Consider the following 227,654-nt stretch of genomic DNA (forward strand, 5'->3'; position numbering starts at 1 on the left):
ACCATATCTTTGCGGCGGCCCAGGGCTGTGGCAGGATGGCGATGATGGCGCGACAGCTACGAGCGTGCCCGAGAAAAAGACAGAGACCCGGGAGAGGGATCGCGTGGAATTCGCTGGCGTCAAATGGAACTATGACCGCTCGGAATTGATTGCCGACGGCATCGTGCACGGCATCGGTCTTGCCGCCGCGCTCGTCGGTGTCACCGCACTGATCTTCTATGCGACGCTTTGGAGCACCAGCGGCCAACTCGCTGCCGCCGCCGTCTACGGGGCAGGGCTGCTCGCGACGCTGTCGATCTCGTTTCTCTACAATCTCTATCCGATCTCGCGGACCAAATGGTTCCTGCGCCGCTTCGACCATTCCTCGATCTTCATCCTGATCGCCGCGACCTATACACCGTTCCTGCAGCGCGGGTTGGAAGACCCGTTCCTGTTCGTGATGCTGATCGGCATCTGGGCGATTGCGGCCCTTGGCGTTGCGATCAAATGTCTTTTCCCCGGCCGGTTCGACCGGCTGGCGATCCTGCTCTATCTCGCCATGGGCTGGAGCGGCGTGCTCGCTGTCGGGCCGCTCTTGTCGGCGCTGACGGCAACGACGCTGGTGCTGATCCTGATCGGCGGCATCATCTATTCCGCCGGCGTGATTTTCCATGTCTGGGAAAGGCTGCGCTTCCAGAACGCGATCTGGCACGGTTTCGTTGTGACCGGTGCGGCCGTTCACTATTCGGCCGTGGTGAGCTGCTTCAGCGCCGCAGCCTGAGCGGCGGTCAGTTCGGCGCTTCGCCCGCAACCGCAGCGACAGGCGGGTGCTGACAGCCTTCCGATGGCCTGAGGGCCTCCGCCATCCGCGAGATCACGCCGTCGAAACTGGTGAGCCGGCTCTTGCGGTACTGAAGGCGGAAATAGGCGGCGCTGCCGTCGCAGAGCGCGATGGCACGGGTATAAAACACTTCTTCCCCACGGACGCCCGAAAAGCTTGCCCAGGCTGCCGTCACCCGCGCATAGGCGATCCGCCAGTCGCCCTCGCGCTCGATCCCGATGCGGTCGTTGACGTCAGTCTCGAAGTCGCCATCCAGCAATGTGCTGCCAAAGACCGAAAGGGTCGCACCATTGTCGTTGGCATGAAAGCTGGCGCCGTCGCCATTGTCGCCCTGGCTCTGCAGTTCGAAGCCAGGCGGAATGTCGAGCACGTAGCCGAAACGCGCATTGGCATAGGGTAGCCAATCGTCGGCGGCCGCCGCTGCCAGGGCAGACGAAAGCAGGAGCGTGAGTGCTGTCAGGATGCGCAGCATGCGGACCTCCTCTCGCTTGCTCGACCCAAAGTCTAGATAGCGCGGCTTCGGTGCAGGGCCTGTTCCTAATGGAACAGCAGCCCCCATGCCACTCCTTCCGCGCGCCGGTGTCAATCCTCGGTAAACGTCATCGCATGGCCGTTGAGGCAATAGCGAAGCCCCGTCGGCGGCGGGCCGTCCGGGAACACGTGACCGAGATGGGCGTCACAGTCGGCACAGCGGATTTCCGTGCGCACCATGAAGTGCGAGCGGTCCTCGATCTCGCGGATCGCCTGGTCGTCGATCGCAGCGAAATAGCTCGGCCAGCCGCAACCGGAATCGAACTTGGTGTCCGAGCGGAAGAGGGCTCGGCCGCAACAGACGCATTCATAGGTGCCGGTCTGCTTGTTGTTGACGAAAGGGCCGGTGAACGGACGCTCGGTACCCTGCTGACGGGTGATGCGGTATTGTTCCGACGAGAGTATGGCCCGCCATTCCGCATCGGTCTTCACCACCTTGGGCGTCTTAACGGTCGTCATGAAAGATCTCCTGTCGTTGCGGCGACTATATAGGAATGCCGCCGGAAGCGCGCAATTCACGTCGCGGCCCGGCATTGCGGTCGACGGCGTGGCGTCAGGCGATCTCGCGGCGGATTACGGTCGGGCCGGCGCCGCGCCGGCGCTTGCTGTTGTTGTAGAAGGCGATGAATTCCGCTGCGGGCAACGCCTTGGAGAACAGCCAGCCCTGGCCATACTGGACACCGCGTTCGATGAGATAGTCGGCCTGCTCCTGCCGCTCGATGCCCTCGGCGACGATGTAGAGATCGAGCGACTTGGCAATGTCGATGATATGCGGCGTAATCGAACTGGTGGCAGAGTCCGTTCCGATCGTGTCGATGAAGGATTTGTCGATCTTCAGTGCGTCGAGCGGAAGCTCCTGCAGGTATTGCAGGCTTGAGTAGCCGGTGCCGAAGTCGTCGATCGCCACCGAGTGGCCGCGCCGGCGGGCCTCCTCGATCGTTGCGCGGGCCGATTTCACATCCATGAAGCCCCGTTCGGTCGCTTCCAGCCAGATCTGCTGGGTCAGTATGCCGGTGTTTTCCAGCACCGCCTGGATCACCGGCAGGATGCGCCCCGATTTGATGTCGTCGGCGGCAAGATTGACGGCAATGTGCAGCGAGCGATCCGCAAGGAGGACCGTTTTCAGCTCGGCAATGGTGGCATAGATGACCTGGTCGGTGATTTCTTCGATCAGGCCGTTCTCTTCCGCCAGCGGTATGAAGAGATCGGGGCGGACCATTTGCCCGTCGGGCCGCCGCCAGCGTACGAGCGCTTCGGCACCGACGCAGATGCCGGTCTTCAGTTCGATGAGCGGTTGATAGTGGACGATGAATTCGCGCCGCTGAACGGCGATGGAGAGCTCTCCGAGCGGCGAAAGGCGGCGCCGCGACAGCCAGACGACGAGGCCGACCATAAGCGCTGCGACCAGGGCGCCGACCGGCAGAAGCAGCAGGCGCTCCCGGTCCATGTCCTTAAAAATGGCGATGTTGGGGGCGCTCGCGACGGCGATCCAGTTTGCTCCATGGGAGGTTGCGAACAGATCGTCGGCGTTGCTGCCGGTTTCGGGAAGTTCGGCGAGCCGGGCCGTAAGCGACGCGTCAGGATTGTTCAGAGTGCCGATCAGGACGCCGTTTTTCGTGGCGACTGCAAGCCGGGTGCCGGGCTCCGCAATCACGTCGACAAATCGAGCCGAGTTGGTCAGTACGGTGTAGGAACGATAGCGAAACGCCGTCATGGGGGCGCCGGTACTGATCGTCGGGTACATCCGCGGGATGACTTCGACGCCGTTGCTCGCGAAGAAATCGGCGGGCGGAGAGCGGGTGAGACGGCGCGGCGGATAGCCCCACGACGTGCACCTGAGCAGCCCGTTTTCGAAATAGCCGATGTCTTCGATGGAGGTCGTATTGACGACGAGGGAGCGCAGCGCTGCGATATGTGTTGCCATACAGGGCGGCATGTCAAACCGGTCGGCGGCTTTCAGCGCCCGGGAGGCTTCCTCGAGCGCCGCATCGGCGCGCATGATGGCGTAGTCGGCAAGATGGGAAAGCCGTGTCTGCTCGCTGCGCACCGCGATCGACCAGGAAAGATAATAGGCCGCCATCATCGGCAGGATCGCGCCGAGTGCAGCCAGGATACTGGCGATGACGACTATGCGAGATCGTTCCAAGCAGGCCTCGCCCGTGATCGTTGTGTTGTTCCGTTTCATGCTGCTTGCGGCAGAAAGACGGTCGATGAGCCGGCGCCTTGCGGTTCACAGATATCGTCGAAGGCAGACGTTCCGAGCAGCCGTTGGTTTCCGCCGGCAGGCGGATCCAGGCTTCGTATTATTTTGAATTGAAGAAGCCTTTACGTACAACTACCACGTCTTATTGTCCCGATTCTAGGACGTTCGATCCTGCTGCGACGACAACTGAATATTATGCTAACAGCATTTTAATTGTTGTCGGCCGCCGCCGCATGAAACGAACGAATCTGATAGTGCTTGGACTGCTGCGTCCGATCTCCGAAGCGACTTAACGGCACATAACGTCGATTTTATCTGGATAAGGCTTGAGCCGCCACAACCCTTCTTTTATGTCGGGTCTTCGATTGATTGTATCGTGAAAACATAAAGGAGCAGGCCAGGACGATGGATGTTGCGGCCCTGACATTTCTGGCTCTCGCACTCCCCTTCGTGGGGGCTTTGGTCGCCCCGCTGCTCACGCGCCTCCTCGGGCACAATGCGGCCTGGGTTCTGGCACTCTTCCCAGCGGCCATTGTCCTGCATTTCGCCCGCTTCTGGCCGGACGTGGCCAAAAGCGAGGTGGTCACCGGTGGCTATGCCTGGATCCCGTCGTTCAATGTCAGCTTTTCCTGGTTGATCGATGGTCTGTCGCTAACTTTCGTCCTGCTGATCGCCGGCATCGGCATGCTGATCGTGCTCTATTCCGGCGGTTACCTGAAGGGCCATCCGCAGCAGGGACGGTTCTTCTCGTTCATCCTGATGTTCATGGGATCAATGCTCGGGCTCGTCGTGTCCGACAGCTTCCTGATGCTCTTCGTTTTCTGGGAACTGACCTCGATCACGTCATTCCTGCTGATCGGCTTCGACCATTCGCGCGAAGCCGCAAGGCGCGCAGCCCTTCAGGCGCTGGTCGTGACCGGAGGAGGGGGCCTGTTTCTGCTCGCGGGGCTCCTGATCATCTGGAACGTCAGCGGCGTCACCCAGCTTTCGCTGCTCATGGCCTTTGGCACGGAGATGCGCGAAAGCCCGTTCTATCTGGCCGCGCTCATTCTCGTCCTCGGTGGCGCCTTCACCAAGTCGGCGCAGTTTCCGTTCCATTTCTGGCTGCCGAACGCGATGGAAGCACCGACTCCCGTTTCGGCCTACCTGCATTCCGCGACAATGGTGAAGGCCGGCGTCTATCTGTTGATGCGGCTCAATCCCGTGCTCGGCGGCACGCCCGAATGGCAGATCCTGCTGCCGCTCTTCGGCGGCGCCACGCTCGTCATCGGCGCAGCTCTTGCTTGCCGCCAGACCGATCTGAAGCTGATGCTCGCCTATACGACCATGGCCTCGCTCGGGCTGCTGGTCATGCTGACCGGTCTCGGCTTCCCGCACGCGATCGAGGCGGCGGCGCTCTATCTTGTCGCACACTCCCTGTTCAAGGGTGCCCTGTTCATGGTTGCTGGCATCATCGATCATGAGACCGGCGCGCGTGACGTGACCAGGCTCGGGGGCTTGGGCTCCGCCATGCCGCTTACGTTCGTCATTGCGCTTGCAGCCGCATTTTCGATGGGCGGCCTGTTCCCCTTCTTCGGCTTCATCGCCAAGGAGGAAATCTACTACGCGCTCTCCGGCTTCGACCGGCGCTCCGTGGTCTTTGCGGCAATCGCGATCCTTGGCAATGCTCTGATGTTCGCGGTGGCCTTTGCCGTCGCCCTCAAGCCTTTCATCGGTGCGAAGGCGGAGACGCCGAAGGCGGCGCACGAGGCGCCGGTGCTGCTCTGGCTCGGGCCGGCGCTGCTTGCCGCCAAGGGGCTTTCCGCCGCCTTGCTCTCGGGGTTGACCCACGAACTCGTGTCGACGCCGATGGCATCGGCGATATCAGGCGAACCGCGTGCGGTCACGATGTCCGTCGTTCCGCATGTCGGGGTGCCGCTGGCCATGTCGACCGCGACCGCGTTGATCGGGATCGTTTTCTACCTGAAGCTCGATCGTTTGCGTGGTTTCATCGCCGCAATCCTTGCCGATATCGGCTGGGGGCCGGACCGTGGTTTCGACCAGCTCATCCGCGGGCTCGTTCGTTTTTCCGTCGGGCTGACGCGCCGGCTGCAATCCGGCCGCCTCGACGTCTACATGACGGCGACCTTCATCCTGGTTGCCTGCGTGCTGCTGGTCGTTCCGCTCACCTACGGCGAACTGCCGCGCGCGCCGTTCTTTGCACCCGACGTGCCACTGCACGAGCTTGCGATCATGGCCATCGCGGTCATCGGTCTCGTTGCCGTCGTGCTCGCTCCGGATCGGCTGACAGCGATCGTCTCGCTCGGCATCCAGGGCTTTGCCGTTGCCGTCATCTTCCTGCTCTATGGTGCGCCGGATCTTGCCTTCACCCAGTTCATGATCGAGACGCTGTCGGTCGTCGTCCTGGCACTGGTGATGACGCGCCTCAGGCTCTCGCCGTCCGACCATCGGCCGCTTGCCCAGAAGGTCCCGGATTTTGCCATTGCACTCGCCTGCGGCTTGGGTTTCGGCCTGATGCTACTGAAGACGACGGGCGTTCCCTTTGACTCCACGCTGACGGAATTCTTCAATCTCTATTCGAAATCGATCGCGCACGGCGCCAATGTGGTGAACGTCATCATCGTCGATTTCCGCGGTACGGACACGCTGGGTGAGATCGCCGTGGTGATGGTCACCGGTCTTGCCATCCTGTCGCTGGTCCGCTTGAGGGCTGGTTCTCTCCGCCGCATCGCCGACAATGATCCGGATGCGGAGGAACGCGCATGAAGTCGGTGATCTTCCGGGCCGTCGCCCCTTTTCTCACCAGCCTGATGGTGCTGTTTTCGATCTTCGTGCTGCTGCGCGGCCACAACGAGCCCGGCGGCGGCTTCATTGGCGGGTTGATCGCGGTTTCGGCGCTGGCGATCTACGGCATCGCCTGCGGCGTCGAGACGGTGCGCCGTGCGATCTATTTTCACCCGATGGCGATTGCCGGCGCGGGGCTGTTCGCAGCGACGGTCGCCGGCCTGATCTCGATTGCGGCACGCGTCCCCTTCATGACCGGTCTCTGGATCTATCCTTCGGTTCTCGGCCTGGAAGTCCCGCTCTCGACGGTGATGCTGTTTGATTGCGGCGTCTATCTCGTCGTCGTCGGGGCGATCAGCTCGATTGCGCTTTCGCTCGAAGAGCGGGGAGGCGAATGATGGAAGCCTGGTTCGCGCTGCTCGTCAGTATCTTCTTCACGGTCGCCGTCTACCTGCTGCTGTCGAAATCCATCATCCGGGTGTTGCTTGGTGTTGCCATTCTCGGCAATGCCGTCAATCTGCTGATCTTCACCGGAGGGCGGCTGACGCGCGGCGTGCCGCCGGTCGTCCCCGGCCACCAGGACGCGCTCACGGGACCGGCGGCAAACGCTCTGCCGCAGGCACTGATCTTGACAGCGATCGTGATCTCCTTCTCCTTCTTCGCTTTCTTGCTGGTTCTCGCGTGGCGCGCCTACGAGGTGCTGCAGACCGACAATACCGACGAGATGCGCGTCGCCGAGCCGAAGGACGAGCCGGCTCCGCCGCTTGGATACTGACCGACCCATGGCCGCTTCAACTTCTCCCCACGCAGATCTTTCCGCCGCACTCGTTCTCGAGCCGGCCGCTTCTGCCGATTGGCTGGTGATCCTGCCGGTCGCCTGGTGCCTGGCGATCGGCGCACTGCTTGTCATGCTGCGCCGAAAGATCGATTGGCACCCTTACATCGCTGTCCTCGGACTGGCCGGTCTCGTGTTGATAGACATTCTCCTGCTTCGGCATGTGCTTGCGAGCGGTCCGGTGACAATGGTCATGGGACGCTGGCTGCCGCCCTTCGGCATTGCCTTCACCGTTGATCTGACGGGCGCTCTGTTTGCGTTGACCGCCTCGGTGGTGGCACTCGCCGGCGGGATCTATTCGCTCGCGGATATCAACGACAGCGGTCGGCGCTACGGCTTCTACCCGTTCCTGATGCTGCTGATGGCCGGCGTTTCGGGTGCATTTCTGACGGGGGACATCTTCAACCTTTACGTCTGGTTCGAGGTGCTGCTGATCTCGTCGTTCGGCCTCATCGTGCTCGGCTCCGAGCGCGAGCAGATCGACGGAGCGGTGAAGTATGGTTTCCTCAATCTGGTCGCGACCACCCTGTTTCTGATCACGACAGGCTATCTCTATGCGAGCTTTGGCACGCTCAATATGGCCGATATCGCCCGCAAGGCAGAAGGCCTTGCCGGCACGGCGCCGCTGATGACGCTGACGGCGCTCTTCGTGCTGGCCTTCGGCATGAAGGCGGCGGCGTTCCCGGTCAATTTCTGGCTGCCGGCCTCCTACCATACGCCGCGCGTCGTGGTGTCGGCGCTCTTCGCCGGCCTGCTCACCAAGGTCGGCATTTACGCCCTGATCCGCGTCACCGTCATGCTGCTGCCGCTCCAGCGCGAGGAACTGAGCTTCGTCATTGCCCTTGCCGGCGCGCTCACCATGCTCGTCGGTGCCTTCGGGGCGCTGGCGCAATCGGATTTCCGCCGCATGCTCGGCTATCTCGTGGTCTCCGGCATCGGCTCGATCCTCGCCGGGATTGCGGTCGGCGGGCCGGGCGGCATTGGCGGTGCGATCTTCTATGCGTTGCACTCGATGCTCGTCATGACTGCGCTTTATTTCGCATCCGGCGTTGCGGCCAAGCTCGGCGGCAGCTTCTCGCTTTCGTCGCTGGCAGGCCTTTACCGTCGCCATGCCGGTTTCGCGGCGCTGACGCTCATGCTGGCCTTCGCCGTTTCCGGTCTGCCGCCATTCTCCGGCTTCTGGCCGAAGGTCATGCTGGTCAAGGCGGCGCTCGATATCGGCGCCTGGTGGCTGGCCGCGGCCCTGCTTTTCACCGGCTTCCTGACGACTGTTGTCACCGGGCGTTTTTTCCTGCTGGCCTATTGGCGCGATGCGGCAGCCGGGGAGGGCACGACGGTTTCCGCGACGATCTCGCCGGCGGCGCTGCTGCCGCTCACCGTCTTGGTCATCCTGGCTTTGGCGATTGGTCTCTACCCGGAGCCACTGCTTTCGACCATTCAAAGTGCGGCTGCCTCGCTCGCTGAGCCCTCGGCCTATCTGAACTCGGTTTTCCCGGGAGGTGCCCCGTGACCAAGTTCCTCACCATCAACCTGCTGTTCACGGCGATCTGGGGCGCGATCAGCGCCAGCTTCTCGCTGGCCAACCTGATCCTCGGCTTCGCCGTTGGAGCGCTGTCTCTATGGCTGATCCGCCGCGAGCTCCAGCCCATCACCTATCCGGTGCGTCCGCTCAGACTGTTGTTGTTGACCGCTCTCTTTTTCAAGGAACTCGCAATCTCGGCCACAAAGGTCGCGCTCATGGTCATCCAGCCGAAGATGAAGCTGAAGCCCGGCATCTTTGCCTATCCCTTGACGGTCAGGAGCGATTTCGAAATCGCGTTGCTCGCCAATCTCATCACGCTGACGCCTGGGACCTTGTCGGTCGACGTTTCCGACGACCGCCGGACGCTCTACGTCCATGCGCTCGATTGCGCCGATCCCGGCGGCCTCAGGCGCGATATCGCCAACGGCTTTGAACGGCGGATAAAGGAGGCTTTCGAATGAGCCTGCCAGACCAGATCGAAGCCCTCGCTACGGGCTTCGCACTTATCGCGCTGTCTGTTGCCCTTCTGATTACTGTCTGGCGCATCATCCGCGGCCCGACCTTACCGGACCGCGTGCTCGGCCTCGACATGTTGGTGGCGATCGCCATTGGCCTGATTGCCGTCGTCGCGATCCGCACCGGTTTCAACCTCTACATCGATATTGCCATTGCCCTTGGCTTGGTCGGCTTCCTCGCGACCGTCGCCTTTGCCCGCTTCATCCTGGCTCGCGGGCTTTCGCCAGAGACGGCCAACGTTGAGCGTAGCTCGCCGGAATCAAAGCGCGCGTCCGCACCGAGATCCAATGCGGTCCGTCGCAAGTATAAGGGAGGGCGCCGATGAACCCCGTCCTGGACATGGCCGTTGCTGTATTGGTTGCCGCTCTGTTGATCGTCGGCGCGATCTTTTCGCTGCTTGCGGCAATTGGCATCTTGCGTTTTCCCGATCTCTACACCCGTATGCATGCAGCGTCTAAGGCCGGCACCGTAGGTTCAGGCCTGTTGCTGCTGGCTGCGGGCGTTCATTCTCTGGATGCGGCGATACTGATTCGGGCGCTTGCAGGCTTCTTCTTCTTCGTTCTGACTGCACCAATCTCGGCTCATCTCTTGGCAAAAGCCGCACATCAGGCCGGTTACAAACTTACGAAGCTGTCAGTTGTAGATCAGCTTCCACAAAAGTAGAGCCACGTCATCGCTGATCGATGACATTTCTGAATCTGTATTTCAGAACTTTGCGATGCAGTGTGGCCATTTTAGCAATTCGGAGATAAAGTTGCTAACTGTCGGCAAATTTATGTTTGGACATTTCACGCATCGATGTTAATCGAGTAAATGTAAAGTGTCGTCGTGGAAATACTTTGATCTGAAATTCCAGCTTGAGTTGTGAATGTTGGTTGTTGCTTTGAGAGTTCGGTCGTCCCGGTGACTCGGCAGCAGGTTTCGTAATCAAAATTCCTACTCTTGATATCGTGGCCGGCGTTTGTCCTTGCCGCGTTTGATGGTCCATCCCAAGGCAGCGAAGGCTTCCTGGCGGCTCTTGCAAGCGTTCCTCCCCCCGAGACGCCGTTTCGGGTTGTGCTGAAGTCCGATAGGAGAAAGAAATGACTGAAACAGCGCTTGGCGCGAGCCATGAACTTCTGGTTGAGCTGACGGCGGAAATCGTTGCCGCCTACGTCAGCAATCACGTGGTTCCCGTCGCCGAGCTTTCCACGCTGATCGCAGATGTGCACTCGGCGCTCAACAACACCGCGGCGCCGGCACCGGTCGTCATCCCCGTTGAAAAGCCGAAGCCGGCCGTGTCGGTTCGCAAGTCCGTCCAGGACGACCAGATCACCTGCCTCGAATGTGGCGGCACCTTCAAGTCGCTGAAGCGCCACTTGATGACTCACCACAATCTGTCGCCGGAAGAATATCGCGAGAAATGGGACCTGCCGACCGACTACCCGATGGTCGCGCCCGCCTATGCGGAAGCACGCTCGCGTCTCGCCAAGGAAATGGGCCTCGGCCAGCGCCGCAAACGCCGTGGCAAATAAGACTTCAACCGTCTGGTGAAGCCTTGCGGCTGGTTGCTGCAATTTGCCTGACGGCATTTGGTTTGAACACAAGGGCCGGGCCTGAGCGTCCGGCTCTTGTGTTTTGTACTGTCACAGCGCGGTCGCTGCGGCAGGTCCTGACGGCGCCTTGAAGCCTTTCGCGCAAACGTGCGCAGCGGTTTTGCGATAACGACATGCGAAATATCATAAAACTTAAAGCGCAAGGCGCGAACCTGAGAGATCGCGACGCGCTTTAGGCGGCCAGCCGAAGCTCGGCTTCGTTCTTGATGCGGCGGATCATCGAGCGCAGGCCATTGGCGCGCTGCGTCGACAGGTGCTCGATCAGGCCGATCTTGCCGAAGGTATCGATCGCATCGGTCTTGGCGATCTCCGAGGCATGTTTGCCGGAATAGATGGCGAGCACGATTGCGACCAGGCCGCGCACGATATGCGCATCCGATTCACCTTCGAAAGTCAGGACAGGGTCCTCCGGATTGCCGGCCGTCTGGGTGACGAGCCAGACCTGGCTGGCGCAACCCTGAACCTTGTTTTCCTGGGTCCGCTTGGCTTCCGGCATGTCCGGCAGAGCTTTGCCGAGTTCGATCACATAGCGATAGCGATCCTCCCACTCGTCGAGGAAGGCGAAATCGTCGATGATCTGGTCAAGCGTCGTCATGGTCCGGGTCCAGTTATCAGGGGATTATACGCCCGCCGGTCCTTGCCGCGAACGAGCTTTGTCCCTGTTCATGCCCCTTTGCCATCAGGCATGCGGGCTTTCAGTCCTCATATAGGGGATGGCAAGCCCATTGAGAACCGCCAATAACAGTTACCTTGGGTGTCGGCGGCATTTCGCCGGCGCGGTCAGATCGAAACGCTTGACGGGAAGATGAAGGCATTTCCGGCGCCTGCATCGATCCCGCCGAGTTTGCCGACGGCCGCCGACAAGGCATGGCCGGCCGCGCGCGCATCGTCAGCGTCACGGGCAGATCCCTCGGTGTGCAATTCCTGCTCGGCCTTTTGCAACAGCTGCTTTATCTGCTCGGCAAGCGATTTGAGTTCGGCGGCCAGTTTCGTGGTGGCGCCGGACTCACCGTCATCGTCGCTGAATTCACGATAGGCGCGCTCCGCAAAGCTTGTCGGCTCTGCGGACGTGGCTGCATCGTTTCCGGCGATAGCACCTTCCACTTGCGCACTGCCGGTATCTGCCAAGGCGGCCACGGCCGCAGCGGAGGCAACGCCGTTTATCGCTCCGGCACCGTCTGCGCCGGCCAACTGCTGGGCTGCCGTGCCGAGTTGCTGAGCGAGTTGCTTGGCGAGCCTCGCGAGCGTTTCCGGATCCGATGCGAAGAACCGGAGCATCCGAAGCTGTTCCTTGATGTCGTCGAGCTTCTTCTTTGCTGCGGCGGCGCGGTCACCAGTGTCGTCATCGGTGCCGAGGAGCAATGCGGCCGATGCCGGGCTCTTGCCTTCGACGGCGGTCGATGTGCCGGCTGTCGCTGGCCGCGTCACGCCCGCATTCGAAAAAAGCCCGTAGATCTGCATTGGGTGCCTCCGCTTGCCGTGCGGCGGACCTAAGCAGCCACGGCTTGTGCGTGGCTGGCTCTTGGCGATCAAAGGTTGCGCCTGAAAAGAAAACGCCGCGAGGGGATGGGATCCTCGCGGCGGCCACGACAGGGCGGCAAGTCAGGCAGTTAAGTTGCGAATGGGTGGCCCGCCGGTCTCGACCGAGGGCTTGGCATGACTACTGGATGATCGCGGCCTTGGGATCGAGGCGCTTTTCCGGAACCGGCGTGCGCTTGAAGACAGGCTCTGCATCGATGGTGCTGACCTCGGTGGCGGGTGCTGCCACATCGGCAGCGGGCTTGACCGTGCCGGTCATGACCGGTGTGACCGTTCCGGTCATCACCTTGGCATCGGGTTGGGCCGCATCGGTTTCGGCAAACTGGGTATCCAGGAACTCATAGGCGATACGAGCGCCTTCGCGGGCCCTGTGGCCGAGGGCGACGAAGGTCTCTGCCCCTTTCTCGCAAATCTCAGGCTTCTGGATGCAGATGGCGCTGATGTATTGGAAGGCCTCATTGGCGGCGGCGAAGGTGTCGCCAAGCTCGACCTTGGGAGCGTGCTCCAGCTTCTGCGAGCTCGACGGATCGAGGAATGGCAGCAGCACCAGCACCAGCGAAAACCAAAATGTCGCCTTGATGAGAAACCACATGTTCTGCCCATCCTTCGTTCAGCTGCCTGAGCTCGCCAGTCTTCTAGCCGGCTTTTGTGCCTTCGGCATCCCGCAGCGCCGTCGTATCCCCTGATACCCGTTCACGCTGCCGTCGTTTCCTCGGGGAGCTGCTGCCTTCGAGGCAGCGTCCGTCCCTTTGTTGACACCGACATTAGGACGGGAATCACAAGACGGCTTTTCAAAATCGCGCGGCATTTGCTTCAAATTTTAATGAAATGCCGCCGCCGAGTGCTTTGCCGCGCATTTGTGTCGCATTTTAGCTTTCGCCGTTAAGGTTCGTGGCGGGACCCTGTGTGCGAAGCCCGGAAGCGTCGGCAATGGCGTGCCGGCGGGCTCGCCACAATCGTTAACGCTGTGCAGAAAATGCACAGAAATCCGTTGCTTACGCCCCGTTAACCACAAGAAATGAAGGTCGCTCAATTTGCTCCAAAACGGGATTTTTCGGCCGTTTCGCACCGTTCCGGCACGGGCGCGTTTATTCTTTCATTAAGCCGGGGATGCGAGATTCCGACATGTCACGAGGCGGTCTGAACCGCGGTTTCCAAATAGGGGAAATCGGTCGCGCCAGCCTCGCAAGAACAACAAATGTAGCAGGGTAAAGCGTGAGCGTATTGCGTAACATGGCTGGCAGATGGGCGTCCCGCGTGGACGAGATCGCGGCCCTGTGGCTGCCCCGTCGTGAGGCTTCTTCGCCCGCCGGGCGCCGCGACACGAAACGTTTGCGCACTGTTGCGGCCGTGTCTTTGACGACACTGCCGGTGGCGCCGCTCGCCCTGTCGCTCGCCATACCCGTGTCCTCGGCCCTGCCGCTCGGAACCGCTCTTTGGGCTTCCGCTTCGCTACTGGCGGCAGCCGTGGCGATCGCTCGCGGCCGAGCGCCGGAAACTGCTGCGCCGGCTCCGTCCGATCCCGTTCTCCGGGACCTCTCGGCAGCCTATGACCTGTTTGCGGGCCTCGTGACCGTGCATGACCTGCGCGGCAATGTCCTTTCCGTGCATGGGCGCGATGCCGCCGAGCACCTGACGCTGATGCGCGACCCGGCGGGCCGCGGCTTCATCGAGCAGATTCACGTCTCCGACCGCATTACGTTCCTGAGCGCGATCGACATCCTTCGCCAGGGCGGCGATCGGGCGACGGTCGATATCCGTATCGAACGGCGGACCTTGCCGATCGAAGGCGAACAGTTCGTCTACATGTCCTGCGACTTGGCGCCCTTGCGCGATCGCGATGGCAACTTGACGGCGATCCTTGCGCAGTCGCGCGATGTCTCTCAGGAGGCAGGCCTGCGCGCCGAGGCGGCGGCCCGGACCGCCGAAGCGGAGTCTGCGAACGATGCCAAGACCCGTTTCCTCGCCGCCGTCAGCCACGAGCTGCGCACGCCGCTCAATGCGATCCTCGGCTTTTCCGACGTGCTGGGCGGCGAGTATTTCGGCAAGCTCGAGAACGATCGCCAGCGCGAGTATGTGAGCCTCATCCACAAGTCGGGCGAACATCTGCTCTCCGTCGTCAATACCATGCTCGATATGAGCAAGATCGAGGCGGGACGCTACGAGCTCATGCCCGAGCCGTTCCGCGTCGCCGAGGCGGTTGCCGCCTGCGAGGCGATGCTGTCGCACCAGGCCGCGGAAAAGGGCGTCAAGCTCGTCAGCCGCGTCACCCGCGGCATTGGCGAAGTCAATGCCGACCAGCGCGCCTTCCAGCAGGTTCTCATCAACCTGGTCGGCAACGCCGTGAAGTTCACCGACCATGGCGGCGTCGTGACGATCGACGCTGAAGTGGACGGTGCGATGCTGAAGCTCTCGGTCAGCGACACCGGAATCGGTATTGCCGCCGACAAGCTGGAGCTGCTCGGTCAACCTTTTGTCCAGATCCAGAACGACTATACACGCCGCTACGAAGGCACGGGTCTTGGCCTTTCGCTGGTCAAGGGCCTCGTTGCCCTTCATGGTGGCGACCTCACGATTCGCAGCCGCGAGGGTGAGGGGACCGTCATCGTCGTGACGATACCGCGCGACGGCTCCGGCATCGCCGTTGCCGAGCAAGAAGAGCAGCGTTCGTCGGTGACGGTGGAATTTCCGCCGCGCCTACGCGACGGAGAGGCGAGGCCGGCCGCCGAAGGAGGGCGGTCCGAAGACGTTGGTTTGAACGAGGAACGGGGATATGGCGCCGCGCAAGCGAAAACAGCCTGAACGGAAGAAGGCCGCGCGGCGTGCGCCTGGCCTGGCCGTGCGCGGGCTGGCTCTTGCCGGACAGGGTGTTGGGCTTGCCGGCCGGCTGATGGCGCGCCATCCCCTGGTCTCTGGCGGCTCGGCCGCCTTCCTGGTCGTGTTTTCCTTCGTTGCCGCCAATGCCATGTGGTACCAGCACGGTGTGCACCCGTCACCGCTGATGCGCACCCGCGTGCCGCTCGTCAGCGCCGAAACCGCGCAGCGGATCGCCATCGCCAAGGGCGAAGAGATCGAGCCGCGCAACGTGACCACCTTCGTCATCGAGCGCGAGGGCGAGGCCAAGGCGGACAATGTCGAGGACGTGATAGCTGCGGCTTCCGCGGATCTGCCGACAGAAAAACCGTCGCCTGAGCGCGTGGCAAGCGTGCCCGGTGGCGCGACCTCGAAGCTCGTTGCCGACATCCAGAAGGAACTGAACCGCGTCGGCCTTTATGACGGCGCGCCGGACGGGCGCAGCGGCCCACGGACGGCGGCCGCGATCCTGCGCTTCGAAGCGCAGGCCGGCCGCGCCGAGACGGGTTCGGCCAGTACAGAGTTGCTGCAGGCACTTCGGGCGGCACCTGGCGATCAGGCTGCTCAGGTCATGCCGGCGGGAAGACCTCTCGCCGAGGCCAAGGGCAGTGGCGTTGAGATCGATCCGGTCGCTGCCGCCATTCGTTCCTCCGAGAAGGAGAGCAATTTCGTTCCGCGTGCCGAAATCCCGGTTTCGAGCGCCTTGGTGCTGAACATCCAGAAGGGGCTGAGCAACCTCGCCTATGCGGATGTGACGGTCGATGGCGTCGCCGGAGCGCAGACGCGGGCGGCGATCCGCCATTTCGAGAAACATTACCGCCTGCCGCAGACCGGTGAACCGAGTGCCCAGGTCTTGAAAAAGCTCAAGGAAATCGGCGCACTCTGATTGCCAGTGGGGTTTGACCGCGCCGCCGATTTGCCTGCGCCGTCCAGCGCGTGTATCAGCCTTTCATGCGCCTGAAGTCTCACATCTTCGTCTCGTCCCTCTTGCGCCGCGCGTTTTCGCTCGGCGGCTATGCGGCCGTGCTGCGCAAGGGAGCGGAGGAGGCCGGTGCGATCTTCATCCGCCAGCGGACGCGGCTCGGCACGGAGACGCTCTTTGCCCCGGCGCCGCAGAATTTCTTCGACGACGAAGTCGCGCTCGGCCGCAAGTTCGAAGTGAGGCTGCGCGACAGCGATACTGAGCGGGTCGATGCGGCGCTCGCAGGCGAAATCCGCTTCGATCCGGATTGCTGGATCGTGGAGATCGAGCTGGACGACCATGGCGATCTGTTCGAGGTGGTTCCGGAGGAAGGGGCAAGCCGGCCCTGACACCGTCTTGCCGATCGCAATGGCCGCATCGCAGGACCGCAGGCTCCGACGGGTCGCGAGTGGAGTTGGACCATCGAAGCGATGAAGCAGCTTTTCTAGGGCGGGCGAGGACTCACCGGTACGCCCAGGCATGTTCCCGAAACGGGAAGCAGACCGCGTCAAGGCGAGGAGCAGGATGAGTATTTTCTGCGCCTAGCCGCGTCGCCGGCCGAAAAGCCGCTGGGGCTGCACATTGCCGGCGGCCGCTGCAATCTTGCGGGCGCCGATCTGCCGCGCATCGTTGGCGGGATTTTCGGCAAAGTAGGCTTCGTGCCTTGCCGCTGGAGCGCTTTCTTCGGCCTCTGCCTCGAACCAGCCATCGAGCTGTTCGCGGCAGGCGGTACGGTTCATGGCGCCGATCAACGCTTCCGCATGGCTCGTCTCGCCGAAGGGCTCACGAAGATGCGGATACAGGGCCTGAAGCACGAAACCGGCATCGGTCGCCTGGACATCGAGCGCGACGAGGCTCGTCGCAAGCCGCTGTCCGGAAATATCGAGCAGGATGCGCTCGACGTGGGCGTCCTTGGTGCCGAGCGCCTGGCCGAGGACGCGCGAGAACAGGATGATCTCGCCGCTGCGGGCAAAGCGAACAAGCAATGCAGCATGCACGTCATTGATTGCCTCGGATGAGGCGGCCGGCGTGGGGTTGCGTGACCCCGCTCGCGCCAGGGTCTTGATCTCGTGCCTGAGCGCTTCTTCGCGGGCGGTGCGCAAGGAAGCGGCTGCAGCCTCCGGGTGTGTCTGTTCCGCCACCGCCTGCTTTGCCGCGCTGCTGCGCGCGGCAAGCCCGAGTGGATTGTGGTGCTCGACCAGGGCATCGACGACAAGAGGGGAGAGGTTGGGACGCCGCGCGATTGCTGCGGCATGTTCCGGCCCGCGCTCGCGGATGACCGCAATGAGAGTGCGGTCGGCTATCGCCTTCGAACGCGTCAGGAAAATCGCGGCAATCGAAATCGGCATGCCGCCGATCAATGCGGCGACTGTTTCGGGGATCTGCGAGCACTGGGAAAGGGCTGCCGCCGCCTGACGGCGCGCTTCGTTGCTGGAGCCGAGGAAGAGCGGTTCGAACAGTTCGGCAAACTGCTTCATATCGGATTTGCGGGGGATGCGCAGGCTTTCGAAACCGGTAACCGTCGCCATCAGGACAACGTCCTTCAAGCGGCCGGTCTGTGGCCTTTCCAACTCACGAAAGCGATCCGTCACGGTAATTCCCTGCACGCAAAACATGATCGCCGTTTCCGGTGATCCGGAAAGGCACACGTCGCAAAAATTAGAAGAAAAGCGTTAGCGCACTGTTAACTATGGATGTTGGAGCTTTATTCAGGCTTACGGCACATGCGTGGCGCGCGACAGGGCCGCCCATTCGCCCCGCTGGCCCCGCATTTCTCGGGGACATCCGCGGCATCAGCCATAAAAAATCCACATGCGGTCAGGAGTTATCGCGGCGACGGTCAAGGGCTCCGGACGCCCGCCGACGTTTGGAGGCCAAATGAAGAGGGGCCTCTCCATGGGAGATATGGAACTGTGAAGAAATTTATCCTGCGCGCAGCGGCGGTCTGTGCGCTCCTCGCGGCCCCGGTTGTCGCCGAGGCTGCCGAAGGCTTTGCCACTGCCAATGTGAACATGCGCTCCGGTCCGAGCACCCGCTATCCGGCGGTATCGATGATCCCGCTCGGCGAATCGGTGGAAATCCACGGATGCCTTGCAGATCTGCCGTGGTGCGATGTCTCGTTCTACGGTGGGCGCGGCTGGGTCGCCGGGCGTTATGTCCAGGCCGACTATCGCCGCAATCGCGTTTACGTCGAGCCCCGCTATTATCGCCCGCTCGGAATTCCAACGGTCGTCTTCCAGTTCGACAACTATTGGGACCGCAACTACCGCGGTCGTGACTTCTATCGCGAGCGCGATCGTTGGCGCCACGGACCGGATTGGGTCGACGACCGCCGGAATCGTCGCGACTGGGAGCGCCAGCGCGAGCGCGACCGCCGCGACTGGGAAAGTGACCGCCGCCGCGAGCGCCGGGACTGGGAAACCGGTGAACGTGAAGACGAGTGGCGGCGCCGCGAGAGCGAATGGAACCGCGAGCAGACCGTGCGTGAAGAGCGCCGCGAATGGGAACGTCGCAGCGACGGCGTGCGCGTTCGCCAGAACGATGACGGCATCTACGAAGGCGCCCGCCCGGCACCGTTTGTTCGGTGCCAGTTCGACGATCCGAACTGCGAAAACTGACGTGGAGCGCCTGAAACGGCGTTCTTGCGTTGGACTGGAAAACGGGCGGCTCTGGCCGCCCGTTTGCTTTTCGGCGCTCCGGTTTTCTGCAGCTTCTGGCGGAACCAAACGCCATCCGGAGCGTTGAGACGGCGCAGACAAGGGAGCATTGTAATGGTGGAAAAGAAACTGGAGGCCGTGCAGACAGTCAGCGAAAACGTTTCGCAGGCGCAAGCGCGTGCTGAGGTTGATGTGCAGATTGCCGAACTGCGGGCGGAAATCGCCCGGCTGACCGAAGCAGTCTCTGCGATTGGCAGCGGCACGAGGGCAGTCGTGCAGGGCGAGGCGGAGTTGATGGTGGAACGCGTTCGCGAGCGCGTGCGCGAGGAGCCGCTGTCGACGCTGGTGGCGGTTGCCGGGGTGTCGTTTCTGTTTGGCCTGATCTCGCGACGCTAGCGAAAAGCCGCGGTTTGCGAACCGCCGCTCCGGGTTGTTACCTCGGATACATCTCGGGGGCTCGTCTGGCGAGATAATGAATCTAGGTTGGTGTTGCAGCGGTGTATTAGCAATCTGTTAACCAGCCTATGGCTCAATCGGGGCGGACCCGTTATCATCGGGCTGCGTCGTGTGAACCAGAAGAGCAACATCCGGGCGACCGGAAGAAGGAGCAAACGAGAAAAGCGCGCCTGTCCAGGCAAGGCCTGGAAAAATGCGCTGGCCCGAGAGGGCAGGGTGAAATCTGTACGGTAGTTCATCCGTCTCAAGACTTTGTGGAGACGAGCATGGCAGACGTGATCAGAATTCAGGACCGAAAGGTTCGCGTACCGCCGCGTAGACCGCCGGCCATATCGGGCGGGGCCAAAGTGCTTCTGTTTACCGGTATCCGCTACGAACGCCTCGACCGCGACCCGCAGCCGACGGCACCCGATGGACGCCGGATCAAGAAGCAGTAACGTTCGATTTCCCGCATCGGCGGCCGGTTACGACCGGGCGCGCGTCCTTGGCCCGAAACCTCAGGGTCCTTCACCATAATTCCTGCACTGAACGTAGTCTTTGCGTTGGCTGTCTGCCGCGCGCAACCGCGACAGCGCGGTCAGATGCCTTCACGTCCGAAGCATCTAAAGCGCCGTGCGTTCAAATGAACGCACTAAGGTCGCTCTAGCACTTTGTTTCTAGAGCATCTTTCCGCTTCAAGTGATTCCACTTGAAAGCGGGATACTCTAGCGCCGAAATGGCTCGCAGCTTGATTCCGCAAGGAAATTGCGGACCTGCTCCTCGAAACTGTCGACTGGCGCCATCGCTCTCAAAACGGCGTAGCCGTCCTGTTCCTTCATCTCCACCATGATCGATTGTGCCAGTGCCTCCGGCGGAGACTTGCGCAGTTCTACCAGCTGAATCGGCGTCGCGACGACAAGATCGAGCTTGCCGTTGACCGCCGTGTGGTCGTTCATGCTGAAGACTTCGTTCGAATTGCTGTCGAAGACCGCGAGCGACCAGAACGGCACGCTGCCGCTGGCGAGGAAGCGCGCCGGCCCGTCCGAGATCGAGAAGCTGCAAACGGCCGCCCTGAGATAGGGATCGTCATTGGCAAGGCCGGTCGACCCCGGCGTGCTCGTCAGCGCGAAGAAACTGTCCATCTCGAGCAGCCCCAGCACGCGGGTATAGGCGTCGCGGCCGGTAAATTGCGGCAGCGACAGGATGATGATGATGTGCAGCAGGGCGGCGCCTACGAGGCCGAGGACCGTGGCGAAGAGAACCTTACGCATCGCCGCACCCGGTCTTGGTGATAACAGGCATGGCGAGGTCGATCAGGCCCGAGGAACCTGCAGTCGGCGTGTCGAGCAGCGTCAGGACCAGCCGGAAGGTCCCCGCATGGCGCACGGCCAGCCAATTGTCCGGCTGGGCGTTCGGCGACACATGGATAGTGAAATTGCTGTTTTCGCTACGCAGCACCATCCAGGAATTGAGGGCCGAGGGCAGGTCGGAGCCGGGACGCAACGGCAGGCCGTCGGCATTCGCGGCATAAAGCGTCCAGAAGCGAGCCTGCGGCGTCAGCCCCGTGACGTCATAGGAGCAGGTCGCCTGGAGCTTCTGGCCCTTGTCGTCGGTCTGGGCGCTGAACATCAATCCTTCGGCGCCACCGTACAGAAGTTCGCCCGCGCGCGCCCGGTGCGCCTTGGCATAGGGATCGGCATTGATCGTCTGCGCTTCCGGAAAAGCAACCCACGGGCCGATCGCGATCGAGCCGAAACCGACGGTCGCCTTCAGCGCCCATACGGCCGAGGCAATGCCGCCGCCGAAGGCGATGGCAAGAGCGAGGGCGACGAGGAAGGGGATTCGAAACAAGGGCGGCTCTATCGGAAATCGTTCGGCGGCGGGGCAACATGGGGTTGCCTCCATATCTCGCCGAAATTGGCGCCCGGCGCAACGGCGACTGACGGGGCGCGCGCGGCCTCACGATGAGATGGATGCCGCGGGCCTGGCCGGGAGACTTTAGTTGCTGGCGGCATTGGGGTCCGTCTGTCCGGAGCGTTTTTCTTCGGCAGCGCCGAGGGCGGCGAGCCTGCCGCCGGCCTTTTCTGGCGCTTTCAGTGCTGGGGCCTTTTCGAAGGTCTCGCCGATCGTGCGCAGCAGGCGGGTGACCTCGGCCGACAACGAGCGCGGGCGGACGAGTGGCGGCAGGGCGTTCTCGTCCGGCTTGGCCGTCGCGACCTCTGGCTGCTTCGCCGGCGCCGTCGGGGCGGTGACGCCGGGGATAGCGCGGTGCTCGATGCCTTGCTCGGCATAGTCCATTAGCCGCTTGAAGGTCATCGCCGGCAGGGAGCCGCCGGTCATGTTGTTGGTGGACGTGTAGTCGTCGTTGCCGAACCAGACGGCGGTCGTATAGTCGCCGGTGAAGCCGGCGAACCAGGCGTCGCGATAGGCCTGCGTCGTGCCTGTCTTGCCGCCGACGACAATGCCGTTGTCGAGCGCAGCCTTGCGCGCCGTGCCGATGATCGGAATCTGCGTCAGCATCGAATTCATCGATGTATTTGCGGTTTCCGAAAGCACGCGCCGCGCCGGCGGTTCGTCACGCCCGAAGTCGTAAAGAATGTCGCCGTCATAGTTGAGAATCTGGCTGATCCCGTGGCGGCGCGACTGCATGCCGCCGGCCGGAAACACGGCATAGGCGGTCGCCTGATCGAGCACTGTCACTTCGGAGGTACCGAGCGGCATCGTCTTGTCGGTGCGCAGCGGTGTTTCGATGCCCATTGCCTTGGCGGTCTGAGCGATCAGATCGGTGCCGAGCTTGTCCTTGGCGAGGCGCACGGGGATGGTGTTGATCGACTTGGCGATCGCCGTCAGGATGGTGATACGCCCGGCATAGCTGCGGCCGTAGTTCTGTGGTGACCAGCCGCGCCAAGTGATCGGTGCGTCGACGACGACCGTTTCCGGCGTCATGCCTTTTTCCATCGCCGCTGCGTAGGTGTAGACCTTGAAGGAAGAGCCTGGCTGGCGCAACGCGCGGGTCGCCCGGTTGAACTGGCTCTCGCCATAGTCGCGGCCGCCGACCATGGCCCGCAACGCGCCGCCATTTTCGATCATCACGAGCGCGCCCTGCTTCACATGGAAGCTCTCTCCATATTGGCGCAGGCTCGATTCGACCGAGTCCTCGGCAGCGTTCTGCAGGCCCATGTCGATCGTGGTGCGCACGATCAGCGAGTGCTGCGCGAAGGGACGGGCGATGCGCTGGACTTCGTCAAAGGCCCAATCGAGGAAGAAGTCGGGTGCCTTCACCTGGGCGCGATCGATCACGGTTGCGGGAGTGAGCCGCGCCGCAATCACCTGGCCTTCCGTCATCAGCCCGCCCTGGACGAGGTTGCTCAGAACCTCGTTGGCGCGTCCGCGCGCGGCCGGCAGGTTGACGTGCGGCGCGTAACGGGCCGGCGCCTTGAAGAGGCCGGCCAGCATGGCCGATTCCGCCAGGCTGACATCGGTGATCGACTTGCCGAAATAGAACTGCGCTGCCGCTGCCGCGCCGAAGGTGCCGCCGCCCATATAGGCGCGGTCGAGATAGAGCCTTAGGATTTCCTTCTTCGAAAGGTTGCATTCGAGCCAGACGGCAAGGAAGGCTTCCTTGATCTTGCGCTCGATCGTGCGTTCGTTGGTGAGGAACAGGTTCTTGGCGAGCTGCTGGGTCAGTGTCGAGCCGCCCTGGACGACACCGCCGGCGCGGGCATTCTCGGTCATCGCCCGGGCAAGGCCGAGGAAGTCGATGCCCCAATGGTCGAAGAAGCGGCGATCTTCGGTCGCCAGCACCGCCTTGATCAGATGGTCAGGCAGTTCGTCGATCGGCACGGAATCTTCGTGAATGATGCCGCGGTGGCCGATTTCATTGCCGTAGCGGTCGAGGAAGGTGACGGCGAAATCGCTCTGGGCGCGCCAGTTTCCCTTGGTTTCCTCGAAGGCGGGAAGCGCGAGCGCCAGCATCAGCACGGAGCCGACGGTGCCCCAGTTCATGCCTTCGCCGAGCACCTCGAAGACGACCTTTTTCCAGCCTGTGACGCGGAAACGGCGGAAGAAGATGGTGGTATCTTCCCACCATTGCGACAGCTTGAAGCCGGCATTCCAGACCGTGGAATCGATCCAGGAGTCGACCCTGAGAAAGATGTGCCGTTTTTTCGGCCGGTTATCGTCTTTCCTCGGTTCCCGCACGTCTCAACGTCCTGAAGGCTTTGTGGCATCACGCCGGCGCCGGGCAATATTTGCACGACGTCAAATTCCAATCTACTTGCATATCGCGCCGCCGGCCTTAAAAAACCGGCAATTTTCTGCGAAATTTCTGTATCGCGGGCTATTTGACGAAAGTGTGATGACGATGGGCGAAATGCCTTTCTGGAAGGCGAAAAGCCTTGAGGACATGACCAATACGGAGTGGGAAAGCCTTTGCGACGGCTGCGGGCTCTGTTGTCTGAACAAGCTGGAGGATTGGGATACCGGCGAGATCGCCTGGACCTCGATCCGTTGCACCTTGCTCGATGGCGAGAGCTGTCGTTGCAAGGACTATGAAAACCGGCAGGCGACGGTGCCCGATTGCATCCAACTGACACCCAAGGCCGTGCGCGAGATTACCTGGCTGCCGCCGACGTGCGGTTACCGCCTCGTTGCCGAGGGGCGCGATCTCTATTGGTGGCACCCGCTGGTTTCAGGCGACCCGGACACGGTTCATGCTGCAGGCATTTCGGTGCGTGGCCGCACCGTCGCCGAGGATGGCATCGATATCGAAGACTATGAAGATTATCTCGTCACCTGGCCGCTGGAAGTGGGACAGGAAAGCGTGGATTGAGAGGGGACCGGCCGGCGCTTCGCAATCGCCCTGAGAGCGGAGCGCTTTGCATTCCGGCGAGGCGGCTATCCGCTTTTCGAGCCAGCGTAATGCGCGTCGCGATCTTTCAGATTCGCGCCTTGCGCTTTAAGTTTTTGATATTTCGCATGTCGTTATCGCAAAACCGCTGCCCACTTTTGCGTGACAGGCTTTAATGGCTGCCACCGTTCTTCTTGACGAGGTTTTTCGGCGCGACGTTACGCCAGGCGGTTTCCATCGACTGGCGGACGAGACCTTCGTCCGCTTCGACGAAGTAGAATGAGGTCCAGCCGCGGTCTCCCCAGCCGCCGGGCACGGCAGCGCAGACCCCGGGCTCCATTTCCAGAAGCATGCGCTGCTGGTCAGGCGTGAATTTGAAGACCGCGCGACCCGCTTCCGGCAAGCTCATAAAAATGCGCTTTCCCACCCGGAAGTCCCGTGTGCCGAAATGCGCGTTTTCTTCCGTTCCCGGCAAGCTTAGCGCGAGTTTTTCGATCTCTTCGGTTAGCATTCGGGAAGAGTAACATGGTTTTTCCGAATGGCCAAAAGGCTGAAAATCGCCACAAAAATCGAAGGGCCGCAGCATTTGCCACGGCGCCTATCCGTTCGCGCGGCGACGGAACACGCGGCATTGCAGGACGTGTTTCATCCCGACCCGAAGGTTCAACTCCGTGTTGCGTCTTCTCTATGTTGGGAGGGTCATGGCGCGCGACAATCGATGCGCCGTTGACAGGCGTTACTCAGCCGGTTGGATCGGCTTCGGGGTGCTTTCGCCGGCAGCGCGCATGGCGCGCCATTCGTTTTCGAAACGGTCGAGCAGCGATTGCGGTACTTTGGACTGCTGAGATGCGGGCTGGTTGTTGGCGAGCGTCTGCATCCGATCCTCCCGGGCCTATGACGGTTTCATGACGTTTGATGCGGCGGACAATTTCATATCGTAAAGACTTTGTAAATCAGTGGCTTAAATCATTTAAACGATTGAAAAATATTTAAATCGATTAATTTTTCGTTGATCCACAGCCGTCCGTCAATTCACAGATGTGGTAGTTCAGATGCGACTAAATTGGCTGTTCTTTTGAAGTAATTTTGCGAACGTCTATTCTTTGTACGCGAACGCCAAGCTTCACGTATTCAGGCACGAATAGGATGTGCCGAACGTCGGCACGCTTGCGCGCTAGGGGGCGAAAACCATCGCTATGAAATCGAAGGGTGTCAGTGGCTTAGCCTGGCTGCCGGAATCGGGCTGCGATCGACTTGACTCAACCTCGCAGGGTGTTGACTCAGTTTTCGAACGATCGCCGCCAAGGGATTCAAAGGAATCGGGAATCGCTTCCTGCTTGATGTGCTGTCTCAGTGTTCGGGCTATGGCGGATGCCCTGGCCATCGCGACGCGCGAGCCTATGACGACGTCTGAAGTCTAGCGAAACATACTTAACAAAAGGCTGCCACGACCAAGGCCGGTGAGCTTCAAGCTCTGTTCTCCCAGCAGCCGCGCAGATGAAACTGTCGCATGAAGTGGCTATCGCTTGCCGAACGAGGGCCTTGGCCCGGGTTCCGTCAGGGATGGAATCGCTGCAATCTAGGGTCGGAATTCCAGTTGAGTCTGTGGGTTTTCCAATGGGTTCCTGGTGGCTCGGAAGGCCGACATTCATTTGCCATTCAGCCTCATTCGGTTATTGCTTCTGCCATGATGCTTCCCAAGTCGAAAGTGCGTTCATGTCTTCACCAGTGATCATAGCCGCGCTTGCTGCAGGCCTCGCGGGCTTCAGCCCGCCTGCGATCAACGTGCCGTCGGATAATGTCGTCCGTGTGGCCGGCGATTGCAGCGCGGCCGCTGCACAGGTGGTCGCCGACACCGGCGGCGAGTTGTTGTCGGCACAACCGACGTCCGATGGCCAGTGCGTGATCACGGTGCTCGTTCCCGGTAACGGTGGGCGACCGAAAAAGGTGACCGTCAAGGTGCCGATGTAAGCGATCCCTGCAGTACCGTGCGTCTTGTCCGATGCGAAAAGGTCGCTGCAGTGCTTTGAATGCCTGCATGTTTCTGTCCTTAAATCGGCTAGGATTTAGCGAAACAAGCAGCGGGGATGGCCGCGAGAGGAAGTAGAGGCGAATGCGCATTCTGATTGTCGAGGACGACGCCAACCTGAACCGGCAGCTCGCCGAAGTGCTGAAGGAGGCCGGCTATGTCGTCGATCAGGCCTATGACGGCGAGGAGGGGCACTATCTCGGCGACGCCGAGCCCTACGATGCCGTGATCCTCGATATCGGCCTGCCGGAGATGGATGGCATCACGGTTCTGGAGAAGTGGCGCGGCGATGGCAAGACCATGCCGGTGCTGATCCTGACGGCGCGCGATCGCTGGAGCGACAAGGTCGCGGGCATCGATGCCGGCGCCGACGACTATGTTGCCAAGCCCTTTCATGTCGAAGAGGTTCTCGCTCGCATCCGCGCCCTGATCCGTCGTGCTGCCGGCCATGCAAGCTCGGAGATCGTCTGCGGCCCGGTGCGCCTCGATACCAAGGGTTCCAAGGCAACCGTCGATGGCGTGGCCCTCAAGCTGACGTCGCACGAGTTCCGGCTGCTTTCCTATCTCATGCACCACATGGGCCAGGTCGTTTCGCGCACGGAACTGGTCGAGCATATGTACGACCAGGATTTTGACCGCGATTCCAATACGATCGAAGTGTTCATCGGCCGGCTGCGCAAGAAGATCGGTAACGACCTGATCGAAACGGTGCGCGGTCTCGGATACCGAATGCAAGCGCCGGGCAATGGCAATTAGATCGCTCACAGCCCGCGTATTGGCGGTTTCCACCGTCTGGGCGGTCGTCGCCCTGGTCGTGATCGGCGTGGTCATTTCCGAACTCTATCGGCAGGGCTCCGAGCGCGGCTTCAAGGACCTCTTGCGCGCGCAGCTTTTCAATGTCGTCAATTCGATTTCGGTCAACGAGAAGACGGTCCTCTCTGGAAGCCCGCAGCTCGGCGATCTCCGCTTTTCGCAGCCGCAGACCGGCTGGTACTGGATCGTCGATCCGATCGGCGAATTCGACACACCGCCCTTGATCTCGACGTCACTCGGCAACGGCAAGCTGCCGATCGCCAGCGTCGATGAGGTTCCGTTCGACACCGGCTACGTCCGGTTCTACACCACCAAGGATCCGTTCGGCAACGAGGTCGAGGTTTCCGAGACAGAGGTCGTGCTCGACATTCAAGGCCACACCGCGCGTTTTCGCGTGGCCGGAAACCGCGACGTGCTTGAAGCCGACATCAATCGCTTCACCCGCAACCTGACCATCGCGCTCTCCATCTTCGGTCTCGGCGGTCTCGGGGTGAACGCGCTGACCATCCTCTTCGGCCTGCGTCCGCTCGATCAAGTCCGTCGCTCGCTGGAGAAGATCCGCACCGGCGAAAGCGAGAGGCTCGATGGAGCCTTCCCGCGCGAAATCCAGCCGCTTGCCAACGAAGTCAACGCCTTGATCGACAGCAACCGCCGCATCGTCGAGCGTGCGCGCATGCAAGTCGGCAACCTCGCGCATTCCTTGAAGACCCCGATCGCCGTGCTCCTCAACGAGGCCCGCGTGCTGGATGCGTCGCACGGCGAACTGGTGCGCAGCCAAGTCGATGCGATGCAGATGCAGGTTCAGTCCTATCTCAGCCGCGCGCGGATCGCGGCGCAGCGGGAATCCGTCCTGGCGAGGACCGAGGCGCAGCCGGCGCTCGAACGCCTGGTTCGGGTGATGCGCAAGCTCAACCCGGAAAAGCAGGTCCATCTGTCAATCAACCCGCCGGGATTGGTGCTCGCGATGGAGTTGCAGGACGTCGAGGAAACCGTTGGCAACCTGCTTGAAAATGCCGCCCGCCACGCCCGTGGCGAGGTGTGGCTGAACGTCCGGCCGGCGCCGGTCGAGCTGCATGCGAAGGAACCCGGGAGGCAGTGGATCGTGCTCGACATCGATGATGACGGCCCGGGGCTCAATCCCGACCAGATTGCGCTGGCGATGAAGCGCGGCAAGCGGCTTGACGAAAGCAAGCCTGGAACCGGGCTCGGGCTTTCGATCGTCAGCGAGATCGTGCGGGAGTATCAAGGCACCATTACGCTGTCGCGACGGGACGAAGGGGGCTTGCGCGCGCAGCTCCTGTTGCCGGCCGCGGCCTAGTGCAAGATGAGGAAGGGCGTGCGCGGTTTCGTGATCTAGGTGTCACACCCGTGCTCGAAAATGTCACATCGGCAGGGCGCGCCGTTGCCTCGGCAGGCGGGGAATGCCAAAAGAAAATCAAGGACAAGTCGTCATTTGACCCGAATGCGTGGGGTTCTTGAATGCGGCTTCGGATAGGGATGATTGAGTGTCGCGGATCATGAGGAACCAGGCAGAAATGACACGGACTTTTGTCGTTGGCGGTAGGATCGTGGTGATCGCGTCGGCCGTGGCTCTTGCCGGTTGCGGCTCCACCTCGGGCGGCAAGGGTGCTGTCGCTGGCCTCGGTTCGACCGCGACCCGCGCTGTCTCCTCGACAACCTACATCGCTGCGCTTCAGGGCGGCGTGATCGGTCGCCTTGCCGATCTCGATATCGGTACGTCCGACCGCCAGCGGGCGCTTGAGGCGGAGTATCGCGCACTCGAGGCGGCACCGGGTGGCCAGCCTGTGACCTGGAACGGACGCGGCGTCAGCGGCTCCGTCGTTGCGGCCGCTCCCTATCAGGTCGGATCGCAGAATTGCCGCCAGTACAGCCATACCGTCACGGTCAAGACCCAGGCGAAGACGGCCCGGGGTGCCGCGTGCCGCAATCCCGACGGCAGCTGGACGCCGCTGACCTGAGCGCAGCTTCTCTGAGGCGTCCGAGCGTTGTCAGGGACGGGCTTGGCCGGCCGTTGCGGCGAAACGCCTCAAATCTCCGTCATGACGGGTTTTCGAGTTGGAATGGCATGGGCCTCATAGTATTGAGCGTCCATGTTGTTCTGGATCCTCGTCGCCACTTTGACGGCGGCCGTCGCCGCCGTGCTGATCCTCCCGCTGATGCGGGCAGGGGAAGCCCCATCGTCTCCCCACAGCCATGACATCGAGGTCTATCGCGACCAGCTCGACGAACTGAAGCGCGATCAGGACAGCGGTCTGATCGGCAGCGACGATGCCGAGCTTGCGCGCGCCGAAGTGGCGCGCCGACTGCTGGCAGCCGGCGACAGCGATCGCGCTGTGGCGACGGCCGTTTCGCCGCGGCGCGGGGCCAATCGTCTGGCCCAGGTATTCGTGCTCCTCTGTCTTCCCGCGGTTGGGCTCTGTCTTTATTTGCTGACCGGCAGCCCGGGCGTGCCGGCGCAGCCGCTTGCCGCTCGTCTTGCCGATCCCAACGGCGACATCAATGTCCTGATCGCCAAGGCAGAAAACCACCTTGCGGTGAACCCGAACGACGGCGCCGGTTGGGATCTGCTCGCACCGATCTACATGCGCAACGGCCGCATTGAGGAAGCGGTTGACGCCTATGACCGGGCGATCCGCTTGCTGGGGCCGACGCCGGCGCGTCTCGGCGGATACGCGGAGGCGCTCGTTGTGCAATCCGACGGCCTCGTGACGACGAAGGCGCAGGAGGCGCTCCGGCAGGCACTGACGCTCGACCCCAATGATCCGCGCTCGGAATTCTACCTTGCCCTCGGTCTCAAGCAGGAAGGCAAGAAGGAGGAGGCGCTGACTGCCTTCAACAGGCTGGTCGCGACGTCGCCTGCGGACGCGCCATGGCTGCCGCTGGTCAAGCAGCATGTGGCAGAGCTGACGGGCGCCGGCACCAGCAGCGCTGCCGCACCTGGCAATCCGAACGCCGAGGATGTCGCTGCCGCCGAGAGCATGAGCTCCGGCGATCGTCAGGAAATGATCCGCGGCATGGTCGAAAGCCTCGAAAGCCGCCTCAAGGAAAATCCAGATAACCTCGAAGGCTGGGCGCGACTGATCCGCTCCCATGTTGTCCTTGATCAACGAGACAAGGCCGCGGCAGCGCTAAAGGAGGGCCTGAAGACCTTCCCGGCCGATGGCGACGGGGGCAAACAGCTCCTGACGCTTGCTCGTGAACTCGGGATTGCGACCGATGGAGTGACGCAATGACGCGCAAACAAAAAAGACTGGCGATCATCGGCGGCGGCGTCGGCTTCCTGGTTCTCGCAGCCTTTCTTGTCATGTTCGCCTTCAGCCAGGCGATCGCCTATTTCTACGTGCCGAGCGATCTCGCCAAGGCGAACGTCTCTCCGGGTACGCGCATCCGCCTCGGCGGTGTGGTTGAAGGGGGGTCGGTGAAACGCGGCGACAGCAAGACGGTCACCTTTACCGTCACCGATACGCTTGCCGGCGTGCCGGTAACCTACACGGGCATCCTGCCCGACCTGTTCCGCGAAGGGCAGGGCGTGGTGACGGAGGGAGCCTTCGTTCAAGGGAGTTCCGTCTTCGTGGCGGATACGGTTCTCGCCAAGCATGACGAGACCTATATGCCGAAGGACGTCGCCGACCGCTTGAAGGCCCAGGGCGTTGAGCTCAGCGGGAAGGAAACCATTAAATGATCATCGAGCTCGGACACTACGCGCTGGTCCTGGCATTGGCGACCGCGGTCATCCAGGCCGCTTTGCCGATCCTCGGAGCACGGCTGAACGATCGCGGCTTGATGGAACTGGCGTCAAGCGCAGCGGTCGCCTGTTTTCTGCTGGTCGCTTTCGCTTTCGTTGTGCTCACCTTCGCCTATGTGACCTCGGACTTCTCGGTTCGCAACGTCTGGGAAAACTCCCATTCCCTGAAGCCGCTGATCTACAAGATCTCGGGTGTGTGGGGGAACCACGAGGGATCGATGCTGCTGTGGCTGCTGATCCTGACGTTCTTCTCGGCACTGGTCGCAGCCTTCGGGCGCAACCTGCCGGAAACGCTGAAGGCGAATGTGCTTGCGGTCCAGGCCTGGATCGCGATGGCCTTTGCGCTCTTCATTTTGCTGACGTCCAATCCGTTTGCGCGGTTGATCCCGGCGCCGGGTGAAGGCAAGGACCTGAACCCGATCCTCCAGGATGTCGGCCTCGCCATTCATCCGCCGCTGCTCTACCTCGGTTATGTCGGCTTCTCCGTCTGCTTCTCCTTCGCGATCGCGGCATTGATCGAGGGCCGCATCGATGCCGCCTGGGCGCGCTGGGTGCGCCCGTGGACGCTTGCCGCTTGGACGTTCCTTACTGCCGGCATTTCCATGGGCTCCTACTGGGCCTACTACGAGCTTGGCTGGGGCGGCTGGTGGTTCTGGGACCCGGTGGAAAACGCGTCCTTCATGCCCTGGCTCGCGGGCACGGCGCTGCTGCATTCGGCCCTGGTCATGGAGAAGCGCGAAGCGCTGAAGATCTGGACCGTGCTGCTCGCGATCATGACCTTCTCGCTGTCGCTGCTCGGCACCTTCCTCGTGCGTTCAGGCGTGCTGACCTCGGTTCATGCCTTCGCCACGGATCCGACCCGCGGCATCTTCATTCTCGCCATCCTCGTCTTCTTCATCGGCGGCGCCTTCACACTCTTCGCCTTGCGCGCCTCGCACCTGAAAGCCGGCGGCATCTTCGCGCCGATTTCGCGCGAGGGCGCGCTGGTCTTCAACAACCTGATCCTGACGACGGCGACCGCAACGGTTTTGACCGGCACGCTTTATCCGCTGGTGCTGGAGGCGCTCACCGGCGACAAGATCTCCGTCGGTCCGCCGTTCTTCAACATGACCTTCGGTCTCTTGATGCTGCCGCTGCTCTTCGCCGTGCCGTTCGGACCATTGCTCGCCTGGAAGCGCGGTGACCTCGTCGGCGTCGCCCAGCGGCTCTTCGCTGCGGTTGCGATCGGTCTCGTCTTCGGTACTGGCTACTATTACGCAATGAATGGCGGCCCGGTCCTGGCGGTCTTCGGCATCGCTCTTGGCGTCTATCTGATCGCCGGTTCCCTGACGGATCTCGCGTTGCGCTCCGGTCTCGGCAAGGTCGCGGGCAACGTTGCCTGGCGGCGCTTCACCGGCCTGCCGCGCTCCGCCTTCGGCACGGCGCTTGCCCATATCGGTCTCGGCGTCACCCTGATCGGCATCGTCGCCGTCACGGCGTTCGAAACCGAGACCGTGGTCGAGATGAAGCCCGGCATGACGGTCGATGCCGGTGACTACACCATGCGCTTCGATGGCATGCGCAACGGCAGCGGCCCGAACTACACCGAAGAATCCGGTCACTTTACCATCAGCCGCGGCGGCGCTGCCGTGTCCGAAGTCTGGTCGTCGAAGCGTCTTTATCAGGCGCGCCGCATGCCGACGACGGAGGCCGGCATCCGCACCTTCGGCCTCAGCCAGCTCTATGTTTCGCTCGGTGACCAGATCAGCGAAGGCGGTATCGTCGTGCGCATCTGGTGGAAGCCGATGATCCTCTGCATCTGGGGCGGGACCCTGTTCATGATAGCCGGTGGTTTCGTGTCCTTGAGCGACCGTCGCCTGCGCGTCGGCGCGCCGGCCCGGGCGAAGCGGCCGAAGACAGTACCAGTGGGAGCTGCCGAATGACCCGTCTGCTGCTGGCGCTTCTGCTGCTCCTCTCGCCTGTTGGCTCGGCCCTCGCGGTCAATCCGGACGAAGTGCTCGCCGATCCCGCGCTGGAAGCGCGGGCGCGGGCGATCTCGGCCGAGCTCCGCTGCATGGTCTGCCAGAACCAGTCGATCGACGATTCCAATGCGGAGCTTGCCAAGGACCTGCGGGTGCTTGTGCGCGAGCGCCTGGCCAATGGCGACAGCGATGAAGCGGTGATCGATTATGTCGTGTCCCGTTACGGCGAATTCGTGCTGCTGAAGCCGCGCTTCGAGACAAAGACGCTGATCCTGTGGGGCATGCCCGCGACCCTGCTGCTCGTCGGGGCGATCACCCTTGTCATTGCGGCCCGCCGGCGCGGCGCCCAGGCAAAGGGAACGCCGCTTTCCGAGGATGAAAAGGAAAAGCTGAAGAAGCTGCTTCAGCCCTGACGTCTGTCAAAAGCGACGTGGCGCAATTTGCCGCTTCGCGCTCCTCGTCTCCAGGCCAACATGTTGAAACCGTTGGGGATCTCTCCGGTTGGAGAGCGGAGCCATTTGTGATGGCCCACGCTTTGGAACGGGCTTGAGCAGTGTCCCTCTTCGCTGTCGCCGAACATTACCAAAAATTCATTTTCCGGACAGAACTCAGTAAGGTCCCATCCGTTACATCTTTCGTCATCGGCTAGACTTCCAGTCAGCCAAACGAGCCCGCCTCTCCCTGAAGGCGGACATCGCAACCAGGTTTCGATGCAGCCGCTGAGGCCGCATCAGGAAGAGAAAAGGCAAAACGGATGATTACGACCAAATCCCTGCGTCCCTCCCTCAAGACCGTTCTGAAGGCCTCGACGGTTGCCGGCCTTGCCGCCGTCATGCTGACCTCCGGCCTGCCGGCGCGCGTCTCCCAGTCCTTTGCGGAAGCGGTGAAGGTGGAAGCACCGTCGGTGCCGAGCTTTGCCAATGTCGTCGAGGCGGTTTCGCCGGCCGTCGTTTCGGTCCGCGTCCAGTCGCGCGTCAATCCGGTTTCCGAAGAGGGCAACAACTTCACCTTCGATTTCAACGGTCGCGGCTTCGACGACCTGCCGGATGATCACCCGCTGAAGCGCTTCTTCAAGGAATTCGGCCCGCGCGGCGATGACCGTGCCGAGCGCGGTGGCCCGGGTCGCCGTGGCCCGCATGGCGAAGGTCGCCTGCGTCCGACGTCCCAGGGTTCGGGCTTCTTCATCTCCGAAGACGGCTACCTGGTCACCAACAACCACGTCGTTTCCGACGGCGCGGCCTTCACCGTCATCCTCAATGACGGCACCGAACTTGATGCCAAGCTGATCGGCAAGGACAGCCGTACCGACCTCGCCGTGCTCAAGGTCGACGACAAGCGCAAGTTCACCTATGTCAGCTGGGCTGACGACAGCAAGGTCCGCGTCGGCGATTGGGTCGTCGCTGTCGGCAATCCGTTCGGCCTCGGCGGCACCGTGACCTCGGGCATCATCTCGGCCCGTGGCCGCGACATCGGCTCCGGCCCCTATGACGACTACCTGCAGGTCGACGCGGCCGTGAACCGCGGCAACTCGGGCGGCCCGACCTTCAATCTCTCCGGTGAAGTGGTCGGCATCAACACCGCAATCTTCTCGCCGTCGGGCGGCAACGTCGGTATCGCCTTTGCTATCCCCGCAGCTACCGCCAAGGACGTCGTCGCCGACCTGATCAAGGATGGTTCGGTTTCCCGCGGCTGGCTGGGCGTGCAGATCCAGCCGGTGACCAAGGACATCGCCGAATCGCTCGGCCTGGCTGAGGCAAGCGGCGCGCTCGTCGTCGAGCCGCAGGCCGGCTCTCCCGGTGAAAAGGCTGGCATCAAGAAGGGCGATGTTGTCACCGCTCTGAATGGCGACACGGTCAAGGATCCGCGTGATCTTGCCCGCAAGGTGGCCGCAATCCGCCCGGGCACGACCGTCGACCTCGCGCTGTGGCGCAACGGCAAGTCCGAAAGCGTGAAGCTGGAAATCGGTACCTTGCCGAAGGATGACAAGGAAGCAGCCAAGAGCCAGGACGACCAGTCCGAAGAAACACAGCCTTCGAGCGAACAGGCGCTGGCTGACCTCGGTGTCACCGTCGTGCCGTCCGACGACGGCAAGGGCGTCACCATCGCCTCGGTCGATGAGGACTCTGATGCCAGCGACCGTGGCCTGAAGACGGGCGAGAAGATCGTCTCCGTGAACAATCAGGAGGTGAAGTCTGCCGACGATATCCTCAAGGTCATCAACGCTGCCAAGAAGGACGGCCGCAGCAAGGCGCTCTTCCAGATAGAGGCCGAGAACGGTAGCCGCTTCGTGGCCCTTCCGATCGATCAGGGCTGATCGCGGCAGTCAAATGATTGACCGGAGCGCCGCGATTTCCAAGTGATTTCGCGGCGCTCGTCGTTTGGAGCGGGATGAAGAAGGTGTGTGCGGTTTTCCACCCGCATCTCGCTCTCACTTACGAAAATCGATCACGATGATTTTGGGTCCATCCGACCGATGCTTCCGCGATCGAGGGCATTCGCCAATCCGGTTGTCTGGCCGGTTGTCGGAAAGCCGAAACCGGTTGAGACAGATAGGGGTCCGGGACTATGGTCGCGCGTATGAAGATTCTCATCATTGAAGACGATCTCGAGGCGGCAGCCTATCTGGCGAAAGCCTTCCGTGAAGCAGGCATCGTTTCCGATCACGCCAGCGACGGCGAGAGCGGCCTCTTCATGGCCAGCGAGAACAGCTACGATGTTCTCGTGGTCGATCGCATGCTGCCGCGCCGCGATGGCCTGTCTGTGATCACCGAACTCAGGCGCAAGGATATCCACACGCCGGTGCTGATCCTCTCGGCGCTCGGGCAGGTCGACGACCGTGTCACGGGCCTGCGCGCCGGCGGCGACGATTATCTCCCAAAGCCCTATGCCTTCAACGAGCTGCTGGCGCGTGTCGAGGTGCTCGGCCGCCGCAAGGGTACGCCCGAGCAGGACATGGTCTACCGCGTCGGCGATCTCGAACTCGACCGCCTGTCGCATTCCGTGCGCCGCCAGGGCAAGGAGATCCCGCTGCAGCCGCGCGAGTTTCGCTTGCTCGAATATCTCATGAAGAACGCCGGCCAGGTCGTCACCCGCACCATGCTGCTGGAAAACGTCTGGGACTATCATTTCGACCCGCAGACCAACGTCATCGACGTGCATGTGTCGCGGCTGCGCTCGAAGATCGAGAAGGACTTCGATGTACCTCTGCTGCGCACCGTGCGCGGCGCCGGCTACATGATCAAGGATGACCGGGCCCCCGCATGAGCAAGCTTCGCGTTCTCTTCAGAACGACCGCGGTTCGGCTTTCCGCCCTCTACCTCATCCTCTTTTCGCTCTGTGCGGCCTTCCTCGTCTTCTATGTCACCGGCATGTCGGAGCGGTTGCTGCAGCAGCAGACCCGCGATGCCGTGACCGCGGAAGTGGCGCAGATCGAGCAGGTCTACAATCGCGCCGGCATGAACGGTCTTCTGCGCTCGCTTGAACGCCGCGCGCGTCAGCCGGGCGCAAATCTCTATGTCATTGCCGGGCCGAGCGGCGAGATTCTTGCCGGCAACGTCGCAAGCCTCGAACCGGGACTGCTTGATAGCGAAGGCTGGACCGAACGTCCCTTCGCCTATCAGCGCTATACGGACGAGACGAAGAAGGACAGCCATGTGGCGCTCGCCCACGTGCTGGTGCTCGACAATGGTCTGCGCATTCTCGTCGGTCGCGATCTGCAGGAGCCGCAGAAGTTTCGCGCGCTGGTGCGTCAGGCGCTGATGGTGGCGCTCGGCGTCATGGGGCTCGGCGCGCTCGTCATCTGGTTCGGCATCGGTCGCAATGCCCTGAAGCGGATCGACCGCATGTCGGAGGCGAGCACCAAGATCATGGCCGGCGATCTCTCGCAGCGCCTGCCGATGAGCGGCTCCGGCGACGAATTCGACCGGCTGTCGGAATCGCTGAATGCCATGCTCGGCCGCATCGAGAAGTTGAACGAAGGTCTGCGCCAGGTCTCCGATAACATCGCCCATGACTTGAAGACACCGCTGACGCGCCTGCGCAACAAGGCGGAAGCCGCACTTGCCCGCAAGGGAACCAGCCAGCGCGGCGCGCTCGAGGAGATCATTGGCGAGTCCGATCAACTGATCCGGACCTTTAATGCGCTCTTGATGATTTCGCGGGTCGAGGCCGGCTCGTCCGCGGCCGAGATGAGCGAGGTCGACCTTTCTGAGATCGTTTCCGATTGCGTCGAATTGTACGAGCCCGTTGCAGAGGATGTCGGCTTGAAACTCGAAGCCGAGGTTATCAAGAACGTCGGGATATCGGGCAACCGCGAACTGATCGGACAGGCCCTCGGCAACCTCATCGACAACGCCATCAAATATGCTGACGGTGCGGACAATCCGCTGATCAAGGTCTCTCTGGAAAAGCGCGATGGGTATGTGCTGCTGTCTGTCGCCGATCATGGCCCTGGCATACCTGCAGCAATGCATGACGAGGTGGTGAAGCGCTTCGTTCGCCTGGATGAGAGCCGGTCCAAGCCGGGCACGGGCCTCGGCCTGTCGCTGGTGGAGGCGGTCATGGAGACGCATCACGGCTCGCTGCGTCTTGCCGATACCGAGCCCGCGGCCGGCGACGGTGGCAAGGGTCTGACCGTGCAAATGGTTTTCCCGATGGCTGCAACCTGATAGACCGGTTCCCGGAGAAGAGGCGGTATGAGGAATGTGTGCGCGGTTGTTCCGCCACACCGGCTGCAGCGGAAGGGAGAGGGCATGCAGGAACAGGTGCAGCAGTGCTGGGAGATCGAGACGGCGCCGATCCGTCCTGCAACCCAGGCCGACGCCAAGGCGGCGCTCTCGGTGCTGAAGGACATGGCCAAGGGTCATGACCAGATCGCAAGCCTGCTCGCTTCGGAGAGCCCGTTCAAGACATTCGTCGTCTCGGCCTTTGCGCTGTCGCCCTTCCTGCGCGACACCGGTGCCAGCCGCCCGGCCATTCTCGAAGAACTTCTGTCCACTGATCTTACGACCTTCCTGACAGAACGGGTGCGGCGCGCCCGCGACGCCTGGAAGCCGAACGAGGGTGGCGCTGCTTTGCCCGACACGGAGATCATGGCGCGGCTGCGGAGAGCCAAACGCGAGCTTGCCTTCGCCGTGGCGCTTGCTGACCTCTCCCGGCATTTCGACGGCCGCGAAACCACGCGCTGGCTAAGCGAATTTGCCGGTGCTGCCGTGTCGGCGACGATAGATCACCTGCTGCTGAGCGCGCACGAGAGCGGCAAGCTGATCGTCAAGGACGTCGCCTACCCGAGTGTCGGTTCCGGCGTCGTCGTGCTCGGCATGGGCAAGCTCGGCGCCTTCGAGCTCAACTACTCCTCCGACATCGACCTCGTCGTCTTCTACGATCCGCAATCCGGCATCATCGTCGATCGCGATGATGCCTCGGAAACCTTCGGCCGCCTGCTGCGCCGCCTGATCCGCATCCTGCAGGAGCGCAGCGGCGACGGCTATGTTTTCCGAACCGACCTGCGCCTGCGGCCGGACCCGGGCTCGACGCCGCTCGCGATCCCGGTCGAAGCGGCGATGCTCTATTACGAGAGCAGGGGGCAGAACTGGGAACGGGCCGCCTTCATCAAGGCGCGGCCGGTGGCCGGTGATATCGAGGGCGGCGAGCGCTTCCTGCGCGAGCTGGTCCCCTTCGTCTTCCGCAAGTATCTCGACTATGCGGCGATCGCCGACATTCATTCGATCAAGCGGCAGATCCATGCGCACAAGGGGCATGGCGAGATCGCGGTCAAGGGGCACAACATCAAGCTTGGCCGTGGCGGCATCCGCGAGATCGAGTTCTTCGTGCAGACGCAGCAGTTGATCGCCGGCGGCCGCATGCCGGAGCTGCGCCAGCGGGCGACCGAGCCGATGCTGCGGGTCCTCGTCAAGGCCGGCTGGATCGACGAGGAGACAGCCGACGAACTTGTCGAGGCCTATTGGTTCCTGCGTGATGTGGAGCACCGGATCCAGATGGTGCGCGACGAGCAGACCCATGTCCTGCCCGAGACCGAGGCAGAGCTGAAGCGTATCGCCTATATGCTCGGCTTCGAGGACACGGCCGCTTTCTCCAAGGCGCTGTCGCGCGTGCTGAAAACCGTCGAGCGCCGCTATGCCCAGCTTTTCGAGCAGGAGGCCAAGCTCTCGACCGAGACCGGCAACCTCGTCTTCACTGGCCAGCGCGACGACCCCGATACGCTGGAGACATTGCGAAAGCTCGGCTTCCAGCGGCCGTCGGACATCTCCCATACGATCCGCACCTGGCATTACGGCCGCTACCGTGCGACGCAATCGGTGGAAGCGCGCGAACGGCTGACCGAGCTGACGCCGGAGCTTCTGCGCGTCTTCGGCGAAAGCCGCCGGGCCGACGAAGCGTTGCTGCGGTTCGATAATTTCATTTCCGGCCTGCCGGCGGGCATCCAGCTCTTTTCGCTGCTCGGCAACAATCCGGGCCTACTGTCACTGATCGTCAACGTCATGTCGTCGGCGCCGCGGCTTGCCGAAATCATCGCCGCGCGTCCCCATGTTTTCGACGGCATGCTCGATCCGGGCCTGCTCGCCGAACTGCCGACCCGGGACTACCTCGCGCCGCGCATCGCCAATTTCGTCGGCGGCGCGCGGCACTATGAGGAGGTGCTCGACCGCCTGCGCATCATCGCTGCCGAGCAGCGCTTCCTGATCGGCATCCGGCTTTTGACCGGCGCCATATCGGGTGCCCAGGCGGGCCGCGCCTTTACCGATCTCGCCGACCTGATCATCGCCGCGGCGGTGAAGGCGGTGCAGGACGAAGTCCGCTCCGTGCACGGCGATTTCCCCGGCGGCCGCATCGCCGTTGTCGGTATGGGAAAGCTCGGCAGCCACGAGCTGACCGCGGGCTCGGACGTCGACCTGATCCTGCTCTATGACTACGATGAGGCGGCAACCGAGTCCGACGGCACCAAGCCGCTCGACCCGACGCGCTATTTCACGAGGGTGACGCAGCGCCTGATCGCGGCACTTTCCGCGCCGACCGCCGAAGGCATTCTCTACGAGGTCGACATGCGGCTTCGTCCGTCCGGCAACAAGGGGCCGGTCGCGACCAGGATCAACGCCTTCGCCAAATACCAGCGCGAAGAGGCCTGGACTTGGGAGCATCTGGCTCTGACCCGGGCGCGCTGCATCTGTGGCGACGACAAGCTGATTGCCGAGGCCAATGCGATCTTCGCCGAAATCCTCGGCCGCAAGCGCGATGTTGCCAAGGTGAGTGCCGACGTGATCTCCATGCGCGAGATGATCGATAGTGAGAAGCCGCCGAGCGACATTTGGGATTTCAAGCTGATCCCGGGCGGTCTCGTCGATATCGAATTTATCAGCCAGTACCTGGCGCTCGTCGCGCCGGCGAATGGCGTTCAGCCGCTGACTGCCGGCACCAATACCGGCGATGCGCTGAAGCTGCTCGGCGACGCCTTGATGAACCCAAACGATCTCGATGTCGCCCTGGAGGCGCTGCATCTCTTTACCGAGTTGTCGCAGATCGTGCGGCTGTGCATTGAGGGAGAGTTCGAGCCGAAGGAGGCGCCGGCCGGGCTGATCGATCTCGTCTGCCGGGCAGGGGACTATCCGGACCTGAAAACCTTGGAGGCAGACATCCGCCGCCTGTCGAAGGCGGTGCGGCGCGTTTTCCAATCGGTGGTTTCAGGCTGAGCGTCGTTCACTGACGCGTTAAATCATCGCGATCAATATGCTGAGCGGGATGCGAGCGGAAACCGTTCGCACTTCTCCTGATCCCGCTTCAGGCGCGGTCGGGGATTCTAACCGAGATGATGGTGCCGACGTTTTCCGTCGAGTGTATTTTCATGCTGCCGCCGTGCAGGCGGGTGAGTGAGCGCGAGATCGCGAGCCCGAGGCCCGATCCGCCCTTGCTCTTGGCGTATTGGCTCTGCACCTGTTCGAAAGGCTGGCCGATCTTCTGAAGGGCGTCGCGCGGAATGCCGATGCCGGAATCGGCGATCGTCAGTGTCACGGCGCCGGTCACCTTGCGCGCTCGAAGCGAAATGCGCCCGCCATTGTTGGTGAACTTGACGGCGTTCGAAAGCAGGTTGAGCAGCACCTGCTTCATGGCGCGTCGATCGGCGACCATGGTGAGGCCCGACGAGATCTGTTGCACCACACGGATGTTCTTCTGCTCCGCCGGGATTGTCGTGAAGCGCAGCGTCTCTTCAATCAACGGCGCCAGATCGATCCTCTCGCGGCTGATGCGCATGTGCCCGGCCTCGATCTTCGACATGTCCAGGATGTCGTTGATGACGTTCAAGAGGTGCTTGCCGCTCTCGTGGATGTCACGCGAGTATTCGTTGTATTTCTCCGAGCCGAGCGGCCCGAACATCTGGTTCTGCAGGATCTCCGAGAAGCCGAGGATGGCGTTGAGCGGCGTGCGCAGTTCATGCGACATGTTCGCCAGGAATTCCGACTTGGCGCGGTTCGCCGCTTCGGCGCGTTCCTTTTCCGCCTGGTAATTGGAGTTGGCGACCGAAAGCTCGGTCTTCTGCCGCTCCAGCGTCATGCGTGACGCCGAAAGGTCGCCGATCGTCGCCATCAGACGCCGCTCGGATTCGCGCAGGCGCACCTGGTGGCGTTTCAGAAGCGTGATGTCGGTGCCGACGGAAACGAGGCCGCCGTCGCGCGTGCGCCGCTCGTTGATCTGCAGCCAGCGTTCGTCGGCAAGTTGAACCTCGCTCGTCTGCGACTGGTTGCTACGGTCAGGATCGGCGATGCGCCGTTCGACCACGGGGCGTGCTGCCGCGGTTTGCACGGCAATGCGTTCGGTGCCCGGAACAAGCACGTGATCCGGCAGCTTGTAGGCTTCCTGGAAGTGGGTGTTGCACATGACCAGGCGGTCATGCTTGTCCCAAAGGACGAAGGCCTCAGACGTACATTCGATCGCGTCGGCGAGCCTCTGGTCCGCTTCGGCATAGCGCTGGGCAAGCCGGTGCTGCTCGGTGACGTCCATGGCGATGCCGATCAGATGCGCCCGCCCGGAAACGGTACGGATGATTTCCGCGCGGGCGCGTAGCCACACATAGTGGCCATCCGCATGTCGCATGCGGAAAACCTGGTCGATCTGGCGCGCGTCGCCGCGCGCGATGGTGCGTGCCACGCCGTAGATGCCGCGATCATCGGGATGCATCAGCCGCGCGGCGTCGCCGAAGGAGAGCACGCTGCTCTCGCCGGGCATGCCGAGCATCTCGTACATCGACCGCGACCAGAACAGCCGACGGTTGGCAAGGTCGAAATCCCAGAGGCCGCAACGGCCACGTGACAGCGCCGTCTCGACACGCAGGTTGGATTCGACAAAGACCGAATCCGCGTCGCGGGCCCGCTTGGCCTGAATGTAGTAGGCGTAAAGCACCATCAGCAGAATCGCCGAAATGCCCGCAAAGAGCGTAACGTTGAGTGACACCTCGTCGCGCCAGGTCGTTTCTAGCTGGGTGATCGGCGTCGCGGCCAGCACCACCCCGGCCGCATCGGGCAATTGCGCCAGTGCCACGATATGGTCGACACCGACGATCGGTGTCTTCATGACGCTGGAATGCTCGCCGAAATACTGCAGCGTCGCGATATCCGGCGCGACCGCCGCCAGCGTCCGGCCGATGAGCGGTCCGCCTTCCTGGGTGCTTGCGAAGATCCGGCCATCCTTCCGGACCGCAAGGATAAATGTGCCGGGATCGAGCATGCCGGTTGGCAGATACTGGCTGAAACGTTGTTCCGCGTCCGCGCGGCGGCCCTCGTCAAAAAGGGCTGCACCGTCCGTCTGGAAAGCCGCAACCGCGATGGCGGCCGCGAGCCCGACCGTCTGGCGCGAACTCTCTTCCATGCGGGCGTGCTCGTCCATGATGCTGGACATGCGCGAGACCGCGACGATGATCAGGAATGCGATGATGAGGATCGGGATGGAACGCTTGAGAACGGGCTCCGCGCTCGCCAGACGCCGCGAGGTCGGTCCGGCAAAGATCTTCGCCTGCGAGATAAACTCCTGCTCCAGGCGGCCGGCAAGCCCCGGAAACTTGAGTCGCAACCGCCCGTCGGCTGCGCTCGCCTGTCGCGCGTCCGCCATCTTTCCCAATCTGAAAACCCTCTGATGATTCGGCGCGCCGCTCGCCCGAATCTGACTCAATGAATCACAGGGCGATTCGCCTTGTCCAGAGGCGTTGGTAAAGATTTGTTAACCATTTCTTATCGTTGGGAAATAGTAGGCCGGGTCGCGTGAGCGGCCCGGCCCTAAACAAAATCAATGAGTTCCAGAGCGCAGTGCGTTCAGATGAACGCACAAAGGACGCTCCAGCACTTTGATTCTAGAGCAGTGATTCCACTTGAAGCCGGATGCTCTAGGACTCAGGCCTTGAGCATCCGCTCGACGATGTCGCCGACGTCGGCCGAAAGTTTCGACGCTCCGGCAATCTCCTTCAAGGCCTTGCGGGCATGACCGGCGCGCTTGTCCTCCAGCGAGCGCCAGGAACGCATCGAGGTGAGGATACGGGCCGCAAGCTGCGGGTTGCGCGGGTCGATGTCGAGGATCTGGCGCGCGAGGAAGCGGTAGCCCTCACCATCGGCGCGATTGAAGCCGGTCGGGTTGGCGAAGGCATAGGTGCCCACCAGCGAGCGCACGCGGTTGGGATTGTTGCCATTGAACAGGGGCTCGGCCATCAGCGCCTTGACGCGATCGAGCGTTGCGGCGCCGGGGATCGTCGCCTGGACGGCGAACCACTTGTCGATGACGAGTGCGTTGTCGGCAAAACGCTTGCGGAACGTCGCAAGCGCTTCCGAGGTCTCGGCGGCATCCGGAAAGCGGTGCGCGAGCAGCGCCAGCGCATGGCTGAGATCGGTCATGTTGTTGGCGGCGGCAAAGGCCTTGGCGGCGCGCTCCGGCCCTTCATCGCCCTGGACGAGGTAGGTGAGGGCGCTGTTGCGCAGCGCCCGCCGGCCTGCACTCGCAGCATCCGGGCTGAACGCGCCTGACGAAACGAGGTCTTCGGCCAACTTGAGGAAGGTGTTGCGTCCGGCAGCGGCAACGGCCACCAGGATCTGCTGACGTGCGGCGTGGATCGCGTCGGGATCGTTGTTCGTGCCGATCTCGCGGGCGATATCGGATTCGCTCGGCAGCGCCAGCGCCTGCGAGCGGAAGGCGGGCTCCAGCGTGTCATCCGCGGCCGCACGGACCAGGCCGTCGATGAGCGCCGTGTCGCAAACGACCGGCTTTCCGGCGCGGACATTCGCCGTGGCCTCGACCAGGTTGCTGAGCGCAATGGCGTTGAGCGCCTGCCAGCGGGCGAAGAGGTCGCTTTCGTGATGCGCGATTAGTGCGAGGTCCTCGGCGCTCTGCTCGATATGCAGATTGATCGGCGCGGAGAAGCCGCGGTTGAACGACGGCACCGGGCGCGACGGGATGCCGGAGAAAACCACCGTCTGCTTGCGCTCCGTGAGGTGCAGGACGTCGCCGGTCAAGTCGGCGCCGGAGACCGAGGAGAGGTCGACTTCGCTGCCGCCTTCAAGCAGCAGACCCATGCGCAGCGGAATATGCATCGCCTCCTTGGCGCCCTGTCCTGGCGTCGCTGGCACGGTCTGCTCGAGCGACAAGGTGAAGGTCTGCTTGGCCGCGTCATAGGCGCCAGAAGCGGTGACCAGCGGCGTTCCGGCCTGGTGGTACCAGAGCGCGAATTGGCGGAGATCTCGGCCGCTTGCCTCTTCGAAGCAGGCGACGAAATCTTCGATCGTGACGGCCTGGCCGTCGTGCCGGTCGAAATAGAGGTCCATGCCCTTCTTGAACAGATCGCGGCCGAGGATCGTCGCGATCATGCGGGTGACTTCCGAGCCCTTTTCGTAGACGGTCGTCGTATAGAAGTTGTTGATTTCGCGATACTTCGTCGGCCGCACCGGATGGGCCAGCGGGCCGGCGTCCTCGGGAAACTGCTCCGACTTCAGGTGCCGCACCTCGGCAATGCGCTTGACCGCACGCGAGCGCATGTCGGCGGAAAATTCGTGGTCGCGGTAAACCGTCAGGCCTTCCTTGAGGCACAGCTGGAACCAGTCGCGGCAGGTGATGCGGTTGCCGGTCCAGTTGTGGAAGTATTCGTGCGCGATGATCGCCTCGATATTGGCGTAGTCCGCATCGGTCGCCGTTTCCGGATCGGCGAGCACGTATTTGTCGTTGAAGACGTTGAGACCCTTGTTCTCCATCGCCCCCATGTTGAAGTCGGAGACGGCGACGATCATGAAGATGTCGAGGTCGTATTCACGGCCGAAGGCATCTTCGTCCCACTTCATCGAGCGCTTGAGCGCGTCCATGGCGTAGGAGGCGCGTGGCTCCTTGCCGTGCTCGACATAGATCTTCAGCGCGACTTCGCGGCCGGACATCGTCGTGAACGTATCCTCGACGACGCCGAGATCGCCGGCGACGAGCGCGAAGAGGTAGCTCGGCTTCGGATGCGGGTCGAACCAGGCGGCGAAATGGCGGCCGTCGCCCATGTCGGCGCCGCCGAGATAGTTGCCGTTGGACAGCAGGAGGGGAGCGGACGCCTTGTCGGCGATGATGTTGACCGTGTAGACGGCAAGCACATCCGGACGATCGGGGACATAGGTGATGCGGCGGAAGCCTTCGGCCTCGCACTGGGTGCTGTAGATGCCGTTGGTGCGGTAAAGCCCCATCAGTTGCGTGTTCGTATCAGGCGAAAGCAGCGTGGTGATGGTGATTTCGAAGGGTGCGGTTTCCGGTAGGCCGCGGATGGTCAGCGTATCGTCGGCAACGTCGTAGAGGGCGGTTGCGAGCTCTTCCTGGTCCAGCAGCAGGCCGGTCATCTTCAACTCGTCACCGTCGAGCAACAGAGGCGCCGATGCGTCGACGCCTTCGCGACGATGGAAGATCAATCGGGCTTCGACCTTGGTTTCCTTCGGGTCTAGCTCGAAGGTCAGATCCACTCTCTCCAGAACGAAGTCGGTCGGCCGATAGTCTTCCAGATGAATAATCTGGCCAGTATTTGTCCGCATGGTCAGTCCCGCTTGCGCCGTTCTACTGGAGAATTTGTAGTGGGCGCCTGTGATGGTGAAAAGGCCAAGGGGCGAAAAGTCGGATAATGCCACACGATTGTGATGCCGGCGACCGCACTTTCGACAGAAAAGGCATGGCTTCCCGAAGGTCTTCCCGCTCCCTTATCGGATTGACGTGTACCGAAGTGGGACTAACAAGACATGAATTGGAAAGGTTTTTTTCGCGGCAGCTAAAGAAAAGCTCGACGTCGTTTTGCCGAACGGCAATCGATCAAGAAAAAACGTCATTCATCACGAAGTTTGATCCGACTTTCTTGCCGAGCGTCGCTAAGGTGACGAAGTCCTATGGCGGTTTCTCCGCCTAAAAATCTCCAAACCAGCCCTCGTGTCTGCTGATCGCCGGCGGAGGCTGTTCGAAAAGTGCCCTCAATGGATGCGGAAGTCGAAAGCCCGATGAAGGGGATCCTGCTCAAGGTCCTTTCCGTCGTCATTTTCGTTTGCATGTCGACGTTGATCAAGGCCGCCGGAAACGAGATGGCCACCGGCCAGATCACCTTCTACCGCTCGGCCTTCGCCATGGTGCCCATTCTCGGCTATCTCGCCTTCCGCGGACAGTTGCGCGATGCTTTCAAGACAGAGGATTTCACCGGCCATATCGCCCGCGGCTTCGTCGGCATTCTCGCAATGAGCTTCGGCTTCTACGGCCTCGTGCATCTGCCGCTGCCCGAAGCGATCGCCATCGGCTACGCCATGCCGCTGATCGCCGTCGCCTTCGCGGCACTTTTCCTTGGCGAGACGGTGCGGCTTTATCGCTGGTCGGCGGTGGTCATCGGGCTGGTCGGCGTGATGATCATCACGTGGCCGCGGCTGACCCTTTTCCGCGAAGGCGGCTTCGGTTCGCTGGAGGCGCTGGGCGCCGCAGCGGTGCTGGTTTCGGCGGCTCTCGGCGCGGTGGCAATGGTGCTGGTGCGAAAGCTCGTCAAGAACGAGCGGACCCATACGATCGTGCTCTACTTCTCGCTGTCGGCCTCGGTCTTCTCGCTGGCGACGCTGCCCTTCGGCTGGCCGTCGATCTCGCGCGAAGCCTTCCTGCTGCTTATGGTCGCCGGCTTCTGCGGCGGCGTCGCGCAGATCCTTTTGACTGAGAGCTATCGTCATGCCGACATGTCGACGATCGCGCCGTTCGAATACACGTCGATCGTGCTCGGCTTGATCATCGGTTATTTTCTGTTCGACGATGTTCCGACGGCCACCATGCTGATCGGCACCGCCATCGTCGTCGGGGCCGGCATCTTCATCATCTTCCGCGAACATCGGCTCGGGCTGGAGCGCAGGGGCGCCCGCAAGCACGTGACGCCGCAGGGCTGAGGACGAAGCGCGAGTTCGCTTCTGTCGGTGGCCTTTATGAGCGCGGCTTATCCCAGGCAGGAACCGTGTCGTCATCGATCAGCGGTTCCTGCGCCATCTGCTGGGCGATGGGGCTCGTCACGTCAGGTCCGGGTGTCGGCATGACGCTCGTTGCCTGGAAATCGGTCTTGGCGACCAGGCCCTTGTGCTGCTCGCGCTGCAGGATGCGCCAGGCGGCGTAGCCGCCATAGAGGGCGAAATAGACAGCGAGAACGAGGAACAGCGCCGCCGGGCCGAAGCGATCCATGACCGGACCGACCATCAGAGGACCGGAGATCGTGCCGAGCCCATAGGTGATCATTAGGCCGGACGATGTCTCGACATATTCTTTGGGTTTGGCGAGGTCGTTCGCATGCGCGACGTTGAGCGCATAGATCGGAAACAGAACCGACCCGACGAGAGCGGCGACCAGGTAGAGCACAGCCGGTGAACTGCCGATTGCTGCCGACATCGCCAGGCAGGAGACGACGCCGACGACGCCGCAGCCGATCATGACGATACGCCGGTCGATCTTGTCGGAGAGGCGGCCGATGGGGATCTGCGAGATCGCGCTGCCGGTCAAAAGCGAGGCGAGCAGGGTTGCACCTTCGGCCGTGGAAAGACCGATCTTCTGGGTGAAGACGCCGCCGAGATTGAGCCAGGCGCCGGAGAGCGCACCGGCCAGAAAGCCACCGACGACGGCGACCGGCGAGCGGCGGAAGAGCGTCGGGATGTCGAACTTGGCCTGCGCGGGCGGTGCGGGCATCGGCGAGGAGGAGAGGGCCGTCGGCAGGAGGGCGAGGGAAAACAGCACGGCGCAGAGCATGAACAGGGATGTGTTCGTCGGGTCGCCGAGCGGCACCATATATTGTCCGCCGATCGTGCCGACCATCGTCGTGATCAGGTAGAGCGAAAACAGCAGCCCGCGGTTTTCGTTGGTGACGCGCTCGTTGAGCCAGCTTTCGATGACGAGGTAGCTTCCGGAAATCGCAAAGCCCGATATGGCGCGAAACGCGATCCAGGCGCGCCAGTCGACAATGAGGCCGCAGAGCAGAATTGCGATCGACAGCAGCGTGATCAGTGCCGTGAAGACGCGCACATGGCCGACGCGCAACACGAATTTGGGCGTGACGACGCAGGAGAGCGTGAAGCCGACCGTGTAGCCGGTGGCGATGATCGAAACCGTCAGCGTCGACCAGTCCTCGGCGACCGAGCGCACCGGGATGACATAGCTCTGAAGGCCGAAGGCGACCATCATGAGCAGGGTCGACACCATCAGGCTGAGGACGGAAGCGAGGCTGGCCAGCATCGGCGCTCCTGAAAACAAGGCGCCCCTCCATCGACGGCGACGGCAGGCAAGCGCAGGTGGAGCGAGGACGGTCTGGCGGATACCGGACGAGCCCGACACTCCAAGGTCAAAGCGAGTGTGGCTCTATCCAGTTTTTCAGGCGCTGTCGATTGCGACAGGCGATGGCAAAAAGGCGTTAGGCCTCTTTGCCGGCAGCGATCAGTTCGGCAGCAGCGGGCTCACGGCCACGCGATGGGCGCGGCGTGCATCCTTCTTGGTGCTGAGAATGGTGTATTCGCGCGAGGCACGCACGGCAGTACCGATGTCGGAGATCGAATCGAACAGGACCTTGAGGCTAACGATGGGCTTGGTCATGGTTGCGTTCCTTTCTTCGTCGTCGGCCAATCATGGCGACTTGTGCACGCGATACGCGCTCAAGCGTATCGCGTGGGGATCAGCGCTGAATGAAATCGGCGAAAATCTGCGCTGGACGGGTGGTCCGGGCAAGGCCGATCGCGGTCATCTGCTCGTTGGCTGCCGTGCCGAAGCGGTTGAACGGCGTCCGGTAAGCAGCGCCGGTGTGGCGGAGCGTCTCAAAGCTGCTGTGGATCGGACGAAAGCGGGCAGTCATGGCTCAATTCCTTATTCCATTCCTCCCGTGCCAGTATATTGCGCTGCAACATCTCATTTTGCAATGCGTCATAATGCGCCGCTGATATGCGCAAACCGCATGGCTTTCTTCATTCTTTGTTCATAAAGCGGGCAGGCAGGTTGGCGCCGCATGGGCGCACCGTAATTCGGCGAGAATCAGCCTTGGACCCGGGCCTTGAAGGCAAGCAGGTCCTGCCAGGCGAAGCGCTTGTTGACGGGCGCCGTCATCAGATCCTGCGGGTGCAACGTTGCGAGCGTCGGCACCGTGATGCCGCCGATCGAAAGCTCCCGCCATTCGCCACGAAGCTGGTGGATCGTGTCGTTGCCGCCGAAGAAGAAGCGGGCGGTGAAATTGCCGAGCAAAAGCAGATGTTTGGGCTCGGCAAGGGCGATTTGCCGTTCGATGAAGGGACGGCAGATGTCGGCTTCGCGCGCCGTCGGCACGCGGTTGCCCGGCGGGCGCCAGGGCACGACGTTGCTGAGCAGTACGCTTTCGCGCGCCAAGCCGATGCCGGCGAGCATGCGGGTCAGCATCTCGCCGAGCCGGCCTGCGAACGGCTGGCCGTCGCGATCGCAGTCGGCATAGGGCATCGGGCCGACGATCATGATGCCGCTTGCCGGGTCGCCCTCGGCAAAGACGAGGTTGCGGGCGCTGTTCCGGAGATTGCAGCCGGCAAAACCCTCCATCGCAACCCTGAGCTCGACGAGCGATCGGGCTGATTCGGCGGCAAAGCGCGCCTCTTCGATCGCCTGCGCATCGGGAATGGCAACAGCAGGGGCGCTCGCGGCTGGAGCCGGTGCACGGCTTTCGCGGGATGGAGCGGAGGCGGGGGCCGCCGCTGCCGCTGTCTGGCGCGCCGGCGCTTGCGAAGCGGCCGTCTCCGCACGGCTGTTGGCCGCCGGCGCGCGCGCGTTGCCGCGCGCCGCCTTCATTGCCTCGAACTCGGCGAAGCGGTCGACCGGCTCCTCTTCCAGCAGCCATTCGACGCCCGCATCCGCATGGAAGGCGAGGAGGGCGGCAAGCTGCGCCGGAGAGAGATCGTGGGCGGAAATCATGGCCGCCAACCTAACCCATAAGCCGTCGGACCGGAACCGCTTTTCCGGCCCACGGCATGCCTATCCAAGGTCATCGATGACGTCCGGCTTACGCCGCATTGGCCGTCCAATGGGCAATGTCCTCGTGCTCGCCGATCAACGCCAGGCCGTGGGCGATCGACAGCAGTTCGCCGCCGCTTTCGATACGGTCGGCCTCGAAGCGCCGCTCGAAGATGCCGCGCACCGCTGGAACGAAAGACGTGCCGCCGGTCAAGAACACCTTGTCGATCGACCCGGGCGCCGTTGCGGTCGACTGCAGCACGTCGTCGAGTGCGCCCTCGATGCGGGCCAGTTCCGGCGCGATCCAGCCTTCGAAGTCGCTGCGGCGAACGGTGCGGCGCGACATTTCGCCGAGCGGGGCGAAATAGAATTCGGTCTCGTCTTCCTGCGACAGCCGCATCTTCGTCGCCGAAATCGCGTTGTAGAGCGGATAGCCCTCGTCATGTTCGATCAGGTCGACGAAGGCTTCGAGCTTTTCCGGCTCGAGGCTCTGGCGCACGAGCTTTTTCAGATCCGTGAAATCTTTCAACGTCTTGAAGATGGACAGCTGATTCCAGCGGCCGAAATTCGCATAGTAATTCGACGGCACTTCAAGCAGCTTGTCGAAGCTCTTGAAGAGACTCCCCTTTCCAATCAGCGGCGAGACGACGTTGTCGATGATGCGGAAGTCGAAATGGTCGCCGGCAATGCCCACACCCGAATGACCGATCGGGGTTGCGGTCAGCCGCCCTGCCTTGGTCTCGAAGCGGATCAGCGAATAGTCGGTGGTGCCGCCGCCGAAATCGGCGACCAGGACCGTTGCATCCTGCTTCAGGTTCTGCGCGAAGTAGAAGGCCGCCGCCACCGGCTCGTAGACGTAGTGCACCTCCGGGAAGCCGAATTCCGAGAGGGCTGCGCCATAGCGTTCAAGCGCGAGCGCCGGATCAGGGCTGGAGCCGGCGAAATGCACCGGTCGGCCGACGACGATGCGGCTATACTGATCCGTCCAGCTGTCGCCTGCATAGTCGCGCAGCTTGTTCAGGAACACCCGCATCAGATCCTCGAAGCTGTGGCGCTTGGCAAAGACCTGCGTGCCCTGGAAGAGGGGGCTTGCGGCAAAGGTTTTGATCGATTGCAGGAAACGACAGTCGCCCGGATTGTCGATGAAGGCGCGGATCGCCGCCTGGCCGGCTTCGACCTTCAGTGCCTGGGCGCCAAGGTTGGCGTCCTTCATGAAGGAAAGCGCGGTGCGCATGGCGTCGGTCGTGCCGGCGAGACTGTCGAACTGCATCGAGTGGGTGGTATCGCCGGCGGCAACGGCAAGCACGGAATTGGTGGTGCCGAAGTCGAAGCCCAGTGCCTTGGCCATATGGTGGTCTCCTTGCGTCTGGCGTCGCTCCGCCGCCCGGAGCAAGCCGGCGGCGCGCAACGCAACATGTAATTTTGTCGGGCCGTCTCCGCATGTTCAGGCGGCCGGCCCCGAAGTCGGCAAAAGACACGTCGTCCGGGCGCCAGAGGGGCGCCGAGTCGAGTGCCGTTTGCGAATGGGATATGCCGGCGCGGACCGCCGGAAGAGTGCGGCGGCCTCGTGGCATGGCTCTTCGGCAAAAGCAAGGCCGAATGGCTCATAGCGTCGGCACGCGACAAAATGATGTATTTACGTTTACGTACACGTCATATAAACATTTGCCCTAAACTCATGACCTCATGCGCAAAAGCGGGCATCGTCTGTCGCATCCCGGCTCGACAAGCCAAACTGCATTTGCCATGACGGAATGATATGTCCTGGGAACTGAACCGGCAGAAGACCGGTGAGACTGGAGAGACGGTATGACCGAGCAAGATCTGCCCGAACGCGAGAGCATGGAGTTCGACGTTGTCATCGTCGGGGCGGGGCCTGCCGGTCTTGCGGCGGCGATCCGGCTGAAGCAGGTCAATCCGGAGCTTTCGGTCGTCGTCTTGGAAAAGGGCGCCGAAGTCGGCGCGCATATCCTCTCGGGCGCCGTCGTCGATCCGATCGGCATCGACCGGTTGCTGCCGGGCTGGCGCGACGAGGCGGATCATCCGTTCAAGACCGAGGTCACGGACGACCACTTCCTGTTCTTGGGCCCGGCCGGCTCAATCCGCTTGCCGAATTTCATGATGCCGCCGCTGATGAACAATCACGGCAACTATATCGTCTCGCTCGGCAATGTCTGTCGCTGGCTGGCAAGCCATGCGGAAGCCCTGGGTGTCGAGATCTATCCGGGCTTTGCCGCGACCGAAGTGCTCTATAACGACGAAGGTGCCGTCATCGGCGTTGCCACCGGCGACATGGGCGTCGAGCGCAACGGCGAACCGGGACCGAACTTCGCCCGTGGCATGGCGCTCTTGGGCAAATATACGCTGATCGGCGAGGGCGTGCGCGGTTCGCTCGCCAAGCAGCTGATTGCGAAATTCGATCTCTCCAGGGATCGCGACGTCCAGAAATTCGGCATCGGCCTGAAAGAGCTCTGGCAGGTGAAGCCGGAGAATCACCGCCCGGGTCTCGTGCAGCACTCCTTCGGTTGGCCGCTCGGCATGAAGACCGGCGGCGGCTCGTTCCTCTACCATCTCGAAGACAACCTGGTCGCCGTCGGCTTCGTCGTGCACCTCAATTACAAGAACCCCTATCTCTTCCCGTTCGAGGAATTCCAGCGCTTCAAGACCCATCCGGCGATCCGCGGCACCTTCGAGGGCGGCAAGCGCCTTTCCTATGGCGCCCGTGCGATCACCGAGGGCGGCTACCAGTCGGTGCCGAAGCTGTCGTTCCCCGGCGGCGCGCTGATCGGCTGTTCGGCCGGTCTCGTCAACGTGCCGCGCATCAAGGGCAGCCACAATGCGGTTCTGTCGGGCATTCTCGCGGCCGAGAAGCTGGCGGCGGCGATCGAAGCGGGCCGCGCCAATGACGAGCCGATCGAGATCGAGCGCGGCTGGCGCGACAGCGCCATCGGCCAGGACCTGAAGCGGGTCAGGAACGTCAAGCCGCTGTGGTCGAAGTTCGGCACGGCGATCGGCGTTGCGCTCGGCGGCTTGGACATGTGGACCAACCAGCTGTTCGGCTTCTCGTTCTTCGGCACGCTGAAGCACGGCAAGACCGATGCCCAGTCGCTGGAGCCGGCAGCGCAGCACCAGAAGATCGATTACCCGAAGCCCGATGGCGTGCTGACCTTCGACCGGCTCTCCTCGGTGTTCCTGTCGAACACCAACCACGAGGAAGACCAGCCGATCCATCTGCAGGTCAAGGATCCGGAGCTGCAGCGCACGTCGGAACTCGACGTCTTTGCCGGCCCGTCGACGCGCTACTGTCCGGCCGGGGTCTACGAATGGGTGGAGAAGGACGGCAAGCCTGTCTTCGTCATCAACGCGCAGAACTGCGTGCACTGCAAGACCTGCGACATCAAGGACCCGAACCAGAACATCAACTGGGTGCCGCCACAGGGCGGCGAAGGCCCGGTCTATCCGAATATGTGATCTTTGGATGGCGGCCGCAGGACCTCCGAGGTTCGCGGAAACGAAATTGTTCGAGGCGCCGGAGGGAACTCCGGCGCCTCTTTTGTATTCGCGCGCACCTGTCGAGCGGTAGTCCGATCATCGAAAAGGCAATCCGTGCCGCTATTGGGAAAGTCCTTGCCGGCAAACCCCGTTAGCTTTCATGGTGTCATCGGCTCGAAGCCGACGAATCCGCAGGCCTTTCGGTCCCTGTTGTTTCGAGTTGGACCGAGCCTTGTGACGCTGCCGATCCCCGCGGTGAGATCGGCAGTGCGACGGGATGCACCGCCAGAACAAAGGGAACGGAAATGAAGAAGCTTCTTGCAACGACGTGCCTGGCCGCCGGCCTTCTTGGCCTTGCAGGTGCGGCCTCGGCCGCCGAATGCGGCGATGTGACGATTGCCAATATGAACTGGCAGAGCGCCGAAGTGCTGGCGAGCGTCGACAAGATCATCCTGGCGGAAGGCTATGGCTGCAACGCCGAGCTCGTCGTTGGCGATACCGTGCCGACGATCACCTCGATGATCGAAAAGGGCCAGCCCGATATCGCGCCGGAAGGCTGGGTGGATCTTCTGCCCGACGTCGTCAATCGCGGCTTCGAAGAAGGCAAGCTCGTCGGTGCCGCCGTCGCACTCTCCGATGGCGCCGTTCAGGGCTGGTGGGTCCCGAAATACATCGTTGACGCCAATCCCGACATCAAGACGATCGACGACGTGCTGAAGCACAAGGAGCTGTTCCCGGATCCGGAAGACGCCAGCAAGGGCGCCGTCTTCAACGGCCCGCAGGGCTGGGGCGGAACGGTAGTGACGACGCAGCTCTACAAGGCCTATGGCGGCGAGGCGGCGGGCTTCACGCTGGTCGACACCGGATCGGCCGCCGGTCTCGACGGCTCGATCGCCAAGGCCTATGAGCGCAAGCAGGGCTGGGTCGGGTACTACTGGGCGCCGACGGCCCTTCTCGGCAAATACGAGATGGTCAAGCTCGGGCATGGGGTCGCGGCGGACGCAGCCGAGTGGAAACGCTGCAACACGGTTGCCGACTGCCCGGACCCGAAGAAGAACGACTGGCCGAAGGACAAGGTCCAGACGCTGGTGACAAAGGCTTTTGCCGATCGCGCCGGCCCGGCCATGGACTACCTCAACAAGCGCGCCTGGACCAACGACACGGTCAACAAGCTGATGGCCTGGATGACCGACAACCAGGCAAGCGGCGAGGAGGGCGCCAAGCACTTCCTTCAGGAAAACCCCGACATCTGGACCCAGTGGGTCTCGCCCGAGGTCGCCGAAAAGGTCAAGGCCGCGCTCTGATTGCGACCGATTGAATCCATGGGCGGCGCGATCCTTGCGCCGCCTCTTTGTTTGACCCCCGGCAACAGCAAAACAACAATCGCGGCCGGTGAGATGTGAAGGGGAATTGGAATGGACTGGTTGACCCAGTTTCCGCATATGGACGACGAAAGCCTGCGGGCGCTGAAGAAGGCTATCGACGAGGGGTTCCGGTCGTTCACGCGCGCCTATGGCGACGCAATCGAAGGTTTCTTCGAACCGCTGCAGTTCTTCCTCATCCAGTCGGAGCGCTTCATGACGAAGACGCCCTGGCCGATCATCCTGGTGCTGATCGCGCTGATCGCTTGGGTGGCGAGTCGGAACTGGAAGATCGTCGCCGGCTGCATCGGTACGCTGCTGCTCATCGGCTACTTCGACATGTGGGACGACACGATGAAGACGATCTCGATGATCTTCGTCTGTACCGTTTTGTCGATCGCCATCGGCATTCCGCTCGGCATCGTCATGTCCCGGTCGGACCGGGTCCAGAACATCGTCAATCCGATCCTCGATGTGATGCAGACCATGCCGAGTTTCGTCTATCTGATCCCGGTCGTGATGCTGCTCGGCATTGGCAAGGTTCCAGGACTGATTGCCGTGGTCATCTACGCGATACCGCCGATGATCCGGCTCACCAATCTCGGCATCCGCCTTGTCGACAAGGACGTGCTTGAGGCAGCCGATGCATTCGGCTCGTCGGCTTGGCAGAAGCTCAAGAACGTGCAGATGCCGCTGGCCCTGCCGACGATCATGGCGGGCATCAACCAGACGATCATGATGGCGCTCGCCATGGTGGTCATCGCCTCGATGATCGGCGTTCAGGGCCTCGGCCAGCCGGTGCTGAAGGCGATTGCCAACCAGTATTTCACGCTCGGCATCTTCAACGGGCTCGCCATCGTCGGCATCGCGATCATCTTCGATCGTGTCAGCCAGGCCTATGGCCATCGCCTGCAGAAGCATCGGGAGATCATCCACGGCTGAGCCGAGCGATCTCAGGAAAAGAAAAGGCCCCGGAGCGGAAACGCGCCGGGGCCATTGTCTTATTGGGGAACTTCTCGGTTTAGGTGCGGGTAGAGAGAATGCCGGTCGAAAGCGCCACGCCGATAGCCGTGACGATTGCGGCCAGCATTTCGAACGGGCCGATTTGCTCGCCGAGCAGGATCGCGCCGCCGATCATCGCCAGCACCGGGGTCAGCGCCGTAAAGGCAGCGGCCTGCGTGCCGCCGAGGCTCTTCACCGCAAAGCCATAGGCGACCATGGCAATGAGGCCGGAGAGGATGCCCTGGCTGGTGATCTGCAGGGCGATCTCCTTGACCGGAACGCTGGCAAGCGTGCTTCCGAAACAGGCGGCAAGCGCCAGATGGATCAGGAACGACCAGGCCGCAATCAAAGCGCTTCCCTGCAGCGGGCTCAGGCCCGAACGGCGGAAGGCGTGGGTGTAGATCGCCCAGAGCGTGGCCGCTGCGGGCAACAGCGCGTATCCGATCCACCCTGTGGACACTGAAACGGCAAGGTTGCGCGTCAGCAGGATAGCGACACCGGCGACGATCGCGGCAAAACCCACCATCCGCATTCGGTCCGGACGCTCGCCAAAGATCGTGATGCCGATCAGGGCGGTGGCAAGCGGCATCGATATCGACCGCAAGGAAGCCGGTCTCGGGCTCACCGTCTTCGTGGAGATCAAGGTGGGACGGCACAGCCGCGAGAATGCGCAGCGGCAGCAGGAGGCGCTGCTCGCCATTCCCGAGGTGGTGTCCTGTTTCCTGATCTCGGGCAATGCCGACTTCCTCGCCGAGGTCGTCGTCGAGGATCTCCCGGCTTACGAGACGCTCTTGACCGAGACGCTGCTTGCCTTGCCGGGTGTCACCGACATCCGTTCGAACTTCGCGATCCGATCGATCAAGACCGGCGGGCCACTGAAGTTGCCCGAGCCGCGCTGAACGGTTGCCATTACCGGTCTCCGAGCGCCGACCGGCACGCGCTCCATTCCCGTTAAGTTTCGGCAAGGTTCTGGAATTGGCCGCAATCGCGATTATCTGATCGCGGTGAGCAGCTTTGCCGCGGCAACGGAGTCAGTGACCCATTCATGAAAATCACGGCGATCTTCAATCGTGAAGGCGGAACCTTCCGCACGACGGATATGGCGGCCTATGGCCGGAAGGTCGAGGAGGTCTTCCATACCGCCGGCCACCAGATCGAAATTGCGACGGTTTCCGGAAGCGAGATGCGCGAGACCTTGGAGCGCACATGCCGCCGCGATGACCTCGATGCGATAATCGCCGGCGGCGGTGACGGCACGATCTCGGCTGCTGCCGGGGTCGCCTGGAAAAACCGCATGCCGCTCGGCGTTGTTCCCGCCGGGACGATGAACCTTTTTGCCCGCACGCTGAAGCTGCCGCTCGATATCTGGAAGGTTCCGGAGGTGCTGGCGAATGGCGTGATCATCGACGGTGACATCGGCAGCGCTGATGGCCGGGCCTTCGTACATCAGTTTTCGATGGGCCTGCATGCCCGCATGGTGCGCTATCGCGAGTCTTTCAGCTTTCGTTCGAGGGCAGGCAAAATCGCCGCAAGCACCCGCGCCGCGGTAGGCGTGATTCTCAATCCGCCCGATTTCGAGATCGAGTTCGACGTCGACGGCCATAAGGAGAGCCGTCATGTTTCGGCGGTTTCAGTCTCGAACAATCCGTTCGGCCGCGATACGCTGATGTATGCCGACGATGTCACAGCCGGCCATCTCGGCTTCTACACGGCGCCGCCCCTGAGCCCGCCGGGCGTGGCCAAGCTCGCCTTTGATGTGATGCGCGGCAAATTCCGCGACAGCCCGCTGATTACCGCCATGAGCGGCCATGCGCTCGATCTGCATTTTCCCAAGGTAGAACGCAAGATCAACTGCGTCATCGACGGGGAGCTCCTGCCGATGGGCCGTGACGTCGCGCTTCGCATTCACCCGGGCGAACTCAAGTTGCTCGTCGGCGCCGACCGCGACGGGTCGGTAATCCAGAAGTAGCCGAAGCCATAGCGATCCGGCAGATTGCCGTGGAGATAGGGCAGGGCGAGTTGCTGCGGCTTCATCGCCGCCTCCGGCACGCCGAGCGACTTCAAGATGTCGAGAAGCCCTTCAGGTGGTTGAGCATCGAGCTTGCCGTTGTCGCTCCAGACCACGAGGAGCGGTCCGGCCGGATGCTCGATCGGAGAGCTGCTGCTGTTGCCGGGGACGAAGACCTTGGCACCGTGCAGGCGCGTGCGCACATTGCCACCAAGCAGCTTGTCCGCGGCGATGACCATCGCCGGCTCGGCTCCCTCCTGTCGGACCACGGTATCGACAAGGGTGCTATAGGGAATGCTGAGCCTCGACAATTTGCCGAACCAGGGGCGAACAACCGCGCGTGCCGAGACGACCACCAAAGTGGTGACGATGATGAAGGCGACGAGCAGCAGGAAGGGGCGAACGCTGCGTGTGGTGTCGACGCCGGAAGCCTCCACCTTGAGGGCCAGGTAAAGCGGCAGCAGGACGAGAAAGAGAACCAGCCATTTCTCGCGCATGTGGGTGGCGCCGACGGCGAGCATGATCAGCAGCACGGCGCCGAGGCACAGCAGCAACATGCGCCCGACGACGCGTGTCCAGTGGTTTTCGGCGCGCCAGATCGTCGGCAGGTCCTTGCGGAAGACGAGAGCGAAGACGATCAGGGGAAGTGCGGCGCCGCGAAGCGTGGCGGCTACCAGCGCAACGATCCCTTTGAGCGCCTTCGTCAGGTAGCTCGTCTGTTGGGCCGTTCCCATTTCATTGAGGGTATTGCGCGAGGCGGCGCCGAGATTTTCGAGAATCCAGTAGCCGTGCGGCAGCGCAATCAGTGTGCAGACGGCGATCGCAACCAGAATGCGCCAGTCGAAGAGCCGGGCGCGAAGCTTCGGCTCGGGCAGGATCGCAAGAATCGCGGCGGTTGGGACGAGTGCGAAGTTGTACTTCGAGATGACGCCGATGCCGACCGCCGCTCCAGTCAGGACGTAGGCGAACAGACTTGGCCGCGTCATCGTCCGGACGAAAGCGTAAAGGAACAGCGATACGGCAAACAGTGCCGCGACCGTATGCGAAAGGTCGCGCTGTGCGAGCAGGAAAATCGGCGGAAAGGTCAGCACGCCGACCGTTGCGATCGCGGTCAGGCGTCGATCGCTGAGGACCTCGCGTGCTGCGAGGCCGTAGAAGAGGCAACACAGAAACAGGAGCCCATTCTTCAGCACCGTCATCGTCGCAAGCGACGGCCCAAAGGCCGAGGTCAGCCCGTATTGCAGCCAATTGTAGAACGGGGGCTGCGAACCATAGCCGAGCATCAGGAACTGCGAGACGAAGGCCTGTTCCGACTCGTCGATTTCGAGCGATGTGGAAATGGCGAGGCGTAAGCCGATGCAGAGCAGAAAGTAACCGGCGATCAGCGCAACGACGGTGTTTGGCCGACGATTGACGACGTCAAGCATCGGCCGGGTCCCGGACGAAGACCTGCCGCACGATGTAGTTGGTGGTACCGTCGTCGCGGAAATAGGTTCGCGCCATCATCTCAGCGAGAATGCCTGTCGTGATGAGCTGAACGGACGAAAGGAACAGCATGACACCGACGATCAGCATCGGTCGCGTTCCGATATCGTTGCCGAGGATGAACTTGTCGAAGCCGAGATAGATCAGGATCAGCGCGCTGAGCGCGCCGGTCGCAAGCCCGATCGATCCGAAGAAGTGCCCTGGGCGCGCTTTGTAACGCATGAAGAAGAGCACCGACAGCAGATCGAGAATCACGCGGAAGGTTCTGGAGATCCCATACTTGGATTGGCCGTGCTGCCGTGCGTGATGGGTAACGGGCATCTCGCCGATGCGGCTGCTCGGCACCACGCCGGCGACCCAGGCGGGGATGAAGCGGTGCATTTCCCCCATCAGCTTCACCTGCTTGATGACCGAGGTGCGATAGACCTTCAGGCTGCAGCCATAGTCATGCAGCCTGACGCCGGTGATCTTGCCGATCAGGCGATTGGCGCACCAGGACGGGATCTTCCTGAGCAGGAGACCATCCTGCCGGTTCTTTCGCCAGCCGACCAACAGGTCGAGCTCGCGCTCCTCGATCGCCTTGACCATTTCGGGAATATCGGCCGGATCGTTCTGCAGGTCGCCGTCAAGCGTGGCGATCAGGCGCCCGGCGGCAGCGTCGATGCCGGCCTGCATCGCTGCCGTTTGCCCGAAGTTCTTCTGCAATTCGACAATCTTGAGATCGAGGCCCGGATCGGAAAGAGCCATTCTTGCATTTGCCAGCGTTCGGTCGGTGCTGCCGTCGTCAACGAGGATCAGTTCCCACGGAGACGGAAAGTTCGCCAGCGCATCGCGGACACGTGTGATCAGCGGCTGGACGCTGTCCTCTTCGTTGAACACGGGAATGACGACGGATAGTTCAATGGGGTACATAGGAACAGCTCGTACATGCGGCGCTTACAATGCCGCAAGATTTGGATTGGGCTACATAACCGTTTTCTTGCACAGTTATCAGTGATAACCAACGTTCAATCTTGCGTTTCAACACGGGAAATCGAGACCTGATGACTTCGGATTGCGAGTCCGATCGGCGATCCTGGTTCGCCCGCAACCGGATGACATTACTTTCGGCAGGTGCCATTGCGGCCTATGCGGCCTTCGTCGAATGGTTCTGGGGATGGCCGGCGCTGCTGAGGCAATGGTCCGAGATCGGCTTCAGTTCCGCCGTCTCGGCTCTGGTGCTGCTTGTCGCAACCTATTTCATTCGCTGCTATCGCATCTACGATTACTTCCCGAACGAAACGGCGGGGCGCTTCCTGCCGCTGTTTCGCGTCACCCAGGTCCATAATCTCCTCAACATCATGCTGCCGTTTCGTGCCGGGGAAACGAGCTTTCCGCTGCTGATGCGCTCGGAGTTTTCCGTGCCGCTCGCGCGCGGCACGTCCGCTCTTCTGGTGATGCGCCTGCTCGACCTGCACGCCCTTCTCGTCGTTGCGGCCGTCGGCCTCGTCATCGGCCGCGGATCAGCCGCGCTGTGGATTGCATGGCTTGCCGCGTTCGTCTCGCCGCTTCTCTTCTTCCTGCTGAAGGATCAAGTGATTGCGCTGGCGCGTCGGCTGTTGCCGACAAAGCTCGATGTCATTGTCGACGAATTGGAGGCGGGCGTCCCGGCCAATATCGTCGCGTTCCTGCGCGCCTGGGGCATGACCATCCTCAACTGGGCGGTCAAGGTGCTTGTCCTTGCCTGGGTGCTGGCCTTCATGGGCGTTGCGCCGCTGGCCGCCTGTTTCGGTGGTGCCCTCGGCGGCGAACTTTCCTCGGTGCTGCCGATGCATGCGCCCGCTGGCGTCGGCACCTATCCGGCCGCGATCGCGGCCGGGGCAGTGTCCTTCGGCGCTGGCGCCGATCGCGCCGGAGTGGAACAACTCGCGGCGGCCGGCGTCAACGCACATCTCTTGATCATCGTGTCCGCGGTGGCGGGCACGATGCTGTCGATGGCGCTCGGGAGACGGCGCTGAGCAATTCCAGGAAAAGTGTGAAGCAGTTTTCCGTCCGGAATTGCGCAATTCCAATGGTTACTGGAACGAGGTTTCGTAGAAGCTTCTGAGCTTGCGGGAATGCAGCTTCTCCGGCGGCATGGCCGCAAGCTTCTGCAGCGCAAGGATGCCGATCTTCAGGTGCTGGCTGACCTGTGTCTTGTAGAAGGCGGTCGCCATGCCCGGCAGCTTCAATTCGCCATGCAGCGGCTTGTCCGATACGCAGAGCAGCGTTCCATAGGGCACGCGGAAGCGGAAGCCGTTGGCGGCGATCGTCGCCGATTCCATGTCGAGCGCAATGGCGCGGGCCTGCGACAGGCGCTTGACCGGGCCGCGCTGGTCGCGAAGTTCCCAGTTGCGGTTGTCGATGGTTGCGACGGTTCCGGTGCGCATGATCTGTTTGAGGTCGTAGTCCCGGTAGCCGGTGACCTCGGCAACGGCGTCCTGCAGTGCCACCTGCACTTCCGCGAGCGCCGGCAAGGGGATCCAGACCGGAAGGTCGTCGTCGAGAACGTGATCCTCGCGCATATAGGCATGCGCGAGCACGTAGTCACCAAGGCGTTGGCTGTTGCGAAGACCGGCGCAGTGGCCGAGCATCAGCCAGACATGCGGGCGCAGCACAGCGATATGGTCGGTGATCGTCTTGGCGTTGGACGGGCCGACGCCGATATTGACCATGGTGATGCCGCCGTGCCCCTTCTTCTTCAAATGATAGGCGGGCATCTGCGGCAGCCGTGCGAGCGTATAGTCGGTCTCCGGCTTGTCGGCGCCGGCGGGCGTGATGATGTTGCCGGGCTCGACGAAGGCCGTGTAGCCGTTGCCGCCTTCGGCCATCTGCTGGCGGGCCCAGGCACAGAACTCGTCGATATAGAACTGGTAGTTCGTGAAGAGCACGAAGTTCTGGAAGTGCGTGGCGTTCGTCGCGGTATAATGGCTGAGCCGCGCCAGCGAGTAGTCGATGCGCTGAGCGGTGAAGGGCGCAAGCGGCGAGGGTTCACCGGGGCCCGGCTCGTAGGAGCCGTTGGCGATCTCGTCGTCGGTCGTCGTCAGGTCAGGCGCATCGAACAGATCGCGCAGCGGAATGTCGATGGTGTTTGCCGCCGACGCCTCCACATAGGCGCCCTCGCCAAAGGCAAAATGCAGGGGGATCGGGGTTGCCGATTCCGAGACGGTGACGCCGAGGCCGTGGTTCCGTATGAGATGCCCGAGCTGTTCCTTCAGATAGTGCCGGAAAAGCTTCGGCCGGGTGATCGTGGTCGTATAGACGCCGGGCGCGCTGACATAGCCAAAGGACAGGCGGGAATCGACATGTCCGAAGCTGCTCGTCTCGATGCTGACCTGCGGGTAGCAGGCACGATAGCGGGTGAGGGGCTCATCGGACTTGCCCAGGCCCTCGAACGCTTCGCAGAGGAACCGGGTATTGCGCTCGTAGAGCGCCTCGAGGCAATCGACAGCAGCCGCAGGATCGTCGAAGTATTGCGGCTCGAAAGGCTCAGGCGTTGCGACGGAAAGGACGGAGTGTGAAGAGATTCGCTTGTTCATGTCGCATTATAGGCTGCGGCTTCTGACAAGCAAACGACAAGATATTGGCTTGCACAACCGCGCTGCGGCCTCAGGTCATCGGTTCAACGCGGGCCCGCGAGGATGACCGCGCTGCCGAGAAGGGCGATGGTCATGCCGGCCAGATCCCAGCGGTCGGGCCTGACCCCTTCGGCAAGCCAGAGCCAGAGCAGCGACGCGGCGATGTAGACGCCGCCATAGGCCGCGTAGGCGCGGCCCGCAGCTTCGCTGTCGATCCAGGTGAGGAGCCAGGCGAAAAGTGCCAGGGAGGCCATGCCTGGAATAAGCCAGACGATGGATTTATCGAGCTTCAACCACGCCCAGAAGGCAAAGCAGCCGGCGATTTCGGCAAGGGCGGCAAGCGTATAGACGAGATAGGCGGGCATCGGGGCTGACAAGGGGCTGTTGTGGCGAATCCCACAATCGTATCCAATTAGGGGAAACAAGCAGAAACTCAAAGTGCTGCAGCAACCTTGGCGTATCTTAAAAGAAGCACGACGCTGCAGGTGCGAGAGGACGCCAAGCGCAAGTCGGAAAGAACAAAGGGGCGCGAGCGCCCCTTTCATGCAATCCGATCGGGTGGCACCCGCCTCACGTCATCGATTGACGCTGCAGGGTGACGAAGAGGACGAGGCCCGCGCCCTGTTTGCCGATGCCGGCACCGTTGGCCTTGGAGTAGGCAAGCGCTCCAACCGGTGCCATCAGCAGGCCGGCCAGTGCAAGCACGCGCAGCGAGAGAAACGCGGATGTCGAAAGAGCGGCCAGCATGTTCGTTTCTCCATCAGATCACGCGGTGATCGGTTTCACTTGGCGGCGGAGCAGGGCGTAGCCCGTCTCGTCCCGGGTTAGAGTTTGGCCTGGCAGTATTGCGCCGTATGCGCGGTGCAATCCGTCAGCGAACCGAGATAGGTATTGGTGCGGCGACGTTCGGTGTCCGCGCTGACGGCAGCGGCGAGAGTTACAGCGAAAACGACCATCAGAAGGCTGATGATGGTGAGGCGCCGAGCAAGGATATCCATGGTTCTGTCCGTTGTTTGGAGGCAGGTTCAAATCGATTGAGTGTGTTTTCGCACACCCAAACTGAATTGATGCTGAGATGTCCGTTCATCTGGCGTTCATCTTCGGTTGCATGGCGAGCCGCGCTGCACGGACCGGGAGATCGAGACCGGCGCGATCACAGTGGGTGCGCAAGGAGGAGCCAAGGGGGCGGCGCTGCGAACGGTCGCGTAACAGCGAAGTCCATGGACCGCACATGCAAAAAGGGCAGCCGATGGCCGCCCTTTCAATTCGTCAATGTGTCCGGTGCCGCCGTATCGCGCGCTTAGAGGCGCGTCCAGGTCTGTGACTTGCAGAGCACTTTCAGGACGCAGCCCTTCATCTTCAGCGAATTGCCGTTGACGGCGCCAGAACCGCTATAGGTCTTGTCGGTATCCGGATCGGTGATTTCGCCCGAATAGCTGCCGTCGGTACCGGCGAGGTTGCCGATGCGCTTGCCGGCATGCTTGCCGGTCTTCAGCGTCACGCAAAAGGCTCCGCCACAAGGCACAATCTCCGCGGTCGCGCCGCTTGCGGTCTTCCAGTTGCCGACGATCGGTTCTGCCGCGGCCGCCGTCCCGGCAATGCCAAGGGCGAGCGTCGCGGTCATGAGCAAGGTACGTAACATTCCAGTCCTCCAGATCGAGGCTGCCGGCGTGGTCCGCTCCGCCGGCAGCTTTAGATGTCCTCGTATGCAAAAAGGCAGTCTCCTCACTGCCGCGCGCACGATAGCTTACGCGCACGTAAAGGTAAACAAGCCAAACGGCGGCTTTTGCCGCTTTTTCTTGGCCGTTTCAAGCAGGTCGAAATCTAGGAAATCCTGGCGGCTCTGCCACCGTCGATCTTTTCGTGGTTAGCGTTTGGTTGAAATCGGCAGTTGAATTTTTCGTAAATTTTGAAGCGAATGCGCCGGATTCCCGGACTTCCGATGTTTAACAAAAACTCAAGTTTACCAAGTGTTTGAACTTTGTTTGTCGCAAATTAAGCATGCATTTTAAGCGCGCATTGAAAGCCCTGCTGCATATTGGAGCCATAAGACGAGCGGACAAAAACGCTCCGAAAAACCACCGAAGACGACGCTGCAAAAAGACGGCGCGCTCCGGAAAGGCCCGCAAAGAGGCAAGGTCGAACAGGGACCAAAACAAGTGCTGATCTGGAGCATGGTCCGCCCCAAACGGGCGGGCCGCTTCGGAAGAACCAACCAGGCAAGACAGGGACAAGACAATGGCACGCTTTGATATGCAGATTGCTTCGGATGCCGCGATGGGTGGTGACAACCAGGCGGAAATCTTCTGTGAAATGGGTCTGGCCTATGCGACCGGCCACGGTCGCCCGGTCGATCTCGTCGCCGCCCACAAGTGGCTGAACATTGCCGCGATCAAGGGCTGCGACCGTGCAGTCGATCTGCGCGCCGATCTGGCGATGACGATGAGCAAGGCAGATCTCGCCGCAGCTCTGCGCGCCGCTCGCGAATGGATGACGGTTCATTGAACCAAATGAGCGGCACCCAGAGGGGCGCCGCCCGACAGCCGGACTCTGAAAGCTGGATCAGGCCAGCTTTTTCAGAACCTCGGGCAGCGCGGCCTCAAACAGGGCCATCTCCGCTTCCGGTCCGGTACTGACACGGACGCAGCGGTTAAGGGGCGCCACTCCCGGCATCCGGATGAAGATGCCATGGTCGTTCATCAGGGTATCGACGATCGCGCGGGCAAAGACCGCATCCCGGCCGCAGTCGATCGCCACGAAGTTCGTGGCCGAAGCGAGCGGCGACAAGCCGTTCTCTGTGCCGATCGCAGCGATACGCTGGCGAGAGGCCGCAATCTTAGCCGTCACTTCTTTCAGATACTCCTGGTCCGCAAGCGCGGCGATCGCCGCAGCGACACCAATCCGGTTCATGCCGAAGTGGTTGCGGATCTTGTCGAATGCCTGGGCGGTGCCCGGCGTGGCGATCACATAGCCGATACGTGAACCGGCGAGCCCGTATGCTTTCGAGAAAGTGCGCGTGCGCACGACGTTCGGGCGATCGATCAAGGCATCGATGGCCGGCAGGGATTCGGCCGGCGCTGTTTCGCAGTAGGCTTCGTCCAGAATAAAGAGCGTTGTTTCCGGAAGGGCCCTGGCAAACTCGACGATGCGGTCTGCCGGCCACCAGCTCCCCATCGGATTGTCGGGATTGGCGAAATAGACGAGCGGCGCATTTTCCCGCTTCACGGCCGCAAGCAAGCCGTCGAGGTCCTCTCGGTCGCCGGCATACAGCACCGTGACCAGCCGGCCGCCATGGCCGACAACGTGGTAGTTGAACGTGGGGTAGGCGCCAAGCGATGTGACGACCGGTATACCCGGCTCGATCACACTGCGGACGATCTGGCCGAGCAACCCGTCGATGCCTTCACCGATCGCGATATTGGCCGGCGTGGTGCCGAGGTGGGCCGCAAGTGCCTGCTTCAGGTCGTGGTTTTCCGGGTCGGCGTATTTCCAGGTTCCGCCGGCTGCTTCCCGGATCGCCGAGAGCACGCTTTCGGCGGGGCCGAAGCCGCTTTCGTTGGCTCCGATTCGCGCGGCGATCGGGCGACCCCTCTGGCGTTCGATGGCCTCCGGCCCGACAAACGGAATTGTTGACGGCAGGGATTGGATGAGCGGCGTGAAGCGAGAAAATGCGGACATGCTGAATAATGGGCCCCGTTCGAATAACGTCACGGGGAACTTATCGCATGCTTTGACAATTCGGAATCATTCCCGCGAGAAAAGCTGCAGGAATTCCGGTGCTCTTCGTTTCGCGCCGATTGTCGGACTACAGCCGCGGCTTTGCTTTCTTGACCTGCCCGGTGAAGAACTCTTGCCGGATGATCTCGCGCAGTAGGGTCTGCTCGATCGGCTTGATGAACTGGACACCGATGCGCTCGCCGTTGCGATAGACCTCGGCGCAACCGATCCTGAGCGGCGTGCCGACGATATGCAGATAATAGTGTTGGGGCAGGCCGATGTTGGTGTCGACGGCAAAGCTCGCGCCGCCACGCGAAATGTCGATCATCCGGCAGGATCGCACGGAGACGCTGCCGAGCCCCGGCTGCACAGCGGTCAGCGTGCCAGCGTGCCCGATGGAGAATCGCTCATAGCGCCGCTCGTAGAAAGGCGACGGGACGCAGGAGTACATCGTCTGGTTCTGCATGCGTCATTCTCCGCCAGTGCCGGGTCGGACGGTGCGATCAGTTTCTGATCGCATTCCTTGACCCCGGACAATTCATTTGTCCCACATTGTATCGGTGGGCGATTTCCACCGATGCTAGAATCACTTTTGCAGAAGAAACTTGCAATCCCCTGAAATCGATCACTAAAAATCTAATGTCGCACGGCCTGCTTTGAAGGGTCAGATCCCGCCAGTTGAAAATTGCATGCGGATCAGCCGGCGCAGGAAGTCCGGCGAAAGCAGCATATTGAAGCGCACGCCAAGCTCTGCGCCTTCGCGATGGACCTGCGAACAGCCGATTTCCTCTTTGAATCCCTCGATTTCCAGGAAAAAATGTTTGGGTATCAAGATTGCCGCGTTGAAGTCGAGCATTGCGCCGGCGATCGAGATATGGCGCAGCAGGCATTGATATTTGGTCTTCGCTTTCAGATGCTGGCCGATGACGAGGATGCGGCAGGGCCGTTCGATGAAGTAGTGCTGATGGGTCGTCGCAAGCTGGCCGGGCTTTCCTTCCGCGACATGCATCTTCATGGACATGGCAAGCTCCGAGACCGATAGCCTTTCGCAACCTTCGGCAACGTTGTCGTCGATGGAATCGACGGCCGTGCCGCTATCGTGTTTCAGCTAAGTGCATCGACTTGCTTCGACCTTGCGCCGGCCAACGCGCGTGTCACGGAATAAATTATGATGCGTGCGTACATTGAAAGCCCCCACCTCATACGTAATACTTTGGTCAGGCATGACCGGGACGCCCGATGTGGTGATTCCGCGGGACAGATGGGTGAGGGCATCGTTCGTCGTTTAAGCTGGGCAAGGCGAAGAACGATGGTCGGTGCCGGAGGGAAGGGCATGTTCATGGGGCATTTGCGGCATTGGCTGCCGCTCTCTATTCTTTGTATGGCGTTGTTTGTGTCGGCGTCCGATGCGTGGGCTGCCAAGCGCGTCGCACTGTTGATCGGCAACGAGAAATATGAAGCGACGTCACCGCTCAACAACCCTGCCAATGACGTGGAACTGATGAAGGCCTCCTTCGAGGAGGCCGGTTTCGATACCGTCACGACGGTGCACGACGTTAGTCGCCAGGGCATGGTGAAGGCGTTGCGCGAGTTCGAAGATCTCGCAACCGGCGCCGAAGTCGCGATCGTCTATTATTCCGGCCACGGAATGGAGATGAACGGCGAGAATTTCCTGCTTCCCGTCGACGTGCAATTGAAAACCGACAAGGACGTGGAGGACGAGGCGATCGGGCTCGACCGGGTTCAGCGTTCGCTCGAAGGCGCCACCAAACTCAAGCTCGTTATTCTCGACGCCTGCCGCAACAATCCCTTTGAACAGAGCATGACACGCTCGATCTCGACCAGGGCGGTTTCGCGTGGGCTGGCGCGTGTCGAACCGGAATCAGCCGACCTGCTCGTCGCATTTGCCTCCAAGGCTGGCACGGTCGCGCTCGATGGGGAGGGCAAGAACAGCCCCTTCGCCACCGCACTCGCCAAATACCTGACCGAACCCGGCGTCGATGTCCGCATTGCGCTCGGTAAGGTACGCGATGAGGTGGTGTCGGTGACCAATCGCGGCCAGGAGCCGTTCGTTTACGGGTCGCTCGGTGGTGCGCAGATCTTCCTCAATATCAAAGAGGTGAACATCAGTATCACTAACAATGGCGGCCAACTGTCGCCGAACAGCCAATCCGAGGCGGCTGCCGACTGGCAGAACATCCGCGATCTCGCCGACAAGGATCTGCTAACCGCCTTCCTGGCCAAGCATGGATCGGACCCGGTCTATAAGATGCTTGCCGAAAAGAAGCTGAAGCTTCTGACTGAGGCCGAGCAGACGTCGAGCGTGACGCCTGACGAGATTGCCTGGGAAGCCTTGAAACAGTCGACCGATGCGGCGGCGCTGACGCGCTTCATTGAGCGCTATCCTGACAGCAAGTATAAAGCCGAAGCCGAGCAGCAGATCGCGGCGCTCGAGCCGCAAAAGGGTCTCAACGTCTCGCCGACCGGCAAGGACACCCAGGCCTCGCGCGATTGCTATCTGCTGGCAGGCGAGCCGCAATCGATGCCGGGCTTCCTCGGGGTCAATTTCCTGAAGCTCGATTCCGAGCGGGCTTTGACCGCCTGCGCCCAGGCCGTCAACGAAAACCCGGACGATATGATGCTCGTCAACATGCTGGGTCGGGCGCAAGATGCCGGCCGCAATTATGTCGACGCGCGACGCAACTACCGGAAGGCGGCCGACGGCGGCAACATGTATGCGCTGACGAATCTGGCTTGGTTCTCAGTCTATGGGACCGATGGTCCGGTGGACGTAGACCAGGGCAAGCGCATGTTCGAGGAGGCGGCGAGAGGCGGCAACGCCTACGGCCAGGCGTCGCTCGGCTGGCTCTATCGTGAGGGTTACGGCGGCATCGCGCAGGACTATGCCGAGGCTGCCAGGTGGTACGAGCAGGCGGCCAATCAGGGCTATGCCAACGCCATGGCAACGATGGGTTGGTTCTATCGGGAGGGGCTCGGCCTGCCCAAGGACCTGGCGCAATCGCTGTCCTGGTACAAGAAAGCAGCCGAAAGCGGCGACACCAATGCCATGTCGTCACTCGGATGGGCCTATCAGAACGGATTGGGGACCGAGCAGAATTATGGCGAAGCCAAGGTCTGGTATGAGAAGGCGGCCAATATGGGCGATTCTTATTCCATGGCATTGCTCGGCTGGTTCTACGATATCGGCAACGGTGTCTCGCAGGACTATGTGCAGGCGCGCACCTGGTACGAGATGGCCGCGAATGCCGGCAGCGCCTACGCCATGGGCAATCTGAGCCGTCTCTATGATTACGGCCTCGGTACCAAGGCAGACGCAAAGGAGGCGGTTCGCTGGGCCGCAGCCAGCATCGAGGGCGGCGACCCGGCCAAGCTGGAAGAATTGCGAACGCAGCCCAACAACTTCACGCCGGCGTTCCGCAAGGAAATGCAGGCGCTGCTTAAGAACCGCGGCTACTATGGTGGACCGATTGACGGCGACTTCGGTGCCGCCACTCAGCAGGCGATCGAGCGTCTCGCACGCAAATCGTAGGGCATGAGAGGCAAGACTCGCGGATCTCGGGTTTCCATTTCTATTGCTTGTGAGAATCGGGGGACGGCAAGCGCCGAAACTTTCCAGCTACTCCTACTTGGCTGCACGAGTGGCCTGTCGCTACGCCCACACGTTTGCTTCCTGCCGGCCAGGCCCACACGGAAAATGGGGGGAATTGCCGGAAACCGACAAAAAAATCTTGCATTGGCCGCTGAGTGTCACTAGTCAGGCGCTAACGGAGAGGTGGCCGAGTGGTCGAAGGCGCTCCCCTGCTAAGGGAGTATACCGGAAACGGTATCGAGGGTTCGAATCCCTTCTTCTCCGCCACTGTTCTTTTGGGTCACAGGCGGCCCCAATTTCTTCTAAGTTTTCAGTGATTTGCGGACAGCCCTAATGATGGGCTTGTTGCTGCTGTGACCCAGTCGTGTGACCCAGAAATGTTTTGGGACACCTTGGACCAAGATTCCAGAAGACGATAAAGGCTGTCGGCCAGATGTCTGCCCTTCCGGGTTAGGGAGGCGACCTTTTGACGTGGGTCCTCGCTGTACTCCTCCAGCCTGACCAATCCGCACCCAGGCACGTTTGCCCCTTTCGAAGTCTTGCTCCAGTTTAAATCAATACCGGATCGAGTGGACGTATGAGAGTGAATGGCGATTAGTTACGGGGGCAGGAAGGTCCTCCGGTAGGCCCCTACGAGGATTGCCCTTTTGGTGCAGAGGAATTCGATGGACTGATCTTCGGCCTAGAGACCTCGAAGGAAGTCAGAGATGAACTGACTGCTCCAGCGGCGGCTTATCCCAACATCTCACGGATGGAGGCTCGCCGCGAGCCCTCCAGTTTCGTTCTGCATATTCACCCTACGCAGCCTCTTTCAGTATCCTAAGGACGCTCGCACGGCCTATTCCTACCGCGTTCACTATCTCGGCTGCTGTCTTACCCTCTGTTTTCAGCTTCAGCATCTCTCTCTCTCTCTCTCTCTCTCTCTCTCTCTCTCGTCCGAGATCTCTGCGGGCCGCGTCCGTCGATAGACGTTCTCTTCCTGCGGGTGCAGGCCACGATTCTCCCCGGACCAGAATCAAGGATGCGTTTCGTTTGCGAATCTCGGCATTGATTCTGATGAATCTTTCGATTGCGAATGGTCCGTTCGGTTCTCATTTCCGGGAGCGAATGCTGTTATAGCCGCTTGCCAACGAGGTGGAGTCGGCGTTTGTGGCCATCCTTTCCCCTATTTTGGGCAGCTTTCTGCCTCTTTCTGAAACAGGCTGCGTCTGTTTCCCTAATGCTAAGCCCCTGCCACCAAAGGCTTTTCTTAATGCTTTGTTAATTTTCTTCCGGGGTCTGCGGCGATTTTGTGTCGTTTCAGCAACAGGGTTCGGCGAAGGGCGATGCAAAGCGCGTGATCTCGCTAGTTGGACGTTGCGCCGATGATCCGGTCTTGTATTTTCAACTCCGGAAGCAAGGGCGGTTGATCGTCCGACTTCTTGAACGTTGGGGATGGGGCAGGGAAAGCTGTCCTTCAGCAAAATACCCAGACCCGTTTGAAACTTTTGACTGGAGGTCAGAAATGAACATCAAGAGCCTTCTTCTCGGCTCCGCTGCTGCTCTCGCAGCAGTTTCCGGCGCACAGGCAGCCGACGCAATCGTCGCAGCCGAGCCGGAGCCCATGGAATACGTTCGCGTTTGCGACGCTTTCGGCACTGGCTACTTCTACATCCCGGGCACCGAAACTTGCCTCAAGATCGGCGGCTTCATCCGTTTCCAGACTTCGTTCGGTGACAACGCCTCGCAGAGCCGTTACAACCAGGCGAACCATGACTTCCTCGGCAACGGCGGCCCGAACTATTCCACTTCGGACTGGGATGCCTTCTCGCGCGCTTACATCTCGTTCGACGCCAAGAGCGACACCGAGTATGGCACGCTCACCGGCTTCTTCGCTGCTGAGTTCAACGCCGACAACGACACCGACTCTGGCGACAGCGACTTCATCGACGTTGATGAAGCCTACATCCAGCTCGGTGGCCTCAAGGCTGGTTTCTTCTACAACTGGTGGGATAAGGGCCTGAACGGCGAAACCGACACGCTCGGCAACGTCACCGAGTTCAACTCGATCGCCTACCTCTACGACGGCGGTTCGTTCCAGGCCGGTATCTCGATTGACGAGCTCGAAGGCTGGTCCACTAAGGCAAACGGCATCGGCGTCTCCGGTATCGTTTCGGCTTCGGTCGGCGGCGTTTCGTTCGACTTGCTCGGCGGCTACGACACCGAATGGGAAGAAGGCGCGATCCGCGCTCTGCTCTCGGCTGACCTCGGCCCGGGCGTCTTCCAGCTCGCTGGTATCTGGGCTTCGAACCCGAACACCTACTGGGCTGAATCCGAGTGGACCGTTGCAGCTTCTTACCGCTGGAACGCTACCGACAAGCTCGCCATCACCCCCGGCGTTCAGTACTTCGGCAGCCTGCAGGACTCGTTCACCGACTTCGGTAGCGACGACATGTGGCGCGCTGGCGTAACGGTTGACTACAAGATCACCGAAGGCCTCGCGACCCGCGTTTCGGTTCAGTATGAAGATGCTGACAACAGCGACGACCAGGTATTCGGCTTCGTCCGTCTGCAGCGCGACTTCTAATATCGTCTGACTTCGGTCAGGAGAGAGAAACCCGGCTTTCGAGCCGGGTTTTTTCGTTTCTGAATTGTGCAACGCTCAGCCACGCGCCGGCGACGCGACCCGGTTAAGCCGGGTGCATGCGCCCGTCGAGGTCAATGGTCGAGATGGCCCTCTGAGTGCAGCCGATCGGTGCTAGCTTGGCGCCGCAGTTGTGATGGCGGTGACAAAGGCGCTCACTGCCTGGCGAGGGCCGTCGAGGTGCAGTAGCGGTGCATGGCCTTGACCTCGTGCGGTGAATGCTACCGTTCCCGAATGTCGCTTGCACATCTCGCTTACCGTCCCTTCCGAGAGTAGCCGGGAGTGCTCGCCTCTGATAACCAAAAGCGGCATCCGGGAAAGGGCCCCATACTGCGGCCAGAGATCTGGCAACAATGTCTCAGCGGTCAGGTCAAGCAGTTGCTGCGCGATGGCTACATCAAAATCTGGCACCGGCGTGCCGTCCTCGTCGCGGTAGACCGCCTTTGCCATTTGTAGCCAATCGCGTTCGCCAAGGATCGGGAAATCGGCTCCGTGGAGTTCTTTCAGATAGCCAGGCGCCATGGACCAGCTTGTCGGCTCGCCTGGCTCCTTGTGGAGATAGTCCCGGATGGCCAGCAGGCCCTCGATTTCGATGACGGGCCCAATGTCATTGAGCACCGCGCCTGCAATGAGGCCGGGTGCAACCCCGATGAGGTGGTGCAGGATCAGCCCCCCGCGGGAAGTGCCGATAAAAACTGCACGATCAATCCCCAGATGCGTGCAGGCCGCAATGACGTCGGTTGTTTCGATTGCGATTGAGTAGTGGCTCTTGTCGTCGTCACGCTGCGAATTGCCTCGGCCGCGATAATCGAGTGAGAAGACGGTGTGTCCGCCACCGCACGGTGACGACAAAAAGATTGCGAGTTCGTGAAAATCGCGGCTGTTGCGGGTGAGGCCCGGCAGGCAGATGATCGGAACTGCAGGTGTGGGACGCACAAGGCCGTAGCTCCGCACGTAGAGTTGCAAATCATCAGCCGCGAGGAACCGATGCTCCCGAAACCCGCCTTGATTCATCGTCTGCCTGCCTCCAACCGCTAACGGCAGGATCGTAGCGGCTCGAGGTGAAAGGGCAAGGCGCGTGCATAGCGCGCATTCGCTGCGAATGGCTCGCTAACAGCGCGCTACTTGCGAACGTGGTCATCTGCCTTGTCAGTAGGGCGAGCATTGTCGCCGTGGACCGCCATAGGGCTGATACGAGTTGTCCCAGGCGCGATAGGACCGATAGCGGGCGTAGCACCAGCGCGTATGGGCATTGCCGCTGACTGCACGCGACCCATTGTAGTATCGCGGCTGACTCAGCAAACCGCCGACGATTGCGCCTGCCGCAAGCCCACCAATGAAAGCGCCGACATCATTGTCGTTGTGGTAGTGGCGGCGATAACGGTCGCGATAGTAGCCATCCCGGTAATAGCCGTCCCGATAGTATCCGCGTCTATCGCCATCCCGGTAATAGCCGCGCCGGCCGCCGCGCTCGCAATAAGGAACGACACAACTGGGGCGGTTCTTTCGGGCTTCGCCGCGCTCGTATGGGAACTGAGCCTTTTGAATGTCAGTCGTTCGAGATACCTGCGGAGCGATCGGGAATGCATTGGCAGGCGGAACACTGCTCATTGCCGTCGCCAGAGACAGGGCGATAATGGATAAGGTCTTCATTGTGTTCACCATTTCCTTCAGGAAAGATCGAACCTTCAGAAGGGAAATGGCTTAAGCCGCCTTTTGTGCCGCCGGCGATCATCACGATTGCTTGAACGGCGGGTGGCGCGTTCGGCTATTGCCGCCCCACCCTCAGATCTTCGACGATGTCGGCGTTCTGCCCGAGCCTCGACTTGTAAACCTGATAGTTTTCCATGACCCGCTGCACATAATTGCGGGTCTCCTGGAATGGAATGCGCTCGATCCAGTCGACGACTTCGTCGATCGGTTTGCCGCGCGGATCGCCATAGCGGCCAAGCCATTCCGGAACACGGCGCGGTCCGGCGTTGTAGGCGATGAAGGTCAGGATATAGGACCCGCCAAAACTACTGATCTGTTCGCCGAGATAGTGCGCGCCAAGCGTGGCGTTGTAGCCGGCATCGCTGGTCAGCCGGTCCTGCGAATAGGCAAGGCCATAGCGGCTGGCGACGCCCTTGGCGGTACCCGGCATCAGTTGCAGCAGGCCGCGGGCATTGGCGGTGGAGATGGCTGCGGGATTGAAGGCACTCTCCTGCCGCGCGATCGCATAGGCGAGCGCCTTGCCGGAACCGTCGATATTGGCGCTTGAAGGGATCACGCCGACGGGAAAGGCGAGCGCCGCGACATCGATGCCGCGTCCGAATGCAATCTTGCCGATCTGGAGCGAAAGCTGGTGGTTTCCGGCCTTCTCGGCGCGCGCCGAAAGCAGGGCGAGTTCGCCGGGACTGTTCAGTTCTTCGGCAAGCGCACGGTAGATATTGTCGGCGCGCCAGGCATGGCCGGCGCTTTCAAGGCGGGAGATCGCCCGCACCGCCTCGCGATTTTCGAATTGTGTCCGATCGCCCGCCGACGGGGCAGGGTAGGCGACGTTCAGCGCCTTGCGGCCAAGCCGGGCGGCTGCGAGTTGACCATAGAAGGTGCCGGGGTAGCGCGCCGCATTGGCGAAATACTCGCTGGCATTGCCCGGTCCGCCGGCCTCGGCCGACCGGCCCAGCCAGTACCAGGCGCGGGAGGCGGAAAGCGGGCGGTTTGACGCATCGAGGATGCGGCGGAAATGGCGAGCTGCGATCGCCGGATCTTCCATGCCGCGTAGTGCATACCAGCCGGCGTGGAATTCGGCATCGACGATATCGGTCGCCTCCGTGGCCATATGACCGGCCGCGATCCGGTAGGCGCCCTTGAAGTCGCCGGCGTCGAGCAGGCCTCGGCTGACAACGCGTTGCTCGATCCACCATTCGCCAGGATTGACGAGCACCCCTCTGTCCCTTGGCATACGGGCAAGCAGCTTGGCCGCTTCCTCGTACTTCTTCTGTTTGCGCAAGGACTCGATCTGAATGAAGAGATAGGCGGGATCCTTGCGCCAGGAAGGATCGACCGCCGCGATCAGCGCATCTGCCTTGTCGTTGCCGCGGCTGACTGCTGCCCAGGCACGATAGAGCGACTGCGCCTTGCCGAGATCGCCAAAGCGTTCGGCCTGTTCGACGCGATTGCGGTAGAGGAGCATGGCCATGCGCCGCTGATGATCGGCGGGTGTTAGTAGACTGGAGAACTCCGCGAGAATCCGGGTCTCGATATCCTTGTCGAGCGCGTCCCGTTGCCAAATTCCGAGCAACCGTTTCGCCGCTGCTTCCGTTTGTCCCTGGGCGACAAGGGCACGAGCCAGGATGAGGGTTCCCTCGGTTGTCTCGGGCTGCGTGTTGCCAAAGGCGTCAAGGACGTCCGGCGCCGGCGGGTTTTCGCGATAGAGCGCCCGCTCCGAATTGGCGCGCAGGGATTTCAGGCCGGGCCATCCCTGAAGTTCGCGCTGGGCATCGGCGATCTCAAAGGAAGGAATGCCGCGCTGGCCGGAAACGGCAATCGCCCAGGTCAGGATGTGACGGTCGAGTGCATCGCGGCTCATGGCATTGCGCACGGAAATCGCGGTCGCCGGCTGCCGGTTGGAGAGGGCGTCGAGGCCCGTCTTCAGATCGCTGTTGACCGGGGTGACGATCGCCGGAATGGCATTGGTGGTTTCGTCGACGGCAACCTGCGCGGCCTTGTTCGATATGTCGGGTTTATGCGCCGGAACCGGTATCCGTTCCGGCGTTTCGGAACTGAAGGCCGGCGATGTGAGCAACGCAGCGCCGACGATGGCGGCGACAGGCAGAAAATTTGATCCGCGCATCAAGAGGCCGTGTTCCCCGTGTCTCACATTCAGCTGCCGCCGGATTGTCTGAGGCAAGACTAGCGGCCAATATTGATCATGGCAATCGCACCATGCCGCCCCAGGCCTATGGCGGAGCGGGACCATTATGCGGGCCGAACGTCAAGCTTTTGCATGAAAACCGGCGTGAAATGCCGTGTCACGACGCTTGCCGCAGCCCCCTCACATGATTATGGTGCGGCAGTTTTTTAACCGTCGATTACGGCCAAAGCATGAGTGCATTTTGCGTCTTTGCGCCGTCAGGAGTTGTGCATGTTCAAGGGTTCCATTCCCGCTCTCGTAACACCGTTCACCGCCACCGGCGCGGTGGATGCGGATGGTTTCGTCGCGCATGTGGAATGGCAGATAAAAGAAGGCAGCCATGGTCTCGTGCCGGTCGGCACCACCGGCGAGTCTCCGACCCTTTCCCATGACGAGCACAAGAAAGTCGTCGAGCTCTGCATCGAGGCGGCGGCCAAGCGGGTGCCGGTGATCGCCGGCGCCGGCTCCAACAACACGACGGAAGCAGTCGAGCTCGCGCAGCATGCCGAAAAGGCTGGTGCCGATGCGATCCTCGTTGTCACGCCCTATTACAACAAGCCGACGCAGAAGGGCCTCTTCGCGCATTATGCCGCGATCGCCGAAAGCGTGAAGCTGCCGATCGTCATCTACAACATCCCCGGCCGGTCGGTCGTGGATATGAGTGTCGAGACCATGGCGGCGCTTAGCAAGGCCTATGCGAACATCATCGGCGTCAAGGATGCGACCGGCAAGATCGAGCGCGTTTCCGAACAGCGCATGGCCTGCGGTCCGGATTTCGTTCAGCTCTCCGGCGAGGACGCGACGGCACTCGGCTTCAATGCCCATGGGGGCGTCGGCTGCATTTCCGTCACGGCCAACGTGGCTCCGCGCCTCTGCGCCGAGTTCCAGGAGGCGACGCTTGCCGGTGAATTCGCCAAGGCGCTTGCCTATCAGGACAAGCTGATGCCGCTGCACAAGGCGATCTTTATGGAGCCCGGCCTTTGCGGCGCGAAATATGCGCTGAACCGCCTCGGCCGGATGAGCCGCACCGTGCGTTCGCCGCTGCTGTCGACGCTGGAGCCGGCAACCGAAGCGGCGATCGACGCGGCGCTGAGGCATGCAGGATTGATGAACTGATGGCACCCAAAGGAAGCCAGCGCACGGTCAACAAGGTTGTGGCGGAAAACCGAAAGGCCCGCTTCAACTACGAGATCGTCGACACCTACGAGGCCGGTCTGGTTCTGACCGGCACCGAGGTCAAGTCGTTGCGCGAAGGCAAGGCCAACATTGCTGAATCCTATGCGACGGACGAAGGTGGAGAGATCTGGCTGATCAACTCCTATCTGCCGGAGTATCTGCAGGCGAACCGCTTCAACCATGAAACGCGGCGGCGGCGGAAACTGCTTCTGTCGAAGCGCGAGGTCAATCGTCTGCAGGGCGCGGTCAATCGCGAAGGCATGTCGCTGATCCCGCTGCGCATCTACTTCAACGAGCGCGGTCGGGCCAAGCTCGAACTGGCGCTCGGCAAAGGCAAGAAGCTCCACGACAAGCGCGAGACCTCGAAAGAGCGCGATTGGAACCGGCAGAAAAACCGCCTGCTGAAGGATCGTGGCTAGAGCAATTCCAGGAAAAGTGCGAAACGGTTTTCCGTCCGGAATTGCGTAATTTCAAAGACTTAGATCACTTCAGTGTTTCGATGAGACAATGAAATGATCTAAGCGATCCTTGGTCCGCTAGATCGCCGCTTTAGATTTCGACGGGGTCCGCCACCGGTTCGGCCGTATGCCGCGGCGTGCGTTCGGAAGGCTCGCGGCCGATTTCGGCCCGCAGCGTTGCGAGGTCGATGAAGTGATCGGCCTGGCGACGAAGGTCGTCGGCAATCATCGGTGGCTGGGTGGACATTGTCGACACGACCGAGACCTTGCGGCCCTTGCGCTGCAGCGCTTCGACGAGTGTGGTGAAGTCGCCGTCACCGGAGAAGATGACGAGGTGATCGACGGTCTCGGACTGTTCCATCGCATCGATCGCCAGTTCGATGTCCATGTTGCCCTTGATCTTGCGGCGGCCAAGTGAGTCGGTGAATTCTTTGGCCGGCTTCGTCACGACCTTGTAACCATTGTAGTCTAGCCAGTCGATCAGCGGGCGGATCGAAGAATATTCCTGATCTTCAATGAGGGCGGTGTAGTAGTAGGCGCGCAGCAGGTAACCGCGTTTTTGAAAGGCTTTCAGGAGTTTGCGATAGTCAATGTCAAAGCCGAGGCTCTTCGATGCCGCGTAGAGATTGGCGCCGTCGATAAAAAGTGCGATCTTTTCGCGGGGATCAAACATCGTCTTTCCTTTTCAATGCCGGCGCATCAAATGCCCGCTGCCGGCCGATACGCAAAAATAAGTCGGTTACATTAATAATTGCTGATATTGCAAATAATGTAGGCTAGGCATTGCATTATTCCAGCAGGGCGCTCGCGAATATAGCTAGTTTTAGCAGTTGCTATAGATAGTCCACATCCCTGGAGTGCCTTTTCTACCAGGCGTTTTGGCGTCGAGGCCAATGATGCAACCAGATGTTTGCGGCTAAGGTTTTCCAGCCCATTATGATCGCATTTTATCACGAAGTGTGACGTTACGTGAGCGGCACTTGCAGGAAAAACTTGAACTTGTCTTGTTTTGATTGTATCCGGGCGGCTAATTCCAGAAATCGGAGCCGACGAGGCCGTCGCTAGACGGCCGTTCCGGTTTCGTGTCGTCAATCCGTGCAGCGGCGATGCCGCCGCGCTTCGAGCCCAAAAGGACAGGCAATGGCCCGCGTCACCGTCGAAGATTGCATCGACAAGGTCGATAACCGTTTCGAACTCGTTCTGCTTGCCAGCCACCGCGCGCGCCTGATTTCCCAGGGTGCCGCCATCACCATCGACCGCGACAACGACAAGAACCCGGTCGTTGCGCTGCGCGAGATCGCCGATGAGACGCTTTCTCCCGGCGACCTCAAGGAAGATCTGATCCATTCGCTGCAGAAGCATGTTGAAGTGGACGAGCCCGAGCCCGATCCGGCTTCGCTGCTTCAATCGGAAGCGGAAACCACGTTCACCGAAGTTGCCGAAGACGAAGATCAGCCGGAAGCGATCACGTTCGACCGCATGTCGGAAGAAGAACTGCTGGCCGGCATCGAAGGTCTTGTGCCGCCGGAAAAGAGCGACGACTACTGAGATCCTTCGCGGAACGACCGTTCCTGCGTGTTTTCAAAGCAGTGCGCCACTCGTATGATTGGCGCACTTTTTTATTGATTTCTTCTGGAGCGGGATGAGGAAAAGTGGATGCGGTTGTCCGCCGGCATCCCGCTCTACCTTATGAGAAACGATTACGTTTATGATTTAGGTCGTTTCGACCTAAAATCACCCTGATCCAGAGGACCGCTAGCGAATGATGCGCCAATACGAGCTCGTTGAGCGCGTGCAAAAATACAAGCCCGACGTCAATGAAGCCTTGCTGAACAAGGCCTACGTCTATGCGATGCAGAAGCATGGCCAGCAGAAGCGGGCAAGCGGCGATCCCTATATCTCTCATCCCCTGGAAGTGGCTGCGATCCTGACGGAAATGCGGCTCGACGAGTCGACCATTGCGGTCGCGCTGCTGCACGACACGATCGAAGACACGACCGCGACCCGCCAGGAGATTGATGATCTCTTCGGCGAAGACATCGGTGCGCTCGTCGAGGGGCTAACGAAGATCAAGAAGCTCGATCTCGTCACCAAGAAGGCCAAGCAGGCTGAGAACCTGCGCAAACTGCTGCTGGCGATCTCGGACGACGTGCGTGTGCTTTTGGTCAAGCTTGCCGACCGGCTGCACAACATGCGCACGCTCGACCACATGTCGGCGGAGAAGCGGGCCCGCATCTCCGAAGAAACGATGGATATCTATGCGCCGCTCGCCGGCCGCATGGGTATGCAGGATATGCGCGAAGAGCTCGAAAATCTCTCGTTCCGCCACATCAACCCGGAAGCTTTCGAGACGGTCACTAGGCGACTGGAAGAGCTTTCCCAGCGCAACGAAGGTCTGATCAAGAAGATCGAGGACGAGTTGCGCGAACTGCTTCAGGCCGAAGGCCTGAAGGCTGCGCAGGTCAAGGGCCGCCAGAAGAAGCCCTATTCGGTCTTCCGCAAGATGCAGTCGAAGTCGCTGTCCTTCGAACAGCTTTCCGACGTCTGGGGTTTCCGCATCATCGTCGATGACATCCCGTCCTGCTACCGGGCGCTCGGCATCGTGCACACCCGCTGGCGCGTTGTTCCAGGTCGCTTCAAGGACTACATCTCGACGCCGAAGCAGAACGACTATCAGTCGATCCACACCACGATCGTCGGCCCTTCGCGCCAGCGCATCGAGCTGCAGATCCGCACGCGGCGCATGAACGATATCGCCGAATACGGTATCGCGGCCCACTCGCTCTACAAGGACGGGGAGGGGAACTCGGCGGATCAGGCCCTGTCGCCGACGTCGAACGCCTATTCCTGGCTCAGGCGCACGATCGAATCCCTCGCCGAGGGCGACAACCCCGAAGAATTCCTCGAGCACACCAAGCTCGAGCTGTTCCAGGATCAGGTGTTCTGCTTCACGCCCAAGGGGCAGCTCATCGCGCTGCCGCGTGGCGCGACGCCGATCGACTTCGCCTACGCCGTACACACCAACATCGGCGACACCTGCGTCGGCGCCAAGATCAACGGCCGCATCATGCCGCTGGTCACACGCCTCAACAATGGTGACGAGGTGGAGATCATTCGCTCGGGCATTCAGGTGCCGCCGCCGGCCTGGGAAGAGATCGTCGTTACCGGCAAGGCGCGCTCGGCGATCCGCCGCGCGACGCGCGCCGCGGTTCGCAAGCAATATGCCGGCCTCGGCTATCGCATTCTGGAGCGCACCTTCGAGCGCGCCAGCAAGACGTTTTCGCGCGAAGCGCTAAAGCCGGCGCTGCATCGTCTCGGTCAGAAGGAAGTCGAAGACGCGATCGCTGCGGTCGGTCGCGGCGAGCTCTCTTCGCTCGATGTCCTGCGCGCGGTCTTCCCGGATCACCAGGATGAGCGCGTGACGGTGAAGCCGAGCGCCGACGATGGCTGGTTCAACATGCGCAGCGCCGCCGGCATGGTGTTCAAACTGCCGGGGCTTGGTAAGGATGCGAACGGCGCAGTACAGGTCGAAGGGCCGGAAGCGCTTCCAATCCGCGGTCTCTCCGGCAATGCCGAGGTGCATTTCAGCCCCGCCGGTGCCATTCCCGGCGATCGTATCGTCGGCATCATGGAAAAGGACAAGGGCATCACCATCTATCCGATCCAGTCGCCCATCCTGCAGAAATTCGACGACGAACCGGAGCGCTGGATCGATGTGCGCTGGGATCTGGACGAAGCCAACAGCAGCCGCTTCATGGCTCGGATTGCAATCAGCGCCCTGAATGAGCCGGGAACGCTGGCCGAAGTGGCTCAGGCGATCGCGACCAGCGACGTCAATATCCGCTCACTGTCGATGGGCCGCGTGGCGGCGGACTTCAGCGAGTTGCAGTTCGATCTCGAAGTCTGGGATCTGCGCCAGCTCAACCATCTGATCACGCAGCTCAAGGAGCTTCCGAGCGTGTCCACGGTGAAGCGCCTCTTCGAATGAGCCAACCGGCGCGGCGCCTGCAGGGCCGCCGTGCCGTTGCTCTACATGTCGCTGCCTCAAAAACAGGCACGAGGTGCATGGCAAAGCGGCAAGGCATGCTGTGACTGCATGGCTGCCGCCTTTTCCTGGAACTGGTGGAAAAGGGACTTCTAAACTATCTTCTGTATCGGGAGGTAAACAAAGAGGTTTGCCATGTTCAATCAGTTGAAGAAGATCACCCGCGCACTGCGCGTCCCCACTCAGGAAGAGCGCGAGCTCGCCTATCTCAATAGCTCGGTCGATCGCATCGATCTCGAGTACCGTCAGCGCCAGATCGATCGCGGCCTGTTCCGCAACTACTAAGTCGATCGCGTCCCGTCTGATGGCGGGATGCTGAAGCCATGCGTTCCGTGAATGGCTCGCCTGCGACACGTGCGCGGCGCGCCAGCGGGTTGCAAGCCGCAGGCATGACGCCTATCTTGCGGCCAGCAAACAGGCGGACGCGCCGTCTTGTGCCGGTCGCACGGCTCCAAGATGCGGTCATGACGGCAGAATGTTATTTAGACGCAGAAAACCGGTCACGATTTCCGAAAGGCTCCGCGCACTCCTGTGGCCGCGCAAGGGCTTTCGGCGTGGCCCGCGCTACATTGCCTTGCGGATCCTGCGCCTCTCCTCGACACCGCACTCGATTGCTATCGGGGTGGCTGCGGGCGCGGCGTCGTCGTTTACGCCGTTCTTCGGTCTGCACATCGTCATAGCCGTCGCCCTGGCCTTCGTGTTCTCCGGCAATCTGGTTGCCGCCGCGATCACCACCGCGCTTGCCAATCCGGTGACGATCCCGATGATCCTGACCGCGTCCTACGAGCTCGGCATCGCCATCTTGGGTGTGGAAAGCGCGCACGCCGCCAGCAGCGCCGATGTGATGCGCATGGTCGAGCACTTCGACCTTTCTGCTCTTTGGGGACCGGTCTTCAAGCCGATGCTCATCGGCTCCCTGCCGCTGGCCGCCGCCGGCGCGCTGATTTCCTATCTTGCGGCTTACCACGCTGCTCGCATCTTTCAAAAGCGACGCCGCGCGCGCACCAAGGACTTCGGATCTTCCTCATGATCATAGGCATAGGCAGCGACCTGATCGATATCAGGCGGATCGAAAACTCGCTTTCTCGCTTCGGCGAGCGCTTCGTGCAGCGCTGTTTCACGGAAATCGAGATCGCCAAGTCCGAAGGCCGGAAGAATAGGGCTGCCTCCTACGCCAAGCGCTTCGCCGCCAAGGAAGCCTGTTCGAAGGCGCTGGGCACCGGTCTCGCGCACGGCGTCTTCTGGAAGGACATGGGCGTCATCAATTTGCCCGGCGGCAAACCGACAATGAACCTCACCGGCGGTGCGGCGGAGCGTCTGGCGCAGATGCTGCCGCCCCATCACCGGGCGGCCATTCACCTAACGATCACCGACGATTTTCCTCTGGCGCAGGCCTTCGTGATTATCGAAGCGCTGCCCGTTGCCCCGGTTGAGGGAACGGTTTAGAGCATTCCGCTGGAAAACCCGGTCCGAGGCGATTGAAGGGCAGGCAGCCTGCAGCATATGGGACCGGATTGTACGCAGTTTGAAGGTGGGATCAGAGCTGCGGAAGAAAGTTAAGAGCAAGCCCCGGTGAGGGCGTTGCCATGATAAAGGAAGACACGAGCGTGGCAGAAAAGACAGAAGCGAAGCAGAGCGGTCTCTGGGAAAACGTGAAGGTCGTTATCCAGGCGCTGCTCCTGGCCGTGGTCATCCGTACCGTTCTCTTTCAGCCCTTCACCATTCCCTCGGGCTCGATGATGCCGACGCTGCTCGTCGGTGACTACATCTTCGTCAACAAGTTCGCCTACGGTTTCTCCAAGTATTCACTGCCGCTTTCTCCCGATCTGTTCTCCGGCCGCATTCTCGCCAGCGAGCCGAAGCGTGGCGATATCGTCGTCTTCCGCTTCCCGCCGAACCCCGACATCGACTATATCAAGCGCCTCGTCGGCCTGCCGGGGGATCGCGTCCAGGTGCGCAACAGCATCCTTTACATCAACGACAAGCCGGTCGACCGCGTGCCGGACGGTGCGTTCCGCGCCGACGATCAGTACGACACCGGCGGAGACGTCCCGGTCTATCGTGAGACGATGGACAACGGCGTGTCCTACGACACGCTCGACCAGTTCCCGGATTCGCGCGGCGACAACACCCGCGAATTCATCGTGCCCGAAGGCCACTATTTCATGATGGGCGACAACCGCGACAACTCGGCCGACAGCCGCTTCGACGTCGGCTTCGTCCCGGCCGAGAACCTGGTTGGCCGCGCCAGCATGATCTTCTTCTCGCTCGGCAACGACACCTCGTTCCGCGAAGTCTGGAAGTGGCCGGCGAACCTGCGTTACGATCGTCTGTTCAAGGCGGTCGAATAATGAAGTCGCGGTCGCTGAGCGCGGAGGATCGGGCAAAACTCGAGACCGTGATTGGCTATCAGTTTGCTGAGAAGGAGCGCCTGGATCGGGCGCTCACCCATTCCAGCGCCCGTAGCGCCAAAGGCTCCAATTATCAGCGCCTGGAGTTCCTGGGCGACCGGGTGCTGGGGCTCTGCGTTGCCGAACTTCTGTTCCAGACGTTTCGCGATGCAAATGAAGGCGAGCTGTCGGTGCGGCTGAACCAGCTCGTCAGCGCCGAAAGCTGCGCCATGGTCGCCGACGATCTGGAACTGCACCAGTTCATCCGCACCGGTTCCGACGTCAAGAAGATTACCGGCAAGGCGATGATGAATGTGCGCGCCGATGTGGTAGAGTCGCTCATCGCCGCCATCTATCTCGATGGGGGCCTTGAGGCCGCCCGCGGCTTCGTGCTGCGCCATTGGAAGGATCGGGCGGTCCGCGCCGACGGTGCCCGCCGCGATGCGAAGACCGAATTGCAGGAATGGGCGCATGCCAAGTTTGGCATCGCGCCGACTTACAGAACGGACGATCGTTCCGGCCCGGATCATGATCCCCGCTTCACGGTAACCGTGGAGATCGCGGGGGTCGCGCCGGAGACCGGGATCGACAGGTCCAAGCGTGGCGCCGAGCAGGTCGCCGCGATGAAATTGCTGGAACGCGAAGGCGTGTGGCGGAAAAACTCCGCCGGAAATTGACGGAAAAAATGACGGACATGGAAAAAGATACGGCCGCTGAAGGCGCGCCGACCCACTCGGGTTTCGTGGCGCTGATCGGCGCGACAAACGCAGGCAAGTCGACTTTGGTCAACCGCCTCGTCGGCGCCAAGGTTTCGATCGTCAGCCACAAGGTGCAGACGACGCGCGCGATCGTGCGTGGCATCGCCATCCACGACAACGCGCAGATCGTCTTCATGGATACGCCCGGCATCTTCAAGCCGCGGCGGCGGCTCGACCGTGCCATGGTCACGACCGCCTGGGGCGGCGCTAAGGATGCGGACGTGATCATGCTCCTGATCGATAGCGAGCGTGGCCTGAAGGGCGATGCGGAAGCGATCCTCGAGGGGCTGAAGGAAGTGCACCAGCCGAAGATCCTCGTGTTGAACAAGATCGACCAGGTGCGTCCGGAGGATCTTTTGAAGCTCGCGGCCGCGGCCAACGAGACGATCAAATTCGAACGCACCTTCATGATCTCGGCGCTGAACGGTTCGGGCTGCAAGGACCTCATGGACTATCTTGCCGAGACGTTGCCGGAAGGTCCCTGGTACTATCCGGAGGATCAGATTTCCGATTTGCCGATGCGCCAGCTCGCGGCCGAAATCACCCGCGAGAAGTTGTTTCTGCGCCTGCATCAAGAGCTTCCCTATGCCTCGCATGTCGAAACCGAGAAGTGGGAAGAGCGCAAGGACGGATCGGTCCGCATCGAACAGGTGATCTACGTCGAGCGCGAAAGCCAGAAGAAGATCGCGCTCGGCAAGAACGGCGACGCGATCAAGGCGATTTCGACGGCGTCGCGCAAGGAGATCTCCGAGATCCTCGAGCAGCCGGTGCATCTCTTCCTGTTCGTCAAGGTGCGCGAAAATTGGGGCGACGACCCCGAGCGCTTCCGCGAAATGGGCCTCGAATTCCCGCGATAGGCTTGGGCACATAGGATGCCGGCAAGGGGCAAGCCGTGCGGTGGATGCCGCCTCAGTTTGCCCTGGCCTCAGCGATCTGCCGCTTTCCCAGGGCCGGGCCGATCATCTCGATGCGGTTGGTCCAGATGTAGCCGGAAAACCGCGGCGGGACCAATTCCAGATCCTGCGTCGTATCGATCCCGGTGGTGAAGTCGCCGCCGTGATAGGGGCCGAGCAGGATGATCTCGCTTCCGGCCGCTTTCATGCGCGCGGAGAACCGATCGGGCCAACCCCAGAGAAAATGCGCGTAATTGCCGGGCACGATGACGAGCGTGTTCCTGCAGGCCTCCGGCATCAGACCGGTCCAGCCATAGCCGAGATAGCGCGTTAGGCACGCCATCGTCGACGTCCGGTCATAGCCGCGCATCCCTTCCAGGCGCTTCAGAGTCTCGCGAGTCGGTTCCTCTCCGCCATAGACTCCGAACATAGCCTGCCGCCATTGTGGCTGCGCTTCGATCAGCGTTGCGAGTGCCGCGCCCTCCTCGGTGCGCCGGCTCTTGAAGTTGACGAGAAACCTGCGGTCGGGCAGGGCAGCCAGCACCTCATCCAGCGTCGGCATCTGGCCGACGCCCTTTCCGCGGAAGGGGAAGGTCTTGCCGCCATCGGCCGTATAGCCGTAGCCGATATCGAGGCTCTTCAGCGTCGCCATCGGCGTTTCCTCGGTGACGCCCTTGGCTTCGGTCCGGCAATCCAGCGTCCAGTCATGGAAGACCGCGAATTTCTTGTCCGGGGTAAGATGCACGTCGAGTTCGACGACGTCGGCCCCGGCGTCGAAGGCAGCCTGCATGGAGGCAATCGTGTTCTCCAGATAGGAATGCTGCGGCGTGTCGATGATCGTTGCCGTACAGGTGTCGTTGCCGACATTCGTCTTCGGATAGGTCTGGTGGACGCCTCGGTGCGACAGCAGTTTCGCCGAGCCTGCCGGTGGCGTGACGAACAGCGACGTGTTCATCAGCCAGACGACGGCGGCAAACAGAACAATGGCAGCAACGAACTTCTTCATCCTGATTCTCCTCTTCGAATCCGGATTGCTCGACATTGTGGCGTCAGGATGTTGATACACGCCTCACGTGCGTGTCGCGGATTGCGAACGATGTGTCACCCGCGCGCGCGGTTGACCCTCAGCCGCGCCCTGTGAGACGTAGCTATCGCTGATTTTGCGATCCGGAGAAAAGAGATGCCGCAGCTTGTCGAAGGAAAATGGGTCAAGGGCGACGTTGCGGCCAGCGAGATGAAAGGCGGTGCATTCTACCGGGAGCCGACGCGCTTTCATCGCTGGATCACGCCGGACGGGAGCCCAGGGCCGGATGGCCAGCCGGCTCTGCCGGCCGAGGCGGGGCGCTACCGCCTGTTCGTTTCCTATCTCTGCCCCTGGGCCTCGCGCACGATTGCCTTCCGCAACCTCAAGGGATTGCAGGAGATCATCGGACTTACGGTGGCCAACCCGGTGCTCGGTGAGGATGGCTGGACCTATGACGAGCCGGTCGATGCCGGCGAGCGCGTCGGCAAGATCCGTTTTCATCATGAACTCTATGTGGCGAGCGACCCGACCTATACCGGCAAGGTCTCGGTACCGGTTCTCTGGGACATGCGCGAAGGGCGGATCGTCAACAACGAGTCCGCCGACATCATCCGCATCCTGAACTCAGGCTTTGATCATCTGACCGGCAACCGGCTCGATTTCTATCCGGAGGCGTTGCGTGGCGAAATCGATCGCTGGAATGGCCCGATCTACGAGCGGGTCAACAACGGCGTCTACCGATCCGGCTTTGCAAAGACGCAGGAAGCCTATGATGAGGCGGTGTCGAGCCTGTTCGGCATGCTCGACGAGCTCGAGGCGCATCTTACGGTCAATCGCTATCTCGCAGGCGAGTACCTGACCGAGGCAGACATCCGCTTGTTCGTCACCCTGGTTCGCTTAGATGCGGCCTATCACGGCGCCTTCAAATGCAACATCCGCCGGATCGAGGACTACCCGGCGTTGTCGAACTATCTGCGCGAAATCTATCAATGGCCGGGTATCCGCGAGAGCGTGCGCATCGATCAAATCAAACGCGGCTACTACGGCATTGCCCATATCAATCCGACCCGCATCGTTCCCGCCGGCCCGATGCTGGATTTCGATCGCCCGCATGATCGTGCTCGCTTGCGAGGGCGCGGAGTCGTTGGCGCATAGCCGCGTTTCCTCATTTGCTAAGGAAACAAATCTATGAGGGGCCATAGAGAACCCATTGCCAATCGATGGAAGCTTCCTAAATTAAATGGAAGTTCTGATGGATAGGAGCCCGATGGCGGCTGGCCTGACGAATTTCCGGCGGGGCAAGCACAAGGATCCTGACGCGCCCGCTGGATACCCGTGACGCCACGCCCGAGCCGGTTCTCGCCGCTTCCGGACGTGCTCGCGTCTGTTCGCCATGCGCGCTCACGCAACCCCCGGAAGCCCCGAAAGAGCCGGCCCTTCGCATCTCTCGTGCGCCAGGACACGTATGTAGGTCTGGTAGGGGTGAGATATGAATGCAGCATTGTTGACTTTGCTTCGCCGTCTGGTGCGCAACGGCAATCTGACGGTGACTTTTTCTTCCGGCGAACAGGTCATTTTGGGTGACGGCACCGGAAAACCGGCATCAATCCGCATCGTCGACGCGGAGGCGGAGAATGCGATCGTCCGGGACCCGGGCCTTCGCTTTGGTGAAATGTACATGGATGGGCGCGTCGTCATCGAAAGAGGTGACATTTTCGACGTGCTTTCGATCGTGAAGGCGAACGGCATCGAGAATGCGGCAAATGCCACCAACACGATCACAGGCCTGTGGCATGTGCTGCGCCAGCAGTTGGTGAGCCGCATGCCGGTCAATCGCAACCGGAACAACGTCGCCCATCACTACGATCTCGATCGCAATCTCTTCAACCTGTTCCTCGACGAGGACTGGCAATACTCCTGCGCCTATTTCCAGCCGCGGGGAATATCGCTCGACGCAGCACAGCTCGCCAAGAAGCGGCACATCGCCGCGAAGCTTCTGCTGGAGCCGGGGCAGAAGGTGCTGGAGGTCGGCTCGGGCTGGGGCGGGATGGCCATGTATCTGGCCGAATCTTCCGGAGTCGAAGTCACGGGCATCACGCTCAGCGAGGAGCAACTGAAGGTTTCCCGTGATCGTGCCGCCAGGCGCGGGCTTTCCGATCGCGTCCGCTTCGAACTGCAGGACTACCGAACCCTTGAGGGCCGGCAGTTCGATCGCATCGTTTCCGTCGGCATGTTCGAGCATGTCGGCATCGGCAACTACGGAAATTTCTTCAGCAAGATAAAGGAGCTGCTGACGCCGGAAGGCGTCATGCTGCTGCATTCGATCGGCCAGGTCTACAAGCCCTGGGCGACCAACCCGTGGATCGAAAAGTACATCTTCCCCGGCGGTTATATTCCCGCTCTCTCCGAGGTTCTGCCGTCGGTCGAGCGTATGCGGCTGCTGGTGAAGGATGTCGAGATCCTGCCGATGCACTATGCCTGGACCTTGCGGGCCTGGCGTGAGCGTTTCGTCGCGCGCCGCGAAGAGGCGGTAAGGCTCTACGACGAACGCTTCTTCCGCATGTGGGAGTTCTATCTGGCGGCTTCCGAAACGGCCTTCCTCTACGACAAACACTTCATCTTCCAGCTTCAGCTCTCGCCTTCTCTCGATGCCGTGCCGGTCACGCGCGGCTACATCGAGGAGCGGGAGCGGCAATTGATCGAGTTCGAGAAGCGTCGGCCGCCGCTCGAACCGGTCAACAATTGGGACGAGGCGCCGGCGGAAGAACACATCGAACCGGCTGCGATCGCGGTCTGATGCAAGGGCCATCCCTGTCGCTATAGGTCGACACGGGATGGCCATCTCCCATCTTCTGTGGAGTTCGGAATTTCCTCCGAAGGCCTTCACTTGGCCTCGAAGCCCTGCGCCTTTATGGTCGCCGACCAAACGACTGCCTGTTTCCGCGGATCATCTCCGATCCAAGGACAAAACGTGCAGTGCTTCCAAGCGCTGCAGGAAAGACGGAATTCCCATGGCCAACCCCGCTAAATCCATCGCCGCCATTATTGCCAGCGAAATCAAGGCAGCACCTTCGCAGGTTAAAGCCGCTGTCGAGCTGTTGGACGAGGGGGCAACGGTGCCGTTCATCGCGCGCTACCGCAAGGAAGTGACCGGCGGCCTAGACGATACGCAATTGCGTATGCTGTCGGAGCGGCTGACTTACTTGCGCGAACTCGAGGCGCGTCGGGCATCGATCCTCGAGTCGATCCGCGGGCAGGACAAGCTGACGGACGAACTGGAAGCCAAGATCGCTGCCGTCGAAACCAAGGCGGAACTTGAAGACATCTATCTGCCCTACAAGCCGAAGCGCCGCACCAAGGCTGAGATCGCCCGCGAGCGTGGCCTCGCGCCGCTGGCGGAAGCGATTCTGGCCGATCGCTCCGTCGCGCCGGCCGATCGCGCAACGGCCTTCCTGACCGCCGAGGTGGTTGATGTGAAGGCGGCGCTTGATGGCGCGCGCGACATCATCGCCGAAGGCATGACCGAAAACGCCGATCTGCTTGGCCGCCTTCGCAATCATATGAAGGGCGCCGCCTTCCTGCGCGCCAAGGTCGTCGACGGCAAGCAGGAGGCCGGCGCCAAGTTCTCCGACTATTTCGACCATTCCGAGCGCTGGGCGACGACGCCCGGTCACCGGGCGCTGGCGATGCTGCGTGGTTGGAACGAAGAGGTTCTGTCCGTTGATATCGTCGTCGATCAGGACGACACGTCGCCGGTAAAGCCGGTCGAGCGCATGATTGCCGCCGCCTACAATGTCGGCGCCCATCTGCCGGGTGACAAATGGCTGGCCGAGATGATCGGCTGGACCTGGCGCGTGAAGCTCTCCATGTCGCTGTCGCTCGACCTGATGCGTGAACTGCGCGAGCGTGCCGAAGAGGAGGCGATCCACGTCTTCGCCCGCAACCTCAAGGACCTGCTGCTTGCCGCGCCTGCGGGATCGCGGGCCACGATGGGCCTCGATCCGGGCATCCGCACCGGCGTCAAGGTCGCGGTGGTCGACGGCACCGGCAAGCTGCTCGAAACGACGACCGTCTACCCGTTCCCACCGAAGAACGACGTTCGTGGCACGCAGGCCGAGCTCGCCTCGCTGATCCGCAAGCACAAGGTGGAGCTGATCGCGATCGGCAACGGAACCGGCAGCCGTGAGACCGAAAAGCTCGTTGCCGACATGCTCCTGCAGCTGCCGGCGCCGAAGCCGACCAAGGTCATCGTTTCCGAAGCCGGCGCCTCGGTTTACTCGGCATCTGAAACGGCCGCCTTGGAATTCCCCGGCCTCGACGTTTCGCTGCGTGGTGCAGTCTCGATCGCCCGCCGCTTGCAGGATCCGCTGGCCGAGCTTGTGAAGATCGAGCCGAAGTCGATCGGCGTTGGCCAGTACCAGCACGACGTCGACCAGTCGAAGCTCAGCCGCTCGCTCGATGCGGTGGTGGAAGACGCGGTGAACGCCGTCGGCGTCGACGTCAACACGGCGTCGGCACCGCTGCTTGCCCGGGTGTCCGGCCTCGGCAAATCCTCGGCCGAGGCGATCGTCGCGCATCGTGACGCGACCGGGCCGTTTGGAAGCCGCAAGGAACTGTTGAAAGTGCCGCGGCTCGGCGCGCGCACCTTCGAACAGTGCGCAGGCTTCCTGCGCATCCCGAACGGCAAGGAGCCGCTCGATGCCTCCTCCGTCCATCCGGAAGCCTATGGCGTCGCCAAGAAGATCGTGGCCGCCTGCGGGCGCGACGTGCGCGCTCTGATGGGCGACAGTGTCGCCCTGAAGCAACTCGACCCACGGACCTTCGTGGACGAGCGCTTCGGCTTGCCGACCGTCAAGGACATTCTCGCCGAACTCGAAAAGCCGGGCCGTGACCCGCGCCCGAGCTTCAAGACCGCGACCTTTGCCGAGGGCATCGACGACATCAAGGACCTGAAGGTCGGCATGCAGCTCGAGGGCACCGTCACCAACGTCGCGGCTTTCGGTGCCTTCGTCGACATCGGCGTCCACCAGGATGGCCTCGTCCACGTGTCTCAACTCGCGGACCGTTTCATCAAGGACCCCCATGAAGTGGTGAAGGCCGGGGATGTCGTGACTGTCCGCGTCACTGAGGTGGATGTCGCCCGCAAGCGCATCGGCCTGACGATGCGGAAGGATGGTGGCGCTGAGTCAGGCCGCGAGGCCCGTGGCAGCGCACCGAATGGCGGCAACCGTGGCGCGCCCACGCGCCCGCAGAAGCCGCAAGCGCCGTCGCAGGGCGCCTTTGGTGCGGCCCTGATGGAGGCGATGAAGCGCAAATAGCAGCTTCGGCATCGGTTCTGCAGCGCCGCGCGTCATTACGACGCGCGGCGTCTCCGATGGATGGTCTATAATTTAGATAATTGTAATAATCGCGGCTTTCCGCCATACTCTCTCCATCGTGGCAACTGCGCTGTTTTGTGAGCAGTGCGCCGATGGAGCAGCCGGATTTACGGCGGAAAAGGTTAGCGGAAACTCCTCCTCCGCCGGGCATCCGGTGAAAGGAGTTGCGTGATGGTACGCAAGGTGATCCGCGGCTTCGCGCTGGCCGCCCTTCTGGCAGCCGGGGTGACGGCGCGCCCGGTCCCCGCAGTTTCGCAGGCCCCGATAAATTGCGCGAACCGATCCGAGGTGATCGAGTTTCTGGCGCGGCAGTATCGGGAAAAGCCAGCCGCGACGGCGCTCATCAATCCTCAGGCGATCCTGGAAGTCTATGCGGCCGACAACGGCAGCTGGACATTGATCGTCACGGACGTCAACGGCCGTAGCTGCGTCATCCTTGCCGGCAAGAGTTGGGAAGCTCTGCCGCCGCTGCCAGTTCCAAAAGCATAGTCGGCCCTCCCGCCAGCCGAAGCCCTCAGAGGGGCCGGCCGATGCTGGAATAGGCAAAGCCGTGCTTGGCAACCTCGTCCTGGCGGTAGATGTTCCTGAGGTCGACGAGAATAGGCGTCTTCATCGCGGATTTCAGGCGGCGGAAGTCAAGCGCGCGGAACTCGTTCCATTCCGTTACGATCACTAGCGCATCCGCTTCGTTGGCCGCCTCATAGGGATCGCTGGCATAGTCGATGCCGTCGATGATCTTCTTGGCGTTCTCCATGCCTTCCGGGTCGTAGCCGATAATGTGGGCGCCGGCATCCCGCAGCGTCTGCACGATGGCGATCGCCGGACTGTCGCGCATGTCGTCGGTGTTCGGCTTGAAGGTGAGGCCGAGGATCGCGATCTTGTGCCCGCGCACGTCGCCGCCGGCAGCCGCAATCACCTTGCGGCCCATTGCCCGCTTGCGGTTGTCGTTGATCGCAACCGTGGTCTCGACGAGCCGGACGGGCGCGTCATGGTCCTGCGCGGTCTTGACCAGGGCCAGCGTGTCCTTCGGGAAGCACGAGCCGCCATAGCCGGGGCCCGCATGCAGGAACTTCGAGCCGATGCGGCCATCGAGGCCGATGCCGCGGGCGACGTCCTGGACATTGGCGCCGACCTTTTCGCAGAGGTCGGCCATCTCGTTGATGAAGGTGATCTTCATCGCCAGGAAGGCATTGCCGGCATACTTGATCAGTTCGGAGGTGCGGCGTGACGTGAACACGAGCGGCGACTGGTTGAGATAGAGCGGCCGGTAAACCTCGGTCATGACGTCACGCGCCCGCGCATCATCGTCGACAACACCGATGACGATCCGGTCCGGCCGCTTGAAGTCCTCGATCGCCGCACCCTCGCGCAGGAATTCCGGATTGGAGACGACGGCGAAATCGGCGTCAGGATTGGTTTCGCGAATGATGCGCTCGACCTCATCGCCCGTGCCGACCGGAACGGTGGATTTGGTAACGATGACGGTGAACCCCCTGAGGTTCTCGGCGATCTCGCGGGCCGCTGCATACACGTAGGAGAGGTCGGCATGACCATCGCCGCGGCGGGAAGGGGTGCCGACCGCGATGAAGATCACATCGCTGTCGGCGACGGCGGACACGAGATCGGTCGTGAACGACAGTCGACCCGAGGCGACGTTGCTGGCCACCAGATGGTCGAGGCCGGGTTCGAAGATCGGAATACGCCCCTGCATCAGCGCGTCGATCTTGCTCTCATCCTTGTCGAGACAGACGACGTCGTGACCGAAATCCGCAAAACACACACCCGAAACGAGGCCTACATAACCGGCGCCGATCATTGTGATTTTCATAGGCTCTTTCCTTTGTTGTCTGGCGAGCTCTTGTCCGCGAACGCGGAAACCATGCTGGTTTGCACGTATCTATGCCTGCGAGGCCGAGGATCCGGCTTTCCCGCCAGCATTGTAGTATTCCTCATACCAGGCGGCAAAGCGCGCCACGCCTTCTTCCACCGGGATTGAGGGTCTGAAATCTGTCAATGCCTCCAGAAGATCAGGGGAGGCATAGGTGCGCGGCACGTCGCCCTGCTGCATCGGCAGCATGTTGCGCAGTGCCGGTTTGCCGACGGCCTTCTCGACCGTTTCGACGAACGTCATCAGTTCGACCGGCTGGCCGCCGCCGACGTTGACGACACGGAACGGTCCTTGGCGCGACAGCGTGTCCTCGGCCTTCTCGGATGGCACGCGGTTTTCTTCCGCCGGTGCCACGTGCGAGAGCCTGAGGATGCCTTCGACGAGGTCGTCGATATAGGTGAAGTCGCGGCTCATACGGCCTTCGCCATAAATGTCGATCGGCTGCCCCTTGTGGATGGCGTCGACGAACTTGAACAGCGCCATATCAGGCCGGCCCCAGGGACCATAGACCGTGAAGAAGCGGAAGGCGGTGGTTGGAACCTTGTAGAGATGGGCATAGCTATGCGCCATCAGTTCCATCGATTTCTTGGTGGCGGCATAGAGCGTCATCGGCTCGTCGGCGCGATCGGTCTCCGCAAACGGGATCTTCTCGTTGGCGCCGTAGATCGAGGACGTCGAAGCGAGCATCAGGTGCTTCGGGCCGAGTTCCCGCGCCAGTTCCAGGATGTTCCACGAGCCGATGAGGTTGGAATCGACATAGGCCTTGGGATTTTCAAGGCTGTAGCGGACGCCGGCCTGGGCCGCGAGGTGGATGATGACCTCGGGCTCGGCAATCTCCGCCGCATGGTTGAGCGCCGCCCGATCCTCAAGCATGCCGACGACAGCCTTGAAGCCGTTCGAACGCGCCAGGATCTCATGCCGGCGCTGCTTCAGCGTCACGTCGTAATAGGGCGTCATGCCGTCGAAGCCGACCACGAAATGTCCTTCGTCGATCAATCGCTTGGCGAGATGAAAGCCGATGAAGCCCGCGGTGCCGGTGATGAGGTAGCGCACGACCATGTCCCCAGATTGTGTTGTCAGGGCGTTCTTACGAAGAAAGCCGGGCAATGGAAAGTCGAAACCATCACTCCGACGGTTGGTCCAGCCCCTGTTGCAGGGCGGAGAGGACCGACATCGCGTGCCCCGCATATTGGCTGATCCAGCGGTCGTGAATGGCTTGGATCGGCAAAGCGTTCAGGTGGTTCCAGCGCTCGCGGCCCTCGCGGCGAACGAGCACGAGTTCTGCCTCTTCCAGCACCTTCAGATGCTGCATGACGGTGCAGCGATCGAGATTGCCGAATTGTTCGCAGAGCATGCCCGTCGTCTGCGGCGCGTGCTTCATGGCGTCGAGCATCTGGCGGCGCAATCCATTGGCCAAAGCTTTGAAAACGAGATCGTCTTTCGATTCGGTTGACATGTTATGTTTTTATAACATATTCTGTTCGGGCTCAATAGGAGGAACATCAGATGCCCTTCGAATTCCGTGTGAATGGACGGATCGATCGCCCGGTCGCCCAGGTATTCGATGCCGTCGTCAATCCGGATCAGCTCAGTCGCTATTTCGTCACCCTTGGCGGCATCAGCGGGCCGCTGGTCGCCGGGGCTACGGTCAAATGGTGGGGGCAGGTGCCGGTCCAGGTCGAGGCGGTCGAGCAGAACGAGCGGATCGTCTTTCGCTGGGACGCCATGGTCGCCAAGGGCGAGGAGCCCTACCAGACCCGTGTGGAGATGCGTTTCCAGTCGCTGGATGACGGCGCCACTATGGTGACGATCGCCGAAAAGGGATGGCGTGAGAACGGGCAGGGGCAGAAGGGGTCTTATGTCAACTGCGAAGGCTGGTCGCAGATGCTTGCCTGCATGAAGGCCTGGCTCGAATACGGCATCAACCTGCGCCAGGGCTATTACCTCAGCGAACTCTCAGGCAAGCCGGCACTCGAGCCGCAAGCCTGAGCCAGCCGGCGCCCGGCATCCCGCTCCGAATGCGGGCGCGAAATTATCGGCAATCGAAACACAAACAATGAGCCGCGTCGGCAGGCGCCGGGCGGCAATAGGAGATTGCGTCATGACGAAAATTACAGGCGGCATCAATATCGCGGTGAAGGTTCCCTCGCATCAATACGAGGCAGTCGTCGCCTTCTATCGCGACACGGTCGGCCTCGAACCCATCGAAGAAAAGCTGCCGGCCATCGGGTTCAAGCTTGGGCCCAACCAACTCTGGATCGACGAGGCGCCGAACTACAGCCAGGCCGAGGTCTGGCTCGAACTCTTTACCGATGACCATGTGGGCGCGCTTGATCACCTCGCCGCCAGGGGCGTTGTGCGCTGTGATGCCGTGGAAGATCTCGGCGAAGGTTTTCGCGGCGGCTGGATCATGAACCCGGCCAATATCGTGCACATGGTGCGGACGCCGGACGCCTGGTAGGCGCCCGGCATTCCGTCAAGCAGGTATCAGTAGGCCGGCGGCAGGCCGCCGTTCGAAACGCTCGCCATCGGCACGCCGCCGGCCGGTTCGGTCATCGGCGGTTCCGCCTGCAGGACGACGACGCGCGAATCGAGCGGGACGCGGCTGTAGAGATCGATGATATCGGGGTTGAAGAGACGGATGCAGCCGCTCGAGACGGCTTTGCCGACCGACCAGGCCTCGGTCGTGCCGTGGATGCGGAACAGCGTGTCGCGGCTGCCCTGGAAGAGATAGAGCGCGCGCGGCCCGAGCGGGTTGCGCACGCCCGGCTCCATGCCGCCGGCAAGCGGGCCGTAGCGCTCCGGCTCGCGTGCCACCATGTCCTGTGTCGGCGTCCAGCGCGGCCATTCCGCCTTGCGCGCAATGCGCGCCTCGCCCTCGAACTCGAGGCCCGCCTTGCCGACGCCGATTCCGTAGCGCATCGCCATGCCGCCATCCTGGACCAGGTAGAGGAAGCGGTTCTGGGTATCGATCACGATCGTGCCCGGCGGCTCGTGCGTCTGGTAGGCGACCTGCTGGCGCAGATAGCGCTTGTCGACCTTGCTGATGTCGATCGCATCCAGCGGGAACTTTTCGTTGGGTAGCGGCCCGTACATCGCCACATAGTATGGATCCGGTCCCTTCGGCTTGGCTGGCCCCGACGTGGTGACGCAACTGGCGAGCGTCGAGGTGGCGAGAAGAAGGGCGAAGAGCTGCGCCAGGCGGCCGGCGCTGTTCCGGGACACACACATACTGAAATTTTGATCCTGCTGATTGTCATTTTGGGCGGGAGGCACGGCTTTTGCCGCTCTTCCGTTCTAATGTCAAAGACGGCGTCGGGGCGGCGACAGCATGTCGCAAATGAGGCAACCAGTGAGTGTGGCCGAAAGGCGACAATCGGCCGGGTCACGCTGGCTATCGCAACATCGCTTGATCCGCTTTCGACCGCGGGTGTATGCCATATCCATGCAATGGAGCGATCAGGCTATTATTCTCGGCATACGACGGCACGGCGAAAGCTCTGCCATCGTGGAGGTCATGAGCGCCGCCCACGGCCGGCATCTCGGCATGGTGCGCTCGGGCCGCTCGCGCATCATGCAGCCGGTGTTGCAGCCGGGAAATTCGGTGGAAGTCACCTGGCGCGCGCGGCTTGACGAGCATATGGGCGAATTCCGCATCGAGCCGGTGGAACTGCGCGCTGCTCGTTTGATGGAAACGGCAACCTCGGTCTATGGCATCCAGGCGCTCGGAGCACTCCTGCGGCTGCTGCCTGAGCGTGACCCGCATCCGCATCTCTACGAGGCGCTGACTGTCATCGTCGATCATCTCGCCGATCCGGCCGATGCCGGAGAATTGTTCGTGCGCTTCGAGCTCGCGGTTCTCAACGATCTCGGCTTCGGGCTCGATCTGACGGAATGTGTGGCAACCGGCGCCCGCACCGAGCTTGTCTATGTGTCGCCGAAATCGGGCAGGGCGGTTTGCCGCTCGGCCGGGGAGCGTTATGCCGACCGTATGCTGGCGCTGCCGGAATTCCTTTCCGCCGAAGCACGCCGGGCTGCCGATCACGACAGCCTTGCCGCCGCCTTCCGCCTGACCGCCTTCTTCCTCCACCGCCATGTCTATGAGCCGCGCGGCCTCGACGTTTCTTCCGCGCGCGACGGCTTCGTCCATGCGGCACTCAAAGCGCTGAAAGCGCAATCCTCAGCCGCCTGATCCCCAGGAGTTATCAATGTATCAAGAACTTTATCCCGGCATGTCCGTATCCGGCATCGGCGTGCTGTCGCTCGACCGCGTCGCCCGCGACGGCGGCCTCAAAGCGATGCAGGACCTGCTGAGCGGCGAGCTGCCGGCGCCGCCGATGTCGAAGACGCTGAAGTTCGGACTGAGCGAAGTCGAAGAGGGCCGGGTGGTCTTCAAGGGATTTCCGACCGAAGAACATCTCAATCCGCTCGGCACGGTGCATGGCGGATGGACGGCGACGATCATGGACTCGGCGCTCGGCTGCGCGGTTTTCACCACGGTGAAACCCGGCGAGGCCTATACGACGGTCGAATTCAAGGTCAACCTCGTCCGGCCGCTACTGCCGGGCATGGGCGAGGTCTTCTGCGAGGGGCGCATCGTGCATCGCGGCCGAACGATCGCGACTTCGGAAGCCTGGCTTCGCGATGGAAACGGCAAGCTGCTGGCCCACGGCACCGAAACCTGCGCGATCTTCCCGATCGACAATCTGCGGCGTTAAGAAGCAATTTCCAGGAAAAGTGCGAAGCGGTTTTCCGTCCGGAATTGCGTCGCTTCAAATACATTTCCAGGAAAAGTGCGAAGCGGTTTTCCGTCCGGAATTGCGGCGTCAAATAAAACTCCAGAAACAAGAAACGCCGCGCAGTAGCGCGGCGTTCTTCTTTGCGATCGCAGCTTTTGTCAGCCGATACGGCCGCCGCCCTGCTTGGTCACCGCGACGACGGCCGGGCGCACCGGCATGTCATCCCTAAAATCAGGCCAGCGGGTTGCTGGCGTCTCGAAAGTGGCAAGACCGGCGTCGCCCGGGTGCTGGACGGCCAGGAAGAAGGTGTCCGACGTCGGGTTGAAGCAGGGACCGCACATTTCAGCGCCAACCGGCACGCGGAAGAAGAGCTTCGACGTGCCGCGGGCATTGCCGTCCGTGTCGATCGCCCAGATGCCGTCGGTGCGGCCAGTTTCCTTCTGGTTGTTGCCGTCGGTCGAAACCCAGAGGCGGCCGTCGGTGTCGATGGCGCAGTTGTCGGGCATGCCAAACCAGCCGTTCTTGGTGGTCGCCGTCGAGAACGAGGCGCCAACCTCGGCAACGGCGGGATCGCCGCACTTCAGCAGCACGTCCCAGCGGCTCTTGAGCGACGCGAAGTCGCCGTCGGTCTCGGTGATCTCGACGATGTGGCCAAAAGCGTTCTTGGCGCGCGGATTGGCGGCGTCGACTTCTTCTGCCTTGCGCTTGGTGTTGTTGGTCAGCATCACGTAGACCTTGCCCGTCTTCGGGTTCGGCTGAACGTCCTCCGGGCGATCCATCTTGGTGGCACCGAGCGCGTCGGCGGCGAAGCGGGTGTTGATCAGCACGTCCGCCTGCGAGGCGAAGCCGTTGGCTTCGGTCAGCGGGCCTTCGCCGTGGGTAAGCGGCATCCAGGTGACGGTGCCGTCCTCGTCGAACTTGGCGACATAGAGCGTGCCTTCGTCGAAGAGGTCCATGTTGGCGGCGCGATCATCAGGGTTGAAGGCGCCCTTGGTCACGAACTTGTAGACATAGTCGTAACGCTCGTCGTCGCCGGAATAGAGCACGACGCGCCCATCCTTGTTGACGATCGATTCACAGCCTTCGTGCTTGTAGCGGCCGAGTGCGGTGCGCTTCTTCGGTACCGAGGTCGGATCCAGCGCGTCGACCTCGACGATCCAGCCGAAGCGATTGGCTTCGTTCGGTTCCTTGGAGACGTCGAAACGGTCGTAGAAGGAGGCCCATTCGTACTGGCCGCCCGGTGCGCCCAGGCGCTTGAGCTGCTTGTACTCCGGGTGGTCTTCGGCGAGCTCGCCGCCGAAATAGCCGTTGAAGTTTTCTTCGGCCATCATGTAGGTGCCCCAGGCGGTGACCCCGCCGGCGCAATTGTTGATCGTGCCGAACACCTTCTTTCCCGTCGGGTCGGACGGCGTCTTCAGGCGGTCATGACCGGCGGCCGGCCCGGTGATCTGCATCTCGGTGTTGACCGTGATGCGGCGATTGTTCTTGCCGTCGAGAACCGGCTGCCACTTGCCGTCGACCTTGCGGATCTCGATGATCGTGCCGCCATGGGCGGCCATTTCGATGTCGACCAGTTTCTTGGTGTACTCACCGAGAACGACCTTCTCTTCCTCGACTTCCTTGCCGTCCTTCGTCACCTTTTCCTTCACGACGCTGGCGAAGGCCGGGAACATCAGCTCGGCATTGGTATATTCGTGGTTGACGACCAGGAGGCCATGGTCGGCGCTGCCGTCGAGCGGAATGAAGCCGACATAGTCGTTGTTATAGCCGAACAGCTTTTCCTGGGCAGCGGCCGTCTGGTTCTTCGGGTCGAACTCCGGGCTATCCGCGAAGATCTTGTCGCCCCAGCGCAGCAGGATGTCGGCATCGTAACCCTCGGCGACGTGGTGCTTCTCGTCGACGCCGGCTTCGATCTCGGTGAAGTCGAAGCGCGAACCTTCCTCGGCGCGTGCTTCTTGTGCGGTCAGGAGAGCCAGCGGGCTGACCGTCGTCGAAATCGCGGCAACGGCGAGCGAGCCGCCGATGAAGGAGCGGCGCGAGAAACGGCGATGGATGATGTCGCCCATCGTCGGGTTGGTGGAACAGTTGTGGCCAATGTCTTCCAGCTCTTCCCTGCGTTCCGTCAGCGTCTTGAATTCGGTCTCTTCCGTCTGGCCGAGATGCTTGTCCATGATCGGGTCTCCTGGTTGAACGATGGAAACCACCGCGCTGAGACAGCGGTGTTCATCCGCCTGTACCAGTTGCCCGGTGACAGTTCTGCGACATTTCCGTGAAGAGATTACAGCGCTCGGCCGTCTATTGTATGTTTCCTGAAATCCCATTCGATTTCAGGATAAAAACATGCAGCTACAGGGACCTTTGTGCGTCTGATAAGACGCGCGGCGCTGTAGAGATTTGGCGAGCGTACAAAAGTTTGTATGGTTGCGCCGAGCACGCCGGTGCGACCGTCAGGGGTATACATGTTCGAACTCTTTGCTTTTCTTGCCTTTATCCTCGCTCTTTCCGCCTTCGCCGGCGGTCGCAAGACGGCCGAGCGGCTGGGGGCTGAAATCTCCGCGCTGAAGGCCGAGGTCGCAAAGCTGAAGACCTCATCGGGCGAAGGCGTTCAGGCCGAAGCGACGACCGAAGAGCTCGCCGCCGCGCCCGAATCGCCGGTGGAACCGGAGACGGTCGAGGAGACTGCGATCGGCCTGACGGCCGGCGCGCGCGAGGGTGCCCGGATCTTCGGCGAAGTGGAGAAGGCGGCGGAAGACATCGAGGGTGGCGAGACCATTGCCGCCAGCACAGAAGCGCCACAGCCGGTACCGGCTGCGCTCCGTCAGACCGAAAGCCTGGAAAGCCGCCTCGGCGCGCGTTGGGCGGTCTGGGTCGGCGGCATTGCGCTCGCGCTCGGCGGCGTCTTCATGGTCAAATATTCGATTGATGCCGGCCTCCTGAGCCCGGCGGTTCGCCTGACGCTTGCCGCCCTGTTCGGCCTCCTGTTGATGGCCGCAGGGGAGGTCATCCGCAGGCGTGCGGTGCCTGTCATCGCCAATGAATTCCAGAACGCGATGATCCCCGGCATCCTGACTGCGGCCGGTGCCGTCACCCTGTTCGGTGTCGCCTATGCCGCCTATGGCATCTACGGCTATATCGGCACGGGCGCGGCATTCGTTCTGCTGGCCGCGACCTCGCTGGCGACCGTTGGTCTGTCGCTGCTGCATGGGCAGGCGCTCGCCGGCCTCGGTCTGCTTGCCTCGCTCGCAACCCCGGCACTCGTCTCGAGCGACGAACCGCGCCCCTGGGTCCTCTTCGGTTTCCTCTCGGTCGTCTGGCTGGCGACTTTGCTCGCGTCGCGGCTGCGGACTTGGACGGTAGTGCCGACCCTTGCCAACGTCGGCATCGGGCTTTGGGGGCTTGCCTATATCACTGCGGCCTCGCCATTCGAACCGCTGCCGGTCACATTTGCGCTGTTGGTGATGATCGTCGGCATCGGCCTCGTCTGGCCAGGTGCTACGGAAGCTGCTCCCGCGCCCGAAGTGCCTGAGGGTGCGCAGCGGCGCGGCGCCGTTGCCGGACAGTGGGAACGGTTGTTTATCCCGCCGCATGCGGCAATCTCCATTTCCGCGGCCATCGCCGCCACGGTGCTTGCGCTCCTTCTGATCAGCCCGGCGGTTTCCGCGGCGACGTATCCGGTGACGGAGTTTGCCGTTGTCATTGCTGTCCTCGCTGCCTTGGGAGCCTGGCGAGCGACGGCGGTCTATCCCGCCGTACTTTCCGCCGTCGGCGCAGTCGCCGGCGTCTGGAGCCTGACGGCGCTGAGTGGCGTGCTCGCCTATCTCGATCCCTCGCTTGCCGACGCTCTGCCGACGATCGTGCTGCCTGGCCGCACCGCCATGATCACGGCAATGCTGCTTGCGGCGCTGTTCGTGTTGCTCGGCGGCTTCGTGCTATCGCGCCGCCTCGTCACCCATCCGCATTATTCGACCCTTTGGGCCGGCATCGCCGCGGTTGTCCCGATCGCCCTGACGGCGATGTCGTTCCTGATGACCGGCAACTATGCCTTCGATCTGCCGCACGGCCTGTTCTCGCTCTTCGCCGGAGCCGCGCTGCTCGCGTTAGTGGACTGGCTTTACCGCCGCGGCGGCGAGGCGGAGGCGCGCGATATCACGGCTGGATTACTGGTCGCCGGTTCGTTCGCGTTCTTTGTCCTTGCCCTTCATGCCTGGACCGATGGGCTCGTCACCACACTTGCGATTGCCGTGCTCGGAACAGCCTATGCGCTCGCGACACGCATCCGCACCTGGCCGATCCTGCCCTGGATGACCGGTGCTGCGGCTGTGGTCGTTCTCGGGCGCATCGCCTGGGAGCCGACGATCGTCGGTGCTGGCAATCTCGGCACCACGCCTGTCTTCAACGCGCTCCTGCCGGGCTACGGCATTCCCGCCGCGCTCCTCGCCGGCTCCGCCTATTTCCTGAGATCCTGGTCGAACACACGAGTACGCAACCTCCTGCAGGCGCTCGCCAGTCTCTTCGTGCTCTTGACGCTCGCGATCCTCGTGCGTCACGCGATGAACGGCGGCGTGCTCGACAGCGCTGTGCCGACGCTCGGCGAGCAGTCGATCTACACGCTGCTGGCGATCGGCGCCTCGGCGATCTTCATGAGCCTCGACATGAAGTCGCCGAGCCCGGTCTTCCGCTATGGCGGCATGGGCCTCGGCGTACTTTCGATGTTGTCGGTGCTTTCGGCGCATCTCCTCGGCCTCAACCCTTACTTCAGCGGCGAGCTTCTCGGTCATATCCCGTTCTTCGATCTCCTGCTGATCGGCTATCTGCTACCGGGGCTCGGCTATGCGGGGCTGGCCTGGTATGCGCGTGACAAGCGGCCGTTGCCCTATGTCATGGCGCTTGCGGTCAGCGGCGCTGTGCTGGCCTTCGCCTGGGCGAGCCTCACGGTCCGCCGTGCATGGCAGGGGGAAGACATCGCGGATTGGAAGGGTTTCCTGCAGGGGGAGACCTACACCTATTCGGTTGTCTGGCTGCTGCTGGGCGTGTTGCTGCTCGTGCTCGGTTCGCGTTTCCATGCCAAGAGCATTCGCATCGCTTCGGCCGTTCTCGTCTTCGTCGCTGTCCTGAAGGTGTTCCTGATCGACATGTCCAACCTCGAAGGTTTCCTGCGGGCCCTGTCCTTCATCGGCCTTGGCGGGGTATTGATCGGGATAGGGCTCTTCTATCAGAAGATCCTGTCCGGTGTCGGCGTCGCATCGACGGCGCCGACAGATCCTGCCGAACAGCAATAGGACGTCATGACACATATTTCGAAACTGGCGGCAGCCTTCGCGCCGCATGAGGATCTCGCCGCGGTGCTGCTGCCGCATGCCTTTGCCGCCGATGACGGCTCGCATGATGCCGCGCATCTGATCCGCGTCTGGAAGAATGCTGCGCGCATCCACGCGGAGGAGGGCGGCGATACGCGTTCGCTCGCCGCCGCCGTCCTGCTCCATGATTGCGTCTCGGTCGAGAAGAACTCGCCCTTGCGCACCCAGGCATCACGTCTGGCGGCGGAGAAGGCGACCGGCATTCTGCAGAAACTCGGCTGGGGTACGGGAGAGACCGGCGCCGTGGCGCACGCCATCCTGACCCACAGCTTCTCCGCCAACATTGCACCGGAGACGCTGGAGGCGAGGATTCTTCAGGATGCCGACCGGCTGGATGCGATCGGTATGGTCGGCGCCGCCCGCTGCTTCTATATCGCCGGGCGCATGGGCAGCGGTCTCTATGACCCGCTCGATCCGCTGGCGGAGGCAAGGGAACTCGATGACAAGGCGTTCGCCATCGATCATTTCGAGACCAAGCTGTTCCGGTTGGCCGATGGCTTCAAGACCGAAGCTGGCCGCCGATTGGCGGCGGAGCGCGAGGAGCGCCTGCGCGACGTGCTTGCCATGATGCTCGATGAAATCTAATTCTTTCAAGATATTGCCGCTATCCCGTGAATCGGATCGTCAGGCGCTTGAATCTATTTTTGAACATGAAGGAATTGTCCATGAAGGTGACCGGTCTCAACATTCATCCGCTGAAAAGCGGCCGCGCCATCGCCCGTGAGACGGTTACCGTCAACCTCGATGGCGTCGAGGGCGACCGGCGCTTCATGCTGATCGAGCCGGACGGGCGCTTCATCACCCAGCGCGAATTGCAGGCGCTGGCGAAGGTCGAAGCCAGCCACATCGATGGCGGTGTGCATCTTAGGATGGGCGACCGGGAAACCTCGGTACGCTTTGATCCGGATCGCCGGCTGAACGTCCAGGTCTGGGGCAGTGAAGTCGATGCCGCCGTTTCCGACGATACGGCGGATGAGACGCTGTCCGCATGGTTCGGCCGCCCGGTCAAGCTTGCCCACATGGACGCCTCGGCCGAGCGCTTGGTCGGTGCCGAGTGGGCCGGCACCGCAGCGCCTGTCGGCTTTGTCGATGGGTTCCCGGTCCTGATCACGACGACCGGCTCGCTCGCCGATCTCAACCGGACCCTCGCCGAAAAGGGCCAGGAGCCCGTCGGCATGGACCGGTTCCGCACCAACATCCTCGTCGATTGCGACGACGCCTGGGATGAGGATTTCTGGGAAAGCGTCGAGATCGGCGGCATTCGGTTCGATCTCGTCAAGCCCTGCGCCCGCTGCATCATGACGACACAGGATCAGATCACCGGCGAGCGTATTGGCGGCAACCCGATCCAGGGACTGGCCGAAAAGCGCATGTCCTCCGATCGGCGCGTGCCCGGCGTGCTCTTCGGCTGGAACGCGGTGCCGCGCAGCGAAGGCACCCTCAAGCTTGGCGATGAGGTCAAGGTCACCGGCCGGCGCGGTGAACGCTGGCCGATGAAGGTGCGTGCTTCGGCTTAAATCGGACGCAACTCCGGACGGAAAGCCGTTTCACATTCTTCTCGGAATTGCTCCGGGCCGCATCACGCCCAGGGCGTGATTCCGAGAAGCTTGGCGCCGAGATCCGAGAGGCTGGCGGGGGAGGCATTGAGCTTTTCCCATTGGCGCGGGTCGCCGGGAAAGGCGTCACGCTTGGGGTGGTCGAGTTCCCGCCACAGCCGCACCCGTTCCTCGCGCTCGGCGACATTGTCCCATTCCGCCGGATGCATCGAGATATATTGCGCCATCCGCACACGGTCGTCGGAGTGGTTGGGGCGCACACCATGGGCGAGCAGGCTGTTGAAAATCATCAGGTCGCCCGCCTCCATCTCGATGTTAACAGTCGAGAGACCGGCCATGTCGGGGTGCATCGGGTCGCGGTCGGCAGCTTGCGTCTTCTCCCAGCTTTCGAAGTTTTCGAAGAGTTCCGGCACGCATTGGAAGCCGCCGACGTCGCCGTCCTGTTTCTTCAGGCTCAGCACGCCCTGAACGCCGATCGGCAGAGGCCGGATCGAGGTGTCGACATCCCAATGGATGAATCCGTCAGGATTACCCTTCACCTTCTTCGGCGGATTGAGGTTGGCGCGGTCAATCGTCACCCACAGATCCTCGCGATCCCAGATGTCGACGAAGGCGCCGTAGATGCGCGGCTCCTGCCGGTTGTCCCAGAGATACTGGTGATTGTAGATCTCCAGCATGCCGGTGTTGTTGAGTTCCTTCATCTTGTGCTCGCGCCGCTGCGGCGCATACCAGGTCGAAGGATCGCTCGGATCCTTCTCGTCGAAGCGCCAGAGCAGATCGACGAGGCGCTCGACATTGGCCGGCGGCACCGCCTGTCTCACGATGACGTAGCCCTTGCTGACCCAATGCTGCCAGTCCGTTTCCGAAAGCACGCGCAGCGGCAGCCGCTTCTTGATGTCCTTCAGTTGTACCTCGAGATTGGCAGCCGTGGGGTGGCTGTCTCTGAGCGCCTGCATGAATGTCTCCTCGCCTTGAATGTTCGATTGGTCGATGGAGAAAGCCTAGCCTTCTGGTCGAGGCCATGTTGCACGAAGCATGCCAAAATTGATACTATTCTGGCATCGTGAGGCGAAGGCATGCAACATGAAGCCTGTTTTGCAGAAAATACCGCGGGCGACCAATGCTTCGTCGATCCTGCTCGACCGCCGCCTCGACGATTCCATTCCGTTCCAATGGCACCATCATCCGGAGTTCGAACTGACGTTGACGCTCAACTCGCGCGGCCAGCGCTTCATCGGCGACCATATCGGCGCCTATGACGACGGCGATCTCGTGCTCGTCGGTTCCAACCTGCCGCACACCTGGCACTCGTCGGGTAAGATTGACAGTGCCGAACCGCACGTGGCGCTGGTGCTCTGGTTTCATCCGGAATGGGTGGAACGTCTGGACGACGGCTTTGTCGAGCTCACCGGTGTCAAGGCGATGTTCGAGCGATCCGCCCCGGGCTTGCAGTTCACTCCGGAAGTTGCCGCCCGTGTCAGGCCGCTGTTTGAAGGGTTGCGCAGGCTGGCGCCGGAGGAACGGCTGCCTGATGTCCTCTCTCTGCTGACAATCCTGGCGCGTGAGCAACAGGTGGCGCCGTTGTCCAGCCGTGTCGTCACGCCATCGGGCCGATCGGTCGATCGTGGTCGCCTCGACCGTGTGCTCGACCATATCCATCTGCACTACGCCGAGAACCCATCGATGGAGGAACTCGCCGACCTTGCCGCCCTCAGCCTTTCCGGTTTGCATCGCCTGTTCCTGCGCCACCTCAACATGCCGGTCTCGGAGTATCTGATGCGGTTGAGGATCGGCGAAGCCTGCGCGCTCCTCAGCGGCTCGGGACGATCGATCGCCCACATCGCCGAAGCCGTGGGCTATCGCTCGATCGCCAACTTCAATCGGCAGTTCAAGGCGGCCAAGGCCATGACGCCCAGGGAGTTCCGCAACCGATTCCGAAGCGCTGCGTAACTCAGGCATCAATTCCGGTGATCGCGGCGTCAATATAATTGGCTTTTATCTGTTTTAGCCGCCGCCTAGGATGCCGGTCCATCAATCGGAGATATTTCATGTCCGCTGTTTCCGGAGCATCCGCGCCGTCCCATGCTCGTCAGGAGATGCCCTGGCTGATCATCGCGGCTGGTTCGGTCGTTGCGATGCTCACCTTCGGCCCGCGCTCGGCGATGGGCTTCTTCCAGTTGCCGATGCTCGCCGACACCCGCTGGGATCGGACGACTTTCGGCCTCGCCATGGCCTTGCAAAACCTCTGCTGGGGCTTGAGCCAGCCGTTCTTCGGCGCGATCGCCGACCGGTTCGGCACTTGGCGGGTGCTTGCCATGTCTGGCCTTCTCTATGCTGCGGGCCTCATCATCATGGCCTTTGCCAATGCGCCGATCTGGCTGCATATCGGTGGCGGCGTGCTCGTCGGCATGGCGGTCGGCTCCGGCTCCTTCGGCATTCTCCTGTCGGCCTTTGCCCGCAACGTCACGCCGCATCAGCGGTCGCTCGCCTTCGGCATCTGCACGGCGGCGGGCTCTGCCGGTATGTTCCTGTTCGCGCCGTTGAGCCAGGGGCTGATCTCCGCCTATGGCTGGTCGGACAGCCTCGTCTATCTCGGCGTCCTCATGCTGCTGGTGCCGTTCTTCGCGATTCCACTGCGTGGCAATGCCTCCTCCGGTCGCCAGAGCGAGGCGCAATACAAGCAGTCGATCGGCGAGGCGCTGAAGGAGGCGCTTGGCCACAAGAGCTACTTGCTTCTCGTCTCCGGTTTCTTCGTCTGTGGCTATCAGGTCGCCTTCATCACTGCGCATTTTCCGGCCTATATCGGCGATATCGGCATCGACGCGCGCTATGCGGTGATCGCGCTGGCGCTGATCGGCTTCTTCAACATCATCGGCTCGCTGTCTGCGGGTTTCATCGCCCAGCACTACTCGAAGCCCTACTTTCTGGCGCTGATCTATATCGCCCGCTCGGTGGCGGTGACCGCCTTCCTGCTGCTGCCGCAGACGCCGGTCTCCGTCGTCATCTTCGCGATCGTCATGGGCCTGCTCTGGCTTTCGACCGTGCCGCCGACCAACGCGCTGGTCGCGATCATGTTCGGCACGCGGCATCTGGGTCTGCTCGGCGGCATCGTTTTCCTCTCGCACCAGGTGGGTTCGTTCCTGGGTGTATGGATGGGCGGTTACCTCTACGACCACTTCGGTTCCTACGATCCGGTGTGGTGGCTCGGCGTGGTGCTCGGTATCTTCGCGGCGATCGTCCATTGGCCGATCGAGGAGAAGAGCGTGGTGCGGCCGGCGATGGCCTGACCGCATGTGCAAACTGGGGCGCTGCGAAAAACAGCGCTCCATTCTTGAATTCTGTCACAAAACTTTCTAAATCAACCCATGCGGCTTTGCCGCTTTTGTTTTGGTTCAATTATGCTCAGATTGAGCATAATTGAAAAAGCTGCCCGGGAAGAGGGCGGAGAGGAGATCTCGATGACGCGCGTTGTTTCCCGCAAAGAGGCGGTGGCGAACCCGGTTCTTGTCAGCGCTGCCCAGCGCTTTGGTGTCATCGAAAGACCCGAACTTGCCTTCACGCCAGCGGTCGCACGCGAGACGGAACATCTCTACGAGAAGGTGAAGGACTTTATCCCGGCGATCGAGTGGCCGGTCTATGCGCCCTATGTGCACGCCATCAACCGGCTGAAGAAGGAGCGCAATGCCGTCATCCTCGCGCATAACTATCAGACGCCCGACATCTTCCACTGCGTCGCCGATATCGTCGGCGACTCGCTGCAGCTTGCCCGTGACGCCAGCAAAGTCGATGCCGAGATCATCATCCAGTGCGGCGTGCACTTCATGGCCGAAACGTCGAAGCTGTTGAGCCCGGAAAAGACGGTTCTGATCCCGGACGGTAAAGCCGGCTGCTCCTTGTCGGAATCGATCACCGGCGCCGATGTGCGCCTTCTGAAGCAGCGTTACCCCGGCGTTCCTGTCGTCACCTACGTCAACACCTCCGCCGACGTGAAGGCCGAGACCGATATCTGCTGCACCTCGTCCAACGTGCTTGACGTCGTCGAGAGCCTGGAATCCGACACGGTGCTCTGCATCCCCGACGAATATCTGGCGATGAATGTCGCGCGCCAGACCAACAAGAAGATCCTGACCTGGAAGGGCCACTGCGAAGTGCATGAGCGCTTCACCGCTGCCGAGCTGCTCGCTTACAAGGAAGCCAATCCGGGCATCGAGATCATCGGCCATCCGGAATGCCACCCGGATGTGATCGCCGTTTGCGATTTCGCCGGTTCGACGTCGGGCATGATCAACTATGTCAAGGACAACCGCCCGTCGAAGGTCCTGCTCGTCACCGAATGCTCGATGGCGTCGAACATCCAGGCCGAGATCGAGGGCGTCGAGTTCGTCAAGCCCTGCAACCTCTGTCCGCACATGAAGCGCATCACGCTGCCGAAGATCCTCGACAGCCTGCTCAACATGACGGAGGAGGTTCTCGTCGATCCGGCGATCGCCGCCCGCGCCCGCCTTGCGGTCGAACGCATGGTGAACCTCAAGCAGTAGCAATTCCGCCTGGCGGTTCGCCCGGCCTACAGCGCCGCGCGCCTTATAAGGCGCGCAAAGGTCGCTGTAGAATATAGAAACTCTGCATGCGCATTGGAGGAGAATGAAACATGCTGACCGACCACTTCCGCCCGCAATCCTTCAACGGGATTGACGACATCGTCATCGTCGGCGGCGGCCTGGCCGGCCTTTTCTGCGCGCTGAAGCTGAGCCCGAGGCCGGTGACGATCCTGGCTGCCGCGCCCATCGGCCACGGCGCCTCGTCGGCCTGGGCTCAAGGGGGCATCGCCGCGGCCATGAGCCCGGGCGATACCTTCGAGAAACACGTTGCCGACACGCTCGCCGCCGGCGCCGGCATCGTCGACGAGAAGATGACGCGCATGATGGTCGCCGAAGGCCCGGCGCGCATTCACGATCTTCTGGAATATGGCGTGCCCTTCGATCGCGACCTCGAAGGCAAGCTGCTCTTGTCGCGCGAGGCGGCGCATTCCGAGCGCCGCATCGTCCGGGTCAAGGGCGACATGGCCGGCAAGGCAATCATGGAAGCGTTGATTGCCGCGGTGCGCAAGACGCCTTCGATCCGCGTGATCGAGGGTTACGTCGTGGAGGAACTGGTTCGCGAGGGCCGGTTCATCTCCGGCGTCATCGCGCGACCGGATGCGGGACAGTCGAAGAAGCGCGTCTCGTTCCCGGCGCGTGCCGTCGTACTTTGCTCCGGCGGCGTCGGTCATCTCTATGCGGTCACCACCAACCCTTGGGAAGCCTGCGGGCAGGGGGTCGGCATGGCAGCGCGCGCCGGCGCGATCATCGCCGATCCGGAGTTCGTGCAGTTCCACCCGACCGCGATCAATATCGGCAAGGATCCGGCGCCGCTAGCGACCGAGGCGCTGCGCGGTGACGGTGCCCACCTCCTGAATGCAGCCGGCCATCGCTTCATGCTCGACATTCACCCCGACGGCGAGCTTGCGCCGCGCGACATCGTTTCGCGCGGGGTCTTCGCCGAGGTCCAGGCCGGGCGTGGCGCCTTCCTCGATTGCACCAAGGCGATCGGCAAGCACTTCCCCGACATGTTCCCGACGGTCTATGCCTCGTGCACCGCGGCCGGCATCGATCCGGTGACCCAGCCGATCCCTGTCGTGCCCGCGGTCCACTACCATATGGGCGGCGTGCTGACGGACGCGGAGGGCCGCACCTCGATCGATGGCCTCTGGGCCGCCGGCGAAGTCACCTCGACAGGCGTGCATGGCGCCAACCGCCTTGCCTCCAACTCGCTGCTCGAAGCCGTCGTCTTTGCGGCCCGTATCGCCGAAAACATCAAGGGCACGCTGCCGACGCCGCAGCTCACCGAGTGGGGCGACAATGCCGGCGAGAATGACGATCCGGTGACCGTCGAGGATAGCCCGCAGCTCAAGGTTCTGCGCCAGGTGATGAGCGATTGCGTCGGTGTGATCCGCACGCGCGAAAGCCTGCTGAAGGCAATCCGAGAGATCGCGGTGCTCGAGCGCGAAAATTCGCGCATGCGCTTTACCAACATCATCACCACAGCCAAGCTGATCACCGTCGGTGCGCTACGCCGCACGGAAAGCCGCGGCGGCCACTTCCGCGCCGATTGCCCGGCGGAGCGGCCGGAATGGCGCCGACGCACCTACCTGACGCTCGCCGAAGCCAATCGCCTTTCAAAGGAATTGGCTGAAACGGAACCGGCGTGATCCGGCACTCCGCCACTCGCATGTGACTGAAGCTCAAGGACCGCCAGCAGATGACCGCAGCCTTCCGCCCCGAACTGCCCGCACTGATGATCGAGGACCAGGTGCGCGCCGCACTGCTTGAGGACCTCGGCCGCGCCGGCGACATTACCACGCAGTCGACGATCGGACCGGAGCTGACGGCAACGGCCGGCATGAATGCCCGCGACCCCGGCGTCGTCGCCGGGCTCGATCTCGCGCGCGCCGCCTTCCGTCTGGTCGACCCGTCGATCGGTTTCGAGGCGTTGGTGGCGGATGGGGACCGGGTGGCGCCGGGCACGGCAATCGCCCGCATCTCCGGCCGTGCCCGCGGCCTGCTATCGGCCGAGCGGGTGGGCCTGAATTTCCTTATGCATCTCTCGGGTATTGCGACCTATACGGCGAAATTCGCCGACGAGATCGCCCATACGCGTGCGAAGGTTTGCTGTACCCGCAAGACCATCCCGGGGCTGCGCGCACTCGAGAAATATGCCGTGCGTCTCGGCGGTGGCTCCAACCACCGCTACGGGCTCGACGACGCGGTGTTGATCAAGGATAACCACATCGCCGTTTCCGGCGGTGTCGCCAGCGCCATCCACGCGGCGCGGGCCTATTGCGGCCATCTCGTCAAGATCGAGGTCGAGGTCGATGGTCTCGACCAGATGCGCGAGGCGCTGACCGCCCAGCCCGACGTCATCCTGCTCGACAATATGGGCCCGGAGCTGCTGCGCGAAGCCGTCGCCGTCAACCAGGCATTCTGGCAGCTCTCCACCGACGCCTACGCGCTCGACGCCCGCCGCACCCGGCTCGAGGCCTCCGGCAACGTCAAGATCGATACTGTGCGCGCGATTGCCGAAAGCGGCATCGACTACATCTCGACTTCAAAGATCACCATGGCCGCTCCAACGCTCGACATTGGCCTCGATGTGGTGATCAACCGGTAACGAGCAGTTCAACTACAGCGCCGCGCGTCTTACCAGACGCGCAAAGGTCGCTGTAGCACTTTGATTTTCTGCATGTCTTGGACCTTAAATCGAGGTCGATTTAAGGAGACACCCAGTAGCGTTATCGCTGCATGATGAACGGGCAGGCGAAGCGCTCGCCGACGGTGATCTGCGTGCCGCAATCGTAGCGGCAGGTCTTGAACTGCCCGTTCGAATCCTGGCTGTTGAGATTGCAGATCGTGGTCTGCGGCTGCATGCCGCCGCCCTGCTGGTTCTTGAAGTAGTCGGGCATCTTCGGCTTCTCGTCGATACCCGACTGGGGCGAGGTGCCGAGCAGCGACGTCAGCAGGGTCAGTGCGAGCAGCATGGTTGTCACCTCCGTCATGAGCAGCGCGGAAGCTGGACCCATTCGCACCGCGATGGACGCGTCCTGTACCCGCGTCATGGCCTAGAATGTAGTGCGATTTTCGCGATCTGTTAGACGTAGCGCCGATTTTCCGCGGCCGGCATCCGCAATCATCGCCCGCCAACCTTGAGGCCCGGGGCAGGGCGCTCGTCGAGGATCTGGCGGCGGAAGCGGAAGAGGGCGGCCGGGCGCCCACCGGTCGAAGACAGTGTCATGCCTGTCGGTTCCACCAGCTCCGCACCTTCGACGAGGCGGCGGAAATTCTGCTTGTGCAGGTGACGGCCGGAGATCGCTTCGACGGTCGCCTGCAGGTCGGTCAGCGTGAACTCCGGCGGCATCAGTTCGAAGACGACAGGGCGATATTTGAGCTTGCCGCGCAACCTCGCGATCGCTGTCGCGACGATGCGGCGATGGTCATGGCGCATGGCCTGTCCGACGGTCAGAACGTCGTGGCCGTTGCCGTGGCCGTCGAGCACAGCTTCGGGCACGAGCCCGGCCTCGTAGAGCAGCTCGTAGCGCTCCAGCACCCGCTCCTCGTCCCAGGGAAAATCGTCGAGACCAAATGCCAGGCGAATGCGTGCCCGGCGGCGGGCGATCCGGGCGGCCTGTTCTTCGCCGGTGGCGCCAGTCTCCCAGCGGGCAAGCCCCGGCAGGATCGCCTGATCGAGGACCGGTGGGCGGCCCTGCCGCCAGTCTTCCCAAGGCAGGTAGCCGTACCAGTCGCGCCAGTGCGCGCCGGCTTCGGCGAGCCGCTCGGTGTTTTCGGCGTCGGTCCTGGTTAGCGCCAGATAGCCGACCGAGACCATGTGTTTGCCTTCTTCGCCCGGAAGCCGCTGCCGGCCGCGATCACCGAAGGTGTAGAGCTGTTCGATATAGCCGAGTTTCAGCGCCGTACGCTTTTCGACGCGATCGCGCAGGCTCGTCTCAAAGGTCCGATGCAGCGCCGGATCAAAGGGGCCGAAGGGCAGGCTGTCTCGCGCGTCGCCGTCGGTTTCGCTGACGGCAAGGATCCGAGGACTGCGCTGGACGACGGCGACGATCGCCGCATTGAGGCCGATTTCGACCGTCGTCGGCTGCGTTTCAGTCGGCAACGGCTGCCCCCTCGGCAAGGAGCGGCAGGACAAAGGGTGCGTTACCATCGGTGTCCGCACCTCGGCCGATCCCGCGCACGGCGGCCATGAGCCGCCCGTTACGCTGGAGCACCGTATCACCGATCTCGATAAGCCGGCTGTTTGGCGTTGCGAAGGGCGAGGCGCGCCGCAGGCGCTGAACCAATTCTGCGTCATCCTGGTCCGGCTCGGCGGCAAGGGCCGCGATAAGCGCCGCTGCCGGCGAACGCGAAACGCCCATCCAGCAATGGACGAGCAACGGCCGCGCGCGATCCCATTCGCGCGCAAAGGCGACGATCTGCCGGACATGCTCTTCCTGCGGCGCGATGAGGTCGCCGGTGCCGGCAAAGGTGATGTCGTTCATGCCGAGCGTCAGGTGCCGCGCCTTGGCGATGACCCCGGGGCGATGAAAGTCCTGGCCCTTGGCGACAAGGCTGATCATCTCGGTGCAGCCATGGCGAACGGCCATTTCGGCGATGCGGGCGAGTGGCGAAACGACGATCTCCGGCATGTCAGATTTCCGCGCGCGCCGGCAGGCGCTCTGCTTCCAGAACCTGGAACCGTTCCGTGAACAGCCGCTGCGCTTCGACGGCCGGCAAAGGATCGATCAGCAGCGTTTCGCGGGTAATGCCGCGTGGCTGGCCGAAGAACTTGCGCGCCTCTTCGACCGAGAAGCCCGCAAGCACGGTCGCTTCGAAATAGGCGGCGACGTGGTCGGCCTTCTTGATGCGATCCTTCAATTCCTTGGAGCATTGCGCTGGCAGGCCGAAGCGCAGGTGAATGGCGCTTTCCAGCCGCTTTTCCACCGACTTGTAGCCGCCGCCGACCACGGCCTTGAACGGCGAGATCATGTCACCGATCACATATTCCGGCGCGTCATGCAGCAGGGCCAGCAGGCAGTCGTCGGTGCTGCATTTGTTGCTGCGGCGAAAGATGTCCTCGACCATCAGGCTGTGCTGCGCCACCGAGAAGGCGTGGTCGCCGGCCGTCTGGCCGTTCCAGCGGGCAACGCGCGCGAGCCCATGGGCGATGTCGCCGATTTCGACGTCGAGCGGCGACGGATCGAGCAGGTCCAGCCGGCGGCCGGAGAGCATGCGTTGCCAGGCGCGAGTCGACGTCACGCGCTTGCCTCGTCGGCGCTCGTCGGGAAGGTGAGCCCGGTCCATTCGGGCAGGACCATGGTCACCGGTACGTCACCGGCAAGCAACTGGACATCGTTCGCCATGGCTTCGCCGGCCTTGTCGATGCGCACAATCGCGAGTGCCGACTTGCCTTGAACCGTACCCAGCGTGCCGATGGACTTATCGTTCGCAGTAATCGTCGTTCCCGTCGGGGGAAGCGCGGTCTGCGCAGAGACGATCACGACCCGGCGGCGCGGCATGCCGCGGTGCTGCATCCGCGACACCACTTCCTGGCCGACGTAGCATCCCTTCTTGAAGGAAAGGCCGCCGTTCTTGTCGAGGAGAACATCATGCGGAAAAGCATCCTGCGCCACATAATCAGTGCCGGCACGCGCGACGCCCGCTGCGATTCGAAGCCGCTCGAGTTCGTCGACACCCGCCGTGTCGCCGGCTGCATCGCCATAGGCGCGGAAGAGTGCGACGCCGGCTTTCTCGAAGCGGTGATCCCGATAAGCCCCCTCAGGCGGGGCCTCGTCAAATATCACGGTGACGACCGCGGACGCATCGATCGAAAGGTCGACCGCCGAGCGAAGCTTGTACATCGTCAGGCGCTTCAGCAGTGCTTCCGCCTGGTCGCGCGCGGTCTCCAGCCTAAGGCCGTCGCCGTCACGGGAGATCATGAAGTCGAACAGGATCTTGCCCTGCGGCGTCAGCAAGGCGCCGGGACGCGATTCATCGGGCGCCAGCGCATCGAGGTCGGTGGTGATCAATCCCTGGAGGAGATCTTCGGCGTCCTTGCCGGAGACGGCGACAATCGCGCGGTCGTCGAGGCGAACTCTGGGCATCGTTCGAATCCTGCTCGGCGGGTGGGAACCCGCTCAACCTAGAGCATTTCCAGCAAAAGTATGTAACGGTTTTGTGCCCGGAAATGCGTACAACAAACACCGATCACGTCGCGATCCGGGTCGACTCGACCTGGTACCATCGTGATCTCTTGGCGAAGAGGTAGGATGTTCGGAGAGGATCGGCAAGCTCGGTCGCCCGCGGTCAGTCGCCGGCGATGAAGAATTTCCACTTTCCGTCCGGCATGATGCCGACGCGGTAGAAGTTGTAGCTGCCGAACTCTTCCATGTCTGCAAAGTCCCCTGCGGTGACCAGGCGGAACAGATCGACCTTTTCCGGTGCCGTGAGCGTCGAGAGCTTCTTCTCGGCGAAATAGGGCCAGACATAGGCCTCCTGCGGCGTGCCCTTGTCCACCAGCACGAAACCGGTCGATAGAACGTCGAGCAGGATTGCCAGGATTTCGACACCCTCTTGATCGCCCGAAAGTCCCTTGAGAATCGCGACCGGGTCCTCGTCGCCGGTGACGCCGGTGACCTGGGTTTGGGTCGGGCCCTTGCCGAGCAACGGGCGCAGGCGCTCGATATCGCCGGAAGCCGCCGCTTCGACGATCAGTTCACGCATCCGGGCAACAGGCGCCGGAATCTTGGAAACGTCTGTCAGAACCTCGACAGGCCCGGCCGTCTCAGGCTCTTCGGCCGCGGGGGCCTCGTCCTTGGTGGCCGTCGCTGACTTGTTGATCAGCGGATCGGGCATCGGGATTTCGAGCGGAAGCTTCTCTTCTTCTTCCGGCTCCTCCGCGACAGGTTCGGCCACAGGCGGCGCCGCCTTCTGGTCGCCGGTAGCGGGCTGTTCGGTGGGAACGGGTTGCGGCGCGCCCTGCAATTCGCTGAGAGCAAAGGCCGGGGAGAACGCTGCCGGGGTGCTCAAGGCGACACCGGCCAAAAGCAGCGTGGCGAGGCGAACCGGAAGGGTCCGGTTTGCAAGATTCCGAATCATCGGGCAGTCCTGATATTACTGAAGCGTGCGCTGGGGCGAAAATTCGCCGGCGAGGACGCGTTCGCGAAGCGAATTGAGCATCGCTTCCGCACCGTCTTCGCCATGAAGCCGAACGGTTTCCCGCATGGCGAGCGCGATGGCCGCATCGGCGATGATTTCCGGCTCGATACCATCAGCCATGCCATCCGCCCAGGCCTCGCTCTGGTGTTCCAGCGCAGCCTGCATTTTCTCGTGGACGATCATGTCATCGATGTCGGTCAGGCTTGGTTCCATCATTCGTTCCATGCGACTTCCATTGTGCAAGCGGTTCATTCTTTGGCCGTCCGGCTGAACTCCAACTGAACGGCTGTGACGGACTCGCCACTTCTTACCACTCTCTTAACGAACTTAGCAGCCTTTTCCCGAAACGACACGGGGTCGTGAGAAAAGAGGTTAATTTATTGCTAATTTCCAAAGCGGGCGACGATTTCTGACGCAAGTGTTGCGCCTTCGGCACGGTATCGCTGCTCGGCGACGATCGCCGGTCCCGTGCAGGTCGTATAAACAGAGGCAAAGGTGCGATACCCACGGTTGAAGGCGGCGGTCATCCTTTCGCGTCGTTTGATCTCGTCGGCCGTTTCCTTGTCGATCAGTTCCTGCATCGAACGACGCCAGACATCCTCCGGCTCCTTGACGCAAAGGTTCCTGAGATAGTGAACGGAGCCGATGATTTCGGAAAGCCGGATCAACCTTTGGTCGTAGGGTGTGGGTTTCTCCTCCACGACGGCAGGGGCTGCAGCCTCGGTGGTTGCCGTCTCTTTCGTCGGCGTTTTTTGCGCCGCCGCACCGGTGGCGGCTGTCAGCGCGAGGCCGGCCAGGGCAAGCCGCGCAAGGATCGGGGCAGTGATCATGGCTCCACCAAGCCGGAATTGACGGCGGTTTCAAGGCCGCGGCCGGATTCCGTGTCGATCTCCGCGAGCCTTTCCACGCATTCGCGCACGCTGTCCGGGATCGGCAAGGCAAAGATTTCGGCCGGCGTGAACCAGCCAAGACCGGCGGCGTCGTCGCTGGCAACGGCTACCGCGTCGCCACCCGCGTCGGCTCGGAAGACAGAAAGCAGGAAATGCCGTCCTTCCGATTCCTTGCCGGGCAGGTCGTAGGTTTCGAACAGCACGGGATTGCGGGCCTCTATGCCGGTCTCTTCCAACAATTCGCGAAGCGCAGTTTCAGCCGGCGTCTCTCCGGGCTCCGCCCGTCCACCGGGAAAGGCGTACATGTCGGCCGACGGCGGGTTGGCCCGCCTCACGAGCAGGTAGCGGCCGTCGCGTTCGAGAATGACCGAGGAGGCGAGTTCAGGCTTGGTCGACATCGGGAATCAAATTGCCTCAGTAACGTTGACCCATCCTACGTGAAGTGCCACATCCGTGTCATGTGCGGACGTTTTGCGTTGACGGCGACGCCGGAAGAATTGTTGGAATTATTTGCGCTGCTGGAAAGCGAAGACTTTCCGGCGCGCTTCAACATAGCGCCCACCCAGCCGATCATGGTCGTCGTTTCCGGCGAACGGGCTCAGCCCGGCAGCAATCTTCCGGAACGCAAGGCGGTCCTCGTGCGCTGGGGGTTCATGCCCGGGTGGGTCAAGGACCCGCGTGACTTTCCGCTGCTGATCAATGTCCGCGCCGAATCGGCGATTGAAAAGGCATCGTTCCGGGCGGCCATGCGACACCGGCGCGTGCTGGTGCCGGCCTCCGGCTTCTACGAGTGGCGCCGGCCGCCGAAAGGCAGCCGCGAGCCGTCGCAAGCCTATTGGGTGCGCCCGCGCAAGGGCGGGATCGTTGCCTTCGCCGGTCTGATGGAGACCTGGTCGTCGGCCGATGGCTCGGAAGTCGACACCGCCGCCATCCTGACGACGGCGGCCAATGCCTCGATCCGGCAGATCCACGACCGTATGCCCGTCGTCATTAAGCCCGAGGATTTCGCCCGCTGGCTGGACTGCAAGACGCAGGAGCCGCGCGAGATTGTCGATCTCTTCGGCCCCGTGGCGGAGGATTACTTCGAGGCGATCCCCGTTTCCGACAAAGTCAACAAGGTTGCCAATGCCGGCCCTGACATTCAGGAGGCGGTGACGCCCAAGGTCGCGCCGGACGCTCGACCCGAGAGCAAACCGGCCGAACCGGCTAACGCACAGATGTCCCTGTTCTGAGGGTCAGGCGGGCCGCTTGGTCAGCTTGGTCGCAGGCTTCACCTTTGCCTGCAGCGCGGCGGCGAGTACGGCCTTCAGGCCGAGCGGGCGATACTGTTCGATGAGATTTGCGGATTTGGCGACGTCTTTGGTCTTTGCGGCTTTCACTTGCACTCACTCCTTGATGCTTACCTGAACCGGATACATGCCGTTCTCGTCATTCAGCGCGAAAACGACGCTCCTCCCTGTTCTCCGGAGACAGGAACCGTGGTGCAGAACCAACTACACCGCGAATCTGTTTTCCGCGTGGCGCTCTCAGATAAGCCCAATCATGACAAATCCATGGCCGCCGTTTCCCTTTCGATAGCTTACTGTGCTTGCATGCGGCTGACCTCTTGACCGAGCACAGGCGACGCGCGATAAGTGAGCCTATGAAAACGGTTATCTGCATTATCTGCCGGAAGATTATTCGCTAGCGTCCCGCTGGCCTGGCCGTTTTCGTCTCCTAAAATCCAAGATGACAAACGCGCGGGCCGCCCGGGCGCCGTGTTTCGACGGTCGTATGCATATGGAGATTGGGAATGGGCGGAGCGCCGACACTAAAGCTGTACAACACGCTGACGCGGGAGAAGGTCGAGTTCCGGCCGATCGATCCCGACAACGTCCGCATGTATGTCTGCGGCCCGACGGTCTATGATTATGCCCATATCGGCAATGCCCGGCCGGTGATTGTCTTCGATGTGCTTTTCCGGCTGCTGCGCCACGTCTATGGCGCGGAGCACGTGACCTATGCCCGCAACATCACCGACGTCGACGACAAGATCAACGCGCGGGCGCTGCGCGACTATCCGACCCTGCCGCTCAATGAAGCGATCCGGCGGGTGACAGAGAAGACCGAAACGCAGTTTCTGGCGGACGCCAAATCGCTCGGCTGCCTCGATCCCGACGTGCAGCCGAGGGCGACCGACAACATCGCGCAGATGATCGATATCATCGAAAAGCTGCTTGCCAAGGCGCATGCCTATCAGGCGGGCGGCGAGGTGCTGTTCGATACCAAGTCGATGGCCGACTACGGTCAGCTTTCAAAGCGCAACCTCGACGAACAGCAGGCCGGCGCCCGCATTGCCGTGGAAGTGCACAAGAAAAATCCCGGCGATTTCGTGCTGTGGAAGCTTTCGGCCGACAACGAGCCGGGCTGGGACAGTCCGTGGGGCAGGGGCCGTCCGGGCTGGCATATCGAGTGCTCGGCGATGAGCAAACGTTATCTCGGCGAGGTCTTCGACATTCATGGCGGCGGGCTCGACCTGATCTTCCCGCATCATGAAAACGAGATCGCCCAGTCCCGTTGCGCCCACGGCACGCAAGTGATGGCGAATGTCTGGATGCACAACGGCTTCCTGCAGGTCGAAGGCCGCAAGATGTCGAAGTCCGAGGGCAACTTCGTCACCATCTACGAATTGCTGCACACGGAGAAGTTTGCCGGTCGCCAGTGGCCGGGCGACGTGCTGAGGCTTGCCATGCTGATGACGCATTACCGCGAACCGATCGATTTCTCGGTGAAGCGGCTGGAGGAAGCCGAGCACCTGCTTTCGAAATGGCCTGTGCCGGGCGAGGCGAAGGGCGAGGCCGATCCGCCCGTCGTGGCGGCGCTCGCCGACGACCTCAACACCGTCGCTGCGGTTCAGGCGCTCCATGCGCTCGCCCAGAAGGCGGCGGCCGATCCGAAGCTGCTCGGCACCTTCGCCGCCAGTGCTGCGCTGATCGGCGTTGTGCCTGAGGCGGTCGAACTCGACGAGGGCGTGGTACGCGACATCGACGGCCGTGTCCGCGCCCGCCTGGAACTGCTGAAGGCGAAGAATTTCGCCGAGGCCGACAAGATCCGCGACGATCTTCTCGCCCAGGGCATCCAGCTCAAGGATGGCAAGGATGCGGCAACCGGCGAGCGTGTGACGACCTGGGACATCAAACGGTGATCGCGAGCCCGGCGGCGAGTTTTGTCCGATCCCTTTGAGCGGGATCGGACAATGCCTCCAGGAACGGCGGAAACGCGGAGAGCATGCATGAAAGAGGAGTTCGTGCGATGATCGACCACACGGGCATTCCCGTCTCGGATTTCGACCGGGCGCGGTCGTTCTACGACAAGGCCCTCGCTCCGCTCGGCGCCTCGCTGCTGATGATGGTGCCGGTGGAACATACCGGCGGCGTCAAGGTTGGCGGCTATGGCCGCGAACGGCCGGTCTTCTGGTTGCATGAGGCGACCACCGGTCCGGGACGGCACTATGCGTTTTCGGCAAGAAGCCGCGCCGAAGTCGACGGCTTCTACGAAGCGGCAATGGCCGCCGGCGGGCGCGACAACGGCAAGCCCGGGCTTCGGCCACACTATCACCCCGACTACTACGGGGCCTTCGTACTCGATCCCGACGGCAACAACATCGAAGCCGTCTGCCACGCGCCGGCTTGAGGAGGGGTTGCGATGAGTCTCGACAACAGGCCCTATTATACCGGAGGCTGTCAGTGCGGCGCGGTCCGCTTCCGCGTCGAGGGCAAACTTGGTGACGCATCCGTCTGTCATTGCCGCATGTGCCAGAAGGCGAGCGGCAACTTCTATATGCCCTTGGTTTCCGTTCGCGGCGCCCATGTGACCTGGACGCGCGGCGAGCCGAAGCGCTTTCAGTCGTCAAACGCCGCGCGACGCGGCTTCTGCGCCGATTGCGGCACGCCGCTGACCTACGAGGCACCGGATGGCATGGCGCTCGCCATCGCCACCTTCGACGAGCCGCAAGGCATCGTGCCCACCATCCAGTGGGGCATCGAGGGCAAGCTGCCCTATGTCGATCACGTGGCCGATCTGCCGGGCGTTCAGACGATGGAAGATCCGGACGCGATCGAATTCCTGACCAATCTCGTTTCCTACCAGCATCCCGACCACGACACCGAAACCTGGCCCCCGGAGGAAAGACGATGAGCGAAAACGTTCGAACAGGCGGATGCCAGTGCGGCGCAGTCCGTTTCCGTATCCGGGGGCAGCTTGGCCGTCCGTCGATCTGCCATTGCCGCATGTGCCAGAAGCAGTTCGGCTCGTTCTTCTCGGCGCTGGTGACGGCGCCGAAGGACGGCGTCGAATGGGCGCGGGATGAGCCGAGCTATTTCCAGTCCTCGGTCAACATCGATCGCGGCTTCTGCCCGAAATGCGGCACGCCGATGACCTACCGGCACCCCGGCGGCCTCGAGATCGCCATCGGCACCTTTGACGATCGCACCGATCTCGCGCCGAAAATCCAGGTCAATCACGCGTCGCGGCTGCCCTGGGTCGATACCATCTTCGAGCAGCCGGTGCTGGAGGATCAGGACTTCTACGCGCGGCAGGAGAGCATCATCTCCTTCCAGCACCCGGATCACGAGACCGAGCAATGGCACCCTTCGGGGGCATTCCGGTGACCATCGCCCGCATCTATACCGGTGGATGCCAATGCGGCGCCGTCCGCTACCGTGCCGAAGGCACGCTCGCGGATCCGCATATCTGTCATTGCCGCATGTGCCAGAAGGCGGCCGGCAACTACTTCATGCCGCTGGCGAATGTCGCGCGCGACAGTTTCGATATTACCCGCGGCCAGCCGTCCTGGTTCCGCTCGTCGCATCTGGTTCGACGCGGCTTCTGCAGCGACTGCGGCACGCCGCTGTTCTATGACATGCCGGATGCGGATTTCATCAATATCACGCTCGGTTCGCTCGACGATCCGGATGACGTGTTGCCCGTCTATCAGGCCGGCGTCGAGTCGCGCGTGCTGTGGTTTTCGCGGCTCGCCAGACTGCCCGAAAAAGAGACGGATGACGGCAGCGAGGTGTCCGCCACCCGCCATCTGATCATACTCGAAACGAACCGCCAGCACCCGGACTACGACACCGTGCACTGGCCGCTGACGAAAGACTGAAAATGACGACTGTACTGCGTACGCTCTACCCGGAAATCGAACCCTATGCATCGGGCCACCTCGATGTCGGCGACGGTCACGTGATCTATTGGGAAAAGGTCGGCACGCCAGGCGCCAAGCCTGCCGTCTTCCTGCATGGCGGACCGGGCGGCACGATTTCTGCCAACCATCGTCGCCTGTTCGATCCGGCGCTCTATGATGTGACTTTGTTCGACCAGCGCGGCTGCGGCAAGTCGACTCCGCACGCGAAGATCGAGGCCAACACCACATGGCATCTCGTCGCCGATATCGAGCGGCTGCGCGCACAGGCTGGGGTCGCCAAGTGGTTGGTCTTCGGCGGCTCCTGGGGATCGACGCTGGCGCTCGCCTATGCCGAGAAGCACCCGGAGCGGGTTTCGGAACTCGTGCTGCGCGGCATCTACACGCTGACGAAGGCCGAGCTCGACTGGTACTATCAGTTCGGCGTCTCGGAGATGTTCCCGGACAAATGGGAGCGGTTCATCGCGCCGATCCCGGAAGACGAACGGCACGAGATGATGCACGCCTACCACCGCCGCCTGATGAGCGACGACAAGGCGACGCGTCTTGCCGCCGCCAAGGCCTGGAGCATCTGGGAAGGCGAGACGATTACGCTGCTGCCGGAACTGTCGACGAGCGCACCTTTCGCCGACGACGAATATGCCGATGCCTTCGCGCGCATCGAAAACCACTTCTTCGTCAATGCCGGCTGGATGGACGACGGCCAATTGTTGCGGGATGTTCACCGGCTTCGCGGAATTCCCGGCGTCGTCATCCACGGGCGCTACGACATGCCGTGCCCGGCGAAGTACGCCTGGCAGTTGCACAAGGCCTGGCCGGGGTCCGAGCTCCATCTGATCGAAGGGGCAGGGCACGCCTATTCCGAGCCCGGCATTCTCGACCGGCTGATCCGGGCGACGGACCGATACGCAGGCAAGACCGAGTAAGACCAGCAAGAACCGAGCATTTGGACGATTAGCCATGACCAGGGAACGCATCTACCTCTTCGACACGACGCTACGGGACGGGCAGCAGACGCCCGGCATCGACTTTTCGGTCGAGGACAAGATTGCGATTGCGGGTCTGCTCGACGCGTTCGGCATGGACTACATCGAGGGCGGCTATCCCGGCGCGAACCCGACCGATACCGAGTTTTTCACGCGCAAGCGCACGCAGAGGGCATCTTTCGTCGCCTTCGGCATGACCAAGCGCGCCGGGGTTTCGGCGTCGAATGATCCGGGCCTCGCGGCCCTGCTTGCCGCAAAAAGCGACGCCATCTGTCTGGTAGCCAAGAGCTGGGACTATCATGTCGAGGTCGCCCTCGGCTGCACGAACGAGGAAAACCTCGACAACATCCGCGCTTCTGTCGAGGCGGTGGTCGCCTCCGGTCGTGAGGCGATGGTCGACTGCGAGCATTTCTTCGATGGCTACAAGGCCAACCCGGCTTACGCGCTCGCCTGCGCGAAGACCGCTTTTGAAGCCGGCGCCCGCTGGGTTGTGCTCTGCGACACCAATGGCGGCACGCAGCCGCCGGAGGTGCGCGAGATCGTCACTGCTGTGATCGCTGCCGGCGTGCCGGGCGCCAATCTCGGCATTCATGCCCACAACGACACCGGCCAGGCGGTCGCCAACTCGCTGGCGGCGGTGGAAGCCGGCGTGCGCCAGATCCAGGGAACGCTGAACGGCATCGGCGAGCGTTGCGGCAACGCCAATCTCGTCACGCTGATCCCGACGCTCGCGCTCAAGGAGACCTATTCCAATCGCTTCGAAACGGCGATCGATGCCGATCGCCTGCAGGAATTGACGAAGCTCGCCCATTCTTTCGACGAGCTGTTGAACCGCTCGCCGGACCAGCAGGCGCCCTATGTTGGCGCATCGGCCTTTGCCACCAAAGCCGGCATCCATGCTTCGGCGCTGCTCAAGGACCCGCGCACCTATGAGCACGTCGCGCCGGAAAGCATCGGCAACCTGCGCAAGGTCATGGTCTCCGATCAGGGCGGCAAGGCCAATTTCATCAACGCGCTGAAGCGCCGCGGCATCGTCGTCAGCAAGGACGACCCGAAACTCGACAAGCTGATCGCCATCGTCAAGGAACGGGAAGCGACCGGCTATGCCTATGAGGGGGCGGATGCGAGCTTCGCGCTGCTGGCAAGCCGCATCCTCGGCACGGTGCCGGATTTCTTCCACGTCGAAAGCTTCCGGGTGATGGTCGAGCGCCGCTTCGACGCCAACGGCCATCTGAAGACCGTATCGGAAGCGGTGGTGAAGGTGGTGGTCGACGGCGAGACGATGATGTCGGTTGCCGAAGGCCATGGCCCGGTCAATGCGCTTGACCTCGCGCTGCGCAAGGACCTCGGCAAGTACCAGTCGGAAATCGAAGATCTCGAACTGGCGGACTATAAGGTCCGTATCCTCAATGGCGGCACCGAGGCGATCACGCGCGTGCTGATCGAGTCGACTGACGGGACCGGCGCACGCTGGTGGACGGTGGGCGTCTCCGACAACATCATCGACGCATCCTTCCAGGCACTGATGGACAGCATCATCTTCAAGCTGTTGAAGAACCGCGACCATGTCGGCCTGATTGCCGCCGAATGACGTCGGCGGCGAGGTAGGGCAGGCTCCGCTGCGGTGGGATGATAAGCAAAACTCACCATCTCTTCACGGAAATGAATTGGTGCATTCCCGGGCGTTGGAGTAGGACGCATCCGTGGGAGGCTTTGTCGGTTGGTAAGCCGCGCCTTCCCTTCAGCACCGCGCGTCTTATCCGACACGCAAAGGTCGCTGTAGCACTTTGAATTGCTGCATGTTTTTGTCCTTAAATCGGATGCGATTTAAGGACGCACGCAGGAGCGACCGGAGAGCGGCCCGTTGCCACCACGGCTTCGCCAAACACACCAGGAAAAGATGTTATGGCTGAGCCGAACGCGAAAGCACCCGCCGAAAATACCGATTCCGCGAGAGGCTTTGCCTTCGCGCTGACCGCCTATCTGCTTTGGGGCTTTCTGCCCTTCTTCATGAAGGCCGTCTCTCACATTCCGGCGCCGGAAGTGGTGGCGCACCGGATCGTGTGGTCGGTGCCGCTCGCGGGTCTGGTTCTGCTTTGGCTCGGTCGTACCGATGACATCAAGGTGGCGCTGCGCTCGCCGCGCATGCTGCGCATGGCGGCGTTGACCGCCGTGCTGATCACCATCAACTGGGGCATCTATGTCTGGGCGATTGGCGCCGGCCGCGCGATCGAGACGGCGCTCGGCTACTATATCAACCCGCTGTTTTCGATCTTCCTCGGCGCGGTGCTGCTGAAGGAAAAGCCGAACCCGGCGCAGATGGTTGCGATCGCGCTTGCGGCATCGGCCGTCGCCGTGCTCGCCTTCGATGCCGGCGGCCTGCCGTGGGTGTCGATCGGCCTTTGCCTGTCCTGGGGCTTCTATGCTTTCTTCCGCAAGACGCTGCCGGTCGGTCCGAACCAGGGCTTCTTCCTGGAGGTGTTGCTGCTCAGCGTTCCGGCGCTCGGCTATATCATCTGGCTCGAGGCGACCGGGCAGGGGCATTTCGGCGATACAGGCACGGCCGATGTTCTCTGGCTGATGTCCTGCGGCGTCGTCACCGCCATTCCATTGATGATCTATGCCAACGGCGCCAAGCTGCTGCGGCTGTCGACCATCGGCATCATGCAGTACATCGCCCCGACGATGATCTTCCTGATCGCCGTCTTCGTCTTCCACGAGCCCTTCGGCACCGCGAAGCTCATTGCCTTCGGCCTGATCTGGGCGGCGCTGGTGATCTATTCGGGCGCGATGTTGGCCGAAAGCCGTGCGCGTCGCGCAGCATTGCAGGCGAGTCCGGCCGAGTAACACAAGCGAATGGGACAAAAACGAAAAAGGCGCGCCGGTGAGCGCGCCTTTTTGTTGTCCGGAAATTAAAAGATCAAAGCCTGGAAATGATCTCAGCCTCGCCCTCGCGCCCGTTGCCACCACTGGCAGCAGCAAGAATGGTCGGAACGATGTCGACCGCATCATTGACGACGAGCGGCTGCACGAGGTGCGCCGTGTGTACGAAACCCTCCTCGCGCATGTGCTGCAGCAGATCCAGCATCGGCCGCCAGAAGTTGTTGATGTTACCGAAGACCATCGGCTTGCGGTGACGGCCAAGCTGCGCCCAGGTCATGATCTCGACGATCTCTTCCAGAGTGCCGATGCCGCCCGGGAGCGCCACGAAAGCGTCGGCCCGTTCGAACATCGTGTGTTTGCGCTCGTGCATGTCGGCAGTGACGATCAGTTCGTTCAGCTGGCCGAGCGAATGGCGGGTGGCTTCCTTGTCCATGAGGAATTCCGGGATGATCCCGGTGACTTCGCCGCCGTTGGAAAGGACGCCGCTGGCGACGGCTCCCATGATGCCGCGCGTGCCGCCGCCATAGACCAGGCGAAGACCGTGATCGGCAATCGAGCGGCCAAGTGCGCGGCCGGCTTCCATGTAGGCGTTGTCGCGTCCCGGCTGTGAACCGCAATAGACACAGATGGATCGAATCGTGCTTTTCTCAGTGCTCATGCCCCCAAAAAACATTGCAGCGCAGCATGGGTCAAGAAAAATGAGGGGAAAGCCGGGTTTCCGGCGGTTGCGGCGCCCTTGACTGCTTGTATGCCGAATCGCGAATCGCTAGCAATTTCAGGGATTGATTGAAGAAATCGGACGAGTTGCTTGCTGTTGCGCTATAATGAATGGCGCAAGCCCGCACCGCAGGCCGATGAGTGGGCATGCGCGGAGCGTTGCTCCGCTCCGTGTGGAGAGTGGCATGATCAAAAATAAGGCCGGCTGGGTGGCCATTACTGTCCTCGTGGCAGCGACAGCGTTGATGGTATTCGTGGTGCAACCGAACCTGCGTGGTGACGGCAAGAAGCCGGCGGACGAACCGGCCGCAGGCAACGTGAGCCAATCGAACGAGACTGCTTCTGGCACCGGTGGCCCGCAGGCGACCGAAGGAACCGCGAAGCCGCTGGACGCCAAGGCCGGTGAGGCCGAACAGACAGCCAATGCTGCGCCGACGAACGCACCCGCCGAAAATCCGGACGTGCCCGGTTTCGACGTGCTGCGCGTGGAGCCCGATGGATCGACCGTGATCGCTGGGCACGCCGAGCCCGGTTCGAAGCTCGAGATCCTGAGCGGCGACACCGTTGTCGGTACCGCCGATGTCGGCGCGACGGGTGACTTTGCGGCCGTCTTCGACAAGCCTCTGCCGGCTGGCGACTATCAGTTGACGCTGCGCAGTACTGGTGAGGACGGCACGGTGAAGAGTTCCGAGGAAGTTGCGACCGTTTCGGTTCCCAAGGACCCCTCCGGTCAACTTCTCGCCATGGTGTCGAAGCCAGGTGAGGCAAGCCGACTGATCGCGACGCCGGAAGCTGCCAAGGCCGAAAGCGAGCAAGGGACCGACAACAAGCCGGCCGAGGTCGCATCGACTGCGACGCAGACGCCGCTCGCGACCGGCGACGCATCCTCGGCTCCGGCAAAGGCGCTCGGTGTTCCCGGCTTGCAGGTGAGTGCCGTCGAGATCGAGGGAAGCAAGATGTTCGTCGCGGGCAGCGCCAGGCCGCGTGCGCTGGTGCGCGTCTATGCGGATGACAAGCTGCTCGGAGAAATGAAGGCCGACGACAAGGGCAATTTCGTCGTCGATGGCGAGATCGAGTTGACCGTTGGCAGCCACATCATCCGCGCCGATATGCTGAACGAGGATGGCACCAAGGTCGCTATGCGCGCTTCGGTTCCCTTCGACCGCCCCGCAGGCTCGCAGGTCGCCGCCGTGGCGCCGTCGGGCACGCCCTCGGCGACAGCCGGTCTTGATGGCGTACGCGCCGAGGCAGGCAAGGCGCTGGCTCTGTTGAAGGGGCTCTATGCCAATGGCAAGGTCCCGACAGGCGAGCAACTCGCCGCAGCGCGTTCCGCAACGGAGATCGCTCTGAAGTCGCTGGCCGACTTCCGGCTCGCCGACAACTCCGATCAGGCGCTGGCCGCGGCCTCGGCACGGGCGTCGAAGGCGGCAGCCGATGCGCTGGCAGCCTTGAAGGCCGCGCCGCAGGATGCGCCGAGCGTTGCTTCGGCGCTTGCCAAGGTCGACGCGAGCGTTGGTCCGGTTCTGGCCGAGCGCGGCAGCGCGACGCCGGCGTCGGACGCGCGGGCCCAGCCGAAGGGCAATGCCCCGGCGCAGGGTGAACTGGCGAAGGCGATGGGTGCAGGCAGCGCAGTGGCGAGCGACGCCACGACGACGCCAAGCACTGAAACTGCCGCGGCTGCTCCCCAGCAGGAAGAGCCTCAGACGGTCCAGCAGGAGCCGCTCAAGGAGAGCAAATCCTCCGTGATCATCCGTCGCGGCGACACGCTGTGGCAGATTTCGCGTCGCGTCTATGGTGCCGGCTTGCGATACACCACGATCTACCTGGCCAACCAGGACCAGATCGAAGACCCGGACCGCATTCGCCCGGGACAGGTTTTCGGTGTGCCGGATAAGGCGCTGCCGGACGATGAATCGCGCGAGATTCACAAAAAGCACATGAAACACGAGCGATAGGCAGTCGATCGCCCGCCAACAACATTGCGGCGGCGACGATGGATGCCTATCTCTCGATCAAGGGCGGCGCCTTCAACGAGGCGCCGCTTTTCATTGAACGGTGATGACGGCGCTGTAGAGGGAAAGCACGGTGCGGCAAGGCTCGTGGGGCTCCCTAAGCCGTCAAGCAGCGCGAAACGTAAGAGCGGATCAGAACGTGGCACCCCAGAAGAAAACTGTTTCGGCCGATACGAGCAATCCGTTGCAGACGATCGCCAATCTCTGGCCCTATATGTGGCCGACGGACAGGGCCGATCTCAAGCTCCGGGTCATCTGGGCAACGGTCATTCTGATCATCGCCAAGGTCGTTCTGATCCTCGTTCCCTATTCCTTCAAGTGGGCAACCGATGCGCTGAACGGCAAGCCGGATGCCTTGGGTTTCCTGCCTCAGTTCCTCACCGGCGCGGTGATGCTGGTGCTCGCCTACAATCTCGCGCGATTGCTGCAGGCCGGCTTGAACCAGCTTCGCGATGCGCTGTTTGCAAGCGTTGGCCAACACGCGGTTCGCCAACTTGCCTACAAGACCTTTGTCCACATGCACCAGCTCTCGCTGCGCTTCCATCTGGAGCGGCGCACCGGCGGGCTTTCGCGCGTCATCGAGCGCGGCACCAAGGGCATCGAGACGATCGTCCGATTCACGATCCTGAACAGCGTGCCGACCCTGATCGAATTTCTGCTGACGGCGGTGATCTTCTGGTGGGGCTACGGTTTCAGCTATCTGTTTGTGACGGCCGTCACCGTCTGGCTGTACATCTGGTTCACGGTCAAGGCGAGCGACTGGCGCATCGCCATTCGCCGCTCGATGAACGACAGCGACACCGACGCCAACACCAAGGCGATCGACTCGCTCCTGAACTTCGAGACGGTCAAATATTTCGGCAACGAAGAGATGGAAGCCCGTCGCTTCGACAAGTCGATGGAGCGCTATGAGGCCGCGGCGACCCAGGTCTGGACGTCGCTCGGTTGGCTCAACTTCGGCCAGGCGCTGATCTTCGGCGCCGGCACGGCTGTCATGATGATCATGTCGGCGCTCGCCGTTCAGCGCGGTGAACAGACTCTCGGTGATTTCGTCTTCATCAACGCAATGCTGATCCAGCTTGCAATTCCGCTCAATTTCATCGGCTTCGTCTACCGCGAAATTCGCCAGGGCCTGACCGATATCGAGCACATGTTCGATCTGCTCGACGTACGCGCCGAAGTGGTGGATCGCCCGGATGCGAGCGAACTCGTCATCGGCAAGGGCGCCATCGCCTTCAAGGACGTGCATTTCGCCTATGATCCGGCGCGACCGATCCTCAAGGGCATTACCTTCGAAGTGCCCGCCGGCAAGACGGTCGCGGTCGTCGGCCCGTCGGGCGCCGGCAAGTCGACGCTCTCCCGGCTGCTCTATCGCTTCTACGACGTGCAGGAAGGGGCCATCACCGTCGATGGCCAGGACGTGCGGACCGTGACGCAAAAGAGCCTGCGCTCGGTCATCGGCATGGTGCCGCAGGATACCGTGCTCTTCAACGACACCATTGCCTATAACATCCGCTACGGCCGGGTCTCTGCCAGCGAGGCCGAGGTCGAAGCGGCCGCTGAGGCGGCACAGATCGCCGGCTTCATCCACACGCTGCCCGAAGGCTTCCAGGCCATGGTCGGCGAGCGTGGCCTGAAGCTCTCAGGCGGCGAGAAGCAGCGCGTCGCAATCGCCCGCACCATCCTCAAGGCGCCGCCGATCCTGATCCTCGACGAGGCGACATCGGCACTCGACACGCGCACGGAACAGGAAATCCAGTCAGCGCTCGACGTGGTCTCGCGCAACCGCACGACGCTCGTGATCGCCCACCGGCTTTCGACCGTAATCAACGCCGACGAGATCATCGTGCTGAAGGATGGCGTCATCGCCGAGCGCGGCACCCATGGCGAGCTGATTGACCGCGACGGCCTCTATGCGTCGATGTGGAGCCGCCAGCGCGAAGCAACGCAGGCCGAGGAGCAGTTGAAGCGCGTGCGCGAAAGTGACGATCTCGGCATCGTTACCCGCGGCGAGCCGGCGATCTGATGGCGTTTCTTTCTTTGCTGAGCGCGACGCGTTTTGTCGCTGTCTGGCGGGCAACGTTGCCCGCCAGGGGATTTCGCGCTAGTTCACGTTCCACGGAAAATCTGGAGTAGAGTTTATGAGCCTGGTCAATACGATCCGCAACACGCTCGTACCGGTGCACAAGGAAGGCTATCGCTTCGTCGCGATCTTCTTTGTCATGTCGCTGGTGCTTGGCTTCCTGTGGGAGCCGTTGATGTGGATCGGCTTCGTGCTGACCGCCTGGTGCGCCTATTTCTTCCGCGACCCTGAACGCATGACGCCGATCGACGACGATCTGGTGATCAGCCCAGCCGATGGCCGCGTTTCGTCGATCGCAACGGTGCTGCCGCCGGAAGAGCTGAACCTCGGCTCGGAACCGATGCTCCGCATCTCGGTTTTCATGAACGTGTTCAACTGCCATGTGAACCGTGCGCCGATGGCCGGCACCATCACCCGCGTCGCCTACCGCGCCGGCAAGTTCGTCAATGCCGAGCTCGACAAGGCCAGCCACGAGAACGAGCGCAACGGCCTGGTGATCGAGACCAAGCACGGTGCGATCGGCGTCGTCCAGATCGCCGGCCTCGTTGCCCGTCGCATTCTCTGCTGGAAATATGAGAACGGCTCGCTGGACGCAGGCGAGCGCTTCGGCCTGATCCGCTTCGGTTCGCGGCTCGACGTCTTCCTGCCCGCAGGAGCCGAGCCGCGCGTCAGCGTCGGCCAGACTGCCGTTGCCGGCGAAACCGTGCTTGCCGAGTTCGGCTCGGCCAAGGGCCCGGTCCTCAGCCGTCGCGCATAAGGAGTGTACATGGAAGGCTCTGAACAGGAAAACCCAGCCGAACCGCCGAAAGCTACCGGCGACGCGAGCGGTTCAAACGACACCGGTCGTGGTCCTCGGCTGCGCGAGATACCGCTGCGGCTGATGATCCCGAACCTGATCACGGTGCTGGCGATCTGTGCCGGTCTCTCGGGCATTCGGCTCGCCTTCGAAAACCGCATCGAGCTTGCCGTTGCCATGGTCTTGCTCGCGGCCTTCCTCGACGGCATCGACGGCCGCGTTGCACGCCTGCTGAAGGCGACGTCGAATTTTGGCGGCCAGATGGACTCCCTCGCCGATATTATCAATTTCGGCGTTGCGCCGGCGCTCGTGCTTTACGTCTTCATCCTGGATCAGGCCCGCTCGATCGGCTGGATCGCGGCGCTGATCTACGCGATCGCCTGTGGCCTGCGGCTTGCGCGCTTCAACGTCATGGCCGAGCGCCAGTCCAAGGCGCCGTGGCAGTCGGAATATTTCGTTGGCGTGCCGGCACCGGCAGGCGCCATGCTGGTCCTGCTTCCGGTCTATCTCGGCCTCTTGGGATTGGCGCCCGAGCGCACCTTCGCGCTGATTGCATCGGGCTACACCGTGCTGATCGCCTTCCTGCTGGTCAGCCGTCTGCCGGTCTGGTCCGGCAAGTCGGAAAACAGCCGTGTGCGCCGCGATCTCGTCCTGCCGGCCATTCTCGGCGTCGTCTTCTATGTCGCGACGCTGATGACCTATACCTGGGAGACGATGGCGGTGACGGCCCTTGGCTACCTGATCACGCTGCCTTTCGGCGCGCGCTCCTGGCAGCGCAAATACGGCGGCGACTGGCCGGCCCATCCATCGACAGGCGGCGACGGCCTGCCGGGTGACAAGGACTGACTGAGTTTCAGCTAAGGTACAAAAAAGGCCACCGTGGTGACACGGTGGCCTTTTTGTTTGGAAAGCGCGCCGAAGCTTACTCCGGCATCCGGTAATCGACGATCTTGTCTTCGCGGACGATGTAGAGCTTGCCGGTCTCAGTCTGGTCAGGGCCGACGAGCGGCAGAAGCTTGGCGGCAACTTCGGAGGGATGCGGCACGGTCTCCGGATCCTCGCCGGGCATCGCCTGGGCGCGCATCGCCGTGCGGGTGGCGCCGGGATCGACAGAGAGGATGCGCAGCGGCAGGCGCTGCGTTTCGCCGGCCCAGGTGCGAGCCAGCGCCTCGACGGCGGCCTTCGATGCGGAGTAGGGGCCCCAGAAGGGCTTGCACTTGTGCGCAGCGCTCGACGACAGGATCAGCGCACGGCCGGCGTCCGATTTGATCAGCAGCGGCTCCAGCGAGCGGATCAGCCGCCAGGTGGCGTTGACGTTGATGTTCATTACCTTTTCGAACACCTTCGCCTCGACATGGCCGATCGGCGAGATCGTGCCGAGCACGCCGGCATTGGCGACCATGATGTCGAGCTTGCCCCAGCGCTCGTTGATGGCGCCACCGAGCTTGTCGATCGCCGCCATGTCGGCGAGATCGAACGGCACCAGCGTCGCCGAACCGCCCGCCGCCTTGATCGCGTCGTCGAGTTCTTCAAGCCCGCCGACGGTGCGCGCGCAGGCGACGACATGGGCACCGGCCTTGGCCAGTTCGAGAGCGGTGAAATAGCCGATACCGCGCGATGCGCCGGTGACCACGGCCACCCGGCCTTTGAGATCGATCGTCATTTTATTGTCTGATTATCCGTTGCTGGCGAGAACCGAGAGTTTGCGGACATTGCTGGCGCCTTCCTGGTCGAGAAGGCGGGTCGGATAGTCCCCGGTGAAATAGTGGTCGGTGAACTGCGGCGCCTTCGGATCGCGCTTCTCGCCGCCGACCGCCTCATAGAGGCCGTCGATCGACAGGAATTCGAGCGAGTCTGCCCCGATGTAGCGGCACATGGAGGCGAGGTCGACATGCTGGTTGGCGAGCAGCTTGTCGCGATCCGGCGTGTCGATGCCGTAGAAATCCGGGTGGAAGATCATCGGGCTCGCGACCCGCACATGCACTTCGCGTGCACCGGCCTCCCGCATCATCTGCACGATCTTCACCGACGTCGTGCCACGCACGATCGAATCATCGACCAGAATGACGCGCTTGCCTTCGATCATCGCGCGGTTGGCTGAGTGCTTGAGCTTGACGCCGAAGGCGCGGATCTGCTGCGTCGGCTCGATGAAGGTGCGGCCGACATAGTGGTTGCGGATGATGCCGTATTCGAAGGGAATGCCGCTCTGCTGGGCATAGCCAAGGGCGGCCGGCGTTCCGCCGTCCGGTACCGGAACCACCACATCGGCTTCGACGGGCGCCTCCTTGGCGAGATTGATGCCCATGTTCTTGCGCGACACGTAAATGCTGCGGCCGCCGACGACCGAATCCGGGCGGGCGAAATAGACATATTCGAACAGGCAGAGGCGTTCCGGCTGCGATACCTCCGGCTTGCGAGAATCGATCGAGATCGATCCGTCGGGCTGGATCTCGCAGATGATCACCTCGCCGTTCTCGACATCGCGGACGTAAGTTGCGCCGATGATGTCAAGCGCGCAGGTCTCGGAGCAGAAGATCGGCTTGCCGTCGAGTTCGCCCATGACGAGCGGTCGGATGCCGATCGGGTCACGCGCGGCGATCAGCTTGGTGCGCGTCATCGCCAGCATCGAGTAGCCGCCTTCCATCTGTCGGATGGCGTCGATGAAGCGGTCGGACGAGGAGGCCTGCTTGGAACGGGCGATCAGGTGCAGGACGACTTCGGTGTCGGAGGTCGACTGACAGATGGCGCCATCGGCGATCAACTGACGGCGAAGGGTGAGGCCGTTGGTGAAGTTGCCGTTGTGAGCGATCGCGATGCCGCCGACTTCAAGTTCGGCAAAGAGCGGCTGGACGTTGCGCAGCGCCACTTCGCCCGTCGTCGAGTAGCGGGTGTGGCCGATGGACATGAAGCCGGGGAGCTTTGCCAGCGTCGCCGGGTCGGTGTAGTGGTCGCCGACGAGGCCCATGCGCTTTTCGGTGCAGAACTGCTTGCCGTCGAAGGTGACGATGCCGGCGGCTTCCTGGCCGCGATGCTGGAGCGCATGCAGGCCGAGCGCCGTCAGCGCCGCCGCGTCCGAGTGCCCCAATATGCCGAAGACGCCGCACTCTTCGTGCAGTTCATCGCCTTCGAGTTCATCGTGGATTTCCATGGATCTCAGATCGGTCATCACTGTCGCCTTTGCTCCGTACCGGTGCGCATATCGTGATCAGGCCCGCCATCTTCAAGCGATCTTAGCTGAAAACGGCTGCAAGCGTTATTCCCCAAAAGGACAAAGCCCGCGGGGCGGGCTTTGTCGGCAAATCGTTCCTGTCTCAGCCGTTGGTGGCCGGTGCGTCGTCGGCGGGCGCCTGCTCCGGCGTCGTCGACGGTGTCTGGCCGGGGGTCGCCGCCGGTGCTTCGCCTTCACCTTCGCCGGTGGTGTCCTTGCCGCGCAGGCGGTCGAGAATGGTGGCGTCGGCTTCTTCAGGCAGAAGCGCGATCAGCTTGTTGCCGAGATTGTCGAGCAGCGGCTTCGATTTCGCCTGGGTTACCCAGGTCGGCTGCTGCTGCGGCGCGACGAGCCAGTTGAAGAACAGCATGGCGACGACGACCAGCAGGATGCCGCGGGCGGCACCGAACAGGAAGCCGAGGGTGCGGTCGAGCGCGCCGATGCGGCTGTCGATGATGAAATCGGCAATCCGCATGGTAATGAAGGAAATGATGATCAGCGCGACCAGGAAGATCACCGCCGCCGATCCGATCAGCGCGACAGTATCGCTGTTGGTGTACTGCTTGGCGTAGGGCAGAAGCTGCGGGTAGAGGAAATAGGCGGCCGCGGCCGCACCGACCCAGCTCGCGACCGAGAGCACCTCGCGCGAGAAGCCTCGAACCATGGCCAGGATTGCGGAAAACAGGGCGACGCCGAGAACGATACCGTCGAGAATTGTAATGGGCATTTTGTCCTTACTCCGGACCCGGTTCGTCCGGGTCTCCTCAAGCCTATCCGCCATCGGCCCTGCTTGACGTTCAGGGCATTTTCAGCCTCTTCGCGGCCCCTACAGCGCTGCGCGTCCTTTCGGGCGCGCAAAGGTCGCTGTAGCGCTCAGACCTGCTGCATAATTTTGTCCTTAAATCGATCCCGATCTAAGGAACTATGCAGTAGTGGACGGTCTGCGACACCCGCATCTTCAATCTTCGTCCTCCACCGGTCTCAGCGCGTTTCGCGATCCCGCGATGCGCGCCACCAGATCCGGCAGGCTTTCCATTTCGCTCCATCGGCCATTGCCGTTTTTCGGCAATTCGGTGGACGCGGACGGCAGGACCGCCTGCGAGAACCCGAGTTTCTCGGCTTCCTTAAGGCGTTGTGCGGTATGCGCAACCGGCCGGATGGCGCCCGACAAGCTGACTTCGCCGAAATAGACGCAATCCGCCGGAAGGGCAAGCCCGGCAAGCGATGAAACCAGTGCGGAAGCCACAGCTAGATCGGCGGCCGGCTCGGAAATGCGGTAACCGCCGGCGATATTGAGATAAACGTCGTGCTGGCCGAGGCGTACGCCGCAATGGGCTTCGAGCACAGCGAGGATCATCGATAGGCGGGCCGAGTCCCAGCCGACGATAGCGCGCCGCGGCGTACCGAGTGAGGTCGGCGCGACGAGCGCCTGCACTTCGACAAGAATGGGGCGGGTGCCTTCCATGCCGGCAAAGACGGCGGCGCCCGGCGATTTTTCGTTGCGTTCTCCGAGGAACAGTTCCGACGGGTTGGCGACTTCGCGCAGACCCTTGTCCGACATTTCGAAAACGCCGATCTCGTCGGTCGGGCCGAAGCGGTTCTTGACGGTGCGCAGGATGCGGTAGTGGTGGCCGCGGTCGCCTTCGAAGTAAAGCACCGCATCGACCATGTGTTCGACAACGCGAGGGCCGGCGATCTGGCCCTCCTTGGTGACGTGGCCGACGAGCACGACGGCGGTGCCTGTCTGTTTGGCGAAGCGGATCATCGCCTGCACCCCGGTGCGCACCTGGGTGACGGTGCCGGGCGCCGAATCGACGATGTCGCTCCAGAGTGTCTGGATCGAATCGATGATCACCAGATCGGGGCGCTTGCCTTCCGAAAGCGTTGCCAGGATGTCCTCGACATTGGTCTCTGCGGCCAGCAGCACGTCGCTATCGGCAGCACCCAGGCGCTGCGCACGCAGACGCACCTGCGCCACGGCCTCTTCACCGGAGACATAGATGACGCGGTGCTTGCGGCGCGAAAGTGCGGCGGCCGCCTGCATCAGCACCGTCGATTTGCCGATGCCGGGATCGCCGCCGACGAGCAGCGCGGAGCCGCGCACGAAGCCGCCGCCAGTCACCCGATCCAATTCCGAAATGCCGGTCTGGATACGCGGCGCGTCCTCGATCTCGCCGGAAAGCGTGGTGAGCGCCACCGGGCGGCCCTTCTTCGGAGCGCGCGTCGGACCGCCGCCGATGCCCGCTGTCGGATCGTCTTCGATGATCGTGTTCCATTCGCCGCAGCCTTCGCATTTGCCCGCCCAGCGGGTGTGGACGGTGCCGCAGTTCTGGCAGATGAATTGGGTACGGGCTTTCGCCATCAGGATCGGACTTTCGAAATCTGGGAGCCGCCGGCACACATGCGAGGCGATGCCGCCGACGACCGAAGAATCACCTTCGTCGTCACATAATGCCGCGGAACGCGGAACAAAAGGTGAATTTTAGCGAAGGCCGCAAGGAAAATGCAGGAAAGCCACGTCAGACGGCGCCGACATAGTTCCTGATGTAACGATGCCCGAGGCTGGTCAGCAGCTCATAGCCGATGGTTCCGCCGGCGCGCGCCACGTCGTCAATGGCGATGTTTCGGCCGAAAAGCTCGATGTAATCGCCCGGCCGCGCTGCACCGGCCGGCAGGTCGGTGACGTCGAACAGGCTGAGGTCCATGGTGACGCGCCCCACATGCGGCACGCGCTTGCCGTGCAGGAAGCCGAATGCCCCTGACGGGGCTGCCTGCCGTAGAGTCACGCCGCCGCCGGAGACCGAACGATGGTAGCCGTCGGCGTAGCCGACCGCGACGGTGGCGATGCGGCTGTCTCTGTCGAAGCGGGCGGAGGCGCCGTAGCTCGCCGTGCCTCCGGCCGCGACCTCGCGGATCTGGATGATCCTGGCTTCGGCGGTTACCACTGGGGTCATCGGGTTGATGGCATCGTTGACCGCCTCGCCGCCATAGACGGCGATGCCCGGCCGGGTGAGCTCGAAATGATAGTCGGCGCCCAGGAAGACACCGCCGGAATTGGCAAGGCTTGCATCGACACCCTCATAGGCAGCTGTCGCTTCGCGGAAGCGCCCGAGCTGGTAGGCGTTCAACGGGTGCTGCGGTTCGTCGGCACAGGCGAGGTGGCTCATGATCAGGACTGGCGAGAAGCTTGCGGGTCGCGCCGGGTCATTGGCAAGCGCCACGGCGGCCTCGACCGAGAGACCCAACCGGTTCATGCCGGTATCGATATGCAGCACGCAGGGGTGGTCGCCGCGCTCGGAAAGAGCCGCCATGAACACCGCAAGCTGCTCGTCGGAATTGATGATCGGCACCAGGTCATTGTCGAAGAAGAGCTCTTCGTTGCCCGGCCACATGCCCGCGAGAATGTAGATGCGGCCCTCCGGAACGAGGGCGCGCAGTTCCGCACCTTCCTCGGCATTGGCGACGAAGAAGTCGCGCGCACCGGCGGCATAGAGGGCAGGGGCTGCGTCATCGATGCCGAGGCCATAGGCGTCCGCTTTCAGGACCGCTGCCGCCCGCGCCTTGCCGGAGCGGGCATTCATCGTCCGCCAATTGTCGGCAAGCGCACCGAGATCGATCGTGAGGCGGTTGGAGGCGGAAAGAAATTCTGGGGGGAGCATGCCGGACACTCTTCGTGGACGATACGAAGAGCAATACAGCCAACGGCCCATGGTCGCAAATGCTCGCCTGTCGCATCGCCGTCACGCGGGCCCTGAAGGAAGGATGAGCACTTTTGTGCAAGACGGGATCGCCTCGGGTCACTATGGTTGCCCAATGCAGACGATTTCGCAGGAAGAAGCCATAGAGGTCATGCCGATTGAAGGCGGTGAGCGCACGCGCTTCTGGCGCGATCCTCGCTTTATGGGCATGGAATGTCTGACGGCGACCTTCATTACCCATGAATTCGCGCCGCATGCACATGAGACGTTCAGCATCGGCGCGATCGAGGCCGGCTCGCAGATCAGCAAGATCAAGGGCGAACGTTCGGAGGCGGGCCCTGGGTTCTTCTACCTGATCAACCCCGACGAAATCCACGACGGCCACCCCGGCGGCAGCGGCTATCGTTATCGCATGGTCTATCCGAGCGCCGATCTGCTGGTGAACATCATCGAGGACGTAACGGGTCGCGCTTTCAAGGGAACGCCGTCCTTCTCGAGGCGGGTGCTGCAGGATCCGGACCTCGCCTTGTCCTTTCATCAAGCGCACCGAACGCTTGAGGTGGCAGGCGGCACGCTCGAGGCCGAAGAAAGAATGTTCGGCGTGCTTGCGGCGATGTTCGAGAGGACGGCAGTACGATCATCACCCCGATCGAGACGCGCGAGCAGTCCCCCGTGCATCGGGCGCGGGACTATCTGATCGAGAATTATGCTGAAGACGTCGGGCTCGAGGAACTCGCCAAGGTCGCAGGGCTCAGCCGCGCGCACCTGATCCGCGCCTTCCGCAAGGAATTCCATATCACTCCACATGCCTTTCTGACCGACAAGCGCGTGCGCACCGCCAAGACCTTGCTCAGGCATGGCTGGTCGGCGGTGGATGCGGCCTATCAGTGTGGCTTCGCCGATCAGGCGCATTTCAGCCGCCACTTCAAGGCGCGCACCGGCGTAACACCCGGCGCCTTCCGCGCCGGCTGATCACTTTCGTTCAATACGGGACCCGCTTCCGCCTATAGACGTTCTCCGTTTCGTGTGAATGGAGACAGGGACGTTGCAGGTAAGAAATGCGTTGCAGGAATTTCGGGCCGCGGCGATCGCGATGACGCCGCTGATCGTCGCCGTCATGCCGATCGGCCTGGTGTTCGGTGCCGTGGCGGCGGCCAAGGGGCTGACGCCGGCGGAGGTGACGCTGATGAGCGCACTGGTCTTTGCCGGTGGATCGCAATTCGTCGCCATGGATATCTGGACACATCCGGCGTCCTGGGCCGCACTCGGCTTCTCGGCACTGCTCGTCAACATCCGCCATGTGCTGATGAGCGCTTCGATCGGCAGCAAGCTTGACGGTTTCTCCGGGCCGGCGCGCTATGCCTCGATGCTGCTTCTCGCCGATGAAATCTGGGCCATGGCCGAGATGCGCGCGAGCAATGGCAAACTCACGCCCGCCTGGTATGCCGGCCTTGCCGTGCCCTTCTACTGCGCCTGGGTCCTGACGAGCCTGACGGGCGCGATGGTTGGCGCCCTGCTGGGCGATCCCAAGGTCATCGGCCTCGACTTCGCATTCCCTGCCGTTTTCATCATCCTGGTCATGGGTTTCTGGAAGGGGCGCGAAACGGGTGCCGTTCTGGCCGCGAGCGCTTGTGCGGCGGTGGTCACGCATCAATTGCTGCCGGGCGTCTGGTACATTGCGGCGGGTGCTGCAGCCGGCGTCGTCGTGGCTATGCTTTCAGGCGGACACAAGGAGGCCCACGCATGAGCGTCGATCTCAACACTTTGCTTGCGATCCTGGCCATGGCAGTCGCGACGGTCGCGACCCGCATCGGCGGTCTCGTGCTGATCCGCTATGTGACGATCGGAGAAAACCAGAAGCGCGCCCTCGAGGCCATTCCGCCAGCGGTTCTGATGGCGGTCATCGCTCCGACGGCACTGGTCACCGGCCCGGCCGAAACGATTGCCGCTGCGGCGACGGCCGTTGCTGCAACCAGGCTGCCGCTCTTGGCATCCGTTGCCGTCGGCGTGGTTTCGGTGGCGTTGTTGCGTCAGGTTCTAGGCGGTGCCTGGTAAAAGGCGGTGCCGGTTGAGCCCATCACGCTTGGGCGGCTCGTTGTGAAGTAGAGCGGGCTGGGAAACCGCAAACATTTTTCCCAGCCCGCTCCGGCCGCCCCCACGGAACTCTAGTGTTCTTCGTACTGGGTGAAGGAGGGATCGGCGAGATCGGTGAAGCGCGTGAATTCCGACTGGAAGGCGAGCTTCACGGTGCCGGTCGGTCCGTGACGCTGCTTGGCGATAATCACGTCCGCCGTGCCCTTCACCTGCTCCATCTTCATCTTCCACTCTTCGTACTTCGGATCGAACTCGTCGCGCGGCTCCAGGTTCTTCACGTAGTATTCCTCGCGGAACACGAAGAGCACGACGTCGGCGTCCTGCTCGATCGAGCCCGATTCACGAAGGTCGGAGAGCTGCGGGCGCTTGTCTTCGCGGCTCTCCACCTGACGGGAGAGCTGCGACAATGCGATGATCGGAACGTTCAGTTCCTTGCCGAGCGCCTTGAGGCCGGTGGTGATCTGGGTGATTTCCTGCACGCGGTTGTCGCTCGACTTGCCCGAGCCGGTCATGAGCTGGATATAGTCCACCACCAGGCAGTCGAGGCCGCGCTGGCGCTTCAGGCGCCGGGCGCGTGCGGAAAGCTGGGCGATCGAGATACCACCGGTCTGGTCGATATAGAGCGGCACCTTCTGCATCATCTGCGAGCAGGCGACGAGCTTCTCGAAGTCGGCCTCGGAAATGTCACCGCGGCGGATCTTCGACGAGGAGACCTCGGTCTGTTCGGAGATGATACGGGTGGCGAGCTGTTCGGACGACATTTCGAGCGAGTAGAAGCCGACGACGCCGCCGTTCCTGGCCTTGAACGAACCGTCCGCCTGGACTTCCGGCTCGTAGGCGGCAGCGATGTTGTAGGCGATGTTGGTGGCAAGCGAGGTCTTGCCCATGCCCGGACGTCCGGCAAGCACGATCAAGTCCGAGCGCTGCAGGCCGCCCATGCGGCCATCCAGCGAATGGATGCCGGTCGAAATGCCCGAGAGGCTGCCGTCGCGCTCGAAGGCCGCACCCGCCATGTCGATCGCAAGCGCCACGGCATCGTTGAACGACTGGAAGCCGCCGTCGTAGCGGCCGGTCTCGGCGAGTTCGAACAGGCGACGCTCGGCATCTTCGATCTGGCCCTGCGGCGGCATGTCGAGTGGCGCGTCATAGGCGATATTGACCATGTCCTCGCCGATCGTGATCAGCGAACGGCGAAGAGCGAGGTCGTAGATCGCGCGGCCGTAGTCTTCCGCGTTGATGATCGACACGGCTTCGGCAGCGAGACGCGCAAGGTACTGCGCGACGGTCAGGTCACCGACCTTCTCGTCGGCCTTGAGGAAGGTCTTGATGGTGACGGGGTTCGCGGTCTTGCCCATGCGGATGATATCACCGGCAACCTCGAAGATCTTGCGGTGCAGCGGCTCGTGCAGATGCACGGGCTTCAGGAAGTCCGAGACACGATAGAAGGCGTCGTTGTTGACGAGGATCGCGCCGAGCAAAGCCTGTTCGGCTTCAAGGTTGTTCGGCGCCTCGCGATAGTGCTGGTCCGCCTGATCCTTGCCGATAGGGGATAGCTTTCGCGCCGCGTCATTCATGTCGTTTTATCTCTGCCTTTGTCTGGTGTGGCACCGGTTTGCGATCTACCGCGAGCCGGGTCAAGTGCAGGGGGGACACACTCGCAAAGCGTCTCATCGCAGCCTCGCGCTTTTCCCGTTGTTCGACTGATCCACAGGTCAGGTTCACAAAAGCGTAGAATCTCGCCTTGCCACAAAATTGGCCGTTGACGCGACGAATCACCCGAGCCTTCCGGGCATGGGGGAGTCTAGCGCCGTCCTCCCCCACCTCAAAATCCTGATCTTGAAAATCCCCCGCATTTGGATTAGATAGAGTCAAAATAATTAGCATGCTAGTAATATGGAAAAGATACCAATGTATCAGCCCACCGTGAACCGCGAATTGTTCGATGCCCTGTCGCTGGTCAATCGCAAGCTGCGGGCCGTGTTCGATGCTCGAGTGAAGGAGAGGGGTCTCACGCTGTCGCGGGCCCGAGCGCTCTTCGCCTTGACCCGGAAGGATGGTTTGAACCAGCGCGAGCTGGCCGATGAGCTCGATATTGAAACGCCGACACTGGTGCGTCTGCTCGATGGCATGGAGAAGCAAGGTTTCATCGAACGGCGGGTCGAGGCCTCCGACCGGCGCGCCAAGCAGATCCATATGACTGAGTTCGGTCGCTCGGTCGCTGACGAAATCCTGCGGCTTGCCGACGAGATCCGGGCGGAAGTGCTGCAAGGTATCGATGCCGCCGAACTTGCCGTGACGCAGCGGGTGGTGCGGGCGATCGCCGATAACGTCCAGTCGCTGGCGCGGGAGTGACGGCGATGAGCGCAGTCGCCACTGCTGCTGCAAACGACAATCGCAACGCCGCTCCGCTGGAGACGGGCGCGGCCGGCGACGACCAGGAGGAAATTTCGCCTGCTGCGCCGGTCCCGGCGCCCGCCCCAATGCCGGTCGACAAAAGCCTGGCACTATCGGCGGTCTATGTCGTCGGTTCGGTTCTCCTGTTCCTGACGCAGGGCCTGGGCATGAACCTGGCGCTTGCCAATCTGACGCAGATCCAGGGTTCGCTCTCGGCGACCTCGGTCGAGGCCGGCTGGCTGTCGGCGGCCTACATGGCGCCCAATGTCAGCCTGTCGATCGCGCTGGTGAAGATTCGCGCTCAATACGGGCTGCGCCGCTTTGCCGAAATCAGCATCGTCGGCTTCGTCATCGTATCGCTGATGAACGTCTTCGTTTCCGACCTGCATTCGGCCATCGTCGTCCGCTTCATCAGCGGCATTGCTGCTGCGCCGATGTCGACGCTCGGCTTTCTCTACATGCTCGAAGCCTTTCCGCCGGCGCGCAAGCTGACGGTCGGTCTGGCACTGGCGCTCACCTGCACGACGATCTCCGCGCCGATTACCCGTCTCATCTCGCCGACCCTGATCGAATACGGCCAGTGGCATGCGCTCTACACGCTCGAAATGGCGTTGGCACTGATCGCGCTGCCGATCATCTATCTGCTGCCTCTGACGCCGGTGCCGCATGCCAAGGTCATCCAGCGCATGGATATCCTGAGCTATCTGCTCGTTGCCGTTGCCTTCGGCTGCCTGGCCATCGTGTTGACCATGGGGCGTCTCTACTGGTGGTTCGAGGCACCCTGGCTCGGCGTCCTTCTGGTCGTTTCAATCGCAACACTGACGACCGTGGTGCTGATTGAACTCCATCGCAAGGTGCCGTTGATCGACATACGCTGGATCGCCTCGAAGGAGATCGTGCACCTTGCTGCCGTTCTGCTCGTCTTCCGCCTGGTTGCCTCCGAGCAGTCCACGATCGCGACGAATTTCTATCAACAGCTCGGCCTCCAATTCGAACAGGTCGCGACGCTGTATTGGATCATCCTTGCCGCGGCGATAGCCGGCGGCCTGCTCTGTGCCGTGCTGATGAACCCGCAGCATGCAGAGAGTGTGCACGTCCTGGCGCTCGGCCTGATGGCGACCGGCGCCTACATGGACAGCCAGGCGACGAGCCTGACACGGCCCGAGCAGATGTATCTGAGCCAGGCGATGATTGCCTCGGGCACTGCGCTCTTCCTGCCGCCGGCCATGGCGCGCGGCTTCAAGGCGGCGCTTGCGAAGGGGCCGAGCTATATCCTGAGCTTCATCGTGATCTTCCTCTTCACCCAGAGCATCGGCAGCCTGATCGGCTCCGCAGCCTTCGGCACCTTCGTAACGATCCGTGAAAAATTCCACTCCAACATTCTCTCCGAACAGATCGTCTTGTCGAACCCGTTGGTTGCCCAGCGCGTCAACCAGCTCTCCGCCGCCTATAGCAAAGTGATGGGCGACAAGACCTTGCTGGGTGGCGAGGGCACCGTGCTCCTGTCGCAGCAGGTCACCCGCGAAGCCTACATCCTTGCCTACAACGACGCATTCCTGCTTGCCGCCGTGATCTCGCTTGTCGCGCTCGCCGGCCTGCTCCTGCACATGTCCTACAATTGGCTCACGCAGCGGCTGACCGGCCCCGCGCCGGCGCCGGCCGCCTGATTAATCGAGTTGAAGACCATGCTGAAGTTCCTACGTTCCCCGACCACCATCATTGTGCTTCTCGCCGGCATCGCCGGCGTGACCCTCGTGCTCTATGCCTGGCGGCTGCCACCGTTCCACAGCTCCGTGGAGATGACGGAGAATGCCTATGTGCGCGGCTACGTGACAATCATGAGCCCGCAGCTTTCGGGCTATGTCGCCGATGTTCCCGTGCACGACTACGAGGCGGTCAAGGCCGGGCAGTTGCTGGTGAAGATCGACGATCGCATCTACGCCCAGAAGCTGGCGCAGGCCGAAGCGACGCTTGCCGGGCAGAAGGCGGCGCTCGCCAACTCCCATCAGCAGGAACTGTCGGCCAAGGCCGGTATCGCCGCCAGCGAAGCGCAGCTCGATAGCGCCAAGGCGGCCTTCAATCGGGCGCGCGCCACCTGGGATCGCATTCGCCCGCTTGCCGAAAAGGGCGTGTCGACGCGCAGCGATGCCGATCAGGCGCGTGCCGGCTTCGAACAGGCGGACGCGGCTGTGAGCCAGGCTGAGGCCGGGCTGGAAGTGTCGAAGCAGGCATTGGCGACCACGCTTGGCGCGCGCGCCGGATTGGAAGCTGCCGTGACCGGTGCCGAGGCGGCCGTCGAACTGGCGCGTATCGATCTCGAAAATACCCGCATCGTTGCGCCGCGTGACGGCAGGCTGGGCGAGATCGGCGCTCGGATCGGTCAATATGTGACGGCGGGATCACAACTGCTCGCGCTGGTGCCGAACGAAGTGTGGGTCGTCGCCAATTTCAAGGAGACGCAACTCGACGGCATGAAGGCTGGCCAGCCCGTCGCCATTGCGGTCGACGCCCTGCAGAAGAGCGAACTTACGGGACACATCGAGCGCTTCTCGCCGGCAGCCGGTTCGGAATTCAGCGTGATCCGCGCGGACAACGCCACAGGCAACTTCACCAAGGTGGCTCAGCGCGTCGGCGTGCGGATCGTGGTCGATCCCGGTCAGCCGCTGGCTGAGATGCTCTCGCCCGGTCTCTCGGTCGTCGTGCGCGTCGACAAGGACGCGCCGGCGCGGACTGCGGCGGATCAGGTGACCAGCGACGCCGTGCCCGTCGCTGCGCATGGGTAATCTGCCGCCTTGCGTCTTGCGATTTTAGTTCTACCCCCTGGGGCCAATAAAAAAGCCCGGATCGATGATCCGGGCTTTCGTATATGGGATGGCCGCTAAGGCTTATTCTTCTTCGCCTTCGAATTCGGCTTCCGGGTTGAAGAAGTCTTCCGGCTTCAGAGCGTCTTCGTCAACGCCGTAGATGGCGTCGGCCGAGGTCAGGCTTTCGCCCTTGGACTGGCGCTCGGCTTCTTCAGCCGAACGGGCAACGTTGACTTCAACCGAGATCTCGACTTCCGAGTGCAGGTGCAGCGTGACCTTGTGCAGGCCGATCGACTTGATCGGGTGGTTGAGGTCGACCTGGTTGCGGCCGACGTTGAAGCCTTCGGCAGCGAGCACTTCGATGATGTCGCGAGCAGCAACCGAACCGTAGAGCTGGCCGGTTTCGCCAGCGGAGCGGACGATGACGAAGGTCTTGCCGTCGAGCTTTTCGGCAACCGACTGGGCTTCCGACTTGCGCTCGAGGTTGCGGGCTTCGAGCGTCGAACGCTCAGCTTCGAAACGGGCCTTGTTGGCGGCGTTGGCGCGCAGCGCCTTGCCGAGCGGCAGCAGGTAGTTGCGAGCAAAGCCGTCGCGGACCTTTACGGTTTCGCCCATCTGGCCGAGCTTGGCGATACGTTCGAGAAGAATGACTTGCATGTTGGTTTTCCTTTCAGTGTTCCAATTCGTTGGTCAGTTTTTTCCAACCGGCGTGACCGCGATGGTGCGTCGCGTATCGATCAGGCCGGACAGGAGGAAGAAGAATGCCGGGATCGTGAACACGAGCACCGACAGGTATGCGATCCACAGCACGGGAAGCCGCCAGGACTTGCCACGCGTGCGGAAATGGAAGGAGGCGAAGCCGGCGAGCAGAAAGCCTGCGCCGAAGGTTCCGCAGATCAGCGCGCCGATCGTTGCCGGCGCGCCGCCGAGGAAGGTGAGGACCAGGCCGCCGAGGAAGATGAAGATCGCGTTGCGGTGCATGCGCAGCGTCGAGGGGATATCCTCGCGCGGGCGCAGCGACCGGCCCGACATCTGCACGATGCGGGTCGCGACATAATAGGCGGTAAAGAGCATCAGCACCCAGATCGCACCCTGGACGAGCGGCAAAGCGAGTGTGAAGAGCGACTTGATCTGGGCAACGGCAGTGACGTCCGGATTGTAGCCCGGGTCCTGCGCCTTCACCGCCTGGATGACGATATCGACCATGCGGTCGGAGATGTCGGCGCCATAGCCGACGATGAAGCCGACGATGATCATGCCGACCGTCACGAGACCCGCGAGGTGGCTGAGAATATCGGAGAGCGGATACCAGGCGAGCGCTTCGTCGGGGCCACCGAGTTCGGAGGCCGGACGGGCAAGATTGGCGAGGTGGCTGAGCCAACCGGCCGGGATCAGCGTGACGACGAGGATCAGCAGCGCGAAATAGGGCGAGATGAGCGCGGCAGCGGTGGCACCTGCGCTGACGATCGCGGTGATCGCCGCTGCATTGCCCCAGCCAAGGCCGGCAATCAGGATCGGGAGTGCGGAGGCGGCATAGAGGACGATCGCAAGAGACGACTGCGTGTTCGCGCCCATCGACAAGAGGGCGGCGGTAAAGCCGGCGAGAACGCCGGTCAGCAGCGATGTCCTGTTCACGTTCGTCACGTTCGCTGTCCTGCTTCGTGCAGTTAGGGGATGGCAGAGCCCGGCCCCAGCATGGGATTTTGGTGCTGTCGCACCTGTTCCGATCCGCGCCCACCGCGGAAGGGAGAGAAAGAGGCGCTCACCTAAGGGGAGCGCCTCTCCCTGGAGTCAATTTCCGTCGAGTCAGATGACCAACGGAGAGTCAGCCGCTCTTAGGAAACGACGTAGGGCAGCAGGCCGAGGAAGCGTGCACGCTTGATCGCCTGGGCGAGCTCGCGCTGCTTCTTCTGGGAAACGGCCGTGATGCGGGAAGGAACGATCTTGCCGCGCTCGGAAATGTAGCGCTGCAGCAGACGGATGTCCTTGTAGTCGATCCGCGGAGCGTTTGCGCCCGAGAAGGGGCAGGTCTTGCGGCGACGGTGGAACGGGCGACGAACCGGAGCGGAAGAAACTTCAGCCATTGTCTTTATCTCCTAAAGCTTCTTGATTACGCGCGGTCTTCGCGCGGACGACGCGGGCGGTCTTCGCGGTCGCCACGGTCCGGACGCGGACCACGGTCGCCGAAGCTGCGCTCCGGACGGTCGCCATCGCGGCGCGGACGATCGTCGCGGTCGCGCTTCTGCATCATGGCAGACGGGCCTTCTTCGTGCTTCTCAACGGCGATCGTCATGTAGCGCAGAACGTCTTCGTTGATGCGCATCTGACGCTCGATTTCGTGAACAGCCGCTGCCGGAGCGTCGATGTCCATGAGAACGTAGTGAGCCTTGCGGTTCTTCTTGATGCGGTAGGTGAGGGACTTCAGGCCCCAGTTCTCGACGCGACCGACCTTGCCGCCGTTTGCTTCGAGCACGCCCTTGTACTGCTCGACGAGACCGTCGACCTGCTGCGGCGTGATGTCCTGGCGGGCCAGGAATACGTGTTCATAAAGAGCCATTGTGGCTTGCCTTTCTTGCGTTAATCAGCCCGGACCTCGGCGGCTAAGCCTCAACGACTGTTCTTAGTGGCTGACAGGCAGCCGGCAAGAAAGTGTTGTATCGAGACGGTCGAGAGCGGAGACACGGGAGGCCGGAAAGACTTGCAATCCTAACGGCTCCCCTCGAGGAAGCCGGCCCTCCGTTCAGCCACCAGCCAGAAGACCGGGCATTTCGAACAGCGCGCTTATACGCATTTTTCCACGGAAGGCAAGGCTTGGCGCATCTTTTAGATATCTAGGCCAGCGCTTTGACCTTCTTCCACTTGCGCAAACGCCCTGAGGCATTGGCGTAGGGAGAGGATGTGTTGAACTGAATCATGCGACCAAGCGTCCATTTGCCGTACCACGGTTTCCCGTAGAGCGCCTGGTCGTCCCGCGCCTTGATCAGCGCTTCCAGCGTTTCCTTGCTGCGTCTCAGGCGGGCGATGAGCTCCGTCGGCGAAAGAGCCCGGAAATCGGCATAGAACTTCTGTGCGAGCCTGCCGAGCTCGTTCCATTTATATCCGGTCTCGGGGAAGTCGACCGGTTCGCCGCGCTGATCGCGGTCGATCCACTTGGTGACGAGTTCGCCCCAGCCGATGAGGTAGGCGACGAGATCGCCGACGCTCATCGTGGTGCCCTTGGCGTGCCCTTCGAGCGAAGGCTCGCGAAATTGGTCGTCGGAGACCTGTTCCAGTTCGCGCATCAGCTTGGCGAACTGGACGTCGATCGCCTTGAGCAACTCCGCTTTTGTCTGAGGCACGGCCATCGGCGATCGATTCTCGCCTTTAGATCGGCATGGGGTAGAGACGGTGCAGCCGCCGAATGCCATTCACGACGTCCTGCGACAGGGTGAGGTCGACGGCGCCAAGATTGGTCTTCAGCTGTTCCATCGATGTCGCGCCGATGATGACGGACGCCATGAACCGCCGCGTCAGGCAGACGGCGATTGCCATCTGAGCGGGATCGAGGCCGTGCTCGCGTGCAAGCTGCACATAACCGGCAACCGCCGGCTCCTGGTGCGGGGTGAAGCGGCCGCCGAGGTCGCCGTTGATCGAGAGGCGGGAGCCCGTCGGCTTGGCGCCGTCCAAATACTTACCGCTGAGCAGCCCGGCTGCGAGCGGCGAATAGGCAAGCAGCCCCACGTCCTCGTGATGCGATAGCTCGGAGAGGTCGAGATCATAGGCGCGGTAAAGCAGATTGTATTCGTTCTGGACCGAGGCGACCCGCGGCAGGCCGTGACGTTCGGCCATGTCGATGAACTTCATCGTTCCCCAGGCCGTTTCGTTGGAGAGACCGATGGCGCGGACCTTGCCGGCCTTCACGAGATCGCCGAGCTTGTCGAGGATCGCCCTGAGATCGCCGGCGACATGCGCCTTGTCCTGCTTGGCCGGGTCGTAGGACCAGGCATTGCGGAAATGGTAGTGACCGCGGTTCGGCCAATGGATCTGGTAGAGATCGACGTAGTCGGTCTTCAAACGTCGAAGGCTGGCGTCGATTGCCTGTTCGATGCCTTCCGGCGTGGTAGGACCGCCATTGCGAATATAGGGCCGGCCGGGGCCGGCGACCTTGGTCGCGAGCACGACGTCGTCGCGGCGGCCGCGCTTTGCCAGCCACTCGCCGATGAAGCGCTCGGTATCGCCGTAGGTCTCGGACGAGAGCGGCGTCGTCGGGTAGAGTTCTGCCGTATCGATGAAATTCACGCCCTTGTCGAAGGCGTGGTCCAGTTGTTCATGCGCTTCGGCGACGGAATTCTGCGAGCCCCATGTCATGGTGCCCAGGCAGATTTCCGAAACCTTGATGTCGGTGCGGCCAAGCGTGTTGTAACGCATTGAATGGAGATCCTTGTGAAAGACGTGCATCGGCCCCGTGGGACAAGGGGTGCGCGCGCCGGAAATGGAGTGATAGCCTTCGCCCTTGGGAGTGTTGAAGGCAGGTCGACTTCGGGCGGCAAACTTACGCCTTGATTGGTGAAGATCAAGGGCAAAAGGCGGCTGCGGCTCGGTTCGGCGGGCCTTGCGCGCTTGACTCGCCGTTCAGGAATGTGAATGGAGAGGAAACCAGAGCGGGGCAAGAAAAAGCGTGTGCGGTTATCCGCCCGCGTCCCGCTCTAACTCATAAGAACCGATCACTATGATTTTGTGTCGATTCGACCCAAAATCATAGTGATCTAGGGAAGGGACTATCCCATGAGCATTGCATTCACGTTTCCAGGCCAGGGCAGCCAGGCTGTCGGCATGGGCAAGGATCTGGCGGACGCTTTTCCGGAAGCCGCTGCCGTCTTCGTCGAGGTTGACGAGGCGCTCGGAGAGAAGCTGTCCGAGATCATGTGGAACGGCCCCGAGGAAACGCTGACGCTGACCGCGAACGCGCAGCCGGCGCTGATGGCCGTATCGATGGCCGTCATCCGGGTGCTCGAAGCCAGGGGACTCGACATCAAGTCGAAGGTCTCCTTTGTCGCCGGCCATTCGCTGGGCGAATATTCGGCGCTCTGTGCTGCCGGCACCTTCTCGATCGCCGACACGGCGCGTCTCTTGCGCATTCGCGGCAACGCGATGCAGGCGGCCGTACCGGTCGGCAAGGGTGCGATGGCCGCGATCATCGGGTTGGAGCATGCCGATGTCGAAGCCGTCTGCCGCGAGGCTTCGGCACTCGGCTCCTGCCAGATCGCCAACGACAATGGCGGCGGCCAGCTGGTCATTTCCGGAGAGAAGTCTGCCGTCGAGAAGGCTGCCGCATTGGCATCCGAAAAGGGAGCGAAGCGCGCATTGATGCTGCCGGTCTCCGCACCCTTCCATTCGAGCCTGATGGCGCCGGCCGCCGACGCCATGCGCGAGGCTCTCGCCAAGGTCGAGAAGCACAATCCCGTCGTACCCGTGGTCGCCAACGTGCTCGCCGCACCGGTCAGCGATGCCGACGAAATCGCCCGATTGCTCGTCGAGCAGGTCACCGGCCAGGTCCGCTGGCGCGAGACGGTCGAATGGTTTGCCGCCAACAATGTCACGACGCTTTATGAACTCGGTTCCGGCAAGGTCCTGACCGGGCTTGCCCGCCGGATCGACAAGACTGTCAACGGTATCGCCGTCAATACGCCTGCCGATATCGACACGGCTCTTGCAGCACTGCTCGCGTAAGCCGTCGAACAAGCGCACCAGTTACAAGGAATCAATCAGATGTTCGATCTTTCCGGCCGCAAGGCTCTCGTCACCGGTGCATCCGGTGGTATCGGCGAAGAAATCGCCCGCATGCTGCACGCGCAGGGCGCGATCGTCGGCCTGCACGGCACGCGCGTCGAAAAGCTGGAAGCGCTCGCCAATGAACTCGGTGATCGCGTGCAGCTCTTCCCGGCGAACCTTTCCGACCGCGCCGAAGTCAAGGCGCTCGGCGAAAAGGCTGAGGCCGAGCTTGGCGGCGTCGATATTCTCGTCAACAACGCCGGCATCACCAAGGATGGCCTCTTCGTGCGCATGAGCGACGAGGACTGGGATGCCGTTCTCGAGGTGAACCTGACCGCCGTCTTCCGCCTGACGCGCGAGCTGACCCACCCGATGATGCGCCGCCGTTTCGGCCGCATCGTCAACATCACCTCGATCGTCGGTGTCACCGGCAATCCCGGTCAGGCCAACTACTGTGCCTCCAAGGCCGGCATAATTGGCTTCTCCAAGTCGCTGGCTCAGGAGATCGCGACGCGCAACGTCACCGTCAATTGCGTTGCTCCGGGCTTCATCGAAAGTGCGATGACCGGCAAGCTCAACGACAAGCAGAAGGACGCGATCATGGGCGCGATCCCGATGAAGCGCATGGGCACCGGCGCGGAGATTGCGTCGGCCGTCGTCTATCTCGCGTCGAACGAGGCTGGCTACGTCACCGGCCAGACGATTCACGTCAATGGCGGCATGGCCATGATCTGATCCGGTTTCCGGGATGTGCCGCCCGCCGAGATTGTGCGACGGGTGATATTCAACGTCTCGGGACACCGCCTGCCAAATGCCTGAAATTCAATGTTGAGCAAGCGAATGTCAGGCATTTTCGGACTTTGCGGCAGACTTAAACCGTGTTAATCGGGCCATGACTGTTAGCAGTCGACCGGTCCCGCCAGGTGTCCGGCAGCCTTGGCTGCCCTGGGTTTGCCGCAGTTCCGGTTGGATGGATTGCCGGGTAGGCCGTCTTGGTCTATCAGGCTTACATAAGAGTACCGGTGCCGGAATAGGCGCCTACAGAAACGAAGGTCGAGGAACTCCGACATGAGCGATATCGCAGAACGCGTAAAGAAAATTGTTATTGATCATCTTGGCGTCGACGCCGAAAAGGTCAGCGAAGGCGCAAGCTTCATCGATGACCTCGGCGCGGACTCGCTCGACACCGTCGAACTGGTCATGGCTTTCGAAGAAGAATTCGGCGTTGAAATCCCGGACGACGCTGCTGACTCGATCCTGACTGTCGGCGACGCCGTCAAGTTCATCGAAAAGGCTCAGGCCTAATATCTGAGCGGCTACGGCCGCAGACGGGCCGCCGAAAGCGGCCCGTTTCAGCCCAGGGAAGTGGGCTGTCCCGCAAGCGCGGGTGCCGATCAGCAAGCGTTCTCCGCTTTTCCCTCTGATCGTGAATGAGAACCTTAAAATGGATGCCCGGATCGGGTTCGTTACACGTGGTCCGATCCGGCTCTGAAATTGAAAAGTCAGGGTGGGTCGCGGACTATGAGACGTGTCGTTATCACCGGTACCGGCATGGTATCTCCCTTGGGTTGCGGAACTGAGGCGACGTGGGCGCGCCTTCTTGCCGGGCAGAATGCTGCACGCAAGGTAACCGAATTCGAGGTCGAGGACCTTCCTGCCAAGATCGCCTGCCGCATTCCCTTCGGTGACGGCACCGACGCAACATTCAACGCCGACGACTGGATGGAGCCGAAGGAGCAGCGCAAGGTCGATCCGTTCATCGTCTACGCGATGGCGGCCGCCGACATGGCGCTTGCCGACGCCGGCTGGAAGCCGGAGACCGACGAAGACCAGATCGCGACCGGCGTGCTGATCGGTTCGGGTATCGGCGGTCTCGAAGGCATCGTCGAAGGTGGCTATACGCTGCGCGACAAGGGCCCCCGCCGCATTTCGCCATTCTTCATTCCCGGCCGCCTCATCAACCTTGCCTCCGGCCAGGTGTCGATCCGCCACAAGCTGCGTGGCCCGAACCATTCGGTTGTCACCGCTTGTTCGACCGGCGCGCATGCCATCGGCGACGCCAGCCGGCTGATTGCGCTCGGCGATGCCGACGTCATGGTCGCCGGCGGCGCGGAATCGCCGATCTGCCGCATTTCGCTCGCGGGCTTTGCAGCCTGCAAGGCGTTGTCGACGCAGCACAATGACGACCCGCAAAAGGCATCGCGCCCCTACGATATCGACCGTGACGGCTTCGTCATGGGCGAGGGCGCCGGCGTCGTCATCCTCGAAGAGCTCGAGCACGCCAAGGCGCGTGGCGCCAAGATCTATGCGGAAGTGGTCGGTTACGGCCTTTCCGGCGATGCCTTCCACATCACCGCCCCGTCGGAAGATGGTGACGGCGCCTATCGCTGCATGCAGATGGCGCTGAAGCGCGCCGGACTGACGGCGGCCGACATCGACTACATCAACGCCCACGGCACTTCCACCATGGCGGACACGATCGAGCTTGGCGCCGTCGAGCGCCTTGTCGGCGAGCATGCGTCGAAGATCTCCATGTCCTCGACCAAGTCGGCGATCGGTCACCTGCTTGGCGCTGCCGGTGCTGTCGAAGCGATCTTTTCGGTGCTCGCGATTCGCGACAATATTGCGCCGCCGACGCTCAACCTCGACAATCCGTCTGTGGAAACCAAGATCGACCTCGTGCCGCACGTCGCGCGCAAGCGCGAGATCAACGTGGCGCTGTCGAACTCCTTCGGCTTCGGCGGCACGAACGCCTCTCTGGTCCTGCGCCGTTACACGGGCGCCTGATCGGGGCCCTGGCAATCATCGGATCGATCCAACAAGTCGGTCCGATGATCCTGCTTTTGCCGCATTGCTCGCTACAAGCATGTTTTGGGAGGATGCGCCGCCATCGCGGCGGCGTTGCCGACCGCTATGTTCGCGCAAGGCATATCTGTCAGTTTGCCATTTAGCTATTGCCGGGAACATGTCGTTCGCCCCAGGGATAACCGAAGGCGGCGCGTTCCGAACGACTGCATGTCTCCTGTCCGGTTTAAGGATGAAGCAGGCAGCCATTTAGAGTGTTACAGCGACCTTAACGCGTCCTATAAGACGTGCGGTTCTGTAAAGTGTCAGGTCCCCGTCGCGTTCTCTTGAATGGACGGTGAACCGACACATTTCTGTGGTTCTTGGGTGCCAATGCACCGCGCCGCAGGTCTATTGTGTTGAAGACTGCGGAATGCCGCCCGCCAGGTCGGCGCCGTTTATGAAATTGACTTAAGCCTGCCATGGTCCAGTCCGAAATTCGCACCGGGGCAGGATAGAGAATGAGGCTGCGAATTTCGGGTTCGGGATAATCGTGAGCGACTCAAACGATAACGGCGCGGCGCAATTCGGCCGCAATGAAAACGCGAGCAACGGGCCGATCATTCCGAAATCGGCAAACGAGGCACTGCGCCCGGAAAAAGTGCCACAGCCCCCGAAGCGGTCGCGCAAGGCGCGCAGCCAGGTGGTGATTTTCCTGAATTTCGTGATGACCATCATCGTCTTTGCGGCACTCGCTGCGGCCGGCACGGTCTACTATGCCATGCATCAGTACGAGAAGCCGGGTCCGCTGCAGGCAAACCAGAACTTCATCGTCAGGGGCGGCGCCGGCATGAGCGAGATCGCCAGCGGTCTCGAGCGCAGCAACATCATCACCGATGCGCGCGTCTTCCGTTTCGTCTCGGAGGCCTATCTCGACAACGAGACGCTGAAGGCCGGCGAATACGAGATCAAGGCCGGCTCGTCGATGCAGGACGTGATGCAGCTTCTGAAGTCGGGCAAGTCGATCCTCTATTCGGTTTCTCTGCCCGAAGGCCTGACCGTCAAGCAAATGTTCCACAAGCTTTCCGACGATCCGGTCCTGGTTGGCAATCTGCCGACCGAGCTTCCGCCGGAAGGTTCGCTGATGCCCGACACCTACAAGTTCACACGCGGTACCAAGCGCGGCGAGATCGTTCAGCAGATGGTTGCCGCCCATAAGGTTCTGGTCGATCAGATCTGGGAGAAGCGTGATCCGAACCTGCCGGTCTCGACGGTCGAGGAGCTGGTGACGTTGGCTTCGATCGTGGAGAAGGAAACCGGCCGCGCCGACGAACGGCCACGGGTCGCCTCCGTCTTCATCAACCGGCTCGACAAGGGCATGCGGCTGCAGTCCGACCCGACGATCATCTATGGCATTTTCGGCGGTGACGGAAAGCCGGCGGACCGGCCGATCCTGAAGTCCGACATCGACAAGCAGACGCCCTACAACACCTATATCATCAAGGGGCTGCCGCCGACGCCGATCGCCAATCCGGGCCGTGCGGCGCTGGAGGCGGTCGCCAATCCTTCGCGCACGCCGGAGCTCTACTTCGTGGCCGACGGTACGGGCGGCCATGTCTTTGCCGAGACCCTGGACGAACACAACGCGAATGTAAGGCGTTGGCGCAAGGTGGAAGCCGAGAAGGCTGCGGAAGCCGCAAAGGCGGCCGCCGACGCTGGAACGGCCGAACCGGCAGCGACAGCAGCGCAGCCGCAATAAACGCCTGCATTGTGGACGGATAGATCACGGCGCGGATATCCCTTGCGGGATGCCGCGCCGTCGACTTATTGCTTCTGCTGAAACACAACGGAGGTGACGATGCCGCTCCAATCGATGACCGGCTTTGCCCGGAGGGAAGGCAGCAGTGGCCGCCGCCGTTGGGCCTGGGAACTGCGCTCCGTCAACGGCAAGGGTCTTGATCTCAGGTTACGCCTGCCGCAGGGGCTCGAGCGCTTCGAGCCCGAAGTGCGCAGGCTCGCGGCCGATTATTTTTCGCGCGGCAATCTCCAGATCGGACTTTCCGTCAGCGGCGCGGAAGCGACCGTCGAGGCGGTGGTCAATCAGGGTGCGCTGACGGCGGTCTTGAACTTGCGCGAACAGCTCGGCGATCTCGTCGACCCGGCGCCGCTGAAGTTCGACACGTTGCTTTCCATCCGCGGCATTGTCGATTTTCGCGAACCGGAAGAAAGTGAAGAGGAACGCGCTGCGCTTGATACGGACATCCTCGAAGGACTGAGGCTGGCGCTTTCCGATCTCCGCGTCATGCGCGAAGACGAGGGGGCCACGCTCTGTCAGATCCTGCTGGCGCAGGTTGAAGGCATCGAGACACTCACGGCGACGGTAGAGGCGGATCCATCGCGCAGCGCCGCGGCGATCGCCGATCGGCTCGCGCAGCAGGTGGCCCTGGTCATGGACAATGGCTCCTCGCTCGACCGGGAACGCCTCTACGCCGAAGTGGCGCTGCTTGCCACCAAGGCGGATCTTCGGGAAGAAATCGACCGGCTCGGCTCGCACATCGTTGCGGCGCGCGATCTGCTGTCGAAGGGCGGCCCGGTTGGCCGCAAGCTCGACTTCCTGGCACAGGAATTTAACCGAGAATCGAATACGATCTGTTCCAAGTCGAATGCGGCCGCCGTATCGGCCGCCGGCATCGAACTCAAGGTCGTCATCGACCAGTTCCGCGAACAGGTCCAGAATCTGGAGTAAAGCATGACCCCGGCGACCCCTTCGCCCATCAAGATTGCCCGTCGTGGGCTGATGCTCGTCATTTCCTCGCCGTCCGGTGCTGGAAAATCGACGATCGCGCGCAACCTCCTGGAAGCTGATCCGGAGATGAGCATTTCCGTCAGCGTGACGACGCGCCAGCGCCGCCCGAGCGAAATCGACGGACGGCATTATCATTTCAAGACGATCCGTGAATTCGAGGCGCTCAGGGCAACCGACTCGCTGCTCGAATGGGCCGAGGTGCACGGCAACTTCTACGGAACGCCGCGCGACGCCGTCGAAGCGGCGATGGCCGCCGGCCGCGACATGCTCTTCGACATCGATTGGCAGGGCGCTCAGCAGCTTCAGGAAAAGATGGCCGGCGACGTCGTGTCGATCTTCATTCTGCCGCCGTCGATGGCCGAGCTGCAGTCACGCCTGCATCGCCGGGCGGAGGACAGCGAAGAGGTGATTGCCACGCGGCTTGCCAATTCGCGCGCCGAGATCGAGCACTGGCGGGAATACGACTACATCGTCCTCAACGACGACCTCGACCGCGCGTTTTCTGCGGTGCGGGCGATTGTCGAGGCGGAGCGTCTGCGCCGCGACCGGCGCCCGGGTCTGTTTGACTTCGTCAACGGGCTCCTGACGGAGAACCCGTTCTGACAACTGCAAAAGAATGGCTCCTTCGGGAGCCATTTTCGAATCGCGCCATATCTCGCCCGACTGGCGGCTGACCGGTCGCGATTGGTCTCTCGCTTAGAGGCAGTTTGCCAACCGGCAGAACTCTTCCACCGAAAGCGTCTCGGCCCGTCGCTGCGGGTCGATATCGACCTTTGCCAACAGGGCCTCGCCGCCAAGCGGCTTCAGGCTTTGCCGCAACATTTTGCGGCGTTGGCCGAAGGCAGCGTGCGTTACCTTCTCCAGAGATGAAACGGAGCAGGGGATCGGATTTTCCACGGGCTCCAGATGGACCACCGATGACGTCACCTTGGGTGGCGGCGTGAAAGCTTGCGGCGGCACGTCGAAGGCCATCCGTGCCTCTGTACGCCAGCCGCAGAGCACACCGAGGCGCCCGTAGTGATCGTCATCCGCCTCGGCGACGATCCTGAGGCCCACTTCACGCTGGAACATCAGCGTCAGCGATTGCCAGAAAGGCGGCCAGCGTTCGGGCAGCAGCCAGTTGACCAGCAATTGCGTGCCGACATTGTAAGGCAGGTTGGCGATGATCTTGACCGGCCCGCCGTCGGCAAGCGTCTCGAACCGCGTCTTCAGGGCGTCGCCTTCGATCACCTGCAACCGGCCGGGATAATGCGCGCCGATTTCGGCAAGCGCCGGCAGGCAGCGGGAGTCGCGTTCGATCGCGATGACCTTCTTGGCGCCGAGAGCCAGGATGGCGCGCGTCAGGCCACCGGGACCAGGGCCGACCTCGATGACCGTCACGCCTTCGAGCGAACCGGCAGTCCGCGCGATCTTCTGTGTCAGGTTGAGGTCGAGCAGGAAATTCTGGCCGAGCGCCTTCTTGGCGTCGAGGCCGTGGCGCTGGATCACGTCGCGCAAGGGGGGGAGACCGTCGAGCGCGGCCATCAGCGGGTATCTCCTGGCATATTGGCCGCGAGCGTTGCGGCAAGGTCGAGCGCAGCTCTCAAGCTGTCGTCGCGGGCAACGCCCTTGCCGGCCAGACTGAAGGCAGTACCGTGGTCGGGCGATGTGCGGATGAAGGGAAGGCCGAGCGTGACGTTGACGCTGTCGTCGAAGCCGAGCGCCTTTGCCGGGATCAGCGCCTGATCGTGGTACATGCAGATCGCAACGTCGTAGGTCGCGCGCGCCCGATCGTGGAACATGGTATCCGCGGGCAGCGGCCCCACGGCATCGATGCCTTCAGCGCGCAGCCGGTCGATGACGGGGCGGATGATCGCGTCATCCTCAAGGCCGAGCGCGCCGTTTTCGCCGGCGTGTGGATTCAGTCCGGCGATCGCGAGGCGCGGGCGCTCAAGCCCGAAGCGGTTGCGCAGATCCGCCGCCGTTATCACGCAGGTGCGATAGATGAGATCCGGCGTCAGCTGGTGCGGCACATCCTTCAGCGGGATGTGGATCGTGACGGGGACGGCGCGCAGCTTCGGCCCGGCAAGCATCATGACAGGCAGAACAGGTTGCCCCGTTGCTTTCTCGGCGAGATCCGCCAGGTACTCGGTATGGCCCGGAAAGCGGAAGCCGGCATCGTAAAGGACTGCCTTGGCGATCGGGTTGGTCACGACCGCGGAGGCTTCGCCGGCGGTCACGAGCCGTACTGCCGTGTCGATCGCGCCGATGACGGCGCTGGCATTGGCAGTGTCGGGATCGCCTGCAGTGACCGGGTGAGGGCAGGCAAGCGGCAGCACCGGCAGCGCCGCATCGAACGCGGACATGGCGCCGGCACAATCCGTCTCCCGAAGGGGAACCAAATAGCCAAGCGTCGCCGCACGCGCGGCAAGCACCGAAGGATCCCCGATGAACAGGAAGGGTGCCGTCGCGTGTTCGCGGCGGCCAAGCCAGGCCGAAAGGCTGATGTCCGGCCCGATACCGGCCGGGTCGCCCATGGTCAGGGCGAGTGGTCCGCCGGTTGGTTCGCGCATGTTGCCGTTGTGCTTACTTGTTGACGATCTGCGCTTTCTTGCGCAGTTCCTCGAGGTATTTTTCGCTGTTCGGATCTTCCCCGCCGGCCTTCTTCTTGCCGATGTCCTCGGCACGGAAGACGATTTCTGCGGCCGTGTCGTCGTTGACTTCACGCTTCTTGCAGATTGCCAGGTACTCGACGCCCTTTTCGGTCACGCGGGTTCCGGTCGTGCCGTTCTCCCCGGCCTTCTCGACCAACGGCTTCCACTCGTCCGGCAGCTGCTGGGCAAGCATCCGGCCGAGACTGCGGATCGAAACGTCGCGATAGTTGGCGGCAAAGGTCTTCGACGTCTCGCAGCCCGGGAACTGTGAACGGGAGGCGTTCGCCTCGGCCTGCCGCTTTGCCGTGATGGCGCCGCGCTTCTTCTCGGGAATGACGAAGATCACCTGCTGCAGGAAGTATTCGGTGGTCACCGGCTTGTTGCCGCCGCCTTCCATCATCCGTTTGACGAGATCGGCGCCCTGGAGGCGGCTCGAATTGCCATAGCGGAAGTTGACCGCGCGGGGCCAGCTCATCTGTACGGCGATGAATTGCTTGAAGTGATCGGCGCCGACACCGGCCTGGTCGAGGATCTTGCCGAGCTGTTCCGCCGAAAGCTTGTTGCCCGCAGCAAAACGGGCATAGGCGGCATCGACGTCCTGCGTGCTGACGGATTGTCCGATGCGAACGATTTCGGCGCGCTTCAGGACCTCGTCCACCAGTTGCTTCTTCGCTTCCTCGGGGCCGCCCTTCTGGCGCTGAAGACGCAGGAATGCAACCCGCTTGGCAATATCGCCCGAGGTGATCACGGTGTTGTTGACCGTTACCTTGACCTGGCTTGCAGCCTGCGCACCGGCACATGCCGCGATGCTCAGGGCTCCGGCCACAGCCAATACCGAAAGCGTCCTCAAGATCGACATTTTCCCGCCCATTACCTTTTCCTGTTTGCCGGACGATCACCGCCGTCGGGCCTTGTCCGCCTACCGGCTTTGCGCCGTTGCCTTATCTTGTCGGAGGAAATGCATAATACATGCGGCCAAACGATGACAAGACCGTTTGAGCAGCCCAAAATTGCGCGAGGGGGCGAACTTCGCGTTCCGCCCCCTCGTTTCAATGATCTTAATAGTAATCCAGCTCTTCGAACTTGGTGTCGCCGACATTCACGTCACCGAGCGTACGGAAGCTGATTCTGGCGCCGATCGACCAATCGTTCGCCAGCGTGCTGCCGGTATCGCGTTCCTGCTTGTAGACAAGCGAGAACAGGGTGTCCTGATCGTCGTAGGTGATGCCGAAGCCGTTGCGCGTGATGACGTCCTGGTTGATGTCGTAAGTGATGGCACCAAAGACCGACCAGTAGTCATGGAACTTGTAGGCGGCCGCCGTCTGGATTTCGTCCTGGTTCACCTGCGAGCCATAAAGCGGCTGCGCTTCGATGCGTGTATAGGTCATCGCCGCCTGCCACGTCGTGCCGAGATACCCGACGGTCGCATCGGCACGGCGCAGTGCCAGATCCTTTTCGTCGAGGCGGCCCGAGAGGCTCGCCATCAGGCCGGACGGTGCGTCGATGCCGAACATCGCGACATAGTCCGAGCGCTTGGTTTCCAGACCGGAATTCGCGCCGGCCTTCACCAGGTCGTCGGTTGCGAAGGAGTTCAGGCCTCCGAGATGGAAGGATTGGCCGACGATGCTGCGCAGGCCGTAGCCACTGTCGAAGGTACCGGTATAGCGGAAGCCGACGTTGGCGCGCGTACCACCTTCGACCCGGTCGAAGCCAGAGAACTTGTCGCGGTCGAAAAGGTTGGTCGCATCGAACACAAAGCTCTGGGCGTCTTCGTTCGGCAGGCCACCGGCGTCCTGTTCGTCAGGGCGTGCGTAGAGCTGAGCGATCGGCTCAAGCACATGGCTGCTGTTTTCGCCGACGAACAGGATCGGGTAACGGGCTTCGAGACCGGCGGTCAACATGTGCCGCGTCGCCGCGTCGCTGGTGTCGTAGTCGCCGGTGTAGAGCGGTCCCGGCGCGTCCATGTTGAGGCCGAGGGCATCGCCGCGCGCCGCAAGGAGCGGCGTGACGACGAGACCGCCGGGAGCGATGAACATGCGCTTCCATTCAAGCTCGCCGGTCAGGCGGTGGGTCGTGCCCTCAAGGCCGCGGAAACGATTGACGACACCGGGGACGGTTTCGAGGTCCAGCCGGTTTCGTTTGACGTTCGTGAAGTTGACGGTTGCCGAAAGCTCGCCGCCCAGCACGGGCTTTGGCGCCTTGTAGGAGTAGTCAAGGACCTGCGTAACGGGTTGCTGGTTTTCATTGATGCTATTCGGGTCCGCGTCCTGAATGTCGAAGTAGAAGGCGCGCAGATCGAAGAAGTTTCGCTTGCCGAGGCCGGTCAGATAGGCCTGGTTGACATAGGTCGTGTTATCGAAGTTCGACAGTTCGTAGGTCTTGGCGAAGTTGGCATCCGACTGGACGAGGACGTTCCAGCCGAACGTCCAGCGCGGATTGATCTCGAATTCAGCCCGCGACGCGATCATGCCGCGATTGGTCTTCATCGCGTCGACCGTGCCCGGCGTGAACTTGCTCTTGTCGAGCTGGCTGATGCCGGCAACGTTCAGCGTATGGAAGCCGTTGTGGAACCGCTGACGGAACTCGCCCTCCAGCAGGAAGCCCTGCCGGGTCAGGCCCGTCACGGTTGCCGTTGCATCCATATAGGGCGAGATCGCCCAATAGTAGGGGACGCCGACGCCGACGCCGAGCTTCTGGGCCGAGCGGAACGTCGGGAACAGGAAGCCGCTCTTGCGCTTGACCGTATGGTCGGGCAGCTCCATCACCGGGATATAGGCGATCGGCTTGCCGAAGAGTTCGAAGCGGGCATTCTCAAGCCGAATCGTCCGCGTGCGACCGTTCTGAACGACGCGTTGCGCCTTGATATGCCACAGCGAGCGATGCTCCGGCTTGGTCGAGCAGGGCGTGCAGGCCGTGTAGACAGCCTCGTTCAGAATGAACTCCTCACCGTTCCGGCGCTCACCGCTCGTGGCGGCAAGACGGGTCAAATCGGTGGTTTCGATGCGCATCTGCTCAAGGAAACCGTCGCCGAAATCGTCGGTGACGTCCATCTTGTCGGCGTAGACGACATTGCCGCCCGGCTCGATGAACTGGATTTCCCCGGATGCATAGATGCGGCCATTCTTCTGGTCGTATTCGACCTGACGGGCCACCATCTTATAGCCGCCGTAGTCGATCTGCACGTTGCCGCGCACGATCACCTTCTCGGCGTCCTTGTTGTAGACGAGCTCATTGGCGGACAGAAGCAGCTTGACGTCTTCTGGCATGTTCGGCCGCAGCGAATCGAGGCGGTCCGAAGTCTGCTGCGCCATCGCAGGCGCACTCATTCCCATGGCAAGTGTCTGCAGCGCCACGCCTGCAAGCAGGGTAGCGTTGATCAGCGTCATGCGTTTGCGGTTCACTACCGCCACTAGCCATCCTCCTGATTTAAAAGAATCGTCGAGCCCAGCGCCATCGCTACAACAACTGGCAACCAGGCTGCAACGAAAGGAGGCACAATGCCGCTGCTCCCGAATGCTTTGACAAGCACGGTGACGACATAAAGCACGAAGCCTGAAAGGATGCCACCGAGAATTACGGAGCTAGATTGGTTGAACCGGCTAAACTTGAGCGACACGCAGGCGGCTATCAGCGTCATGGAGACGAGAAGGAGCGGCAGCGAGAGCATCGAGTGAAATTGGGTTTCCATGCCATTGGTTGAAAAACCGAAGGAGCGAGCCACCTCGATCTTTGCCGGAAGGTCAAAAAACTGAATGGAATCAGCCTTTGCAAGACGTTCCTGAACAAACTCGGCTTTCAGATTGGTGCTGAGTTGTGCTGTTTTCAAACGCCGCGGCAGCTGCCCGTTGCGCGTTTCAGTTACTTCGTTAAGAAGCCAGTAACCATCTTCGAGTTTCGCGGACGTCGCATCCTGTCTCAGAATGATCGTTCCCTGTGGATCGAAGTGGATAACGGTGACGTTGAGGAGCGTCGTGCCATTGTCCTGGACCGAGCGCGCGCCGATGATTGTATCGGTACCGTTGTAGATCTGTCGCAGCCACGGAATCGATCCGGAATCCGAGGATCGCGAGGCGCCCCATTCCGCCAGCAATGCCTCCCCACGCTTCGTTCCCCAGGCCGCCAGTGGGTTGAGCGCAACGACAGCGAGCACGCCGAAGAGGAAGGCGCCAAGGACGAAGGGGCGCAGGAACTGCCAGACGGAAATACCGGCGGCGCGGGTCACGACCAGTTCGTAGCGCCGGTTGAGGGAGATCAGCGCGGCCATTGCCGAAAACAGTGCCACAAACGGAATCGTCTGCTGCAGGATCAGCGGGATGCGGAGGGCGGTCATCAGCAGAGCGCCGGTGATCGAATAGTGCGGCAGGTTCGCCAGGCGGCTCGCCTGCTCGCTGAAGTCGATGATGAAGATCAGCGAGAAGATACCGACGAGGAACCAGAAAGTGGTGATCACATAGCGGATGAAGAAATAGCGTCCGAGCGTGCCCATCATGACGGCTGCCCTCCCTCGGCGTCACGCCGCACCAGGCGCAGGCGAACCAGGAGATCCTGCAGCTTTTCCTGCCCGGTCATCGGGATATCCAGACGTTTGTTGCTCACCAGCTGGTGAATGCAGAGCCCGCCGGCTGCGAGCGGCACGATATACATCAGCGGCACGAACCAGATGGAATCCTCGGCGCTGTTGCCGGCATAGAAGGTCATCCAGCGGATGAGCAGCGCCGTTCCGAGCGCGCTCACCATCGGATGGACGCGTGCTTCCCGGTGAGAGCGCGCATCGCTGCTGAATACCAGTGCGATCAGGCCGAAGAGCAGCGGAAAGGTCCACTCCGTCAGGCGGCGGTTGATCTCGGCTGTGAAGGCAAGCGGATTGTTCTTGTAGACCTGATCGTCCGGATCGGGATTGAGAAGCCCGGCCAGGTCGCGGTCCTTCGCCCGGATCGTCGCCTCGCGCGTGGTCTTGGTCATGTCGGCGAGGTCGAAGGCATAGGAATCGAACTTGATGATCGAGACGCTGCCGTCGGGCAGTTTGCGTTGCACCTCGCCGTCCTTCATCACCAGCGCGGAGCTCTTTTCATCCACCGCGCCTTCGCGGGCGTAATAGACGAGCTCGAAGGCGGGATTGCGCGAATCGGCAACGAAGATGCCCTGCAACACGCCGCCGCTGCGCCGCGCTCCGACCTGAACGTAGAGCCCGTCGGCAACCTTGCGGAACGAATTCTCCTGAACGACCGACGACAGAAGGTCGGCGTTGGCCGTCGCCAGCATCTTGCGTACCGAAACGCGCGAATAGGGCTCGACGAAGTTGTCGACCGCGAAGGACAGGACGCTCAGGGCCGCCGCCAGATAGATGACCGGCCGGATGATGGCCATGCGCGAACTGCCAGCGGCGTTGAGCACGGTCAGTTCCGAATCGGTGTTCATCGTGGTCAGGGTCTGGGTGACGCCGATGACCAGTGCGAAGGGCAGGATGATCGGGATGACCGAAGGCAGGATGAGGGTTGCCAGTTTGGCGAAGGCCAGAACCGACTGGCCGCTGTCGGTGACCAGGTTGACGTTGGCAAGCGCCTGCGTTGTCCACACAATGCCGAGCAATGGCAGGAGTGTCGCGAGGAACATGACCAAGGCACGCCGGAAGATGTAGCGTTCGATCAGCTTCATGCCCGTGTCCGGTCCAAAATCCTGCTCATGTTTCTGTCCGGCGGCGGCGTCGGACCGGGCATTGCCCGGGTCCAAACCGAAGCCCGGTTCTTACCCGCTATTTCGTGTCGCTCAAACTGTGAAGCAACAGGGATAATTTAAGGCGAAGAACCTCGGTTAACCGCATGTAAACATCCAGGGGCATCTTGCCAAGCGGTTGAAAAGCGAGAAGGGTGCCGGCCACAGCTTTGACGGTGGCGAATGTTGCGAATATTTTCCACTGTAACCGCCCGGTAACAGGGCGGATCGCCATAAGCCTCGCCGTGTCATCCAGATGCGTCGCGGCCAGATCACCTTGCCCTGGCGCCCGGCTCTCGGAAGCTACTTTCGATTCTCCGGCTGCGCACCGAAACAGGAAATATCCCGGAGTTTTTCAATGCCGATGAAGTTCGAGTTCACCTTTGCCAAGTCCCACCGGCCGAGCGGCGGCGTTGCCGTGCTCCTCAAGACGTCGGGCGGCGGAGCCGCGGCCGGCGCGGATGTCGCCGATCCGGAAGACGTCGTGACAAAGGCAGCCAAGGTGAAGAAGTTCACCGGAAAGGTGTTCTCCAGCCTCGATATCGTTGCGCCGCATGGCTCGCCGGCTGACCGAATCATTGTGTTTGGGCTTGGAGAGGCGGATGCGCTTTCGGATCACGATTGGCTGAAGGCCGGCGGCGCCGTTGCGGCGAAACTCGGCTCAGTCGACAAGGTGACCGTATTCGTCGACGCTCCTGGGGTCGACGTGACCGGCAGGGCGGCTGCAGATTTCGCACTCGGCATGGAGATGAACGCCTATAGCTTCGACGGCTACAAGACCAAGAAGGCCGATGACGACGCCAAGTCCTCCGGCAAGCCGACCAAGGTCACGATCGTCACCGGTACCGTCATTGCCGCGAAGAAGGCTTTCGGCACAGCAGAGGCGGTGGCTGAAGGCGTGTTCCTGGCGCGCGACCTGGTGAACGAGCCGGCGAACGTACTGGGGCCGGTCGAGTTTGCCGCCAAGGCGAAGGAACTGGAGAAGCTCGGCGTCGAGGTCGAGATCCTCACGGAAAAGGAAATGAAAAAGCTCGGCATGGGCGCGCTGCTCGGCGTCGCCCAGGGGTCTACCCGACCGCCGCGCCTCGTGATCATGCAGTGGAAGGGCGGCAAGGCCAAGGAACGGCCGCTCGCGTTTGTCGGCAAGGGCGTCGTCTTCGACAGCGGCGGCATCTCGATCAAGCCGGCCGCCGGCATGGAGGAAATGAAGGGCGACATGGGCGGTGCGGCCGCCGTCACCGGCCTCATGCATGTGCTGGCCGCGCGTGAAGCGAAGGTCAACGCCATCGGCATCATCGGCCTTGTGGAAAACATGCCCGACGGCAGCGCCCAGCGCCCCGGCGACATCGTAACCTCGATGTCCGGCCAGACGATCGAAGTGATCAACACGGACGCCGAAGGCCGTCTCGTGCTCTGCGATGCGCTCTGGTATTGCAACGACCGCTTCAAGCCGCAGGCAATCATCGACCTTGCGACGCTGACCGGCGCCATCATGGTTGCGCTTGCGACCCATCACGCCGGCCTGTTCTCCAACGACGACCGTCTGGCCGGGCAGCTCCTTGCCGCCGGCATGGCGACGCAGGAACGCCTGTGGCGCATGCCGCTCGGCAAGGAATACGACAAGATGATCGACAGCAAGTTCGCCGACATGAAGAACACCGGCGGCCGCCACGGCGGCGCGGTGACGGCGGCGCAGTTCCTGAAGCGTTTCGTCAAGGACACGCCCTGGGCGCATCTCGATATCGCCGGCACCGCCATGGGCGCGCCGACGGATGAGGTCAACCAGTCCTGGGGCTCGGGCTTCGGCGTCCGGCTGCTCGATGAACTGGTGCGGGCGAGCTACGAATCCTGACCGGCCGTGCTGGACGTGACGAAAAGCGGGAAGCGATCGGCATGACCGAAATCCTGTTCTATCACCTGACGGAATCGAAGCTCGAAGACGCGCTGCCGCCGTTGCTCGACAAGAGTGTCGAGCGCGGCTGGCGGGTGGCCGTGCAGACGATCGATGCCGAGCGGCGTGACGCGCTGGACACGCATCTCTGGGTCTATCGCGACGAGAGCTTCCTGCCGCATGGCACGGATGTCGGCGAGTTCGCTGCCGATCAGCCGGTGTTGCTGGTGGCGGACGAAGGCAATGCGAATGCGGCGACGGTGCGTTTCGTCATCGATGGCGCCAGCCCGCCTGATGTTTCGACCTATGAGCGCATCGTCTTCATGTTCGACGGCTACGATCAGGATCAGGTCGAAGGCGCGCGCGCCCATTGGAAGCGGCTGAAGGGGGAGGGGCACAGCCTCACCTACTGGCAGCAGAACCGCGACGGCCGGTGGGAAAAGAAGGCCTGAGTTTACAGCGCATTGCGACGAACAAAGCCCGCGGCCGATACCGCGGGCTTTGCGTTTCTGCCTGTCTGGAAAATCAGTCGTGGAACGCTTCGACGAACTTGCGCTTGCCGAGCATGAAGGCGTCGGCGACGTGACGCAGCGGCGCGAGATCGACGTCCGACCGTCCGGCTTTGACGATCTCGGCGAAACGCCGATAGAGCATTGGGTATTCCTGTTCCGGCTCCTGATGCACGAGCTTGCCGTCGACGGCGAGCTTGGCGCCGCCTTCGGACAGCACCATCTCGCCCGCCGCCGTCCGGGCGACGATATCCCAGCTTTGCTTGCCGGTCTGGCGCCAGTCGAATTCGGCGGAAACCGGCAGTTTCTTCCCATCCGTGAAGGTGATGGTGGCAGCAATCGGCGCGTCGCGATTCTCGGGGAATTCGAGCACGGCCGAGGTCACGAACAGCGGGCGCGGCAGAATGTGGGTGACGATCGAAAGCGCGTTGATGCCGGGATCGAAGACGCCGAGGCCACCCGCCGCCCAGATCCATTCCTGGTTCGGGTGCCAGTGGCGCACGTCTTCCTTCCAGATGACCTGGACATCATTGATCGTCGTTGCCGCCAGGAAGGATTTTGCCGCTTCCACGGCCGGCGCGTAGCGGGAGTGCCAGCTCGCAAACAGCGACAGCCCCTTCGATGCCGCCAGCGCCTCGAGGTCTGCGACCTCGCTGAGGGTGGCGCCCGGAGGCTTTTCCAGGAACACATGCTTGCCGGCGTCGAGTGCTGCGCGGGCGGCCTCGTAGCGATACTGCGGCGGCATGCAGAGCGATACGGCCTCGATCGCAGGCACGGCTTCGAGCATCGCCTCGATCGATTTGAAGTTGTCGATGCCGTCGACCGTGCCATGCCGGCTTGCGGCGGCGATCAGGTGATAGTCGCTGTTCTTGGCGATCGCCGGCAGGTGCTGGTCGCGAACGATTTTGCCGACGCCGACAAGGGCAATTTTGATGGGGGCCATGGTGTTCCGCTCGATTTGTATGACTTATTGTCGGCTCTTGTAGCAGATTGCGCAGGGCGGACAAGCGCCGCCGGTCCGTCGCCAGCATATGCCGTCAATGTCGGGGAAATCGACAGATTATCATTCCCTCTGAACGCCACTGCGCTAGCTCTACCACCGGACGTGCCGTTTCGTCCCGTCAACCGGGCTGACGATAGGGCGATCTGACCGCCCAAGAGGAGTGAACCATGCAGCAGCAAATCCGTCGTGCCAGCCGCGCCGAACTCGACGTCATGATCGAGTGGGCGGCCGAGGAGGGGTGGAATCCCGGGCTCGGTGATGTCGGCCCCTTCTGGGCGGCCGATCCGGACGGCTACTGGATAGCCGATGGAGAGGACGGGCCGGTCGGCGCCATCTCGCTGGTGCGATACAACGAAAGCTACGCCTTTCTCGGCTTCTACATCACGCGACCGGAACACCGCGGCAAGGGGATCGGTCGGCAACTGTGGCAACAGGCGATGGTCGTCGCCGGGAACCGCATCGTCGGCCTCGACGGCGTGGTCGCACAGCAGGAGAATTATCGGCGGTCCGGCTTCACCTATGCCCATGCGAACATCCGCTACGGCGGTGTCATCGACGTAATCGAGCCGCCGGGCGCCGACCTCCTGGAGGTCGCCCCGGTCCATATGTCGCTCCTCACCGAGTATGACCGCCGCTTCGTCCCGGCGCGTCGCGAGGCGTTCCTTCGTGAATGGCTGAAGTCGAGCGATGGACGGCGCAGTGTCCTGCTGCTGCGCGACGGCGCAGTCGCGGCCTATGGAACGATCCGGGCTTGCCGAAACGGGTTCAAGATTGGACCGCTCTTCTCCGACACCGAGACCGGCGCCGATCTGGTCTTTCGCAAGCTCGCCGCCGGTGTCAATGGCAGCGAAATTTACCTCGACATCCCCGAACCGAACGCCTCGGCCAAGGCGCTTTGCGATCGCTACAATCTGCGGGCAGCGTTCGAGACGGCGCGCATGTATCGCGGGCCCGACCCCGGGCTGCCGTTGGCACGGATCTACGGCATCACCACGTTCGAACTGGGCTGACCGGTCGGGCAGGCTTCTGTCAGCCGGCCATTGCCTCTTCATACTCGGCGGAAAGCTCAAGCCATTGCTCTTCGGCGTGAGCGAGTTTCACTGCCGCGTCGGAGCGTTCCTTGGCTTTCTGGGCGGCTTTCGCAGGCGACTTTTCGTAGAGCACCGGATTGGCCAGTTCCACATCAAGTGCCTGAATCAGTTTCTCCAGTTTTCCGGTCAAGGATTCGATTTCATTGATCTTCTTGCGGAGCGGCGCCAGCGAAGCGCGCTTGTCGGCATTGACCTTGCGCTGGTCCGCCTTCGAGAGGCTGTCATCGGCTCCGTTCGGCTTGGCCTTGTCGTCCTTGGGCTTGGGTCCGCCGACGATCAGGCTGCGATAATCCTCAAGGTCGCCGTCGTAGCTCGTCACCGTTCCGTCGCGCACCAGCCACAGCCGGTCGGCCGTTGCCTCGATCAGATGGCGATCGTGCGAGATCAGGATGACAGCGCCGGAATAGTCGTTGAGGGCGGTGATCAGCGCGTTGCGGCTGTCGATGTCGAGGTGGTTGGTCGGCTCGTCGAGGATCAGGAGGTTCGGTGCGTCGAAGGCGGCAAGGCCCATCAGCAGCCGTGCTTTCTCGCCACCCGAGAGATCCTTGGCAGGCGTTTCCATTTTTTCCGTCGCCAGCCCCATCTGCGCCACGCGCGAACGCACCTTGGCTTCGGGGGCGTCCGGCATGCGCCGGCGCACATGCTCGACGGCGCTCTGCGTGGGGATGAGGTCGTCGAGCTGGTGCTGGGCGAAGAAACCGACCTTGAGGTTCGGCGCGATCTTCAGTTCGCCCGCCTCCGGCGCCAGTCGGCCGGAGATGAATTTGGCGAAGGTCGACTTGCCGTTGCCGTTCGAACCGAGCAGCGCGATGCGGTCGTCGGTATCGATCCTGAGGTTCAGCCGCTTGAGGATCGGCTTGCTGGGCTCGTAGCCAACGGTACCGCCTGTGACGGCAATGATCGGCGAGGCGGCTTCCTTCTCCGGGTCCGGGAAGGAGAAGCCCTGGACGTGATCCTCGATCACCGCCGCAATCGTGCCCATGCGCTCAAGTGCCTTCACGCGGCTTTGCGCCTGGCGGGCCTTGGTGGCCTTGGCCTTGAAGCGGTCGATGAAGCTCTGCAGGTGCTTGCGCGCCGCATCGTTCTTGGCTTTCGCCTTCATCTGCAGCTCGTCGGCCTCGGCCTTCTGCCGCTCGAACTGGTCATAGGGTCCGCGATAGAAGGTAAGCTTCTTCTGGTCGAGATGCACGATGGCGTTGACCGCAGTGTTCAGCAGATCGCGGTCGTGGCTGATGATGATGACCGTGTGCGGATAGCGGCGAATGTAGTCCTCAAGCCAGAGCGTGCCTTCGAGGTCGAGATAGTTGGTCGGCTCGTCGAGCAGCAACAGGTCCGGCTCGGAGAAGAGCACGCCGGCGAGCGCGACGCGCATGCGCCAGCCGCCGGAGAAGGAGGAGGCCGGGCGCAATTGCGCTTCGTGATCGAAGCCGAGGCCGGCGAGAATGCTCGCGGCCCGCGCTTCGGCCGAGTGGGCGCCGATATCGGCAAGCCGGGTCTGGATCTCGGCGATGCGGTGCGGATCGGTTGCGGTCTCGGCTTCGGCGATCAGGGCCGAGCGTTCCTTGTCGGCCTTCAGCACGATCTCGATCAGCGGTTCCTCGGTGCCGGGCGCTTCCTGGGCCACCTGGCCGATACGGGCGTTCTTCGGCAAGGAGACGCTGCCGGCCTCGGAGGCAAATTCACCGGTGATGATGCGAAACAGCGTCGACTTGCCGGCACCATTGCGCCCCACGAGCCCGGCCTTCGTGCCCGCAGGAAGCGTCACGGATGCGTTTTCGATGAGGAGACGGCCCGCAATGCGGGCGGAAAGGCCGGAAATCTGGATCATTGCGGCCTTTTGCCCGGACTCGTCCGGGAAGGCAAGAGGCGCGGCCTCGACCGCATCCGCCTTGGCTACCCTCTTGTGACCGTTCGCGATTTCAAGGGGTCATTGTTATCGATTTTTGAACAAGGCGTTCCGTCAATCGATACTACACATCCTCATCGTGAGGGACCATCTCATAAACGGAAGGGCGGGGAACGCTCTTCTGACCGGCCTCGATCGACTGAACGCCATCGGCAAGGGCCCCGCGTTTAGAGGGACGACCGATCCGGCCACGGACAATTTAGCTGAAACCTCGTTCATGTGAACGAGCCTCCCAGGAGTGAAGATCATGAAAACTGCAATCCAGACCGCTCTTTCCGCCGCTCTCGTTGCAACCGCTATCCTCGGTGGCGCCTCCGCTGCCTTCGCCGGCGGCAGCTACTACGAAGGCGTCAGCCCGACGCCGCTGTACACCGAGCGCACGCCTGCCGTCACCGGCAAGACCTCCTTCACCATCGGCAATTCGGAAGCTGGCTATGTTGACAGCACCCGGACCGGCTCGGTCGTCAACTACGGCGTTGCGCCGAAGAGCGTGATCGGCGGCGAAGGTGAGTACTATCAGGGTATTTCGCGCTAACCGCGACGAAGAAGGGGTGCGGGTTTCTCCCCCCGCACCCTCTTTCGAGGGATTTGATTGATCATTGCCATGATCCTATGAGGCGACCTCCCAAGCGCCCAGGCGGGGCTTAGCCCCACCGTCTATCTCCACCAAGGAACCGATCTATGAAGAAGTCCATTGCCGCGATCCTCGTTGCGGCCGCCATGCTTGGCGGCGCGTCGGCCGCTGTGGCCGGCGGCAGCTACTATGAGGGTGTGAGCTCCACGCCGCTCTTCACCGGCCGCGCCGAAGCTTCCGCCGGCACCGGTGTCTCCGCGAGCACGACCAGCCGCGGCGACTATTATGCGGGCATCGAAGACAGATCCGTCGACACGACGGCAACCGGCGCGATCGCCGACAGCGGCGCCAAGGCTCTCGGCCAGGCCGACGAAAACAAGCAGTAAGTCACGCCAAACGGTTGACCGAACAGCCCGGTCCCGCCACGCGGGGCCGGGTTGTTTCGTTTGGCGTTGCCAAATGAGGTACATTGCCATGACAGAAAAAATCGAAGTCGCCGAGCGGCTCTTCGATCTCTATCAGTGCGTTCATCGCCTGGTGAACACATCGATGTCGGAGGAAGGCGTTTCGCTCGCGCGCAGCAAATTCCTGTTCTATCTCAACAGGCTGGGGCCCTGTCGCTGCGCGGATATCGCTTCAGCGCTCGGTTTTGCGGCGAGAACCGTCACCGAAGCGATCGACGGGTTGGAACGCGACGGCATGGTCATCCGTGAAGCGGACCCGGAGGATCGCCGCGCGAAGATCATTTCGATAACCGATCGCGGCCGGTTGGCACTGGAAGCGGCGCTACAGCCACGGCATCGCACGATCGACGAATTGTTCTCGGCGCTCGATGATTGCGAGCGCACCGAACTCTTCCGCTTGCTTGGTTGTCTGCGGGAGAAGGCGACGGAGATCGACGAAAACCGCCAGCCGGTTGCCGCCTGACGCGCAACACTCAGGCGGCGTTCTGACCGTAGGTCCAGCCGCGGTCGCGGCCGAGTGCCGCCGAATAGCTAAGGATGCCGGCGCCATCGCGCGCGCCGGCCAGTGCCAGCTCGGCCTGGGTCAGGAGATCGGCGCTCGTTGATGCCGGTTGCGCTATGGTGATGCCGGCCGCAAGCGAGAGCGTCTCGGCGGTGTGCGCGCGCCCGGGAAGGGTGACCTTCAGTTCCTCCACGGATTGGCACAGGCGCCGAACAATGGCTTCGGCGTTTTCGACGCTGACGTCCCGGCAGACGAAGGCGAAGTCCTGCTGACCCACGCGGGCGACGAAGTCGTTCTTCTTGATCGACTTGCGAAATAGCGTCGACAGCTTGGTGAGCGCCTTGCTCGCCACCGTGCCACCGTGTTGCTCGGCCATCTCGCGAAGTCCTTCGACAGAGACGAGAAGCAGGGCAACCGGCTGGTCGGTTCGCTCCGTTTCGAGAATGGAGTCGAGCTTCGCTGTCAGCGCCAGACGGTTCGGCAAGCCGGTAGCGGGGTCGCGGTTGAGCGACCGGCGGCTTTCGGCGAGATCCCCCTCGAGCTCGGCCATGCGCTGCGCGCTGGTTTCCAGGGCGTGCTGCAGGGCATTCTCTTCGTTCATCAAACGGCCTGCCGCTTCGCGCAGCCGCGCGGCGTCGTCCGCGAACTCCGACAGGCCGGCGACGGGGTCAGCTGCCAGCCGACTGGCGAAATGATCGAGTTCCGTCTTGAATGATTGCTTCTGCGCCAGCGCAAGCTTGAGCGTACTGGCCATGTCGGCGAGGGCTTCCTGGGCTGCGGCTCTCGCCCGGTCCGCGGCGAGGGCTGCGTGGGAGACGAGGTGATGTTTGAGGCCCAAGGCGTCCAGCGAGTCCTGTTGCGGCTTGTGCCCGAGCTCGGCAAGCTCCCGGGAAAGCTGGGGCAGGCGACCGGACAGCGCCTCGTAGAAAAGCTCGTAGTTGCGGGGCAGGGCAGCGACCCCGTGCGCGGACATTGCGTGCGCCACTTTCAGAATGATCGCCGCCTGCCTCGCCTGTGATCGGCTGGCGTCCGCTGGAACTTGCCTGGTCATTCTGTCGTGGTCCCCAATGTGTGCCGGATAGTGGTGTCCGGATCCAACGGCACTATGGAAGCCTGCATTTAAGGGAGTCTGAAGATTTCGGCCGGCCGCCCATTCGCGCCCGGTATGGTTGCTGAATTCCCTCTGCTCGCGGTCGGACGCAACCGAGAATCGCATGCCAACTGACAGCCGTCAGTCCGGGCAATCTTTATACTTGACGCCTTTAGTCACCAATTATATTCGGCGCTGCTAATTCGGGCATGGGGGCCCGAGGCAAACAGCGACGGTCAAGGATGTCCCTCTCGTTCATTGCGGATCTGGCGAAATGGGGCGACCGGCCGGCGCTGGTCTTTTCCGGGCAGCGGGTCGTCACTTATCGGGAACTCGGCGAGCGGGTCGCCCGCCAGGCGCTTTCCTTCCGCGGCCCGCGTGGGCTGGTGGCGATCGAGGCCGAGCTTTGCGAACATGCGATCGTCGCTTATCTGGCAGCGCTGACAGCTGGACATGCCGTGGCGATGCAAGCCCCGAAGAACGGGGCCGCCGGCTCCTGGGTCGATGCCTTCGATCCCGATTATGCCTTTCGCCGGATCGGGGGCCGCTGGCGCACGGAACAGCCGCTGCGGCAAAGTGACAGTGCGCCGCATTCCGAGCTGGCGGTGATGCTCTCGACATCGGGCAGCACCGGTTGCGGCAAGGCCGTCCGCTTGTCCCGGGAAAACATCTTCGCAAACGCCGCGTCCATCGCCGACTATCTCGGCCTGACGGCGGATGACCGCGGTTGCCTCATTCTGCCGCTCCATTATTCCTACGGCCTGTCGGTGCTGAATTCTCATCTGACAGTCGGCGCCAGCCTCTATATTCCCGGTGGATCGATCCTCGATGCCGGTTTTCTCGATGGCCTGGCCGAAAGCGGCAGCACGAACCTTGCGGGCGTTCCCTATTCCTACGAATTGCTGGAGAAGGTGGGCTTCCGCGATCGGCGGTTCCCGCGCTTGCGCTTCATGACCGTAGCCGGCGGTCGGTTGAGCCCGGACGTCATCCGTCTCTACAACGACCACCTCAAAGCCCAAGGCGCGGCCTTTTTCGCCATGTACGGCCAGACCGAGGCCACCGCTCGGATCGCCTATGTGCCGCCCACCCTGCTTGCCGGTAACGAAGACAGGATCGGCGTCGCGATCCCCGGCGGGCGCCTTCTGATCGAGAACGAGAGCGGAGCGCCGATCGAAAACGATGGTGTGGCCGGCGAACTCGTCTATCACGGCCCGAACGTCATGATGGGCTATGCCACATCGCGCGACGATCTTTGCCGCGGCGCCGAACTCGCCGAATTGCGCACCGGCGACCTCGCGATGCGCCATGCCGACGGCCTGTTCCAGATCGTCGGCCGCATGAAGCGGATTTCCAAGATCGCCGGCCTCAGGATCGCTCACGATGTGTTGGAAGCGGCGCTCGAAAGGCGCGGCATCACTGCTTCTGTCGTCGGTGACGATGCCGGCCTTCACGCCTTTTATGCCGGCAGCCGCGATGCGGAAGAGATCAGACGGTTCCTCGCACAGGCAAGCGGGCTGACGCTTTCGCATCTCAAGGCCACCCCCCTTGCCGAAATGCCGCGGCTTGCCAGCGGCAAGGTCGACTACAACGCGCTGAACATGGCGGCCCGCCAGGCTGCGGCGAACGTTGACGACGACAACGGCGGCATCGAAGAGCTTTTTGCGCAGGTCTTCTATCCGAAAAGGGTAAAGCGCTCCGACAGTTTTGTGTCGCTGGGCGGCGATTCCCTGCGCTTCGTTCAGCTCTCGATCGGTCTGGAAAAGGCGCTGGGGCAAGTTCCGGACGCCTGGGAGACCTTGTCTATCGCCAAGTTATCGGCCGAGGAGCGTCGCGAGACCGCCACGCGGCGGATCGGGATGGATCTGCTGATTCGCGCACTGGCCATTCTGCTGGTCGTGCTGCACCACGAACTACTTTGGCCCATCCCCGGCGGATCGGCAGCCATGGTCGTTCTCGCGGGCTTCAGCCTCGCCCGCTTCCAGATGGGCCCACTTCTGGCGGGAGACGGCCTGGCCATCCTGCGCCCGCTCGCCCAGGTGCTCGTGCCATACTATCTGATCGTCGCCGCCTATGCGGTCGCCTGGGGCGAGGTGCCCTGGGCCTCGGTCTTCCTCGTCGGCAATTTCGGTGTGGCCCTGCCGGAGACGCACGGCATGGTGCCGTATCTCTACTGGTTCATCGAAGCCTATTGCCAGATGATGCTCGTCTTCGTCGGGCTCTTCGCCATCCCACAGTTCCGGCGGTTCGTGTCGGCAAGGCCTTTCGCCGCCGGTATGAGCCTGCTCCTGGCGGCGCTCGCCGCCAGGCTGGCGCTGCCGCTCCTGTGGCCGATCGGCAATCGCCAGATTTTTACCCTGCCGTGGATCTTCTATCTCGCGGTCATCGGCTGGTGCGCCGCTGTCGCCGAAACGGGCAAACAACGGCTGCTGCTGATGATGGCCGGCACAGGGGCGTTCCTGTTCTTCGGTCTATACGAGGGGGTCTGGATCGGGACGAAGGTCAAGTACCTCCTGCAAATCGCCGTCCTCGCGGCGCTGCTTTATCTCCCGCGCACCAGCGTGCCGCGCTCTGCGGCACAGCTCATCCTGCCTTTGTCGGCGGCGGGCTTCCACATCTACATCCTGCACCGCTTCGTTCCCGAACTTCTGTTGGCGCCGCTGCAACCGGCATTGCCAACCGTGGCGTTTTCGGTCCTGTCGATCGTCGGCGGTGTGGTTCTCGGCCTGGTCGCCTGGCTCGGCCAGCGTCAGGTGCTCAAGAAGCTTGCGGAGTGGCGGGAGCGTGAGCTCCGGCCACTGCGGTCGCCTGGGTTGGGGGCGCTCCGGTCTCCGCTACGCCCACTTTGACCCTTCGGTTCTCAGGAAATACGCGAGATCCAGCGTTATGGATGGGCGGCCGAGTGCGGTCAGCGTTGCATGCGCCTGGCCGCGATGATGGGTCTGATGGTTGAAGAAATGCCCGAGCGTCGGCGCCAGCTTCTGCGTGATGACCGTGGGGTTGGTGAGCGGTGTATAGGTGAGGTCGGCGCTGAGGCGTGCATCACTCAGGCCGTCGATCCAGGCAATGATGCGTTCGTCCTCAGCAGTTCGCGCGGCGGCGAGCGCCGAGAGGTCGTCGTGGAGGATCGTGTCGAGCGAGGCCGGGGTGTCGCCCTCGTGCGTAAAGCGCTTCATCCAGACCCGATCGGCAACGAGGATATGGTTGAGGGTCGAAAGCAGCGAGCCGAAGAAGGCGCCGCGGCTTTCCCGCAATTCGGCATCGGTCAGTTCTGCCGCAGCGGCATAGACCAGGCGGTTCGCCCAGCGGTTATAGTCGGCGAACATGCGAAAGTGATCGAGCATCGGGTATCTCCTTTGAAGGGGCGGCGACGCTAACTCGAAACCGCATTTCTGTGGCTGATATCACTCATGAAATTTACGGATTTGATGACGTGGCCGATTTGTCGTTCAAAGGGACGCCAACCGACCGGGAGTTCATATGTCGAGAAAACTCTATTCGCTTTGCGGGGCCGACAGGACGCGTCCGTTCTCGCCGCATGTGTGGAAGACGAAGATGTCGCTCGCGCACAAGGGGCTCGATTTCGACGTCGTGCCGATCGCCTTCACCGAGATCCACGCGGTCGAGGATGGGGCGACGAGCCTGGTGCCGCTGCTGCGGGACGGAGAACGTCTGGTGAAGGACAGCTTCGAGATCGCGCTTTATCTCGAACAAACCTATCCGGATCGCGCGCTGCTCTTCGCCGGTGAGGGGGCGATGGCGATCTCCCGCTTCGTCGAGGGCTGGTCGCAGACGACGCTGCATCCCGCCATCACCCGCATCATCATCAGGGATATTCACGATCGCCTCGATCCGATCGATCAGGCCTACTTCCGGCAGAGCCGCGAGAAGCGTTTTGGCACGTCGCTTGAAACGGTAGCCGAAAGCGGCGGCGCCGCGCTCGAATCCTTCGCTGAAAAGCTCGAACCTTTGCGCCATATGCTGAAGTTTCAGGAATTCCTGGGCGGCGCCTCGCCGCTTTTCGCCGACTACATCGTCTTCGGCGCGTTTCAGTGGGCGCGCATCGTCTCGCCGCAGCGCCTGCTTCAGCCAGGCGATCCCGTCACCGATTGGTTCGAGCGGTGCCTCGATCTGCACGGTGGGCTCGGACGTAGTGTGACGGCTGCGTGAAACCCGCTTGGCCCGAGCCGAATCATCGGTGAACCCCCTTGTTTTGCGCGGGATTGGCGGCTAATGAACCGCCACTTCTCAAGAAACAAGGGATTTGAGCCAATGGCTATTGAACGTACCTTCTCGATGATCAAGCCGGACGCTACCAAGCGCAACCTGACCGGCGCCATCACCAAGATGCTCGAAGATGCCGGCCTGCGCGTCGTCGCTTCCAAGCGCGTCTGGATGAGCCGCCGCGAAGCCGAAGGCTTCTACGCCGTTCACAAGGAACGTCCGTTCTTCGGCGAACTGGTCGAGTTCATGTCCTCCGGCCCGACCATCGTTCAGGTTCTCGAAGGCGAAAACGCAATCGCCAAGAACCGCGAAGTCATGGGCGCCACCAACCCGGCAAACGCTGACGAAGGCACCATCCGCAAGGTTCACGCCCTGTCGATCGGCGAAAACTCGGTTCACGGTTCGGATGCTCCGGAAACCGCTGCTGAAGAAATCGCCTACTGGTTCTCGGGCACCGAGATCGTCGGCTGATTCAAAATCTTCGGTTCGAGCCGCAAAGGCTTGAATTGACTCGGATTTGAACCGGAGCGGAAACGCTCCGGTTTTTTCATATCGGGCAAGTCGCCGTCTCGAAATGTTCGGGCGCCTTGCCGTCCCTGAAGACCTCGGGGTTCTTGTCGTAAGCGGGGCCTTCGACCAGCGGCTTCGCCGGCAGGATGTCCTGGTCGATATCGGAGACGACTGTGGTCTCCAGTTTCTGCAGCGTTTCGCCGGCAGGTCCTTTGACCTCGATCGTCACCGCATAAGGCCTTTCCTTTTTCACACAGGTCAAATCAGGACTTTCCAGCACCACCCTGTCGAGCTTTGGAAAAAGTTTGCGCGTCAGCGTGAACGGCGCGCCGCCCACTGGATTCTCGAAGGTGGCAATGACGACGCTGCCCTCGGGCACGGGCTCTGTTTTCTGAAGCGTGATCGTGTAGACCGCATAGGCGAGACGATAGTTGAAGACGAACATCTTTCCCGTCAGCTTCAGCGGATCCGGACCGGTCTCGCGCTGGCACCCGGCGGCGAGCAGTGTGATGGCGGCCGCCGCAAGCGTAACGATCATCCTCGTCATAAGCCGGTTTCCTCCCTGTTGCGATGGTAGTGGCGTTTGGCCTTGGTGCGATTGCCGCAGACGGCCATGTCGCACCAGGTCCGGCTGCGGTTGCGGCTGCGGTCGAGAAACAGCCATCCGCAGTTCGGACAGATCTTCAGCCGGTCGGGCTCGGTGCTGGCGGCAAGGCTGAGGGCGGATTGCGCGGTTGCGGTGTCGAGCGAAAGTGCGCCGCCGTGAGGCAGGGAACGGCGGAGAACCGCGGCGATCGCCTCGAGCAAATCGGCCAAGAACTCCGGCCGTCCATTGGCCGATATCGCCGCGCGAAAGTGCCGGTCAGTCGCTTCGCGCAGTTGCAGCAGCCGGCGGCGATTCTCCGCTGCGACGGGCGCCAGCGCACCGAAGCGGGCACTCTCCGCCCCGAAACGGTTGGCCGCTTCCGCAAAAGAATCGATTGCCGCGACATCGGCGAAACGGTCGATCCGGCGCTCCGGATCGGCGCGCAGGATGATGGAATTGGCCACGTCTAGCGCCAGCGCGCCGCCGGCAAATCGATGGGCTGTCCAGGTGAAGGTCATACGAAAATCCTAACTGGTAAAATTGATTTTACCAGTTATATTGATCTTGTCACGCTCCGGATGCGCCATGCTCTATTTTCTGCAGCAGCTCGCCAATGCCGTCCCAATCGCTGCGCTCTATGCGGCGCTCGCCTTCGGCTATGCCATCGCCTTCGCGGTGACGCGTCGGGCGGATCTTACCTATGGCGCGCTCTTTGCCTTCTCGGGCCAGATGTTCGTGCTGTTTGCTGATTTCGGCTGGAACCGGCTGTGGCTGGTGTTGCCGGCCGCCCTTGGCCTCGGCGCGGCTGCGGCCCTGAGCTTCAGCGTTGGCGCCGGGCTCGTCGCCGGGCGTTATGTCATGCGGCCGCTCGCCTTTTCCTCCGCCAACACCGTCGTCGTCGCTTCGCTCGGCTGCCTGCTGGTGCTGATGGAAACGGCGCGGCTCGCCTCTGAGACACGCAGCCTGTGGCTGCCGCCGTTCCTGAACGGGAATATCGTCTTCTGGGACGATCCTCGCTTTCCGGTGACCTTGACGGTCATCCAGCTCGGCAACACCGTGCTCATGGCTGCGCTCGTGGCGGCCGGGCACTGGTATCTCACGCACTCTCGGGCAGGGCGGTTCTGGCGCGCCGTATCGGAGGACAGGGGGGCTGCAGCGCTCTGCGGTGTCGACGCCGCGACCGTTTACATCGCCGCCTATGGCGCGGCATCTTTGATCGCCGCCGTCTGCGGCATTCTCGCAGCCTCCTACTACGGCAACATGGATTTCGGCACGGGGCTCACCTTCGGCGTCAAGGTGCTGTTCATCGCCGCAATCGGCGGCCAGGCTTCGCCGCTTTTTGCAGCCCTTGGCGCCGCCGGGGTCGGTTTCCTCGAAACGCTTTGGAGTGCCTATGGCCCCATCCTCTGGCGCGATTTCGTGATCTTCGGTTTCCTGGTGATCGTGCTGGTCGTGACGCGCCGGGAGAAAGTCATTCCCTAGTCAAACGGGAGGGGAAGTCCCCGCATGTAGCGCTATTTCGTCGACCAGCGGTCCCGCGCCGTGTCGTCGGCATCCTTGGCGCTGACCCAGCCGCCGGTGGTGCCGTCGCCGAGGTGTTCCTTCTTCCAGAAAGGCGCTGAGGTCTTCAGGAAATCCATGATGAAGTTGGCGCCGTCGAAGGCGGCCTGCCGGTGCCGCGAGGCGGCGACGACCAGCACAATATTGTCGCCGGGCATGATCTTGCCGTAACGGTGGATGGCGGTGGCGGCCTGCAGCGAGAAGCGCTCAACCGCCTCGTGGCAGATGCGCTCGATCTCCGCTTCGGCCATGCCTGGATAATGTTCGAGCTCAAGCGCAGCGAGCGTGCCCGCCTCATCTCTGCAAAGCCCGGAGAAAGTGACGACCGCGCCGACGTCCGCCCGTCCGGCAGAGAGCTTCGCGACCTCCGTATTGAGATCGAAGTCCTCGCGCTGAACGCGCACGTTCACCGGCGCGTTCATGGGCTCAGCCGCCCGTCATGGGCGGAAACAGGGCGATCTCACGGGCGCCGGCAATCGGCTCCTTGTGGTCGACATGTTCCTGGTTGATGGCCGCGCGGATGACGTTTTCATGTTCGAGCGCCGCTTCGTATTCGTCGCCGAGCGTCTTCAGATGCTGGAGCAAGTCGGCAATGGTGACGACGCTGGCGGGAACGTCCAGGGTCTCTTCGCCCTTGCCGATGCGCTCGCGCACCCAGGAGAAATAGACGAGATTGACGGTGCTCATTCGTTGACCACGTGCTTGAGGCCGGCGCGGAAATAGTCGTAGCCCGTGTAGAGCGTGATGGCGGCGGCGATCCACAGGAGCACGATACCCGCTTCCGTCGTGTAGGGCAAAATCTTGTCGCCAGCAGGACCGGCGAGCAGGAAGGCGATGGCGACCATCTGGATCGTCGTCTTCCACTTGGCGATGCGGGTGACGGGCACGCTGACCTTGAGTGCCGCCAGATATTCGCGCAGGCCGGACACCAGGATTTCTCGGCAGAGGATGATGATCGCAGCCCAGATCGACCAGCCGGCGATCGTGCCGTCAGCGGCGACCAGCAGCAGGATCGAGGCGACAAGCAGCTTGTCGGCGATCGGATCCAGCATCTTGCCGATGTTCGACGTCTGCTTCCAGATGCGGGCGAGATAGCCATCGAAGAAGTCGGTGATCGACGCAATCGCGAAGAGCGTGACCGCCGTCCAGCGCGCGAAATCCGAACTGTGCAGCCGCCCTTCGATGAAGAAGCAAAGGACGATCAGCGGCACGATCAGGATTCGGAAATAGGTGAGCAGGTTCGGGATGCTGTAGGCGACGGGCGTGGGCATGGATTCGTGTTCTCTGGTTCGTCAGGTACAGAATGACTTTGCTGACCGGAGGTCAACAGGTCATCACGCGGCAATTGTCATATTTGCCTGATTCCATGTGAACGCCCGGTGAATTGTGACACCCGGTTGTCATTTGGCACCATCGTCGTGGAAATGTTCGTAGACCAGCCGGGCCACCGTCTCGGAAATCCCGGCGACGGCCATCAGGTCGTTGATGCCCGCGCGCGAGACGGCCTTCGCGGTGCCGAAATGCGTCAACAGCGCGCGCTTACGCGTCGGCCCGATGCCGGCGATTTCGTCGAGCGGGTTCTTGACCATCTCCTTCTTGCGGCGGGCGCGATGCGAGCCGATCGCAAAACGGTGCGCTTCATCGCGCAGTCGCTGAATGAAGTAGAGCACCGGATCGCGCGGCGGCAGCGTGAAGCTGTCGCGGCCAAGCGCGAAGAAGCGTTCGCGTCCGGCGTCGCGGTCGACACCCTTGGCGACGCCGATCGCGGTGACGCAGTCTTCGACATCGAGCTCCTTCAGGATGGCCCGCACGGCGGTCATCTGCCCCTGGCCGCCGTCGATGAGGATTACATCGGGCCAGGCGGGGAAAGCGCCGTCGTCAGACTCTACGGTCCGGTCCGGCTTGCCTTCTTCCTTCAGCAGTCGCGAGAACCGCCGCGTCATCACTTCCCGCATCATGCCGAAGTCGTCGCCCGGCGTAATGTCGGTCGATTTGATGTTGAACTTGCGGTACTGGCCTTTGACGAAACCTTCCGGCCCCGCCACCACCATGCCGCCGACGGCATTGGTGCCCATGATGTGGGAGTTGTCGTAGATCTCGATGCGGCGCGGCACCCGCTCAAGCTTGAAGGTTTCCGAGAAGCCTTCGAGCAGGCGCGATTGCGAGGCGGTTTCCGCCAGCTTGCGGCCATGGGCTTCGCGCGCGTTGGCGAGCGCATGATCGACGAGATCTTTCTTCTCACCGCGCTGCGGCACCTGGATCGCGACCTTGTATCCGGACTTTTCGCTCAGCGCCTGGCCGAGCAATTCCTGCTCCTCCACCGCCTCGCAAAGAAGGATCTGCCGGGGACAGGGCTTGTCGTCGTAGAACTGCGCCAGGAACTGCGAAAGCACCTCCGCTGTCGGCAGCGACGGGTCCGCCTTCGGGAAATAGGCGCGGTTTCCCCAGTTCTGACCGGTGCGGAAGAAGAAGACCTGGATGCAGGATATGCCGCCCTCGTGATGGATCGCGAAGACATCGGCCTCCTCGACACCGGCGGGATTGATGCCCTGGTGGCTCTGGACGTGGCTGAGCGCTGCCAGCCGGTCGCGGTAAAGGGCGGCCCTCTCGAAGTCGAGGTTCTCCGAAGCCTCGCCCATGGCAGCCGCAATGGTTGCCTTCACCGCCTGGCTCTTGCCCGACAGGAAGTCCTTGGCTTCGCGCACCAGTTCCGCATAGTCGGGGTCGCTGATTTCGCGGGTGCAGGGCGCCGAACAGCGCTTGATCTGGTAGAGCAGGCAGGGGCGCGTCCGGGTCTCAAAGACGCTGTCGGTACAGGTCCTGAGCAGGAAGGCGCGCTGCAGCGAATTGATCGTTCGCCCGACGGCACCAGCCGACGCGAAGGGGCCGAAGAAGTCCCCCTTGCGGCTGCGTGCGCCGCGGTGCTTGTAAAGCGCCGGCGCCCGGCTGTCGCCCGTCACCAGAATATAGGGAAACGACTTGTCGTCGCGCAAAAGCACGTTGAAGCGCGGCCGGAGGCGCTTGATCAGGTTCGCTTCGAGCAGCAGCGCCTCGATCTCGGTGCGCGTCGTCACGAACTCCATGTTGGCGGTCTCGCGCACCATGCGCGCGATGCGGTTGGAATGGCCGCGTCCCTGGGCATAGTTGCTGACGCGCTTCTTCAGGCTGCGCGCCTTGCCGACATAGAGAACGTCGCCGGTCTCGTTGAACATGCGGTAGACGCCAGGGCCGTTTGGCAGGAGCTTGACGAAGGCCTGGATCAGCTCTGCGCCCTTCAAGCCTTCCATTTCGGCGCGATTCTCGTTCCACTCGACGGGTGGCGTGGCACTCGTGCTTTCTGTGACCTCGATCAGATCGTCGTCGTCTTCCGCTTCGCTGCCGTCATAGAGGATGCCGCCGTCTGTCGGCACGCGTCCGTTCATTCCACTATCTCCCTGATGTCGGGCGTTTCCCAGGCGAGGTGCTGGCCCCCGTCGAGCGCGATCATCTGTCCGGTAATCGACGGCGTGTCGAACAGGAAGCGGATCGTCCGTCCGAATTCGTCGAGCGTCGGCCCGCGTCTGAGAATCAGGGCTTCGACCTGCGCCTCAAAATCCTGCGGGTCCTGCCGCTCGTTTGGCAAAGTCGGCCCGGGGCCGATACCGTTGACGCGGATGCGCGGGGCGAGCGCCTGCGCCATCGTCCGGGTAGCGGTCCAAAGCGCCGACTTCGACAACATATAGGAATAAAAGCGCGGATTGGGAGCCCAGACGCGCTGGTCGATCACGTTGACAATGAGTCCATTGGCGTCCGCCGGAAGCAGTTCAGCGAAATCGCGCGCCAACAGGGAAGGGGCCTTCACATGCAGGGCGAAGTGCTGATCCCAGATTGATTCGTCGAAAGCGTCGAGGCTGTCCTTCTTGAAGACCGAGGCATTGTTGACGAGCAGGTTCAGCGGGCCAAGCGCCTCTGCGGCGCGTGCGATGAGCGTCGAAGTCTCCGCCGTATCGGTGAGGTCGGCGCGAAGCGCGATGGCCTTCGTTCCACCTTTCGAGAGTGCTTCGACCAGAGCTTCCGCTTCGTCAAATGAGGCGTCGGCATGAATGGCGACCGAAAAGCCATGGGCCGCGAGGTCCTCAACTATAGCTTTGCCGATCCGCTTGGCGCCCCCGGTCACGAGGGCGGCCTTTCGTGCTTTCTTCAACGTTTCATCCCGCTTTTTCGAATCTTCGCGTCAGCCGACCAAGATATAGGCAAGAAACGTGAGCCTGAAACACTCCCTGACAGTTCCTTGCCGAAAAATTAATGGAATTGGCGTAAATTGTATTATTTTGTATGTGTATAGTATATCTTTCGTTAATCTTGAATCATGGTTAATAAATCCCCTGTTGCGCCAAGGCAACATCAAATTTCGGGCGTGTTTGTGCCACCAAAATTTCACATTTTGGCTCTTGTGAATCCGCATTTGCTGACCAATTTCAGCTCAACCGGGCGGGTTAATTGAAAGTTGTCCGATGTTTCACTGTGGGACCCCAAGCCCAAGGGGCATCGGTACGAAAAGGAGAATATTTATGCGTACGCTCACCACCACCCTCATGGCTTCGGCTATGACCCTCATCGCCTTCCAGGCCGCCCAGGCTGCTGATGCGATCGACGAAGTTCCGGCTGCTCCGCAGGCCGAATACACCGAGCCGGCGCAGAAGAACTGGTCGGGCGCCTATGTCGGTGGTACCGCCGATTGGCACCATGGTCAGTTTGACGCGACCGGCAGCAACACGGCAGCCGGCTTCGGCGGCGGTCTCTACGGCGGCTACAACATGCAGAGCGGCCAGATCGTATACGGCGGCGAAGCGGATGTCGGCTACTCCGGTCAGGATTCGAGCAAGGGCAACCTGCGCATGAAGCAGGGCGTCAACGGCTCGCTGCGCGCACGCGTCGGCGTCGATCTGAACCCGGTTCTGCTTTACGGCACCGCCGGTCTCGCCGTCGGCCAGGCCAAGGGCACCGTTGGTGGCGCTTCCGACAAGAACACCATGGTCGGCTGGACCGCAGGTGCCGGCGCGGAAACCTTTGTCACCGACAACATCACCGCACGCGTCGAGTACCGTTACACGGACTACGGCTCGAAGGACTTCCGGATGGGCGGCACCAACGTCTCCTCCGGTTACGACGAACACAGCGTTCGCGTCGGTATGGGCGTGAAGTTCTGATCGGCTCTCGCCGGATCAAACAAGAAGGCCGGGGCGACCCGGCCTTTTTTGTGCGCGTTTCCTACGCTTTGAACTTGGAATAGTCGGGAAAGTGCTTTTCGAACTTCGCCGGCCAGTTCTTGAGTTTGGCGCGACCCTTCTGCCATTCGCCGGCAAAGCGCAACTCGATGTAGCGCAGCATCGCCGCAAGGGCGAAATGGCCGCCATGGAGCTTGGCTCCGGTCTTCGGCAGGTTGGCGTTCAGATGGTCGAGGCTGCGTTCGACCTTTTCCCATTGCCGGTCGATCCAGGGCTGATGCACCTTCTCCGGCGGGTGTGAACGTTTCTCGTAGACGATCGCCAGCAGGCTGTCGCAGACACCGTCGCACAAAGCTTCGAGGATCTCGACATCGGTCCGCTTGCCCGCGTTCTTCGGGTAAAGCTTGCCCTTCGTTTCCCGATCGATGAAGTGCATGATCGCGCGGCTGTCATAGACCGAACGCCCATCGTTAAGGATGAGTGTCGGTATCTTGCCGAGCGGATTGTTGCCGATCAGTTCGGGTGGATTGGCTCCGGTGTCGGTCAGGACGCTGTCGGCGGAGAACCCGGCATAATGCGCCGCCATCCGAACCTTGTTCGAATAGGGCGAGGCAGGAGAGTACAGTATCTTCATCGAGCGTCTTTCTTCTGGTCCAGAGCAATTCCGACGAGAGTGCGAAGCGGAATTGCGTCCGGAATTGCCTAAGAACAAATACCTATGGAGCCGGAGGCAGTGAAACGCTGTCTTTCCTGCATGCCTGGCGATCGACCGCCGGGCAGGATCGGAAATTCAGCGACTTGTCGAAGCAGATCCGGATTTCTTCGAGCATGTTGCCTTCGCACGTAACCGCGACCGCGTCTTTTGTCATGCCAGGGTTTTGGGCGACGAGCGTGCTTTCGATCGCGTTGACGGACATGTTCGTTTGTTGCCGGGGCGGGGAGAGTTCTGCTGGTAGCGCGAGCCTGTTCCAGGCCGCGCGTGTGACGGCGAAGTAGTCCTCCTGACTGAGCCCGGAACAGGTGCCGTGCTTGCGCCACTGATGGCCGATCAGGCCCATCGACGGAATGAGATCGAGATACCGCTTGCCGAGCGAGGAGGGCACACGGTCCGATTGCCGCGTCGCGCAGAAATCCGGGAAACCTCTTTCGTTCTGAGGCCATAGGCCGTGCACAATCAGGCCGCGGTTGCTGCCGATCTCGCATTGGCTGGATTTTCCGTTGGGATCGTTGTCGCCGCACCAGGTCGGCGACCAGGAGAGCGAAAGCACATAGAAATCGAATCCGCTGCCGACCGGCACCGCGGCGATTGCTTTTGCAGGTTTCGTCTCGGCAGCCGGCGGCGCCTTCTCGGTACTCTGATCGCTGCAGCCGGCCAGGCTAGCCGCAACGAGAAGCGCCGGCAGAAGCCGGCGCGCATTCCGGATTGCTTTCATGATTAGCGGAGCGAGGCGCAATGCGCGCCATAGACATACCAGGGATCAAGCCCGCCGACGCAGAACTCGATGCTTCTGCCGACGCCGGCAAAGCCCCAGGGGCGTTCGACGAGGTAGTAGAGCGAGCGCTGCTGGCCGTCGGTCATGACCGCCGTAGCATAGCAATATTCACGCTCGACCAGATGAGTCTCATCGCGGAACTCTTGCCGGTTCTGTCCCATGTTGCGGATATCGGCGATCGACAGATTGGCGTGCAGGTAGTTCGCATCCCGGTATTCGAAGCGCGAAGTGATGAAACCGAGCACCGAGGACTCGCTGCAAACACCTGCGTTATAGGATTGGACCTGGCCGCTGCCGATATAGTCGGCGGCGGATGCGCCCGGCGCTGCGGTGGCGGCGAGGGAAAGCGAGATGAGAAGCGTTGCTGCGAGCGTGCGAGTCATGGGCGTCTCCCTATATCGTCACAGGAGATTGCGGTGTGTCGCGCCCGTCCGTCAAGCCCCTCGGGTTGCCTGTTCTTCACCGCGCAGCCAGAAGCAGCGGGCGGAGGCGAAGCGATCCTGCGCCAACCGTGCTTTCAGGAACGGCAGCAGCAGATCGAGTTCGCCCTTCAGCGTGAAGGGTGGATTGACGATGATGAGACCGGAGCCGGAGAGGCCGGTGGTTTCGCGGTCGCTGCGGACCGACAGTTCGGCGCAGAGCATCTTCGGAATTTCGAGCGCCTTCAGTGCTTCGTGGAAAGCCTTGATGGGCGCGCCCTGCTTCAAAGGATACCAGAGGCAATAGATGCCGCCGGCAAAGCGCCGGTAGGCGCGCGCCAGGCCATCGGCGAGGCGTTCGTATTCGCCTTCCTTTTCAAAGGGCGGATCGACGAGGATCAGCCCGCGCTTCTCTTTCGGTGGCAGGTGGGCGCCGAGCGCCAGCCAGCCGTCCAGTTCGGTGATCCGGCTCTGGAAGTCGCCGTCGAAAAGCCGATGCAGGGTTTCATAGTCGTCCGGGTGCAACTCCATGGCAGACAGCCGGTCCTGCGGACGGAAGAGCATGCGCGTAAGCTTCGGCGAGCCGGGATAAAGCTTCAGCTCGCTGCCGGGATTGAGCGTACGGATGGTTTCGAGATACGGGGCGAGGATCGCAGCGATTTCGGCGGGTAGATCACCCTCGAGAAGCCGGCCGACGCCGTCGCGCCATTCCCCGGTCTTTTGCGCTTCTTCGCTCGATAGGTCGTAAAGCCCGGTGCCGGCATGGGTGTCGAGCACGCGAAACGCCTTCTCCTTCTGTTGAAGATAGCTGACGAGCCGCGCCAGCACCGCGTGCTTCAGGACGTCGGCGAAATTGCCCGCATGGTAGATGTGCCGATAGTTCATGAGCGCCGCCGATGGCTGGATCAATTGTTGCGATGGGTGAACGATTGGCTCTTTGAGCCCGTTTGTCGATGCCATATAGAAAAGCCATGAACGTTGCGACCCCCATCAAAGCAGAAAAATCGATCGGCCATTCGGTCTGTCCGCACGACTGTCCCTCCGCTTGCGCGCTGGAAGTGGATCTGACTGCCGAAGGGCGGATCGGCCGCGTGCGTGGCGCTTCCGCCAACACCTATACCGCCGGTGTGATCTGCGCCAAGGTGGCGCGCTATTCCGAGCGCATCTACCATCCCGGCCGCCTCATGGTGCCGCAGCGCCGCAAGGGTGCCAAGGGCGAGGGCAACTGGCAGGACGTCAGCTGGGAAGCGGCGCTCGACGAGATCGCCGACCAGTTCATCCGCGCCGAGCAGAAACACGGTGCGGAGGCGATCTGGCCCTACTTCTATGCCGGAACCATGGGGCAAGTGCAGCGCGATTCAATCGAGCGCCTGCGCCACGCCAAGCGTTACTCCGGCTTCTTCGGCTCGATCTGTACCAACATGGCCTGGACCGGCTTCGCCATGGCGACAGGGGCGCTTCGCGGTCCCGATCCGCGCGAGATGGCCAAGGCCGATTGCGTGGTGATCTGGGGGACGAACGCTGTCGCGACCCAGGTCAACGTAATGACGCACGCGGTGAAGGCGCGCAAGGATCGCGGCGCAAAGATCGTCGTCATAGACATTTACGACAACCCGACGGTCAAACAGGCAGATATGGGTCTCGTCTTGAAGCCCGGCACCGACGCAGCGCTCGCCTGCGCCGTGATGCACATCGCATTTCGCGACGGCTATGCCGACCGGGCCTATATGACGGAATTCGCCGACGACCCCGCCGGGCTCGAAGCACATCTCAAGTCGCGCGGACCGGAATGGGCTTCCGCCATCACTGGTCTTTCGGTCGATGAAATCGAAGCCTTCGCCAAGCTTGTCGGAACGACGCCCAGAACCTATTTCCGCCTCGGCTACGGCTTTACCCGCCAGCGCAACGGCTCGGTCGCCATCCATGCGGCGGCCTCCGTCGCCACCGTTCTTGGCTCCTGGAAGCATGAAGGCGGCGGTGCCTTCCACTCCAACAACGACATCTTCAAGCTCGACAAGCGCGAGCTGGTGGGCTCGGCCTTCCACGATCCGGATGTCCGCATGCTCGACCAGTCGCAGATCGGCCGCGTGCTGACCGGTGATGCCGAGGCGCTGCGCCACCGTGGTCCGGTGACCGCGATGCTGATCCAGAACACCAATCCGGTGAACGTCGCGCCGGAACAGCGGCTGGTGAAGCGTGGCTTCCTGCGCGATGATCTCTTCGTCGCCGTGCACGAGCAGTTCATGACCGATACGGCCGCCGTTGCCGATATCGTGCTGCCGGCCACCATGTTCCTCGAACATGACGATCTCTATCGTGGCGGCGGTCACCAGCACATCCTGATCGGCCCCAAGGTGGTGGAGCCGCCGTCGACCGTGCGCACCAACCTCTTCGTCATCGAGGAACTGGCCAAGCGCTTGGGCGTTGCCGACCATGGCGGCTTCGGCCTGACGGAGCGCCAGCATATCGACCGGCTGCTCGCCAATTACGGCATCGGCTACGAGGAGATGAGACAAGAGAAGTGGCTGGACTGCCAGCCGGCATTCGAAGACGCGCACTACCTCAAAGGCTTCGGTCATCCGGACGGCAAGTTCCGCTTCAAGCCGGACTGGACGGGAACGCCGGCGGCGAACCGGCCGCCGAAGTCCATGGGCATTCAAGGGCCGCATGCAGCGCTGCCGGAGTTTCCTGATCATGTCGACCTGATTGAGGTCGCTGATGCCGAGCATCCCTTCCGCCTCGCGACCTCGCCGGCCCGCTCCTTCCTCAACTCGACCTTTGCCGAGACGCCGTCCTCCATCCAGAAGGAAGTGCGCCCGGAAGTGATGCTCCATGCGGAAGACGCCGAGGCACTCGGCATCGCCGATGGCGATATCGTTCAGCTCGGCAATCAGCGTGGTGAGATCCGCCTGCATGCGAAGATCGGCGGGGGAACGCGTCGCGGCGTTGTGATCGCCGAGGGGCTCTGGCCGAACGGCGCCCATCTCGACGGGGAAGGGATCAACGTGCTGACCGGTGCCGATGCGGTGGCGCCCTATGGCGGTGCTGCCTTCCACGACAATAGGGTCTGGGTCAGGTTGGCGCGCTAAATCAGGTTGTTCAACGGCAGACGGAACCCTCCATGAGCGGCGACCACCACCATGCAGATGTCAGTAGCACGCCGGTTTCGAGGCTCTGGGCTTCGCTCGGCCTGACCGGCGGCTTCATGCTGGCGGAGGTCGTCGGCGGTGTACTGACCGGCAGCCTGGCGCTGATTTCCGACGCCATGCACATGTTGACCGACACCGCGGCCCTTGCGATCGCGCTCGTGGCCATCCATGTGGGCCGCCGCCCATCCGATCTGCTGCGCACCTACGGTTATGCGCGTTTCGAAATCCTCGCGGCCGCCTTCAACGCGCTGCTCTTGCTCGCCGTTGCCTTCTACATTCTCTACGAAGCCTGGAAGCGGCTGTCGGAGCCGCAGGAAATCCAGTCGGGCGGGATGCTGGTGATCGCCGTCATCGGCCTGCTCGTCAATCTCGCCTCGATGCGCCTCCTGACGAGCCACAAGGACGAGAGCCTCAACGTCAAGGGTGCCTATCTCGAGGTCTGGTCGGACATGCTCGGCTCGCTCGCCGTCATCGTCGGTGCCGCGGTCATCTGGTTCACCGGCTGGCAATGGGTGGACTCCCTGCTCGCCGTCGGTATCGGCTTCATGGTCTTCCCGCGCACCTGGGTGCTGCTGAAGGAGTGCATCAACATCCTGTTCGAAGGCGTGCCGCCGGGCATACGGCTCGCCGATGTCCACGCGACGATCGCCGCGGTTCCGGGCGTCTTGTCGGTGCATGACCTTCACCTATGGGCGATTACCCAGAGCCAGCCGTCGCTGACGGCGCATGCGGTGCTCACGGATGGCGCTGACGGCGAGACCGTGCGCCGGGCGATCGAGGCGCGCTTGCGCGAAGACTTTGACCTTCACCACACGACGTTGCAGATGGAGCGGGAAGACCGCGCGGCGTTGGAACATGTTCACTGAAGGCAGGAACGGCCGGATTGCCCCCGCCAAAGAAGGATTTCGCATGAGCACACATCACGATCCGCGCGTCAGGATCATCGGTCGCCGCACGCTTTGGGACGGGTTCATCCATCTTGAGGAAGTGACGCTCGAACAGGACATGTCGAACGGCATGACCGCGACCTTGAAGCGCGAGGTTCACGATCATGGCAGTGCGGCGACCATCCTGCTCGTCGACGCCAAGCGGCAAAGCGTGGTGCTTGTGCGGCAGCTGCGCGTTCCCGTGCTCTTGCAGGGGGACGAGGCCTACATGATCGAAGCGGTGGCCGGGTTGTTGGACGACGACACCCCGGAAGTTGCGATCGCCCGCGAGGCGTTGGAAGAGACCGGCTACCATGTCGAAGGCGCCACCCACCTTTTCGATGCCTATATGAGCCCGGGCGCGCTCACCGAGCGCACGAGCTTTTTCGTCGGCCACATCGACGTCACGGAAAAGCGTGGGGATGGCGGCGGGCTTGCGCATGAGGGAGAGCACATCGAAGTTCTCGAAATACCGCTTGATCGGGCCTTCGCTATGATCGCCACCGGCGAGATTTGCGACGCCAAGACGATCATGCTGCTGCAATGGGCAAAGCTCAACCGCAACGAACTCAGCGGCTAAATCATTGTTTTATAAGAAGATAATTTATTACGGATATTTCACTTTTTGATCGGTATCGGGTAAGCTAAAGCGCTGATGTTCTCATCATTGACATGGGCGCCCCATGACATCCTCCCTTTCGGAAAGCGCAACCGACGACGAGCAGCAGGCGGAGGGGGGCTGGATTTCCTTCCTGCGCCGCAACCGTCGCTCTCTTTCGGCCGCTGGTACGCTATTTGTGATCGCTCTCTTCGGCTTTGCGATCTTTCACCTGACATCCGAAGTTCAGTACGATGAAGTCGTCCAAGCCTTGGCAGATACGCCCTGGGCGTCGCTTGCGGCGGCGGTGTTCTTCACGGCGCTGAGCTTCCTGGCGCTGACCTTCTATGACGTCGGCGCGCTCGATTATGTCCGGCGCAAGCTGCCCTATGCCGATGTGGCGCTGACGGCCGCTTGCGCCTATGCGGTCGGCAACACCGCCGGTTTTGGCGCCTTGAGCGGTGGCGCGATCCGCTACCGGTCCTATTCCCGCCTCGGCATCGAGCCGGAAAATATTGCCCGGATCATTGCCTTCGTGACGCTTGCCTTTGGGCTCGGCCTTCTGACGGTGACCTGCCTCAGCCTGCTGGCGGTCGGCGAATATGTGGCGCCGATGACCGGGCTCGATCCGCTTTTGCTGCGCGTGATCGCCGTCGTCATCCTCGGCGGGTTGTTCACCGTGTTCTTCCTTGCGCGCGACGGCCGCGAGGTCAGCCTCGGACGCCTGACATTGCGGCTGCCGGATTCGCGCACGGTCTCGCGCCAGTTCCTGGTGACCGCGCTCGATCTCGCCGCTTCGGCAACCGTCCTCTATGTGCTCCTGCCGGCCGGCACCATCGGCTGGCCGGCTTTCCTCGCCGTCTACTCGCTCGCCGTCGGCGTCGGTGTTCTCAGTCACGTTCCAGCCGGCCTCGGCGTCTTCGAGACGATCATCATCGCGACGCTCGGCCACAACACCGATGTCGACACCATTCTCGGCGCGCTGGTTCTCTATCGCGTGATCTATCACGTGCTGCCGCTGGTGATTGCGATCGCCGTCGTTATCGGCATCGAGCTCCGCCAGCTCTCCGGCCATCCGGTCGCCTCAAGTGTGCGCCGCGTTGGCGGCCGGATGACGCCGCTGCTGCTGGCGACGCTCGGCGTCGTGCTCGCGATCATGCTGGTGCTTTCGAGCGTGACGCCGACACCCGACGAAAATCTGGCCTTTCTTGAAAGCCTGCTGCCCCTGCCGATCGTCGAGGGCGCCCATTTCCTCGCAAGCCTGCTCGGCCTTGCGCTCGTCGTCGTCTCCCGCGGCCTGGCGCTGCGCCTGGATGGTGCCTGGTGGGCGTCGATCGTGATTGCGATCGCCGCACTCCTGCTGTCGCTGATCAAGGCGATCGCGGTGGTGGAAGCGGGCATGCTCGCCTTCTTTCTCGTGGGGCTGCTCGTCAGCCGGCGCCTGTTCGTCCGTCCGGCATCCCTCTTTGGCCAGGCGCTCACCATACCGTGGCTGACGGCGCTTGGGGTCATCTGCCTCGGCGGACTGGTCGTCCTGCTCTTTGTCTACCGCGATGTCGAATACAGCCACGAGCTCTGGTGGCAGTTCGAATTTTCGGCCGAGGCGCCGCGCGGGCTGCGGGCGCTCCTGGGCGTCACCATCGGTGCCAGCATGCTTGCGATCTGGAGCCTGATGCGCCCGGCAACCGGGGCGGCGGAGCCCGCCTCCGACGATGCGATGGAGCGCGCCTTGGCGATCGTCGAGGCGCAAAACATGTCCGACGCCAATCTGGTGCGCATGGGCGACAAGAGCATCCTGTTCTCGGCCGACCGGCGGGCCTTCATCATGTACGGCCAGCGGGCCCGTTCCTGGATTGCGCTCTTCGATCCGGTCGGGCCAATCGACGCCTGGCCGGAACTGATCTGGCATTTCATCGAGAAGGCGCGAGCCGCCGGTTGCCGGGCTGTGTTCTATCAGGTTTCGGCCGAGGGGCTTGCCTACTATGCCGATGCGGGGCTGCGCGCCTTCCGGCTCGGTGAACTGGCGCGCGTCGATCTCGCCCGTTTCGAGATGAAGGGCGGCAAGTGGGCAAACTTGCGCCAGCAGGTCAGCCGCGCCCAGCGCGACGGGCTGGAGTTTCAGGTCGTGCCGCCGGCGGACGTTCCTGAAATCATGGCCGACCTGACGGCTGTTTCCGATGCCTGGCTCGCGCATCACAACGCCAAGGAAAAGGGCTTCTCGCTCGGCGCCTTCGATCCGGACTACCTGGCCGAACAACCGGTTGCGATCCTCACATGCAACGGACGCATCGTCGCTTTCGCCAATATCCTCGTGACCGGGACGAAGGAGGAGGGCACCGTCGATCTGATGCGCTTCTCGCCGGACGCGCCGAAGGGAGCCATGGATTTCCTCTTCGCCCAGGTAATGGAATATCTGAAGGGGGAGGGGTTCCGCGCCTTCAATCTCGGCATGGCACCCCTGTCCGGCATGTCGACGCGCCAGATCGCGCCGGTGTGGGACCGGGCCGGCCGTACCTTCTTCGAACACGGCGAGCGCTTCTACAACTTCAAGGGCCTGCGCGCCTTCAAGTCGAAGTTTCATCCGCAGTGGCAACCGCGCTATCTTGTCGCCAGTGGCGGCATCAATCCGATCCTCGCCTTGATGGATGCGACATTCCTGATCGGCGGCGGTCTCAAGGGAGTGGTGAAGAAATGATCCGTGTCGCGAACGCCTGGAAATGCCTCACCTCGGCGGCGTTGCTGCTTTCGGTTTCCATTCTTCCTGCTGCCGCGGAAGACGCGCCGAAGAGCTACGATACCGGGATGATCCCGTCGCCGCGCATCATGTTGCCCAAGGAAAAGGCGACCGCACTGGTCGTGCTGCTTTCGGATGCTTCAGGCTGGACGGACAAGGAGCAGGCGGTCGCTGATACGCTCACCGGTGACAAGACCATCGTCATCGGTGTCGATCTCAAGGCTTATCTCGCGTCGCTCGCCAAGGATGACGGCGACTGCATCTACATGGTCTCCGATATCGAATCGCTCAGCCAGCAGGTACAGCGCGCCATCGGCAGCGATGCCTACCAACTGCCGATCGTTGCCGGTGTCGGCGCCGGTGGCGCCATGGCGCTCGCGATTGCCGCCCAGACGCCGCCAGCCACGATCGGCCAGACGCTGGCGGTCGATCCGGAGGAGGGCATCGCGCTCAGGAAACAGCTCTGCACTCCGGCCGATAAGGTGAAGAAAGGCGACCGCATGGTCTATGGCTTGACCGATGGTGCCTTGCCGGACCCGGTCTCCGTCGTCTTCTCGCCGGCAGCCTCCGCGGATGGGCGCTCGCATGTGGCCGCGCTTATCGCAAAGCATCCGGATGTCGATCAGGAAGACAGTGACGATGATGCCTTCACGGCATTGTCCGACCATCTCTCGGATATCATCGACAGCGAAAGCGACGCCGGCAACCCGTTCGGCCTGCCGCTGACCATTCTCGACGCCAAGCCGACGCGCGATACGATGGCGGTGATCTATTCGGGTGACGGCGGCTGGCGTGACATCGACAAGGAAGTCGGCGACGTCCTCCAGCAGCAGGGGGTGCCGGTCGTCGGCTTCGATTCCCTGCATTATTTCTGGTCGGAACGCGATCCCCAGGCGACGGCGGACGACCTTGCCAAAGTGATGAGCTACTACCGCAAGCACTGGAACGTGCGCAACGTACTGCTGATCGGCTATTCCTTCGGTGCCGACGTTCTGCCGCGAACCTTCAACCTGCTGCCATCAGGCGAAAAGGCGCATGTCCGCCAGGTGACGCTGATGGCGCTGTCGCACTTGGTCGACTACAAGGTGTCGGTGCTCGGCTGGCTGGGTGCGGAAGGCGATGGCAAGGGCGGCGATCCGCTCGACGACATCAAGCGCATCGATCCGGCGCTGGTGCAATGCATCTACGGCACCGACGAAGAGGATGATGCCTGCCCTGAATTGAAGGGAACGGGCGTCGACATCATCGGCATCGACGGTGGCCATCACTTCGACGAGGACTATCCGGCATTGACGCGGCGTGTGCTCGATGCGCTCGATCGCAGGCTGGCGTCGGCGAAGTGATGAATTGATCCAGCGCATCTTCCGCTTCCAGTAATTTCACTGAAAGCGGGGTGCTCTAATCAGGCGGCAGGCGAGATCAGCGTGGCGGTTGCTTCGGCAGCGCTATGGCTCACCGCGCGACCATCTTCCATGCGCACCTTGCCCTCGGCCATCAGCCGGAGCGCCATCGGATAGGTGCGGTGCTCGACGGTCAGCACCCGCGCTGCAAGGCTTTCGGATGTATCGCCGGGGAGAACCGGCACCACTGCCTGCGCGAGGATCGGGCCTTCGTCCATGCCTTCGGTCACGAAGTGCACCGTGCAGCCGGCGACCTTCATGCCGGCGTCGATCGCCCGCTGATGGGTGTGCAAGCCGGGGAAGAGCGGCAGCAGCGAGGGGTGGATGTTGAGGATCCGCCCTTGATGGCGCTGGATGAAGGTTGCCGAAAGCAGCCGCATATAGCCGGCCAGGCAGATGATATCCGGCGATAGGCGATCGAGCTCGGCAAGGATTGCCGCCTCGTGGGCGTCCTTGCTGTCGAAATCCTTGCGCAGGAAACTGCGTGTGGCAATACCGAGTGCTGCCGCCTTGACGAGGCCGCCGGCATCCGCCTTGTCGGCGATGACCGCAACGATCTCGGCGGGAAAACCTGGCTCGGCCGCGGCTTTCGCCAGCGCCAGCATGTTGGAGCCGCCACCCGAAATGAAGACGACGACCCGCTTCTTGCCCGTCGAGACCTCAGTCGTCATAGGGCGAGGGTGCCCTTGTAGATCGTGCCGGCAGCACCTTCGTCGCGCGCGACCATCCGGCCGAGCGTGAAGACGGTTTCACCTTCGCCGGTCAGCACAGAGGCGATCTCCGCAGCCTTGTCCGCCGGGACGACGACGATCATGCCGACGCCGCAGTTGAAGGTGCGCAGCATCTCGTTGGCAGCAACGCCGCCGGTCTGTGCAAGCCAGGAGAACACCTTCGGCGCCTTGATCGCATCGAGGTCGATCTCGGCGGCGAGGTGCTTCGGCAGCACGCGCGGAATGTTCTCGGGGAAGCCGCCGCCGGTGATATGGGCGAGCGCCTTGATCGCGCCGGTCTCGCGGATCGCCTTCAAGAGCGGCTTCACATAGATGCGCGTCGGCGTCATCAGGAGATCGGCAAGCGTGCCTTCGCCGAACGGCGCGGGTGCGTCCCAGGCAAGGCCCGAGAGCGTGACGATCTTGCGCACCAGCGAATAGCCGTTGGAGTGAACGCCCGACGATGCGAGGCCGAGGATGACGTCGCCTTCGCCGATGTCTCCGGCCGGCAACAGTTGTCCGCGCTCGGCGGCACCCACGGCGAAGCCGGCAAGGTCATAATCGCCACCCGAATACATGCCGGGCATTTCGGCCGTCTCGCCGCCGATCAGCGCGCAGCCCGCTTCGCGGCAGCCGCTGGCGATGCCAGCGACGATCGCGGCACCCTGGTCCGGGTCGAGCTTGCCGGTCGCGAAATAGTCGAGGAAGAACAGCGGCTCGGCGCCCTGGACCACGAGGTCGTTGACGCACATGGCGACAAGGTCGATGCCGACAGTGTCGTGCTTGTTGGCATCGATGGCGATCTTGAGCTTGGTGCCGACGCCGTCATTGGCGGCAACCAGAACCGGGTCGGTGAAGCCTGCCGCCTTCAGGTCGAAGAGACCGCCGAAGCCGCCGATCTCACCGTCGGCGCCCGGACGCCTCGTCGAGCGCACATGCGGCTTGATCTTCTCGACCATCAGGTTGCCGGCGTCGATGTCCACGCCCGCGTCGCTATAGGTGAGGCCGTTCTTTCCCGACTGGCTCATGCTCGTTCTCCAAGGCTCGTCGTGCGACAGGTATTTTGCGGATGCGATTGGCACGGCAGGCAAGGGAGTGCAAGCCGAGACCACGGATTGGCGGCGTTTTTTCAACATTTTGCCCATATCCCACGGTAGAAGCAAAGCAGCATAGCTCCAAACCGCGCGGCCTCACCCGGTTGGACTTGACCGGCGCCCGCGCCGCCCCCTATCTCCTTTAAAGGGTTGTGATACGCGATCGGCGCATGCGGCGCGCCAGGGCGGGATGTGGAAAAGTGTGTGCGGTGTTACGCCGGCATCCTGCTCTCGCTTACGAGAAACGGTCACGTTGATGATTTCAGGTCGATCCGACCTAAGAGCACGTGATCTAAAGGAGTGTCATGGATATCAAGGTCAGCGGTTCCGGATTGCAGCGCCAGGTCATCTTCTGGCTGCTGGTGCTTGCCGCCTTCATTGCATTCCTCATGGTTTTCAGCTCGATCCTGCTGCCGTTCCTTGCCGGCATGGCGCTTGCCTATTTCCTCGATCCGGTCGCCGACCGTCTCGAGCGGCTTGGCCTCAGCCGGTTGATGGCGACGGTCGTCATCTTGATCGGCTTCGTCGTGGTCTTCGTGCTGGCGCTCATGGTCATCATTCCTGTTGTCGTCAGCCAGGCGGCCGATTTCATCGCGAACATCCCCGGCTACGCCTCGAAGCTGCAAGTGCTGGTCAACGAAGCGCAGACGCGTCTGATCCCCGATTGGCTGGCGAGCCAGATGCCGTCGCTCAAGCAGAGCTCCGGCAAGCTGCTGGAACAGGGAGCCGCTTTCGTCGGCACGCTCTTCCAGCAGATCTGGAACTCCGGCGTGGCGCTGCTCGATGTCATCTCGCTGCTGGTCGTTACCCCTGTCGTCGCCTTCTATATTCTGCTCGACTGGGACCGGATGGTGGAGAAGGTCGATAGCTGGGTTCCGCGCGACTACGTCTCGGATGTGCGCCAGATCGCCCGCGACATGAACACGACGATCGCCGGCTTCGTGCGCGGGCAGGGCTCGCTCTGCGTCATCCTTGGCCTTTATTACGGTATCGGCCTGTCGCTGGTCGGTCTCAATTTCGGCCTGCTGATCGGCCTCTTCGCCGGCATGATCAGCTTCATTCCCTATGTCGGATCCATGGTCGGCCTCGTGCTCGCTGTTGGCGTTGCCCTGGTGCAGTTCTGGCCGGACTATCTTTGGATCGGCCTCGTGCTTGCAGTTTTCTTCAGCGGTCAGTTCATGGAGGGCAACATCCTCCAGCCGAAGCTGGTGGGCAAAAGCGTCGGCCTGCATCCGGTCTGGTTGATGTTTGCGCTCCTTGCCTTCGGCGCGCTCTTCGGCTTCGTCGGTCTGCTGGTGGCGGTGCCGGCAGCAGCGGCCATCGGCGTGCTTGTCCGCTTCGGCATCCAGCGGTACCTTGATAGCGACCTCTATCACGGGCACGGCAAGGCCGTGGAAAAGAAGGCGAAGAGCGACAAGGCCGCCTGATTTCCGACGATTGTCCCGAGTACAGCATGACAAAACGCGCATTCGAACAAATACCCCTGGCCTTCGGCCACGACCCGGCGACGGGCCGTGAGGACCTGCTCGTCTCCGACAGGCTGAGCGCTGCGATCGCCATCGTCGACCACTGGCCGGACTGGCCGTCGCCGGTCGTCATCATCGCCGGGCCCGTCGGCTCCGGCAAATCGCATCTCGCCAGCATCTGGAAAGAGCGGGCAGGGGCCGAAACGATCCATCCGCTCGCCGGCTCGGATGCCGCGCTGATTGCGGCGGAGAAGCCTGTCCTCTTCGAGGACGCCGACCGCAGTGGCTTTGACGACACGACGCTTTTCCACGTCATCAACAACGTGCGCCAGCATGGCACCGGTCTCCTGATGACGACGCGGCTATGGCCGATGTCCTGGCCGGTGACGCTGCCGGATCTGCGCTCGCGCCTGAAGGCGGCGACCATCGTCGAGATCGGCGAGCCGGATGACGAGTTGCTGACGCAGGTGCTGATCAAGCTTTTCGCCGACCGCCAGCTCTTCGTCGACGAGCGGCTCGTGGGCTATATCGTTCAGCGCATGGAGCGGTCGCTGGAGGCGGCGCAGACGATCGTCGAGCGCATCGACCATCTGGCACTTTCCCGCGGAACGAAGCTCAGCCGGGCACTTGCTTCCGAAGTTCTCGAAGAACTGGGGAATCGGCGGCGGTCCGATTGACTGTCACAGAACCGTCGTCAAACTGAGATAGCCGGTGCAACCGGAGCAATGGGATCGAATGAGCATGGATAACGCGGTATCGGCGGTGAACGAAAACCAGGCGGCAGTGGAGGACATCGATCTGCTGACCAGCCCGCGGCGCTTCATCAACCGCGAATTCTCCTGGCTGCAGTTCAATCGTCGCGTGCTCGAAGAAACGCTGAATACGGCACATCCGCTGCTGGAGCGGATTCGCTTCCTGTCGATCTCCGCTGCCAACCTCGACGAGTTCTTCATGGTGCGCGTTGCGGGCCTGGAAGGGCAGGTGCGCCAGGGCCTTTCCATGCGCTCGCCCGATGGTAAGACGCCGGTCGAACAGCTCGAAGACATCCTCAAGGAAATCGACAATCTGCAGATGGAGCAGCAGGCCTCGCTTGCGGTCCTGCAGCAGTATCTCGCCAAGGAAGACATCCTGATCGTGCGCCCGGCGTCGCTGTCGGCGCAGGACAGGAGCTGGCTTGCCAACGAGTTCGACCAGTCGATCTTCCCGGTGCTGACGCCGCTCTCGATCGATCCGGCGCACCCGTTCCCGTTCATTCCGAACTTAGGCTTCTCGATGGGCCTGCAGCTCGTCAGCAAGACTGGCCGCGAGCCGATGACCGCGCTCTTGCGCCTGCCGGTCGCGCTCGACCGCTTTATCCGGCTGCCCGACGTCAAGAACGTCATCCGCTATATTACGCTCGAAGATATGGTCAGCCAGTTCATCGATCGGCTGTTCCCCGGTTACGAGGTCAAGGGTTCCGGTACCTTCCGCATCATCCGCGACAGCGATATCGAAGTGGAGGAAGAAGCCGAAGACCTGGTGCGCTTCTTCGAAACCGCGTTGAAGCGCCGTCGCCGTGGTTCGGTGATCCGCATCGAGACCGATTCGGAAATGCCGGCGTCGCTGCGCCAGTTCGTCGTGCAGGAACTCGGCGTTCCGGAAAACCGCATCGCCGTTCTCCCCGGCCTGCTGGCGCTCAACACGCTCTCTGAAATCACCAAGGCGCCGCGCGACGATCTGCGCTTCGACCCCTACAATCCGCGCTTTCCCGAGCGCGTCCGCGAGCATGCCGGCGATTGCCTGGCGGCGATCCGCGAGAAGGACATGGTGGTCCACCACCCCTACGAATCCTTCGACGTCGTCGTGCAGTTCCTGTTGCAGGCGGCACGCGATCCTGAAGTGGTCGCCATCAAGCAGACGCTCTACCGCACCTCGAACGACAGTCCGATCGTGCGCGCGCTGATCGATGCGGCTGAAGCCGGCAAGTCGGTGACGGCGCTGGTCGAGCTCAAGGCCCGTTTCGACGAGGAGGCCAATATCCGCTGGGCGCGCGACCTCGAGCGCGCCGGCGTGCAGGTCGTTTTCGGTTTCATCGAACTCAAGACTCACGCCAAGATGTCGATGGTGGTGCGGCGTGAGGAAGGCAGGCTCAGGACCTACTGCCACCTCGGCACCGGCAACTATCACCCGGTGACGGCGAAGATCTATACCGACCTGTCGTTCTTCACCTGCAACCCGGTGATCGCCCACGACATGGCGAACATCTTCAACTTCATCACCGGCTATGGCGAGCCGGAAGCCGGCATGAAGCTCGCGGTTTCGCCGCACACGCTGCGCCCGCGCATCCTCAAGCACGTCGACGAAGAGATCGAACATGCCAAGGCCGGGCGCCCGGCGGCGATCTGGATGAAGATGAATTCTCTCGTCGACCCGGAAATCATCGACGCGCTCTACAAGGCGAGCCGCGCCGGCGTCGAGATCGACCTCGTGGTGCGCGGCATCTGCTGCCTTCGGCCGCAAGTCCCCGGGCTCTCCGACAACATCCGTGTCAAGTCCATCGTCGGCCGTTTCCTCGAACATTCCCGCATATTCTGCTTCGGCAACGGCCATGGGCTTCCATCGGAAAATGCCCTTGTCTATATCGGCTCGGCGGATATGATGCCGCGCAATCTGGACCGGCGGGTCGAGACGCTCGTGCCTCTCATCAACCGGACTGTGCACGAACAGGTTCTGTCGCAGATCATGCTGGGCAATCTCATCGACAACCAGCAGAGCTACGAAATTCTTCCTGATGGCACCTCTCGCCGGATGGAAGTCGGCAAGGACGCCGAGCCTTTCAACGCACAGCACTATTTCATGACCAATCCCAGCCTCTCCGGCCGGGGTGAAGCCCTGAAGTCCAGCGCACCGAAGCTCATAGCTGGCTGGAAGAGCGGCTGGCACAAATAAACTGGAATTGCATGGTCGAATCAGAAGCGCAGGGGCGTCTGCCCGGCATCCGCCCGGTTTCCGTTATCGATATCGGTTCGAACTCCATCCGCCTTGTCGTCTATGAAGGCCTGAGCCGCTCGCCGGCCATGCTGTTCAACGAAAAGGTGATGTGCGGTCTCGGCAAGGGCATCGATGCGACCGGACGCATGGACGAAGAAAGCGTCGAGCGCGCGCTCAGGGCGCTGCATCGCTTCCACGCGCTCTCGAAGCAGGCGCGTGCCATATCGATGTATGTGCTCGCCACGGCGGCAGCACGCGAAGCGAGCAACGGTCCGGCCTTCATCGAGAAGGCGGAGGCGATCCTCGGCCATAAGGTCCGTATCCTCACCGGCGAGGAGGAGGCCTATTATTCCGCGATGGGTATCGTCAGCGGCTATCACGATCCTGATGGCGTCGTCGGCGACCTTGGCGGCGGTTCCCTTGAGCTCGTCGACGTCTCGGGCACGAAGATCGGCAAGGGTATCACCCTGCCGCTCGGCGGCATCCGGCTGTTCGAACACAGCAATGGCTCGCTCACGAAAGCGCGCACCTGGGTGCGCAAGTTCATGAAGAACTCGGCCGTGCTGAGGACCGGTACGGGCCGCACCTTCTACGCTGTCGGCGGCACATGGCGCTCGATCGCCAAGCTGCACATGGAGACCCGGGACTATCCGCTGCACATGATGCAGGGCTACGAGATTTCCTACGACGAGGCGATGGCGCTGCTGCCTGAAGTGATCGAGCCGAAGAGCATCAAGCCGTCGGCCTATGCGACGATCTCGAAGAGCCGCCGCAGCCTTCTGCCCTTCGGGGCGATCGCCATGCAGGAAGCGCTCTCGATCATGAAGCCGGAGCGGATTTCCTTCTCGGCACTCGGTGTGCGCGAAGGCTATCTGTTCTCGTTGCTGAAGGACGAGGAACGCGCCCAGGATCCGCTGCTGACGGCGGCGAATGAAATCGCCATCCTGCGCGCCCGCTCACCCGAGCATGCGCGTGAACTGGCCGACTGGACGGGCCGCATGGTGCCGTTCTTCGGGATAGAAGAGACGGAAGAGGAAAGCCGTTATCGTCAGGCCGCGTGCCTGCTCGCCGATATCAGCTGGCGCGCGCATCCCGACTATCGCGGCCTGCAGGCGCTGAACATCATCGCCCACTCGACCTTCTCCGGTATCACCCATGCGGGCCGCGCCTATATCGCGCTTGCCAACTACTACCGCTTCGAAGGGCTGAACGATGACGGCGCCACGAACGCGCTTGCCGGTATCACCACGCCGCGCTTGCTGGAACTGGCGAAGCTGCTCGGCGGCCTGCTGCGTGTCGCCTACCTGTTCTCGGCGTCGATGCCGGGGATTACGCAGAACCTGACGTTCCGCAAATCGTCCCAGCCGGACGTGGATCTCGAGATCGTCGTTCCGGCCGCCTATTCGGAGTTTGCCGGCGAGCGGCTGAATGGGCGCCTGCAGCAACTCGGCAAGCTCACCGGCAAGAGGCTCGCTTTCCACTTCGAAAGCTGAGGCTGAGGAAAATCTTGTTTCTTGCGGAAAGGGCGCGCCAACCTGGGCTGGCGCGCCCTTTTTGATTATTCGGCCTTCAGGAAATCGCCGACTTCGAGCAGCACGAATTCATTGTCATCGGCCTTGTCGAGCGCGCGACCGGCCGAGAACGGCAGGTTGTTGTCGTTGCCGACGATGATGTGGGTCTCATTGACGCGGTCGACGTTCTCGATGGTGACGAAGGGCATGTCGTAGAAGCCTTCGCCGCCGCCCTGGCGCCTCTTGTTATCCGGGTCGGCGATCTTGAGCAGGTCGATGTAGCCGATCTTTCGCACGGCCTTGCCGACATTGCTGTCATCGAAGGCGATCTTGTAGATGCGCTTGACCTTGGAGCCGGTGGCGAAGCAGTCCGGCTTCGGGTCCTTCGGGTCGGCACACGCCTTGTCGACCGTGCCGGCGCCGTTGTCGCGTTCGATCACCAGCGCGGTCTTGTCGTCGAGCATGTTGAAGTCGCCGATCGCCTCGCCGCCTTCAGCCAGCGGATAGAGCCAGCTGCGACCGGTCCAGGCCTTGCTCGCGACATCGAGTTCGATGATGCGCAGCGCCGGGCGACCATCGGCCTGCTCGACCGTTTCGCCGTCCGTCCAGAGGGGGCCTTCGAGCAGGCCATAGAGCTTGCTGCCATCCTTGGAAAGGGCCATGCCTTCATAGCCGCCGGAGCGCTTCAGGTTGAAAGCGGGCGTCTTCTTCGACGGGTCGGCCTGCAGCGTCAGCGTCGGATTGTCGGGCGACAGGACCGGCTTGCCATCGACCGTCGTCGCAACGACGTCCGTCAGCTTGCCGTCGAGATCGAACTTGAGGATGTAGGGTCCGAATTCTTCGCCAACCCAGAAGCCGTCGGCGACCGGCTGGATCGATTCGACGTCGAAATCCGCCCCGGTGAGATAGCGCTTGTCAGAACCTTCCATGACGATCGGGAAGGGTGCCTTCTTGTCCGGGTCGGTGAGGAAGAGGGTCTTCAGCGCTTCGACCTTGCCCCCATCCCAGTCCATCTTGACGTGATGCAGCATCAGCATGGCGTCGGTGGAGTTCAGCTTGTTGCCGAAGCCATTGTCGGAGAGGCTCCAGAACGTACCGTCCTCCATCGCCTTGATGCCGGAAAAGCCTTGCATCGGCTGGCCGTTGAAGGGCAGCGAAAGCCCGGTCGGGCGAACGCCGTCCTTGCCCGGCACGGTGCCGAGCGCTTCTGCGCGCTTGCGGTCCGCGGAGGTGAACTTGCCGGAGGTCTTCAGGTAATCGGGTGCATCCGAGGGAGCGGCGATGATCGTGTTCGCCGGCAGGATCGCGTGACCCTTCAGCGTTGCGGTGAAGGACTTTTCCTCGGCCGAGGCGGCCATCGTCATCAAAAGTGAGAGCGCCGCGGTGGCGAGAAGCGTTTTCGTCATAAAAGTCACCATGGGTTGGAGCCTCCCGCATGCCTCCTTAAATCGCCCTCGATTTAAGGACAAAGACATGCAGCAATTCGAAGTGCTACAGCGACCTTTACGCGTCTGATAAGACGCGCGGCGCTGTAGACCGCAACCCGATAGGCGGCTTAGATGACGAAGGGGTGATGCTTGTCTGACAGACCGATGAAGCTTTGGTGACAGGCTCAGCCGGCGACGGCGAGGCTCGCCCAGCGTCCTGGTGTTATGCCATAGGCGCGCTTGAAATGGCGGGTGAAATGCGCCTGATCGGCAAAGCCGGTTTCGAGCGCAGCACCTGCAAGACTTTCTCCCCTGGCAATCATCTGCCGGGCGCGCTCCAGCCGGCGCATCAGGAGGTAGCGATGCGGGCTTGTGCCGAGAACTTTGCGGAACTGCCTCGCCAGCGTGAAGCGATCGAGCCCGCTGACGGCCTCGAGTTCCTGGGAACCCACGGGCCGCTCGAGATTGGCGCGAAGGTATTCGGTTGCCTCCAGAACTGCGTGCTTGTCGGCCTTTCCCGGCTTGATGTCCTTGGCGCCGGCATGCCGGTAGAGGCCCTCCGCGATCCGAACGAGGATGTCGTCAAGCGCCAGCTCGTCGATGCCATTGTCGAGGTCCATCACGGCTTCTCCGACCGCCTGCCGCAGGGCCTCGTCACCCACGACAGGTGCTGCGACGAAGGGCAGGGCGCGCCCCGTTTCGCCGAGCGCGGCGAGCAAGCGTTCCGGCTGCAGATACATCATCCGATAGCGCAGCCCGATCTCCGTTCCCGCGCCGCCATCGTGGATCTCGTCCGGGTGGAGGATGATGATGCTCCCGGGTTTGCTGAAGCGGCTTTCGCCGCGGTACTGGAACGTCTGGACGCCGCCGAGCGTCACGCCGATCGCGTAGGTGTCGTGGCGATGAGGCTCAAAGAATTTCCCATGCAGGCGCGCTTCTATGCGCTCGATGCCATCGACGGCGGGAGCGACCCGGATACCGTCACCTTGCGTCCCGCACAATCGTTCAAGATCGACGGCAGCACCCTCCGATAATGCGTCTTCCGGCACGCCCTGTCGGGCTGAAATGGAGATGACTGTCATGTTCGATACCAAATTTGCGATCGTATTGCGCGAAGACCTGGCAACCTGGCAAAAGCTGAACGTCACCGCCTTCCTCGCCACCGGTATTGCCGGGCAGAAGCCCGATATCATCGGGGAAGACTATCGCGACGGCGCCGGCAACGTCTACAACGCCCTGAGTGTCCAGCCGATCATCGTGCTCGCTGCAGATGGGAAGACACTCGGCAACATTCAACGACGTGCGATCGAAAGAGAAATACGAGCCTCGATCTATGTCGACGGCATGTTCGCCACCGGCCACGACAATGCCAATCGCGCGGTTTTCGCGGAAACCAGACCGGACGATGCCGCGGTCGCCGGCATCGCCATCCATGCGGACAAGAAGCTGGTCGACAAGATTACCAAGGGCGCAAACCTGCACGGCTGAAGCGGCTACGGCCCGACGGTGACTATTCCGCCGCACTGGGCGCAAGGGCAGGCGGTGAGCCTCCGACACGCAGTGCCAGAACGCCGAGCTTTTGACCGCGGCCCTTGATCGCGTGCTCGCCGAGATCCTCGACCCGGACATAGTGCGGCAGACGCATCTTGCGGGCGAGGTCGGTGGAGATCAGCACCTGGTGGCCGAGTGTCTTGCAAAAGCCTTCCAGCCGGGCGGTGGTGTTCACCGTATCGCCGAAATAGGTGATCTTGTGCCTGTCGAGGCCGATTTCGGCAGCAACGATGGTGCCGCCATGAAGGGCTGCGCGCAGGCGCGGGACCTCGCCGAATTCCTTCTGCCAGCGGTGCGCCTCCGCATCGATAATTTCCAGAATGTCGAAGACGCAATGAATGCAGGCCGCATTGTTGGTGGCGCGGTCGAAGGGCCAGGTGATGACGGCAGCGTCGCCCACATAGTCGTCTATCGACCCCCGATAGCGCAGCACAGGGTCGGCAATCGTCGCGAACAGCCGGCCGAGATATTCCTGCATCCTGAGGTCGCCGTGTTTCTCGGCGTAGCTGGTCGAGCCGGCGAGGTCGACGAACAGGAAGACGCGCTCTTCCTGAACCGGATTGCGGTAACGGCCCGTCAGCAGGCTCAGAAAGACATCGCGGCCCAAAAGCTCGCGAACCCGGAGGATGAAGACGAGCGAACCCGAGATACCCAATGCGAAGAGCAGGACCGTCTTGGATGGCGTCATCGCCTCCATCCAGTTGTCGTCCATAACGCCGCTTGTCTGCATGATCAGGCCGGCCGCCGCGTAGCCGACATCGAGAAGCACGAAGTAGATCGCAAGCGAGGCGACAAAGAAGACAGGCGTCGAGAAGGCGTGGATCCGCCGATTGAGGCGCCGGAAGATGATGCGCCTCTCGAAGGCAATGATCGGCAGGCACATAAAGAGCGCGTAGGTGGCGCCGATCAGGGCGCCCTTTCCATAGAAAACCCATGCGTAAACTGCCCCTGCGCCCGCGATGACGAGCAGCAGCAGAAGTCCTTCGAAAGTGGAGAAGCGCCAACGCATAGGAAGCCCCGGTACGGAAGAAGCGGCATACGTGTCAGTCGGCACGCAACGTTGCCGCTCTGCCACGCCTACAGCGGCGCGCGTCTTATCAGACGCGCAAGGGTCGCTGTAGCACTTTGAATTTCTGCATGTTTTTGCCCTTTAATCGGGTACGATTAAGGAAACATGCAGTAGTCACCTTCGTTCGAGACGATGGTGATTCTGTTCCGCCCGGCTTTCAGCTAGAGCCGGATTCGGGCGGAAACTTGACTCCGTCCGATACTATTTGCCGCTTGAAGCAAATCTAGCTGCCGAGCTCCACCGTCTCGATCTTCTTGTCGACGAAACGAAGAGCCACTTCGCCGTTGATGAGCTTCAGCGCGGTTTCACCGAAGAGTTCGCGCCGCCAGCCCTTGAGCGCGCCGACATCGGCCTTCTCGCCCTCGGCGGCGATCCTGTCGAGATCGTCGCTGTTGGCGATGATCTTCGCGGCCACGCCCTGCTTTTCGGCGATGAGCTTCAAAAGAACCTTGAGCATTTCGCCTGCGGCAGCGGCGCCTTCCGGCGTATGGTTTTGGCGCGGTAGCTTCGGCAGATCGGTCTTCGGGATCGCGAGCGCCTCGTTGACCGCCTCGATGACCGCAGTTCCGGCGCTGGACCGTTCCCAGCCCTTGGGAACGGTCCTAAGCCGTCCCAGGGCTTCCGCGTCCTTCGGCTGCTGCTGGGCAATCTCGTAGATGGCGTCGTCTTTCAGGATGCGGCCGCGCGGTACGTTGCGGGCGCGCGCCTCGCGTTCGCGCCAGGCAGCGACGGTCTTGAGGACGGCGAGTTCGATCGGTTTCTTGACGCGCATCTTGAGACGCTGCCAGGCGTCGTCCGGATGCAGGTCATAGGTGTCGCGTGCCTCAAGGATCGCCATCTCTTCAGTCAGCCACAACGAGCGCCCCTCGCGTTCCAGCTCTGCGGCCAGGTACTTGTAGATGTCGCGCAGATGCGTGACGTCGGCGAGCGCATAGTCGAGCTGCTTGTCGGTCAGCGGCCGGCGGCTCCAGTCGGTAAAGCGTGAGGACTTGTCGATCTGCGTGCCGGTCACGCGGTTGACGAGCTGGTCATAGGAGACGCTATCGCCGAAGCCGCAAACCATGGCCGCGACCTGTGTGTCGAAGATCGGGTGCGGAATGAGGTTGCCGAGATGGAAGATGATCTCGATGTCCTGACGCGCGGCATGGAATACCTTGATGACTTCAGGATTGGCCATCAGCGCGAAGAAGGGCGAAAGGTCGATGCCTTTGGCCATCGGGTCGACAATGACGGCGAGATCCGGACTTGCCATCTGGATCAGGCAGAGCTCCGGCCAGAAGGTCGTCTCGCGCAGGAATTCGGTGTCAATCGTAATATAATTTGAACGGGCCAGCTGCTCGCAGGCGGCCTCAAGGTCTGTGGTTGTTTCAATCATCAGATTTAAATCACTGTGGCAAAAATGCGGCTTAGATTTTCGTGTAGCTCTTCGCGGCATCTGTCACAATCGAAATTCTCAGACGATCTTGAAATAACCCGTCATGCCGGTCTTCTGATGCTCGATGATGTGGCAATGGATGACCCAGTCGCCCGGATTGTCCGCTACTAGCGCCACTTCCGCCTGTTCGTCGGGCAAAAGCAGGATCGTATCGGTCGGCGGCGGCAGGAAAGTCCGCTTGTTGGAATTGAGGATGCGGAAGCTCAGGCCGTGCAGATGGATCGGATGCGCGTGCGGCGTCCGGTTGGCGACCTCAAGAACATAGCTCTTGCCGAGCTTCATCTCCTCGATCGGCGCGATCGGGTCCGGCGTGTCGCCCGGCCACGGCACCTTGTTGATCGCCCAGAACGTATAGCCGAGCGAGCCGCAGATCGAAGGTGCTGCCTTGTGCTCGGCCGTCGCCGTCAGCTCGATCGGCACACGGGTCGCGACGGAGAGATCCGCCTCGGCGATCGGGTTGGCGGGCAGGGGGGCAATGTCGCGGAGATCGCGCTTGAGCGATGTCCCGACGGCTCGGAAGCTTGCGATGGTCCAAGGGTGCGACCCACGGAAGTTGCCGAGCGCGACCGTCTGGCCCTCGCCATCGGGCATGCGCACCACTAGGTCGACGCGCTGGCCTGGGCCGAAGTCGTAGCGATCGAGGGAAAAGGGTTTTTCGACCGGGTTGCCGTCGAGCGCGATCACCATCGCCTCAGCGCCATCGAGGCCGATCGTGTAGATGCGCGTGACGTCGGTCGCGGCGATGCGCACGCGAATGAGCCCGCCGGCCGGTGCGTCGTAAGTCGGTTCCTGCTGCCAGTTGGCGGTGCGCACCGTTCCATAGGTGCCGCCGCGCGCGGCATCGCGCGGCTTGAACGGATCGATGAAGGCGCCGCCCGTGCCAAGCCGCCAGTCGCGGAGGTTGAGCACGATCTCGGCATCGAAATCCGGATCCTCGGGGTTCTCGACGACGATCACGCCGGTGAGCCCGCTGCCCATCTGGGTCAGCGTGTTGCAGTGCGGATGGTACCAGAAGGTGCCGGCGTCCGGCGGCGTGAAGAGATAGTCGAAGTGGTCGCCCGGATAGACATAGGGCTGCGTCAGCTCGGGAACGCCATCCATGGCGTTGGCGATGCGAAGGCCGTGCCAGTGCACCGTCGTCGGCTCGTCGAGCCGGTTGATGAGACGCGCGGCGTAAGGCTCACCCTTGCGCATGCGCAGGACCGGCGGCACGCCGCTGTTCTCAGCCTCGCCCAAACCGTAGGTCATCACCTTCGGCGTCACGCCATCCCTGGCGATCTGCGCCTCGGTGAGACGTGCCGTCAGGGTCTGCGGATCCGGCGCGGCCCCGGCGCGTGCCGCCATGCCCGCCCCGAGCGCAAAGGCACCTCCCAGAGCAGCGGAGCCTTGAAGAAAAGTACGGCGGCTGATGACGGGCATTTCGGCAATCTCGGCTGCTGTTCAGGTTGCTGCCGGTTCTAAACCTGATTGTGGAGTTCAGCAATTATCCGAACTGCGCGCATCTTGCCGCAGGCTCAGCCATCCTTGCGCTTGTGGTTGTTGCCGGTGGCGAGCTTGTTGAAGAAGGACGAGGTGCGCAAAAGGTTGCGGAACGGCATCGCACGCTCTCCGGCGGGCACTGGCCCGCGCGCCGTCATGCGCTGCAGGGTGTAGAGCATGAACAGGAAGAGGATCGCCGCCGTGTAGATGAACAGCGCCTGCGGCCCGAAGATGTCGAGCAGGAAGGACGCAAAAAGAGGCCCGATGATCGCGCCGAGCGACCAGAAGAACAGCATGCCGGCAGATACCAGCGCATGCTGCCCCTCGGCTGCGTGGTCGTTGGCATGCGCCGAGCAGAGCGAATAGAGCGGCATGGCAAAAGCGCCGAAGAGGAAGATGCCGGCAAAGTTCAGCCATTCGTCGTTGCCGGCGCCGAAGGCCAGGAACAGGCCGGCGAGCAGCGAGCCGAAAGTGGCGATCAGGATGATCAGCCGGCGGTCGATCCGGTCGGAATAATGGCCGAGCGGATATTGCAGCACGACGCCGCCGATGATGCCGGCGCTCATGAAGGTGGCGATCGCCGTCACGGAAAGGCCGATGCCCTGGGCGTAGATGGGCCCGAGCGAGCGGAAGGCGGCGTTGGTGAGGCCGACGACGATGCAGCCGACGGTCGCGAGTGGCGAAATGTTCCAGAGCGCCTTGACGTCGAACCGGATCGCTTCCGGTGCCACCGGGCTCGACCGGTCGGCAAAAGAGATCGGCACGAGCGACAGTGTCAGTGCCATGGAGATGATGGCGAAGAGTTCGAAGCCCTCGAGGCCGATGCCGGGGATGACATATTGCGCCGCCGTCACCGATCCAAGGTCGACGAGGCGATAGACGGAAAGCGTACGCGCCCGGTTGGCGTTGGTGACGCTGGCGTTCAGCCAGCTTTCGACGGTCGCAAACAGGCAGGCGAAGCAGATGCCGGCAAGCAGCCGCATCAGAAACCACATCAGCGGGTTGATGACGAGCACCATCGAAATGGCCGCGGCGGAGGCAATTGCCGCCATGGCCGAGAACGTGCGGATGTGGCCGATGGCGCGCAGCATGCGGGTGACATAGACGCAGCCGAGCGCGAAACCGATATTGTAGCCGGCCCCGACGACGCCGATCAGGGATGTCGAGAAACCTTCCTCCAACGCACGAAGCGAGATGAAGGTGCCCTGCAGGCCATTGCCGCCGATGAGGATGCCTGCGGTGACGAGGAGGGGGATGAGCGGGCGAATCTGAGACATGGGGCAGGCGACATCCGGGAAAGCGGCCGCGACTCGGGGGATCATTGTGAGGCCTTCCAATGTGTAGCCCCGCATTCCGTGGCCGGACAGCCCCGAATTGTGACGATTGCCGTTCTTTTCGCGGCATTTCGGCCTGCTTCTGTCTCAAGCGGTCTTGGACTGGCCGTTTCCTTGGTTTAGAACGCATCTCCATCTGGGGCGGCGGCGGTCGCGCGGCTTGACAAAGCCGGCGCATCATGCGCTTTTCCGCCCGATTTTGACCATGTGCCGCGCGCCGTGTCCCACGAGCCTGCGCGGCTCTTTCGCAATTCCGGGATAAAACGATGCATCGTTACCGCAGCCACACCTGTGCCGCCCTCCGCAAGTCGGACGTCGGCTCCACCGTTCGCCTTTCGGGCTGGGTCCACCGTGTCCGTGACCATGGCGGCGTGCTCTTCATCGACCTGCGCGACCACTACGGCATCACCCAGGTCGTCGCCGATCCGGACAGCCCGGCCTTCAAGTCGGCTGAAACCGTTCGCGGCGAGTGGGTCATCCGCATCGACGGCCGCGTCAAGGCTCGCACCGACGACACCGTCAACAAAGGCATGCCGACCGGCGAAATCGAGCTCTACGCGCAGGAGATCGAGGTACTCTCGGCCGCCAAGGAACTGCCGCTGCCGGTCTTCGGCGAGCCCGACTATCCGGAAGACGTGCGTCTCAAGTACCGCTTCCTCGACCTGCGCCGCGACACGCTGCACAAGAACATCGTCAAGCGCACCCAGATCATCTCGTCGATGCGCCGCCACATGGGCGAAGTCGGCTTTACCGAATACACGACCCCGATCCTGACCGCATCGTCACCGGAAGGCGCACGCGACTTCCTGGTTCCGTCGCGTATCCACCCCGGCAACTTCTATGCCCTGCCGCAGGCGCCGCAACAGTACAAGCAGCTCTTGATGGTTGCCGGCTTCGACCGTTACTTCCAGATCGCGCCGTGCTTCCGCGACGAAGACCCGCGCGCCGACCGCCTGCCGGGCGAGTTCTACCAACTCGACCTGGAAATGAGCTTCGTCGAGCAGGAAGACGTGTGGTCGACGATGGAGCCGGTCATCCGCGAGATCTTCGTCGAGTTTGCCGATGGCAAGCCGGTGACGGAAAAGTTCCCGCGCATCCCCTATGACACGGCGATCCGCAAATACGGCTCCGACAAGCCGGATCTGCGCAACCCGATCGAGATGCAGGCGGTTACCGAGCACTTCGCCGGCTCCGGCTTCAAGGTTTTCGCGAACATGATCGCCTCGAACCCGAAGGTTGAAGTCTGGGCGATCCCGGCCAAGACCGGTGGCTCGCGCGCCTTCTGCGACCGCATGAACGCCTGGGCCCAGAGCCAGGGCCAGCCGGGCCTCGGCTACATCTTCTGGCGCAAGGAAGGCGAAAAGCTCGAAGGCGCCGGTCCGCTTGCCAAGAACATCGGCGAGGAACGCACCGATGCGATCCGCACCCAGCTTGGCCTCGATGACGGCGACGCCTGCTTCTTCGTCGCCGGCGACCCTTCGAAGTTCTACAAGTTTGCTGGCGAAGCCCGCACACGCGCCGGCGAGGAGCTGAACCTCGTCGACCGTGACCGCTTTGAATTCTGCTGGATCGTCGACTTCCCGTTCTACGAATGGCTGGAAGACGAAAAGAAGATCGATTTCGCCCACAACCCCTTCTCGATGCCGCAGGGTGGCCTCGAGGCGCTGAACACCGAAGATCCGCTGTCGCTCAAGGCCTACCAGTACGACATGGTCTGCAACGGCTTCGAGATCGCCTCCGGCTCGATCCGTAACCAGCTCCCGGAAGTCATGGTCAAGGCCTTCGAGCTGACCGGCAAGTCGCAGCAGGAAGTCGAAGAGCAGTTCGGCGGCCTCTACCGTGCGTTCCAGTACGGCGCGCCTCCGCATGGCGGCATGGCATTCGGCATCGACCGCGTCGTCATGCTGCTCGTCGGCGCGAAGAACCTGCGCGAGATTTCGATCTTCCCGATGAACCAGCAGGCGGTCGACCTCCTGATGGGGGCGCCGTCCGAGGCGACGCCGGCCCAGCTGCGTGAACTGGCGCTTCGCCCGATCCCGCAGAAGAAGGATTGAGGTCGAAGAGACCTGTCAAAAACGAAAGCCCGGCGATCGTTTCGCCGGGCTTTTTTCATGGTCTGCCTGTGATCTGGGTTCAGTGCTTGCCGTAGAACGGCGCGGCTGAATTGGCCCCAAGCCCTCGACGGTCGCGTTCGCCATGCGAGAATGAGCGTCTGGCGGCCGTCAGAAGTCCATTCCAGCACCAGACGGCGGCGTCGGTCCGTTCTTTTTCGGTTTTTCGGCGATCATGGCCTCGGTCGTCACCAGCAGGCCGGCGACGGAAGCCGCATCCTGCAGCGCCGCGCGCACGACCTTTGCGGGGTCGATGACACCCATGCGGAACAGATCGCCGTACTCTCCGGTCTGGGCGTTCCAGCCGTGGGCAAAGTCACTGTTCTCCCGCAGCTTTCCAACGATCACCGAACCTTCAGCGCCAGCATTCTCGGCGATCTGGCGCGCCGGCGCCTCGAGCGCCCGCCGAACGATCTCGATGCCGACGCGCTGATCGTCATTGGCGGCCTTGAGCCCGTCGAGCGCGTGGACGACCCTCAGCAGCGCGACGCCGCCGCCGGGCAGAATGCCTTCCTCTACCGCGGCTCGCGTCGCATGCAGGGCATCGTCGACCCGGTCCTTCTTTTCCTTCACTTCGACTTCGGTCGAGCCGCCAACCCGGATCACCGCAACGCCGCCGGCGAGTTTGGCGAGCCGTTCCTGCAGCTTTTCCCGATCATAGTCGGAGGTCGTTTCCTCGATCTGTGCCTTGATCTGGCTGACACGTCCGCCGATATCCGCCTTCGTTCCGGCGCCATCGACGATCGTGGTGTTTTCCTTCTCGACCATCACCCGCTTGGCGTGCCCGAGCGTGTCGAGCGTCACGTTTTCAAGCTTGATGCCGAGATCCTCGGAAATGACCGTGCCGCCCGTCAGGATGGCGATGTCCTCGAGGATGGCCTTGCGCCGATCTCCAAACCCGGGGGCCTTGACGGCTGCGATCTTGAGACCGCCGCGCAGCTTGTTGACGACGAGCGTGGCAAGCGCTTCGCCCTCCACATCCTCGGCGATGATCAGCAAGGGACGGCTCGCCTGGATGACCGATTCGAGAATCGGGATCATGGCCTGGAGGTTGGAGAGTTTCTTCTCGTGGATGAGAATGTACGGGTCCTCAAATTCGACGCGCATCTTCTCCTGGTCGGTAATGAAATAGGGGGAGAGATAGCCGCGGTCGAACTGCATGCCCTCGACGATCTCAAGTTCGATCTCGGCGGTCTTGGCCTCCTCGACGGTGATCACACCCTCGTTGCCGACGCGCTCCATCGCCTGTGCTAGATAGTTGCCGATTTCCTTGTCGCCGTTGGCGGAGATCGTGCCGACTTGGGCGATTTCCTCGTTGTTGGAAATCTTGCGGGCATGGATCTTCAGTTGTGCCACGATCGCCTCGACGGCGAGGTCGATGCCGCGCTTGAGGTCCATCGGGTTCATACCCGATGCGATTGCCTTGACGCCTTCCCGGACTATCGCTTGAGCAAGCACCGTGGCCGTCGTCGTTCCGTCGCCGGCAACATCGCTGGTGCGTGACGCCACCATGCGCAGCATCTGCGCCCCCATGTTCTCGAACTTGTCTTCGAGCTCGATCTCCTTGGCAACCGAGACGCCATCCTTGGTGACACGCGGCGCACCGAAGGCCTTGTCGATCACCACGTTCCGCCCCTTCGGGCCGAGCGTCACCTTCACGGCATCGGCGAGGATATCGACGCCACGCAGCATACGGTCGCGGGCATCGCTACTGAACTTGACTTCCTTGGCTGCCATCGTTGACCTCCCTCAACACAAAATACGTGGCCTGATGCTCCCGCCGCCCGCCGCGCGGGGGCAACCTTGCATGCAATCAAAAATCACTAGCGCAGCCTCGCCGCCTGATCGGCTAGGTCGCGAAGTCCCGTTCCTCGTCATTGTCCGGCGTCAGGATATCGATCAACGCCGCAACCCGGCCAGCCGGCAAGTGGCGGCCTTCGCCGATCAGCGCCTCGTCGTTGTTGACCCAAGCAATGGCCTCGGCGAGTTCGCCGGCCGTGGCCCCCGTCGCCAGCAACTCGGCCATCAGTGTCTCGTCGACCGGGCCAAGGATAGCGGTGATATCCGCATGCTTCAGTCCCATGGGCTCCTCCTTCCGTTTTATCGGTCAGGAATGCGGGGACCTCGGATCCCCGCCCAATGTAAATAGGCCGGGGTCTGAAGGCATCAAGCGCTGATCATATCATGGAAGCCAAGTGGGCGGAAAACCATGAGGCGTCATTCCGGCCGAAGCGCGTTGTCCAGGAAATACCATTGGTCGAGATGCGCGCGAACGACGGGCTCGATCGCATCGTTCAACAGCAGCATATCTTTCACGAGGCGTGCATTCGGCTCATCGGAAGCCGGAAGCCGGAGGGGCTCCAGCGCCTGGCATTCGAAACGGAAACCGTCGGTGCGCAAGCCGTACCAGGGGCAGATCGTGGCACCCGTCATGCGCGCCAGGCGGATGGCAAGCGCGAGATTGCCTTCCTGATGAGGTTTGCGATCGAAGAACGGTCCGCGGATCATGCCGCCAAAGCCTTCGTCGCAGAACATACTGACGACGCCGCCGCTCTTCAGGATCTTGATCGCCGGTCGGATTCCTTCCATGCCCGGCGGCAGAAACCGCAATCCGGCCTTGCTGCGGACGCGCTCGGCGATCCATGCTTTGGCACGGCTCTTGGGTGGTACGTAGAAGGCATGAGGCTGGAGACCGAGACTGCGGAACGCGATCGTCCCAACTTCCCAATTTCCGAGATGAAGCCCGACGAGGACGACGGGGCCGTCTTTCGCCACGTCGCGGATCGGAGCAAGGCCATCGGTCCGCAACCTCTCGCCATGCCGCTGCAACCTGTTGATGACGGAAAATTCTGTCATCAGCCGTCCCTGGGCCTGGCAGTTTTCGAGGAACAAGGCTTCCTGTTCCTCGGGGCTCAGGTCCGGACGCAGATGTTTGATCGTATCCCGGGCGCGCTGCGTGGCGATCTTGTGAAAGCGCGGCACCACGAAAAGGCCGAGTGCGGCCCCCAGGCGTGAGCATGCATCCATCGGCAGAAGCTTCATGCCGAAATGGGCAGTGAGATTGGCAAGGTTCCACAGATTGTCGGTAATCCAATAGCGCCGGAAGGCCCGGGACCGGTCACCGCCTGCCAATGCGTCCCCAAGACGCGGCGGTTGCTCCTCAGCGAAAGTCCAGGCCTTGCGCTTGGCAATCGGTCCCCTGACGCCAGGATTATCCGGCGCCATGCGACGTGCCTTCTCGCCTGTGTAAAGTGACCGGAAGCCCGCCCTTCGGTCTGAGGGTCAGCCGGCAGATCGGCTCGACCGCGTGGCGTTCGCGCAGGCGAACCCGGTAGCGCTGAGCGATGATCGCCAGGCAGAGGATCGCTTCCGTCAGGCCGAAATGCAGGCCCGGGCAGACGCGGGGGCCGCTGGCGAAGGGAATGAAGCTGTAGGGCGTCGGGCGACGGCCTTCGGTGAACCGCTCCGGATGGAAGTGGTGTGGGTCTTCGAACAGACTTTCCGTGCGGTGCAAGAGCCATGGCACGATCAGGACGAGCGAGCCCGGCTCGGCGGCAACGTCGCCGATCATGTCCGCCTCGCGCGTCTGTCGCGCCAGGATCGGAACCGGCGGGTAAAGGCGAAGCGTTTCTTCAATGACGGCCCGGCACCATTCGAGCTGCGGCACGTCGTCGATCGTCGGCGTCCGGTCGCCGCAGACCCTGGCGATCTCGTCGTGCACGGCCTTCTCGATCCAGCCTGCTTTCGAAAGCAGATACCAGGTCCAGGTAAGTGTGGCTGCCGTCGTCTCGTGACCGGCCATGAAGATGGTCGCGGCTTCGTTGCGCAAGGCGACGAGGTCGAGCTTCAGCTCCGGATTTCGCTGCTGCCGCCGGATGAGCAGTTCGACCATCGAATTGTGGTCGCCGCGGCCGGCAAGGTGATCCTCCACCACCTTGTCGATGGTCCCATGGATGCGCTTGACCGAGCGGCGCAGGCTCGGTGTGCGCAGGACGGGCAAGCCGTCGTCGAAGCCGAGGAAATAGCCGATGTTGATGGAATCGACCAGCGACTGGTAGCTGGTGAAGCCCTCGGTCACGGCAGCCGCACTGTCGTCTCCGAGTTGGTTGCCGAAGACGCTGCGTGCGATGATCTCGGCGGTCAGGCCCGCCATTTCGTGCAGGGCGTTGACCTCGGCACCGTCGGGCATCTGGTTCCAGCGCTCGACCAGTTCGCTGGTTGTCTTCTCCATGACAGGACCGAAGGACGGCACTCTCTTGGCGTGGACGATGTCGGCCACCAGCGGCCGGCGTTGCTTCCAGGTGTCTCCATCCGAGATGAACAACCCGTCGCCGAGCAGAAACTCGAGCGCCCGGCGCATCTGCGGGCTCTTGCGCTCGAAGTTCTCGTGTCGCTTGACGACCACTTGTCGGATCAGATCGGGCGAGTTGACGACGATGATCTGCCGGCCGAGGATCCGGGTCTGCGAGACGTTTTCGGTATAGTCGCTGGCGCGCCAGATCGACAGGAAATCCGTCCGCGCCTGAAGCAGGAGCCGTAGCGGCTTACCTGGCGGACCCGAATAGTAATCGGCACGGACGGGGGCGAATTTCCCCTCCAGCAATTCTTCCCTGAAATTTACAGATTGCTGGAGCCAGGCGAGCATTTACGTCCGATCTGCCGTAATATGAAGATGATATTCAGGCGTATATTTGTATTTCTTACACAGAGTCCGAGAATTCCTCGTCGAGGCTGAAATGCTCTCAAGTTCACGGAACGTCGAATTCTCGGCCGCCTGAGTGTGGCATGCACGATTTTGATGAAAAACGCTATCGCCCGGCGGTGAAATTTTCTTGGCGCCATGAACGACGTTCGGAGAGAGTAACGGCCACTGCAACCGAAGCGCGCGCCTTCAAGACGTACGGTGCCGACCGTTCGCATGGCCGCAAGTAGAAACAGCCCTTGTCCTGTGGAGGGCCGGCGGGTGCAAAATACAGATCTGCTGAATGAAGCTGGACCAGAGGTCCTGTGGGCTACGGCAAATCAGGTAGGCTGAGCCGCTAAAGTTTGCGCGCCCGGTGGGCGCGCAAAGCTCGTGGTAAGGTCGGTTGCTCCGGGCGGAGCAAGCGGAGCGATCAGTCGTTCGCGGTCACCTTGACGCCGAGCACCGACGGAATGGTGTTCGGTGCGCCCATGGCAGCGCCCATGATCATCGGGAACGGAACCGGCTTTTCCGGTGCCGCGCTGATCGTCAGGCTCTTCGGTCCATCGAGATAGGCGTTGACGGCGGCCGACACCTGGTTCTGCAGTTCTGGCACATTGAGCTGCGCCATCATGATCGGCACCAGGCCCTTCAGCGACTGAGCCATCTGCTCACCCGAAACGCCCTGCTGCGAACCGGCATAGTCCAGCGCCTTCTTGGTGATCGAGGCATCGTCGAAGCGGACTTCGGCGCTGTTGAAGGTCAACTGCTGCATCAGGCCCATCATGGCAAGGCCCATGGCTTGGTTCGCCTCTTCCTTGTTCGGATTGGCCTCGGCGGCCTTCATCGCTTCCTGCATGGATTTCACGAAGGCAAGCGTGTAGCCGGAAATGTCCAGGGCAAAGTTCAGCCGGCCGACGTTCTTGAAGTCGAGGGCATATTCTTCGAGTGCGACATTGCCGCTTTCGACCTCCCAGCTGCCTTTCATCGTCAAGGCGCCGTCGATCGTGGTGAGGCCGAGCTTTTCGATCGCCTCCTTGGTCTTGGCGTCCTCGACGGTCGACAGGTCGGCCTTGATGCCCGAGGCGGTCGCGTCGAAGTCGAAGCCGGCGTCATTTTCCTGGCGTGCCAGGTTCGCTTCGGTGCTTTCGAGCGAGAAGACTTCCTTGCCCTTGGCGTTGAGAGCGATCGGGCCGGTGCTGGCGCTTTCGTAGAGAAGAATGTCGTTGATCGTTCCACCGTTGGCATTGGCGGGGATCGTCAGGCCGGAAAGCAGGATGTCCTTGACCGAAATGCTTCCCTCGTCCTGGCTGACATTGACGTCAGGGAACGACACGGTTTCGGCGTAGTAGCCGCCACCTTCGGTTTCCTCGACACCTTCGAAGGTCAGATCACCGATCTTCAGGCTCGTCGGTTCGCCCGGCTGGCTGGCGACCTTCAGCTGCACGCCGGTCACCGTCACCTTGTCGCCGTCCACTTCGGCCTTGTCATAGGTGATGGAGGTGCCGTTCGCGTTCGTTGCCGCGTCGAGCTTCTTCATCAGGTCCGCGCCGTCGAGTGCGAGGGCCGGGCTGGTAAGCGTGAGGAGCGCGGCGCTCGCCATCATCAGGCGGATCTTGCGCGTGTGCATCATTGTCGAGTTCCTTCGTAAAATCTTTGATTGTGTAACTGTTTCGAAGATGAGGCGTGGCTAATCTGGTTTGTCTCCGCAGAGGGCGTCAACTGGGAGCGAACGGCAACATCCGGAAGTTTTCGGCGGCCAGTTCGTGTCTTGCAATCCCCCTCACAAATCGTCCAAATCAACTACAGCCGAAGCTATTACGAAACAGGGCGAAATTATATTCGCTTGGCCAAACCGCACATGTTCCTGGTCGGGCATGCTTTCCGGGATGTTACCAAGCGCTCGCCTCCGACGCATAGCCGTCCGACCGTTACACGAACATTGCGCCGGAGCAAGCGGATCGCTTCACGCGCCAACTGTTGGCGGGTAAGGGGTTCTCCACAATCGCATCCCCTGAAAACCTTGCTGTTCCGGGTTTGTTGCGCTAGCAAGGTCCCATGGGACAAAGCCTTAATCCCCCGTCAGGCGGGGACGACAATATTCAGCCGGTTGACCTCAAGGCGGCGCTGGAAGAGCGTTATCTTGCCTATGCCTTGTCGACCATCATGCACCGCGCGCTTCCGGACGTCCGCGACGGGTTGAAGCCCGTGCATCGCCGTATCGTGCATGCGATGAGCGAAATGGGCCTCAGACCCAACTCGTCGTTCAAGAAATGCGCCCGCATCGTCGGCGACGTCATGGGTAAGTTCCACCCGCACGGCGACGCCTCGATCTACGACGCGCTTGTGCGCCTGTCCCAGGAATTTGCAATCCGCTACCCGCTCGTCGACGGCCAGGGCAACTTCGGCAACATCGATGGCGATAACGCCGCGGCGATGCGATACACCGAAGCGAAGATGACGGACGTCTGTTCGCTCCTTCTCGACGGGATCGACCAGGACGCGGTGGATTTCCGCCCCACCTACAACGAGGAAGACCAGGAGCCGACCGTGCTCCCTGGGGCCTTCCCGAACCTGCTCGCAAACGGCGCAACCGGCATCGCGGTCGGCATGGCGACCTCGATCCCGCCGCACAACGCGCATGAACTGTGCGACGCGGCGCTGCACCTCATCCGCCATCCGCAAGCGACCGTCGAAGATCTGCTTTACGATCCGGCCAATCCGCAGAAGGGCGGCATCGAGGGGCCAGACTTTCCGACCGGTGGGGTGATCGTCGAAAGCCGCGAAAGCATGGCCGAATCCTACCGCACCGGCCGTGGCGGTTTTCGTGTCCGCGCCCGCTGGGCCCAGGAGGATCTCGGCCGTGGCGGTTATCAGATCGTCGTCACCGAGATTCCCTATCAGGTTCAGAAGTCGCGCCTGATCGAAAAGATTGCCGAGCTTCTGGTTGCGCGCAAGCTGCCGCTGCTCGAAGACATTCGCGACGAATCCGCGGAAGACGTTCGCATCGTTCTCGTGCCGAAGAGCCGCTCGGTCGATGCCGGCATCCTGATGGAGTCGCTGTTCAAGCTGACCGAACTTGAGAGCCGCATCTCGCTGAACATGAACGTGCTGTCCATGGGGCGCGTGCCGCGGGTCATGGCGCTCAACGAGGTGCTATCGGAATGGCTGGCGCATCGCCGCGAGGTGTTGCAGCGCCGGTCCCGCCATCGCCTGGCGGCGATCGATCGCCGGCTCGAAATCCTCGCCGGCTATCTCGTCGCCTATCTGAACATCGACGAAGTCATTCGCATCATCCGCGAAGAAGACGAGCCGAAGCCGGTCATGATGGAGCGGTTCTCGCTCACTGATCTGCAGGCCGAGTCGATCCTCAACATGCGCCTGCGCTCCTTGCGCCGGCTCGAAGAGTTCGAGATCCGCACCGAATTCGACGCCCTGTCGAAGGAGAAGGCCGAGATCGAAGCGCTGCTCGCTTCGGAGGAGAAGCAGTGGCAGACCGTCGCCTGGGAGATCGGCGAGGTCAAAAAGAAGTTTGCCAAGGCAACCGAGATCGGCAAACGCCGCAGCACCTTCGCGGATGCACCGGAGGCCGACGTCGAGGCGATCCAGCAGGCGATGATCGAGAAGGAACCGATCACCGTCGTCATCTCGGAAAAGGGCTGGATCCGGGCGCTGAAGGGCCACATCTCCGACACGTCGTCGCTCCAGTTCAAGGAGGGGGACGCGCTCAAGGTGGCGTTCCCGGCGCAGACGACCGACAAGATCCTGGTCTTCACGACCGGCGGAAAGGTCTACACGCTCGGCGGCGACAAGCTGCCTGGCGGTCGCGGCCATGGCGAGCCGCTGCGCATCATCGTCGACATGGAGAACGACCAGGACGTCCTGACCGCCTTCGTCCACGATCCGGCGCGCAAGCTCATCGTCTCGTCGGCTGCCGGCAACGGTTTCGTCGTGACGGAAAGCGATATCGTCGCCAACACCCGCAAGGGCAAGCAGGTGATGAACGTCTCCATGCCGGACGAAACCAAGCTGGTCGTGCCGGTCAAGGGTGATCACGTTGCCGTCGTTGGCGAGAACCGCAAGATGCTCGTCTTCCCGCTCGTCCAGATCCCCGAGATGGCGCGCGGCAAGGGCGTCCGGCTGCAGCGTTACAAGGATGGCGGCATCTCCGATATTCGCTGCTTCACGATCGCAGAAGGGCTCATCTGGGAAGACAGCGCTGGCCGCGTCTTTACCAAGACGAAGGATGAGCTGATCGAATGGCAGGCCGATCGCGCATCGGCCGGTCGCGTCGTTCCGAAGGGCTTCCCGCGCAGCGGAAAGTTCAGCGGCTGACCACAAAATACCAGTCGTGCGGCCGATGAGCCGCATGGCTGGTGTCCCAATCCGGGGCATTGAATTCGCGCATTAAGGTATTGGAAATACAGTCGAACTCGAGCGAAAAGCGGCGCTTGTATGTGCCGGCGTATCGTGGATGACTGCCCATCCAACAGGATGGATACGATGCCGAACGCCAATGCCCTCGACGAAATTCTCCTGGCGCTCGCCAGCCCGGTACGCCGGCGGATCTTCGAGATCCTCTTTGCCGGTGAGGCGCGTGTCGCCGATATCGCCTCGGCCGTTGCGGTGCGAGGCGAAGAATTGGAGAAGCACATCGCACTCCTCGATGCAGCGGGCCTCATCACGCGCCTGCGGCGCCGCGAAGGCGAATCCCTAAGCGGAAATCCGGCGCCTTTGAGCGAGGCGGCCACCTGGATCAACACCAACCGCGAGCTTTGGGCGATGCGTGTGCGGATGCCGGAAACCCGGCTGGCCTCCGGCGCGCCGGAGCCTGTACCCGAGCGGACGCCGATTCGCGACCGCCGCAGCGAAACCGAACAGAAGTCGCGCCGCCCCCGGCCGACCGGTCCTCGCCGTGAAAATTGATCGATAGCGCTACTCGGCGCAGGCCACCGCGGACCTCAGCGCTCTGCTGCGCATCTGCCAGAGCGAATGGCCGATGAGCGCGAAGATCAGGATCGCACCACCCATCAAGGTCTGCGTCGTCGGGGTTTCGGCAAAGACCAGCCAGACCCAGATCGGCGCCAGGATCGTTTCCAGCAGGTAGAACATGCCCACTTCCGGCGCCGAGAGGTAACGCGGTCCCGTCGCCAGGCAGAAAAAGGCGAGCGGGATCATCACGAGACCGTTGAAGAAGATATAGCCGGGTTCCGCAATCGTGAATCC

General features: G+C 62.2%; 210 protein-coding genes, 1 tRNA gene and 3 pseudogenes (1 of these 214 only partly in view). 115 read left to right on the forward strand and 99 right to left on the reverse strand.

Annotation, left to right across the window (positions count from 1 at the left end):
* Positions 1-103 precede the first annotated feature (103 nt).
* Positions 104-760: a hemolysin III family protein gene (locus IB265_RS04920; protein ID WP_057250437.1), complete on the forward strand. Its 657-nt coding sequence runs from the start codon at positions 104-106 to the stop codon at positions 758-760.
* A 7-nt stretch (positions 761-767) separates the two neighbouring features.
* Here IB265_RS04920 and IB265_RS04925 read toward each other — a convergent pair whose 3' ends face one another.
* The 3 genes from IB265_RS04925 to IB265_RS04935 form a co-directional block, all read right to left on the reverse strand.
* Positions 768-1,292, reverse strand: coding sequence for a hypothetical protein (locus IB265_RS04925; protein ID WP_057250435.1), 525 nt, complete (start codon positions 1,290-1,292; stop codon positions 768-770).
* Positions 1,293-1,402: 110 nt separating this feature from the next.
* The gene (msrB, locus tag IB265_RS04930) at positions 1,403-1,810 is read right to left on the reverse strand and encodes a peptide-methionine (R)-S-oxide reductase MsrB (protein WP_057250433.1); all 408 of its coding nucleotides are present in this window, start codon (positions 1,808-1,810) and stop codon (positions 1,403-1,405) included.
* Positions 1,811-1,904: 94 nt separating this feature from the next.
* Complete coding sequence (locus IB265_RS04935; RefSeq protein ID WP_082615838.1) at positions 1,905-3,497, reverse strand: EAL domain-containing protein; 1,593 nt, start codon at positions 3,495-3,497, stop codon at positions 1,905-1,907.
* Positions 3,498-3,959: 462 nt separating this feature from the next.
* Here IB265_RS04935 and IB265_RS04940 point away from each other — a divergent pair, with 462 nt between their 5' ends.
* The 8 genes from IB265_RS04940 to mucR all read left to right on the forward strand — a co-directional run bounded on the left by IB265_RS04940 (position 3,960) and on the right by mucR (position 10,725).
* Positions 3,960-6,320 (forward strand): putative monovalent cation/H+ antiporter subunit A, encoded by a 2,361-nt coding sequence (locus tag IB265_RS04940; RefSeq protein WP_057250429.1) that lies wholly within the window; start codon positions 3,960-3,962, stop codon positions 6,318-6,320.
* Positions 6,317-6,736, forward strand: coding sequence for a Na(+)/H(+) antiporter subunit B (locus IB265_RS04945; RefSeq protein ID WP_057250427.1), 420 nt, complete (start codon positions 6,317-6,319; stop codon positions 6,734-6,736). The genes IB265_RS04940 and IB265_RS04945 overlap by 4 nt, the downstream gene beginning before the upstream one ends.
* Positions 6,736-7,113: a Na+/H+ antiporter subunit C gene (locus tag IB265_RS04950; protein ID WP_057250425.1), complete on the forward strand. Its 378-nt coding sequence runs from the start codon at positions 6,736-6,738 to the stop codon at positions 7,111-7,113. Before IB265_RS04945 ends, IB265_RS04950 begins: the two co-directional genes overlap by 1 nt.
* A gap of 7 nt (positions 7,114-7,120) precedes the next feature.
* Entirely contained in the window at positions 7,121-8,683 is a 1,563-nt protein-coding gene (locus IB265_RS04955) for a Na+/H+ antiporter subunit D (RefSeq protein WP_057250423.1), read from the forward strand.
* Positions 8,680-9,156 (forward strand): Na+/H+ antiporter subunit E, encoded by a 477-nt coding sequence (locus IB265_RS04960; protein ID WP_057250421.1) that lies wholly within the window; start codon positions 8,680-8,682, stop codon positions 9,154-9,156. The genes IB265_RS04955 and IB265_RS04960 overlap by 4 nt, the downstream gene beginning before the upstream one ends.
* Positions 9,153-9,536: a cation:proton antiporter gene (locus IB265_RS04965; protein ID WP_057250419.1), complete on the forward strand. Its 384-nt coding sequence runs from the start codon at positions 9,153-9,155 to the stop codon at positions 9,534-9,536. Before IB265_RS04960 ends, IB265_RS04965 begins: the two co-directional genes overlap by 4 nt.
* Positions 9,537-9,550: 14 nt before the next feature.
* Entirely contained in the window at positions 9,551-9,874 is a 324-nt protein-coding gene (gene mnhG / locus IB265_RS04970; protein WP_057251077.1) for a monovalent cation/H(+) antiporter subunit G, read from the forward strand.
* Positions 9,875-10,293: 419 nt separating this feature from the next.
* Positions 10,294-10,725 (forward strand): exopolysaccharide biosynthesis transcriptional regulator MucR, encoded by a 432-nt coding sequence (mucR, locus tag IB265_RS04975; protein ID WP_034789336.1) that lies wholly within the window; start codon positions 10,294-10,296, stop codon positions 10,723-10,725.
* A gap of 253 nt (positions 10,726-10,978) precedes the next feature.
* On the opposite strand, the gene IB265_RS04980 is transcribed toward mucR, so the two are convergent.
* The 3 genes from IB265_RS04980 to IB265_RS04990 form a co-directional block, all read right to left on the reverse strand.
* Positions 10,979-11,401, reverse strand: coding sequence for a SufE family protein (locus tag IB265_RS04980; RefSeq protein WP_057250417.1), 423 nt, complete (start codon positions 11,399-11,401; stop codon positions 10,979-10,981).
* A 185-nt stretch (positions 11,402-11,586) separates the two neighbouring features.
* A complete protein-coding gene (locus tag IB265_RS04985) occupies positions 11,587-12,339 on the reverse strand; it encodes a hypothetical protein (RefSeq protein WP_192494642.1) in 753 nt (250 codons plus the stop codon).
* 127 nt (positions 12,340-12,466) lie between these two features.
* Positions 12,467-12,937, reverse strand: coding sequence for a DUF5330 domain-containing protein (locus tag IB265_RS04990; protein ID WP_057250413.1), 471 nt, complete (start codon positions 12,935-12,937; stop codon positions 12,467-12,469).
* A gap of 641 nt (positions 12,938-13,578) precedes the next feature.
* Here IB265_RS04990 and IB265_RS04995 point away from each other — a divergent pair.
* From IB265_RS04995 to IB265_RS05005, 3 genes are all read left to right on the forward strand, one after another.
* Positions 13,579-15,147 (forward strand): HAMP domain-containing sensor histidine kinase, encoded by a 1,569-nt coding sequence (locus IB265_RS04995; RefSeq protein WP_057250412.1) that lies wholly within the window; start codon positions 13,579-13,581, stop codon positions 15,145-15,147.
* The gene (locus IB265_RS05000) at positions 15,119-16,084 is read left to right on the forward strand and encodes a peptidoglycan-binding domain-containing protein (protein WP_057250410.1); all 966 of its coding nucleotides are present in this window, start codon (positions 15,119-15,121) and stop codon (positions 16,082-16,084) included. The genes IB265_RS04995 and IB265_RS05000 overlap by 29 nt, the downstream gene beginning before the upstream one ends.
* A 65-nt stretch (positions 16,085-16,149) precedes the next feature.
* Complete coding sequence (locus IB265_RS05005; protein ID WP_057250408.1) at positions 16,150-16,509, forward strand: DUF1491 family protein; 360 nt, start codon at positions 16,150-16,152, stop codon at positions 16,507-16,509.
* Between the two features lie 192 nt (positions 16,510-16,701).
* Here the strand turns inward: IB265_RS05005 and IB265_RS05010 are convergent, their stop codons facing one another.
* The gene (locus tag IB265_RS05010) at positions 16,702-17,775 is read right to left on the reverse strand and encodes a DUF2336 domain-containing protein (protein WP_057250406.1); all 1,074 of its coding nucleotides are present in this window, start codon (positions 17,773-17,775) and stop codon (positions 16,702-16,704) included.
* Between the two features lie 297 nt (positions 17,776-18,072).
* Here IB265_RS05010 and IB265_RS05015 point away from each other — a divergent pair, with 297 nt between their 5' ends.
* The 3 genes from IB265_RS05015 (at position 18,073) to IB265_RS05025 (ending at position 19,709) form a co-directional block, all read left to right on the forward strand.
* A complete protein-coding gene (locus IB265_RS05015) occupies positions 18,073-18,777 on the forward strand; it encodes an SH3 domain-containing protein (RefSeq protein ID WP_192494643.1) in 705 nt (234 codons plus the stop codon).
* Between the two features lie 153 nt (positions 18,778-18,930).
* On the forward strand, positions 18,931-19,212 hold the full coding sequence (locus IB265_RS05020) for a hypothetical protein (RefSeq protein WP_057250404.1): 282 nt from the start codon (positions 18,931-18,933) through the stop codon (positions 19,210-19,212).
* 326 nt (positions 19,213-19,538) lie between these two features.
* A complete protein-coding gene (locus IB265_RS05025) occupies positions 19,539-19,709 on the forward strand; it encodes a hypothetical protein (protein ID WP_176707512.1) in 171 nt (56 codons plus the stop codon).
* A 267-nt stretch (positions 19,710-19,976) separates the two neighbouring features.
* Here the strand turns inward: IB265_RS05025 and IB265_RS05030 are convergent, their stop codons facing one another.
* From IB265_RS05030 to IB265_RS05040, 3 genes are all read right to left on the reverse strand, one after another.
* The gene (locus IB265_RS05030) at positions 19,977-20,522 is read right to left on the reverse strand and encodes a hypothetical protein (RefSeq protein WP_057250402.1); all 546 of its coding nucleotides are present in this window, start codon (positions 20,520-20,522) and stop codon (positions 19,977-19,979) included.
* Entirely contained in the window at positions 20,515-21,102 is a 588-nt protein-coding gene (locus IB265_RS05035) for a DUF1214 domain-containing protein (RefSeq protein WP_057250400.1), read from the reverse strand. The genes IB265_RS05030 and IB265_RS05035 overlap by 8 nt, the downstream gene beginning before the upstream one ends.
* 147 nt (positions 21,103-21,249) lie before the next feature.
* Positions 21,250-23,451, reverse strand: coding sequence for a transglycosylase domain-containing protein (locus IB265_RS05040; RefSeq protein WP_057250398.1), 2,202 nt, complete (start codon positions 23,449-23,451; stop codon positions 21,250-21,252).
* A gap of 163 nt (positions 23,452-23,614) precedes the next feature.
* Here IB265_RS05040 and IB265_RS05045 point away from each other — a divergent pair, with 163 nt between their 5' ends.
* Entirely contained in the window at positions 23,615-24,082 is a 468-nt protein-coding gene (locus IB265_RS05045) for a YcgN family cysteine cluster protein (RefSeq protein WP_057251076.1), read from the forward strand.
* A gap of 190 nt (positions 24,083-24,272) precedes the next feature.
* Here the strand turns inward: IB265_RS05045 and IB265_RS05050 are convergent, their stop codons facing one another.
* Positions 24,273-24,611 (reverse strand): MmcQ/YjbR family DNA-binding protein, encoded by a 339-nt coding sequence (locus IB265_RS05050; RefSeq protein ID WP_057250396.1) that lies wholly within the window; start codon positions 24,609-24,611, stop codon positions 24,273-24,275.
* Positions 24,612-24,836: 225 nt separating this feature from the next.
* On the reverse strand, positions 24,837-24,977 hold the full coding sequence (locus tag IB265_RS05055) for a hypothetical protein (RefSeq protein WP_173515957.1): 141 nt from the start codon (positions 24,975-24,977) through the stop codon (positions 24,837-24,839).
* Positions 24,978-25,816: 839 nt separating this feature from the next.
* Here IB265_RS05055 and feuN point away from each other — a divergent pair.
* From feuN to IB265_RS05115, 12 genes are all read left to right on the forward strand, one after another.
* A complete protein-coding gene (gene feuN / locus IB265_RS05060; RefSeq protein ID WP_057250394.1) occupies positions 25,817-26,071 on the forward strand; it encodes a two-component system FeuPQ modulator FeuN in 255 nt (84 codons plus the stop codon).
* A 142-nt stretch (positions 26,072-26,213) separates the two neighbouring features.
* On the forward strand, positions 26,214-26,885 hold the full coding sequence (gene feuP / locus IB265_RS05065) for a two-component system response regulator FeuP (RefSeq protein WP_034789361.1): 672 nt from the start codon (positions 26,214-26,216) through the stop codon (positions 26,883-26,885).
* Positions 26,875-28,260 (forward strand): HAMP domain-containing sensor histidine kinase, encoded by a 1,386-nt coding sequence (locus IB265_RS05070; RefSeq protein ID WP_057250392.1) that lies wholly within the window; start codon positions 26,875-26,877, stop codon positions 28,258-28,260. The genes feuP and IB265_RS05070 overlap by 11 nt, the downstream gene beginning before the upstream one ends.
* A gap of 217 nt (positions 28,261-28,477) precedes the next feature.
* The gene (locus IB265_RS05075) at positions 28,478-28,921 is read left to right on the forward strand and encodes a hypothetical protein (protein ID WP_057250390.1); all 444 of its coding nucleotides are present in this window, start codon (positions 28,478-28,480) and stop codon (positions 28,919-28,921) included.
* 132 nt (positions 28,922-29,053) lie between these two features.
* On the forward strand, positions 29,054-30,196 hold the full coding sequence (gene ccmI, locus IB265_RS05080) for a c-type cytochrome biogenesis protein CcmI (RefSeq protein ID WP_057250388.1): 1,143 nt from the start codon (positions 29,054-29,056) through the stop codon (positions 30,194-30,196).
* Complete coding sequence (gene ccmE / locus IB265_RS05085; RefSeq protein WP_057250386.1) at positions 30,193-30,645, forward strand: cytochrome c maturation protein CcmE; 453 nt, start codon at positions 30,193-30,195, stop codon at positions 30,643-30,645. The genes ccmI and ccmE overlap by 4 nt, the downstream gene beginning before the upstream one ends.
* Positions 30,642-32,630 carry a heme lyase CcmF/NrfE family subunit gene (locus IB265_RS05090; protein WP_057250383.1) on the forward strand — a complete coding sequence of 663 codons (1,989 nt, stop codon included), beginning with the start codon at positions 30,642-30,644 and terminating at the stop codon, positions 32,628-32,630. Before ccmE ends, IB265_RS05090 begins: the two co-directional genes overlap by 4 nt.
* Positions 32,627-33,082, forward strand: coding sequence for a cytochrome c-type biogenesis protein (locus IB265_RS05095; protein ID WP_057250381.1), 456 nt, complete (start codon positions 32,627-32,629; stop codon positions 33,080-33,082). The genes IB265_RS05090 and IB265_RS05095 overlap by 4 nt, the downstream gene beginning before the upstream one ends.
* A 341-nt stretch (positions 33,083-33,423) precedes the next feature.
* On the forward strand, positions 33,424-34,983 hold the full coding sequence (locus IB265_RS05100) for a Do family serine endopeptidase (RefSeq protein ID WP_057250379.1): 1,560 nt from the start codon (positions 33,424-33,426) through the stop codon (positions 34,981-34,983).
* A 251-nt stretch (positions 34,984-35,234) separates the two neighbouring features.
* Entirely contained in the window at positions 35,235-35,933 is a 699-nt protein-coding gene (locus tag IB265_RS05105) for a response regulator transcription factor (protein WP_057250377.1), read from the forward strand.
* Positions 35,930-37,336 carry a HAMP domain-containing sensor histidine kinase gene (locus tag IB265_RS05110; protein ID WP_057250375.1) on the forward strand — a complete coding sequence of 469 codons (1,407 nt, stop codon included), beginning with the start codon at positions 35,930-35,932 and terminating at the stop codon, positions 37,334-37,336. The genes IB265_RS05105 and IB265_RS05110 overlap by 4 nt, the downstream gene beginning before the upstream one ends.
* Before the next feature lie 84 nt (positions 37,337-37,420).
* Entirely contained in the window at positions 37,421-40,375 is a 2,955-nt protein-coding gene (locus IB265_RS05115; RefSeq protein ID WP_058325579.1) for a bifunctional [glutamine synthetase] adenylyltransferase/[glutamine synthetase]-adenylyl-L-tyrosine phosphorylase, read from the forward strand.
* Positions 40,376-40,463: 88 nt separating this feature from the next.
* On the opposite strand, the gene IB265_RS05120 is transcribed toward IB265_RS05115, so the two are convergent.
* Both IB265_RS05120 and pepN read right to left on the reverse strand, forming a co-directional pair.
* Complete coding sequence (locus IB265_RS05120) at positions 40,464-42,794, reverse strand: PAS domain-containing sensor histidine kinase (RefSeq protein ID WP_057250371.1); 2,331 nt, start codon at positions 42,792-42,794, stop codon at positions 40,464-40,466.
* Positions 42,795-43,063: 269 nt separating this feature from the next.
* Positions 43,064-45,712, reverse strand: coding sequence for an aminopeptidase N (pepN, locus tag IB265_RS05125; protein ID WP_057250368.1), 2,649 nt, complete (start codon positions 45,710-45,712; stop codon positions 43,064-43,066).
* A 429-nt stretch (positions 45,713-46,141) separates the two neighbouring features.
* Between pepN and IB265_RS05130 the strand changes: the two genes are divergently transcribed.
* The gene (locus tag IB265_RS05130) at positions 46,142-47,080 is read left to right on the forward strand and encodes a DMT family transporter (protein WP_057250367.1); all 939 of its coding nucleotides are present in this window, start codon (positions 46,142-46,144) and stop codon (positions 47,078-47,080) included.
* Positions 47,081-47,114: 34 nt separating this feature from the next.
* On the opposite strand, the gene IB265_RS05135 is transcribed toward IB265_RS05130, so the two are convergent.
* The 5 genes from IB265_RS05135 to IB265_RS05155 all read right to left on the reverse strand — a co-directional run bounded on the left by IB265_RS05135 (position 47,115) and on the right by IB265_RS05155 (position 51,480).
* On the reverse strand, positions 47,115-48,407 hold the full coding sequence (locus IB265_RS05135) for an MFS transporter (RefSeq protein ID WP_057250365.1): 1,293 nt from the start codon (positions 48,405-48,407) through the stop codon (positions 47,115-47,117).
* 198 nt (positions 48,408-48,605) lie between these two features.
* Entirely contained in the window at positions 48,606-48,761 is a 156-nt protein-coding gene (locus IB265_RS05140) for a hypothetical protein (protein WP_093232127.1), read from the reverse strand.
* Positions 48,762-48,840: 79 nt separating this feature from the next.
* Positions 48,841-49,017 (reverse strand): hypothetical protein, encoded by a 177-nt coding sequence (locus IB265_RS05145; protein ID WP_089043882.1) that lies wholly within the window; start codon positions 49,015-49,017, stop codon positions 48,841-48,843.
* Between the two features lie 176 nt (positions 49,018-49,193).
* On the reverse strand, positions 49,194-50,093 hold the full coding sequence (locus IB265_RS05150) for a uracil-DNA glycosylase family protein (protein WP_057251075.1): 900 nt from the start codon (positions 50,091-50,093) through the stop codon (positions 49,194-49,196).
* A gap of 88 nt (positions 50,094-50,181) precedes the next feature.
* On the reverse strand, positions 50,182-51,480 hold the full coding sequence (locus IB265_RS05155; RefSeq protein ID WP_057250363.1) for an Hsp70 family protein: 1,299 nt from the start codon (positions 51,478-51,480) through the stop codon (positions 50,182-50,184).
* Between the two features lie 461 nt (positions 51,481-51,941).
* Here IB265_RS05155 and IB265_RS05160 point away from each other — a divergent pair, with 461 nt between their 5' ends.
* From IB265_RS05160 to IB265_RS05170, 3 genes are all read left to right on the forward strand, one after another.
* A complete protein-coding gene (locus IB265_RS05160) occupies positions 51,942-53,603 on the forward strand; it encodes an electron transfer flavoprotein-ubiquinone oxidoreductase (RefSeq protein WP_093232129.1) in 1,662 nt (553 codons plus the stop codon).
* A 326-nt stretch (positions 53,604-53,929) separates the two neighbouring features.
* The gene (locus tag IB265_RS05165; protein WP_057252857.1) at positions 53,930-54,928 is read left to right on the forward strand and encodes an ABC transporter substrate-binding protein; all 999 of its coding nucleotides are present in this window, start codon (positions 53,930-53,932) and stop codon (positions 54,926-54,928) included.
* Positions 54,929-55,039: 111 nt separating this feature from the next.
* Positions 55,040-55,927: a proline/glycine betaine ABC transporter permease gene (locus tag IB265_RS05170; RefSeq protein WP_057252855.1), complete on the forward strand. Its 888-nt coding sequence runs from the start codon at positions 55,040-55,042 to the stop codon at positions 55,925-55,927.
* Positions 55,928-56,006: 79 nt separating this feature from the next.
* Here IB265_RS05170 and IB265_RS05175 read toward each other — a convergent pair.
* A pseudogene (locus tag IB265_RS05175) lies at positions 56,007-56,579 on the reverse strand (DMT family transporter); the annotation flags it as partial.
* Here IB265_RS05175 and IB265_RS05180 point away from each other — a divergent pair.
* Both IB265_RS05180 and IB265_RS05185 read left to right on the forward strand, forming a co-directional pair.
* Positions 56,578-56,886 (forward strand): annotated as a pseudogene (locus IB265_RS05180) (Lrp/AsnC family transcriptional regulator); the annotation flags it as partial. The pseudogenes IB265_RS05175 and IB265_RS05180 overlap by 2 nt on opposite strands.
* A gap of 146 nt (positions 56,887-57,032) precedes the next feature.
* Positions 57,033-57,956 (forward strand): diacylglycerol kinase family protein, encoded by a 924-nt coding sequence (locus IB265_RS05185; RefSeq protein ID WP_057252850.1) that lies wholly within the window; start codon positions 57,033-57,035, stop codon positions 57,954-57,956.
* Here IB265_RS05185 and IB265_RS05190 read toward each other — a convergent pair.
* Together IB265_RS05190 and IB265_RS05195 are read right to left on the reverse strand one after the other, a co-directional pair.
* Positions 57,893-59,422 carry a glycosyltransferase family 39 protein gene (locus tag IB265_RS05190; RefSeq protein ID WP_057252848.1) on the reverse strand — a complete coding sequence of 510 codons (1,530 nt, stop codon included), beginning with the start codon at positions 59,420-59,422 and terminating at the stop codon, positions 57,893-57,895. The two genes, IB265_RS05185 and IB265_RS05190, sit on opposite strands and share 64 nt — an antisense overlap.
* On the reverse strand, positions 59,415-60,392 hold the full coding sequence (locus IB265_RS05195; RefSeq protein ID WP_057252846.1) for a glycosyltransferase family 2 protein: 978 nt from the start codon (positions 60,390-60,392) through the stop codon (positions 59,415-59,417). Before IB265_RS05195 ends, IB265_RS05190 begins: the two co-directional genes overlap by 8 nt.
* 131 nt (positions 60,393-60,523) lie before the next feature.
* On the opposite strand from IB265_RS05195, the gene IB265_RS05200 reads away from it, so the two are divergent.
* Positions 60,524-61,477 carry a lysylphosphatidylglycerol synthase domain-containing protein gene (locus IB265_RS05200; RefSeq protein WP_057252844.1) on the forward strand — a complete coding sequence of 318 codons (954 nt, stop codon included), beginning with the start codon at positions 60,524-60,526 and terminating at the stop codon, positions 61,475-61,477.
* A 57-nt stretch (positions 61,478-61,534) separates the two neighbouring features.
* Here the strand turns inward: IB265_RS05200 and IB265_RS05205 are convergent, their stop codons facing one another.
* The 5 genes from IB265_RS05205 to IB265_RS05225 all read right to left on the reverse strand — a co-directional run bounded on the left by IB265_RS05205 (position 61,535) and on the right by IB265_RS05225 (position 64,718).
* Positions 61,535-63,037, reverse strand: a complete 1,503-nt coding sequence (locus IB265_RS05205) for an AMP nucleosidase (protein WP_057252842.1) — start codon at positions 63,035-63,037, stop codon at positions 61,535-61,537.
* Between the two features lie 83 nt (positions 63,038-63,120).
* On the reverse strand, positions 63,121-63,441 hold the full coding sequence (locus IB265_RS05210) for a YnfA family protein (RefSeq protein WP_057252839.1): 321 nt from the start codon (positions 63,439-63,441) through the stop codon (positions 63,121-63,123).
* Between the two features lie 205 nt (positions 63,442-63,646).
* A complete protein-coding gene (locus IB265_RS05215; RefSeq protein WP_162261310.1) occupies positions 63,647-63,823 on the reverse strand; it encodes a hypothetical protein in 177 nt (58 codons plus the stop codon).
* 77 nt (positions 63,824-63,900) lie between these two features.
* Entirely contained in the window at positions 63,901-64,074 is a 174-nt protein-coding gene (locus IB265_RS05220) for a hypothetical protein (protein ID WP_093232134.1), read from the reverse strand.
* A gap of 302 nt (positions 64,075-64,376) precedes the next feature.
* The gene (locus IB265_RS05225; protein ID WP_057252837.1) at positions 64,377-64,718 is read right to left on the reverse strand and encodes a DUF2147 domain-containing protein; all 342 of its coding nucleotides are present in this window, start codon (positions 64,716-64,718) and stop codon (positions 64,377-64,379) included.
* A gap of 596 nt (positions 64,719-65,314) precedes the next feature.
* Between IB265_RS05225 and IB265_RS05230 the strand changes: the two genes are divergently transcribed.
* Positions 65,315-65,581 (forward strand): sel1 repeat family protein, encoded by a 267-nt coding sequence (locus IB265_RS05230; protein ID WP_057252835.1) that lies wholly within the window; start codon positions 65,315-65,317, stop codon positions 65,579-65,581.
* 57 nt (positions 65,582-65,638) lie between these two features.
* Here the strand turns inward: IB265_RS05230 and IB265_RS05235 are convergent, their stop codons facing one another.
* From IB265_RS05235 to IB265_RS05245, 3 genes are all read right to left on the reverse strand, one after another.
* On the reverse strand, positions 65,639-66,754 hold the full coding sequence (locus tag IB265_RS05235) for a pyridoxal phosphate-dependent aminotransferase (RefSeq protein ID WP_057252833.1): 1,116 nt from the start codon (positions 66,752-66,754) through the stop codon (positions 65,639-65,641).
* A 127-nt stretch (positions 66,755-66,881) separates the two neighbouring features.
* A complete protein-coding gene (locus IB265_RS05240; protein WP_057252832.1) occupies positions 66,882-67,259 on the reverse strand; it encodes a PilZ domain-containing protein in 378 nt (125 codons plus the stop codon).
* 198 nt (positions 67,260-67,457) lie between these two features.
* On the reverse strand, positions 67,458-67,814 hold the full coding sequence (locus tag IB265_RS05245) for a hypothetical protein (protein WP_057252830.1): 357 nt from the start codon (positions 67,812-67,814) through the stop codon (positions 67,458-67,460).
* 288 nt (positions 67,815-68,102) lie between these two features.
* Here IB265_RS05245 and IB265_RS05250 point away from each other — a divergent pair, with 288 nt between their 5' ends.
* The 3 genes from IB265_RS05250 (at position 68,103) to IB265_RS05260 (ending at position 72,969) form a co-directional block, all read left to right on the forward strand.
* Positions 68,103-70,343, forward strand: a complete 2,241-nt coding sequence (locus IB265_RS05250; RefSeq protein ID WP_057252828.1) for a caspase family protein — start codon at positions 68,103-68,105, stop codon at positions 70,341-70,343.
* A 237-nt stretch (positions 70,344-70,580) separates the two neighbouring features.
* A tRNA-Ser gene (locus IB265_RS05255) sits at positions 70,581-70,670 on the forward strand.
* 1,237 nt (positions 70,671-71,907) lie between these two features.
* Complete coding sequence (locus IB265_RS05260) at positions 71,908-72,969, forward strand: porin (RefSeq protein WP_112948741.1); 1,062 nt, start codon at positions 71,908-71,910, stop codon at positions 72,967-72,969.
* A 171-nt stretch (positions 72,970-73,140) separates the two neighbouring features.
* Here IB265_RS05260 and IB265_RS05265 read toward each other — a convergent pair whose 3' ends face one another.
* From IB265_RS05265 to IB265_RS05275, 3 genes are all read right to left on the reverse strand, one after another.
* Positions 73,141-74,040 (reverse strand): alpha/beta fold hydrolase, encoded by a 900-nt coding sequence (locus tag IB265_RS05265; protein WP_057252827.1) that lies wholly within the window; start codon positions 74,038-74,040, stop codon positions 73,141-73,143.
* Positions 74,041-74,175: 135 nt separating this feature from the next.
* Positions 74,176-74,679 carry a BA14K family protein gene (locus IB265_RS05270; RefSeq protein WP_082615971.1) on the reverse strand — a complete coding sequence of 168 codons (504 nt, stop codon included), beginning with the start codon at positions 74,677-74,679 and terminating at the stop codon, positions 74,176-74,178.
* Positions 74,680-74,794: 115 nt separating this feature from the next.
* Positions 74,795-76,861: a transglycosylase SLT domain-containing protein gene (locus IB265_RS05275; protein ID WP_057252823.1), complete on the reverse strand. Its 2,067-nt coding sequence runs from the start codon at positions 76,859-76,861 to the stop codon at positions 74,795-74,797.
* A gap of 291 nt (positions 76,862-77,152) precedes the next feature.
* On the opposite strand from IB265_RS05275, the gene dapA reads away from it, so the two are divergent.
* On the forward strand, positions 77,153-78,037 hold the full coding sequence (gene dapA / locus IB265_RS05280; RefSeq protein ID WP_057252820.1) for a 4-hydroxy-tetrahydrodipicolinate synthase: 885 nt from the start codon (positions 77,153-77,155) through the stop codon (positions 78,035-78,037).
* Positions 78,037-78,516 carry an SsrA-binding protein SmpB gene (gene smpB, locus IB265_RS05285; protein WP_057252818.1) on the forward strand — a complete coding sequence of 160 codons (480 nt, stop codon included), beginning with the start codon at positions 78,037-78,039 and terminating at the stop codon, positions 78,514-78,516. The genes dapA and smpB overlap by 1 nt, the downstream gene beginning before the upstream one ends.
* Before the next feature lie 130 nt (positions 78,517-78,646).
* Here smpB and IB265_RS05290 read toward each other — a convergent pair whose 3' ends face one another.
* Entirely contained in the window at positions 78,647-79,228 is a 582-nt protein-coding gene (locus tag IB265_RS05290; RefSeq protein WP_057252816.1) for an NYN domain-containing protein, read from the reverse strand.
* A 467-nt stretch (positions 79,229-79,695) separates the two neighbouring features.
* On the opposite strand from IB265_RS05290, the gene rpoZ reads away from it, so the two are divergent.
* The 8 genes from rpoZ (at position 79,696) to era (ending at position 86,605) form a co-directional block, all read left to right on the forward strand.
* Positions 79,696-80,103 (forward strand): DNA-directed RNA polymerase subunit omega, encoded by a 408-nt coding sequence (rpoZ, locus tag IB265_RS05295; protein ID WP_057252814.1) that lies wholly within the window; start codon positions 79,696-79,698, stop codon positions 80,101-80,103.
* A gap of 214 nt (positions 80,104-80,317) precedes the next feature.
* On the forward strand, positions 80,318-82,543 hold the full coding sequence (locus IB265_RS05300; protein ID WP_057252812.1) for a bifunctional (p)ppGpp synthetase/guanosine-3',5'-bis(diphosphate) 3'-pyrophosphohydrolase: 2,226 nt from the start codon (positions 80,318-80,320) through the stop codon (positions 82,541-82,543).
* A 192-nt stretch (positions 82,544-82,735) separates the two neighbouring features.
* Positions 82,736-82,885 (forward strand): DUF3563 family protein, encoded by a 150-nt coding sequence (locus IB265_RS05305; protein WP_065377015.1) that lies wholly within the window; start codon positions 82,736-82,738, stop codon positions 82,883-82,885.
* 289 nt (positions 82,886-83,174) lie between these two features.
* Positions 83,175-83,630: a DUF2062 domain-containing protein gene (locus IB265_RS05310; protein WP_244495677.1), complete on the forward strand. Its 456-nt coding sequence runs from the start codon at positions 83,175-83,177 to the stop codon at positions 83,628-83,630.
* Positions 83,627-84,046, forward strand: a complete 420-nt coding sequence (gene acpS, locus IB265_RS05315) for a holo-ACP synthase (RefSeq protein WP_057252809.1) — start codon at positions 83,627-83,629, stop codon at positions 84,044-84,046. The genes IB265_RS05310 and acpS overlap by 4 nt, the downstream gene beginning before the upstream one ends.
* Before the next feature lie 161 nt (positions 84,047-84,207).
* Positions 84,208-84,951 (forward strand): signal peptidase I, encoded by a 744-nt coding sequence (gene lepB, locus IB265_RS05320; RefSeq protein WP_057252913.1) that lies wholly within the window; start codon positions 84,208-84,210, stop codon positions 84,949-84,951.
* Positions 84,951-85,667, forward strand: a complete 717-nt coding sequence (gene rnc, locus IB265_RS05325; protein WP_141679572.1) for a ribonuclease III — start codon at positions 84,951-84,953, stop codon at positions 85,665-85,667. The genes lepB and rnc overlap by 1 nt, the downstream gene beginning before the upstream one ends.
* Positions 85,668-85,675: 8 nt before the next feature.
* Complete coding sequence (gene era / locus IB265_RS05330) at positions 85,676-86,605, forward strand: GTPase Era (protein WP_057252807.1); 930 nt, start codon at positions 85,676-85,678, stop codon at positions 86,603-86,605.
* Positions 86,606-86,657: 52 nt separating this feature from the next.
* Here era and IB265_RS05335 read toward each other — a convergent pair whose 3' ends face one another.
* The gene (locus IB265_RS05335; protein ID WP_057252805.1) at positions 86,658-87,647 is read right to left on the reverse strand and encodes a glycerophosphodiester phosphodiesterase family protein; all 990 of its coding nucleotides are present in this window, start codon (positions 87,645-87,647) and stop codon (positions 86,658-86,660) included.
* Positions 87,648-87,821: 174 nt separating this feature from the next.
* Here IB265_RS05335 and IB265_RS05340 point away from each other — a divergent pair, with 174 nt between their 5' ends.
* The 4 genes from IB265_RS05340 to IB265_RS05355 all read left to right on the forward strand — a co-directional run bounded on the left by IB265_RS05340 (position 87,822) and on the right by IB265_RS05355 (position 93,532).
* Positions 87,822-88,820 (forward strand): glutathione S-transferase family protein, encoded by a 999-nt coding sequence (locus IB265_RS05340; protein WP_057252803.1) that lies wholly within the window; start codon positions 87,822-87,824, stop codon positions 88,818-88,820.
* A 334-nt stretch (positions 88,821-89,154) separates the two neighbouring features.
* Entirely contained in the window at positions 89,155-90,462 is a 1,308-nt protein-coding gene (locus IB265_RS05345; RefSeq protein WP_057252801.1) for a cyclopropane-fatty-acyl-phospholipid synthase family protein, read from the forward strand.
* Positions 90,463-90,676: 214 nt separating this feature from the next.
* The gene (locus IB265_RS05350; RefSeq protein WP_057252799.1) at positions 90,677-92,983 is read left to right on the forward strand and encodes a Tex family protein; all 2,307 of its coding nucleotides are present in this window, start codon (positions 90,677-90,679) and stop codon (positions 92,981-92,983) included.
* 231 nt (positions 92,984-93,214) lie between these two features.
* Positions 93,215-93,532, forward strand: a complete 318-nt coding sequence (locus IB265_RS05355; protein WP_057252797.1) for a hypothetical protein — start codon at positions 93,215-93,217, stop codon at positions 93,530-93,532.
* Positions 93,533-93,557: 25 nt separating this feature from the next.
* On the opposite strand, the gene rkpK is transcribed toward IB265_RS05355, so the two are convergent.
* From rkpK to IB265_RS05370, 3 genes are all read right to left on the reverse strand, one after another.
* A complete protein-coding gene (gene rkpK / locus IB265_RS05360) occupies positions 93,558-94,871 on the reverse strand; it encodes a UDP-glucose 6-dehydrogenase (protein ID WP_058329452.1) in 1,314 nt (437 codons plus the stop codon).
* Positions 94,872-94,940: 69 nt separating this feature from the next.
* Positions 94,941-95,984 carry an NAD-dependent epimerase gene (locus tag IB265_RS05365; RefSeq protein ID WP_057252909.1) on the reverse strand — a complete coding sequence of 348 codons (1,044 nt, stop codon included), beginning with the start codon at positions 95,982-95,984 and terminating at the stop codon, positions 94,941-94,943.
* Positions 95,985-96,054: 70 nt separating this feature from the next.
* Positions 96,055-96,387, reverse strand: a complete 333-nt coding sequence (locus IB265_RS05370) for a helix-turn-helix transcriptional regulator (protein ID WP_057252795.1) — start codon at positions 96,385-96,387, stop codon at positions 96,055-96,057.
* Between the two features lie 50 nt (positions 96,388-96,437).
* Between IB265_RS05370 and IB265_RS05375 the strand changes: the two genes are divergently transcribed.
* Positions 96,438-96,920 carry an SRPBCC domain-containing protein gene (locus IB265_RS05375; protein WP_057252794.1) on the forward strand — a complete coding sequence of 161 codons (483 nt, stop codon included), beginning with the start codon at positions 96,438-96,440 and terminating at the stop codon, positions 96,918-96,920.
* Between the two features lie 112 nt (positions 96,921-97,032).
* Positions 97,033-97,392 (forward strand): hypothetical protein, encoded by a 360-nt coding sequence (locus IB265_RS05380; RefSeq protein WP_057252792.1) that lies wholly within the window; start codon positions 97,033-97,035, stop codon positions 97,390-97,392.
* A 26-nt stretch (positions 97,393-97,418) separates the two neighbouring features.
* Here the strand turns inward: IB265_RS05380 and IB265_RS05385 are convergent, their stop codons facing one another.
* Positions 97,419-98,162 carry a L,D-transpeptidase gene (locus IB265_RS05385; protein ID WP_057252790.1) on the reverse strand — a complete coding sequence of 248 codons (744 nt, stop codon included), beginning with the start codon at positions 98,160-98,162 and terminating at the stop codon, positions 97,419-97,421.
* Positions 98,163-98,376: 214 nt separating this feature from the next.
* Between IB265_RS05385 and recO the strand changes: the two genes are divergently transcribed.
* Both recO and IB265_RS05395 read left to right on the forward strand, forming a co-directional pair.
* A complete protein-coding gene (gene recO / locus IB265_RS05390; RefSeq protein ID WP_057252789.1) occupies positions 98,377-99,123 on the forward strand; it encodes a DNA repair protein RecO in 747 nt (248 codons plus the stop codon).
* 16 nt (positions 99,124-99,139) lie between these two features.
* A complete protein-coding gene (locus tag IB265_RS05395; RefSeq protein ID WP_057252787.1) occupies positions 99,140-99,649 on the forward strand; it encodes a PaaI family thioesterase in 510 nt (169 codons plus the stop codon).
* A gap of 179 nt (positions 99,650-99,828) precedes the next feature.
* Here IB265_RS05395 and IB265_RS05400 read toward each other — a convergent pair whose 3' ends face one another.
* Positions 99,829-101,841 carry a PhoX family phosphatase gene (locus IB265_RS05400; protein WP_057252785.1) on the reverse strand — a complete coding sequence of 671 codons (2,013 nt, stop codon included), beginning with the start codon at positions 101,839-101,841 and terminating at the stop codon, positions 99,829-99,831.
* Between the two features lie 288 nt (positions 101,842-102,129).
* Here IB265_RS05400 and IB265_RS05405 point away from each other — a divergent pair, with 288 nt between their 5' ends.
* The 3 genes from IB265_RS05405 to IB265_RS05415 all read left to right on the forward strand — a co-directional run bounded on the left by IB265_RS05405 (position 102,130) and on the right by IB265_RS05415 (position 106,544).
* Positions 102,130-104,949 carry a DUF2339 domain-containing protein gene (locus tag IB265_RS05405; protein ID WP_057252783.1) on the forward strand — a complete coding sequence of 940 codons (2,820 nt, stop codon included), beginning with the start codon at positions 102,130-102,132 and terminating at the stop codon, positions 104,947-104,949.
* Positions 104,950-104,955: 6 nt separating this feature from the next.
* Positions 104,956-105,612, forward strand: a complete 657-nt coding sequence (locus IB265_RS05410) for an HD domain-containing protein (RefSeq protein WP_192494645.1) — start codon at positions 104,956-104,958, stop codon at positions 105,610-105,612.
* Positions 105,613-105,692: 80 nt separating this feature from the next.
* The gene (locus tag IB265_RS05415) at positions 105,693-106,544 is read left to right on the forward strand and encodes an MOSC domain-containing protein (protein ID WP_192494646.1); all 852 of its coding nucleotides are present in this window, start codon (positions 105,693-105,695) and stop codon (positions 106,542-106,544) included.
* Positions 106,545-106,606: 62 nt separating this feature from the next.
* Here IB265_RS05415 and IB265_RS05420 read toward each other — a convergent pair whose 3' ends face one another.
* Positions 106,607-107,539 carry a phytanoyl-CoA dioxygenase family protein gene (locus IB265_RS05420; protein ID WP_057252777.1) on the reverse strand — a complete coding sequence of 311 codons (933 nt, stop codon included), beginning with the start codon at positions 107,537-107,539 and terminating at the stop codon, positions 106,607-106,609.
* A gap of 127 nt (positions 107,540-107,666) precedes the next feature.
* On the opposite strand from IB265_RS05420, the gene IB265_RS05425 reads away from it, so the two are divergent.
* From IB265_RS05425 to nadC, 5 genes are all read left to right on the forward strand, one after another.
* The gene (locus tag IB265_RS05425; RefSeq protein ID WP_057252775.1) at positions 107,667-108,533 is read left to right on the forward strand and encodes an AraC family transcriptional regulator; all 867 of its coding nucleotides are present in this window, start codon (positions 107,667-107,669) and stop codon (positions 108,531-108,533) included.
* Positions 108,534-108,631: 98 nt separating this feature from the next.
* Complete coding sequence (locus IB265_RS05430) at positions 108,632-109,870, forward strand: MFS transporter (RefSeq protein ID WP_058320254.1); 1,239 nt, start codon at positions 108,632-108,634, stop codon at positions 109,868-109,870.
* Positions 109,871-110,041: 171 nt separating this feature from the next.
* The gene (gene nadA, locus IB265_RS05435; protein WP_057252773.1) at positions 110,042-111,121 is read left to right on the forward strand and encodes a quinolinate synthase NadA; all 1,080 of its coding nucleotides are present in this window, start codon (positions 110,042-110,044) and stop codon (positions 111,119-111,121) included.
* Between the two features lie 110 nt (positions 111,122-111,231).
* Positions 111,232-112,830: an L-aspartate oxidase gene (locus tag IB265_RS05440; protein ID WP_057252771.1), complete on the forward strand. Its 1,599-nt coding sequence runs from the start codon at positions 111,232-111,234 to the stop codon at positions 112,828-112,830.
* 50 nt (positions 112,831-112,880) lie between these two features.
* Entirely contained in the window at positions 112,881-113,789 is a 909-nt protein-coding gene (gene nadC, locus IB265_RS05445; RefSeq protein WP_057252769.1) for a carboxylating nicotinate-nucleotide diphosphorylase, read from the forward strand.
* A 121-nt stretch (positions 113,790-113,910) separates the two neighbouring features.
* Here nadC and IB265_RS05450 read toward each other — a convergent pair whose 3' ends face one another.
* From IB265_RS05450 to IB265_RS05490, 9 genes are all read right to left on the reverse strand, one after another.
* On the reverse strand, positions 113,911-114,156 hold the full coding sequence (locus tag IB265_RS05450; RefSeq protein ID WP_058320251.1) for a hypothetical protein: 246 nt from the start codon (positions 114,154-114,156) through the stop codon (positions 113,911-113,913).
* Between the two features lie 149 nt (positions 114,157-114,305).
* Complete coding sequence (locus IB265_RS05455) at positions 114,306-115,334, reverse strand: hypothetical protein (protein WP_057252765.1); 1,029 nt, start codon at positions 115,332-115,334, stop codon at positions 114,306-114,308.
* Positions 115,276-115,815 (reverse strand): tyrosine phosphatase family protein, encoded by a 540-nt coding sequence (locus tag IB265_RS05460; RefSeq protein ID WP_057252763.1) that lies wholly within the window; start codon positions 115,813-115,815, stop codon positions 115,276-115,278. Before IB265_RS05460 ends, IB265_RS05455 begins: the two co-directional genes overlap by 59 nt.
* 1 nt (position 115,816) lies before the next feature.
* Positions 115,817-116,425, reverse strand: coding sequence for a YfbR-like 5'-deoxynucleotidase (locus tag IB265_RS05465; RefSeq protein WP_057252762.1), 609 nt, complete (start codon positions 116,423-116,425; stop codon positions 115,817-115,819).
* Positions 116,422-117,270 carry a folate-binding protein YgfZ gene (locus IB265_RS05470; RefSeq protein ID WP_057252761.1) on the reverse strand — a complete coding sequence of 283 codons (849 nt, stop codon included), beginning with the start codon at positions 117,268-117,270 and terminating at the stop codon, positions 116,422-116,424. Before IB265_RS05470 ends, IB265_RS05465 begins: the two co-directional genes overlap by 4 nt.
* 202 nt (positions 117,271-117,472) lie before the next feature.
* Positions 117,473-118,264 carry a hypothetical protein gene (locus tag IB265_RS05475; protein WP_057252759.1) on the reverse strand — a complete coding sequence of 264 codons (792 nt, stop codon included), beginning with the start codon at positions 118,262-118,264 and terminating at the stop codon, positions 117,473-117,475.
* Between the two features lie 15 nt (positions 118,265-118,279).
* On the reverse strand, positions 118,280-118,549 hold the full coding sequence (locus tag IB265_RS05480; RefSeq protein ID WP_093232155.1) for a hypothetical protein: 270 nt from the start codon (positions 118,547-118,549) through the stop codon (positions 118,280-118,282).
* Positions 118,550-118,707: 158 nt separating this feature from the next.
* Positions 118,708-119,154 carry a TIGR02301 family protein gene (locus IB265_RS05485; RefSeq protein WP_057252758.1) on the reverse strand — a complete coding sequence of 149 codons (447 nt, stop codon included), beginning with the start codon at positions 119,152-119,154 and terminating at the stop codon, positions 118,708-118,710.
* Entirely contained in the window at positions 119,151-119,612 is a 462-nt protein-coding gene (locus IB265_RS05490) for an NUDIX hydrolase (RefSeq protein WP_057252757.1), read from the reverse strand. Before IB265_RS05490 ends, IB265_RS05485 begins: the two co-directional genes overlap by 4 nt.
* 60 nt (positions 119,613-119,672) lie before the next feature.
* Here IB265_RS05490 and IB265_RS05495 point away from each other — a divergent pair, with 60 nt between their 5' ends.
* Positions 119,673-120,446 carry an SOS response-associated peptidase gene (locus IB265_RS05495; RefSeq protein WP_192494647.1) on the forward strand — a complete coding sequence of 258 codons (774 nt, stop codon included), beginning with the start codon at positions 119,673-119,675 and terminating at the stop codon, positions 120,444-120,446.
* 3 nt (positions 120,447-120,449) lie between these two features.
* Here the strand turns inward: IB265_RS05495 and IB265_RS05500 are convergent, their stop codons facing one another.
* On the reverse strand, positions 120,450-120,593 hold the full coding sequence (locus IB265_RS05500) for a hypothetical protein (protein ID WP_176907119.1): 144 nt from the start codon (positions 120,591-120,593) through the stop codon (positions 120,450-120,452).
* A gap of 413 nt (positions 120,594-121,006) precedes the next feature.
* Here IB265_RS05500 and cysS point away from each other — a divergent pair, with 413 nt between their 5' ends.
* From cysS to rarD, 8 genes are all read left to right on the forward strand, one after another.
* Positions 121,007-122,398 (forward strand): cysteine--tRNA ligase, encoded by a 1,392-nt coding sequence (gene cysS / locus IB265_RS05505; RefSeq protein ID WP_057252753.1) that lies wholly within the window; start codon positions 121,007-121,009, stop codon positions 122,396-122,398.
* A gap of 107 nt (positions 122,399-122,505) precedes the next feature.
* The gene (locus IB265_RS05510; RefSeq protein WP_057252751.1) at positions 122,506-122,886 is read left to right on the forward strand and encodes a VOC family protein; all 381 of its coding nucleotides are present in this window, start codon (positions 122,506-122,508) and stop codon (positions 122,884-122,886) included.
* A 12-nt stretch (positions 122,887-122,898) separates the two neighbouring features.
* Complete coding sequence (locus tag IB265_RS05515) at positions 122,899-123,390, forward strand: GFA family protein (protein ID WP_057252749.1); 492 nt, start codon at positions 122,899-122,901, stop codon at positions 123,388-123,390.
* The gene (locus IB265_RS05520; protein WP_057252748.1) at positions 123,387-123,863 is read left to right on the forward strand and encodes a GFA family protein; all 477 of its coding nucleotides are present in this window, start codon (positions 123,387-123,389) and stop codon (positions 123,861-123,863) included. The genes IB265_RS05515 and IB265_RS05520 overlap by 4 nt, the downstream gene beginning before the upstream one ends.
* On the forward strand, positions 123,836-124,357 hold the full coding sequence (locus IB265_RS05525) for a GFA family protein (RefSeq protein ID WP_057252746.1): 522 nt from the start codon (positions 123,836-123,838) through the stop codon (positions 124,355-124,357). The genes IB265_RS05520 and IB265_RS05525 overlap by 28 nt, the downstream gene beginning before the upstream one ends.
* Positions 124,358-124,359: 2 nt before the next feature.
* Positions 124,360-125,322, forward strand: coding sequence for a prolyl aminopeptidase (gene pip, locus IB265_RS05530; RefSeq protein ID WP_057252745.1), 963 nt, complete (start codon positions 124,360-124,362; stop codon positions 125,320-125,322).
* Between the two features lie 34 nt (positions 125,323-125,356).
* Positions 125,357-126,973, forward strand: coding sequence for a citramalate synthase (cimA, locus tag IB265_RS05535; protein WP_057252743.1), 1,617 nt, complete (start codon positions 125,357-125,359; stop codon positions 126,971-126,973).
* 314 nt (positions 126,974-127,287) lie between these two features.
* The gene (gene rarD / locus IB265_RS05540; protein ID WP_057252741.1) at positions 127,288-128,229 is read left to right on the forward strand and encodes an EamA family transporter RarD; all 942 of its coding nucleotides are present in this window, start codon (positions 127,288-127,290) and stop codon (positions 128,227-128,229) included.
* Between the two features lie 73 nt (positions 128,230-128,302).
* On the opposite strand, the gene IB265_RS05545 is transcribed toward rarD, so the two are convergent.
* Positions 128,303-128,923, reverse strand: a complete 621-nt coding sequence (locus IB265_RS05545; RefSeq protein WP_057252740.1) for a TIGR00730 family Rossman fold protein — start codon at positions 128,921-128,923, stop codon at positions 128,303-128,305.
* Positions 128,924-129,167: 244 nt separating this feature from the next.
* Here IB265_RS05545 and IB265_RS05550 point away from each other — a divergent pair, with 244 nt between their 5' ends.
* The 4 genes from IB265_RS05550 to pssA all read left to right on the forward strand — a co-directional run bounded on the left by IB265_RS05550 (position 129,168) and on the right by pssA (position 134,719).
* On the forward strand, positions 129,168-130,937 hold the full coding sequence (locus IB265_RS05550; protein ID WP_192494648.1) for an Ig-like domain-containing protein: 1,770 nt from the start codon (positions 129,168-129,170) through the stop codon (positions 130,935-130,937).
* Between the two features lie 196 nt (positions 130,938-131,133).
* The gene (locus IB265_RS05555) at positions 131,134-133,020 is read left to right on the forward strand and encodes an ABC transporter ATP-binding protein/permease (protein WP_057252736.1); all 1,887 of its coding nucleotides are present in this window, start codon (positions 131,134-131,136) and stop codon (positions 133,018-133,020) included.
* 115 nt (positions 133,021-133,135) lie between these two features.
* On the forward strand, positions 133,136-133,834 hold the full coding sequence (locus IB265_RS05560; RefSeq protein WP_057252734.1) for a phosphatidylserine decarboxylase: 699 nt from the start codon (positions 133,136-133,138) through the stop codon (positions 133,832-133,834).
* Positions 133,835-133,843: 9 nt separating this feature from the next.
* Positions 133,844-134,719: a CDP-diacylglycerol--serine O-phosphatidyltransferase gene (gene pssA, locus IB265_RS05565; RefSeq protein ID WP_057252733.1), complete on the forward strand. Its 876-nt coding sequence runs from the start codon at positions 133,844-133,846 to the stop codon at positions 134,717-134,719.
* 76 nt (positions 134,720-134,795) lie between these two features.
* Here the strand turns inward: pssA and IB265_RS05570 are convergent, their stop codons facing one another.
* The 5 genes from IB265_RS05570 to alr all read right to left on the reverse strand — a co-directional run bounded on the left by IB265_RS05570 (position 134,796) and on the right by alr (position 140,740).
* Positions 134,796-135,536 carry an SDR family NAD(P)-dependent oxidoreductase gene (locus IB265_RS05570; protein ID WP_057252731.1) on the reverse strand — a complete coding sequence of 247 codons (741 nt, stop codon included), beginning with the start codon at positions 135,534-135,536 and terminating at the stop codon, positions 134,796-134,798.
* 12 nt (positions 135,537-135,548) lie between these two features.
* A complete protein-coding gene (gene purF, locus IB265_RS05575) occupies positions 135,549-137,039 on the reverse strand; it encodes an amidophosphoribosyltransferase (protein WP_057252730.1) in 1,491 nt (496 codons plus the stop codon).
* A gap of 145 nt (positions 137,040-137,184) precedes the next feature.
* Complete coding sequence (locus IB265_RS05580) at positions 137,185-137,808, reverse strand: CvpA family protein (RefSeq protein WP_057252728.1); 624 nt, start codon at positions 137,806-137,808, stop codon at positions 137,185-137,187.
* A gap of 231 nt (positions 137,809-138,039) precedes the next feature.
* Positions 138,040-139,443 carry a DNA repair protein RadA gene (gene radA, locus IB265_RS05585; protein ID WP_057252727.1) on the reverse strand — a complete coding sequence of 468 codons (1,404 nt, stop codon included), beginning with the start codon at positions 139,441-139,443 and terminating at the stop codon, positions 138,040-138,042.
* 157 nt (positions 139,444-139,600) lie between these two features.
* Positions 139,601-140,740 carry an alanine racemase gene (gene alr / locus IB265_RS05590; protein ID WP_192494649.1) on the reverse strand — a complete coding sequence of 380 codons (1,140 nt, stop codon included), beginning with the start codon at positions 140,738-140,740 and terminating at the stop codon, positions 139,601-139,603.
* Positions 140,741-140,894: 154 nt separating this feature from the next.
* Here alr and IB265_RS05595 point away from each other — a divergent pair.
* The 3 genes and pseudogenes from IB265_RS05595 (at position 140,895) to IB265_RS05605 (ending at position 142,834) form a co-directional block, all read left to right on the forward strand.
* Positions 140,895-141,751, forward strand: a pseudogene (locus IB265_RS05595) (AraC family ligand binding domain-containing protein).
* Between the two features lie 121 nt (positions 141,752-141,872).
* Positions 141,873-142,526 (forward strand): AzlC family ABC transporter permease, encoded by a 654-nt coding sequence (locus IB265_RS05600; protein WP_057252904.1) that lies wholly within the window; start codon positions 141,873-141,875, stop codon positions 142,524-142,526.
* The gene (locus IB265_RS05605; RefSeq protein ID WP_057252725.1) at positions 142,523-142,834 is read left to right on the forward strand and encodes an AzlD family protein; all 312 of its coding nucleotides are present in this window, start codon (positions 142,523-142,525) and stop codon (positions 142,832-142,834) included. Before IB265_RS05600 ends, IB265_RS05605 begins: the two co-directional genes overlap by 4 nt.
* A 110-nt stretch (positions 142,835-142,944) precedes the next feature.
* Here the strand turns inward: IB265_RS05605 and IB265_RS05610 are convergent, their stop codons facing one another.
* On the reverse strand, positions 142,945-144,447 hold the full coding sequence (locus IB265_RS05610; RefSeq protein ID WP_057252724.1) for a replicative DNA helicase: 1,503 nt from the start codon (positions 144,445-144,447) through the stop codon (positions 142,945-142,947).
* Positions 144,448-144,781: 334 nt separating this feature from the next.
* Between IB265_RS05610 and IB265_RS05615 the strand changes: the two genes are divergently transcribed.
* From IB265_RS05615 to IB265_RS05625, 3 genes are all read left to right on the forward strand, one after another.
* Positions 144,782-145,225: a MarR family winged helix-turn-helix transcriptional regulator gene (locus IB265_RS05615; RefSeq protein ID WP_057252722.1), complete on the forward strand. Its 444-nt coding sequence runs from the start codon at positions 144,782-144,784 to the stop codon at positions 145,223-145,225.
* A gap of 128 nt (positions 145,226-145,353) precedes the next feature.
* Entirely contained in the window at positions 145,354-146,934 is a 1,581-nt protein-coding gene (locus IB265_RS05620) for an MFS transporter (protein WP_156414703.1), read from the forward strand.
* An 18-nt stretch (positions 146,935-146,952) separates the two neighbouring features.
* Positions 146,953-148,050 carry an HlyD family secretion protein gene (locus tag IB265_RS05625; protein WP_057252719.1) on the forward strand — a complete coding sequence of 366 codons (1,098 nt, stop codon included), beginning with the start codon at positions 146,953-146,955 and terminating at the stop codon, positions 148,048-148,050.
* Between the two features lie 102 nt (positions 148,051-148,152).
* Here the strand turns inward: IB265_RS05625 and rplI are convergent, their stop codons facing one another.
* The 6 genes from rplI to IB265_RS05655 all read right to left on the reverse strand — a co-directional run bounded on the left by rplI (position 148,153) and on the right by IB265_RS05655 (position 152,478).
* Positions 148,153-148,728, reverse strand: coding sequence for a 50S ribosomal protein L9 (gene rplI / locus IB265_RS05630; RefSeq protein ID WP_057252717.1), 576 nt, complete (start codon positions 148,726-148,728; stop codon positions 148,153-148,155).
* 33 nt (positions 148,729-148,761) lie between these two features.
* A complete protein-coding gene (locus IB265_RS05635; RefSeq protein ID WP_057252716.1) occupies positions 148,762-149,715 on the reverse strand; it encodes a hypothetical protein in 954 nt (317 codons plus the stop codon).
* A gap of 191 nt (positions 149,716-149,906) precedes the next feature.
* Positions 149,907-150,155, reverse strand: coding sequence for a 30S ribosomal protein S18 (gene rpsR, locus IB265_RS05640; protein WP_025426448.1), 249 nt, complete (start codon positions 150,153-150,155; stop codon positions 149,907-149,909).
* 26 nt (positions 150,156-150,181) lie between these two features.
* Positions 150,182-150,628, reverse strand: a complete 447-nt coding sequence (gene rpsF / locus IB265_RS05645; RefSeq protein ID WP_057252714.1) for a 30S ribosomal protein S6 — start codon at positions 150,626-150,628, stop codon at positions 150,182-150,184.
* A gap of 274 nt (positions 150,629-150,902) precedes the next feature.
* On the reverse strand, positions 150,903-151,415 hold the full coding sequence (locus tag IB265_RS05650) for a ClbS/DfsB family four-helix bundle protein (protein WP_057252711.1): 513 nt from the start codon (positions 151,413-151,415) through the stop codon (positions 150,903-150,905).
* 19 nt (positions 151,416-151,434) lie between these two features.
* Positions 151,435-152,478, reverse strand: a complete 1,044-nt coding sequence (locus tag IB265_RS05655) for an aldo/keto reductase (RefSeq protein ID WP_192494650.1) — start codon at positions 152,476-152,478, stop codon at positions 151,435-151,437.
* A 357-nt stretch (positions 152,479-152,835) separates the two neighbouring features.
* Between IB265_RS05655 and fabD the strand changes: the two genes are divergently transcribed.
* The 7 genes from fabD (at position 152,836) to gmk (ending at position 160,015) form a co-directional block, all read left to right on the forward strand.
* Positions 152,836-153,780, forward strand: coding sequence for an ACP S-malonyltransferase (fabD, locus tag IB265_RS05660; RefSeq protein WP_057252709.1), 945 nt, complete (start codon positions 152,836-152,838; stop codon positions 153,778-153,780).
* Between the two features lie 39 nt (positions 153,781-153,819).
* The gene (gene fabG / locus IB265_RS05665; protein WP_192494651.1) at positions 153,820-154,557 is read left to right on the forward strand and encodes a 3-oxoacyl-[acyl-carrier-protein] reductase; all 738 of its coding nucleotides are present in this window, start codon (positions 153,820-153,822) and stop codon (positions 154,555-154,557) included.
* 333 nt (positions 154,558-154,890) lie between these two features.
* Positions 154,891-155,127, forward strand: coding sequence for an acyl carrier protein (locus tag IB265_RS05670; RefSeq protein WP_003531676.1), 237 nt, complete (start codon positions 154,891-154,893; stop codon positions 155,125-155,127).
* A 216-nt stretch (positions 155,128-155,343) separates the two neighbouring features.
* Entirely contained in the window at positions 155,344-156,609 is a 1,266-nt protein-coding gene (gene fabF / locus IB265_RS05675; RefSeq protein WP_057252706.1) for a beta-ketoacyl-ACP synthase II, read from the forward strand.
* Positions 156,610-157,159: 550 nt separating this feature from the next.
* Positions 157,160-158,365, forward strand: coding sequence for an endolytic transglycosylase MltG (gene mltG / locus IB265_RS05680; protein ID WP_057252704.1), 1,206 nt, complete (start codon positions 157,160-157,162; stop codon positions 158,363-158,365).
* 99 nt (positions 158,366-158,464) lie between these two features.
* Positions 158,465-159,352, forward strand: coding sequence for a YicC/YloC family endoribonuclease (locus IB265_RS05685; protein WP_057252703.1), 888 nt, complete (start codon positions 158,465-158,467; stop codon positions 159,350-159,352).
* 3 nt (positions 159,353-159,355) lie between these two features.
* Complete coding sequence (gmk, locus tag IB265_RS05690; RefSeq protein WP_057252701.1) at positions 159,356-160,015, forward strand: guanylate kinase; 660 nt, start codon at positions 159,356-159,358, stop codon at positions 160,013-160,015.
* Between the two features lie 93 nt (positions 160,016-160,108).
* Here gmk and rsmA read toward each other — a convergent pair whose 3' ends face one another.
* The 6 genes from rsmA to lptF all read right to left on the reverse strand — a co-directional run bounded on the left by rsmA (position 160,109) and on the right by lptF (position 167,700).
* A complete protein-coding gene (rsmA, locus tag IB265_RS05695) occupies positions 160,109-160,936 on the reverse strand; it encodes a 16S rRNA (adenine(1518)-N(6)/adenine(1519)-N(6))-dimethyltransferase RsmA (RefSeq protein ID WP_057252700.1) in 828 nt (275 codons plus the stop codon).
* Positions 160,936-161,964, reverse strand: a complete 1,029-nt coding sequence (gene pdxA / locus IB265_RS05700; protein WP_057252698.1) for a 4-hydroxythreonine-4-phosphate dehydrogenase PdxA — start codon at positions 161,962-161,964, stop codon at positions 160,936-160,938. Before pdxA ends, rsmA begins: the two co-directional genes overlap by 1 nt.
* Before the next feature lie 13 nt (positions 161,965-161,977).
* Entirely contained in the window at positions 161,978-162,916 is a 939-nt protein-coding gene (locus tag IB265_RS05705; protein WP_057252696.1) for a peptidylprolyl isomerase, read from the reverse strand.
* Positions 162,917-163,103: 187 nt separating this feature from the next.
* Complete coding sequence (locus tag IB265_RS05710) at positions 163,104-165,455, reverse strand: LPS-assembly protein LptD (protein WP_057252695.1); 2,352 nt, start codon at positions 165,453-165,455, stop codon at positions 163,104-163,106.
* Positions 165,455-166,534, reverse strand: coding sequence for an LPS export ABC transporter permease LptG (lptG, locus tag IB265_RS05715; RefSeq protein WP_057252693.1), 1,080 nt, complete (start codon positions 166,532-166,534; stop codon positions 165,455-165,457). Before lptG ends, IB265_RS05710 begins: the two co-directional genes overlap by 1 nt.
* Positions 166,531-167,700, reverse strand: coding sequence for an LPS export ABC transporter permease LptF (gene lptF / locus IB265_RS05720; RefSeq protein ID WP_057252901.1), 1,170 nt, complete (start codon positions 167,698-167,700; stop codon positions 166,531-166,533). The genes lptG and lptF overlap by 4 nt, the downstream gene beginning before the upstream one ends.
* Before the next feature lie 415 nt (positions 167,701-168,115).
* On the opposite strand from lptF, the gene IB265_RS05725 reads away from it, so the two are divergent.
* Positions 168,116-169,609, forward strand: coding sequence for a leucyl aminopeptidase (locus tag IB265_RS05725; RefSeq protein ID WP_110878165.1), 1,494 nt, complete (start codon positions 168,116-168,118; stop codon positions 169,607-169,609).
* A 41-nt stretch (positions 169,610-169,650) separates the two neighbouring features.
* Positions 169,651-170,100: a DNA polymerase III subunit chi gene (locus IB265_RS05730; RefSeq protein ID WP_057252688.1), complete on the forward strand. Its 450-nt coding sequence runs from the start codon at positions 169,651-169,653 to the stop codon at positions 170,098-170,100.
* A 73-nt stretch (positions 170,101-170,173) separates the two neighbouring features.
* Here the strand turns inward: IB265_RS05730 and IB265_RS05735 are convergent, their stop codons facing one another.
* A complete protein-coding gene (locus tag IB265_RS05735) occupies positions 170,174-171,100 on the reverse strand; it encodes a Gfo/Idh/MocA family protein (RefSeq protein WP_057252686.1) in 927 nt (308 codons plus the stop codon).
* A 227-nt stretch (positions 171,101-171,327) separates the two neighbouring features.
* Between IB265_RS05735 and IB265_RS05740 the strand changes: the two genes are divergently transcribed.
* Positions 171,328-172,170 (forward strand): GNAT family N-acetyltransferase, encoded by an 843-nt coding sequence (locus tag IB265_RS05740; RefSeq protein ID WP_093232178.1) that lies wholly within the window; start codon positions 171,328-171,330, stop codon positions 172,168-172,170.
* Between the two features lie 19 nt (positions 172,171-172,189).
* Here IB265_RS05740 and IB265_RS05745 read toward each other — a convergent pair whose 3' ends face one another.
* Positions 172,190-174,079, reverse strand: coding sequence for an ABC-F family ATP-binding cassette domain-containing protein (locus IB265_RS05745; RefSeq protein ID WP_057252683.1), 1,890 nt, complete (start codon positions 174,077-174,079; stop codon positions 172,190-172,192).
* A 325-nt stretch (positions 174,080-174,404) separates the two neighbouring features.
* On the opposite strand from IB265_RS05745, the gene IB265_RS05750 reads away from it, so the two are divergent.
* From IB265_RS05750 to IB265_RS05760, 3 genes are all read left to right on the forward strand, one after another.
* Positions 174,405-174,692, forward strand: coding sequence for a hypothetical protein (locus IB265_RS05750; protein WP_057252679.1), 288 nt, complete (start codon positions 174,405-174,407; stop codon positions 174,690-174,692).
* A gap of 146 nt (positions 174,693-174,838) precedes the next feature.
* Entirely contained in the window at positions 174,839-175,117 is a 279-nt protein-coding gene (locus IB265_RS05755) for a hypothetical protein (protein WP_057252677.1), read from the forward strand.
* 88 nt (positions 175,118-175,205) lie between these two features.
* Positions 175,206-175,658, forward strand: a complete 453-nt coding sequence (locus IB265_RS05760) for a MarR family winged helix-turn-helix transcriptional regulator (protein ID WP_057252675.1) — start codon at positions 175,206-175,208, stop codon at positions 175,656-175,658.
* Between the two features lie 10 nt (positions 175,659-175,668).
* Here the strand turns inward: IB265_RS05760 and IB265_RS05765 are convergent, their stop codons facing one another.
* Positions 175,669-176,748: a GGDEF domain-containing protein gene (locus tag IB265_RS05765; RefSeq protein ID WP_192494652.1), complete on the reverse strand. Its 1,080-nt coding sequence runs from the start codon at positions 176,746-176,748 to the stop codon at positions 175,669-175,671.
* A 248-nt stretch (positions 176,749-176,996) separates the two neighbouring features.
* Between IB265_RS05765 and IB265_RS05770 the strand changes: the two genes are divergently transcribed.
* Positions 176,997-179,633 (forward strand): non-ribosomal peptide synthetase, encoded by a 2,637-nt coding sequence (locus IB265_RS05770; RefSeq protein WP_057252672.1) that lies wholly within the window; start codon positions 176,997-176,999, stop codon positions 179,631-179,633.
* On the opposite strand, the gene IB265_RS05775 is transcribed toward IB265_RS05770, so the two are convergent.
* Entirely contained in the window at positions 179,619-180,128 is a 510-nt protein-coding gene (locus IB265_RS05775; protein WP_057252670.1) for a DinB family protein, read from the reverse strand. The genes IB265_RS05770 and IB265_RS05775 overlap by 15 nt on opposite strands.
* Positions 180,129-180,264: 136 nt before the next feature.
* Between IB265_RS05775 and IB265_RS05780 the strand changes: the two genes are divergently transcribed.
* The gene (locus IB265_RS05780) at positions 180,265-180,954 is read left to right on the forward strand and encodes a glutathione S-transferase family protein (RefSeq protein WP_057252668.1); all 690 of its coding nucleotides are present in this window, start codon (positions 180,265-180,267) and stop codon (positions 180,952-180,954) included.
* Positions 180,955-181,056: 102 nt separating this feature from the next.
* On the forward strand, positions 181,057-181,479 hold the full coding sequence (gene ndk, locus IB265_RS05785) for a nucleoside-diphosphate kinase (RefSeq protein WP_034803877.1): 423 nt from the start codon (positions 181,057-181,059) through the stop codon (positions 181,477-181,479).
* A gap of 76 nt (positions 181,480-181,555) precedes the next feature.
* On the opposite strand, the gene IB265_RS05790 is transcribed toward ndk, so the two are convergent.
* Both IB265_RS05790 and IB265_RS05795 read right to left on the reverse strand, forming a co-directional pair.
* Positions 181,556-182,065 (reverse strand): hypothetical protein, encoded by a 510-nt coding sequence (locus IB265_RS05790; protein ID WP_057252666.1) that lies wholly within the window; start codon positions 182,063-182,065, stop codon positions 181,556-181,558.
* Complete coding sequence (locus IB265_RS05795) at positions 182,062-182,622, reverse strand: CGNR zinc finger domain-containing protein (RefSeq protein ID WP_057252665.1); 561 nt, start codon at positions 182,620-182,622, stop codon at positions 182,062-182,064. Before IB265_RS05795 ends, IB265_RS05790 begins: the two co-directional genes overlap by 4 nt.
* 67 nt (positions 182,623-182,689) lie before the next feature.
* On the opposite strand from IB265_RS05795, the gene IB265_RS05800 reads away from it, so the two are divergent.
* Positions 182,690-183,586 (forward strand): branched-chain amino acid ABC transporter permease, encoded by an 897-nt coding sequence (locus IB265_RS05800; RefSeq protein ID WP_057252662.1) that lies wholly within the window; start codon positions 182,690-182,692, stop codon positions 183,584-183,586.
* Between the two features lie 32 nt (positions 183,587-183,618).
* Here the strand turns inward: IB265_RS05800 and IB265_RS05805 are convergent, their stop codons facing one another.
* From IB265_RS05805 to IB265_RS05825, 5 genes are all read right to left on the reverse strand, one after another.
* On the reverse strand, positions 183,619-184,086 hold the full coding sequence (locus IB265_RS05805; RefSeq protein ID WP_057252660.1) for a molybdenum cofactor biosynthesis protein MoaE: 468 nt from the start codon (positions 184,084-184,086) through the stop codon (positions 183,619-183,621).
* 4 nt (positions 184,087-184,090) lie between these two features.
* On the reverse strand, positions 184,091-184,351 hold the full coding sequence (gene moaD / locus IB265_RS05810) for a molybdopterin converting factor subunit 1 (protein ID WP_057252659.1): 261 nt from the start codon (positions 184,349-184,351) through the stop codon (positions 184,091-184,093).
* A complete protein-coding gene (gene pgsA / locus IB265_RS05815; protein WP_057252657.1) occupies positions 184,348-184,935 on the reverse strand; it encodes a CDP-diacylglycerol--glycerol-3-phosphate 3-phosphatidyltransferase in 588 nt (195 codons plus the stop codon). Before pgsA ends, moaD begins: the two co-directional genes overlap by 4 nt.
* 129 nt (positions 184,936-185,064) lie before the next feature.
* Positions 185,065-187,086, reverse strand: coding sequence for an excinuclease ABC subunit UvrC (gene uvrC, locus IB265_RS05820; protein WP_057252656.1), 2,022 nt, complete (start codon positions 187,084-187,086; stop codon positions 185,065-185,067).
* Positions 187,083-187,847 carry an SDR family oxidoreductase gene (locus IB265_RS05825; protein WP_057252655.1) on the reverse strand — a complete coding sequence of 255 codons (765 nt, stop codon included), beginning with the start codon at positions 187,845-187,847 and terminating at the stop codon, positions 187,083-187,085. The genes uvrC and IB265_RS05825 overlap by 4 nt, the downstream gene beginning before the upstream one ends.
* A gap of 367 nt (positions 187,848-188,214) precedes the next feature.
* Between IB265_RS05825 and IB265_RS05830 the strand changes: the two genes are divergently transcribed.
* A complete protein-coding gene (locus tag IB265_RS05830) occupies positions 188,215-188,853 on the forward strand; it encodes an outer membrane protein (protein ID WP_057252653.1) in 639 nt (212 codons plus the stop codon).
* 61 nt (positions 188,854-188,914) lie between these two features.
* Here IB265_RS05830 and IB265_RS05835 read toward each other — a convergent pair whose 3' ends face one another.
* The 4 genes from IB265_RS05835 to IB265_RS05850 all read right to left on the reverse strand — a co-directional run bounded on the left by IB265_RS05835 (position 188,915) and on the right by IB265_RS05850 (position 191,668).
* Entirely contained in the window at positions 188,915-189,505 is a 591-nt protein-coding gene (locus IB265_RS05835) for a glutathione S-transferase (protein ID WP_057252648.1), read from the reverse strand.
* 82 nt (positions 189,506-189,587) lie between these two features.
* Positions 189,588-190,304, reverse strand: coding sequence for a ribonuclease T(2) (locus IB265_RS05840; protein WP_192494653.1), 717 nt, complete (start codon positions 190,302-190,304; stop codon positions 189,588-189,590).
* A gap of 2 nt (positions 190,305-190,306) precedes the next feature.
* Positions 190,307-190,747 carry a hypothetical protein gene (locus IB265_RS05845; protein ID WP_192494654.1) on the reverse strand — a complete coding sequence of 147 codons (441 nt, stop codon included), beginning with the start codon at positions 190,745-190,747 and terminating at the stop codon, positions 190,307-190,309.
* A gap of 51 nt (positions 190,748-190,798) precedes the next feature.
* Positions 190,799-191,668, reverse strand: a complete 870-nt coding sequence (locus tag IB265_RS05850; protein WP_057252642.1) for a 23S rRNA (adenine(2030)-N(6))-methyltransferase RlmJ — start codon at positions 191,666-191,668, stop codon at positions 190,799-190,801.
* A gap of 68 nt (positions 191,669-191,736) precedes the next feature.
* Between IB265_RS05850 and IB265_RS05855 the strand changes: the two genes are divergently transcribed.
* The 5 genes from IB265_RS05855 to IB265_RS05875 all read left to right on the forward strand — a co-directional run bounded on the left by IB265_RS05855 (position 191,737) and on the right by IB265_RS05875 (position 199,533).
* Complete coding sequence (locus tag IB265_RS05855; RefSeq protein WP_192494655.1) at positions 191,737-193,872, forward strand: molybdopterin-dependent oxidoreductase; 2,136 nt, start codon at positions 191,737-191,739, stop codon at positions 193,870-193,872.
* A gap of 32 nt (positions 193,873-193,904) precedes the next feature.
* Complete coding sequence (locus IB265_RS05860; RefSeq protein WP_192494656.1) at positions 193,905-194,798, forward strand: cation diffusion facilitator family transporter; 894 nt, start codon at positions 193,905-193,907, stop codon at positions 194,796-194,798.
* 43 nt (positions 194,799-194,841) lie between these two features.
* Complete coding sequence (locus IB265_RS05865) at positions 194,842-195,438, forward strand: NUDIX domain-containing protein (protein ID WP_057252899.1); 597 nt, start codon at positions 194,842-194,844, stop codon at positions 195,436-195,438.
* A 103-nt stretch (positions 195,439-195,541) separates the two neighbouring features.
* Complete coding sequence (mprF, locus tag IB265_RS05870) at positions 195,542-198,151, forward strand: bifunctional lysylphosphatidylglycerol flippase/synthetase MprF (RefSeq protein ID WP_192494657.1); 2,610 nt, start codon at positions 195,542-195,544, stop codon at positions 198,149-198,151.
* Positions 198,148-199,533 carry a virulence factor family protein gene (locus IB265_RS05875; RefSeq protein ID WP_057252634.1) on the forward strand — a complete coding sequence of 462 codons (1,386 nt, stop codon included), beginning with the start codon at positions 198,148-198,150 and terminating at the stop codon, positions 199,531-199,533. Before mprF ends, IB265_RS05875 begins: the two co-directional genes overlap by 4 nt.
* Before the next feature lie 59 nt (positions 199,534-199,592).
* Here IB265_RS05875 and purN read toward each other — a convergent pair whose 3' ends face one another.
* On the reverse strand, positions 199,593-200,261 hold the full coding sequence (purN, locus tag IB265_RS05880) for a phosphoribosylglycinamide formyltransferase (protein ID WP_057252632.1): 669 nt from the start codon (positions 200,259-200,261) through the stop codon (positions 199,593-199,595).
* Positions 200,258-201,328, reverse strand: a complete 1,071-nt coding sequence (gene purM, locus IB265_RS05885; protein ID WP_057252631.1) for a phosphoribosylformylglycinamidine cyclo-ligase — start codon at positions 201,326-201,328, stop codon at positions 200,258-200,260. Before purM ends, purN begins: the two co-directional genes overlap by 4 nt.
* 371 nt (positions 201,329-201,699) lie before the next feature.
* Here purM and IB265_RS05890 point away from each other — a divergent pair, with 371 nt between their 5' ends.
* From IB265_RS05890 to ppx, 4 genes are all read left to right on the forward strand, one after another.
* A complete protein-coding gene (locus tag IB265_RS05890; protein ID WP_057252628.1) occupies positions 201,700-202,821 on the forward strand; it encodes an AI-2E family transporter in 1,122 nt (373 codons plus the stop codon).
* Between the two features lie 26 nt (positions 202,822-202,847).
* Complete coding sequence (gene hdaA, locus IB265_RS05895; RefSeq protein ID WP_057252627.1) at positions 202,848-203,537, forward strand: DnaA regulatory inactivator HdaA; 690 nt, start codon at positions 202,848-202,850, stop codon at positions 203,535-203,537.
* A 64-nt stretch (positions 203,538-203,601) separates the two neighbouring features.
* Entirely contained in the window at positions 203,602-205,788 is a 2,187-nt protein-coding gene (locus IB265_RS05900) for an RNA degradosome polyphosphate kinase (RefSeq protein ID WP_057252898.1), read from the forward strand.
* 11 nt (positions 205,789-205,799) lie between these two features.
* A complete protein-coding gene (gene ppx / locus IB265_RS05905) occupies positions 205,800-207,323 on the forward strand; it encodes an exopolyphosphatase (RefSeq protein ID WP_057252625.1) in 1,524 nt (507 codons plus the stop codon).
* Between the two features lie 65 nt (positions 207,324-207,388).
* Here the strand turns inward: ppx and IB265_RS05910 are convergent, their stop codons facing one another.
* Positions 207,389-208,747: an esterase-like activity of phytase family protein gene (locus IB265_RS05910; RefSeq protein WP_192494658.1), complete on the reverse strand. Its 1,359-nt coding sequence runs from the start codon at positions 208,745-208,747 to the stop codon at positions 207,389-207,391.
* Positions 208,748-208,953: 206 nt separating this feature from the next.
* Positions 208,954-209,850, reverse strand: coding sequence for an AraC family transcriptional regulator (locus IB265_RS05915; RefSeq protein ID WP_082615963.1), 897 nt, complete (start codon positions 209,848-209,850; stop codon positions 208,954-208,956).
* Here IB265_RS05915 and IB265_RS05920 point away from each other — a divergent pair.
* Entirely contained in the window at positions 209,849-210,256 is a 408-nt protein-coding gene (locus tag IB265_RS05920; protein ID WP_057252622.1) for a DUF2000 family protein, read from the forward strand. The genes IB265_RS05915 and IB265_RS05920 overlap by 2 nt on opposite strands.
* 22 nt (positions 210,257-210,278) lie before the next feature.
* On the opposite strand, the gene IB265_RS05925 is transcribed toward IB265_RS05920, so the two are convergent.
* From IB265_RS05925 to IB265_RS05940, 4 genes are all read right to left on the reverse strand, one after another.
* Positions 210,279-211,328 carry an adenylate/guanylate cyclase domain-containing protein gene (locus tag IB265_RS05925; RefSeq protein WP_057252620.1) on the reverse strand — a complete coding sequence of 350 codons (1,050 nt, stop codon included), beginning with the start codon at positions 211,326-211,328 and terminating at the stop codon, positions 210,279-210,281.
* A 283-nt stretch (positions 211,329-211,611) separates the two neighbouring features.
* Complete coding sequence (gene rnd / locus IB265_RS05930) at positions 211,612-212,763, reverse strand: ribonuclease D (protein WP_057252617.1); 1,152 nt, start codon at positions 212,761-212,763, stop codon at positions 211,612-211,614.
* Positions 212,764-212,841: 78 nt separating this feature from the next.
* On the reverse strand, positions 212,842-214,242 hold the full coding sequence (locus IB265_RS05935) for a multicopper oxidase family protein (protein ID WP_057252614.1): 1,401 nt from the start codon (positions 214,240-214,242) through the stop codon (positions 212,842-212,844).
* Between the two features lie 95 nt (positions 214,243-214,337).
* Complete coding sequence (locus IB265_RS05940; protein WP_057252893.1) at positions 214,338-215,579, reverse strand: MFS transporter; 1,242 nt, start codon at positions 215,577-215,579, stop codon at positions 214,338-214,340.
* A 323-nt stretch (positions 215,580-215,902) separates the two neighbouring features.
* On the opposite strand from IB265_RS05940, the gene aspS reads away from it, so the two are divergent.
* Complete coding sequence (gene aspS, locus IB265_RS05945) at positions 215,903-217,690, forward strand: aspartate--tRNA ligase (protein ID WP_057252612.1); 1,788 nt, start codon at positions 215,903-215,905, stop codon at positions 217,688-217,690.
* A gap of 168 nt (positions 217,691-217,858) precedes the next feature.
* On the opposite strand, the gene groL is transcribed toward aspS, so the two are convergent.
* The 5 genes from groL to IB265_RS05970 all read right to left on the reverse strand — a co-directional run bounded on the left by groL (position 217,859) and on the right by IB265_RS05970 (position 224,061).
* On the reverse strand, positions 217,859-219,484 hold the full coding sequence (gene groL, locus IB265_RS05950; protein WP_057252609.1) for a chaperonin GroEL: 1,626 nt from the start codon (positions 219,482-219,484) through the stop codon (positions 217,859-217,861).
* Positions 219,485-219,596: 112 nt separating this feature from the next.
* The gene (locus IB265_RS05955) at positions 219,597-219,830 is read right to left on the reverse strand and encodes a hypothetical protein (protein ID WP_057252607.1); all 234 of its coding nucleotides are present in this window, start codon (positions 219,828-219,830) and stop codon (positions 219,597-219,599) included.
* Positions 219,831-219,964: 134 nt separating this feature from the next.
* A complete protein-coding gene (locus IB265_RS05960; RefSeq protein WP_057252605.1) occupies positions 219,965-220,972 on the reverse strand; it encodes a lysophospholipid acyltransferase family protein in 1,008 nt (335 codons plus the stop codon).
* On the reverse strand, positions 220,959-222,392 hold the full coding sequence (locus IB265_RS05965) for a cytochrome P450 (RefSeq protein ID WP_110878177.1): 1,434 nt from the start codon (positions 222,390-222,392) through the stop codon (positions 220,959-220,961). Before IB265_RS05965 ends, IB265_RS05960 begins: the two co-directional genes overlap by 14 nt.
* A gap of 469 nt (positions 222,393-222,861) precedes the next feature.
* Positions 222,862-224,061: a hypothetical protein gene (locus IB265_RS05970; RefSeq protein ID WP_057252601.1), complete on the reverse strand. Its 1,200-nt coding sequence runs from the start codon at positions 224,059-224,061 to the stop codon at positions 222,862-222,864.
* 425 nt (positions 224,062-224,486) lie between these two features.
* On the opposite strand from IB265_RS05970, the gene parC reads away from it, so the two are divergent.
* Positions 224,487-226,763 carry a DNA topoisomerase IV subunit A gene (gene parC / locus IB265_RS05975; protein WP_057252599.1) on the forward strand — a complete coding sequence of 759 codons (2,277 nt, stop codon included), beginning with the start codon at positions 224,487-224,489 and terminating at the stop codon, positions 226,761-226,763.
* Positions 226,764-226,931: 168 nt separating this feature from the next.
* Positions 226,932-227,354 (forward strand): helix-turn-helix domain-containing protein, encoded by a 423-nt coding sequence (locus IB265_RS05980; RefSeq protein ID WP_309140258.1) that lies wholly within the window; start codon positions 226,932-226,934, stop codon positions 227,352-227,354.
* 9 nt (positions 227,355-227,363) lie between these two features.
* Here the strand turns inward: IB265_RS05980 and IB265_RS05985 are convergent, their stop codons facing one another.
* Positions 227,364-227,654: the 3' end of a DMT family transporter gene (locus IB265_RS05985; protein WP_057252597.1), read on the reverse strand. 606 nt of this gene lie beyond the right edge of the window; only the last 291 of its 897 coding nucleotides appear in the window; the start codon falls outside the window, past its right edge; it ends in the stop codon at positions 227,364-227,366.

Origin of the sequence: Ensifer sp. ENS10 (assembly GCF_014852025.1) — a bacterium.
Taxonomy (GTDB): Bacteria; Pseudomonadota; Alphaproteobacteria; order Rhizobiales; family Rhizobiaceae; genus Ensifer.

Bases quoted from the DNA above. Each gene is read 5' to 3' on its own strand.
- IB265_RS04925 (WP_057250435.1), bottom strand. From the start codon at position 1,292: ATGCTGCGCATCCTGACAGCACTCACGCTCCTGCTTTCGTCTGCCCTG.
- msrB (WP_057250433.1), bottom strand. From the start codon at position 1,810: ATGACGACCGTTAAGACGCCCAAGGTGGTGAAGACCGATGCGGAATGG.
- IB265_RS04940 (WP_057250429.1), top strand. From the start codon at position 3,960: ATGGATGTTGCGGCCCTGACATTTCTGGCTCTCGCACTCCCCTTCGTG.
- IB265_RS04945 (WP_057250427.1), top strand. From the start codon at position 6,317: ATGAAGTCGGTGATCTTCCGGGCCGTCGCCCCTTTTCTCACCAGCCTG.
- IB265_RS04950 (WP_057250425.1), top strand. From the start codon at position 6,736: ATGGAAGCCTGGTTCGCGCTGCTCGTCAGTATCTTCTTCACGGTCGCC.
- IB265_RS04955 (WP_057250423.1), top strand. From the start codon at position 7,121: ATGGCCGCTTCAACTTCTCCCCACGCAGATCTTTCCGCCGCACTCGTT.
- IB265_RS04965 (WP_057250419.1), top strand. From the start codon at position 9,153: ATGAGCCTGCCAGACCAGATCGAAGCCCTCGCTACGGGCTTCGCACTT.
- mnhG (WP_057251077.1), top strand. From the start codon at position 9,551: ATGGCCGTTGCTGTATTGGTTGCCGCTCTGTTGATCGTCGGCGCGATC.
- mucR (WP_034789336.1), top strand. From the start codon at position 10,294: ATGACTGAAACAGCGCTTGGCGCGAGCCATGAACTTCTGGTTGAGCTG.
- IB265_RS04980 (WP_057250417.1), bottom strand. From the start codon at position 11,401: ATGACGACGCTTGACCAGATCATCGACGATTTCGCCTTCCTCGACGAG.
- IB265_RS04990 (WP_057250413.1), bottom strand. From the start codon at position 12,937: ATGTGGTTTCTCATCAAGGCGACATTTTGGTTTTCGCTGGTGCTGGTG.
- IB265_RS04995 (WP_057250412.1), top strand. From the start codon at position 13,579: ATGGCTGGCAGATGGGCGTCCCGCGTGGACGAGATCGCGGCCCTGTGG.
- IB265_RS05000 (WP_057250410.1), top strand. From the start codon at position 15,119: ATGGCGCCGCGCAAGCGAAAACAGCCTGAACGGAAGAAGGCCGCGCGG.
- IB265_RS05005 (WP_057250408.1), top strand. From the start codon at position 16,150: ATGCGCCTGAAGTCTCACATCTTCGTCTCGTCCCTCTTGCGCCGCGCG.
- IB265_RS05010 (WP_057250406.1), bottom strand. From the start codon at position 17,775: ATGTTTTGCGTGCAGGGAATTACCGTGACGGATCGCTTTCGTGAGTTG.
- IB265_RS05020 (WP_057250404.1), top strand. From the start codon at position 18,931: ATGGTGGAAAAGAAACTGGAGGCCGTGCAGACAGTCAGCGAAAACGTT.
- IB265_RS05025 (WP_176707512.1), top strand. From the start codon at position 19,539: ATGGCAGACGTGATCAGAATTCAGGACCGAAAGGTTCGCGTACCGCCG.
- IB265_RS05030 (WP_057250402.1), bottom strand. From the start codon at position 20,522: ATGCGTAAGGTTCTCTTCGCCACGGTCCTCGGCCTCGTAGGCGCCGCC.
- IB265_RS05045 (WP_057251076.1), top strand. From the start codon at position 23,615: ATGGGCGAAATGCCTTTCTGGAAGGCGAAAAGCCTTGAGGACATGACC.
- IB265_RS05050 (WP_057250396.1), bottom strand. From the start codon at position 24,611: ATGCTAACCGAAGAGATCGAAAAACTCGCGCTAAGCTTGCCGGGAACG.
- IB265_RS05055 (WP_173515957.1), bottom strand. From the start codon at position 24,977: ATGCAGACGCTCGCCAACAACCAGCCCGCATCTCAGCAGTCCAAAGTA.
- feuN (WP_057250394.1), top strand. From the start codon at position 25,817: ATGTCTTCACCAGTGATCATAGCCGCGCTTGCTGCAGGCCTCGCGGGC.
- feuP (WP_034789361.1), top strand. From the start codon at position 26,214: ATGCGCATTCTGATTGTCGAGGACGACGCCAACCTGAACCGGCAGCTC.
- IB265_RS05070 (WP_057250392.1), top strand. From the start codon at position 26,875: ATGGCAATTAGATCGCTCACAGCCCGCGTATTGGCGGTTTCCACCGTC.
- IB265_RS05075 (WP_057250390.1), top strand. From the start codon at position 28,478: ATGACACGGACTTTTGTCGTTGGCGGTAGGATCGTGGTGATCGCGTCG.
- ccmI (WP_057250388.1), top strand. From the start codon at position 29,054: ATGTTGTTCTGGATCCTCGTCGCCACTTTGACGGCGGCCGTCGCCGCC.
- ccmE (WP_057250386.1), top strand. From the start codon at position 30,193: ATGACGCGCAAACAAAAAAGACTGGCGATCATCGGCGGCGGCGTCGGC.
- IB265_RS05090 (WP_057250383.1), top strand. From the start codon at position 30,642: ATGATCATCGAGCTCGGACACTACGCGCTGGTCCTGGCATTGGCGACC.
- IB265_RS05095 (WP_057250381.1), top strand. From the start codon at position 32,627: ATGACCCGTCTGCTGCTGGCGCTTCTGCTGCTCCTCTCGCCTGTTGGC.
- IB265_RS05100 (WP_057250379.1), top strand. From the start codon at position 33,424: ATGATTACGACCAAATCCCTGCGTCCCTCCCTCAAGACCGTTCTGAAG.
- IB265_RS05105 (WP_057250377.1), top strand. From the start codon at position 35,235: ATGGTCGCGCGTATGAAGATTCTCATCATTGAAGACGATCTCGAGGCG.
- IB265_RS05110 (WP_057250375.1), top strand. From the start codon at position 35,930: ATGAGCAAGCTTCGCGTTCTCTTCAGAACGACCGCGGTTCGGCTTTCC.
- IB265_RS05115 (WP_058325579.1), top strand. From the start codon at position 37,421: ATGCAGGAACAGGTGCAGCAGTGCTGGGAGATCGAGACGGCGCCGATC.
- pepN (WP_057250368.1), bottom strand. From the start codon at position 45,712: ATGCGGACAAATACTGGCCAGATTATTCATCTGGAAGACTATCGGCCG.
- IB265_RS05130 (WP_057250367.1), top strand. From the start codon at position 46,142: ATGGATGCGGAAGTCGAAAGCCCGATGAAGGGGATCCTGCTCAAGGTC.
- IB265_RS05135 (WP_057250365.1), bottom strand. From the start codon at position 48,407: ATGCTGGCCAGCCTCGCTTCCGTCCTCAGCCTGATGGTGTCGACCCTG.
- IB265_RS05140 (WP_093232127.1), bottom strand. From the start codon at position 48,761: ATGACCAAGCCCATCGTTAGCCTCAAGGTCCTGTTCGATTCGATCTCC.
- IB265_RS05145 (WP_089043882.1), bottom strand. From the start codon at position 49,017: ATGACTGCCCGCTTTCGTCCGATCCACAGCAGCTTTGAGACGCTCCGC.
- IB265_RS05150 (WP_057251075.1), bottom strand. From the start codon at position 50,093: ATGATTTCCGCCCACGATCTCTCTCCGGCGCAGCTTGCCGCCCTCCTC.
- IB265_RS05155 (WP_057250363.1), bottom strand. From the start codon at position 51,480: ATGGCCAAGGCACTGGGCTTCGACTTCGGCACCACCAATTCCGTGCTT.
- IB265_RS05160 (WP_093232129.1), top strand. From the start codon at position 51,942: ATGACCGAGCAAGATCTGCCCGAACGCGAGAGCATGGAGTTCGACGTT.
- IB265_RS05165 (WP_057252857.1), top strand. From the start codon at position 53,930: ATGAAGAAGCTTCTTGCAACGACGTGCCTGGCCGCCGGCCTTCTTGGC.
- IB265_RS05170 (WP_057252855.1), top strand. From the start codon at position 55,040: ATGGACTGGTTGACCCAGTTTCCGCATATGGACGACGAAAGCCTGCGG.
- IB265_RS05185 (WP_057252850.1), top strand. From the start codon at position 57,033: ATGAAAATCACGGCGATCTTCAATCGTGAAGGCGGAACCTTCCGCACG.
- IB265_RS05190 (WP_057252848.1), bottom strand. From the start codon at position 59,422: ATGCTTGACGTCGTCAATCGTCGGCCAAACACCGTCGTTGCGCTGATC.
- IB265_RS05195 (WP_057252846.1), bottom strand. From the start codon at position 60,392: ATGTACCCCATTGAACTATCCGTCGTCATTCCCGTGTTCAACGAAGAG.
- IB265_RS05200 (WP_057252844.1), top strand. From the start codon at position 60,524: ATGACTTCGGATTGCGAGTCCGATCGGCGATCCTGGTTCGCCCGCAAC.
- IB265_RS05205 (WP_057252842.1), bottom strand. From the start codon at position 63,037: ATGAACAAGCGAATCTCTTCACACTCCGTCCTTTCCGTCGCAACGCCT.
- IB265_RS05210 (WP_057252839.1), bottom strand. From the start codon at position 63,441: ATGCCCGCCTATCTCGTCTATACGCTTGCCGCCCTTGCCGAAATCGCC.
- IB265_RS05215 (WP_162261310.1), bottom strand. From the start codon at position 63,823: ATGCTGGCCGCTCTTTCGACATCCGCGTTTCTCTCGCTGCGCGTGCTT.
- IB265_RS05220 (WP_093232134.1), bottom strand. From the start codon at position 64,074: ATGGATATCCTTGCTCGGCGCCTCACCATCATCAGCCTTCTGATGGTC.
- IB265_RS05225 (WP_057252837.1), bottom strand. From the start codon at position 64,718: ATGTTACGTACCTTGCTCATGACCGCGACGCTCGCCCTTGGCATTGCC.
- IB265_RS05230 (WP_057252835.1), top strand. From the start codon at position 65,315: ATGGCACGCTTTGATATGCAGATTGCTTCGGATGCCGCGATGGGTGGT.
- IB265_RS05235 (WP_057252833.1), bottom strand. From the start codon at position 66,754: ATGTCCGCATTTTCTCGCTTCACGCCGCTCATCCAATCCCTGCCGTCA.
- IB265_RS05240 (WP_057252832.1), bottom strand. From the start codon at position 67,259: ATGCAGAACCAGACGATGTACTCCTGCGTCCCGTCGCCTTTCTACGAG.
- IB265_RS05245 (WP_057252830.1), bottom strand. From the start codon at position 67,814: ATGTCCATGAAGATGCATGTCGCGGAAGGAAAGCCCGGCCAGCTTGCG.
- IB265_RS05250 (WP_057252828.1), top strand. From the start codon at position 68,103: ATGGTCGGTGCCGGAGGGAAGGGCATGTTCATGGGGCATTTGCGGCAT.
- IB265_RS05260 (WP_112948741.1), top strand. From the start codon at position 71,908: ATGAACATCAAGAGCCTTCTTCTCGGCTCCGCTGCTGCTCTCGCAGCA.
- IB265_RS05265 (WP_057252827.1), bottom strand. From the start codon at position 74,040: ATGAATCAAGGCGGGTTTCGGGAGCATCGGTTCCTCGCGGCTGATGAT.
- IB265_RS05270 (WP_082615971.1), bottom strand. From the start codon at position 74,679: ATGAAGACCTTATCCATTATCGCCCTGTCTCTGGCGACGGCAATGAGC.
- IB265_RS05275 (WP_057252823.1), bottom strand. From the start codon at position 76,861: ATGCGCGGATCAAATTTTCTGCCTGTCGCCGCCATCGTCGGCGCTGCG.
- dapA (WP_057252820.1), top strand. From the start codon at position 77,153: ATGTTCAAGGGTTCCATTCCCGCTCTCGTAACACCGTTCACCGCCACC.
- smpB (WP_057252818.1), top strand. From the start codon at position 78,037: ATGGCACCCAAAGGAAGCCAGCGCACGGTCAACAAGGTTGTGGCGGAA.
- IB265_RS05290 (WP_057252816.1), bottom strand. From the start codon at position 79,228: ATGTTTGATCCCCGCGAAAAGATCGCACTTTTTATCGACGGCGCCAAT.
- rpoZ (WP_057252814.1), top strand. From the start codon at position 79,696: ATGGCCCGCGTCACCGTCGAAGATTGCATCGACAAGGTCGATAACCGT.
- IB265_RS05300 (WP_057252812.1), top strand. From the start codon at position 80,318: ATGATGCGCCAATACGAGCTCGTTGAGCGCGTGCAAAAATACAAGCCC.
- IB265_RS05305 (WP_065377015.1), top strand. From the start codon at position 82,736: ATGTTCAATCAGTTGAAGAAGATCACCCGCGCACTGCGCGTCCCCACT.
- acpS (WP_057252809.1), top strand. From the start codon at position 83,627: ATGATCATAGGCATAGGCAGCGACCTGATCGATATCAGGCGGATCGAA.
- rnc (WP_141679572.1), top strand. From the start codon at position 84,951: ATGAAGTCGCGGTCGCTGAGCGCGGAGGATCGGGCAAAACTCGAGACC.
- era (WP_057252807.1), top strand. From the start codon at position 85,676: ATGACGGACATGGAAAAAGATACGGCCGCTGAAGGCGCGCCGACCCAC.
- IB265_RS05335 (WP_057252805.1), bottom strand. From the start codon at position 87,647: ATGAAGAAGTTCGTTGCTGCCATTGTTCTGTTTGCCGCCGTCGTCTGG.
- IB265_RS05340 (WP_057252803.1), top strand. From the start codon at position 87,822: ATGCCGCAGCTTGTCGAAGGAAAATGGGTCAAGGGCGACGTTGCGGCC.
- IB265_RS05345 (WP_057252801.1), top strand. From the start codon at position 89,155: ATGAATGCAGCATTGTTGACTTTGCTTCGCCGTCTGGTGCGCAACGGC.
- IB265_RS05350 (WP_057252799.1), top strand. From the start codon at position 90,677: ATGGCCAACCCCGCTAAATCCATCGCCGCCATTATTGCCAGCGAAATC.
- IB265_RS05355 (WP_057252797.1), top strand. From the start codon at position 93,215: ATGGTACGCAAGGTGATCCGCGGCTTCGCGCTGGCCGCCCTTCTGGCA.
- rkpK (WP_058329452.1), bottom strand. From the start codon at position 94,871: ATGAAAATCACAATGATCGGCGCCGGTTATGTAGGCCTCGTTTCGGGT.
- IB265_RS05370 (WP_057252795.1), bottom strand. From the start codon at position 96,387: ATGTCAACCGAATCGAAAGACGATCTCGTTTTCAAAGCTTTGGCCAAT.
- IB265_RS05375 (WP_057252794.1), top strand. From the start codon at position 96,438: ATGCCCTTCGAATTCCGTGTGAATGGACGGATCGATCGCCCGGTCGCC.
- IB265_RS05380 (WP_057252792.1), top strand. From the start codon at position 97,033: ATGACGAAAATTACAGGCGGCATCAATATCGCGGTGAAGGTTCCCTCG.
- IB265_RS05385 (WP_057252790.1), bottom strand. From the start codon at position 98,162: ATGTGTGTGTCCCGGAACAGCGCCGGCCGCCTGGCGCAGCTCTTCGCC.
- recO (WP_057252789.1), top strand. From the start codon at position 98,377: ATGCAATGGAGCGATCAGGCTATTATTCTCGGCATACGACGGCACGGC.
- IB265_RS05395 (WP_057252787.1), top strand. From the start codon at position 99,140: ATGTATCAAGAACTTTATCCCGGCATGTCCGTATCCGGCATCGGCGTG.
- IB265_RS05400 (WP_057252785.1), bottom strand. From the start codon at position 101,841: ATGGACAAGCATCTCGGCCAGACGGAAGAGACCGAATTCAAGACGCTG.
- IB265_RS05405 (WP_057252783.1), top strand. From the start codon at position 102,130: ATGTTCGAACTCTTTGCTTTTCTTGCCTTTATCCTCGCTCTTTCCGCC.
- IB265_RS05410 (WP_192494645.1), top strand. From the start codon at position 104,956: ATGACACATATTTCGAAACTGGCGGCAGCCTTCGCGCCGCATGAGGAT.
- IB265_RS05415 (WP_192494646.1), top strand. From the start codon at position 105,693: ATGAAGGTGACCGGTCTCAACATTCATCCGCTGAAAAGCGGCCGCGCC.
- IB265_RS05420 (WP_057252777.1), bottom strand. From the start codon at position 107,539: ATGCAGGCGCTCAGAGACAGCCACCCCACGGCTGCCAATCTCGAGGTA.
- IB265_RS05425 (WP_057252775.1), top strand. From the start codon at position 107,667: ATGAAGCCTGTTTTGCAGAAAATACCGCGGGCGACCAATGCTTCGTCG.
- IB265_RS05430 (WP_058320254.1), top strand. From the start codon at position 108,632: ATGTCCGCTGTTTCCGGAGCATCCGCGCCGTCCCATGCTCGTCAGGAG.
- nadA (WP_057252773.1), top strand. From the start codon at position 110,042: ATGACGCGCGTTGTTTCCCGCAAAGAGGCGGTGGCGAACCCGGTTCTT.
- IB265_RS05440 (WP_057252771.1), top strand. From the start codon at position 111,232: ATGCTGACCGACCACTTCCGCCCGCAATCCTTCAACGGGATTGACGAC.
- nadC (WP_057252769.1), top strand. From the start codon at position 112,881: ATGACCGCAGCCTTCCGCCCCGAACTGCCCGCACTGATGATCGAGGAC.
- IB265_RS05450 (WP_058320251.1), bottom strand. From the start codon at position 114,156: ATGCTGCTCGCACTGACCCTGCTGACGTCGCTGCTCGGCACCTCGCCC.
- IB265_RS05455 (WP_057252765.1), bottom strand. From the start codon at position 115,334: ATGGTAACGCACCCTTTGTCCTGCCGCTCCTTGCCGAGGGGGCAGCCG.
- IB265_RS05460 (WP_057252763.1), bottom strand. From the start codon at position 115,815: ATGCCGGAGATCGTCGTTTCGCCACTCGCCCGCATCGCCGAAATGGCC.
- IB265_RS05470 (WP_057252761.1), bottom strand. From the start codon at position 117,270: ATGCCCAGAGTTCGCCTCGACGACCGCGCGATTGTCGCCGTCTCCGGC.
- IB265_RS05475 (WP_057252759.1), bottom strand. From the start codon at position 118,264: ATGATTCGGAATCTTGCAAACCGGACCCTTCCGGTTCGCCTCGCCACG.
- IB265_RS05480 (WP_093232155.1), bottom strand. From the start codon at position 118,549: ATGGAACGAATGATGGAACCAAGCCTGACCGACATCGATGACATGATC.
- IB265_RS05485 (WP_057252758.1), bottom strand. From the start codon at position 119,154: ATGATCACTGCCCCGATCCTTGCGCGGCTTGCCCTGGCCGGCCTCGCG.
- IB265_RS05490 (WP_057252757.1), bottom strand. From the start codon at position 119,612: ATGTCGACCAAGCCTGAACTCGCCTCCTCGGTCATTCTCGAACGCGAC.
- IB265_RS05495 (WP_192494647.1), top strand. From the start codon at position 119,673: ATGTGCGGACGTTTTGCGTTGACGGCGACGCCGGAAGAATTGTTGGAA.
- cysS (WP_057252753.1), top strand. From the start codon at position 121,007: ATGGGCGGAGCGCCGACACTAAAGCTGTACAACACGCTGACGCGGGAG.
- IB265_RS05510 (WP_057252751.1), top strand. From the start codon at position 122,506: ATGATCGACCACACGGGCATTCCCGTCTCGGATTTCGACCGGGCGCGG.
- IB265_RS05515 (WP_057252749.1), top strand. From the start codon at position 122,899: ATGAGTCTCGACAACAGGCCCTATTATACCGGAGGCTGTCAGTGCGGC.
- IB265_RS05520 (WP_057252748.1), top strand. From the start codon at position 123,387: ATGAGCGAAAACGTTCGAACAGGCGGATGCCAGTGCGGCGCAGTCCGT.
- IB265_RS05525 (WP_057252746.1), top strand. From the start codon at position 123,836: ATGGCACCCTTCGGGGGCATTCCGGTGACCATCGCCCGCATCTATACC.
- pip (WP_057252745.1), top strand. From the start codon at position 124,360: ATGACGACTGTACTGCGTACGCTCTACCCGGAAATCGAACCCTATGCA.
- cimA (WP_057252743.1), top strand. From the start codon at position 125,357: ATGACCAGGGAACGCATCTACCTCTTCGACACGACGCTACGGGACGGG.
- rarD (WP_057252741.1), top strand. From the start codon at position 127,288: ATGGCTGAGCCGAACGCGAAAGCACCCGCCGAAAATACCGATTCCGCG.
- IB265_RS05545 (WP_057252740.1), bottom strand. From the start codon at position 128,923: ATGAGCACTGAGAAAAGCACGATTCGATCCATCTGTGTCTATTGCGGT.
- IB265_RS05550 (WP_192494648.1), top strand. From the start codon at position 129,168: ATGATCAAAAATAAGGCCGGCTGGGTGGCCATTACTGTCCTCGTGGCA.
- IB265_RS05560 (WP_057252734.1), top strand. From the start codon at position 133,136: ATGAGCCTGGTCAATACGATCCGCAACACGCTCGTACCGGTGCACAAG.
- pssA (WP_057252733.1), top strand. From the start codon at position 133,844: ATGGAAGGCTCTGAACAGGAAAACCCAGCCGAACCGCCGAAAGCTACC.
- IB265_RS05570 (WP_057252731.1), bottom strand. From the start codon at position 135,536: ATGACGATCGATCTCAAAGGCCGGGTGGCCGTGGTCACCGGCGCATCG.
- purF (WP_057252730.1), bottom strand. From the start codon at position 137,039: ATGACCGATCTGAGATCCATGGAAATCCACGATGAACTCGAAGGCGAT.
- IB265_RS05580 (WP_057252728.1), bottom strand. From the start codon at position 137,808: ATGCCCATTACAATTCTCGACGGTATCGTTCTCGGCGTCGCCCTGTTT.
- radA (WP_057252727.1), bottom strand. From the start codon at position 139,443: ATGGCGAAAGCCCGTACCCAATTCATCTGCCAGAACTGCGGCACCGTC.
- alr (WP_192494649.1), bottom strand. From the start codon at position 140,740: ATGCTCCCCCCAGAATTTCTTTCCGCCTCCAACCGCCTCACGATCGAT.
- IB265_RS05600 (WP_057252904.1), top strand. From the start codon at position 141,873: ATGACGCCGCTGATCGTCGCCGTCATGCCGATCGGCCTGGTGTTCGGT.
- IB265_RS05605 (WP_057252725.1), top strand. From the start codon at position 142,523: ATGAGCGTCGATCTCAACACTTTGCTTGCGATCCTGGCCATGGCAGTC.
- IB265_RS05610 (WP_057252724.1), bottom strand. From the start codon at position 144,447: ATGAATGACGCGGCGCGAAAGCTATCCCCTATCGGCAAGGATCAGGCG.
- IB265_RS05615 (WP_057252722.1), top strand. From the start codon at position 144,782: ATGTATCAGCCCACCGTGAACCGCGAATTGTTCGATGCCCTGTCGCTG.
- IB265_RS05620 (WP_156414703.1), top strand. From the start codon at position 145,354: ATGCCGGTCGACAAAAGCCTGGCACTATCGGCGGTCTATGTCGTCGGT.
- IB265_RS05625 (WP_057252719.1), top strand. From the start codon at position 146,953: ATGCTGAAGTTCCTACGTTCCCCGACCACCATCATTGTGCTTCTCGCC.
- rplI (WP_057252717.1), bottom strand. From the start codon at position 148,728: ATGCAAGTCATTCTTCTCGAACGTATCGCCAAGCTCGGCCAGATGGGC.
- rpsR (WP_025426448.1), bottom strand. From the start codon at position 150,155: ATGGCTGAAGTTTCTTCCGCTCCGGTTCGTCGCCCGTTCCACCGTCGC.
- rpsF (WP_057252714.1), bottom strand. From the start codon at position 150,628: ATGGCTCTTTATGAACACGTATTCCTGGCCCGCCAGGACATCACGCCG.
- IB265_RS05650 (WP_057252711.1), bottom strand. From the start codon at position 151,415: ATGGCCGTGCCTCAGACAAAAGCGGAGTTGCTCAAGGCGATCGACGTC.
- IB265_RS05655 (WP_192494650.1), bottom strand. From the start codon at position 152,478: ATGCGTTACAACACGCTTGGCCGCACCGACATCAAGGTTTCGGAAATC.
- fabD (WP_057252709.1), top strand. From the start codon at position 152,836: ATGAGCATTGCATTCACGTTTCCAGGCCAGGGCAGCCAGGCTGTCGGC.
- fabG (WP_192494651.1), top strand. From the start codon at position 153,820: ATGTTCGATCTTTCCGGCCGCAAGGCTCTCGTCACCGGTGCATCCGGT.
- IB265_RS05670 (WP_003531676.1), top strand. From the start codon at position 154,891: ATGAGCGATATCGCAGAACGCGTAAAGAAAATTGTTATTGATCATCTT.
- fabF (WP_057252706.1), top strand. From the start codon at position 155,344: ATGAGACGTGTCGTTATCACCGGTACCGGCATGGTATCTCCCTTGGGT.
- IB265_RS05685 (WP_057252703.1), top strand. From the start codon at position 158,465: ATGCCGCTCCAATCGATGACCGGCTTTGCCCGGAGGGAAGGCAGCAGT.
- gmk (WP_057252701.1), top strand. From the start codon at position 159,356: ATGACCCCGGCGACCCCTTCGCCCATCAAGATTGCCCGTCGTGGGCTG.
- rsmA (WP_057252700.1), bottom strand. From the start codon at position 160,936: ATGGCCGCGCTCGACGGTCTCCCCCCCTTGCGCGACGTGATCCAGCGC.
- pdxA (WP_057252698.1), bottom strand. From the start codon at position 161,964: ATGCGCGAACCAACCGGCGGACCACTCGCCCTGACCATGGGCGACCCG.
- IB265_RS05705 (WP_057252696.1), bottom strand. From the start codon at position 162,916: ATGGGCGGGAAAATGTCGATCTTGAGGACGCTTTCGGTATTGGCTGTG.
- lptG (WP_057252693.1), bottom strand. From the start codon at position 166,534: ATGATGGGCACGCTCGGACGCTATTTCTTCATCCGCTATGTGATCACC.
- lptF (WP_057252901.1), bottom strand. From the start codon at position 167,700: ATGAAGCTGATCGAACGCTACATCTTCCGGCGTGCCTTGGTCATGTTC.
- IB265_RS05725 (WP_110878165.1), top strand. From the start codon at position 168,116: ATGCCGATGAAGTTCGAGTTCACCTTTGCCAAGTCCCACCGGCCGAGC.
- IB265_RS05730 (WP_057252688.1), top strand. From the start codon at position 169,651: ATGACCGAAATCCTGTTCTATCACCTGACGGAATCGAAGCTCGAAGAC.
- IB265_RS05735 (WP_057252686.1), bottom strand. From the start codon at position 171,100: ATGGCCCCCATCAAAATTGCCCTTGTCGGCGTCGGCAAAATCGTTCGC.
- IB265_RS05740 (WP_093232178.1), top strand. From the start codon at position 171,328: ATGCAGCAGCAAATCCGTCGTGCCAGCCGCGCCGAACTCGACGTCATG.
- IB265_RS05745 (WP_057252683.1), bottom strand. From the start codon at position 174,079: ATGATCCAGATTTCCGGCCTTTCCGCCCGCATTGCGGGCCGTCTCCTC.
- IB265_RS05750 (WP_057252679.1), top strand. From the start codon at position 174,405: ATGAAAACTGCAATCCAGACCGCTCTTTCCGCCGCTCTCGTTGCAACC.
- IB265_RS05755 (WP_057252677.1), top strand. From the start codon at position 174,839: ATGAAGAAGTCCATTGCCGCGATCCTCGTTGCGGCCGCCATGCTTGGC.
- IB265_RS05760 (WP_057252675.1), top strand. From the start codon at position 175,206: ATGACAGAAAAAATCGAAGTCGCCGAGCGGCTCTTCGATCTCTATCAG.
- IB265_RS05765 (WP_192494652.1), bottom strand. From the start codon at position 176,748: ATGACCAGGCAAGTTCCAGCGGACGCCAGCCGATCACAGGCGAGGCAG.
- IB265_RS05770 (WP_057252672.1), top strand. From the start codon at position 176,997: ATGGGGGCCCGAGGCAAACAGCGACGGTCAAGGATGTCCCTCTCGTTC.
- IB265_RS05775 (WP_057252670.1), bottom strand. From the start codon at position 180,128: ATGCTCGATCACTTTCGCATGTTCGCCGACTATAACCGCTGGGCGAAC.
- IB265_RS05780 (WP_057252668.1), top strand. From the start codon at position 180,265: ATGTCGAGAAAACTCTATTCGCTTTGCGGGGCCGACAGGACGCGTCCG.
- ndk (WP_034803877.1), top strand. From the start codon at position 181,057: ATGGCTATTGAACGTACCTTCTCGATGATCAAGCCGGACGCTACCAAG.
- IB265_RS05790 (WP_057252666.1), bottom strand. From the start codon at position 182,065: ATGACGAGGATGATCGTTACGCTTGCGGCGGCCGCCATCACACTGCTC.
- IB265_RS05795 (WP_057252665.1), bottom strand. From the start codon at position 182,622: ATGACCTTCACCTGGACAGCCCATCGATTTGCCGGCGGCGCGCTGGCG.
- IB265_RS05800 (WP_057252662.1), top strand. From the start codon at position 182,690: ATGCTCTATTTTCTGCAGCAGCTCGCCAATGCCGTCCCAATCGCTGCG.
- IB265_RS05805 (WP_057252660.1), bottom strand. From the start codon at position 184,086: ATGAACGCGCCGGTGAACGTGCGCGTTCAGCGCGAGGACTTCGATCTC.
- moaD (WP_057252659.1), bottom strand. From the start codon at position 184,351: ATGAGCACCGTCAATCTCGTCTATTTCTCCTGGGTGCGCGAGCGCATC.
- pgsA (WP_057252657.1), bottom strand. From the start codon at position 184,935: ATGCCCACGCCCGTCGCCTACAGCATCCCGAACCTGCTCACCTATTTC.
- uvrC (WP_057252656.1), bottom strand. From the start codon at position 187,086: ATGAACGGACGCGTGCCGACAGACGGCGGCATCCTCTATGACGGCAGC.
- IB265_RS05830 (WP_057252653.1), top strand. From the start codon at position 188,215: ATGCGTACGCTCACCACCACCCTCATGGCTTCGGCTATGACCCTCATC.
- IB265_RS05835 (WP_057252648.1), bottom strand. From the start codon at position 189,505: ATGAAGATACTGTACTCTCCTGCCTCGCCCTATTCGAACAAGGTTCGG.
- IB265_RS05840 (WP_192494653.1), bottom strand. From the start codon at position 190,304: ATGAAAGCAATCCGGAATGCGCGCCGGCTTCTGCCGGCGCTTCTCGTT.
- IB265_RS05845 (WP_192494654.1), bottom strand. From the start codon at position 190,747: ATGACTCGCACGCTCGCAGCAACGCTTCTCATCTCGCTTTCCCTCGCC.
- IB265_RS05850 (WP_057252642.1), bottom strand. From the start codon at position 191,668: ATGAACTATCGGCACATCTACCATGCGGGCAATTTCGCCGACGTCCTG.
- IB265_RS05855 (WP_192494655.1), top strand. From the start codon at position 191,737: ATGCCATATAGAAAAGCCATGAACGTTGCGACCCCCATCAAAGCAGAA.
- IB265_RS05860 (WP_192494656.1), top strand. From the start codon at position 193,905: ATGAGCGGCGACCACCACCATGCAGATGTCAGTAGCACGCCGGTTTCG.
- IB265_RS05865 (WP_057252899.1), top strand. From the start codon at position 194,842: ATGAGCACACATCACGATCCGCGCGTCAGGATCATCGGTCGCCGCACG.
- mprF (WP_192494657.1), top strand. From the start codon at position 195,542: ATGACATCCTCCCTTTCGGAAAGCGCAACCGACGACGAGCAGCAGGCG.
- IB265_RS05875 (WP_057252634.1), top strand. From the start codon at position 198,148: ATGATCCGTGTCGCGAACGCCTGGAAATGCCTCACCTCGGCGGCGTTG.
- purN (WP_057252632.1), bottom strand. From the start codon at position 200,261: ATGACGACTGAGGTCTCGACGGGCAAGAAGCGGGTCGTCGTCTTCATT.
- purM (WP_057252631.1), bottom strand. From the start codon at position 201,328: ATGAGCCAGTCGGGAAAGAACGGCCTCACCTATAGCGACGCGGGCGTG.
- IB265_RS05890 (WP_057252628.1), top strand. From the start codon at position 201,700: ATGGATATCAAGGTCAGCGGTTCCGGATTGCAGCGCCAGGTCATCTTC.
- hdaA (WP_057252627.1), top strand. From the start codon at position 202,848: ATGACAAAACGCGCATTCGAACAAATACCCCTGGCCTTCGGCCACGAC.
- IB265_RS05900 (WP_057252898.1), top strand. From the start codon at position 203,602: ATGGATAACGCGGTATCGGCGGTGAACGAAAACCAGGCGGCAGTGGAG.
- ppx (WP_057252625.1), top strand. From the start codon at position 205,800: ATGGTCGAATCAGAAGCGCAGGGGCGTCTGCCCGGCATCCGCCCGGTT.
- IB265_RS05910 (WP_192494658.1), bottom strand. From the start codon at position 208,747: ATGACGAAAACGCTTCTCGCCACCGCGGCGCTCTCACTTTTGATGACG.
- IB265_RS05920 (WP_057252622.1), top strand. From the start codon at position 209,849: ATGTTCGATACCAAATTTGCGATCGTATTGCGCGAAGACCTGGCAACC.
- IB265_RS05915 (WP_082615963.1), bottom strand. From the start codon at position 209,850: ATGACAGTCATCTCCATTTCAGCCCGACAGGGCGTGCCGGAAGACGCA.
- IB265_RS05925 (WP_057252620.1), bottom strand. From the start codon at position 211,328: ATGCGTTGGCGCTTCTCCACTTTCGAAGGACTTCTGCTGCTGCTCGTC.
- rnd (WP_057252617.1), bottom strand. From the start codon at position 212,763: ATGATTGAAACAACCACAGACCTTGAGGCCGCCTGCGAGCAGCTGGCC.
- IB265_RS05935 (WP_057252614.1), bottom strand. From the start codon at position 214,242: ATGCCCGTCATCAGCCGCCGTACTTTTCTTCAAGGCTCCGCTGCTCTG.
- IB265_RS05940 (WP_057252893.1), bottom strand. From the start codon at position 215,579: ATGTCTCAGATTCGCCCGCTCATCCCCCTCCTCGTCACCGCAGGCATC.
- aspS (WP_057252612.1), top strand. From the start codon at position 215,903: ATGCATCGTTACCGCAGCCACACCTGTGCCGCCCTCCGCAAGTCGGAC.
- groL (WP_057252609.1), bottom strand. From the start codon at position 219,484: ATGGCAGCCAAGGAAGTCAAGTTCAGTAGCGATGCCCGCGACCGTATG.
- IB265_RS05955 (WP_057252607.1), bottom strand. From the start codon at position 219,830: ATGGGACTGAAGCATGCGGATATCACCGCTATCCTTGGCCCGGTCGAC.
- IB265_RS05960 (WP_057252605.1), bottom strand. From the start codon at position 220,972: ATGGCGCCGGATAATCCTGGCGTCAGGGGACCGATTGCCAAGCGCAAG.
- IB265_RS05965 (WP_110878177.1), bottom strand. From the start codon at position 222,392: ATGCTCGCCTGGCTCCAGCAATCTGTAAATTTCAGGGAAGAATTGCTG.
- IB265_RS05970 (WP_057252601.1), bottom strand. From the start codon at position 224,061: ATGATGCACACGCGCAAGATCCGCCTGATGATGGCGAGCGCCGCGCTC.
- parC (WP_057252599.1), top strand. From the start codon at position 224,487: ATGGGACAAAGCCTTAATCCCCCGTCAGGCGGGGACGACAATATTCAG.
- IB265_RS05980 (WP_309140258.1), top strand. From the start codon at position 226,932: ATGCCGAACGCCAATGCCCTCGACGAAATTCTCCTGGCGCTCGCCAGC.